The following is a 230,686-nucleotide window of genomic DNA, read 5'->3' on the forward strand; positions in this document are numbered from 1 at the left end:
ACACAGATTGTTTGATTAATTGAAAGAAGAGAGACTTATCTGGGTCTGTAGCTCAGGTGGTTAGAGCGCACCCCTGATAAGGGTGAGGTCGGTGGTTCAAGTCCACTCAGACCCACCACTTCCTTTTCAGAGGAAAGTGGAAAGATAAGTCACACCGGTATGGGGTTATAGCTCAGCTGGGAGAGCGCCTGCCTTGCACGCAGGAGGTCTGCGGTTCGATCCCGCATAGCTCCACCATATCGCAAAGCGAATTGAACGTAACAGTTCATTTTGCCATATGGTATTTGCAGAACACTGTGAACTACCTTGCTCTTTAAAAATTTGGAAACAAGCTGATAAATAACTGAAGTTCTTAAGAACAAGCGTCTTGAGAAACTGGCATATGACCAGTTTAGTACTTTCATCAATCTGAAATAATTTTGGGTTGTATGGTTAAGTGACTAAGCGTACACGGTGGATGCCTTGGCAGTCAGAGGCGATGAAGGACGTGCTACCCTGCGAAAAGGGTTGGTGAGCTGGGATGAAGCGCTATTAACCAACCATGTCCGAATGGGGAAACCCACCTAAGATAACTTAGGTATCGTTAAGTGAATACATAGCTTAACGAGGCGAACCGGGAGAACTGAAACATCTAAGTACCCCGAGGAAAAGAAATCAACCGAGATTCCGTTAGTAGCGGCGAGCGAACGCGGAGCAGCCCAGAGTCAACATCAGCCAGTGTGTTAATGGAACGGCCTGGAAAGGCCGGCGATACAGGGTGATAGCCCCGTACATGAAAGTGCACTGGTTGTGAGCTCGATGAGTAAGACGGGACACGTGGTATCCTGTTTGAAGATGGGGGGACCATCCTCCAAGGCTAAATACTCCTGACTGACCGATAGCGAACCAGTACCGTGAGGGAAAGGCGAAAAGAACCCCTGTGAGGGGAGTGAAATAGAACCTGAAACCGTGTACGTACAAGCAGTAGGAGCACCTTCGTGGTGTGACTGCGTACCTTTTGTATAATGGGTCAGCGACTTATATTCTGTAGCAAGGTTAACCGAATAGGGGAGCCGTAGGGAAACCGAGTCTTAATAGGGCGCTTTAGTTGCAGGGTATAGACCCGAAACCCGGTGATCTAGCCATGGGCAGGTTGAAGGTTGGGTAACACTAACTGGAGGACCGAACCGACTAATGTTGAAAAATTAGCGGATGACTTGTGGCTGGGGGTGAAAGGCCAATCAAACCGGGAGATAGCTGGTTCTCCCCGAAAGCTATTTAGGTAGCGCCTCGGACGAATACCTACGGGGGTAGAGCACTGTTTGGGCTAGGGGGTCATCCCGACTTACCAACCCCATGCAAACTCCGAATACCGTAGAGTACTATCCGGGAGACACACGGCGGGTGCTAACGTCCGTCGTGAAGAGGGAAACAACCCAGACCGCCAGCTAAGGTCCCAAAGTCATGGTTAAGTGGGAAACGATGTGGGAAGGCTCAGACAGCTAGGATGTTGGCTTAGAAGCAGCCATCATTTAAAGAAAGCGTAATAGCTCACTAGTCGAGTCGGCCTGCGCGGAAGATTTAACGGGGCTAAACCATGCACCGAAGCTGCGGCAATGACATTTAGGTGTTATTGGGTAGGGGAGCGTTCTGTAAGCGGTAGAAGGTGTGCTGTGAGGCATGCTGGACGTATCAGAAGTGCGAATGCTGACATAAGTAACGATAAGGGGAGTGAAAAACTCCCCCGCCGGAAGACCAAGGGTTCCTGTTCAACGTTAATCGGAGCAGGGTGAGTCGACCCCTAAGGCGAGGCTGAAAAGCGTAGTCGATGGGAAACGGGTTAATATTCCCGTACTTGTGGTGACTGCGAAGGGGGGACGGAGAAAGTTAGGCTATCCGGGCGACGGTTGTCCCGGTTTAAGCGTGAAGGTGGGAAGACTAGGTAAATCCGGTTTTCTGCATAACACTGAGGCGTGATGACGAAGCACTACGGTGCTGAAGTAGCTGATACTACGCTTCCAGGAAAAGCCTCTAAGCATCAGGTCACCAGAAATCGTACCCCAAACCGACACAGGTGGTCAGGTAGAGAATACTCAGGCGCTTGAGAGAACTCGGGTGAAGGAACTAGGCAAAATGGTGCCGTAACTTCGGGAGAAGGCACGCTGACGGTAGGTGAAGTCCCTTGCGGATGGAGCTGAAGTTAGTCGAAGATACCAGCTGGCTGCAACTGTTTATTAAAAACACAGCACTGTGCAAACACGAAAGTGGACGTATACGGTGTGACGCCTGCCCGGTGCCGGAAGGTTAATTGATGGGGTTAGCGCAAGCGAAGCTCTTGATCGAAGCCCCGGTAAACGGCGGCCGTAACTATAACGGTCCTAAGGTAGCGAAATTCCTTGTCGGGTAAGTTCCGACCTGCACGAATGGCGTAATGATGGCCAGGCTGTCTCCACCCGAGACTCAGTGAAATTGAAATCGCTGTGAAGATGCAGTGTACCCGCGGCAAGACGGAAAGACCCCGTGAACCTTTACTATAGCTTGACACTGAATATTGAGCCTTGATGTGTAGGATAGGTGGGAGGCATTGAAACGTGAACGCCAGTTTGCGTGGAGCCGACCTTGAAATACCACCCTTTAATGTTTGATGTTCTAACGTGGTCCCGTAATCCGGGATGCGGACAGTGTCTGGTGGGTAGTTTGACTGGGGCGGTCTCCTCCTAAAGAGTAACGGAGGAGCACGAAGGTTGGCTAATCCTGGTCGGACATCAGGAGGTTAGTGCAATGGCATAAGCCAGCTTAACTGCGAGACGGACAGGTCGAGCAGATACGAAAGTAGGTCATAGTGATCCGGTGGTTCTGCATGGAAGGGCCATCGCTCAACGGATAAAAGGTACTCCGGGGATAACAGGCTGATACCGCCCAAGAGTTCATATCGACGGCGGTGTTTGGCACCTCGATGTCGGCTCATCACATCCTGGGGCTGAAGTTGGTCCCAAGGGTATGGCTGTTCGCCATTTAAAGTGGTACGCGAGCTGGGTTTAGAACGTCGTGAGACAGTTCGGTCCCTATCTGTCGTGGGCGTTGGATGATTGAGGGGGGCTGCTCCTAGTACGAGAGGACCGGAGTGGACGTATCTCTGGTGTTCCGGTTGTCACGCCAGTGGCATTGCCGGGTAGCTAAATACGGAAGAGATAAGCGCTGAAAGCATCTAAGCGCGAAACTTGCCCCGAGATGAGTCATCCCTGAGGCCTAGAGCCTCCTAAAGGGTTGTTGGAGACTACGACGTAGATAGGCAGGGTGTGTAAGCGTAGCGATACGTTGAGCTAACCTGTACTAATTGCCCGTGAGGCTTAACCATACAACGCCAAAGTTATGTTGGACGATGAAAGTTCAGACGATGTTTTTGAGAGCAAAACAGAATTTATCAGTGCGTTTTCAGATTTAGCGTAATGGCCATGAAATGGCGGTTATGTAAATAGAATAGAAGAATTTGCCTGGCGGCGATAGCGCGGTGGTCCCACCTGACCCCATGCCGAACTCAGCAGTGAAACGCCGTAGCGCCGATGGTAGTGTGGGGTCTCCCCATGCGAGAGTAGGGAACTGCCAGGCATCAAATAAGTAAGAAGCCCATCCGAAAGGATGGGCTTTTTGCGTTATTGTATTTTATTTATTAAAACTTATTGGGGATTTTGGACAGGCACACGTGAGCGATTTGCTGAGGCTCACACGATAATGAACTTATCAGTAGCTCAACGCCCTAACTGTCCAATTACCAATTACCAATTACCAATTACCAATTACCAATTACCTATGAAACTATCTATGTAGCCCTCTGTAACTAGGACATGGGCAGTTGAGCCGTTCTTTTGATGGCGCATGGATGGGGCTGGATTGGTTTGTGTATCCCACAAAAGCGTTTTCTTTTAGGCTCTGTTTTTGATGTATAAAAAACCCCGTAAAGACGGGGTTAGTTAATATCTGCAGTATGAAATGACAGTGGTTATAGAATTTTATTGATAAGCCGGTCAATACGCATGCGGCTTAAACGGCGTATCAGTTTTTTGACCGGTTCTGGATAATCACTGAGCGTTTGTAACTGCTGATAGTGCGTGATATGCGTGGTGTGTTCACGGATATGCTGCAATTCAGTATGACGCTGAGTCTGTAATTCAGCTTGTGGATCGTGAATTAATAGGGCGTTTTCTAAATCTAATCCCCATGCTCTTGGATTTAAATTATTTCCGGTGAGCAACTGCCAGCGGTTATCAACCCAAACACCTTTCAGATGATAGGTGTTGTCTTGATCTTTCCAAAGCCGGATCACGAGTTGGTCATTTAAAATAAAACGCTGCAAACGGCTCATAAAGCGGCGCAGGTTTATCTCATATAAATACGGCAGTGCGCCGATGACTCGGAATTTTTCTTCTGGTGAGAGATAAAAATCGTTCGCAGTTTTATCCCCGATAATAATTTCAACGCGCTTGCCCAGTTGTAATAACCGATGAATAATTTTTACCAACGGGGCAGGCAGGTTGAAGTAAGGGGTACAGATGGTCAGCTGCTCTTCTGTTGAGGCCAGTAGGTCTTGAATGGCCTCGTTGAGCTGACTGCGCTTTCCCAATCCACACAACGGGCGAATGCTTAGACATTCGTGGTTATTACAGGTGCCGTAGGTTTCGTAGGTAGCGGTTTTGAGTGCGTGACGCAGCTGCTTAATGGCGACTTTGATCTCTTGCGTGGTAGGTTTATCATTACGATCAAGGCGTTGTACCGCACCGGCATTCATCAGTGAGTCTTGCATAAATTTGACCATGCTGTTGGCAAGGTCTGGGTGGTGAATTTGATGATAGCGGTCGTAGCGGTATTTATCTTGTTTATGCAAATAAACATTATTCAGGCTGGCTCCGCTATAGAGTACGGAGTCATCAATCACAAAGCCTTTGAGGTGCAATACGCCTAAGGCTTCACGGGTATTAACCGGAACGCCGTAAATAGGAATTTCACTCTCTGGATGTGCTGCAGCCTGATCGGTATACCACTGTGCATTGGTTGATAAGGCACTTTCACCGATACGCCCGCGCTGAGCGCGATGCCAGTCAACAAAGATTCGGATATCTAAGTGTGGTGTTGTGGCTTTGGCACTGTAGAGTGCGTGTAAAATTTCCTGACCACCCTCATCATTTTCTAGATACAGGGCAGCGATATAAATACGTTGTTTGGCGAGCCCAATCAGACTGAGCAGGCGCATACGAAAATCATCTGTTTTAAACAGAGTGTTTACACTGTCTGCCTGCAGAGGAAAACAGGGCAGTAGCTCAAGGTGTTGCTGATTTTTGTTGCGTTTTAGTTTTGACAGCATCACAAGAATACTCAGTTCATCAAAATGTATTGGTTAAATAATCACGGTATCGAAGCAATACGTTGAACCGTTAAAAATACCATGTTTTGACCATAATTTCCGCTTTTACATCATTAATGCGAGCGTGCGGGGATCAGCAACGCATCGAGATCGATATGTTCTTCTATGGCATCGGCAATGCGGTTAATCGCAACTTCATGTAAAGCAAAGATATCAACGGTTGCTGCGTTATGTAAGCCGGCCCATTGTAACCAGTGTTGGCAGGCTTCTGGATGATCAAATAAACCGTGCCAGTAAGTGCCGATAATCTGCTGATCTTGGCTGATACAGCCATCTTGCTGACCATTTTCATTATGTATGACTGAGTGATTTGTTGGATGTTCCGTTTTACCCAGATGAATTTCATATCCTGTGATCGGGCAGGGGTTTTGCTGGGGTAAATGGAGCGTGCCTTGTACGGTTTTTAGCTGTTTCTCCGCTTCTAATGTGGTGCTGACCGGCAGCAGGCCAAGACCTTTACTGCTTCCAGCATGGCCTTCAAGGCCTTTAGGATCATGAATCCATTCACCGAGCATTTGATAACCGCCACAGATCCCGAGTACTTTTCCCCCGTAACGCAAATGTTTTTCGAGGGCTTTATCCCAGCCATTTTGCTGTAAAAAGGTGAGATCATCGCGTACTGATTTTGTTCCCGGCAGAATGACGAGATCGGCGGCAGGCCAAGGCTGGCCTTGGGCAACAAATTGAACATTTACTTGCGGGTGTGCGCGAAGAGCATCAAAGTCATTGTGGTTACTGGTACGGGTGAGCACAGGGATAACGATATTAAGTTGAGTGGTTTCGTTGGTGTTTTGCTGTGCGTTGATGGCATCTTCTGCTTCTAGATGTAGGTTGTGCAGATAGGGAATTACGCCAAATACTTTTTTACCAGTTTTTTGTTCTAACCAGTCAAGCCCGCTATGCAGCAGGGTTATATCGCCGCGAAATCGGTTAATGATAAAACCTTTGACCCGCTGTTGTTCACTTTCAGATAGCAGTGCCAGTGTGCCGTACAGGTGGGCAAAGACACCGCCTTTGTCTATATCAGCAATAATAATAACCGGGACATCGGCCTCTTCGGCAAACCCCATATTAGCAATATCCCGATCCCGCAGGTTAATTTCTGCCGGGCTGCCCGCGCCTTCAATGATTACGGCATCATATTGGTTGGTCAGGATACGGAACGATTCTAATACCTTGCCGAGCAATTCTGGTTTGTGATGGTGATAAACCATGGCATCCATATTGGCAAATACTTTGCCCTGCACAATCACTTGTGCACCAATATCGGTGTTGGGTTTAAGCAGTACCGGATTCATGTGAATAGAGGGTTCGATATTGCAGGCTTGGGCTTGCACGGCTTGTGCTCGGCCAATTTCTCCCCCCTCTTTGCTGACGGCGCTATTCAATGCCATGTTTTGTGATTTGAATGGGGCGACGGCAAATCCGCGCCGTTGCAGAACACGACACAACCCGGTGACAAAGGCGCTTTTACCGGCATCAGAGGTGGTTCCCTGAACCATAAGTGTAAAGGCTGGATGCAGTGTTTTGTTCATACGGGCTGTTATTCCATTCAAAAAGAGTAAAAACAGTTTAGCTTACCGGAATTTGGTTGTGTTGCGCGAATAAAATGGCAAAGTGTGTTGCAGAAGGTAACCCATTATGGAGTAAATGACAGTGACGGATCGTCATCAGGAACGGCAGCAACGGTTGAAAGAGAAGGTCGATGCGAAAATTGCTAATGCACAGGAAGAGCGCGGATTATTACTGGTCTTAACCGGGAATGGGAAAGGCAAAAGCACTGCGGCAATGGGCACGGTAGCGCGCGCGGTCGGGCACGGGCAAAAAGCGGCAGTTGTGCAGTTTATTAAAGGGAATTGGGATAACGGTGAGCTTAATTTGTTGTCACCGCTTGGGGTTGAGTTTCAGGTGATGGCGACTGGTTTTACGTGGGAGACGCAAAACAAGGCGCTGGATATGGCGGCGGCACAAGCTACGTGGTTGCATGCGCTGCGGATGCTGGCTGATCCGACGCTGGATTTGGTGGTGCTCGATGAGCTTACTTATATGGTGCAGTATGATTATCTGCCACTCGATGAGGTGGTTCAGGCGATAGCGCAGCGCCCGACCGAGCAAACGGTGATCATTACCGGACGCGGTTGTCACCGTACTTTGCTTGAAATGGCTGATACGGTCACTGAGATGCGCCCAGTAAAACATGCTTTTAATGCAGGATTAAAAGCACGCAAAGGGATTGATTGGTAATTGCCAGAAAGCGGAAAACACTCGGCGATTTAGCCGGTATTTTCGTCTGTGCTTTTGCCAACGGGTAGCAGCAGGCTGACAATGCCTTCTTCAAGCTGCATATCAATGCTAAAGCCGAGTTTTTGTGCAAGGGTAATCATGCCGCGGTTGGTGGGCATGGTTATCCCCGAAAGTTGTTTGACTCCTGTACTGCGAGCATAGTTCACCAGTTTGGTGAGTAAAATGCGCCCGAGCCCCAGCCCTTTGAGATCGGATCGTACCAGCAGGGCAAATTCAGTATCAAGGTTATCCGGATCAGCGAGTGCGCGGGCGACACCGATAATTTCAGCGGTGGCTCCGGTATGCCGAACAGCAACAAAGGCCATTTCGCGGTCGTAATCTATTTGTGTCATGTGTGCCAGATCTTCATGGCTGAACTCACCAATTTCACTGAAGTAACGGCGGTAGAGATCTTCGCGGGTGACCTGATTGATAAATTCACGGTGTAGTGGCTCATCTTCGGGCAGGATCGGGCGCAACATACAGAGCGATCCATCGAGTAGGTGAGCGATCTCTTCGAGCTCTTTCGGGTATGGGCGGATCGCTAAACGGGTATGAGGATCGTGCTGGCGGGCAGTCAGTTGCAGGGTGACATCGAGCAGAGTCATGTCGCTGCCGGTTGCAAGTAATGGGTGGATATCGAGTGTTTCGATTTCAGCGCAGTCGAGGATCAGGTAAGAGACTTGTACCAGCAGGCGGCTGAGTGCGTGAATATCAAGCTGGCTGCGGTTGCGGATTTTGCCACTTTTCAGTGCACTGACAATGAGATAGCGGGCGAGTGTCATGTTCAGCGGCGGTAGTGCGGCAACCGCATCGTGCTCCATATGCCATTCCGATCCACCTTCCCCAAGTAAAATCACTGCGCCGAATACGGCATCTTGAATGACTTTGACGCGCAGCTCTTGCGATCCGGTACGCGGTGCCATTGGTTGTATCGCTAAACCAAGCAGATTGGCAGCCGGGAAATGCTGTTGGCAGCGGTCGATAATGGCATCTGCGGCTTGCTGAACTTCATGGGCGTTGCGCAGATTAAGCATGACGCCTTGCACATCAGATTTATGCGCAATATCAGCCGACCGTAATTTTACGGCAACCGGATAGCCAATCTGTTCGGCAATGTGTACAGCCTCGGCGCTATCGGCGGCAATCAGCGTGGTGAGGGTGTGCAGGTTGTAGGCGTGTAAAATAGGCTGAGCTTGATAGGTATCTAGCCGATAGTGCTGTTGTTCTAATGCGTTGTGCAATAACTGGTGGGCAAGAGTGGTGTCTATTGGTAAGCCGGCCAGAGATATGGGGGTTTCCATCAACTGTTTCTGGTTTCGCCGATAAGAGACTCGGTGCATAAATGCAGCGATAGCGCCTTCAATGGTACGGTAGGTGGGAATACCGTGCTCGGTGAAGTGTTGACGCGCGCGCTGTGAAATCTGCTCACCCGACCATGTGGTGAGGATATCTTTATGCCGTCCTTGTGGGTGTTGTTGCAGTAGCTGGGTGATCTGCTCGGCGGTGTGGGTGACCGGTGCAATGGCACTGGGTGCGTATAACAGCAAGATCCCGTCACACTGCGGGCTGGAGAGCAGAATATCCAGTGCTTTTAGGTAGCGCTCAGGGGTGGCATCATCACGTAAATTAAGCGGATTACCCGCAGGTAGCTCAAGCGCGGCTTCCAGTGCCTGCCGTTCGGTTTCGGTTAATTGTGCCAGTTTACCGCCTCTGCTGAGCAGCTCATCTACCGCTATAGCTGCGGGGGCTGCGCCGTTGCTGAGAATAAATAGCCGTTCCCCTTTCACGGTCAGGGTATGGTGCAGGGTTTCTACTGCGGCAAACAGTTCATGGGTATCTTGTACGCGCAACAGACCCGCTCGGGCAAATGCTGCGTCATAAACACTGTCTAATCCCGATGAGCCAAGCAGTTGGCGGGATTGAGGCGTCCGGCCACTTTTTACCACCAAAATGGGTTTATTGCGTGATGCAGCTCGTGCTGCTGATAAGAAGCGTCGGGCATCTTGCAGCTCTTCAAGATACAGCAAGATGGCAGAGGTTTTGCTGTCGCGTGCCAGATAGTCGAGCAGATCATCAAGATCAACATCAAGGCTATCGCCAAGGGCAATAAAATAGGAAAAACCGATATCTTGCGGACGTGCCCAGTCGAGGATCGTGGTGGCGACTGCGGTTGATTGTGAGATAAACGCCAGCTTTCCGGTACGGGCGGGAATGGGGGAGAAACTGGCATTCAGCCCTTGCCACGGTGCAAGAATACCTAAACTGTTTGGCCCGAGCAGGCGCATGTTATAGCGCAACGCTTGTTGCCGCAGAGCTGGATAATCGCTGCTATCCCCCGACAGTAGCAGTACCGCTTTACAGCCTTTTTCGCCCAACTGTGTCAGTAAACTGAGGTTGTGCCGTGCGTGGGTGCAAATAACCGCCAGATCGGGGATCAGCGGTAAATCGGCAATACAGGCATACGCCAACACCCCGCTAACCGCCTGATAGCGCGGTGTTACCGGCAAAATTGGCCCGCTAAAACCGCCTTCGAGTAAATTGCGCATCATCAGAAATCCGGCTCGGCCGTTGCGGGTTGATGCGCCAATAACGGCGATAGATTGCGGGCGCAACAGCGCATGTAAACCTTGTTGACTCATGTTGACCTCATCCGTAAGGCGGTACATCTTGAGATTAGGTTATCTTGGTGGCTTTGCGCGCAAAAAGCATCAGCGTTGTGTTGTGGCTGTGATCGAATCGATCTGGCGATTAAATTTTCCAGCCAGATAGTGCTGTTTAAAGCGAACAAACAGGGTATCAAGTGCTTGTGCTGCTTGCTGATCATGGGCCATTAGCAGCAATTGGGCTGCCACTTCGGCAGTACAAAGTTGCTCATCAGTACTGGCTTCACGCAACTGATACTCTGATTGCGAGGTTGGGCGCAGTGGCAACACCGGAAACTGATCCAGATAGGGGCTTTTACGGAACATTTTTCGTGCCTCAGTCCAGGTTCCATCCAGCATAATAAACAGTGGTTTAGTGGCAAAAGGGCGCAGAGCAACAGCCGGATTTGGCGGTGTGAGAGAATCAGGTATTGAAGTCAGCAGATCATGCACCACACGCTCGGGCGCGGCATAGCTTTCTGGGAAGATAACATACGGTTGCAGTGTCGGGTCTTGTAGCAGTGCGAGTAATGCCGGATTAATATCGGTGCGTGACCACAAAAATGCCTGCGTATCGGGCAAGATATCGGCAATTAAACGGCCGGTGTTGCTCGGCTTGAGCGGCTCAGTATCATACATCACCAGACAAAACTGGCTATTTGCCGATACCGGCTGAATATGCGCGCATAAACAGTGTGATACAGCCAATAAACAGCGCTGACAACGAACAACGCGGCATCCCCTTGCCAGAAATGGCCGCGTTGAGTGTGCTAAACGCGCTTCACGCAAAGTAAGAACAGCATTCGGTAACATAAGTAACCCTGATAAAAAAGCATGGGTTATTGTAGACCGTTCCGTTATTACCGCAAATGCAGCGCCTTGATGAGCATACGGTTATTTTTGCAGTGCTTGATCCAACCATGCATTAAACTGTGCTTTTGGCAGCGCACCGCTGAGCATATCCACCATTTTACCCTGCTTAAAAACCATTAATGTAGGGATACTGCGGATACGAAAACGTACGCTCAATTGCGGAGCACTTTCTGTATCCACTTTCACGAAGCGCACTGATGTTGCCCGCTCTTTAGCGACATCACTAAAAATAGGCGCAAAATTTTGGCATGGCCCACACCATGGTGCCCAAAAATCAACGACTACCGGAATATCATCACTAATCAGCGCATCAAAGCTAGTTTCAGTGGCATTAATCACCGCGCCATCAAACAATTCATGATTACAGCGGCCACATTTAGCGCCATCATTCAAACGCTCTTCGGGGACGCGATTTTTAGCCTGACAGGCCGGACAGACAGTATTCATGATTTCCTCATTAAAACGGTGTAAACCGCGCGCAGTATGCGTGGTTATTTGTCAGTTACTGTAAGAAAGCGCAGCGCAAAAGACTAAATGATTTTACCTATGAATATGATAGAGAATAACGTGGATAGATAACCTCTTTTACTGTGATCGGTGCTACACTGCGCCGAATAATTTGTTGCTTGCTGCCAAAGGGAAGGGCCGGTAAGCTGCGCGCCCTCATTTTTTGGAGAAGCACTGATGACTGACGATCGCAAACCGCGTTCAAACTCAAATGATTCTGGTTACGAAAACCCGTACGGTAACCGTGGATCGCAAACAGATAAACCTCGCTTTGAACGTGATAGCGAGCGTAAGCCTCGTTCTAACGACGATCGCCGTAATGATCGTCCGCGCAATGACGGTGATCGTAAACCGTATGCTGACCGCAAACCATACGCCGGTGACAAACCACGCTTTGAACGCGACGGCGACCGCAAGCCATATGCCGGTGACAAACCACGTTTTGAGCGCGACGGCGACCGCAAGCCATATGCCGGTGACAAGCCACGCTTTGAGCGCGACGGCGACCGCAAGCCATATGCCGGTGACAAACCACGCTTTGAGCGCGATGGCGACCGCAAGCCATACGCCGGTGACAAGCCACGCTTTGAGCGCGATGGTGACCGCAAGCCATATGCCGGTGACAAACCACGTTTTGAGCGCGACGGCGACCGGAAACCATACGCCGGTGACAAGCCACGCTTTGAGCGCGACGGTGACCGGAAACCATACGCCGGTGACAAGCCACGCTTTGAGCGCGACGGCGACCGCAAACCATACGCTGGTGACAAACCACGCTTTGAGCGCGACGGCGACCGGAAACCATACGCCGGTGACAAGCCACGTTTTGAGCGCGACGGTGACCGCAAACCGCGTTTCAATGATGACCGCCGCAGCGATCGCCCGCGCACCGAGCGTGATGGTGAGCGTAAGCCATATGCCGGTGATAAGCCGCGTTTTGAGCGCGACGGTGACCGCAAACCGCGTTTCAATGATGACCGCCGCAGCGATCGCCCACGCACAGAGCGTGATGGTGAGCGTAAGCCGTATGCCGGTGACAAACCACGTTTTGAGCGTGGCAGCCAGCATGATCGTCAGGCTCGCTCTAATGACTCAGCACGCAGCAGCGAAAAGCCGCGCTTTAATCGTGAAGAGGGTGCAGATGGTCAGGTTCGTTTTGTGCGCCAAGAGCAGAGTGCCCGTCCGGTTCGTGAATCACGCCCACGCGGTGATAAAACACTGAGCCTCAAGCGCGAAGCAGTAGCGACAGAGACAGAATTCCGTACAGCGCCGAGTGATTTTGGTATTGATCTTGATTTGTCTGGCATTCCGATGCACAACGATATCGATATGGAGCAAATCCGCCGTCAGCGTGCAGAAGAGACCCGTATCTACGGTGAAAATGCCTGCCAGATGCTGTTTGCAAAGCGCCCTGAAGCTATTGTGCGCGGCTGGTTTACTCAGCAGGCTACCACTCGCTTTAGCGATACGCTGCGCTGGATGGCACAAAACCGTAAAGCCTATCATCTGGTTGATGATCAAGAGCTGAACAAGGTTGCCGGAAGTGATCACCATGGCGGTGTGTGTCTGCTGATTAAAAAGCGTGAGCCGCTGAACCTGCCTGATTATCTGGTACAACCACGTGAATCAGATTGCCTGCTGGCGCTTGAAGATGTGGGTAACCCGCACAATCTCGGCGGTATCATGCGCTCTTGCGCACACTTTGGTGTTGATGGCGTAGTCATGCGCAATGCTGGCATGCTGGAGTCAGGTGCGGCAGTACGTACTGCTGAAGGCGGTGCTGAATACCTGCAACCTATCAATACCGAAGATTTCGCTGCCGGTTTGGATCAGCTGCGCCGTGCCGGTTACACCATTGTGACAACCTCAAGTCATCAAGGGCAGTCAGTGTTTAGCACTGAGTTGCCGGCGAAAGTAGTGATTGTCTTTGGTGAAGAGCGCTCAGGTATCAGTGCTGATACTCAGGCCCAAGGTGATCTGGCGTTATCCATTCCGGGTACTGGCCATGTTGAAAGCCTGAATGTTTCGGTTGCTACCGGTGTGTTACTGGCAGAGTGGTGGCGTCAGCATGGCGTAAAAGCTAAAGCCTAATATTTTGGCGATATACGCTGATTAGATTCAGATAAAATAAAAAGCGGACATGTGATGTCCGCTTTTTTTACGCCTATCGTATATCCTACGAGATTATCTGGCAGGTGATGGTGCTGAGATGCTGATTTTTAAAGTTTGTCGGCATGGTGCAACAGGGCAAACTTTTCCCACAATTGTTCATCGGTTTCAGTATGTTCAGGATGCACGATAATACAGTCAATCGGGCAGACCTTAATACAGGTTGGCGTTTCATAATGCCCGACACACTCAGTGCAGAGGTTAGGGTCTATTTCATAGATCAGATCACCCATCGCGATAGCCTTATTCGGGCATTCAGGTTCGCACATATCGCAATTGATGCATTTGTCTGTGATTAATAACGCCATATCAACGATTTACCTTTAAATTCATTTAATTTCAACGACTTATGCTTATCTTATCTCAATGCGCATCACACAAATTTGGTCTTTTTATGCAGTATAAAAGCGCACTCACGTAACACAAAGCAGCAATACAAGGGTATTTTGGCCTCTATGAAGGTACTCAGGTGTGGCACTCTAAATAATCATTTTATTTACAGAGTATTACGATACCAGACTCAGTAACACAACACGCTTTTATCGAAAATCTTGCATGTTTTAATGTGTGGATATGCGCAGAAAAGCGGTCAACCGCGTATTCTGCGTGAACAGTTCAGATTTGTCTTATTGCTATTGCAGTTATTTTAGCTGAAATTGGTAAGCCATACAGTGCTTAATATGATCTGAATAGTGATTGGCGCAATCATGTTTGTCGGCTTGAGTTTTAGGGCGGCAGGTCTGCTGCCTTTACTGTTTGATTACTCTCGGGAATAAAATATGTTCAAGCCATTCGTTCGCAATAAAATGTCAGCCGGAATAACCACGGCGATTCTGGCCACATTTCTGTGTGGAACAGCGTATGCCGATGTCGCAACGGAAGTTGCCCCAGCGACAGCAGTCGCTGTGACTGCATCGTCTGATTTTGCCCCGAAGGCCCGTCAGGTTGACCAAGCATTACTGGCGGCTGCTACGGCCGAACAGGTGGCGACGTTGAAAACGCTCGAACAGCTTGTCAAAATTGAAACCGGTACCGGCGATGATGTTGGCATGCCGCAAATGTCTGCGTTACTTGCCAAAGAGCTTAAGAAACTCGGTGCAACAGTGACTCTGCATAAGGCTGAGGCCGGTGTGGTTGGTGAGAATGTTGTCGGAGAGTTTCACGGAAAAGGCGGTAAAAATTTACTGCTGATGGCACATATGGATACCGTTTATCCTAAAGGGACGCTGGCCAAAACGCCTTGGCGTATCGAAGGGAATAAGGCTTACGGCCCAGGTGTGGCGGATGCCAAATCGGGTATCACCGTGATTCTGCATAGCTTGCAACTGCTCAAAGATCGCAACTTTAATGACTACGGAACAATCACCGTACTGTTCAATACGGATGAAGAGAAAGGCTCACATGGCTCAAAAGCGCTGATTGAGTCACTGGCTGCTAAGAGTGATGCCATCTTCTCATACGAGCCAACACTGGCTGACTCCGAAGCGATGCCGCTGAATACCTCAGGTATTGGTGCGATTAACGTCTCTGTTAAAGGTTTGGCGGCGCATGCCGGAGCCAATCCGGAGCTGGGCGTTAACGCACTTATCGAAGCATCAGATTTTGCTCTGCGCACGATGGATCTTGATCAAGGGCCCGGAAAACTGCGCCTGACTTGGACTCATCTTGATGCTGGCAGTGTGAATAACATCGTTCCTGACAGCGCAAAACTGTACGCTGACGTACGTTACCCGACCAAGGCTGCATTCGAGCAGTTAACCCGCACTCTTCAGGCTCGCAGCGCGACCAAACGCGTGCCGAATGCCGAGGTGAGTTTCGATTTTAACCCAGGTCGTCCGCCTTATAATGCGGGCGTTGGTGGTAGCAAGCTGATCCAAAATGCCGTGGATATTTATCACTCGCTTGGTCACAACATTACCGTTGTTCCGGTTACCGGTGGTGGCACGGATGCCGGTTATGCAATGAAGAGCGGTAAGCCGATTATCGAAAGTCTGGGGCTGCCCGGTTTTGGCTATCATGCTAACGTGGGTGAGTGGATCGTGATCGATGCGATCCCACGCCGTCTGTATTTGTCAGCACAGATGATTATGGATATCGCTCAGGGCAAATAAGCCTGCGTTTTTGGCACTGATTACGGTACAAAACGGATCTGCAACAGATATTGTTTTGTACCGTATTCGTTTACGCTGCTACAACTTACACTGCGTTCACTTAAGTGACACTCCTTCAGCGATAAGTTACGTAAGCTAGATTCACTCCACTTACATCAACTCAACAAAACATCCCGTTTGCGAATATCACACCAATTTTTTCACTAACTCTTCACTGTATAAAATCCGGTGGCGTGCATTGCCGACATCGCGCTGTACCAGCCCCATGAACAGCAGATCGGTCATCGCCAGTTGTGCGGTACGTGAAAACATCGCCGAACTGCGCACCGCAACTTCGTCCGCGACGGTATACAAGCTGTGTGTGGCCAGCGGGTGCAGAGCATTGGGCTGGTAGCCAGTCAGTGCTAGTACCGGAGTGCCTTGCTTAAGCGCCTCTTTGACCACGCCATTGACCTCACGTCGGCTACCGGAAAAAGAGATAGCCAGCAGCAGATCGTCGGGTGACAAGGTCTGAGCAATGGTCAGTTGCACGTGTGGATCGGTTTCTGTCAGTGCAGTAATCCCGATTTTCAGTAACTTATAGCTGAAATCTTTTGCCACCAGCGCAGATGATCCGATACCGCACAGCAAAATTCGTTTCGCGCCGGCCAGCATGTCTACCGCATGATCCAACGCCAGCTCGGGGTTTAACTGCAATGTGGCTTGCAGTGTACGAATACTCTCGGCAATCAGCTTTTCGCCTACAGTAGGTAGTGTGTCATCACTGCGGATTTGGTGATGAAGCGTAACACCGTGGCTCTGCTGCTGTTGCAGTACCACCGCTTCCCCCAGTGCCAAACGTAGTTCGGTAAAACCGCGATAGCCCAATTTTTGGGCGAATTTAACCACACTCGATTGGCTGACATTTGCGGCTTTAGCCAGTGCCTGTGAAGACATATCCCGCGCTTTATCTGGATGATTTTGCAGAAAAAGTGCCAGTTTTCGCTCGCTATGCGACAGCGTATTTAACAGTTGTTGCAGTTTTAGCAGGCAGCTCATCCAAAGGTCCTTATTCTTATCCGATCAGTGCTCTTATCCGGCCACTACTCTTATACCTTGTACCGGAAAATGGGAAAAGCCCGTTATTACGTTGGCAGTGGTTCTGGCATAGATAAACGCTGATATGCTCTTAATCCTATAACGTAATGATTTTTATGTTTTTTATTTTATCTGTTTGGATGCAAAACAGATAGTTTGTGATTAAACGCTCATTATTCCAACAATAATTTGTTTCTTGGAATATATTATTCCATTATTTGTTTAACGAAGTAATTAAATATTTAAGCGAGTCACATATGAATCTAGGTCGTTTAGTCTCAGAGAGCCGTAACAGCAATACAATGGATTTAGATACTTTACCTACCGTTGAGATGTTGCAGCGCTTTAATGAAGAAGATCAGCGTGTGCCTTTGGCGGTAAAACAAGAGCTGCCGGCCATTGCCCGTGCTGTTGATGTTATTACTGCAGCATTTCAGCAGGGCGGCCGCCTGATTTATATGGGTGCCGGTACCAGTGGCCGCTTGGGTATTCTTGATGCCTCTGAGTGCCCGCCAACCTATGGCGTGCCACATGGTATGGTGATTGGCCTGATTGCCGGTGGCGAAAGCGCCATTCTCAAAGCGGTTGAAGGGGCGGAAGATGATGCGCAATTGGGCGCTGATGATTTGCGCAATTTACAGCTGACGGCGAAAGATGTGGTGGTCGGCATTGCTGCTTCAGGCCGAACCCCGTATGTGCTGGGTGGATTAGCCTATGCACGCGCTACCGGTTGTACCACGGCGGCGGTCTCTTGCAACCCTGATTCACTGATTGCTGATGCCGCAGATATCGCCATTTCACCGGTGGTTGGCCCAGAAGCATTGACCGGTTCAACCCGTATGAAAGCCGGTACAGCGCAAAAGCTCGTGCTGAATATGCTAACTACCGGCGCGATGGTAAAGCTGGGTAAAGCCTACCAAAACCTGATGGTGGATGTGAAAGCCACGAATGAAAAATTGGTGGATAGAGCCTGCCGTATTGTGATGGAAGCTTCCGGTGCAACCCGTACCGAGGCCGAGGCGCTGTTGCAGCAAACTGAGAATGAAGTGAAGCCGGCCATTTTAATGCACCTGACCGGTCTGAGCGCTGAAGCGGCTATCGCCCGTTTACAGCAGACTCACGGATACTTGCGCCAAGCATTAAAATAATTACAAGATAGGCAGGATGACACTATGAGTAATCTCTCTTCATTGGCAGCACAACTGCTGGCCGGTATTGGCGGTGAGGCTAATATCAGTAAATTAGAAAACTGCATGACACGGGTTCGGATTGAAGTTCACGATGATTCGGTACTCGATATTGCGGCACTGAAAGTGCTGCCAGGAGTGAAAGGTTATCTCAAGCAAGGTGAACAGCATCAGTTTATTATCGGGCCGGGTGCGGCGGCGAAAGTGGTTGATGCGATGAAAGCATTGCTGACCGGCGCACCTGCACAAGCGCCTACCGATACAGTAAGCAGCAATAAAAGTGCGGCCAAAGAAAAATACAAAGCGCCGATGAGCGGTGCGTTGAAAATGCTGGGGAATGTATTTATTCCGATTATACCGGCCTTTATTGCCTCGGGGATGATCCTCGGGATTATCAACGTGCTCAAACGCCCTGATATTGCCGGTAATCTGATAGAGCAATACCCGAATATTCTGGCGCTGCTCGGCATTTTTGGTAATGCTGTTTTCTCCATCATGAGTATCTTGGTGGGTGTCAATGCCGCACGGGTGTTCGGCGGCTCAATGGCAATGGGCGGGGTGATGGCGGGTATTTTAACCCACCCAGGTCTGGCTCAGGTTGAACTGTTTGGTGAGCATCTGCAACCGGGGCGCGGTGGTGTGATTGCCGTGCTGCTGGTGGTTGCCTTTATGTGCTGGGTGGAAAAGCAGCTGCGTCAGCGGTTGCCGGAATCATTAGAGCTAATCCTCAACCCACTACTGACCACCTTAATTACCGCAAGCTTGGCGATAGTGCTGTTACAGCCGTTAGGTGGTTATATTTCAGACCTGATTGCCCATGGCGCAAGCCTTGCCATTGATAAAGGCGGTTTACTGGTTGGCGCAATTTTATCGGGTACATTCCTGCCGCTGGTTCTTTCAGGGTTACATCAGGGCCTTGTGCCGATTCATGTTGAACTGCTGCAAAAATATGGATCAAACCCTCTGCTACCGATTCTTGCTATGGCGGGTATGGGGCAAGTTGGCGCGGCGATTGCGGTACTGATGAAAACCAAAAATACCCGCTTAAAAACCATGACCAAAGGCGCATTGCCGGTCGGGATCTTGGGTATTGGTGAGCCGTTAATTTTTGGTGTGACTTTACCGCTTGGTCGCCCGTTTATTGCCGCATGTCTGGGCGGGGCAATCGGTGGTGCGCTGGTTTGCTACTGGAAAGTGTCTACCGTGATTACCTTTGGATTATCCGGTGTGCCGCTGGCGGTCACTATCGTACCGGGTAAAGTCCTGCTCTATTTTGCAGGTATGGCGGTAACCGTATTGGCCGGTTTCATCTTTACTCTGCTGCTCGGGTTTGAAGATCCCAAAGAGTAACCAGACAACCCTTCGTAAAAAGATCAAAAGAAAAGGCATCTTTACAGATGCCTTTTTTATTTTAACGAACTTGATATTAATGGAACTCATCTTTACACGGTATGTATCAGCGTGGTTGGTATCAAGATGATTGATAGCAACCTACCATGATATCCGTTAATTAATAGCTACATACAAAGGTCCAGCTAGTGTCACTTCCTGGTACTGAGTTTGTCCACCAGTTGGCTTTATATACCTTATTCAGGTTTGCCATTTGGTCTCCGCCGGTTGCAAAACCATTTTGTGTCCAGTTTGGATACACTTTGACTTTGCTGGCATCAACATTTTTACTGGCACAGCTGTCAGATACAGCACCGCCAGTTCCTCCGGTGCTGCCACCGCCGGTCGCGCCGCCAGAGCTGCTTAAATCAGCCAGTGGTAGGCTTGGGTATTCACCACTGAAAGCGTATTCAGTACCGCTAATTTTCACCGTATAGTTAGCCGGGCCAGAAATTGGCAGGTAGTAGACCAGATCCAGATCATAAGTCTCACCTTTGGCCAGTGTTTTCCAGTTTGGCAAAGTAAATGCCACACGGTGGAAATTACCTTTGAGGCCGCCGATGTTATTACCGGTATGGCCGGTTTGGATCACTTTCAGCCCTGCACCTGATTGGTCGGCGGCGTTAGCCGGTGCTGAGGTTGGAATATCAAACTGGAACTCTGTACCGCCGGGAATATCGCTGCCGGTGTTGTTTTTAAAGTGAACCTTCGGGTTGATTGGGTAGTTTTGATCGCCCACTTTGAAGCCATCAATGGTGACGGCGATATCTACCGCTTTTGCTGGCATAGCCCGATCAGCAAGTTTGTTGCCATAGGCTGGGGCATTTTTCAGTGTATCGTACAGCGCATTGGTCATGGTATTACCGATGTAATACTCACCCCCGTTGCGGTTCGGATACCATGCGTAGTCACCGGCCATCTCCCAGATCATTACGCCACCTAAACCTTGGTTGGCCACATAGCCCGCTTTGGTTTTGATTGATTGCTCATCTTCGGTAGAGATAAAGACTTTCTTATCGGCGTTCCACAACCATGGCGCAACCGCTACGCTGTCATAGTAACGCACATATTTACCGGTCAGTTTGTCTTGCGGATCATTGGCTGGATCTAAACCGTATGATTGGATATAGCTTGGCAATATCCCTTTTTCAAGGTTCATGGCATGCCACATCGGGTTGCCACCACCGGCCATCTCTTTGCCTTTGACATCCACATCAAACCAGACGTTATCGATACCGACCGCACCGTTACCGCACTGATTTTTCGGATCGCCGCCAGTACCTGACGGGCACTGAGATTGGTTTGGCAGGGCAGCACTACCCCATAAGCCATTATCACCGCCAGTGACGTTTTGCCATCCGCGCGTATAGTAAGGCACACCGATGTTAATACGGCCGGCTGGCATTGAGCCACGGAAGTAGTGTGCAGCCCAATCAGTGTTCAGGTAGCCTAAGCCACCGTATTGTGCTGTACCGTACATATTCCATGCGGCCAGTTCACCATCTTTACCGGTATCATACAGCGCAGCATTGTGGCCAACATAGTTGTTCCATGAGCCGTGTAAGTCATAAGACATCACGTTGATATAATCGAGGTATTGGGTAACCTGATAGGTCTCCATACCCCGCAGCATATAGCCCGATGATGGGGCGGCAACCGTCAGCATGTAGTGCTTTTTATCGGCAGCACCGGCTTTATCTAGCTCTTCGCGCAGGGTTTTCATCAAGACAGAATAAGACTTCATCAGGTGTGGGCGCAGCTTATCAGAGATAGCAAAATCATCTGGATTACCGGCACCGGTCATGGATGTGGCATATTCGTAATCGATATCAACGCCGTTGAAGCCGTATTTACGGATAAAATCAACCGCTGATTTAGCAAAGGTCTGAATGGCAGCGGTATTGGTGCTGCCGTCAGGGTTGGTGGTCATGGTGTAGAAGCCGCCGGAGGCAACACGTTTACCGTTGTCATCAAAATAGCCACCGGTTTCTGCCCAGCCACCGATAGAGATCAGTGTTTTGACATTCGGGTACTGCTTTTTAAATTTATTCAGCAGGTTGAAGTGGCCTTTGTAAGGCAGGCTTGGGTCCATGTCAGCCCCCGCCACGCCCGGCCATTGCAGGCCTGTTGCGGCGTTGGTTGGATCGGCTTCATTGCCCACCGACACTTTAAAGTCTGGGCCGATATGCGCAAAGGCATAGTTAATGTGGGTGATTTTATCCCACGGAATATCTTTGGCCAGATAAGCCGGTTGGCCGTTGCCACCGGTACGCCATGAGGTGAAATAGCCGATGATACGGCGCGGGTGGTCAGCCCCCATCACTTCACGGCCCTCTTTATCGTACACAGTACAATAAGGCACGGCGACGCCCGGAGTTTTATATAAACCCTCTGGACGGCATTGATCTTGTGATGTACCGGTTGTCGCGCCGACAACAAACGTTACGCTGCTTGATGTACCTACATCACCTTTATCATCAGTGGCTTTTGCGATAAGGGTGTGTGAGCCATCAGTGGCCTTCCAAACGGCTTGGTAAGGCGCGTTGGTGCTGCTGCCGACAGAAACGTTATCGACAAAAAACTCCACTTTGGCAACGCTGCCATCACTGTCTTTTGCCGTGGCAGTTAGAGTCACGCTTTGGCCTGCTGATGCGCTGGCGGGTGTATCAATAGTGATTGTCGGAGCTTGGTTGCTGGTGACCGGTGGAGTGGTGGCCGTTGCAGTAATGCTGATGCTGCTGTCAGTGGTTGCGCCTTTATCATCATAGGCTTTGGCCAGTAAAGTGTGTGCACCGGCAGTGGCAACCCAGGCATAGCTATACGGCGCGGCGGTGCTGGTGGCCGTTTTCACGCCATCAATATAAAACTCAACTTTGGCTACTGTACCGTCTTTATCACTGGCCGTGGCGCTGAGTGTGACGGTATCGCCGACTTTCACGCTGGCGTTATTGGCCGGAGCGGTGAGGCTAACACTGGGTGGCGTATTGACAACAGGGGCGGTGGTGGCGCAATCGCCGAGCAGTTTCCACTCTTGATAAGCATTGGAGTACTTATCCGGTGACATGTTTTTATTCCACCAGTTTGCCTGATAGGCTTTATTTTGCAGTTGTACCTTGCTTGCACCGCCGTAGGCGCTGGTGCTATTCCATGTAGATAATCCGGCACAGTCTACCGTAGCGGCTTGCGCTGAAAATGCCATCATGCAAGCAACACTCAGCGCACTTAAATTGAGTGCCGGAGTGATGAGTTTCTTATTCGACATAGTTGTGACATCCCTGAGTTGCCATATCCACCGAGTCAGAGCTATCTGCGCTCGGGTTAAAGGCGCAAAAAAGGAAAATTGGCCTCTGACACTAAACATAATCGAAGTATTTTCACTTAGATAAATATGTTTAAAAAATGTTAATTAATTTGTGACATTGATCGGTGCGATATTGCACATTCACTGCAATGTCATGGGCTGGTTTTCGCAGCTTTTTTTGTGAGAAAAATGATGTGGATCGCAAATACAAGGTGGTGGTTACAGAGGTGTACACGTGTGGAATATTTTCAACATGTCATGTAAAGAAAGAGAAAATAAAAAAGAGAGCAGTAAAAAGAGTGAGGAATTTGGTTATTGGGGCAATAACACTGCACTAAAATTTTTAGTACAGTGTTATTTTATTTTTTATCAGTGAGTTATCGTAATGCTCTGCGTGTAGACAGATCTTGGTTTAACGCTCTGATTACGCGGCGTGCGGGTTACGGGTATTGCTGCCGCCAAGGTTTCGCATCAACAATGCGTAACTCAAATCAAGGTCTGCCGGAACGGGTAAATAAACGGTGTGGCCATCACCCGGTGCAGTATCAATAGGCTGGCCTTTTTTGTTGTGCATCACTTCAATGGTAAAGTTAATGTTACCATTTGGTGTCATTAGCTCAACATTGTCACCCACCAAGAATTTATTTTTTACCGCAACAGCGGCCAGCCCGTCTTTACGATCACCGGTAAATTCACCGACAAATTGCTGCTTGTCTGATACTGAGTAACCGTACTCGTAGTTCTGGTACTCATCGTGCACGTGGCGGCGTAAAAAGCCTTCGGTATACCCGCGGTGCGCCAGTGATTCAAGGGTATCCATCAGCGTTTTATCGAACGGTTTTCCTGCTGCCGCATCATCAATGGCTTTGCGGTATACCTGTGCGGTGCGGGCGCAGTAGTAGAACGATTTGGTGCGGCCCTCAATTTTCAGTGAGTGCACGCCCATTTGTGTCAGGCGTTCGACATGCTGAATAGCACGCAGATCTTTGGAGTTCATCATATATGTACCGTGTTCATCCTCGAACGCGCTCATATATTCACCCGGACGCTGGGCCTCTTCGATCAGATACATCTTATCGGTTGGCGCACCTGCGCCAAGCGTTGGTTCACTGGCCGGATCAATGGTTTGGACTGCAATCGGCTCTTGTTTGTGCACGATATTGCCGGTGTCATCTTCTTTGCCTTCGTGCATTTTGTACTCCCAGCGGCAGGCGTTGGTGCAGGTGCCTTGGTTGGGATCACGTTTATTGATGTAGCCCGAAAGCAAGCAGCGGCCAGAATAGGCCATGCACAGTGCGCCGTGTACGAAGATCTCTAGCTCCATATCCGGTACATTCTGACGGATCTCTTCTATCTCATCGAGTGACAACTCGCGTGATAAAATGACCCGCGTTAACCCCATGCTTTTCCAGAATTTTACGGTCGCCCAGTTTACGGCATTGGCCTGTACCGAAAGATGAATATCAATCTCAGGGAAGGCTTCACGTACCATCATGATCAGGCCGGGATCAGACATGATCAGCGCGTCAGGCTGCATATCAACAACCGGTTTGAGATCCCGCAGAAATGTTTTTAATTTTGAGTTGTGCGGCGCAATGTTGACGACAACGTAGAATTTTTTGCCTTGCGCGTGGGCTTCATTAATGCCGATTTGCAGGTTTTCATGGTTGAATTCATTGTTACGTACACGCAGGCTGTAACGCGGTTGTCCGGCATACACGGCATCTGCACCATAGGCAAAGGCATAACGCATATTTTTCAGGCTGCCGGCGGGCGACAAAAGTTCGGGTTTAAACATGGAGGTCTCTTTAGATATCTGATAACAAATCAGTCGTACCCAACCTGATTGGGAACGGTTTTGCGGCATGCAGTTGCCGCAGCGCGCGCATTCTAGCACGGCCTGCGGCAAGAGTGTGATCGGGGTTATGCTTTCTCGGCAAAACCGCCTAATGCGTCAACCAACTGTTGCAGCATAGCGGCCACTTCGCCACACATCAGTGAGAAATCGGCATCAAAACGCTGGGCGGTATCTTCTCTATCAATATCGTCATTTTGCTCGCGTAGGGCATCGGCAAATTTCAGGCGTTTTAACGATCCATCATCGCACAGCATAAAACTGATCCGATCTTGCCAGTCAAGCGCCAGCTTGGTGACCATTTTTTTCGCTTCAATGTGCGCGATGATCTCATCACACACCAGCTCTTGCTGTTTACAGCGGATCACGCCGCCATCTTCTAAAATAGATTTAAGCTCTGCCTCTTCGAGCAGATTAAAACTGGCCGGTATATCACCACTGCGTACCCATTCGGTTAGGGTTAGCTCAATAGGCTTTTGCACGTTTAATGGCAGTACCGGCAGGCTACCGAGTGATTTGCGCAGCAGAGCCAGCAGATCTTCGGCCCGTTTGGCTGAAGCAGCATCAATCATGATTAAGCCCTGTGTGGTATCAATCCACGCTAGGGTTTGGCTGCTTTTGGTAAAGGCGCGTGGCAGCAGAGTTTGCAGCACTTCATCTTTAATGCTGTCTTTTTCAGTTTTTTTCAACTTGCGCTGCTGCTCTGCTTCAAGACGTGACACCTTTGCAGAAACCGCTTCTTTGATGACCGTTGCGGGCAGCATTTTCTCTTCTTTACGCGCACACAGCAAAATTTGCCCCTGTGTGGCATGCACAAAGGCATCCGCATTGCGGCCAAGGGGCGAGACCCAGCCAAATTTGGCCATATCCTGACTGCCACACGGAGTGAATGCAAAATCAGCCAGTTGTTTTTCCAGCGTTTCCGTTTGCAGGCTGATATCGCGGCTGAAGCGGTAGACCATGAGATTTTTAAACCAGAGCATAAGACTTTCCGTGGGAAGAGACAGTAATGCGCACAATAATAACGGATCAGGCTTTATCTTGTCGTCTGATCCGGCACAATGCGTAGTAATTATCTGTTTTCCTGAGTGTGAAGAAGTGGATCAATATGGCTGACAAACGATTAAAAATAGTGCATACCGCCGACTGGCACTTAGGACACCATCTACACGGTTATGATCGCAGTGCCGAGCATCAGGCATTTTTAGATTGGCTACAGGCCACACTATTGCGTGAGCAGGCCGATGTGTTGCTGGTGGCCGGTGATCTGTTTGATTCTGCTAATCCACCAGCATCAGCATGGCAAATGCTGTACCGCTTCTTGGCACAAATTACCCGCCAGATGCCGCATTTAAATGTGGTGATGATTGGTGGAAATCATGACTCACCCAGTAAGCTTGATGCTCCGCATGAGTTATTGCGTGCCTTTAACCTGCATTTAATCGGTGCAATCAGCCGTGATCAGCAAGGTGAGTTGGAAACCGAGCGTCTGAGAATTCCCTTGCTTGATGCCGAAGGTCAAGTGTGCGGAATGGTGTTGGCTGTGCCTTTTTTGCGCAGTGCCGATTTGCGCGGAACGGAAGATACCGAAGATAGGTTGTTATCCGGCGTGCGTGCGGTGTATCGCTCAGCAGTAGCGGCGGCTGAAACTCAGCGTGGTCTTGCACCTATCCCGCTGATCGGAATGGGGCATGCGTATATGGCGGCTGGGCAGTTATCGGAAATGTCAGAACGCCGTGTGCTGGGGGGAAATCAGCATGCATTACCGGCTGATATTTTTCCCCCTACGCTCAGTTATGTGGCGCTCGGACACCTGCATATGGCGCAGCGCGTGGCGGGTACCGAGCATATTCGCTACAGCGGCTCGCCGCTGCCGTTATCACTGGCAGAGCACAATTATCGGCACCAAGTTGTGCTGTGTGAGTTCTCTGGCGCTACGTTATTGCAGGTTACGCCGCTGTATGTGCCGCGTTATTGCGACATGCTGCGCTTACCCGGAAAACCATTACCGTTGAGTGAAGTGCTGTCACAGCTTGAACACTTGCACACTGAACCCTTACCGCTGGCGCAGCAGCCTTTCCTTGAAGTACAGGTTTTGTTGGATAAACCCGTAGCCATGTTGCGTGAAAAAATCGCGGCAGCGTTGACAGGAAAGGCCGTGCGTTTAGCCAAAATTAGTGTGACCTATCCGCCAAAAACACAGGGTGTATTGCCGCGCCAGACACTGGCTGAACTCAAGCCGGAAGAAGCGTTTCGTCTTTGCTATCAGCGCCGTTTCGCCGGAGACCCTGAACCGGATTTGCAGCAGGCTTTTAATGAACTGTTGGCACATACTGAAGAGCTTGAGCACGGTGAAGAGAGGGCAAAATCATGAAAATTATCGCCTTACGCGGAGAGAATTTAGCCAGCCTACAGCAAGGGTTCAGCATTGATTTTGCTCAGGGCATTTTGGGGGAAGCGGGGCTGTTTGCTATTACTGGTAACACCGGGGCAGGAAAAAGTACCTTGCTCGATGCCATCTGTTTGGCGCTGTATGACCGTGTTCCACGCTTACAAAGTAACCGTAAAAATGATCCCCAAATTGGGCGAGAAGATGATCCGAACCGCATTGCCGCAAATGATGTGCGCAATATTTTACGGCGCGGGGCAACCGAAGGTTTTGCCGAGGTGGATTTTAGCACCGAAGAGGGGATTACCTACCGCGCTCACTGGAGTGTTCGTCGGGCGCGTAACCGCGCAGAGGGCCGCTTGCAGCAAAGCGAAATGTGGCTGGAAAACCTGCATGATCAGACACGCTATGCCGGTAAAAAAACCGAAGTGCTGGCACGCATTGAAACACTGCTGGGGTTGACGCTCGATCAGTTCCAGCGAGCCGTGTTACTGCCACAAGGGGATTTTGCCGCCTTTTTGAAGGCTGGTATTGATGAGCGTGCTGCGCTGTTAGAGCGGATGACCGGTGGTGAAATTTACTCGCGCTTATCACAACAGGCCTATGCACGGGCACGGGAAGAGGAGCAGGCACTTACTCAACTTACCGCGCAGTTAGGCGATGTTGCTTTACTGAGTGAATCTGAAAAACAGGCCCTGCAACAACAGTATGCATTGATACAGCAGCAGCTTATTGCAGAAGAGGCGCGCAGCGATCAGGTTCGTGAGCAACAGAACCTGTTGCGTCAGCAAGATGAGCTGCAAATAGCTTTACAGCAAGCGCAGCAGCATGCCGACAGCCAGCAGACACAGCAAGAGAGCCTTGCGCCGCGGATTGCCTATTTGCAGGATGTTGAACGTATTCAGCCAGCGCGTGCGCTATTACAACGGCTGTGCGAAACAGATCGCCAGCAGCAACGTGCGACTGAGCAGTGTGTGTTGCAGCAACAAAATATTTCAAAAAGTGAGCAATCACTATCAGATATTAGTCAGCAAATAGAAGCAGCACAGGCGCGTTATACACAAACCCATACTCAGTGGGAAATGCTGGAACCAAAACTGAAAACCGGTGCAGCGCTCGAGTTACAAATGGCTGATATCGGCGTACGCCAGCAGACTCTACAACGTACTGAACGTGATCAGCAACAGCAGTTAGATAACGGTCAGCATCAGCTTGATGGCCTATCGCGTCAGGTATCAGAAAGAAAGCGAGCACTCACTAATACTGAATCTGTACTGCAAAGTTTGCATACCGTTGCCAATATTGCGGCGCAATATAAGCCGCTGCATGATGCACTTGAACAGTATCGGCATAGTCATCAGCATATAGAACAGTGGCAAAAAAGTGCGTTGTCACTCAGTGAAACCGTGCCAGCACAACAAAAAGCCCAGCAACAGCAATCTGATCTCATCAGGAAAACAGAGCAACAAACGGCTGAGCTTGGCCATGCGCCTGATGAGCAAACCCGCAACCTCTGGCATCAAGAGCAGCACCAGATCACCGAACAACAGAATGCTTATCAAAAACAGATTGAGTTACTCCAACGTATCAGTAACCGAAGTGAGCATTGGCTGCACCTTAATCAGTCTATTATCGCCGAGCAGCAAAAACAGCGCGATAATCAGCAGCAAATTGCGCTAACCCAGCAGAGTATCGCAGAGTATGAGCAGCAGCATGTCCAGCTGCGCACCCAGCATAGTGAAGCACAATATACTCTTGAGCAGATGCGCACTACCGTAGAGTTAGATGCATTCCGTCCGCAACTGAAAAGTGGCCAACCCTGCCCGTTGTGCGGCGCAACTGATCACCCCTATCAGGCCGCTGCGCCGCAAATGCAGAGTTTGTTGTCATTACAGCAACAGCGCCTGCGTGAGCTGGAAACTCAACTGCGCAAAACCGAAACCGAGCTGCAAACCCAGCGCCATTGGCTGCAACAAAACGCGCTGCAGCAACCTCAGCAGCAACGCCAGCTAACACAATGGCTAACTCAGCGGGAAGAGTACAGCCGTGAGCTCCACACTGCCGCACAAAGCATGGCCGAACCGGATATTGCACTGGCGTGGGCCGATCTTGAGCGTACACAGATTGTGGCAGCCTGGAATCAGGCGCTTGAGCTACAACATCTTCATCTGAAAAAGCAAATGCAAGAGAGTGAGCTGCAGTTGCGGCGTTTGCAAAGCGCTCAGCAAAAGCAAGAACAACTACAGCAGCAGCGCCTGCAACTGAGTCTGCAGCTGAGTAAAGAGCAGCAAACTCTAGCCCGTTTGCAGCAAGAGATAGCCCTGATTCACGATCAGAAAACGCATCTTGATGAAAAAATTGCTCATGAACAACAGCAGCAACAGCAGCGAGCAATCAGTATCAGTGAGCAGTTTGGTCATGCACAGTGGTTAAGCTGGATAACTCAACCACATGCCCAGCAGCAACTGCACATGTTGCAACAGCAAACCGAGCAGTATATCCAACAAAAAAATCAGCAAGAGCATTTACTGGCCAGTTTGCGTGAACTTGAACCTCAATGCGCAGAGCTTGCTGCAGTGCTTCAGCAGCGTCAGCAACAATATAGTGAGTTGCAACAGCAAAAAGCGCAGCTTCAGCAGCAACATCAGCAGCATAAAATCGCGCGATCTCAATTGCTGGGGAATAGCCCTCTGGCGATGATTGAACTACAGGCTAAAACTGCGCGTAATGAAGCAGAAAAACAGTATCAACAGCTTCAGCGCCAGCATCAGGTATTACAGCAAAAAGAGGCGGCAGATAAAGCAACCCTACAAACCTTGCAAAAACAGCAGCAGCATGCGCTAGCGTTGTATCAGCAGTCACTGGCTGCATGGCAGGATGTTCAGCAACAGTATGCATGCACTGAAGCTGTATTGTTGGCATGGTTAGAGCGTGATCCTGCGTGGTTACAGAGTGAACGTGCAGCGCTGCAAGCGTATGAAAAAGCATACAATGATGCCTTTACCCGTTTACACGAGCGGCAAACACAGTTGCTGGCGCTACAACCGCGCGCAGCGCAGGCACAGCGCACGTTATCCGAATGGGCAGTGGCCGCCAATATTGAGCCTACTGCACTGTTTGCTCATGTGCAGCAGCAATTACAACAGTATCGCGATCAGTTATTTACACTCAAGACCACACTGCATCAGGCTGAAGAAGCCGCCCTGCGCGCCGGAGGGCTGCAACAGCAAATCATTGAGCAGCAAGTGCAAACTGAACGTTGGTTGCAGTTAAATGATCTTATCGGCTCGGCCAGCGGTAATAAATTCCGTACTTTCGCACAAGGCCTGACACTCGAACATCTGTTACTGGCTGCAAATGAACATCTGTGCGATCTTGCTCCGCGCTATGAATTAATGCGGGTGCCCGATAGCACCTTATCATTACAGGTTATCGATCATGATATGGGAGATGAAGTGCGCGCAGTTGAATCTTTATCCGGCGGTGAGACTTTCTTGTTCTCACTGGCGCTGGCGCTTGCATTAGCCTCATTGTGTGCTGATACGCGCCGTTTGGGTACGCTGTTTATTGATGAAGGATTTGGTACGCTTGATCCCGACAGCTTAGAGCAGGCACTCTCGTGCCTTGATGCGTTACAAGCAGAAGGCCGTCAGATTGGGGTGATCTCACATGTTACCACATTGGTAGAACGCATAGGAACACGCATCGCGGTAGAAAGTGTCGGTGGGGGGCGCAGCCAGATCCGTATTTTAGCCCGCTAGTTGAGTGTTAAAAAAACAGATCATAATGCTCATCTAAAACAGTATGCTCTGTTTTATGTGAGCAATAAATGCGGAAAACTGATGGGTTGGCAGCAACGTTAACGTAACTGTCATAAAAATGACCCATAATGCCGCAGGATCTCAGGAGAGAATACTTAAACAGGAATCGTTATGGCAAGGCGAATTCTCGTCGTTGAAGACGAAGCACCAATCCGCGACATGTTATGTTTTGTGTTGGAACAAAAAGGTTATGAGCCGGTAGAAGCTGAAGATTATCAAGCGGCTATCAACAAAATGGCTGAACCTTACCCTGATCTGATCTTACTCGATTGGATGCTGCCAGGGGGAACGGGTATTCAACTGATCAAGCACCTTAAACGGGAAGAGATCACGCGTAATATTCCGGTGGTAATGCTTACCGCGCGTGGTGAGGAAGAAGACCGCGTTCGCGGCCTAGAAGTGGGGGCTGATGACTACATCACCAAACCGTTCTCCCCGAAAGAGCTGGTGGCGCGTATAAAAGCGGTGATGCGTCGCATATCGCCAACCTTGGTTGAAGATGTGATTGATGTACAAGGCTTAAAGCTCGATCCTATCTCTCACCGAGTCACCTCCGGCGAGCAACCGCTTGATATGGGGCCGACAGAGTTCAAATTATTGCACTTTTTTATGACTCACCAAGAGCGTGTTTATAGCCGTGAACAGCTACTCGATAACGTGTGGGGCACCAATGTTTATGTCGAAGATCGTACCGTTGATGTGCACATTCGGCGCTTACGCAAAGCATTAGAGTGCTCAGGGCACGATCGTTTAGTGCAAACGGTCAGAGGGTCAGGCTACCGATTCTCATCCCGTTATTAATACCTAAAATCATCGTTGAGAATATGAGTGCCGAGGTATGGAGTAGAACATGGTTGAGCGTTTGTCATGGAAAACGCTGGCAAAAGAGTTGGCGTTTTTTTATATCCCCGCACTCATTGCAAGCCTGATATTCGGGCATGCGTTGCTATTAATGATAATAGCGTCAGTTACCGCTTTGCTTTGGCACTTCTACAATCAGCTTAAATTATCGAGCTGGTTATGGGTGGATAAAAGCATGACTCCGCCGACAGGAAGAGGCAGCTGGGGGCCACTGTTTAACGGTATTTACCGTTTACAACAGCGTAATCGCCGCCGCCGCCGTGAACTGGCGACACTCATCCGCCGCTTTCGCAGTGGTGCAGAATCACTGCCCGATGCTGTGGTGGTATGTACTGAAGATGGCAGTATTTTTTGGTGTAATAAACTGGCGCAGCATATTTTGGGTTTTCGCTGGCCGGAAGACAGCGGGCAACATATTTTAAATCTGGTTCGTAGCCCCGATTTCTCTGCTTATTTGCACACGAAAAACTTCAGTAAACCCTTGGTGATTGCATCGCCGGCCAATCATGATCGGTATGTTGAATTGCGCGTTATGCCTTACAGCGAAGGGCAGTTTTTGATCTCTGCCCGTGATATTACAAAAATGCGCCAGCTAGAGGGCATGCGGCGAAACTTTTTTGCTAATGTCAGCCACGAATTGCGCACGCCGCTGACCGTATTACAAGGTTATCTCGAAATGCTCGATGATGACGATACCGATCCCGAACTCTGGGCTAAAGCCCATAAAACCATGCTCGAACAGACTAAACGCATGGAAGCACTGGTTGAGCAAATCTTAACCCTTTCCCGTATTGAAGCTGCGCCGGAAATTAACCTCAATGAACCGGTAAATATTCCGGCCATGTTGGATTTGCTCGAGCACGATGCTATCGGATTAAGCCAAGAACATACGGTGAGTTTTGATATCGATCATCAGTTACAGGTTTACGGGGATGCAGAGCAACTGCGCAGCGCGGTCTCTAATCTGGTGTATAACGCGATCAACCATACTCCCGAAGGGACACAAATCCATGTTCGCTGGTATAAAAGCCCAACCGGAGCCTGTTTTGAAGTTAAAGATAATGGCCCGGGTATTCCGGCTAACCATCTTGGCCGCTTAACCGAGCGTTTTTATCGGGTGGATAAAGCGCGATCACGTAAAACCGGCGGCAGCGGGTTGGGGTTGGCCATTGTTAAACATGCACTTATTCATCATGATAGCCGGTTGGATATTCAAAGCACGCTCGGTATCGGCAGCCAGTTCTCGTTTGTGATTCCTCAGTCACTCTTGGTTCAGAGTGAGCCTGTATTAGGGGCAGCACAAGGGGCAAAACACAACACTTAATGCGTTGATTCGCATTGTATCTATTTATTTGGTGGGATTGGATAGCGGTGTTGTGCACAAATTAGCCTAGTGGGTAGATGAAAAATAGAAAATAGACAAATAAATAATCGAATGTCATTTAACTGTCACTTTTAAGAGATAAAACTGTCATCAGTTCGCAGGATACTAGCCCCGACTTCTACGAAGGACCGTTTTATGGAGAGTTTAAAATGAAATTGAAAGCACTTGTCAGCGCCTTAAGTTTTACCTTGGTTGCCTCGTTTGCCAGCAGCACTTATGCTGCGGTAGACAGTAATCTGGCCGATTATAAAAAAGTAAGCGGTGTTTCAGGCAACCTGTCTTCTGTCGGTTCTGACACGCTGGCTAACCTGATGACTTTGTGGGCTGAGCAGTTTAAGCGTGAGTATGCGAACGTAAACATTCAGGTGCAGGCTGCCGGTTCTTCAACTGCGCCTCCGGCGTTAACTGAAGGTACTGCGCAATTAGGCCCAATGAGCCGCAAGATGAAAGGCAAAGAGATCGAAGCCTTTGAGAAAAAATTTGGCTATCAACCGATAGGTATTCCGGTTGCTATTGATGCCTTGGCCGTCTTTGTTAATAAAGATAACCCAATCAAAGGGTTGAACTTTGAACAACTCGACGCTATTTACTCCACCACACTGAAATGTGGAGCAAATGAGCCGGTGACTCGTTGGGGCCAGTTAGGTGTTACCGGCGAGCTGGCTAATAAAGATATCCAACTGTATGGCCGTAACTCTGTATCGGGTACATACGGTTACTTTAAAGATCACGCATTGTGTAAAGGTGATTTCCGCAGCAACGTGAACGAACAACCGGGTTCAGCATCCGTCGTGCAGTCTGTTGGTGCATCACTTAACAGCATCGGCTATACCGGTATTGGTTATAAAACCTCAGGCGTGCGTGCGTTGCCGCTGGCTGAGAAAGGCACTGCTTACGTAGAGCCTACCGAAGCTAACGCCATTGACGGTACATATCCGTTATCACGTTACCTGTATATCTACGTGAACAAGCACCCGAACAAACCACTTGACCCAATGACAGCCGAGTTCCTGAAAATGGTTCTATCTAAGCAAGGTCAAGAGTTGGTTGAAAAAGACGGTTATATCCCTGTTCCGGCAAAAGTTATCGCAAAAGATCTGGAAACGCTAGGCGTCAAATAATAGTGAAGTAACGGCGTAGCTACATGTGGTTAGCTCATGTTGTTAGCACAAGCCGATAGGCTCTGTTTTTGCTCTCGGCGATAAGTAACAAAAAAAGGCCATCTTTTTTGAGATGGCCTTTTTATTTAACCCGTATCTTTTCCTGCTGGAAATCCGAAGCCTAAAACTCGAAGCTTGAAAACTAAAATCAATGCCTCTTTAACGCTCGTTTTATCTGTTTTGCTAAGGTTAGCAATAATCTTGCACTACGGAACATCGTAACCGAGCGCGGCTCTGCGAATACGAAACCACTGCTGACGGCTTAGCGTGTAATCAGCTGCTTGGCTGGCATGGGTAACACGGTCAATTTTACCAGACCCGATAATCGGTAACGGTTGGCTTGGCAGGGCTAAAATCCATGCATAGACCACTTGTTCGATACTGATTGCTCCTACTTCGCTGCGGATAACCTCAAGTTCATCACGCAACGGTTGGTATGCCGGATCGGTAAACAGACGCCCACCCCCCAAGCACGACCAAGCCATCGGGTGGATACGTTTTTCCTGACACAGATCTAGCGTGCCATCGAGCAGCAAATCTTGATACAGCGGTGAAATCTCGACTTGATTGGTGACTAGCGGAAAATCCAGCCGGCTTTGCAGTAACGAGAACTGCTGAGCGGTAAAATTTGATACACCCACATGACGCACTTTGCCACTCTTACGCAAAGAGGTAAATGCTTGAGCTACCTCATCGGCATCCATCAGCGGATCGGGGCGGTGGATCAACAGCAGATCCAGATAATCGGTGTGCAAATTACGCAGCGAACGCTCAGCCGAGGCGATAATATGAGCGGCATCGGTAATATAGTGGTTCAACGCATACTCAGGGCGAGCGGTTAATGCTATTCCACATTTGCTGACAATCTGAATATGTTGTCGTAATGAGGGCTGTAAACGCAGCGCATCGCCAAATGCTTGTTCACACTGATAACCGCCATAGATATCTGCATGATCGGTAGCTGTGATGCCCAGATCAAGGTGCTGCTGAATAAAGGTGGCCGTTTGCTGAGCACTAAAACCCCACTCCATTAAACGCCAGTAGCCCATCACCATGCGGGAAAAAAGCGGCCCATTGGCCGCTAGTTGAAGTTGTTGCATGTTTCATCCTTGGTCTTATAGATGCGCTTAGGGAGGTTATTCCGCCAGCGGCGCTTCAGACAGTGTCAATGACCAGCCTATATCCTGTAAATACTGTTGCTCTATCTCAAGGTCGGCCTGTACCAGCATATTTTGCTGAAGATATTGTGCCGGTAAACTGAGTTCCCAATCGTGATCTTGCGTTGATAACCGTGCAAATGCCGGTGGATTAGTGGCCTGACGCTGCTTATTAAGCAGCACACTCAGGCGCAAAATCCGAATCAACGGGTAGAGTGATTTTTTCTTAAACAGAGCAAATGAGGGCATCACCTCAAGTTTTAATGCTTTACGCTGATAACGTGCCAGCGTAGCCAGTAGGTTTTGTTGCTCTTGGTTAAAGCCGGGTAAATTGGTGTGTTGTAGAATATAGGCTGAGTGGCGGTGAATACCGCTGTCATTAATACTTAACCCTATTTCATGCAGCAATGCTGCCCAGCCGAGCAGAATTTCAAGTTTCGGGTTGGCAGCATCCGCGTTAGCAAACAGCCACTGATGATACAAGTTCATTGCCGTATCGCGCACACGGCCAGCCTGATCGCGGTCAATTTTATAACGCTCGGCAAGGCTTAGTGCGGTGCGAACCCGAATATCTTCAAAGCGAAACCGCTCCTCCATCTCATACATCACGCCTTCACGTAATGCTCCATCAGAAAAGCGCATTTCACTAATTTTCAGCTCATCAAAAATTCCGCATAAAATCGCCAAGCCGGGCACGAAAACTGATTGCCGATCTTCTGACAAACCGGCCAGTTTCAGCGAATCCATATCTGGAAATTCCAGCACTTTATCGACAATACGGGTTAAGCGCTCACGCGAAATACGGCCGTCTTTATCGCCCATTGCAATAATCACTTCATGCACAGCTTTGATCGAACCTGAAGAGCCAAGTGCAAAATCCCAGTTTAACTGGCGATATTGCCAGCTCAGGTTTTCGAGCTTTTGTTGTGCCGCCACACAGGCTTTTTTAAATTCGGTAGCCGAAATTTTACCGTTGGGGAAAAAACGCTGAGCAAAACTGACGCAGCCCATCTGGCGGCTTTCAGCAAATATCGGCGTAAACCCTTCACCGATAACCATTTCAGTAGAGCCGCCGCCAATGTCTACCACCAAACGGCGTCCGGTTTCCGGCTGGGTATGGGCAACACCTAAATAGATTAAACGTGCCTCTTCTTGACCGGCGATAATTTCAATAGGAAAGGGCAGTACGGCTTCAGCCTGCGTCAGAAAATCCTCAACATTGGCGGCACGGCGCAGCGTATGTGTTGCCACAATACGTACGTTATCTTCATCAAAACCTTGTAAGCGTTCAGCGAACATCGCTAAACAGGCAATACCTCGATCAATGGCTTCTTGGCTGAGGTGATCATTACTGTCTAATCCGTCGGCTAAATGCACCCGCTGTTTAATGCGTGATAAGATCTGAAGAGATCCATCAACAACCCGAGCGACCACCATATGAAAACTGTTTGATCCTAAATCAATGGCCGCAATCTCTTTGGGTTTGTTCTCAGTTGTGGCTGATAGTGTGGTGATTGGCATCGTTTTCGGCCTGCTGTTCGCGTAGTTCCACGCCCTTAAAATAATCATAGATAGCCAGCTGAGATTGTAATTTACGTTTATTACCACGCGGTACATAACGGTTACTCAGCTCTTTATCGATGATCCGTGCTTTGACTGTGTCATTAAATTGCAGATTAAGAATATCTAATACCTGCTTTTTCAGTTCGGCATCTAAAATAGGGGTGCCCACTTCAATACGATAATCAATGTTGCGCGTCATCCAGTCGGCGGAAGAGATATACACCAAGGTATCGCCGGCATTTTCAAATGCATATACCCGCGGGTGCTCTAGATAGCGGTCGAGAATACTGGTGATGTGAATATTTTCACTAACATCTTTTAGCCCCGGTACCAATGAGCACATACCACGTATTAGCAGCCGTACGGTAACGCCCGCATTTGAAGCAGCATACAGGCGATCAATCAGCCCTTTATCCACCAGATTATTGATCTTAAGAGAGATCCCTGATTTTTGCCCGCTTTGTGCATGCAAAATTTCCTGATCGATCAATTTATACAACATTTTGCGCGAATTTTGTGGTGATACAATCAGGTGTTCGAAGGTGACTGGGCGGTAAGGGTTCTCAATAAAGTTAAATACCCGCCGAACTTCATTGGTGATGCGTGGATCACGCGTCAGCAGGGTGAAGTCAGTGTATAAACGTGCAGTTTTCTCATGGAAATTGCCCGTACCTACGTGTGCATAGCGCTCGTACACCTCGCCTTCACGGCGGGTAATCAGGCAGAGTTTTGAGTGAATTTTTAATCCAGGGATAGAGAAAATCACATGCACGCCGGCCTCAGTGAGCTGTTTTGCCCAGTGAATATTTGCCTCTTCATCAAAACGGGCTTGCAACTCAACCACTACCGTCACTTTTTTACCGTTATTGGCGGCATGGATCATCGAATCAATAATGCGCGAGTCTTTCGCTACCCGATAAATATTGATTTTGATTGAAACCACGTTCGGATCAAAAGAGGCTTGCCGCAACAACTCAGTAAAGTGATTAAATGTGTGATAAGGGTAATACAGCAGAATATCCCGCTCTTTGATGGCATCAAAAGCCGTATCGTGGCGCAGGAAAATTGACTGCTCAAGCGGTGGCATCAGCTTATTCACCAATGAAGGTTTGCCTACGTTAGGGAAACCGATGAAATCTTTAAAGTTATGGTAGCGGCCACCCGGAATGATCGAATCGTAAGAGGAAATACCCAGCTTTTCTTTCAAGTAATCGACCAGTTCATCCGGCATATCGCGCTGATAGACGAAACGTACCGGCTCAGCAGTTAAGCGCTGTTTTAAACTAAATGACATCTGCTCAAGTAGGCTTGATTCAAGCTCATTGACTAAATCGTACTCGGCATCACGCGTCATTTTCATTGAGTATGCGGTGAGTGAGTCGTACTCAAAAAATCCGCGGAAAATATCATCAAGACAAAAACGGATCACATTATCGAGTAAAATTATGGTCTTGCGTCGGCGTGGTTTCTCTTGCGGTAACGTAATAAAGCGCGGTAAACGATTCGCGGGGATCTCAATCAGCACATATTGCGTGTCTGACTCTTTACGCATTTCGACAACCAAATAGGTATAGTCATCTTTTAAAAACTGAACCAGATCAACTTGTGATGAAAGCATCGTCGGGGTAATGAACTGTAATACATTCTGCCGAAAATACTCTTTCAACCAGTTTTTCTGGCTGTCGGCAATCTGGCGTTCATTGACCAGAAAAATCTGGTTACGCGCCATCTCTAATAACAATTCGTTATAAAGAGAGTCAAAATCTTGATTCATTCGTAGAACACGAGACTGGATTTTTTTCAGTAAGTGGCGGGCACTGGCTTCCGTTCCCTGCTCTTCATTGATCAGAATACGGCGCTTTACATCAGCAAAGCGAACTTTATAAAATTCATCCAAGTTATTGGAATAAATACCTAAAAAACGCACTCGCTCAATCAGCGGGTTGGTTTTATCCGCCGCTTCTTGTAGCACCCGCTCGTTGAAAGACAGCCAACTGAGCTCTTTTTCAATATACAACTTTTCCAGACTCATACTGTGTCCTTAAATCATCCATGCAACGTGTTGCTATTTACCCGCAGTAATACCCTGTTTTCTCGTAAATTAACAACCGTAAGTTCTATGATAAGAAATATAGAATATTGTCTTAATATCAACACATTAGTCTGAGTAAGTCTACAGATGTGAGTTGTCACATGTTTGTAATATAAACGACATACAATCCGTAACTATCATGTAGTCAATGGGAATACTCATGGTTGACGTAGTCAGTCTTTCTTTAAAGGGAAGCAAAAGCAGAGCGCTCAAAGATAAGCTTGCAAAATACGGTGTTACCGGTGGCGGGATGTTGGTCTTAGTTGCCTTAATGCTGATCTTTTTTTACCTGCTTTACATTATTTTACCGCTATTTAAATCCGCTTCTGTGGTTAAACAGCAGCAGATCGCAATTGATACACATAAACCCGCTATTTTACTCGGTCTTGATGAGCGTAGTGAAGCGGGCTACCGGCTAACACAAGACGGTGAGATCACCTACATTCAGTTAGTCGGTGATCGTGCTGATAAGCCCGGTACGGTGCTGTTAAAGCAGCAGCTGAGCCAGAATGTCTCTTCTGTTGCAAAAACAATACCCAGTGTAGGGGTTTATGCGCTAGGTAATGCGGATGGTTCGGTAACGGTGTTTCAGCCGCAGTTCTCATCTATCTTTGGTGAGGATAACCTGCGTCATACCAGCCCGAAACTGAAGTTTCCGCTGGGCGAAACTCCACTGCTGCTGGATAGCCAAAAGCAGCCGTTAGTGCGTTTAGCCATTAGTACACAAGATGAATCCGCTGAACTGGCTGGTTTAACCGCCGATCATCGCTTGTTATTCGGTAAATACGAAGCACAAGAGAACATGATGAGCGGTGATATTGAGTGGAAAGGGGATGTGACAACCGTACCTGATCTGCCCAAGCAAGTCAGTGATCTGCTGATTACTCCGAATGGCCGCTTCTTGTATGTGTTATCGGCCAAGCAGCTGTATATCTATGATCTGCGTGGCGATAGCCCAGAACTCCGTGAAGTGGCGGTATTAACCACAGAGGCGACGCCGACTCAGCTATCGCTCATGGCCGGTGGTAGCTCATTATTGGTCGCCAGTGATGACGGTAAGATCACCCAATGGTTTGATGTTAATACCGGTAAAGGTCCAGTACTGACCAAAATTCGCGAACTGGCAACCGGCAGTGCGGGTGTACAAAAAATTCAGCCGGAATATTTCCGCCGAGGCTTTGCTACGCTGCATAACAATGGTGATGTTGGGCTGTATTACACCACCAGTGAAAACCGCTTATTTCAGGAAAAATTGCTGGATAAAAAGCCGTATGCGTTGACCATTTCGTCACGGGCAAACGGTATGCTGCTGGAAGAAGAGGGTAACTGGGCACTGTTTGATGTACACAACGAACACCCGGAAGTGAGCTGGAGTGCGCTGTGGAATAAGGTTTGGTATGAAGGTTACCGTGAGCCGCAATATGTGTGGCAATCCACCTCTGCCAGTGATGACTTTGAGTCAAAACTTAGCCTTGTTCCTATTTCGTTTGGTACGTTAAAAGCGGCATTTTATGCGATGTTGTTTGCCGTGCCACTGGCTCTGTCGGGCGCGATTTATACCGCTTACTTTATGTCGGCAGGTATGCGCAAGATCATCAAGCCAACGCTGGAAATTATGGGGGCATTGCCGACCGTTATTTTGGGCTTTTTGGCTGGTTTGTGGCTGGCTCCGGTACTCGAACAGTATTTAACGGGTGTTGCTACTTTCCTGATTGCGTTACCGCTCTCGATTTTGCTGACAGCATTTTTGTGGGGCAAAATTCCGGATCGTTTACGTCATCATATGCGTGAAGGCTGGGATGCACTCATTCTGATACCGGTAATTTTACTGGTGGCGTATGCCTCGTTTAGCCTGAGTCCGGTTATCGATCACACCTTTTTTGGCGGCGATATTCGTAATTTCCTCAGCAATGAGCTTGGCTTTACGTTCGATCAGCGTAATGCGCTGGTTGTCGGTATTGCGATGGGTTTTGCGGTTATCCCAAGTATTTTCTCGATTGCCGAAGATGCGATTTTCAGTGTGCCGCGTAATTTAACCAACGGCTCACTGGCACTCGGGGCAACCCCATGGCAAACCCTGACTCGGGTGGTGTTACTGACTGCTAGCCCGGGGATCTTCTCTGCGGTGATGATCGGGCTTGGCCGTGCCGTGGGTGAAACTATGATCGTATTGATGGCGACAGGGAATACACCGATTCTCGATTGGAGTTTGTTCCAAGGGCTGCGCACGCTGGCAGCGAACATTGCCGTTGAGATGCCGGAAGCAGAAGTGGCCAGTACGCACTATCGGGTGCTGTTCTTGACCGCCTTTGTTCTGTTTGTCTTTACGTTTGTGTTCAACACCATAGCCGAATATATCCGTCAGCGTTTACGCGATAAGTACAGCTCGCTGTAAGGGAAGAGTGATGAATAAGTGGTTTAAATCAGGAACTCCTTGGATCTGGATGACGGCGGGAGCCGTCTCCTTAAGCCTGATTGCAGTGATTGGGCTGTTGGTGCTAATTGGTGCGCGCGGTTTAGTCTATTTCTGGCCGCACACTGTGTATCAGTTTGAGACAAAAACGCCGCAGGGTATTGAACAGGTTATCGGTGAAATACACGGTAAAGAGTTGGTTCCACGTGAACGCTTACTGGCCAATAACGTTGACCTGTATGGCAGTGAAGAGACTGATATCCCACGTTATCTGATCAAAACCGGAAACCGTGAGTACGTTAATCTTGATTTCCGTACACTGCTTGATACCGAAATCACCAAACGCACTGTTCCTGAGGGCGTGATGGTGGTTGAACGTACCAAAAACGGGAATTTTTACGGTTTTCTGACCGGTATGACAGAACATGGTCAGCCGCTGGTTGCCTCTGATCTGAAAAGTGAAATGCAGCGCCGTTTGAGTCGGGTGCTTGAGCTTGATGATCAGATAGAGCGTCTGCAAAAAGTTGAGATTGGCGCAATTAACTACGGGCTTGAAAAGCTGCGCATGAAAGAGCGCCGCTTGCAGCTTAATGGCACGACCAACGAAAAAGAAGAAGCGCAAATCGCCGCCGATCGGGAAGGCTTTAACCGCCAGTATGCGGTACTTGAAAAGCAACTGATGAGCCTGCGTGATCAAACCGATCGCGATGCGCTGCTCGTGCGTGATATGCGTGGTGAGATTGTCAGCATTCCGATGTCAAATGTAGTCGATGCGTATTACCCGAATGACATGCACGGTGTTGCAAAAGTCGGGCACTGGTTTCATCAGGTCTGGAAATTCCTGACAGAAGACCCGCGCGAAGCCAATACCGAAGGCGGCGTATTCCCAGCCATTTTTGGTACGGTGTTTATGGTGCTGCTGATGTCAATTTTGGTGACGCCACTGGGGGTGGTTGCCGCGATTTACCTGCATGAATATGCCAGTAAAAACGTGGTCACCAAGATGATCCGTATTGCGGTGATTAACCTTGCGGGTGTGCCTTCCATTGTCTACGGCGTATTTGGGTTAGGCTTTTTTGTCTACATGATTGGCGGCAATATCGATAAATTGTTCTATCCAGAAGCGCTGCCAAACCCAACCTTTGGTACGCCGGGGGTCTTGTGGTCAGCCATTACACTGGCGATTTTGACTCTGCCGGTAGTTATCGTATCAACCGAAGAGGGGCTATCACGAATTCCTAGTGCGGTACGTCAAGGTTCACTGGCGCTAGGGGCTACCAAAGCTGAAACTTTGTGGCGGATTGTGATCCCTATGGCCAGCCCAGCAATTATGACTGGATTGATTTTGGCCGTTGCGCGCGCAGCGGGTGAAACTGCCCCGTTAATGCTGGTGGGCGTGGTGAAGTTAGCACCGACCTTGCCGGTTGATCTTAACTTCCCATATGTGCATGTTGATCGTAAATTCATGCACTTAGGCTTCCATATTTATGATGTTGGCTTCCAAAGCCCGAACGTTGAAGCGGCTCGCCCTCTGGTGTTCGCAACCTCGTTCCTGCTGGTGACCGTGATTGTGGGTTTGAACCTGACCGCAATTGGCATCCGCAACCATTTACGTGAAAAATACCGTTCAATGGATATTTAACCAGCCGGTGATAGGCAGTATTGACAGGAAATAGCAATGATTACGATTAATGCTGATGCAGCAGACGCTCAGACGTTGGATTTGGAAAACCTGACGGCCGAACAAACCGCGCTGGAGGTGAAAAACTTAGATCTGTTTTACGGGACAAAGCAGGCGTTGTTTAACGTCAACATGAAGATCCCGAAAGGGCAAGTTACTGCATTTATCGGCCCGTCAGGGTGTGGTAAATCAACCTTACTGCGCAGCATCAACCGGATGAATGATCTGGTTGATAGCTGCCGGGTTGACGGTGAGATCTTACTGCACGGCCAGAATATTTATGATAATTCGGTTGATGTAGCAGCCCTGCGTCGCCGCGTAGGTATGGTATTTCAGCGGCCAAACCCGTTTCCAAAATCGATTTATGAAAACGTCGTGTATGGCTTGCGTCTGCAAGGGGTAAAAGATCGCCGTACCTTGGACGATGCCGTAGAGCGCTCACTGCGTGGTGCAGCTATCTGGGATGAAGTGAAAGATCGGTTACATGAAAATGCCTTTGGTCTATCAGGTGGGCAGCAACAGCGTTTGGTGATTGCTCGTGCCATTGCGATTGAACCGGAAGTGCTTTTGCTCGATGAGCCGACCTCGGCACTGGATCCGATATCAACATTAACCATTGAAGAGCTGATCAACGAGCTGAAGAACAAGTACACTGTGGTGATTGTAACCCACAACATGCAACAGGCAGCTCGCGTATCCGATCAGACGGCGTTTATGTATATGGGCGAGTTAATTGAGTATTCCGATACCAATACCCTGTTTACAACCCCGAAGAAAAAGAAAACCGAAGACTATATTACTGGTCGTTATGGTTAATGGATGGGTGCTGATATGGACAATATGCAATTAAATAAACACATTTCCGGCCAGTTTAATACCGAACTGGAGAGCATCCGTACTCAGGTCATGAGTATGGGCGGCTTGGTTGAACAACAACTGACAGATGCGATTCGCGCAATGCACGATCGTGATGAGAATTTGGCCCGTCGGGTGATTCAAGATGATGCCAAGGTCAACATGCTGGAAGTCTCTATCGATGAAGCTTGTGTGCGGATCATTGCCAAGCGTCAGCCGACCGCGAGCGATCTGCGTTTGGTGATGGCGATCATCAAAACCATCGCAGAACTGGAGCGCATCGGTGATGTTGCCGAGCGGATAGCTAAAACGGCGCTGGAAAACTTTACCAGCCAGCATCAGCCACTGCTAGTTAGCTTGGAATCACTCGGTAGCCATACGGTACAAATGCTGCATGATGTACTCGATGCATTTGCCCGGATGGATGTGGATGCGGCGATTCGCGTATACCGTGAAGATCGCAAGGTGGATAAAGAGTACGAAGGAATTATCCGCCAGCTGATGACCTATATGATGGAAGATCCACGTTCGATTCCAAATGTGCTTACTGCTATGTGGTGTGCGCGGGCCATTGAACGTATCGGTGATCGTTGCCAGAACATCTGTGAATACATCTTCTACTTTGTCAAAGGTAAAGATGTCCGCCACTTAAATGGCGATGATATTGAACAGATGTTGCAGTGATCAGCAGCGTAAAGATAACCTTGGTGTGAGTGATCACACTGATAAGACGGTGTGATCCTGAGATTCAAAAGCCCCTTAATTGGGGTTTTTTATTGAAAAAAACGGAATATTTGGTTGATGGTGGGCTTATCCTGCCTTGATTATGTTTGACCCTTATCATTCATTGCTAAATATGTCTGCGGGCTAACAGGCTCTTGAAAGCGGCAGGGTAACTTACCATACTGGATATCAGCAAAAGGCTGCACTCATGCAGGCTAAAGTGTACTAAGGAGTTGTCATGAACTTAAAAGTCTTAACGATGGCCGTGATATTGGCTGTTGCGCCAGGTGTATCAATGGCATCAACTATGCTACCTGCGACACAAGCGGCTGAAGTAGCCACAGCATTAGCGCCTGTTCCTACTTTGGCGACGACCGGAAACGGTAGCGTTGATGCCGTACCGAATATGGCAACCCTCTCTATCGAAGTGAATCAAAGTGCTAAAACTGCCGCTGATGCAAAAACACAGGTTGATACACGCGTCAGTGATTACATGGCATTTCTAGAAAAAAATGGGGTAGCAGTAAAAGATATTAATGCTGCAAACCTGATAACTCAGCCGGAATACCAGTATGTGCAGGATAAAGCCCCGACACTGATCGGTTACCGCGCCATTCGCCATGTTGATGTAAAAGTGATGGATCTGAGCAAACTCAATGATCTGCTAAATGGCGCATTAAAAGCCGGGTTGAATGATATTCAGGGTATTCAGATGGGTGTTTCCGACCCACAAAGTTATCAGCTAAAAGCCCGTGAAGCAGCGATTAAAGATGCCATTAGTAAAGCTACATCTGTGGCGAACGGGTTTGGCGTAAAAATTGGTCAGGTTGAGCAAATTCGTTACGACACCAGTGCCCAGCCACAGCCAGTACCACCAATGTTGCGTATGGCTGCGTATGCGGATGCCGCTAATGCCAAAGTGAATCAAAGCTATCAGCAACCGACACTGCATTTTACCGATCAAGTTGACGTGGTTTTTAGCTTGAATAAATAAGCAATATCTCTGCCGTGGGTATTCGAACTGAATTGGTTGAACAGATACAGCGTAAGCATGCTGATAGCGGTATAATGGTCGGATACCCACTCTCGGAGGATAGCGAGATGACACAAGACGAGCTAAAGAAAGCAGTAGGCTGGGCAGCACTCGAGTACGTACAACCGGGCAGCATTGTTGGTGTAGGTACAGGGTCAACGGTAAATCATTTCATTGATGCACTTGGCACAATGAAAGAGCAGATTAAAGGTGCGGTATCAAGTTCTGAGGCTAGCACCGCCAAACTGCGTTCACTGGGCATTGATGTTTTTGATGCCAATGAAGTCGGCAGTTTGGATGTGTATGTTGATGGTGCGGATGAAATCAATGCCAATTTGCAGATGATTAAAGGCGGCGGTGCGGCTCTGACGCGTGAAAAAATTGTCGCCGCTATTGCCAAGCAGTTTGTATGTATCGTTGATGCCAGTAAGCAAGTGCATGTTTTGGGCAATTTTCCACTTCCGGTGGAAGTGATCCCAATGGCACGTTCTTATGTTGCTCGTGAGTTGGTTAAACTCGGTGGTGATCCGGTTTATCGTCAGGGTGTGAAAACCGATAACGGCAATATCATTCTTGATGTACACAATATGTCGATTGTTGAGCCTAAAGTGCTCGAAGATAAAATCAACAATATTGTCGGGGTAGTTACGGTCGGGTTATTTGCTCAGCGTCCGGCAGATGTTGTGCTGGTAGGTTCGGCTGATGGCGTGAAAACTGTCAGCTAAATACGTTATTACAGCAATATCTGATATAAAAGAGCGCAGTAGCGCTCTTTTGTTTTTTGAGTACGTGAGGGTGCTATTTTTTTGTCCTGTTAATCCCCTGAAAAATTTTCTATTTTTTCTTTTCTGCCTGCGAATTGTTCCTTTCCTACGTTACTTAATTTCTGTTATTTTGACTAAAGGATGACCACTCATTGAGTGGAAAGTGAGTCTGCTTCAGGGTTGATGTAAGGATTGAAACATGGCTAAGGTTTCACTGGAAAAGGATAGAATCAAATTCTTGCTGTTAGAGGGCGTTCACCCAAAAGCAGTAGACCTGTTACGTTCGGCGGGTTACAGCAATATTGAGTATCACAAGGGGGCATTGAGTGATGCTGAGCTGAAAATAGCCATTCGTGATGCCCATTTTGTCGGGTTACGTTCGCGTACTAACCTCACTGAAGATATTTTTGCGGCCGCTGAGAAACTGGTTGCGGTAGGCTGTTTTTGCATTGGTACCAACCAAGTTGACTTAAGTGCGGCCCAGCGCCGCGGTATTCCGGTTTTTAATGCGCCGTTTTCAAATACCCGCTCTGTAGCTGAAATGGTGTTGGGGCAGATTTTGCTGCTACTGCGCCGCATTCCTGAAGCCAATGCGCGTGCGCATCGGGGAGTATGGAATAAGAGCGCGGATGGTTCATATGAAGCGCGCGGCAAAAAACTCGGTATTATTGGCTATGGCCATATTGGTACTCAGCTAGGTATTCTGGCTGAATCGGTAGGCTTGAAAGTTTATTTTTACGATATTGAAAATAAATTACCGCTAGGGAATGCCGAGCAAGTGGCTAGCCTTGCTGACTTGCTAAATATGAGTGATGTAGTGAGTTTGCATGTACCGGAAACGCGATCAACCAAAGACATGATTGGCAGTGCTGAATTAGCGCAAATGAAGCGTGGTGCAATATTAATTAATGCTTCGCGTGGTACGGTGGTTGATATTCCGGCATTGTGTGATGCACTGAAAAGTGAGCATCTCTCTGGCGCGGCAATTGATGTTTATCCAACTGAACCTGCCACCAATAAAGAGCCTTTTGTATCACCGTTATGTGAATTTGATAATGTGATTTTGACTCCGCATATCGGCGGATCAACGCAAGAGGCGCAAGAGAATATTGGTATTGAAGTGGCTGGTAAATTCATTAAGTACTCGGATAACGGCTCAACGTTATCGGCAGTCAACTTCCCTGAAGCTTCTTTACCGGGGCACGGTGGTGCTCGTCGTTTGCTGCATATCCACGAAAATCGCCCAGGTGTATTGACGCAACTAAACCAAATTTTTGCCGAAGAGGGCATTAATATTGCGGCTCAATATCTGCAAACAACCCCTGAAATTGGCTATGTAGTTATTGATGTGGAAACTGAGTTTGCTGAACGGGCATTGGTTCGGATGAAACAGATTAACGGAACGATTCGCGCCCGTATTTTGTATTGATTTACTCCCTGTTAAGTTGATTTGGCGTTTACGCTTTGTGGCGTGAGCGCCTTTTTTTTTATCTTCTTTCGGTCTTGCATAAATTTTAAGTTGTATTTAAAATGCAACTTAATGAGTGAGGTAATCTGTTCGGGTGGTAGAGAAAAATATGAATTTGTTAGCGTGCCGAGTGGGTGAATTGGTTAGCCAAGATTTTCGTAATGCACATGTGTTTAGCCGCTTTGGCATTGATTTTTGTTGCGGGGGTGGGCGAACGCTGGCCAGTGCTTGTGAGCGTGCCAAGGCAAATCCGGCTGAGGTTGTTGCCGAACTAAGCGCATTGCAGCTGGGTGGAAATGCAGATACCACGTTAGCAGAGCTTAGCACGCCTGAGTTAATTGAGCATCTGGTCAATACTCACCACGGGTATGTTCGCCGCACAGCGCCGCTGTTGCTTGAATACAGCCAAAAAATGGTGCGGGCTCACGGTGAAAAGTATGCCGAAATTCTTCCTTTTGCCGGTTTTATTCGGGCGCTGATGGATGACTTGTTGCCACATCTGATGAAAGAAGAGCAGATTTTATTTCCTGCTATGTTGAATTTGGTTTCCGGTGTGCAAGAGCAAACCTGTTTTGGCCATATCAGTAATCCGATTCGGGTGATGGAGCATGAACATCAAGATGCAGGCGAAATCATGGCGAGTCTGCGTGAAATGACCAACGGCTTTACGCCACCAGAATACGCCTGTACAACATGGCGGGTGTGCTTGGCAACATTGGCTGAGTTTGAGGCTGATTTGCATCAGCACATTCATCTAGAGAATAACTTGTTATTCCCAAGGATGCTGGTGTTGGCACAATCGTAATAGAAGAGGGATAACAAGGTTATCGCGGTAGTTTCTTCCTGTTTTTTTGATTGTCATAGTGGTTGAGGCTTGTTGCCATACTCTGATGTTTAAAGTAAAAAGCACCGAAACAAGCTTAAGTATTTTGTAATACCTGAGTCTGTTTCGGTGCTTTTCTGGATATGCTTACATCAAAAAAACAGGCTGTTAATTGATGTTAAGGTAGGTTACTAAGGCACGTTACTCCTTGAGAGCTGTCACCTGTTACTAAAGAGCTAGTCCCATCACTTAAACTGTAATAATAGTGCTTGCCAGAATTTTGCGGGTCTGGGCTGGATGACCAATACTTTTGATAGATTTCCCAACCTGCATTCGTGATCTCAGTATTTGTATACGCAACGTCGAGAGCTTTTAACTGAGTATTATCCGGAAGAGTCCATGTTGCTCCCCCCGTTGTTAATCCTTGGCAATAACCAGAGGCTGCAGACCAGATATAACGATAATCTGGTTTTGGCGGAAGACTAAAACATCCAGTACCCTCAACAAAGAGCCCTTTTACACCTTCACAGGCAGTGGCAATATCAATGACTCTTAAGATGGCATCGCCTTTACCATCCCCATCGCTATCATCATTGATGGCTAAATCTGGTGTGATGACACTGTTATCTAGCAGAGTCAGTGTGGCTGTAATAAAGGAATCACCAATACTTTGGGCTGTTGCAATACCGGTTGCAGGGTCAATAGTGGTTGCGGCACCGCTCGATGACCACTGTAATTGTTTGCCTGATAGAGAGGTAATATTAATAGGGTCGGAGATCCCGCTGTAGTGTGCAAACGCTTGGTACTGTTTCGTGCTACCTATGCTTGACATAGTGTGCTGGTTTGGCGCTATTTCAATACTGGCTAAGGTTGCATCAAATACCGTTAATTGTGCTGTATTGCTTGAGTTAATAGTTTCACCGCTTGGTCGTAAAACGATGGCATTAATATCGGTGATTCCTGATTGTAACCCTACTGCTTGGCCATTTGAATTTAGTGAGGCGATAGTGTTGTCATAATTCCAGGTAATGTATTGGCTGGGAATAGGTTGTGGGTTCTGAATGCCATCATATTGTCCGAGTACAAAAAAATTACAGTTAGTTCCACTAACTGGGGTGATGCAGTTTTGTGGCTCTATTTTCACACTCAGCAAACTATTGTCAAACACAGTTAAGTCTGCCGTTTTACTCACCGGAGTTGATGTGTACGGCGGTTGCCATACGGTTGCAGTGAGCTGGGTATTACCTACCGATAACCCAGTGGCTAACCCTGTATTTGTGATATCCGCAATGGTTGTGTTGGCGGCAACCCAACTCTGTGCAGCTGTGCTGGATAGCAAATACTCTTGACCATTATTGTAACTGCCATACAGCACAAACTGTTTTTCTGCGCTAACGGGCATAACCCAAGATACTGGCGCAATACGCAGGCTGACAAGATTTGCATCCCATACGCTAAGATCGGCTGTATTACTGTTGACTCTCGTGCCATCAGGTAATGTTAATGTTGCTGATATTTTGATATCTCCAGCCGCTGTTCCGGTTGCAACACCTGCTGAGTTGATTGTGGCTACAATGGGATTGGTAACACTGGTCTTCCATTCTACGGCATTCGTCAGATTGAACCGCTGGTTGTTGTTATAAATACCGGTAGCCCGATACTGATTTGTTCCTCCAATTGGCATTGCCCATGTTGGGGGTGTAATTTCAATGGCGAGTAAATTAGCATCAACAACCCGTAAGGTCGCTTGGTTACTGGTTATAGAACCTAGCGTTGCATGAATAGTGGTTGTACCATCGGCTAAGCCGCGGGTAATTGCACAACGTGTTCCCGAGTTTGCACAAACTGTTCCGACCGAGTAGTTGGGTACGTCGGCAATGGCGGTATTTGATGAATTCCATGTCACCAGATGGGTTACATCTTGTGCGATAGTGCCGTTGCTGGTTTGGTATTGTCCGGTTGCTTGATACTCTTGTATTCCCCCTTTAGGGATCAGTGTATTGATAGGGCTAATCACAATACTGGCAAGAGTGGCATCAAAGACTGTTAATATAGCTTGGTTATTACTGGTAATGGTTGATCCATCAGGTAATACAATTGATGCAGAGAATGTGGCTTGTCCTGATTGTAAGCCGTTAGCCAGCCCTGTTGTGCTATCAATGCTAGCGATTGAACTACCTGCAATATTTTGCCATGTTAATGGTAGTGTTACTCCTTCTGGTAATGAAGCAGTATCTAGGCATAAGTTATTGCTGTAACAGACTTTTGCATCATATTGTTGTGTATTACCGACAGGGATTAATGCGGTTACTGGTCGAATGGTTAAATTAACTAATGTGGCATCCCACACATTGAGTGATGCAATATTACTCAGCAGCTGCTTAGCCGGTTGTGTGGCAGTTGCAGCGGTTGTTAATGTTGCTTGAATTTGAGTCTGTCCAGAGCTTTGTGTGGTTGCTAGCCCCGGAGTGCTGCCGCTTAACGATTGGATTGGGGCGACATTAGTGGCTGAACTGCGCCATTCTACTTGTGTGGTGACGTTTTTTTGTGTGCCATCGCTGTAATAAGCAATAGCCGTGTATTGTTCTGTTACGCCAATAGGTAAGATTTGTGTTACCGGCGTAATTTCCAGCCGTTCAGTAATCGGTATATTTCCGCCACCGCCACCACCGCCCTGACCGGGAGGAGGGGCTAATAAATCCTCTCCTCCGCCACCACATGCTGTGAGCATAGATATTAGGGCGGCGATAAATACCATTGCACAGTAATGCACCGATTGACGCAATAAGTGTTTCATTGATTGTTCCCTCTGTTAGGTAATTCGTTACCCTATTTTTTTATCTGTATTCTTTATTTTTGAGATGAAACCTGTATTTCTACCCGACGGTTTTGTGCTCTTCCCTCTTCGGTAGTATTACTGGCAGTAGGTTGTAATTCTCCAACGCCTTGTACAGACAGCGCTTCTTTTGCGACACCCTGTTTAGCGAGATAATCGGCTACTGCATGGGCACGTTGTTCGGACAGTGATTGGTTGTAACGTTGTGATCCGCGGTCATCTGTATGCCCAATAACCGTTATTGAGTGAGGGTTTTGTACTAATTGTCTGGCTAATGCGGTTAGTTCAGGATTAGGGATTAATTGAGTTGAGTTGTAGGCAAACAGTGCTTGCGCACTTAGGTTGATGATCGTTGGTGTCGGGAGCACCTCGGGAGCGGTTATAGTGGGTTCACTGATCGCATCTTGACCAAAGTGATAGCTGATACCCAATGCGGTAAAGTAGTGATCAGTCTGATAGGTTTCATCGCCACCGATATGGCTGTTACGGCTGATTTCACCCCGAACTGACCAAGCTGATGCGAGGGTATATTCGACACCGAGACCGGTTAATAGCCCCCAACCACTGTGCGATAAACTCACCTCACTGCCCGTTGGGCCATAACGTTTATCTACATTTTCGTAGGCGGCGCCAAGACGGGCGTATGCATCCCAGCGGTCGGAGAGGTGATAGCGAAATAGGCTGCTGATATCAAAAGTTTCAATATCACTCTTTACTTCACCACCAACATACGAAGAGTTCGGATGACCAAAATTGTTATAGCCTAGTTCTAACCCAAACCAATCAGTTAGCTGATAACCGCCATATAAACCCCAGCCAACTTCTTCGTTATCACAACGGGTATTGTCGGCGTTACAGGCATTATGTGCATGTGCCCAACCTAACTGACCCCCTATGTAAGCGTGGCTGTTACGTAGCGGCGGTGATATTTCGGCGGCATAAACGGAGCTAGATATGTGGATAAGAGCAATAAATGCCCAGCGTTTTGTGACCGTCAGGTACATTATTTACCTCTATTTTATAATGTATGCATGTTGTCACATGAGTATAGATGTAAAAAAAAAGCGCACCGTTTATACGGTGCGCTTTTCACTATTTCGGCCAATAATTACGCTATAAGCCTGAACCAAATAAGGTTATTTTGTTATGGGCGATTACGCTATTTCATCTTTACTGATACGGAACATCACGGTGTAGAGTACCGGAACAATGATCAGTGTCAGCAGCGTTGCAAAACTTAATCCAAACATAATGGTGATGGCCATTGATTTAAAAAATGGATCAAGCAATAGCGGGGCAACACCTAATATGGTGGTGATAGAGCCCATAGCTACCGGACGAACCCGTGAACGGGATGATTCGAGAACCGCCAGTAAACGCGGTTTTCCCTCACGGATCTCAAGATCGATTTGATCTACTAGCACTATCGCATTTTTAATCAGCATTCCCGCTAAACTGAGGAAGGCGAGTATCGCCATAAACTCAAACGGCGTTTGGGTGATCACCAAGCCAAAGCTGACACCGATTACTGCCAGCGGTACGATCAACCAGATGATCAACGGCTGACGGACGGCGTTAAATAGCGCAACAACGGTAAAGACCATGGCCGCAAAGGCTAACGGCAGTATCTGCATGATGCCGGCATTAGCTTCTGATGAATCACCAAATTCACCCCCCCAGCTTAAGCTGTAGCCCAGCGGTAACGGAATGGCTTCTACAGCCGTTTTTACGCGTTGGAAGACCACGCCGGTCAGTTCAGTGGCTGGATCACCTTGCACTTTGATGGTCGGGAAGCGATCAACCCGCCGGACAATCGCGTTTTCCCACACAGGATCGAGGCGCACAATAAACTGGCTTAAGGCGAGGGTTTCGCGGCTGCCTTCTGGTTGTATTCGGACATTGTACAGCGCTTCAATCTGTTCACGCTCACTGGCCGGAGGGCGCGCAATGACCGGCAACAGATTATCGCCATGTTGATATTGGCCGATGCGATTGCCGTTAAAGTACTGGCTTATTGCGCGATCCAAATCGCTAGCATTAAAGCCGCTCTGTCTGGCTTTGGCTTCATCCCAAATAGGCTGTACGACTTTTACCGGTTGCCGCCAATCATCTTTAATGGCTGTCATGCCGCCATCATTGAGATAAATTTGACGTGCTTGTTCCGCTAACTGGCGTAATATTTTGGTGTCAGGGCCGCTAAATTTGGCTTCAATTTTTGAACCACCGCCCGGGCCTAGTTGGAATTTCCACACTTTTGGCATGGCATCAGGGTAGTACTGCTCAATGTGCGCGCGGATTTTTGGCATCAGCGAGTCAATCACCTTCCAATCATCCACGTCCACTAACAGTTGCGCATAGCTGCTGTTGGGCTCTTCTGCGCCATAGACCAACATAAAGCGCAAACCACCGGAACCGACCAGTGTTGTGGTGCTTTTAACTTCCGGCAGGCTACGGATAAAGGCATCAATTTCACGCACTTCCTGATTCGTGCGTTCAATACGTGTGCCTTGTGGTAACCAGTAATCAACCACAAACTGCGCGCGTGTTGAGGCTGGGAAAAAGCCCGGCGGAACAAATTTCATGCCGATCACCGCCAGTACCAACATCACAATACAGGCTATCAAGGTTGGCCAGCGCAGACGAATACAGGCTGCTAATACCGACTGATAACCGCGTAAAAACTTACCGACAGCCACTTCCTGATTCGTTTTTGCGGCCTGAAAAAGTTGTACGCAAAACAGTGGGGTTAAGGTAACGGCCAGTAACCAGCTAAGCAGCATTGAGTACATGATGACCCAAAACAGACTGCCGGCATATTCACCGGTATTATCTGGCGATAAACCGATTGCACTGAAAGCCATAATGCCGACGACCGTACCACCGAGTAGCGGCCAGATGGTCTGTTTTACAATGGCCAGAGCTGCCTCTTTTGGGTCTTCACCTTTTTGGGTACGGATTAAAATACCTTCGGTAACCACAATGGCGTTATCAACGAGCATACCGAGTGCAATGATCAGTGCGCCAAGTGAGATACGCTGCATATCAATGCCATCAATCTGCATGATGATAAGCGTTGCGGCAACAGTCAGTAGTAGTACAAAACCAATCAGCAGACCTGAGCGCATGCCCATAAAAATCAGCAAGGTAACAACCACAATGGCAACGGCGGCAATCAGGTTATCAACAAAATCACTGATTGAGGCATCAACGGTTTCACCTTGATGGGAGATCACCTGCAGCGACATCCCGACCGGTATCCGCGATTGCAGATCGGCCAGCCGTGCGCTGACATTGCGGCCCATTTCAACTATGTTTCCGCCGGAAATATTGCTGACACCCAGCCCGATGGCCGGTTGGCCGTCAAAGTAGAGTTGGGCGCTGCTTGGCTCTTGATAACCAAGTGAGATATGGCCAATATCACCAAGGCGAAAAGTGCGGCCCTGACCATCACTGATCAGCAGCTCGTTTAGTGCGTTGATCTCAGTAATATTGTTCATCGGGCCAAGCGCTAGACGCTCATTAGCGACATCCAGCGTCGCGGTCGGGGCAAGCGTGATCGCATTGTGTAATTGCTGGTGGATTTGGCTGGCCTGTAAACCAAGATTAGCCAGCTTACTGGTTGGGATCTCAAGATACACCTGCTGGTTTTGTTCCCCCCAAAGCGCAACCTTCGCCACTCCAGAGACCAGCGCCAGCTCTTTACGTAGCATATCTGCGGTGAGTTTGAGTTCGGCAAATGAGTATCCTTCACCGGTTAATGCATAAAACAGCCCGTACACATCACCAAAATCATCATTAATGATGATAGGCCCAGCGCCAGCCGGCAGTTCGCGCTCAATTTCCTGCATTTTACGGCGCAGTTTATCCCACACCTGTTGCAGGCTCTGCTTATCAAACTCGACACGTGCTTCAAACTGAATGCTAGATAAACCACGGTATGAGTTAGAGCGGATCTCATCCACCTCAGGCAACTGCTGTAAGGCTGCCTCTATCTTATCGGTAACTTGCTCGGCCACCTGTTCCGCGCTTGCACCGGGGTAGGGGGTGCTGATTGCCGCCACCCGAATCGTAAACTCGGGATCTTCAAAGCGTCCCAGTTTTTGGAAACTGCCGTAACCGGCCAGTAAAATAAAGAGAACCAGCAGCCAGCTGACCGTTCTTTTTTCAAGGAAAAATCGAACCAGATTCATCACAACCTCTTATTGCAGCGGGTGCACAGGCATACCATCACGCACGGCGTGAATACCGGCCACAATGATCTGATCATTTGGCTGCAGACCTTTGCTAATCACAACATATTCGCCTTGTAGCGCACCCAGTTCGACAGCCGTTTTTTGTGCCTGCTTGAGCTGTGCGTTATAGCGCCAGACATAATGCTGTTGTGAACCGCTCTCTTGCAGCACGGCTACCGCCGGGACATGCAACGTGTCTGAGACAGTTGATGTGGCCGTACGCGCAGAAACTGAGACTGTCATCCCCGGTAATAACGGCAAGTCATCTGGAGCAGGCATGGTGAGAACTGCTTCATATGTACCGGTAACCGCATCGGGTTCGGTGGCAATGGTTTTAAATTTCAGCGCAAATTCGCGGTTGGGTATACCGGAGACCGTGGCATACAGCGTATTCATTTGGCGCTCTGAGCTGAGTAGCTGCTTTTCGGTGATTTGCAGGCGGATCTCAAAAGATTGTAGATCTTGCATGATCACAACCGCTTGTTTGGCATTGATATTTTCGTGATTATTCACTAATACTTTACTGACTACGCCATCAAAAGGCGCAAGCAAACGTGCATCACTGACTGCTTTACGGGCCAGCTCTAACGTGGATTTAGTCACTGCTGCTTGTGCCCGCAGCTTCTCTAACTCAGCCTGAGAGATGGCTTTTTTATTCTCAAACAGTGTCTTGCCGCGCTGGTAATCTGCATTAGCCCGCTGATATTCGGCTTCGGCGCTGCGCAGTTTACTGCGAAAGTCGGTATCGTTTAGTTGCGCCAGAAGCTGATTTTTTGTCACCCGCTGACCTTCTGTGGCCGGTAATTTGGTTAAGCGGCCGGCAACATCAAAGGCTAACTCTGCGCGCTGATTGGCTTCTAAACGGCCGGGAACAACCGCGTTTAATAACTGCGTATTTTCAAGGGAAAACAATTTAACAGGTCGGGATACCGGCAGCTCAGACGTGGTGGGAGCCTGATCACAACCTTGCAATAACAGCAGCAGAGTGATGCCAGAGAGGAGATGAATAAGTTTCATGCAACAACCTTACGGTGTGGATTTTGCGTTTAGTGATTAAACGCGATTGTTGCAGTAATTGTGTAACGGAGTTTTGCTATTCGTGTCATTGCGTGAAATTTGCCGGTAAATTCACCAGTGCCACTGGTGTTGCGGCGTGAGTATCGCGGGCAGCGGAATATCCCATGCCTCTTGCGGCACGGCATTTACCCGCTGGAAATCATGCGCCAGCCCGATAATCTGCGGTACTTTTTGGGGGGATACCGCTGCTTTGGTTGGCATAAATGCAGCCAGCGTTCGATCGTAAAACCCGCCGCCCATCCCCAAACGGTGGCCGTGATCATCAAATGCCACCAACGGAGTACAGATCAAATCCAGTGCCGAAGCGGGTACGATATTACGGACATCCAGTTGAGGTTCAGCAATGTTGTAGCGGTTAAGTGTCATGCGGGTATCTGGGTTATAAGCCAAAAACAGCAAATTTCCGGCAGAAAACGGGTGCAACACCGGCAGATAAACTTGTTTATGGCACTGCCATAAAACATGAATTAGCGGAAGCGTGTTTAATTCCCCGTCTACAGCAAGATAGAGTGCAATCTGCTGTGCATCCCGAAAAAAAGGGTGTTTGAGTGCTTTTAAGGCCAGTGTTTCGGCGGCAATGTGTTGTTGAGCAGGGCTTAGTTGTTGGCGTTGGGTGCGAATTTGCTGGCGTAAATGCTGGCGTTGTTGTTGTGAAGACGGTGGTTGAGGTGAAGATAAAGGTAAGGTGTTCACTGAATATTCCAATCAGATTGACCGAAAACAGACAACACACAAAGCTGTTATGAGGATAGGAAAAGCGAAGTGGATGTCCCCAAGATGCCGCTACGGGTGGTAGCCCTTGAACCCGGGGTTCAAGGTGAGCCTACCGTTGCAACTTTTAGGCTTCTCAGCAAGCTGAGCATGCTCACCGGTCGCAGAGTCGACAGGCTCTGTAGAGATTGAATATCGGCTCAGGGGACGAACCCGCTGACGAACATCTCAGGGACAAATTTGTAGAGTTCTTTATACTATGCACGCGCTCAAGTAAAACTTATGCGCTCATATAAAACCTAGCATAAAATATACGCGTTGTTCGCATAATTCAGAACTTAATGCTTTTATACCAGTTTATTACCGATTTAAAAAGCACATTATTCGAATCTTGCGTTCTCTCCGTGCCGCGTATGCGTTAACTGTCCCTGTTCAACTAATGCCTGCTCAATGGTACTTTGCAACATACGGATCCGCTGTTCCATACTGGCTGCGTACTCTTGAGTCTTGCGGCGCTCTTGAGCAAGCTCATTCACCATATTCAGTGCCACAATGAGTGCTAGCTGCTCTGTATTAGTTACTTTAGTGCGTTGTTTTAGCTCTTGCAACCGCTTATTGAGATCATCTGCAGAAAGCGCAAGCGCCTGTTTCTGCTCTTCTGGGCAGTTGACTCGGATTAATCGTCCGAGAATTTGAATATCAACCGGTTCTGCTGTGCTCATGCCAAGCTCCTGCCTGGTTTCTTACGTGATAACCTGTTTCCGATACATGCATGACTGCACACCGACTTTTCGCTCGCACTTTTTGAGTGCATATTCACGAGAAAGGTGCATGCACGTTCTGGTCGCAGGCGTGGGCTGGTGATAGCATACCAATATCAATTCCCGCTTTATACCGTAAAATGGAATCTTAATACATGAATACAACGGCAATTTCAGATTATCCAACATTCTGTGCAACCCTGATGAGTCAAGGCATTGCCATTAGCGCAGCCGAACTGCACGGATTGCTGAGTGGATTTCTGTGTGGCGGGATAAAAGATGATAGCTGGAAGGCCAGTTTATATGACCTGACCAACGAAGGTCAGGCCTATCCAAGCACGCTATTGCAGCAGGTTCAGGCTATGCAGCTGAACATCAAACAAACTCTAAACGATGATGAGTTTGGCTTTGATCTGTTTTTGCCAAGTGATGATGAATCTGTCTTTGACAGAGTAGATGCACTGGCCGAATGGGTAAGCCAATTTCTGGTCGGTTTGGGTATTGCCCAGCCTGATTTAAAGAAGACACCCGATGAAGTGGGCGAAGTGATTGATGATCTGGTTAATATCTCACAACTGGGGTACGACGAAGAGGAAGATCAAGAAGAGCTGGCGCAATCACTCGAAGAGGTCGCCGAATACGTTCGTATGGCGGCAATGCTCTGTTTCAATGCATTTGCCGAACAGCCATTAGCCGGTGAAAACAGCAAACCCACATTGCATTGATCATAATACTATTGATCATAATGCTAAGGTCATGCTGCCAGATTGCAGTGTCATGTGGATATATGCGCGATAGCGCGGGCTTGGTTTAATCACTATCGATAAGCAGCCTATAAATCAATAAATAGCCGGCGGCGGCAACCAGCATGTTACCGCACGGCTCAGAAGGATAATGAGATGGATATTCAGCAGGTAGTCAGTCGCCGCCAAGCATTGTTGGCGCAAATGGTCGAGAACAGTGCCGCGATTTTTTTTGCCGCACCAGAGCGAACCCGCAGCCGCGACAGTGATTATCCTTTCCGCCAAAACAGTGATTTTTGGTACTTTACTACCTTCAATGAGCCGGAAGCTGCGCTGATTTTGATTAAGCGCGATCAAAAAACACAGACCATATTGTTCAACCGCGTTAATGATAAGCTGGCAGAGATCTGGCATGGTCGCCGTTTAGGGCAGCAACCAGCACTGGCGGCGTTAGCTGTTGATGAAGCCTTTAGCTACGATAGTCTTGAGCAGCAGCTACCTATGCTGCTTAATGGCCTATCGGCGTTGTATCACGCTGAAGGTGAATATGCTTACGCTGACCTTGCGGTCAGCCGCACACTGGCAGCATTGCGTAACGGGTTTCGTCAGGGTTTGCAGCCGATTAATACCCAGTATGATTGGCGGCCACTGGTGCATGAAATGCGTCTGTTTAAATCAGATGCCGAAATTGCGTTGATGCGCACGGCGGCTGAGATATCAGCCCGTGGGCATTGTCGGGCGATGCAATGCGCGCGTCCGGGGCTGTTTGAATACCATCTGGAAGCTGAAATTCATCACGAATTTAACCGCAGTGGCGCGCGTTTTCCTGCCTACGGTACGATTGTTGGCCGTGGCGATAATGGGTGTATTTTACACTACACCGAAAATGAGAGTGAGTTGCGTGCTGGTGATCTGGTCTTGATTGATGCCGGTGCCGAGTATCAAGGCTATGCTGGTGATATTACCCGTACGTTCCCTGTTAGCGGTAAATTCTCACCAGAACAGCGCGCCCTGTATGACATTGTGCTGCGCGCCGAGTTGGCGGCAATTGAACACCTGATCCCCGGTAATTCGATTAAATCAGCCAACGATATCGTGATCAACATCATGGTCGAGGGCTTGGTAAAATTGGGTATTTTGCACGGTGATATTGCCACGCTGATTGCCGAAAAAGCCTATCAGCCGTTTTATATGCATGGCTTAAGCCACTGGCTTGGGTTAGATGTTCACGATGTAGGGGATTACCAGAGCCCCGCCCGTGATCGCACGTTACAAGCGGGCATGGTGATTACCGTTGAGCCGGGTTTATATATCGCGCCCGATGCTGACGTACCAGCTCAATATCGCGGAATCGGGATCCGTATTGAAGATGATCTGCTGATTACTGCGCAAGGTAATGATGTGCTGACCGCCGGCGTACCTAAACACATTGATGATATTGAAGCACTGATGGCTAGCGCCGAACACCATCAACAGGGGGCATAAGTGATGCCTGCTTCAGTCATTATTGTGGGTGGTGCCATGGCGGGCGCAACGCTGGCGATCGCCTTGGATACCCTGTGCCAAGGGCAGGTGCACATTGATATCATTGAAGCGCAAGCACCGGAAACCATGTCGGGTTCTGGTTTCGATGCGCGCAGCATTGCACTAGCGCACGGCACGTGCCAGCAATTAGCCGCTATCGGGTTGTGGCCGGCACTACAGGCACAGGCTGAACCCATCACCCAGATCCACGTCTCTGATCGTGGGCATGCTGGAATGGTCGAGTTGCACGCTGCTGATTATGGGCTTGATGCCCTAGGGCATGTGGTCGGTCTAACCGGTGTAGGTGAGGTGCTACTGCAGCAGTTGCAGCAGCGGCCGGCCATTCATTGGCACTGCCCAGATAGCGTTGAACAGATTCAGCGTACTGCCGAACACGTTACCGTGACTCTGCACAGCGGCCGCACACTTTCGGCTCAACTGCTGGTGGCCGCCGATGGTACGCACTCAACGGTATTACAGGCTTGTCAGGCTAAAACTCAAAACCAGCCGTATGATCAAGTTGCCATTATTGCCAACGTGCAAACCGCCTTGCCGCATCAGGGGGGCGCATTTGAGCGTTTTACCCCTCACGGCCCGTTGGCGCTGCTTCCTGTTAACCTTGCTGCGGGGCGCGGACACACCTGTTCACTGGTATGGTGTCACCCTCTGGCAGCACAATCATCGGTATTGGCGTGGAGTGAAAGTGAGTTTCTCTATGAACTGCAACAGGCTTTTGGTTGGCGGCTGGGCCGTTTTACTCATGCGAGCCCGCGCAGCGCTTACCCACTGAGCCTGCGTTATCCGACACAGCATATTCACCATCGGGTGGCGATTGTCGGGAATGCGGCACAAATGCTGCATCCGATCGCCGGGCAGGGTTTTAATCTGGGGCTGCGTGATGTTATGGCACTGGCACACACCCTTGCTAATGCGCTGGAAAACGGCGAGAGTGATCTTGGGCGTTATCCTGTTCTCAGTGCTTATCAGCAACAGCGTCGCCAAGATCAGCACAACACCATTGCCATGACTGACGGTCTGCTACACCTGTTTGCCAACAGCCACCTTCCGCTCGTTGCGGGCCGTAATCTAGGGCTAATGGCCATGCAGCACTGCACGCCGTGGCGCGAATCATTAGCCCGTAAAATGCTCGGGTAGTCAGCATTTGCCGATGCACTGTTTTATTATCCTTTATAATATGTGCTCTTTTATGCCTAATAACGGTATTTCTCACTGGGCATCAGCGTAACGGCATATAACAACAAAACGTTGGGGGATGCAGAGCCGTTCAGTGCATTTTTTCCCATTGATAAAACAAGAGGTTACTGCAGTGCAAGCGTTTGATATTGTCATTATTGGCGGCGGAATGGTTGGGTTAACTCTGGCCGCCGCACTGCAAGACAGCCCGTTGCGGATTGCCGTACTCGAAAGTCAGCAGCCTGATACCACGCTGACCGATGAGCCTGATGTGCGGGTTTCAGCCCTAAATCTGGCCAGCCAGAATATCCTCATGCATCTTGATGTTTGGCCGCGTATTGAACCGCAGCGCACCGCATCTTATCAGCAGATGGAAGTTTGGGAGCAAGACAGCTTTGGCCGTATTCACTTCACTGCCGATGAAATTGCCGCTCCCGCTTTGGGCCACATTATCGAAAACCGAGTCATTCAGCTCGCGTTGTGGGAAAAAGTCAGAGCTCAGAGCAACGTCACCCTGATTGTACCGGCTACATTACAGCAGGCAGTCTTTGGTGATAACGAAGCATTTCTCACGCTGGATAACGGGCAAATGCTGACCACCCGCTTACTGGTTGGCGCTGATGGTGCGCACTCATGGCTGCGTCAGCAGGCTGATATTCCGCTGACATTTTGGGATTACGGCCACAGCGCACTGGTGGCTAACGTGCGGGTTGAACAGCCGCACCAGCAATGTGCGCGCCAAATTTTCCGCCCGCAAGGTCCGCTGGCCTTTTTACCGCTGAATGCGCCGGATCTTTGCTCTATCGTCTGGTCACTGCCTCCGGCAGAGGCCGAGCAGTTACAAGCGATGTCGGAAAATGAATTCAATGCCGCCCTGACTGCCGCGTTTGATGCCCGCTTAGGCCGCTGTCAGGTGATATCTGCACGTAAAGCGATCCCACTGACCGCCAGATATGCTCGCAGTTTTGCTGCGCATCGTGTCGCCTTGGTCGGTGATGCCGCGCACACTATCCACCCGTTAGCCGGGCAAGGCGTGAACCTTGGTCTGCAAGATGCCGCTGCACTGGCACAAGAGCTGCTCCGCTTGCAGCAAAGTGGCAAAGATATTGGCCGACACCACCACCTGCGCCGTTACGAGCGCTGGCGAAAAAGTGAGGCTGCACTGATGCTGGCCAGTATGCAAGGGTTCAAAACGTTGTTTGATGGTGCAAATCCAGCAAAAAAATTACTGCGTGATGTAGGGTTGCTGCTGGCCGATCACCTACCCGGTGTAAAACCGCGTTTGATTCGTCATGCCTGTGGCTTAAGCGGCGAGCTCCCGACGCTGGCAAAACCCGCTACACTTGCCAAAACACCCGCTACACTAGCCAAAACATCTGTGGCGAGTTTTAAGCGCGAGCACTAGTTAAAAATAGCGCTATTTAAGCTCATCGCATACATACCGTCAGTCTGCAATATCGCCGGCACCTGACATCACCGTGATAAGGATTGTATAACTATGCCTTCATCCGATATGCCGTCATCCGACACTTGGCAGCCAGATACCTCGGCACTACATGCGCAATATTCCGCCACTGACATCAGCCATGCTGTCGGGGCGCGCCTGCGCGAGCTGGGCTGGCATGTTGCCACCGCAGAATCTTGTACTGGTGGCGGGATCATCACCGCGCTGACCGAGATTGCCGGCAGCTCCGACTATGTTGATCGCGGCTTTATCACCTACACCAACCAATCAAAACACCAGATGCTCGGTGTTTCGTGGCTGACGCTTGATACCTATGGTGCGGTAAGTGAACCTACCGTCTGCGAAATGGTGCACGGCGCATTGCACATGTCAGAGGCTGATGTTGCAGTTGCGGTCAGTGGTATTGCTGGGCCTGCTGGCGGCTCTGCAGAAAAGCCGGTTGGCACAGTATGGTTTGCCTTTGCAAGCCGCACAGGGCGTACGTTGGCTTGCCAACAGCACTTTTCGGGGGATAGAGCACTTGTCCGCATGCAAGCGGTGCATTTTGCGCTGCAAACCCTGTTAAATGAATTTCTCTTTTAAACAGGGCTTGATACTGTATGACTATACAGTATACTGACACACAACAAAACGAGTGACTGATGCGTGGGGATACATAATGGACGAAAATAAACAAAAAGCACTGGCTGCAGCGTTAGGACAAATCGAGAAGCAATTTGGTAAAGGCTCAATCATGCGTTTGGGCGATACCAAAACGCTTGATATTGAATCTGTCTCTACCGGTTCATTAGGCCTCGATATTGCGCTGGGCATCGGCGGTTTGCCGATGGGCCGAGTCGTTGAAATTTTTGGTCCTGAATCCTCAGGTAAAACTACCCTGACACTGTCAGTGATTGCCCAAGCACAACGTGCAGGCAAAACCTGTGCGTTTATTGATGCCGAGCATGCGCTCGATCCGCTGTATGCCGCAAAACTGGGCGTGCAAGTTGATGATCTGTTGATCTCTCAGCCTGATACCGGTGAACAAGCATTAGAAATTTGTGATGCATTGGTTCGTTCCGGCGCGGTGGATGTCATTATTGTTGACTCCGTTGCCGCACTGACACCTAAAGCTGAAATTGAAGGCGAAATGGGTGATTCACACGTCGGCCTGCAAGCGCGTTTAATGTCACAAGCACTGCGTAAACTGACTGGTAACATCAAAAGTGCCAACTGTTTGGTGATTTTTATCAACCAGATCCGCATGAAAATTGGTGTTATGTTCGGTAACCCTGAAACCACCACCGGTGGTAACGCACTGAAGTTCTACGCCTCTGTCCGCCTCGATATCCGCCGAATTGGTGCGGTGAAAGAGGGCGATGAGGTTGTCGGTAACGAAACCCGCGTTAAAGTTGTCAAAAATAAAGTGTCACCACCGTTCCGTCAGGCTGAATTCCAGATTATCTATGGCGGCGGGATCTCGAAAGAGGGTGAGCTTATCGATCTCGGCGTTAAACATAAACTGATTGAAAAATCAGGCGCATGGTACAGCTATCAGGGCGACAAAATCGGTCAGGGTAAAGCAAACTCCATGAAATACCTGCAAGAACACGCAGAAATCGGTCAAGAGATCGACGTGAAACTGCGTGAATTGCTGCTGACCAGCACCGAAGGCGCGGTGAGCGAAACTGAAAAATCAGATGATGCTGATGACAGCCTGAACGACGAGTTTTAATGAATACCGCGTTACTCAACAGCGCGCTGCGGCTTTTGGCTCAGCGCGAACATAGCCAGACCGAACTGCGCCGCAAATTAGCGGCGCTGTTTATTTCAGAACCTACTACTGATGACGACTCATCAGCAGATACCCGGTTCTCAGAATCTGCCGATCATCCCCGTGAACAAAAAGTAGCTTATAAGCCCGCACATACCGCATCTAGTTTTGCTGCAAAGTCTAAATCTGCCCGTCGCCAACCGGCCAAAGCCACACTGCACTTCACTACACAAAGTGCACTGCCAACAACACAAGTTGCCTTTGATCTGGCGCTCGATGAGGTTCTCGAACACTGCGAACAACAGCACTGGGTTGATGACAACCGCTTTGCCGGGCTGTTTATCCGCAGCCGTAGCCATAAAGGGCATGGCCCGCGCCGTATCGAACAAGAACTGCGTCAGCGTGGGGTGAGCGGTGAAATCATTCAAGATGCACTGGCAAAAACCGACGTTGATTGGGCTGAATTAGCCAAACAGATAGCCTACCGGCGCTTTGGTGAACCGCTGCCGACTGCTCGTGAACAGCGTAGTAAAATCATCCGCTTTATGTTGTATCGTGGCTTTTATCAGGAAGATATTCACTCGTTATGGTAATTCACTGCCGTAAAGCATGGTAAAGCGCATTTTATCGTGGGAAAGTGCTACCAGAATGTACGTCATGTGTGAGAAAATTTATTTATCCGCACTTTGATATTGGTATTTCCAGTACGACAGCGTGATGCAGTCGTACCGAACAGATACCCCAAGTGATTTACTCTGACTCAGGATTTAGCTGCATGAGCAAAAGCACTGCCGAGATCCGTAAAGCTTATCTCGACTTCTTCCAGAGCAAAGGGCACCAAGTCGTGTCTAGTAGCTCACTCGTTCCAGACAATGACCCAACACTGATGTTTACCAACGCGGGGATGAACCAGTTCAAGGATGTTTTCCTTGGTCTTGATAAACGTCCGTACACCCGTGCGACAACATCACAGCGTTGTGTACGTGCCGGTGGTAAGCATAATGACCTTGAAAACGTAGGTTATACCGCACGTCATCACACCTTTTTTGAGATGTTGGGTAACTTCAGCTTTGGTGATTACTTCAAGCATGATGCTATTCGTTATGCCTGGGAGTTCCTCACTTCAGCACAGTGGTTAGCCCTGCCAAAAGAGAAGCTGTGGGTAACCGTGTATGCCACTGACGATGAAGCGTTTGATATCTGGGCCAAAGAAATTGGCGTGCCGGAAGAACGTATTATCCGTATCGGTGACAACAAAGGCGCACCTTACGCCTCTGATAACTTCTGGCAAATGGGTGATACCGGCCCTTGCGGCCCGTGCACCGAGATCTTCTATGACCACGGTGATCACATCTGGGGCGGCCCACCGGGAAGCCCAGAAGAAGATGGTGACCGTTACATCGAGATCTGGAATAACGTATTTATGCAGTTCAACCGTCAGTCAGATGGCACACTGCTTCCGCTGCCAAAACCCTCTGTTGATACCGGTATGGGTCTGGAGCGGATCACCGCGGTGATGCAGCATGTCAACTCCAACTATGAGATTGACGTGTTCCAAACCTTGATTGCAAAAGCGGCTGAAATTACCGGATCGACCGATCTGAACAGTAAATCACTGCGCGTGATTGCCGACCATATCCGTTCATGTGCGTTCTTAGTGTCTGATGGTGTAATCCCATCAAACGAAGGCAGCGGTTACGTGTTACGCCGGATCATCCGTCGTGCGGTTCGCCATGGTCATATTCTTGGCGCGAAAGAGACTTTCTTCTATAAGTTAGTAGGAACGCTGATTGCCGTTATGGGCGATGCCGCGAATGAACTGCAACAGCAGCAAGCGCTGGTCGAGAAAATCTTGCGTCTGGAAGAGGAGCAATTTGCTCGTACTCTAGAGCGCGGCCTGATGCTACTTGATGATGCACTGGCTAACCTGACTGGAAATGTGCTTGATGGTGAAACTGCCTTCAAACTGTACGACACCTACGGATTCCCGCTCGATTTAACCGCAGATGTGTGCCGTGAGCGCAATCTGACCGTTGATGAAGCGGGTTTTGATGTCGCAATGAAAGCACAACGTGAACGTGCACAAGCTGCCAGCAACTTTGGCGCTGATTACAATGCCATGATCCGAGTTGATAGCCAGACCCAATTCCATGGCTATACCGCCACCACACATCAGGGCCGTGTTGTTGCACTGTTCCGTGAAGGTCAGGCCGTTGAACAGATTGCTGCAGGTGATGATGCCATCATCGTGTTGGATCAAACCGCATTTTATGCAGAATCCGGCGGTCAGGTAGGCGATAGCGGCCAGCTGCAATCAGCTAATGCCACATTTAGCGTTACTGATACCCAAAAATACGGCAATGCTTTTGGCCATGTCGGTAAACTGGTGTCAGGGAGTGTAAACATCGGTGACACCTTAGACACCCTTGTTGATGCTGAGCGCCGTGAAAAAATCAGTCTAAACCACTCTGCAACCCACCTGTTACATGCCGCATTGCGTCAGGTATTGGGTGAGCATGTTGCTCAAAAAGGCTCGCTGGTTACCGCTGAAAGCCTGCGCTTTGACTTCTCACATTTTGAAGCCATGAAAGCCTATGAGCTGCGTGCTGTTGAGCGGCTGGTTAATGCACAAATCCGCCAAAACCATTTGATCAACACCGAAATTGTTGATCTGGAAGAGGCCAAAACCAAAGGCGCAATGGCGTTATTTGGTGAAAAATATGAAGAAAAAGTGCGTGTGCTGAGCATGGGTAACTTCTCGACGGAACTGTGTGGCGGCGTACATGCTACCCGTACCGGTGACATCGGTTTGTTCCGCATTACCTCTGAAAGCGGCATTGCTGCCGGCGTTCGTCGCCTTGAAGCGGTGACAGGGCAAGGCGCAATTGACTTTACCGAGCGCCAGCAAGATCAGCTTGATGATGCGGCACAACTGGTTAAATCCGATGCGTTTAGTGTTGCGGATAAACTGCGTGCACTGCTTGATCGCAGCAAGCAATTAGAAAAAGAATTGCAACAATTGAAAGATAAAGCTGCAGCTCAAGAGAGCGCCAACTTGGTGCATAATACCGTTGACGTCAAAGGAACTAAGCTGCTGGTCAGTTTGCTTCAGGGCGGAGATGCCAAAGCGCTGCGTACCATGGTTGACGATCTGAAAAATCAGCTCGGTTCAGGCATAGTAGTGCTAGGCTTAGCACAAGACGATAAAGTCAGCCTGATTGCTGGAGTGACCAAAGATCTGGTTGGCAGTGTTAAAGCAGGTGAACTGGTTAACATGCTCGCTCTACAAGTAGGCGGTAAAGGCGGCGGTCGTCCTGACATGGCGCAAGCTGGCGGTTCTGATGTACAGGCATTGCCTGAGGCATTAGCGTCTGTGCAAGCGTGGGTTACTGAACGTCTGTAATCACGTAACCTCGTGAAAATAAACGTACTGATTGCATATTTTAGTCAGTACGTTTTAATTTTTGTGCGGTACGTCGCTTGCTAATACCGATACTAATGCCACAATAAAATTGCAGAAAGTTGCATAGATTAGGGCAGAGTTAGGCAGCAAGGACCAAGTTTTATAAATTAAGTAAGCAAGAACTTTTGCAGATACGCTTACGTTTTTGTGACTTATATTGGATAATGTCAGTATAATGCTGACACAGAAGCTATTAGTTCAAGGAGCAAAGAATGCTAATTCTGACTCGTCGAGTTGGTGAGACCCTGATGATTGGTGATGAAGTCACCGTCACCGTCTTAGGTGTAAAAGGGAACCAAGTTCGCATCGGTGTGAATGCACCAAAAGAAGTATCGGTACACCGCGAAGAGATTTATCAGCGTATTCAGGCTGAAAAATCACAGCAACCAACGTATTAATACCGAATTACTGACGTTTAATCGCCCGATTGTCTCGTCAGTGATGGTTATTAACGACTCTAGTGCGTCTTGCATAATATTTTGGTAGGACGCCAATTTCTCTTACTCTTTTCATCTTTCATCTTTCATCTTTCATCTTTCATCTTTCATCTCTTTTTTCTGTCTATCGCAGTGGTATCGGCGGGTAATTTTCCGCTTAATGTTAAATATACCTACAATATATCGGTTGTTCAGCAGAGTATTTTCACCGCCTTCACCGAATAAAAAATACCGAGCGATCACAAAACGGGGTTTCTCTCGGTTTTATTGTTATAGAAAATTAAAAAATACGTATTTTTGAAATGCAGAAACAATCCACTCCCCTGAGATTTACTCGGCAGCATTGAGATAAATGAACTGAAAAATCAGCATATTGTCTGTTAAATGTGCAATTGATGGCATTTTGCCAGTGAGTACACCAAAAGTGTTTGACTTATAAAGCAGGGAAAGTAATATGTGCGCCACACAACGCCGGTGAGATGGCCGAGAGGCTGAAGGCGCACCCCTGCTAAGGGTGTATAGGGGAAACTCTATCGAGGGTTCGAATCCCTCTCTCACCGCCATTTTGAATTGCATCTGTAGCTCAGCTGGATAGAGTACTCGGCTACGAACCGAGCGGTCAGAGGTTCGAATCCTCTCAGATGCACCATTCAATTTGTATGCGGTCATAGGGAATATGCAGTGCATCTGTAGCTCAGCTGGATAGAGTACTCGGCTACGAACCGAGCGGTCAGAGGTTCGAATCCTCTCAGATGCACCATTTATAGCAATTAATCGCGGCAACGTAAGTTAGCGCGGTTGATTAAAGCACACGGTGAGATGGCCGAGAGGCTGAAGGCGCACCCCTGCTAAGGGTGTATAGGGGAAACTCTATCGAGGGTTCGAATCCCTCTCTCACCGCCATTCTTTTGCAAAGCACGAAAAGCACTTTTCGATGCATCCGTAGCTCAGCTGGATAGAGTACTCGGCTACGAACCGAGCGGTCAGAGGTTCGAATCCTCTCGGATGCACCACTTTGCTTTTTTTGTCATGCAAGTAGAATGGCTCAGTATTTTGCATCTGTAGCTCAGCTGGATAGAGTACTCGGCTACGAACCGAGCGGTCAGAGGTTCGAATCCTCTCAGATGCACCATAAATTAACATATTCTTACATAACAGCGGCACTCTAGCGGTGTACTCTGCTTTTGATAAGCGTATAGTTATTTGCAAGGCATGGTTAGCAGATAAATTGCTGTTAATCATGAGGATAAAAGAGTTAATGAGCGCATCCGTAGCTCAGCTGGATAGAGTACTCGGCTACGAACCGAGCGGTCAGAGGTTCGAATCCTCTCGGATGCACCATCTTTTATCTGCACGATATGAGTTATTGTTATTGCCATTATCGTGAACAGCTTTTTTCGTTGAGCGTAGTTAAACGCAAATGGAAAACGTTAAGTTAGTGAAATACTCTTGCATCCGTAGCTCAGCTGGATAGAGTACTCGGCTACGAACCGAGCGGTCAGAGGTTCGAATCCTCTCGGATGCACCATACAAAGATTGCTGCGGAAAGAGTATTGCTGAGTTATCAGGCTATTTTTTCGGGGTGATAAGTTAAAAACAGACTCTGCATCTGTAGCTCAGCTGGATAGAGTACTCGGCTACGAACCGAGCGGTCAGAGGTTCGAATCCTCTCAGATGCACCATCTTAGTGAAAAGCCCCGTCAATGACGGGGCTTTTTGCGTTTGGCGGTTGCTGAAGGTGAACAATTTTGTGTTGTTAAGATTTTCCTGCGTTTATCAATGTTTTATGCTTCTTATCTTTGAATCTTTGAATCTTTGAATCTTTGAATCTTTGAATCTTTGAATCTTTGAATCTTTGAATCTTTGAATCTTTGAATCTTTGAATCTTTGAATCTTTAAATCTTTAAATCTTTAAATCTATTTGAGTCTCTTTGTTCTTTCCCTTTCTTGAATGTTTAGTTTTTGTCTTTTTTTTCTTCTATTTATTGTGTTGTATGCTTGAGTTTGCGCTGACGTAGTGAGTACTCAAGGCATTGCATAAACCGGTGAAAGCATCACAAAATAGTATACGGCCGCTGCAAGCGACAGAGGATTACGGTACAGTAATCTTGTTTGCACCAGTGTGGTGCGGTTGAGGGCGTAGCCCTGTTAAGTAGGAGTTGTTATGTACGATAGCTACCAAGGGCTGATTTTTGATATGGATGGCACAATTATCGAGTCACTGCCCGCGCATCGTCAGGCATGGATAGAGATCTTGGGAAAATATGGTCTGCCATATGAGCCAGAGCTGATGGCATCACTCAGTGGCGCGCCGACATGGTCAATTGCTCAGTCAATTATTGATCGCCATGGTGCTGATTTGAATGCGGTGGCGTTGGCCAAAGAGAAGATGCAGCAATCGCAAAAGTATCTGTTTGACATGTGTGAGCCGTTGCCGTTGATTGAGGTGGTAAAGTCGTATCATGGCCGCCGCCCGATGGCGGTAGGTACTGGCAGTGATACCGCAATGGCTGAGGCTATTTTGCAGCATATGGGGTTACGCCACTATTTTGATGTGCTGGTTGGTGCAAATGATGTGACCGCGCACAAACCGAATCCAGATACGTTTTTACTCTGTGCATCGCGGATGGGTATTGCGCCTGAGCATTGTGTGGTGTTTGAGGATGCAGATTTTGGTATTCAGGCCGCCCTCAGTGCAGGAATGGCGGTGGTTGATGTGCGAACGCTGGCCTAATGCTTGCGGCATTTGATACGTGGATAGCCAGCAGCGGGCTGTGGGGCTTGCTGCTGAGCAGTTTTCTTAGCGCCACGCTGCTTCCGGGAAATTCTGAAGTTCTGTTGGTGATGCTTTTACAGCAGGCCCAGTGGCCTGTATGGCAGCTTATTGTGGTTGCCTCTTTGGGAAATACGCTCGGAAGTGTGGTGAGTTTGCTGATGGGACGCGGGGTTGCTGAAATTGCACCACAGCGTGGTCTGACTACGGCTACCCGTTGGGTAAAAAAATACGGTGTCTGGTCATTACTGTTTAGCTGGTTGCCACTTATTGGCGATGTTTTGTGCCTGCTGGCGGGATGGTTTCGGCTCTCTTTTTGGCCGGCTACGCTGTTTATTTTATGGGGGAAAATGTTACGTTATCTTGTCGTTGCACTTATATTTCAAGGTGTTAACCATATATTTACCCTGTAGTATAAAGAGTAACCGATTGTTATACCGTAGAAATTTGGGCATTTAACCAGTATCCTTATCAGATCAAAAGTTCAGGTTGGTTGAAGGAAGGGTTATTTTGATTCCTGACGTATCTGCTGCACTCTCATGGTTAGCAGCAAACCCACATGTCGTTCAAGGTCTGGGGCGGGGTATCGAGCGTGAAACGCTGCGGATTACGCCTGATGGTCATTTGGCTCAAACTGGCCACTCTGCGGCGTTAGGCTCTGCCCTGACCCACAGCTGGATCACCACTGACTTTGCAGAGAGTTTGCTTGAATTTATCACGCCAGTTGAGCGGGATGTTGACAGTCTGCTCACATTTCTGCGCGATATTCAGCGTTATACCGCACGTAATATCGGTGATGAGCTGTTCTGGCCACTCAGTATGCCCTGTTTTATCGGCAAAGAGAGTGACATTGTTCTGGCGCAATACGGTAAATCGAATATCGGCCGCCTGAAAACGCTCTACCGTGAGGGGCTGAAAAATCGTTACGGCGCACTGATGCAGGTGATCTCCGGTGTGCACTATAATTTCTCGCTGCCGGATAGCTTTTGGCTGGCAAGGTTTGGCCATGATCTTGAGCCGCAGGCTCTGCAAGATAAGATCTCTGACGGCTATTTAAAGCTCATTCGTAACTATTACCGCTTTGGCTGGGTGATCCCGTATCTATTTGGTGCTTCTCCGGCACTGTGCCGCTCGTTTATTGCTGGGCGTGAAGATGTGCTGCCGTTTGAGTCAAACAGCAAAGGGTTGATGTATCTGCCGTATGCCACATCATTGCGAATGAGCGATCTGGGCTATACCAATAAAGAGCAGAGCAAGCTTGGTATCACCTTTAATCAGTTGCGCCCGTATGTGGATGCGCTGAAAAAAGCGATTCATCAGCCATCACAGCAATATGCCAATATTGGCGTTAAAGTTGGGGATAAATACCGTCAGCTCAACAGCAATGTGCTGCAAATTGAGAACGAGTTTTATGCCCCGATTCGGCCTAAGCGTGTCACGCTTGCTGGAGAGTCACCGTCTGATGCGTTATTGCGCGGCGGTATTCAGTATATTGAAGTGCGGGCGCTCGATAATAACCCGTTCTCGGCCATTGGTATTGATGCCGAGCAGGTACGCTTCTTAGATCTGTTTATGATTTGGTGTGCGCTGGCCGATGCGCCGGAAATGAGTGAAAGCGAGTTACTCTGTTGCCGTAAAAACTGGAATAGGGTGATCCTTGAAGGGCGTAAACCGGGTCAAACAATCGGTGTAGGTTGTGATGAAACACGTCAACCATTGGCTGATGTTGGTCAGCGTTTGTTTGCTGATCTGCTGAGTGTGGCCACAGTGCTTGATGGCGCAGATTCTGATACCTATCAGCAGTTGTGTACTAAACTGATGAAAAGTTTTGCTGATCCGTCTTTGACGCTCTCAGCACAAGTGCTGGATCAGGTGCTGGCAAAGGGGATTAGCGGTTTTGGTTTGGCGTTGGCAAAACAGTATCAGCAACAGTTATCCAGTGAAGCGTTGGAAATGCTTTCTGATGCGCAGTTTGCGCAGGAACAGGCCGACTCTTTTGCTAAGCAAGCGGCAATTGAAGCAGCAGATACCCTTAACTTTGATGATTACTTAGCCAGCCAGAAAGGGTAATAGCCGATTTTAAACTGGTGCTAGGGTTTTTGCGGGATAAAAAAAAGCCACATCAACCGATGTGGCTAAAAATAACATCTCTGCAGGTGTATTCAGGGATGTGATGACAACAAATAGCGCGTCTTACTGTAAATTAAGACCGACACAGTGCTAAAAGGTTTCCCGATTCAGGCAAATAAATTTATTTTTTTTCACACAAGATAAAATAGTCAAGGAAGTCAAACGCATGCCGTTATTGGATAGCTTTACTGTTGATCATACCCGAATGAAAGCACCGGCCGTTCGCATTGCAAAAACCATGCAAACGCCGCACGGGGATGCCATTACCGTTTTTGATTTACGTTTTTGCATCCCGAACCAAGAGTTGCTGAGTGAAAAGGGTATTCACACCCTTGAGCACCTGTTTGCCGGATTTATGCGTGATCATTTAAACGGTCAGGGTGTTGAAATTATTGATATCTCACCGATGGGCTGCCGTACCGGATTCTATATGAGCCTGATCGGTGCGCCAGATGAAGCTCGTGTTGCCGCCGCATGGCTAGCCGCGATGCACGATGTGGTGGCTGTACAGCAGCAGTCGGATATTCCTGAACTCAATGAGTACCAGTGCGGCACTTGCAGCATGCACTCGCTGAGCGAGGCGCAGGCCATTGCCGCGCAGGTTATTACGCGCGGTATTGTGGCCAACTCAAACAGTGAACTGGCACTTGATGAAGCGCAGTTAAAGGCATTAGCTACCCGCTAACATCATGTTTTAGCGTTAATGTTTTTTACCTGTAAATAACATCCATAAAAAAGCCCTGCACACGTGTTATGCGCAGGGCTTTTTGTTTTAATCAGTCTGAACCTAGTTGGTAGCGCTGGTTTTTGGGTGAATTCTCACCTGTTTAATCATGTTATCGCTGACTGCCAGAATATCAATTTGATTGCCGTATAAATGCACACTGGTGCCAAGTTCGGGAATATCTTCCAGATGCTCAAGCAGCAATCCATTCATTGTGCGCGGGCCGGTGGTTGGAAAATCCCAGCCAAATGCTTTGTTCAGATCACGAATATTGGCCGAGCCATCAACATAAATTGTGCCGTCACTCTGGGGAGTGGTTTCGTCAGCCAGTGTAGGTGACATTGACGTGGTAAATTCACCAACAATCTCTTCGAGAATATCTTCCAGCGTGATCAGCCCCTGAATATCACCGTATTCATCTACAACTAAGCCAAAACGCTGTTTATTGCGCTGAAATTTGATGAGCTGAACATTCAGCGGCGTACCTTCCGGCACAAAGTAGATCTCATCGGTGGCGCGCAGCAAGGTCTCTTTATTGAACTCATTTTTTTCCATCATCAGCCGGTAGGCTTCCCGTACACGCAGCATACCAATGGCGTTGTCAAAAGTATCACGGTACAACACTAAGCGCGCATGTTGGGCATGATTGAGCTGGCGGACAATGCTCTTCCAGTCATCATTAATATCAATACCGACCACTTCATTACGCGGCACCATAATATCTTCTACCGTGATCTGCTCAAGATCAAAGATAGACAGCAGCATATCCTGATTACGGCGGGTAATGCGTGGGCCGGCTTCATACACAATGGTGCGCAGCTCTTCTTTGCTAACTGATGCCTCATTTTTCACATCAGAGCGCAAACCAAACAGCCGCATTAAACCACTGGTGATCAAATTGGTCAGCAGTACGATAGGCATCATCAGCTTTAACAGCAAAGACAACAAAAACGTACTTGGGAAGGCGATTTTTTCCGGATACAGCGCGGCAATGGTTTTTGGCATCACTTCTGAAAAGATCAGAACAACCAGTGTCAGAACACCGGTTGCCACGGCAACGCCGGCATCACCAAACAGGCGCATACCAAGAATGGTGGCAATGGCCGAGGCAAGAATATTGACTAAGTTATTACCTATCAGGATCAGGCTGAGTAAGCGCTCAGGCCGTTGCAGCAGTTGTTCCGCACGCTTTGCGCCGCGGTGCCCCTCTTTTGCCATGTGCCGCAGCCGGTAACGGTTCAAAGACATCATGCTAGTTTCGGAGCCAGAGAAATAGGCAGAAATTAACAACATTAAAATCAGCACAACAAACAGCGTGCCGGTATGTATGTCGTTCAAGTAATGGTTCCTTTCAAGAGTAAACAGAAGATAAGTATGAATTTAACCGCGCGCTAATGCTACTTTTTCATATCAAATAAGCAGATAAAACCAGAGTGCGGTGAGTGTGAAAAGGTGATAATACGGTAGGAAGCAGCTTTGCATCCCTCGTAAAGTATTTCTTATTGTATAGGGAAAAAGTCAGACTTGCGGGCATCGGCACACAGACCGACACATGCCTGTGATATGGATGCCCGTGTAGCAAAATACACTAGCGTAGGATCACTTCCTGCACAAAACGGCTGCCAAAGTAGGCCAGTGTCAGCAAAAATGCGCCAATAATACTGGCATAAACCACGCGACGACCGCGCCAGCCTTGCTTAAAGTGCCCCCACAGTAGCGCGCCATACACCAGCCATGCAAACAGCGAAAGTACCGCTTTGTGAGATTGCCCTTGAGCAAACATATCGTGGATAAAAAACCAGCCGGTAACCAGTGTCAGTGTCAGCAGAATCTCACCGACTAATGTGATTTGGAATAGCTGGCGTTCAACGGTCATCAGCGGCGGAAACATCGGGCTGACGGGCAGCTTTTTATGTTTTAAACGATGATCAAGCCAAGCAAGTTGAATGGCATACAGCGTAGCAATCATTAAGGTTGCGTAGGCAAATAGTGCCAGCGTGATGTGGCCTAAAATACCAGGGTGTGCTTCTAAGTGCGTAATAAATGCACCGGGTAAAAATCGTGCGGCGGCAAGGTTAATTCCGGCAAAACTGTAGACCACTGGCATTAAAAACCAGACACGGTAACGTAGTAAAGAGAGCGTCATCAACGCGGTAATAATCAAACCGACGAGTGAGGCCACATTTAACAAACTGAGATTTTGGCCACTTACCGCATTGAAAATTAGCTCTTTTAGCGTCAGAGTATGGAACAAGAGAGCAAATCCGGCACAACAAAAGACCGCCGGTTTATTGGGGCCATTTTTTTGCAGCAGACTTGGGATGATTAACACCAAGCAGGCGGCATAACCGAGTAAAGCAAGCGTTGCGAATAGGGGCATAATTTCGGTGTCTGCTATCACATAACCTGAAAATAGAGTTTTCAGTATACCGCCCTCTGGGCAATGCTCCAACCTTGCAACTGCCACATAAGTAGAATAATCAGGTATAATCCCCCCATTACTAAGTCACACAGAACCTGTGCAAGCGGATAATGACTACGATGTTTGAGAATCTTTCTGATCGACTGTCGCGCACACTGCGCAATATCAGTGGCCGTGGCCGGCTGACTGATGAAAATATTAAAGACACTTTACGTGAAGTTCGCATGGCGCTGCTTGAGGCTGACGTTGCCTTGCCGGTGGTACGCGAGTTCATTAACCGCGTTAAAGAGCGAGCCGTTGGGCAGGAAGTCAACAAAAGCCTAACGCCGGGGCAAGAGTTCGTCAAAATTGTACGTGATGAACTTGAAGCCTCGATGGGTGAGGCAAATAATGATTTAAACCTTGCAGCTCAACCGCCAGCCGTTGTGTTGATGGCCGGTTTGCAGGGTGCGGGTAAAACCACCAGTGTGGCAAAGCTGGGTAAATTCCTGCGCGAACGTAAAAAGAAAAAAGTACTGGTTGTTTCTGCTGACGTATATCGTCCGGCGGCGATTAAACAGTTGGAAACGCTGGCTGAAACGGTCGGGGTTGATTTCTTTCCTTCCGATCCGCAGCAAAAGCCGCTTGATATCGTGGCGCAGGCTTTACAACATGCCAAACTAAAATTCTATGACGTGCTACTGGTCGATACCGCCGGCCGTTTGCATGTTGACAGCGAAATGATGGAAGAGATCCAGCAAGTACATGCTGCGATTAATCCGGTAGAGACGCTGTTCGTGGTTGATGCCATGACCGGTCAAGATGCGGCAAATACGGCCAAAGCGTTTAACGAAGCCTTACCGCTGACCGGTGTGATCCTGACCAAAGTTGATGGCGATGCGCGCGGTGGTGCGGCACTGTCGATTCGCCATATCACCGGTAAACCGATTAAGTTTTTGGGTGTGGGTGAAAAAACCGATGCCCTCGAACCTTTCTTCCCTGACCGTGTCGCCTCCCGAATTCTGGGAATGGGCGATATGTTATCGCTGATTGAAGATCTTGAGCGTAACGTTGACCGTGAACAAGCCGAGAAAATGGCTGAAAAGTTCAAAAAAGGCGATGGCTTTGATCTAGAAGATTTCCGCGATCAGCTAAAACAGATGCGTAGCATGGGCGGCATGATGAGCATGCTCGAGAAGTTGCCGGGTGCCGGTCAGCTTCCTGACAACATCAAAGCCCAGATGGATGACAAAGTCACCGTCAAAATGGAAGCGATGATCAACTCAATGACTAAGGCTGAACGCCGTAACCCTGAACTGATTAAAGGTTCACGTAAGCGCCGTATCGCACTGGGTTCTGGTGTTCAGGTCCAGGATGTCAACCGTCTGTTAAAACAGTTCACCGAAATGCAGCGTATGATGAAAAAAATGCGCAAAGGCGGCATGGCAAAAATGATGCGTGGTATGAAAGGTATGTTGCCACCAGGTATGCTGGGCCGTTAATTTTAGCTATAAAATCAATGTGTTTTAGCTAATCATAGAGAGTAGGTTGCTTTTTACCCTAAAACGAGTAAAATTCGACAGCTTTTTCGCAAACTCCCGGAGCCGACCCTCAATACGGTCTCTGGGTGTTGTTGTTAATATAAGAGGACGTTATGGTAACTATTCGTTTGGCACGTGGCGGCGCAAAAAAGCGTCCGTTCTATCAAGTAGTCGTAGCTGACAGCCGTTGTGCACGTGATGGCCGTTTCATCGAAAGCGTTGGTTTTTTCAACCCAATCGCTGCTGGTTCTGCTGAAAAGGTTCGTCTGGACCTGGATCGCATCAACCATTGGATCGGTCAAGGCGCTGCGATGACTGATCGTGTCGCTAAGCTGTTAAAAGACGCGCAGAAAGCTGCGTAATCCGTCTAGGTGGTCACAATGAGTAAGCTGCTTGAGCCTGTTGTGCTTGGGAAACTGGGCTCTACATACGGTATTCGTGGTTGGCTCAGGGTGTACTCTTCCACCGAAAATTCAGAAAGCATTTTTGCATACCAACCTTGGTATCTGAAAATCAGGGGTCAATGGTGTGAGACTGAGCTGGAAAGCTGGCGTCATCACAATAGTGATTTGATTGTCAAACTGAAAGGTATTGATGATCGCGAAGCTGCACACGCAATGACCAATGTGGAAATTGCTGTTGAAGCTTCACAGTTGCCTGCGCTAGATAACGGCGATTACTACTGGCGTGACCTGATGGGTTGCAAGGTAGTCAACGTAAGCGGTTATGAGTTTGGTAAAATCATCGACATGATGGAAACCGGCTCTAACGACGTTATGGTAGTAAAAGCAAACCTGAATGATGCTTTCGGAGTTAAGGAGCGGTTAATTCCGTTCCTCGATGGGCAGGTTATCAAAAAAGTCGATCTTGCCGCCCAAACCATTGAGGTTGAGTGGGATCCTGGTTTCTGACCCACAGGTAAAACGTTGGTTTTATCTGACGAGTATTGGCACTAAATCTATTTTGGATAGATCTATGTGGATAGGCCGAAACCTATGTGGATAGGCATTGTAAGCTTGTTCCCTGAGATGTTCCGAACAGTGACCGATTTCGGGGTAACTGGCCGAGCGGTAAAAAATGGCTTGCTCAGCATTGAGTGTTGGAATCCGCGTGATTTCACACATGACCGGCACCGTACTGTCGATGACAGACCTTTCGGGGGCGGTCCGGGAATGCTGATGATGGTGCAACCTTTACGGGATGCGATTCATGCAGCAAAAGCTGCAGCAGGTGACGGTGCAAAAGTTATCTATTTATCCCCGCAGGGGCGCACATTGGATCAGTCTGGTGTGAGTGAGCTGGCAACCAACAAGAAGTTAATTCTGGTTTGTGGCCGCTACGAGGGGATAGATGAACGCGTAATCCAAACCGAAATTGATGAAGAGTGGTCAATCGGCGATTACGTGTTAAGTGGAGGGGAGCTGCCCGCCATGACCTTGTTAGATGCAGTCGCACGGTTTGTTCCGGGTGTGCTGGGTCATCAGGCGTCAGCAGAAGAGGACTCTTTTGCAAATGGCTTGTTAGATTGCCCACACTACACCCGACCTGAGGTGTTAGATGAGATGCAAGTGCCTCCGGTATTGTTATCGGGGAACCATGCGCATATCCGTCGCTGGCGATTAAAGCAATCGCTGGGCCGTACTTGGCTGAGAAGACCTGAGCTTCTAGAAAGCCTAGCTCTGACTGACGAGCAAGCGGTGCTTCTGACTGAGTTCCAAGAGGAATCTCAGGGCAGTAAGCAGAACTAAAGATTCAGTTAATTCTAGGGTAAAGAGAGAATTATGAGCAATATCATTAAGCAACTGGAAGATGAACAGCTGAAGCAAGATGTACCTGCGTTCCGTCCTGGTGACACCGTAGTTGTACAAGTTTGGGTTGTTGAAGGTGACAAAAAGCGTCTGCAGGCATTCGAGGGCGTGGTAATCGCTAAGCGTAACCGCGGTCTGCATTCTGCGTTCACAGTACGTAAGATCTCTAACGGCGAAGGTGTTGAGCGTGTGTTCCAGACTCACTCTCCACTGATCGATAGCATGGCTGTTAAGCGTCGTGGTGCTGTTCGTAAAGCGAAACTGTACTACCTGCGTGAGCGTTCTGGTAAGTCTGCTCGTATTAAAGAGCGTCTGAACTAATATCGCTGCGCGATACGTTCTCAAAATAGTTAAATCTATTTCTGGCGGTTAGCGAAAGCTAGCCGCTTTTTTTATGCCTGATGTTTAGCGTTATACACGATATCGGTTTTTTTTGTTTTACCTTATTGTACAATTTTCCTCTATCTCCCCTGTTTTTTATCAATGTAACTACTGAAATAGCCTGTATTTACATGATATTTTCTTTCCGTATATTTTTTTCTCTGAACCTTTCTAATTAGGGTTGTCTCAATCAATATAGTATGGTTTCTTGTTAAAACACATGATGTGGGTTGTAGAGGCTTGAAATAAATATGATCAAAAAAATCATTCTGTCCGTAGCGTTAATGTTATCTGCATCGAGTGTGTATGCTGTTGATGATCCTATTCGGGTTCAGGGAATGTATGTATGGGGTGAGGGGGTAGAGACATTTCAGCCTTGTAATGACCCGAGCGTATATTGGCTAAATGGTGAACCTGAAGCTTTAAAGCAGATTCGTGATTTGGCAAAAGCAACGGTTGAGCGAAATCATCAGCCCTATCAGCCAATCTATGTGGTGCTAGATGTAACAGAAGACGTACCACAAGGTGAGTTTGCTGAAGACTATGACGGTGTTTATCGTTTAGTCAAAGTGAATTCGGTCAGTACCAAAATTCCCGTAGAGTGTAAGCGCCAGCAGGTGTATTAAACAGGTAAGTGTCTATTTTGTTATTGATTGTATTTGATATGCACGGATAAATAATGATGATTTGTCCGTGCATGATCCTGTTATAAATTCAACCGCATTGCAGAACAAACGAGATATTACTGCTGATTAAATCAGCCACTGATTTTCTAGCAGCATCAATCCCACTTTTTATAATGCCTGAATATACGAATAGAATTCGGTATCACGCTGATAGCCCATTTTTTCGTACAGCCCTTGTGCGGTGGTATTTTCCACGCCGGTTTGCAAAATAATAAAGCCAGCTTCGGTCTCTTTACCAAATTGTTTACAACGCGTTAGCAGGGCTTCGCCAATGCCTTGTTTGCGGGCATTTGGAGAAACAAACAGATCGTATAAATACCAAATCGGTTTCATCTGCAAAGAGCAAAAAACCGGATAAAGCTGGGCGAATCCAACCGGATTTTGCTCTGCATCCTCAGCATAAAAAATAACGGATTGGTTCTGCTCCAGACGGGCATGCAAAAACGCCAGTGCTTGTTCGGGTTGCGGGTCTACATGATAAAATTCGCGGTATTGCACATAGAGCGGAGCAATTTTACCTGCATCTGCAGTAGTGGCTCGGGAAATATTTATTTTTGCTTTTTTTTCACAACATTGAGATGTGCTCATGGTGTTATCTCGCCTGATGTTAAGGTGGGTACGCACTGTCAATTTGTATTGAGTTAGTCGTACACTGTATTAAAGTATGCGGGTATTGAAGCGTGTTTTGCTGGCTGTTTTACGGATTATTTCTCTTGGAAATAGCGTTCATTCAAGCCACGACTATGCTTAGACAGTAGCAAAAAATTTCCCACCAAAACGGTTTTTTAAAACAATGAAACAATAAAATAGGGTCTGCAATATAAAGGCGGAATTGTTTATTTGTGGGATGCAGAGCATAAAGCAGGTATGCGGGCAACATAATGCTGCCCGGGTTATGAGTTTAGCAATCAGATTAGAGGAACGTTTCAACCAGCAGGAAACCAACCGCACTTGCGGTTGATACACCAATTAACCCCGGTAAAATAAAACTGTGGTTAATAATAAACTTACCGATACGGGTTGTTCCTGAGCGGTCAAAGCCGATACAGGCCAGATCGCTTGGGTAGGTCGGCAACACAAAATAGCCGTAACAGGCTGGGAAAAATGCCACAATCATTTTTGGATCAACACCCAAAGCTAAGCCCATTGGCGCGATAGCTGTTAGCGCAGCGGCCTGACTGTTAACCAATTTTGACACCAAAAAGAGCACCAGCGCGTAAGTCCACGGGTGGGCAATCACAACATCAGCAAGGCTCTCTTTGAGTAAAACCATGTGTGCTTGGAAAAACGTATCACTCATCCATGCAACACCAAACACGGAAAATATCGCAACCATACCCGCCTTAAATACGGCACTGTTTGCAATTTCACCGGGTTTAACTTTGCACAGCATTAATATGATTGCACCGGCAATTAGCATCATCATCTGAATGGTGATGTTCATTGACAGCATTTTTGTTTTGCCATCACCCAGATCAAACACCGGCCGTAGCTGATCAAATACGCCTAGCAGTACCACAACGCCAATGGCAGCGAAGAAAATAGCCGTTGCCCAGTAAGACTCTTTCGGGAATGACTCATTAAGCAGCGTGCTACTGCCACCATAGATATATTCACGCTGTTTAGGGTCTTTCAGTTTAGCCTGAAATTCAGGGTCATCATCCAAATCTTTACCACGGCGTAAACTCCACAGAGCCGCAACCAGCACGCCACACAATGATGCCGGAATCGAGATTGCTAGCAGCGTCAGCATGCTGATGGCTTCGCCAACACCCTGTTTTGCCGCCAAAATAGAGAGCAGTGAAACGACCGCCACAGACACTGGTGAAGCACAGATAGCCATTTGTGAGGCTACCGATGCAACTGCCATTGGGCGTTCCGGCCGGATATTTTTCTTAATGGCGATATCAGAGATAATTGGGAACATGGTGTAGACCACGTGCCCAGTACCGCACAGGAAGGTCAGTGTCCATGTGGTGAGTGGTGCAAGAATAGTGATGTATTGCGGATGACGACGCAGCAGGCGCTCTGCATACTGCATCAGTACATTGAGTCCGCCTGCAGTTTGCAGTACAGAAGCACAACCAATTACCGCAAGAATTGTCAGCATAACGCTGACCGGAGGCTCGCCCGGCATCAAGCCAAAGACAAAACTGAGTATAAATAACCCGATACCACTGATTAAGCCTAAGCCCATTCCGCCAAAGCGGGTACCGACCAATAAACACAATAGAACAACAGCAAATTGTAACGCAATCATAGAACCAATCCCTGATTATGAGTTTTATATAATGTTGATATTAAACTGATTTAATTATTATCCCTTTGCAGAGATAAAACAGAGGATGCGATCACCGAACACTGAACCAGAAGGTGATATAGGTTGGATTATTGATAATTGGTTTACACCAAACAGCGTGTTATTTTCTTTGCATTCTTAGCTTTGTGTAAACTTAATTTTACTAAATAGGGGTTAAATTTGGCATTCGTAATCTTTTCATTACGAAAATGGATTGAAAAGTTTACGTATATTGGTATTGTGAATAGACGCACATTTTAGCAGGTGCGAACACGATTGAGTGCTCGGAAATAGCCGTATTGCCTCATGTTGTAATGCCGAATACCAAGGATGATAAAAATGCAGCGAGATCACGTAAATAATGTCCATATCAGTGCCGAACAGGTCATGATTACCCCTGATGCGTTAAAAGAGAAGTTACCGGCCAGTGAACAGGTTTTGAATCACATTGCTGCATCACGCCAGACGATTGCCGATATTATTCATCACCGTGATCCACGTTTACTGGTGGTTTGCGGGCCTTGTTCAATTCACGATACCGATGCCGCGCTTGAGTATGCGCGCCGTTTACAAGTGCTTTCCAACCAATTGCGTGATCACCTCTATATTGTGATGCGGGTCTATTTTGAAAAACCGCGTACCACAGTCGGTTGGAAAGGGCTTATTAACGATCCTTATATGGATGGTTCTTTTGATGTCGAGGCAGGGTTACACATTGCTCGATCACTGCTGATTGATTTAAATGAAATGGGTATGCCGCTGGCAACCGAAGCTCTTGACCCGATCAGCCCGCAATATATCGGTGATCTGTTCAGTTGGTCAGCCATTGGTGCACGAACAACAGAATCGCAAACCCACCGAGAGATGGCTTCAGGATTATCTATGCCGGTTGGTTTTAAAAACGGCACTGATGGTAGCCTAAGTACTGCTATTAATGCGATGAAAGCAGCCTCTATGTCGCACCGTTTTATGGGCATTAATCAGGCCGGTCAGGTTGCGTTGTTGCAAACACAAGGTAACCCTGATGGGCATGTTATTTTGCGTGGTGGGAAAAAACCAAACTACTCGGCGGAAGATATTGCTCAGTGTCAGGCTGAAATGGCTAAAGCGGGTTTGCCAAGTGCGCTGATGGTTGATTGTAGCCACAGCAATTCAAATAAAGATTATCGCCGTCAACCTGTGGTTGCTGATGAAGTTGTTGCCCAAATTCAAGCCGGTAATCGTGCAATTATTGGTATTATGCTGGAAAGCCACTTACAGGCAGGAAACCAATCAGCAGAGCAACCACGCGATCAGATGGTCTATGGTGTCTCTGTCACCGATGCCTGCATTGATTGGGATTCTACCGAAACACTATTGCGCAGAATCCATACCGGATTGGCAGCCCATTTGAACGTGCGTTAGGTTGCGGACGAAAGAGGAAAGAACATGGTTCCTGAACTGGCACTATTGCGGGATCAAATCGATGCGGTTGACCGCGAAATGCTGGATTTGCTTACACGCCGTTTGGCACTGGTTAAGCAAGTCGGAGAGGTAAAAAGCCGCCACGGATTACCGATTTATGTCCCCGAGCGTGAAGCCTCGATGCTGGCGGCTCGCCGTACAGAAGCACAGGCACTCGGTATACCGCCGGATCTGATTGAGGATATTTTACGGCGAGTCATGCGTGAGTCTTATTCGAGTGAAAACGATAGCGGCTTTAAAACCGTTAACCCAACTACGCGGCCCATTGTGATTATTGGCGGTCGTGGTCAACTCGGTCAGTTGTTTGCGCGCTTGTTTACACTTTCTGGTTATCAGGTGCGTGTGCTGGATAAAGATGATTGGGTGAACGCTGATGCTTTGCTCGATAATGCGGCAATGGTGCTGGTCAGTGTGCCTATCAGCTTAACCGAAGCGGTGATTGATCGTTTGCAACAGCTTCCGGCTGACTGCATTTTGGCTGATCTCACCTCTGTTAAACAAGCGCCATTACAGGCGATGCTGGCGGTACATCGTGGGCCGGTTGTCGGCCTGCACCCAATGTTTGGCCCTGATCTCTCCAGTCTGGCTAAACAGGTTATTGTTTACTGCAATGGCCGCATGCCGCAGGCGTACCAGTGGCTACTGGAGCAATTTCAGATCTGGGGCGCGCGGGTGCATGCTATTGATGCCAAGCAGCATGACAGTGCCATGACTTTGATTCAGGGGTTGCGCCACTTTGCGACTTTTGCCTACGGTTTTCATCTCTCACAGGAAGATGCCGATATTGAGCAATTGCTGGCGCTCTCTTCGCCGATCTATCGTCTGGAGTTAGCCATGGTCGGGCGTTTATTTGCCCAAGACCCACAACTGTATGCTGACATCATCATGGCGCAGCCAGAAAATTTAGCCATGATTAAACGTTTTCATCGTCGCTTTGGTGAAGCTATTGCGCTGCTTGAACAGCACGATAAATCGGCATTTATGCAGCGTTTTGGCGATGTAGAGCAGTGGTTTGGCGAGTATGCCCAGCAATTTCAGGCAGAGAGCCGCGTATTGTTGCGTCAGGCTAACGATAATTTGGTGCACCGCAGTTAAATCTAGCCGGTGATCCTTATTTATTTGCTGGTTTATCGGTTGACCTGTTTGCAAAACAAAACTCCCCGCACTTTATGGAATCAGTGAATTTAGGGCGGGGAAGATTTTAACAAGCTAACAGTAAAAGAACATTACGCAATCTGTGTTGGGATCACTGTTTCGGTCGGATAACAGCCAAGCACTTTTAGATAGCGCGTTTGCCGCGTCAGGCTGGTAATTGCCGCTTGCATCTGCTCATCCTGTACGTTGCCCTCTATATCCAGATAAAACATCTCTTCCCACGGATGACCATTAATCGGGCGTGATTCGAGTTTTGTCATATTGATACCGTGATCGCGCAAAATCAGTAGCGCTTCAACCAGTGATCCGGCCTGCTGGGCAGTTGACATAATCAGCGTGGTTTTGGCCTGTACCTGCGGGGCGACATCAATCGGATTACGGGCTACCACAATAAAACGGCTGATATTTTCCTGCTGGTTGGCAATCCCATTTTTGAGGGAGACCAGACCGTATAATTCACCGCCCTCAGCACTGCTAATTGCGGCAACATGCGGTGATTGCAGTTGAGCAACTTTCTGCATTGCGTGTGATGAGCTTTCACAAAACTCCAGTTGTACCTGCCCAAGAGTGGCTAGAAACTGGCTGCACTGCTGAATCGGCTGCGGGTGGCTGTAGACCGTATGGATCTGTTCAATACTCTGTACATCATGGGTGGCTAATAAACAGTGCTCTATCGGGTGGGTAAGCTCACCAACAATGGATAATTGCGTGTGTTGCAGCAAATCATACACATCATTGATAGATCCCGAACTGGTGTTCTCAATCGGCAGTACGCCGTAATCGGCCTCACCGGCCTCAACACTCTGCAAAATTTCAGCAAAGGTGCGGCAGCTAATTTCAATAATCCGCTCTTGGTGGCGCAGAGCATATTTGCGTGATGCCAGATGTGAATATGAGCCGCGCATCCCCAAAAAAGCCACGCGGGTAAACTGCTGGGTTTCAGGGTTTAACTGTTTTTGCAGATACGCCTGCTGGGTAAGCACTGAATCTTCAATAATGGTGTGATAAATTTGCGTGATGTAGTGCGCATCAAGTTGCAAATCTTCACCGTAACGGATTAAAGAGGCCAGCAGCTCTTGCTCGCGAGTGGTGTCACGCAGCGCGGTGTGTGTTTTTGCCTTACTGCGTGCTACCTCAAGTGCCAACTGCTTGCGCTCTGCCAGTAATTTTAACAGTGAGCGGTCAAGCTGCGTAATGTGTTGGCGGATCCCGTTTAAATCTTGAGTCATAGCCTGCATCCTTGGTATCAGCAAAAAATCAATAAAAAAGGGTGAGTAAAAACAGTAAAAAAAAACCTCCCGTAGAGGGAGGCTTACTGTTCGTCTTTGATTTGTTTTTAATGCAAGTCGTACGAGCAGCCTCCTAGCGTGCGGCACTAAAGCTAAAAAAGAAATCAAAGAAAAACAGCGTCATATTCATGTTTCTTCCTATACCTCTAACTTCTGGATCACTGCAACATACAATAAGTGCTGAGCGTGAGATGTTAACTGTTGTTGAAAAGTGTTGGTGTCTTAAAGTAGCTAGAATGGGAGGATATTGTCAATTTTTTTGTCTGTGAGAATGTTGGTTTATTGACAAACAAAACGCACCGTAAACGGTGCGTCAGTCATACATTTAAAATGTGCTGTTAAGATATGTGTTATTAAAGCAATGGCATTTGTGTACTTAAAACGCCTCTTCCTCTTCATCAGAGATCGCTTCTGCAGTGTCATCTTGCACTCGGTTTGACTCTTTAACGCTCTGCGTTGAACGGCGAGACTCGTTCTTGTGCTGCAATTTATTCAGCTGACGTTCTAGTTTTAGCAGCATCTCATTAATTGCCGCATACATATCAATATGTTGTGCGCTTGCTACGAGTTGTCCGTTTGCAATACCGATGTTCGCTTCTGCAATAAACTCGCCTTGTGGATTTTTGCTCAAGATCACATGCGGTTTAATCAGCGGAGTTTGCCATTTTTCTAACTTAGCCAGACGGTCTTCCACGTGCTCACGAATTGCCGGGGTGATGTCCATTTGTTTGCTAGTAATGTTAACTTTCATAGGCTTACCTCTGTGTCTGTACCGCCATTGGGCTTAACTTCAGAATACTCAATCAGAATAAATAAAGTGTGATTAAGATCACATTACTGAGCGAGGTTATCTTCAGTACAACAAAGTGTGATGCTGGCGGATAAAAACAGAGAAGATTACTTGCTGTTCTTTTTTGGCTAAGGCAGGATAGGAAAATTAGGGCAATAAATGGAATCGGCTTGTTGATTTCTTTTGCTTGTAAAACAGCATGTTGATGAAAAATTGTGACTTCGCTCTTGCCGTACCTCGCTAGTTTCGCTTAACCCCTCCGTTCTGTACGTTTGCTAATTCCGCCATTTTGTCTTCATTCTATTGCTTAATTACGTTGCATCTTAAATTGGCATTCAAAGATAGCAATAAAAAAAGCGTACTGAACATCAGTACGCTTTTTGTCGGTGTCTACATCACCCCAGCTATTACAGCTCTAGTAGCCATAACCACAGCAGCATTTTTGCAAATAACGTTTATACTGCGATACAGCAGTGAATACGCCAGTGCCAAGGGTGATAAGCCCGTAATTATGCTGCCGATTTGTTAGCCGAAATCAGTTTGCTCACTTTATCAGCTTCACTGGTTAAGCCCAGTTTCTGGTAAGCATTTTCCATCAGCGGCAGTGCTTCACGGGTTGCTTGGGTGTCTGGATAATCGCGCAGCATTTGCTCAACACGATTAATCACCGCGACATAAGCGCCACGTTTGGTATAGTACTGGGAAACAGCCAGTTCATGCTTGGCAAGACGGTTTTTCAGGAAGACTAATCGTGCGTGTGCATCTGCTGCGTAAGAACTGTTCGGATAACGCTGGATCAGCATGGTAAAATCACGAAATGCCTGACGAGCATGCGCTGGGCTACGGTCGGAACGGTCAACACCGAACAGGCCGTGCAGCAAATTGTCATCGTAAGCCATATCTGTCAGACCACGCATATACAGCACATAGTCAGCTTGTGGTGATGTCGGATTCAAACGCAGGAAGCGGTCAATCGATGCCATCGCCAAGGCGAGGTCGGCTGATTTATAATATGCGTAAATCAGATCGAGCTGCACCTGCTGTGAATAAGGGCCAAACGGATAGCGGTTATCCAGTGCTTCTAGTTGGGTAATAGCTTCACGGAAGTTACCATCCTGCAATTTTTCCTGCGCTTTAGCATAAAGCTCTGCAGGAGGAACATCAGGTACGGTCTCTTTTGTGCTGGAGCATCCCGCTAACGTGACGGCAAGAGCTACTGATACCATCAGGGCTGTAATACGCTTCATGACGTTCTCGATCATCCTCAAGTGGCTTGTGGGAGTCTTTCCATAAAGATCCCAGCAAAGAAATGTACAATTACAGGCTATTCTAAACGGCATGCCGTTAAAACCCAACGTTAATAAATTCAACGTTAATAAAGAAGTTGCGACATGGCACAACAAATTGAACTAACAGCGACAGTGGCTTACCACCAACTCGGACAACGCTTAGACCAAGCGTTAGCAGAGTTGTTCCCCGATTACTCGCGCTCACGTATTAAAACGTGGATCCAAGAGCGCGGCGTTCAGGTTGACGGCAATATCGTTGACCGCCCGCGCGAAAAGGTGCTAGGCGGTGAGCAGATCGTCATTGCTGCGGTGCTCGAAGAGCCTGCGCGCTGGGAAGCACAAGATATTCCACTGAATATTGTCTATGAAGATGACGATATTCTGGTAATCAATAAACCCCGTGATCTGGTGGTTCATCCGGGTGCCGGTAATGCTGACGGTACTATATTGAACGCATTGCTGCACTACTGTCCAGCAATTGCCGATGTTCCGCGTGCGGGTATCGTGCATCGTCTGGATAAAGATACCACTGGTTTAATGGTAGTGGCAAAAACCGTTCCTGCCCAAACACATTTGGTGGAAGCGCTGCAACGCCGTGAAATTACACGTGAATATGAAGCCATTGCTATTGGTATTATGACCAAAGGCGGCACGGTGGATGAGCCAATTTCACGTCACCCGAATAAGCGTACGCACATGGCAGTACACCCAATGGGTAAACCTGCTGTGACGCACTACCGGATTATGGAGCGTTTCCGTGCGCATACCCGTTTGCGTTTACGCCTTGAGTCGGGCCGTACGCATCAGATCCGTGTGCATATGTCGTTTATCAGCCATCCGCTGATTGGTGATCCGTTGTACGGTGGTCGTCCGCGCCCGCCACGTGGGGCATCAGAGGCATTCTTGCAGGTGCTACGTAAGTTTGATCGTCAAGCTCTGCATGCCACCATGCTGCGGTTAGTTCACCCGATTTCAGGGGAATTACTTGAGTGGCATGCTCCTATTCCTGATGATATGGTTGAGCTGGTTGAAACACTGCGTGCCGATGCGCAAGAACATAAAGATGATATGGACTATTAATCAGCCATGCCGAGCAGCCGTGTACCTGTGCGCTCATAGCCAATAGCGAGATGGATAGATGAAGTGGATTGAACCCGATTGGCCTGCGCCGGCAAATGTTCGCGCGCTGAGTACGACCCGTGACGGGGGTATGAGTGAAGGGGCATATGCGAGCTTAAATCTTGGCACGCATGTGGGCGACTCATCTAGCGCCGTGGATCAAAACCGTGCGTTGTTGCGTAATGCGGCGCGTTTACCGGCCGAACCTGTTTGGCTAAATCAGGTACACGGTACCCGTGTTCTGATTTTACCTACCGGGGAAGAAGAGTCGCGCGATGCTGATGCTTCCTTCACGGCGCAGTCTGATACTGTCTGTGCGGTGATGACTGCTGATTGCCTGCCAGTGCTGTTTTGCAGTGATGATGGCACGCAAGTGGCGGCCGCTCATGCCGGATGGCGCGGGTTGTGTGATGGCGTATTAGAGAAAACCATCGCGCGCTTTGGTGTTGCACCCGCCCGCATTATGGCGTGGATGGGGCCGGCTATCGGGCCGAGTGTGTTTGAGGTTGGTGCTGAAGTGCGTGAGCAGTTTATTCAGCACAGCCCCGCGGCGGTATTGGCGTTTACGCCACAAGGTGATCGTTATCTGGCCGATATCTATCTGCTGGCGCGTCAGCGTATGCTGGCTGCCGGAGTCACCGCCATTTACGGCGGAGATTACTGTACCGTGAGTGATGCGGAGCAGTTTTTCTCATTCCGCCGCGAATCAGTCACCGGCCGTCAGGCCAGCGTGATTTGGCGCGAATAACACAGATTGCCGTATCGTTAATACATAAAAAACCTGCCTTGTGCAGGTTTTTTGTCTGCGGATGATGTGCTTCTGATCTCTTGTATCCCCCATAAACACCTTGTCATACTTCTTTTCAATCACGCTCTTGAAAATACCCCGCAAAGCCTCATTTAATAGACAGAGAGATGAATAATTGCGCGCAACGACCGTTTAGGAGGAGTTATGCGTCTGGATCGTCTAACCAGTAAATTTCAAGAAGCCATTGCCGATGCGCAATCTTTAGCCTTAGGGCGTGATAACCAATATATCGAACCTATCCACCTGATGCTGGCACTGCTCAATCAAGAGGGCGGCACAGTGCGCCCGCTGCTGACCAGTGCGGGTATTGATGTTGTGGCACTGCGTTCTGCTTTGACGCAAGAGCTGGATCGCTTACCGAAAGTTGATGGTATTGGCGGTGATGTACAGCTATCGCAAGACTTAGGCCGTTTAATGAATTTGTGCGATAAAATTGCACAAAAACGTAACGACAAGTTTATCTCTTCCGAACAGTTTGTATTGGCTGCTAGTGAAGAGCGTGGCAAGTTGGGTGATACTCTGCGTAAACAGGGGGCAACCATTGCCAAACTCAATGCCGCCGTTGATCAAATGCGCGGAGGAGACAACGTGAACGATGCTAATGCCGAAGACTCACGTCAGGCACTAAAAAAATTCACCATTGATCTGACTGAACGTGCCGAGCAGGGGAAATTAGATCCGGTTATTGGCCGTGATGAAGAGATCCGCCGTACGATTCAGGTTTTGCAGCGCCGAACCAAAAATAACCCAGTGCTTATTGGTGAACCGGGTGTGGGTAAAACCGCGATTGTAGAGGGTTTAGCGCAACGTATTATTAACGGTGAAGTGCCCGAAGGCTTAAAGCACAAGCGTGTTCTCTCTCTGGATATGGGCGCGCTGATTGCCGGTGCAAAATACCGTGGTGAGTTTGAAGAGCGTTTAAAATCAGTATTGAATGAGCTGAGCAAAGAAGAGGGCAGCGTCATTCTGTTTATTGATGAGCTGCATACCATGGTCGGTGCCGGTAAAGGTGACGGCGCAATGGATGCGGGGAATATGCTTAAACCGGCGCTAGCACGTGGTGAGCTGCACTGTGTCGGGGCAACCACGCTTGATGAGTATCGCCAGTATATTGAAAAAGATGCCGCACTTGAGCGCCGTTTTCAAAAAGTGTATGTCGCGCAGCCTACCGTTGAAGATACGATTGCTATCTTGCGCGGGTTGAAAGAGCGCTATGAACTGCATCACCATGTACAGATTACCGATCCGGCCATTGTCGCTGCAGCAACACTGTCGCATCGCTATATTGCCGATCGTCAGTTGCCTGATAAAGCCATTGACCTGATTGATGAAGCCGCTTCCAGTATTCGGATGCAGATAGACTCAAAACCAGAGTCATTAGATCGCCTTGATCGCCGGATTATTCAGCTCAAACTTGAACAGCAAGCACTGCAAAAAGAGTCTGATGATGCCAGTCTCAAGCGTCTTGCTATGTTGAACGAAGAGTTAGAGACCAAAGAGCGTGAATACGCTGAGTTGGATGAAGTCTGGAAAGCAGAGAAAGCCGCATTATCTGGCACACAGCACATTAAAGCAGAGTTAGAGCAAGTTAAAACGCAACTTGAACAAGCTCGCCGTGCCGGTGATTTGGCTCGAATGTCCGAGCTGCAATATGGCCGCATTCCGGCGCTGGAAAAGCAGCTTGAAACAGCTAGTCAGACCGATACAAAAGAGATGCAATTGCTGCGTAATAAAGTCACCGATGCTGAAATTGCCGATGTGCTGTCAAAAGCAACCGGTATTCCGGTCGCCCGTATGCTTGAAGGTGAGCGTGATAAGCTATTACGGATGGAACATGATCTACATAAGCGCGTGATTGGTCAGAATGAAGCGGTTGAAGCAGTATCAAATGCAATTCGTCGTAGCCGTGCAGGGCTAGCTGATCCTAATCGCCCGATTGGTTCATTTTTGTTCTTAGGCCCAACCGGTGTCGGTAAAACCGAGCTGTGTAAAGCACTGGCGAACTTTATGTTCGACAGTGATGATGCCATGGTGCGGATTGATATGTCGGAGTTCATGGAAAAACATTCGGTGTCACGCCTTGTCGGTGCGCCTCCGGGTTATGTGGGCTACGAAGAGGGGGGCTATCTGACTGAAGCAGTTCGTCGTCGTCCGTACTCGGTTATCTTGCTTGATGAGGTGGAAAAAGCGCATCCGGATGTGTTTAACATTCTGCTGCAGGTGCTTGATGATGGTCGGCTGACTGATGGACAAGGTCGTACGGTTGATTTTCGTAACACTGTGGTGATCATGACCTCCAATTTAGGCTCTGATCTGATTCAAGATCAGTTTGGTACGCTTGATTACGGTGAGATGAAAGAGCTGGTAATGAGTGCCGTATCACAGCATTTCCGCCCTGAATTTATCAACCGTATCGATGAAACCGTGGTATTCCATCCGCTTGGCAGTGAGCAGATTAAATCCATTGCGGCGATTCAACTGCAACGTTTGTACAAACGTCTGGAAGATCGCGGTTATCAGGTGCACATGACCGATGCCGCGTTGGCGCATCTGGCTCAGGCTGGCTATGATCCTATCTACGGCGCGCGTCCGCTGAAACGGGCGATGCAGCAAGAAGTTGAGAATCCGCTGGCTCAGCAAATTTTGTCGGGTAAATTACTGCCAGGGAAGTTACTTACACTTGATCTGGAAAATGGCGAGATTATCGCAAAACAGTAAATTGAGCCGATTCTGATAAACGCTAACCTAATAAGTCGGCTGCGGCTGACTTATTAGGTCATCTTCACACCATGGTTCCGCTATTATTTCCAGCCATTATTGTCGTTATCTCTACCTACCCTATTTATCCCGCAATAGTTGTTAACTCACCGCAGTATATCAGTGCAGCATCCTGTCTTATTTAACTATTGCCGATGATAATGTGATTTATTTCTACTCGGGTTTATTGGGAAAAAACAAATCACATTGTCTTTCTTATCGTTAAATATAGAGCGTCATCACGCCGCAATAGAAAATTGATAGCGAGCCAATACAAGCTACTTTAGAGTGGCAAAACTTTATGAATAAAATAGAAAGAGATGACTATGCTGGAGTTATTGATAGGTGTCATTGTTGCTGCGGGTGTCGGGCGGTATATATTTAAAGGTTATTCTGCAACCGGTGTTTTAATGACCGGTGGTATTTTGTTGTTAATTATTTCAGTATTGCTTGGTCATTCAATATTACCCAAAGGGGTTGAGTCAACCGGTAATGCTGCCACCAATGTGGTTGAGTATGTTAAATATCTGCTGATGAGCCGTGGCGGTGATCTTGGCATGATGATTATGATGTTGTGTGGGTTTGCCACCTACATGACACATGTTGGCGCTAATGATATGGTCGTGAAAATCACTGCTAAACCGTTGCAGCGCATTAAATCACCGTATGTGCTGATGATTGCTGCCTATTTTGTGGCTTGTCTAATGTCATTGGCTGTTTCATCTGCTACTGGTCTGGGGGTATTGCTAATGGCAACCCTGTTCCCGTTGATGGTGAATGTGGGGATTAGTCGTGGCGCGGCGGCGGCAATTTGTGCCTCTCCGGCAGCCATTATTTTATCGCCAACTTCGGGTGATGTGGTGGTCGCGGCAAACGCAGCAGGCCTTGATCTGATTGATTTTGCATTTAAAACTACACTGCCTATCTCTATTGTCGCTATCTTGTGTATGGCTGTTGCCCACTTTTTCTGGCAGCGCTATTTAGATAATAAAGAGGGCGTGAGCCATGAGCGTTTAGATGTCAGCGATATTCAGGTTGATGCGCCAAAGTTTTATGCCATTTTACCGTTCAGCCCGATTATCGGTGTTCTGATTTTTAGCGGTGATATTGCGCCAAAACTGCATATTGTCACTATTTTAGTGATTTGTATGATCCTGACAGCACTGCTGGAATTTGCCCGTAAATTTGACGGGCAAGAGGTCTTTAAAGGCCTTGAAGTTGCCTATCGCGGCATGGCCGACGCGTTCTCCAGCGTAGTGATGTTATTGGTGGCTGCCGGTGTATTTGCACAAGGGTTAACCACGGTAGGTTTTATTGATAATTTGCTGGGAATGGCACAATCTTTCGGAAATGGCGGTTTTGTCATGATGCTGGTGCTGGTGGTGATCACCACATTGGCCGCGTTTACGACCGGTTCAGGCAATGCTCCTTTTTATGCTTTTGTCGAGCTGATCCCAAAACTGGCCGGGCAAATGGGGATTAATCCGGCGTTTTTAATTATCCCAATGCTGCAGGCATCTAATTTAGGCCGCACAATATCGCCAGTATCTGGTGTTGTTGTCGCCACTTCGGGTATGGCTAAACTCTCGCCGTTTGAAGTGGTAAAGCGCACCTCTGTACCGGTATTTGTTGGTTTAGTGGTGGTTATTTTGGCGACCGAGATTATGGTGCCGGTATAACATTGAAAAAAGAGGCCATTAATATGGCCTCTTTTTTTATATTTCTGCGCGTGACTATCCACTAATCAATAGCATTACTGACCAATCGCCTCACTTACTAGCAGCGCTGTTTTATACGGCATCACCAAACTGCGAATAATCAGCTGTAAGCGCGTAAGCATCAAATTAATTTCATGTTCAGTGAGGGTAAGCGCCGGCATAAATCGCAGAATATTTGGCCGTGGTGCATTGAGTAATAAATGCTGAAAACGCGCTTCTTTCACTGCCTCTTCAGCTATCGGATATTTCAGATCAAAGGCCAATAATAACCCCTCTCCACGCACCTCACCTAAATCGAGTACTTGGCTTAACTGTTTTAACCCATCAACCAGTAAAGCACTGCTTGCATTAACATGCTGTAGAAAACTCTCTTGTGCCACAGTATTGACCACTGCCAGCCCTCCGGCACACATTAGCGGGTTACCATTGTATGTTCCCCCTTGGTCGCCCGGCTCAAAACAACAAACATGTTCGCGGGCTAAATGCGCTGCCAGCGGTATGCCACCGCCCAACCCTTTACCCAAGGTCACCATATCAGGCATCACATCAAACAGCTCAAAAGCAAACATTTTACCGGTACGCCCAATGCCCGTTTGCACCTCATCAACAATCAGCAGCAGATGCTCTTCATCACACAGTTGTCTTAACGCTTGCATAAAGGATCGGTCTGCCGGAATCACCCCAGCCTCGCCCTGAATAGGCTCAAGCATAATGGCCACCGTATCGGCGGTAATGGCATTTTTCACTGCAGCAATATCATTGAAAGGAACTTTGATAAAGCCCGGTACTTTTGGCTCAAACAGTGCGGCAAATTGTGGTTTTCCGGTCGCCGACATCGCGCCTAACGTGCGGCCATGGAAACTATTATCAAAAGTGATAATTTTGTATGCCCCGTTTTTATACTTCTGACCGTAACGGCGCGCCAATTTTATCGCGCTTTCATTAGCCTCTGCGCCGGAGTTAGTGAAAAACACTTTATCTAGGCCTGAAAGTGCGGTCAGGCGGGTTGCTAATTCCGCCATTGGTTGATTAAAAAATGCGGGGCTAGGGTTAATCAGCTGCTGTGCTTGAGCGTGCAACGCTTGTATCAGCACATCAGGGCAGTGGCCTAAGCAGTTTACTGCCCAACCTTGTACAAAGTCTAAATAGGCTGAGTCATCGTCGGTGTAGAGCCAGTGCCCTTTGCCACGGGTGAAATAGAGATCAGGCCGGTGAGTAATACTCATCAGTGAATCAGTGTTTAGGGAAGTCATATGCGCTCCATGCAAAACAGTGGGGTGAACGTGATCTCAACCCGCTTGGTTCTGATCAATATTCATCTGCCATTAAGTAAATCACTCATTATCTTTTAGCAATGTAGAGGCTAGCAATCGAATATTCAATCATTTATTTTGATTAAATATACAAAAAATAAATTATTTTATTGGAAGGTCAGTAATGCCGGAATGTGATCTTTTTCTATATTTTACTAACTTTTAATTCACCAGCCATTAATTGCGTTAACACAGGGAAATAAGCAGGGTAAAATCCGGTTACTCATGCAGTTCAAGGAATAATCATGCCACTGCACCAGCATCTGCAAAATCAAATGCATTATCATCACTGGGCTTATCAACAATTACAGCGCTCACTGCGTGGTTTACCCAGCGCCCTGCTCATGCAAGATAATGGCCTTTATTTTGGTTCTATTATCAATACCTTAAATCATCTGTTAGCCACCGAAGAAATTTTTTATGCTAATGTGATTCTTAACAAACGTACCACAATAGCTGTTGACAGTATTATCACGATCGATATCCGGCACTTGTTTACCCGCCTAGAAGCAGTGACTTATCACTGGCAGGATGCTTTACAAATACCTGAAAAAATAGATTTAACCAAAATTTGTGTCTGTCACGATATTCCATATCTTGATGCCGATATCTCATTGGCTGAGATGTTGATGCAAATTTCATTACATGCGGTACACCATCGGGGGCAAATTTCGGCATCTATGACCAATTTAGGTTATGCACCTCCGGTAATGGATTTTTCTCAGTTCTTGAGTCAAAAAAGATCAGATAAAAAACACTGCGTGACTTGTTGATGTGATAAAAGTTATTTCAGAGTACACATGTAAGCTGAAAGGGGTATACTGCAAATTAAGATAAACTGGCATCAAATGCCGCGCTTTTTTGGAGATACCTTATGTCGGCGATATATTCCCGTATTGACGCTGAAGAGCTGGCTAACAGCATCAGCCATGCCTTGGGGATAATTCTAGGGGGGGTAGGCCTTTTTCTGTTGTTAAAACAAGGAATTATTGCTCAGCAAGGTTTTACTGCACTCTTTAGTTATACCGTATATGGAATCAGTATGATTATGCTGTTTCTTGCCTCAACCTTGTATCATGCCGCAACAAACCCTGTGGGAAAACACCGCTTAAAAATTGCCGACCACTGCGCTATTTATCTGCTCATTGCTGGAACGTACACCCCTTTTTTGTTGGTGGCATTGCAAAGCTCTCTGGCCACTTACCTGATGGCGGTGATCTGGGGGCTTGCACTATTAGGTATTGTTTTTAAGCTATTGTTTATTAATCGTTTTGAAGTGCTTTCGGTTATTACCTATTTGCTTATGGGCTGGCTCTCATTGGTAGTGATTTATCAGTTAGCTGAATCACTCTCTTTGGGGGGGTTACTGCTGCTCGCTGGGGGCGGCGTACTTTACAGCTTGGGGGTTATTTTTTATCTTTCAAAACGGCTTTCTTTTAGCCATGCTATTTGGCACCTATTTGTGCTTGGCGGCGCAATGTGTCACTTTTTTGCGATATATTTTTATGTTGCGAAATAACGCGATTTTGAGTTGAAATTGCGTACAAAAAATTGGCGCTCAGAACAATGAAATCAGCGAATTTTCACTGAAATTATTGAGCTGTATTGGTGAATTATGGATCTCATCACCTAACAGATAATCCCTTCTTATAGGATAAAGCCCACAGTTTTTCAGCGTTTACTGCTGTGGTAGTGGGGTTTTCCTTTTTTTCCCTCTTTTTGTCTCTCTCAATATCTGATATTAGATCTGCTTCGCTTTTTTTGAATGGGCATTCTGCAAACCCTGCTTTCCGAATATTCTTATGTTGTGCTTTTGTTAAATAAAATGAATGATTTTTGTTGTCTAAAAATAAGCACAGACATGCAACATTTGTCGGATGGTAAGTAACCTCGGTTTGTTGACTGTTATCGCGCCAATCATTACGCGTGCAGAGCAGCATTGTGGGCCACTTACTGTAGTTATGTTTGCCTACCTAAAAGGAACGGGTAATGCAATCTAAAGGATTCCCTCTCTCTGCACTTTGTTGTTCACTTATGCTGGCAGGTATTGGTCATGCACAGGCTGCACCGGGTAAACCGGTACTGGCTTGGGGCGAGAGTAATTTTGCCATCGTGCAAGTTAACCAAGAAGCCACGTCATACAACGCGTTAGTGAAAGTGAATAAAGACGGCGCGCCGGTTCCAGTGGCATGGGATCGTTGGTCCGGTGACGCTGGTGATCACTGGAAAGTGTTGTTCGACGGTAAACCGGTCTTTGAAAAAACCATTGCCTCAGCCGCATCCCAAAAAGACAGCGCGACTATCTATGTGAAAAAAGGCGGTAAATATCAGATGCAGATCGCACTGTGCAGCGGCACGGGCGCAGCTGAAGTTTGTACCGCCAGCGATGCAAAAGCTATCGTGGTCGCCGATACTGATGGCAGCCATCTTGATCCTTTAGTGATGTCGGTAGATGCCAATAATAAATCCTACACCAATACCAGTGGTATGCAGGTAGGTACATATTTTGTTGAGTGGGGTGTTTACGATCGCAAATACCCAGTCTCTAAAATCCCTGCACAAAACCTGACCCATTTATACTACGGCTTTACCCCAATTTGTGGTGGTGCGGGTGTTAATGATGGTTTGAAAGAAGTTGATAATGGTAACAGCTTCAATGCATTACAACGTGCCTGCTCTGGCCGTGAAGATTTCAAAGTAGCCATTCACGACCCTTGGGCTGCTCTGCAAATGCCACAAGCCGGACAGGGCCAATTTGACTCCTATAAGGGTACGTTTGGCAGCATGATGGCGCTGAAAAAGCGTTATCCTGATCTAAAAATTCTACCGTCTATCGGCGGCTGGACACTGTCTGATCCGTTCTTCTTTTTTGGCGATAATGCAAAACGTAAAGTCTTTGTTGATTCGGTAGAAGAGTTTATCCGTACATGGAAATTCTTTGACGGTGTAGATATTGACTGGGAATATCCGGGCGGCAAAGGTGCGAACCCGAAACTCGGTGATCCGGCAAAAGATGGCGCAACGTATGTGACATTGATGCGTGAATTGCGTGAAATGCTTGATCGTGTCGGTGCAGAAACCGGTAAGCGCTATGAGCTGACCTCGGCTATCGGATCAGGCTACGATAAAATCGGTGTCATCAACTATGCCGAAGCGGCGCAGTATGTCGATCGTTTCAACGTGATGACCTATGACTTCTACGGCGCATGGAATAATGAGCCAGGTCATCAGGCGGCACTGTATTGCGGTTCACACTTAGAAGCTGCTCGCTGTCAGGGTACGGGTAAAGACTCTAGCGGTAAGGATTACACCAATAAACCTGACTACACCACCGATAATGCCATTAAGTTGATGCTGGCCAAAAAAGTGTTGGCGAAAAAACTGAACGTGGGTGTAGCCATGTATGGTCGTGGCTGGAATGGGGTAACACCTGCATCACTGAAAATTGCCGGTAATCCAATGTCAGGCATAGCGAACGGTGCGGTAAAAGGCACGTTTGAAGCAGGTGTTGTGGATTACTGGGATCTGCTAAAACGCTCACTGGGCACAACTAATGGTACCGGCGTTAACGGTTTCCAATATGGTTATGACGAGCAAGCACAAGCTCCGTATGTTTGGAATCAGGGTACTGGTGAGCTGATTACCTATGACAACCCGCGTTCAGTTCAGGCGAAAGGTGACTATGTTCGCGCAAACGGATTGGGCGGTTTATTCTCATGGGAAATTGATGGTGACAACGGTGATATTCTCAATGCTATGCATGAGTCATTAGGACACTCGGTAGCCGGTACAGGTGGCAACAACACCAATAAACCTCCAGTTGTCAGTGTAACCCCTGCAGTAACCACAGACAGTGGTAAAAGCAGCAGTGTTCAAGCATCAGCCTCTGATCCTGAAGGCAAAGCCCTAAGCTATACATGGGTATTGCCAGCAGGGTTTACGGCTACCAACCTTACATCTTCAGATCTGGCCTTTACCGCACCTACTGTAACCAAAGATACGGTATACACCCTAACTCTAAAAGTGAGTGATGGTGTAAACGTTGTCAGCAACAATGTCAGCGTTACGGTCAAAGCACCAGTAACTGTACCACCAGTTGGTACGAATACCGCTCCTGTTCTGACACTGCCGGCAGCTTTATCGGTAGAAGAGGGGAAAGCTCTGACTTTGACAGTTGATGCAAAAGATGCAGAAAGTGATCCGTTAACTTATAGCTGGAATACCGCTGGTTTAACGGCCAGTGCACTAAATACTGCCTCGATCACCATTACTGCACCTGCAGTTACTGCTGATACCAACTATACCGTCTCGGTTGTTGTGAGTGATGGCAAGCTCAGTGCAACGAAATCAGTTGTGGTCACAGTGAAAGATGTGCCAGTTGTCAGCGGTCAAACAACATGGAGCTCAAGTAAAGCCTATGTTGCAGGTGATACCGTGGTGTACAACGGCGTGCAGTATAAAGCTAAGTGGTGGACGCAAGGTAATCAACCTGATTTAGGTGGCCCGTGGGAAGCGGTCTCTTCATCAGGTGGTAGCACCGTAGGCACCGCTGCGTGGACAGCAACCAAAGCGTATACTACCGGTGAAAAAGCTACTTATAACGGTACAACATGGCAAGCCCAGTGGTGGACTCTGGGTGAAGTTCCAGGAAGCAACCAGTACGGTTCATGGAAAAAAGTTACCTGATATCTTTGATAGTAGCGGTTATTTAACTTCATAACCTCAGGGATCATGCGAGATTAGGTTGTGCTTGATCTGCTCTACAAACGGCCATAATTGGCCGTTTGTAGATACCCACTAAACACTCGCTGACACGATGGCAGCGAGTGTTTTTTTATCACTATTAATGGCTATTTTGCTGTTGATAAGCCATTCCCCCTGACAGTTGTTGAGATTTCGAGCAATCAGTCGGGCTGTGGTTATTCGGGTGTTGACAGCAGCGATTTGACTGCCTATTATTCGCCTCGCTTAACCTGTTTTAGTACACGTATCAGGCTTGGGGCTATAGCTCAGCTGGGAGAGCGCTTGCATGGCATGCAAGAGGTCAGCGGTTCGATCCCGCTTAGCTCCACCATCTTGATAAATGTACTCGTATATTATGTGATAACACACATACATATGCAGATAAAACAAACTGTATTGTGATACCCAAATCCGGTATAGTGTGGGCAATTCTGATATAGCGATGGGGCTATAGCTCAGCTGGGAGAGCGCCTGCCTTGCACGCAGGAGGTCAGCGGTTCGATCCCGCTTAGCTCCACCATCATATCAGAGTACATTTCCAACAATTATCTTTGATAAGTTAAAGATGATAACGTGTTGGGGCTATAGCTCAGCTGGGAGAGCGCTTGCATGGCATGCAAGAGGTCAGCGGTTCGATCCCGCTTAGCTCCACCAATAGATTTTTTCCGCAACACCATTTTATAATGGGGCTATAGCTCAGCTGGGAGAGCGCTTGCATGGCATGCAAGAGGTCAGCGGTTCGATCCCGCTTAGCTCCACCACGATTTATCTTTTTCTGCTGTTTTATCTCTTCTACTTTTTCGTTTACTTTCCCTGTGTGTTTTTTCTATGCTGTTATTTTCTATTTCTTAGCCATTTCTCCTGTTGCCTTCGCTTTTATTCCCCTCTTACTCCCTATAAATCTTATTTTTGACAGTATGTATCCTTGTTTGCTCCGTATCACACCATGCTCAGTTTCATCCTAATATCATTAGTATTACTAGGGGTTTAGGCTGTGCTGCGTTGAGTGTGGCCTATTTCAGTTATGATAGCTTTAACCAGTAAGCGTCATACATCAAGGCAGATTGCTGAAGTGAGTAAGATGTTATTGCATATCAAAGATAAACTGAGAGGGTTAATCTTTTAATACATTGATAATGAAAAGATTATAATGTTTTTATTTCATATAGGAATAGAGAAAATAAGTCAGTGATGATGGGGTATTTATTTGATTTTTGGAATTTTTTATTATTAGGCATGCAACTTTAATTGATTTATTTATTTTGCATCTACTCTCCATTTATCTGCAACGAACGACTGACATGTAACATGATGAATAGTGACATATCCCACATTTAGCCTGATTTAAAATTAAATATAAGGCTGTTTATTATTTAAGGTGTAAATTGACCCCCGTGTTATTAATTAGGCGATAGTGAGTTTTTGCACATTACACTGCGCTTAGTGATTGTGCAGGTTTACATGGTTTTATTAAGCGATGGTTCGAGTTATTAACTTTTTATGCCTTGGTGGGTTTTTTAATACTGGTGTCTTATATGGGAAAGGTAATTTCTGGTGTCAGCGTTGCACCTAAAGAGCGAATTAATATCAAATATGTTCCTTCTGCTGATAACCAACAGGCAGAAATTGAATTGCCCTTGACCATGATGGTTTTGGGTAATATGAAGGGCCGTTCAGAAGATATACCTATTGAAGAGCGGCAAAGTGTTTCAGTAGATAAAAATAACTTTGCATCTTTTATGCGCGAATCTGGTTTAGAGTTGAAATTTCAAGTCGAAAATATTTTGGAAGAAGAGAGTAAAGACTCTTTTCCTGTGATGCTGAAATTTAGCTCGATGAGTGATTTTACACCAGACCATATTGCAAGTCAGATCCCAGAGTTACATAAGTTGCTCGCATTACGTGAGGCACTAGTTGCACTTAAAGGCCCACTTGGCAATATTCCTGCGTTTCGAAATCGTTTGCAAAACTTGCTGTCGAGTGATAGCGCACGTGAACAGCTACTTAAAGAGTTAAATTTAATTTCATCAAATAAATAGTTATTTTCGTTTTGAAATGATAGAGAGATAAAATATGTCTGTGGTTGAAGGTAAATTAAATTCTGGTATACAGAGTAATTCAGTGTCACTGCTGGATGAAATTATGGCTCAAGCCAGAATAACCCCTATTGATGAAGGGTACAGTATTGCTAAGCAAGGTATTACTGCTCTGATTACCAATATTCTTGATAGTGGGAATACCACAGACCCAATAAATAAAACTCTGGTTGACCATATGATTGTTGAGTTGGATAAAAAGCTCAGTAAACAGATGGATGTTATTTTACATGCTAAACCATTGCAAGAGCTGGAGTCATCTTGGCGTTCATTGAAGTTATTGGTTGATCGTACCGACTTTCGTGAAAATATAAAAGTTCAGGTGTTGCATGCAACAAAAGAGGAGTTGCTCGATGATTTTGAGTTTGCAGCTGAAATCACGCAGTCTGGTTTTTACAAGCATGTTTATTCCAGTGGTTATGGCCAGTTTGGTGGGCAACCGGTAGGCGCAGTTATTGGTGATTATGCATTGAGTCAGAGTTCTCCTGATATCAAGTTAATGCAGTATGTCAGTGCTGTTGGTGCAATGGCGCATGCTCCCTTTATCTCTTCAGTTGCACCAACATTTTTTGGGGTTGAGCGCTTTACTGATTTGCCATCAATTAAAGATCTTAAATCTGTTTTTGAAGGCCCTGCATACGGTAAGTGGCGTTTATTACGTGAATCGGAAGACTCCCGTTATCTAGGGCTCACTGCGCCACGATTTTTGGCTCGGCTACCGTATGATCCGGTTGAAAACCCGATTAAAGGCTTCAACTATAAAGAGAATATTAATGAAAGCCATGAGCATTATTTATGGGGGAATACGGCTTACTTAATGGGCGTTGCGTTAAACGACAGTTTTGCAAAATACCGTTGGTGTCCGAATATTATTGGCCCACAAAGTGGTGGGGCTATTACTGATTTACCCGTTCATGTCTATGAAGCCATGGGGCAATTGCAGGCTAAAATTCCAACTGAAGTATTAATTACTGATCGGCGTGAATATGAAATGGCCGAAGAGGGATTTATTACTCTCACTATGCGTAAAGACAGTGATAATGCTGCGTTTTTCTCAGCAAACTCAGTACAAAAACCAAAATTATTTCCAAATACCAAAGACGGTAAAGAAGCTGAAATAAACTATAAGTTAGGTACTCAGCTACCTTATATGTTTATTATTAATCGTTTGGCACACTATATTAAAGTATTGCAACGTGAGCAAATTGGTTCTTGGAAAGAGCGTCAAGATTTAGAACGTGAATTAAATGGCTGGGTTAAGCAATATGTGGCCGATCAGGAAAACCCTCCTGCAGATGTTCGTAGCCGTCGGCCATTACGTTCCGCACAGATTAAAGTGCTGGATGTCGAGGGCGAAACAGGTTGGTATCAAGTTGTTATGTCCGTCAAGCCGCATTTTAAATATATGGGGGCTAGCTTTGAACTGTCTCTTGTCGGCCGTTTGGATAAGGAATAGGCCGTATGTCTTCTCTCATGCTCTGGGATCGGAAGAGTGCAGCTAGCCTGTTTGATCGTATACGCGAAAAGTCAGAAATTACCTCTGTGGCTAAAGAGGCTGAGGTGTTGATTACATCGGTGAAAAAGCATCTTGATTGCATTCTCAATACTCGGCCTGGAAGCTGTCGTAGTGCGCCAGAGTTAGGGATTATTGATCTCAATGATGCAACGCAAGGCAGTGCCGATATTCGCGCTCGTATTAGAGAGGAAATAAGACAGTGTATTCGTCAATATGAACCTCGTATTGTGCATGTTGATGTGTGGCCTTCTTATGTATTGGCCAATCCGTTGGAAATGTCGTTTCAGGTGACGGCACATGTTCGGTTAGAGAGTATTGAACAAGTAACATCCTTCAATATTCACATGGATAACCACCGACACTATAAAATGGTGTGATGATTTATGCCTCTGGAACAGTATTTCAAGGATGAACTGGCTTATTTACGTTTGCAAGGCCGCGAGTTTGCAGGTGAACATCCAGATTTAACTCGCTTTCTTTCTGAACAGACCACTGACCCTGATGTGGAGCGTTTGTTGGAAGGGTTTGCTTTTTTAACCGGAAGTTTGCGGGCAAAAATTGAAGACGAATTTCCAGAGCTGACACATGGTTTATTGAGTATGTTGTGGCCTAATTATTTACGCCCAGTGCCCAGCATGACAATCATGCAGTTTTCGGTGATCCCCGGTGCAATAATGCAACCTATACAGGTGAAGCGAGGTTGTCAGTTAGACAGTTTACCTATTGATGAAGTGACTTGTCATTTTCAAACATGCCATGATGCATGGATTTACCCTGCTGATATTTATGATATTAACGCGCAAAGCGGTAATGATTTATCAACTATTTCAGTAGATATTCGGCCGCACGCCTTATTAGCAGTGTCTGAACTACAGTTGGATAAATTAAGATTTTATCTTGGTGGTGATAATCACTCCGCAAATGAACTGTATTATTGGTTATCTACTCAGTTGGCCTATATTGAATTAGAAATTAATGGCCAACGTTTTAGGCAATCTGCATCAGTATTAAAGCCTGTTGGTTTTGAACCTCATGATGCATTGTTGCCTTATCCGAGTAATGTTTATTCTGGTTACCGGATTTTGCAGGAATTTTTTTGTTTTCCTGAAAGTTTTCTCTTTTTTGGTTTTTCAAACTTTAATTGGCCTGTACAGCTCTCAAGAGTTAGCCAATTTACACTGCATTTTTGTTTTGAAAGACCGTTACCTGTAGGGCTGCATATTCGTTCCGATTCGTTATTACTCAACTGTGTTCCGGCAATTAATCTATTTTCGTACGACAGTGAGCCTATTAACTTCAACGGCCGCCAAACCGAATACCCGCTAAAAGTCAGTTATCGTTATGCTGATAGTTTTGAGATTTTTTCGATTAATAAAGTCGAAAGTTGGGCTCAAGAGTGTACTGGTCGCTCACGGGGAGCGATGCGTGTTTATCAGCCGTTTGAAAGTTTTCAGCATCAGATCGAGCAAACTCATGGGCAATTAGCATTGTATTACCGAAGCCGGATACGTGAAGCGGTCAGTGGTGGTGGGTTTGATTATTCACTTTCGTTTGTACGTAGTGATGAAGCTGAAATGCAAGGGATCGATGAATCAATCTCTGTCTTGCTAACCTGTACTAATCGTGAGAAAGCTTCACGGTTGTCGGTTGGGGCAGTGTGTGTGCCTACCGGCAGCTCACCATCGTTTGCTACATTTAAAAATCTGTTGCGGCCTACTCGCCCGTTAAGACCGATATTGGATAGTCGTCTTCACTGGGCACTGATCTCAAATTTATCATTGAACTATGTCTCTTTGCTGCACAAAGAGGCTCTGATACAGATCCTGCGAACCTATGATTTTCCTGCATTGCATGACAAACAGGCCGAACTGATATCGCGTAAGCGGCTGGCTGGAATAGAAAAAATAGAGACACAGCCGGTAGACCGATTGGTGCAAGGAATGCCTGTGCGTGGCCTTAAATCGGTTATGTTTCTTCGACAAAGTGCTTTTGGTAGTGAAGGTGAACTGTATCTGTTTAGCACGGTATTGGCGCATTTTTTCTCTTTATATGCCAGCGTGAATGCATTTCACCAGCTAGAGGTGATTAATCTTGATAACAAGGAGTGCTACCGATGGCCGGTGCAGATAGGTCAGCACTCTCTGATGTGATCAAGTTTCAGAATGCATCGAGCTTTAATTTTTTCCAGCTGGTAGAGCTGTTGTGTCGCTTGGAGTGCGTTGATCTGGAAGCGCTATCAAGTTGTCATCCTGAAAATGAAAAAATTCGCTTTAAGTCTACCGCCTCACTGGGTTTTCCGGCCAGTGATGTCTTGAATATTGAACAAGACCCTGTTGGCCGGTATCAGTTAGAAGTGGCATTTCTTGGTTTACAGGGCAGTCAATCACCTATTCCAGGCTATTACCTCGATGAACTGGCTTGGGATTACGCGCAGGGTGCATCAAAACTCGGCTTATTTTTAGATTTCTTTCACCACCGTTTACTGATGCTGTTGCACCGCGGCTGGCGCAAGTACCGTTATCACGTACGATTTCAAAACGATGGTAGTGACGGATTTTCCCGCCTGATGTTTGCGCTAGTTGGGCTGAATAATCAGGCTGTACGCGACAATCTACCGGTTAATCGCGCCAAAATGCTCTCTTATGCCGGTATGTTAGCCAGCCCGAGCCGTTCGCCACAAGCTGTTGCAGGGTTGGTCTCTCACTGTTTTGATCTTGATGATGTCACGGTTATGGCTTGGCAGCCACGTAAAGTGTGGGTTCATGCTGATCAGCAAAATAGTTTGGGTTACCTGAATACTGTATTGGGCAGTGATTTTATCCTCGGGGCATTTGTAAATGATTGTGCTGGTAAGTTTGTTTTACGGATTAACAAGCTGAGTTTTTCCCAGTTTCTTAGCTTGTTACCTAATGGCCTACTTTTTCAGCCGCTGGTTCAGTTTGTTTCTTTTATTTTACGGGATCAGCTGGCATGGGATCTGTGTCTGAGTTTTGGTGATAAACAAGCCCGCGGATTAAGGTTAGGTGATGACCAACGCAGCCGATTGGGGTGGAGTAGTTTTTTAGGGCAGCCACCGAGTGATCCAAATGTGACGATTTGCGTGCAGGAGTAAATATGAGCGGACTCAATCAGCAGCTCTCTTTGGTTGTGCTAAATAGCGAACAGCTCGATGGCAATTCATTGATGCAGTACCGGTTTGATCAATATGGCGGGACGCTTGGTGCAGCAGATCATGATGATTGGTATTTAACGGATCGTTTAGGCGCAGTGTTGCCCTCTCATGCTCGCATTGAGCTGCATGATGACCGTTTTTGTTTAAATGATTTAAGCGGGCAGACATTTATTAATGGTGCGACAGCACCGGTTGGTCGTCATCGTAAAGTCTATCTTGAGCAGAGCGATGAACTGCGTATTGGCCCATTTCGTTTACGTGTTTATCTCGGGGCGATGCAGGCTAAAACCAATATTGAGCAGACTCTGGAAAATGATTCAACAGATGAATTGGATAATTGGTTAGCCGGAGATCTTGAGTTACCTACTGAGGTGCAAGGCGCTTTACCGCAAAACGATCCATTACAGGCTCTGGAACTTGATCAAGCTAGCTCGTTGGCGGCCTTGCTCAAACATCCGGTAACAGAACATTCGGTGCTAATACCTGCCATCTCAGAACCTATTTTTTCAGCTATCGAGGACACCATGGCTCAGGAATTTATTGATATGCCGAGCATTGATCACCCGTATGCCCTATCAGCCGAACAGGACGATGTAGATCATGTGGCGCTAACTCCTCTCATGCACGGATTAGGTCAGCGGTTACAGATTACAGATAGCCAACAAGCTCATGAGATGCTCGAAGAGATGGGCAAAACGTTACGCGCAATGATTGAGGGGCTGATCACCTTACAGGTTGAACAGGCAGCATTGGCTGATAAGCATCTGCACCCGATTGAGGATAATCCTCTGCGTTTAGCGTTGGATTATGAGGCTACATTGGCGTTGTTGTTTGCCGATGGTAAAAGCCCGGTACATCTGTCTGCACCTGCTGCGGTTAGTGAAGTGCTGCGTAATGTACGAATACATCATATTGCTAATCAACTGGCGATAGCCTCTGCACTAGAGAGTATTTTGCAGGCATTTTCTCCGCAAGCGCTGTTGGGGCGTTTTACGCACTATCGTCGTAGCGGCTTATCAGTTGAGCATGAAGAGGGCTGGGCATGGACGATGTATCAGCACTATTACCGAGAACTGACTTCAGTGCGCCAGCAAGGGTTCGATAAATTATTTCATCAAGTTTATGCCCAAGTTTATGACCGTGCAGTACGTGAACAGCAGGAACAGTTCTGATGGTACGGACATTATGGTTTGTACTGTGGCTATTTTTGCTGGCTGGTTGTACTACGCTCGGCAAGATAACGGATGTTGTGATGAATCCTGATATACAAGTAGGTAGCCATGCCGATCAACTCTCGACCGTAGGGCTGAGTTTGCTGGCTGAATCTGATGTTAATCCGAATGAGAGTGGCGATGCAGCGCCGATTGAATTTCAGGTGCTGATGTTATCGGAAGACTCGCGTTTGCTGGCAACCGATTATGATCAGGTGACTGATGATATAGCGAAAGCCTTAGGGAAAAATTATATAAATCATCAGGATTACACTCTATTACCGGGGCAATTTAAGTATTTACCACCGGTAGCACTGGAGGAGGGGGTTCGTTATATCGCCGTTATTGCCCGTTATTCTGAGCCTGATAAGGCCGATTGGCGCAAAGTGGTTAAGGTAAATCATACCGGACGGTCTTATCAGATTCTGGTGCATTTGCGTCAGAGAGACGTTGAACTGCAAAGAGAAGAAGAATAATCATGTCGAGCCGAAATAAGGTGATCTGGCGCGAGGGGTTGTTTATTAAACCTCAGCATTTCCAGCAACAACAGCGGCATACTGATCACATACTGCATGCTCGTTTTAGTGCGCTGAGTGATTATTTTTACGGATTACAATCTCTGACTCTTAATGATGATTACCTCGGATTTGGCCGGATAGCATTGGTGAGTGCCAGCGGCGTTATGCCAGATGGAACGGTATTTAATCTTCCGGCAGATGATGTGCTGCCATCTCCGCTCGAGATCACCGATGTTTTGGTTGCCAATCAAAAGGTTTATCTGACACTGCCTCTGTCTATCAGTGGCGTTCAAGAAGTTGGGGAAGCAGGGCATACGGTTGCGACTCGGATACAGGCTACTCGCCATGATGTCAGGGATCTGCACAGTCATAGTGGTGATGTGACCTCACTGGAAGTGGGTAAAGTAAGCCTGCGTTTGATGCTCGAGCGAGAAGATCGTAGTGCTTATGCGGCCATCGCGATAGCACGGATTCTGGATAAGCGCCCAGATGGCGGATTGGTACTTGATCCAAACTTTATGCCTTGCAGCATCAGTATCGCGGCTGTTCCGACCTTAAAGCGCTTTTTAGATGAATCAGCAGGTTTAGTGGCTGAACGAGCGCGTAATTTGGCACAGCGTCTAGCTGTACCTGGCCAGCAGGGAGTGGCGGATGTGGCTGAGTTTATGATGTTGCAACTGCTCAACCGCGCGCAGCCTCAGTTATCTCATCTGGCATGTCTTGAAACATTACATCCGGAGCGGCTGCATGAGGTATTGGTGCAACTGTGCGGTGAGCTGATGACCTTTACGGATGAGTCTCGTTTGCCGCCTGAGTTTCCGGCATACCGACATGATGAACCGCAGGCCAGTTTTGAACCTGTGATGTTGGCTCTTCGCCAAGCTCTTAGCACAGTGCTTTCACCAAAAGCTGTCTCTATTCAGTTACGGAAACATCAGCATGGTGTGATGGTTGCTGTCATCGGGGATCGAGAGTTGATGATCGGTGCTGAATTTGTACTGGCCGTGCGTGCGCGTATGCCGCAAGAGCAGCTGCGCAAACAGTTTCAGCAACAGACCAAAATAGCATCCAGCGAAAAAATCCGTGAGCTTATCAATTTACAACTACCGGGTATTCCCTTACTGCCACTGCCGGTTGCACCGCGCCAATTACCTTACCACGCCGGTTACAGCTATTTCCAATTAGATAGGCAAAGCCCTGCGTGGCAAATGCTGGCACAAGGCAACACACTGGCTTTCCATATTGCAGGAAGCTTTCCTGAGTTGGATATGCAATTTTGGGCGATTCGCAGTCAGGGATGAAGTAACCAATGACCACCGACATAATCAAACATGAGCAGCTCAATGATCTTTTATATGACCATGCCGCTCAGCTCGATTTAGATTCTGACTACTGGTTTCGTCTTCGTGGGTGCAGTATCAATCCGATCATTGATGCGGTAACCCCGCTGCTGGGGATGGTGTTACGCATTCGCCAGCTCTCTGGCCATGATCAGGTTGCTGAACTTTATCAGCAGGTAGTTACTGAAATTCAGGCTATCGAACAAGAGCTGCTCGCTCACGGGTATGAGAATGGCATGGTGCTCTCTTTTCGTTACATTCTATGCACTTTCATTGATGAAGCGGTGATGAGCAGAGAGTGGGGCAGCTTGAGTGAATGGTCAGAACACTCTCTACTTACCCGTTTTCATAATGAAACTTGGGGCGGCGAGAAGGTCTTTGTGCTGCTTAGTAAATTACAAGAAGACTCTGAGCGTTATCGTGAAGTGCTGGAGTTTATTTATCTCTGTTTGTGTCTTGGATTTGAAGGGCGTTATCGCGTAATGAACCATGGGCGTGAAGAGTTTGAGCGGCTTGTTCGGCAGTTACATCAGCAGTTGAGTTCAGGTCGTGATGATCCTCCAACCGTCTTTCATCTCAATTTAGGGCAGCATGCTTCTAGCCCACCATTAAAACCGGAGATCTCACTGCGTAGTGTGTGTATTGGCACGGTGATCATGCTCGTCGGGGTGTTTGTATTTTATTACAGTCGGTTAGATAACCAGACTCAAGATGTGCTGCGTCAGCTAAATGAATTATTGAAATGAGTTTAATTGAAATAAGTTAAGGAGAACTTGTTTTGATTCATATCGAACTGCCTGTATTGGTGGAAAGGTTTAATCCGGTTTGTCGGCATATGCTAGAAGAGTCGGCAGCCCAGTGTGTTAATCATCAGGGATCGGAGATCCGTATTGAGCATCTGCTGCTCAACATGCTGGATACCCCGTTGAGTGATGCTAAAGCCATCATGCAGCGTGCCGGAGTGGATATTGTCGCGCTGCGAGCACTGTTGCAACCTACCGAAACTGGCCATGCTTTCGAACAGGGATACCCGTCTTTTTCACCACTACTGGTTGAGTGGATACAGGATAGTTGGTTGCTGGCTTCTGCTCAATTTCAGCATGCACAGCTGCGAAGCGGGGTGTTGCTGCTGGTATTGCTGATGACGCCTGCTCGTTATCTGACCACTGCCGTTGTCCGGTTGTTGACGGTGATTAATCGCGATTTGGTACATCAGCAATTTGATGAGTGGGTCAGTGAGTCCGCTGAAACGGATGTTGGACTTGATACGGTATCGATTTCTACAGATAAAGCGGCTGCTGTGCTGTCCGAGGCCTCACTACTGGGAAGGTTCACACAAGATATTACCGAGCTGGCACGCAGTAACAGTATTGATCCGGTGCTATGTCGGGATCATGAAATTGATCTGATGATCGATATTTTATCTCGTCGCCGCAAGAATAACCCGATTGTCGTTGGTGACGCAGGTGTAGGTAAAAGTGCGCTCATTGAAGGGCTAGCCCTGCGGATCGTAGCCGGCCATGTGCCAGAAAAATTACGTGATGTTATGTTGTTATCACTGGATCTGGGTGCTATGCAGGCTGGTGCTTCAGTAAAAGGTGAGTTTGAAAAACGCTTTAAAGGGGTTATGCAGGAAGTTAATGCGGCTGAGTATCCGGTGATCCTCTTTATTGATGAAGCGCATACATTGATTGGTGCGGGTAATCAGGCCGGTGGGCTGGATATCTCTAACCTGATTAAACCTGCTCTGGCACGCGGTGAATTACGTACAATTGCAGCCACAACATGGCATGAATACAAAAAATATATTGAGAAAGATGCTGCACTATCCCGCCGTTTTCAGCTTGTGAAAGTGAGTGAACCTGACACTGAACAGGCCATTATTATCTTGCGTGGTCTGCGTGGAATCTATGAAAAAGCACACGGCGTACTGATTGATGATGCGGCATTACAGGCTGCCGCAAAGCTCTCTGCACGCTATATTTCAGGCCGCCAATTGCCTGATAAAGCCATTGATATTCTCGATACAGCCTGTGCTCGGGTTGCGATTAATCTGACTACACCACCGCGCGCGATCAGCCATTTACAAAATATGTTGCATCAGTGCGAATTAGAGATTGGTCAGTTAGAACGGCAGCGTTTAATCGGGTTGGGTCAACATACCGAGCGTCTGGCTACTCTGCATGCAGAGCAGCAGCTGGCACGTGATGAACTGACTCAGTTGGACATTTGCTGGCAGCAACAAAAATCACGGGTACAGCAAATCGTTGCGCTGCGCTCTGCGTTACTAGATACACCAAAACCAAACGGCGAAGTGCCACCATATTCAATCAATGAAAATCCAATAGAGAGTGATACACAGGCACTGACCCGTGTATTGGCGTGTTTGGAATATGAATTGGCTGTCTTGCAACAAGAGTCTGTACTGGTTTCTGCCCATGTCGATACAGCGCAAATTACGGCAGTCATTGCTGAGTGGACCGGCGTTCCCTTAAACCGGATTTCACAAAATGAACTCGATGTAGTGACACGATTACCTGAATATCTCGCCGCTCATATTAAAGGGCAAGATATGGCTATCAGCCATTTGCATCGCCATTTACTGACAGCACGTGCCGACTTACGCTGTCCGGGGCGTCCCTTGGGGGCGTTTTTGTTGGCGGGCCCCAGTGGTGTTGGTAAAACAGAAACGGTGGTACAAATTGCCGATTTGATGTTTGGTGGTCGGCAGTATTTGACGACTATCAATATGTCTGAATATCAGGAAAAACATACCGTTTCGCGCTTAATCGGCTCACCGCCGGGCTATGTTGGTTTTGGCGAGGGGGGCGTGTTAACGGAAGCTATTCGGCAAAAACCATACTCTGTGGTGTTGTTGGATGAAGTGGAAAAGGCGCATCCAGATGTGTTGAATATCTTCTATCAGGCATTCGATAAAGGCGAACTGGCAGACGGAGAGGGGCGGGTTATTGATTGTAAGAATGTGCTGTTCTTTCTGACCTCAAATTTGGGTTACCAAACCATTGTAGATTACGCTAATGCACCCGATAGTTTGCTCCCTGATAGTCTGCTGGATACGTTGTATCCAGAGTTAGCTGCATTTTTCAAACCGGCTTTGCTGGCTCGTATGGAAGTGATCCCGTACCTTCCACTAAACCACGATACCCTGGCTGAAATTACCCACAATAAATTATCCAGCCTTGAAGCCCTACTACACCGCCGCTTTGCTGCCGCCGTTCATATTGAACCTGCGGTGCATGAGGAGATCTTACGCCGTGCTAAGCGCAGTGAAAATGGTGCAAGAATGCTCGAGTCGGTGATTGATGGTGCTTTATTGCCGCCGGTATCACTGCAATTGCTGCAACATTTATCCGCTGGAAAATCGGTTCGGCAGGTCAGCTTTCGTGTTGCTGATGGTGAGTTTATCGCTGAGGTGGCGTGCTAAATATGCAACAGGCACTCGAATTTGCGTTATCTCTGACTCAGACGCGTGATGAGCCCCTGCTTTGCCGCTGGTTATTGGATACTGTCCGGCAGGAGTGGCAACCGCAGGGAGCATTACTGGCGATGCTCGATGTCAGTGGGCGCACTCTCCAATGTCATGGCTGGATAGGGCAACGCAATGTGGCGTTTAGTCTGAAAGCTGACGATTTTAGCCATCCGTTGGCATTTGTACTTTGTCACGATCAAGTACGAACGTGGGATTCATTGCACAGCGGTGTCAGGATTGGGCATGCAGGTTTGCGTAGCATGTTGGCTGAAGCCGGTGCACGTTGTGGTATGCATTGCCTGCCACTACATGGGCAGAATGCAAAGCCTGTTGCGGTGTTGGCATTGTTTGATACAGCGCAGCGCCTATCAGGCTGGCAAGCGCAAGGAAAACTGGCTTTATTAGCACAGGTGTTTACCGGCCAGCTGACATTGATTAGAGATTTACGGCAGTCACGCCATGGTATGACTGCTTTGCAAGACTCGCTGCGCGTGGTTCGTAGTGAAAATAAGCAGCGTCGTCAGCAAGATGCCTGTTTAAGCGATGCACTTATTGGCCAGTCACGCGCTATTCATCAACTGCGTGAGCAGATAGCGCAAGCGGCTGGCCACCGTCTGAATGTGATGATTCAAGGCGAAACAGGGTCGGGGAAAGAGGTGGTTGCACGCTTACTGCATCAATGTTCTGAGCGTGCAGATAAGCCATTTGTGGCGATTAATTGCGCGGCCATTCCGGAAAATTTGATTGAAAGTGAGCTATTTGGCTATCAAAAAGGCGCATTTTCCGGTGCTTTGAATAATAAGCATGGGCTGGTGGCGCAGGCAAATGGTGGCATCTTATTTCTTGATGAAGCAGGGGATATGCCCCCGAGCATGCAGGTAAAATTATTACGTGTATTAGAAACCCGATATTTTCGGCCATTAGGCGGGGAAAAAGAGATTTACTCAGATTTTCGCCTGATCTCAGCCACTCACCAACCTCTGGCACAGCGAGTCACCGAAGGGGCATTTCGGCAAGACTTATACCATCGGTTATGTCAGTGCATGTTGATGGTAACGCCGTTACGTGAACGGCCGGAAGATATCAGTCTGCTCAGTGAGTATTTCATTGCCGATTTTGCCCGCCAAGAAGGGAAGGTCTTCGGCCCATTACACCGTAATTTCCTCAAACAGTTAGTGGGATATGACTTTCCGGGTAATGTGCGTGAGTTACGTAATTTGCTGGAAGTGGCTTGTGCCCAGACCCCATCAGGGCAAGACGTTGCGCTCAGTGCATTGTCACCGGAGAGTCGCCATCGAATAAGTACCGATTTGAATCAAGGCGGTGATGATTTTTGCCATATTAATAATCTGCGTGAGGCTTTACAGCAGTATGAAACTGCAGTGATAGAAGCGCGTTTGCGTTACTTTCAAGGAAACCGCACTCGGGTTGCAGAGAGTCTGAATATCCCTAAGCGCACACTAGACCATAAGTGTCAAAAGCTGGAGGTCAACGGATGAAGCCATGGATGGTCGTTTTTTGGGCGCTGAGCGGATGGATCTTACTGACAGAGGGAGCAGATGCTGAGACTATTTTGCCTGCACAATGGCAGCATTGCCGTGAACAATCAGATCCAGGAGTTCGTCTGGCATGTTATGACGTGCTAGCCGGTGAATCAGTGCAAAATAGGTTGGATGCTTCTTCAGCTCCACATTCAGCAGCATGGCATGATATTCAGCAACAGGAAACACAGCGTAGCAGTGACTCCCCGTTGTTTATGCTCGGGCATCAGCCTAATTCTGATACGTTATTGTTGACCCGTCCGGCTCTGCGCGGCGCAACATTAGCTATCAGTTGTGCCGATGCGATTACCCGAATTTGGTTACGATTAGATGCACCATGGCCTGATACACGGGTGATAGCGCAGACCGATGCTCTGCCGGCATCGAGTAACTGGTTTGTGCGCGATAAAGGCATGTTGCTGGAGTTTGGCCGAGGATTACCGGCCATCGAGGAGCTTAAACGCTGGACAGCTCAGCATGCATTAACATTGCAGACAAAAAATAAAATGGTGACTGTACGCGTAGATCTTAGTGGGCTGGCGGATGCACTGCGCCCTCTACGCCAGCAGTGTCGCTGGTAGGTGATGACATGACTGATTCACACCCATGGTGTTTCCGCCTATTGACACCATTACCAGAGGCGATGATACAGCAGCCAATATCTGTTGATAATCCGATATGGGAAGTGGTAGATACCGAGTTAGTTAAGCTTGGATCGCTGTCTCATAGTCAGGTCGATCTAAATAAAGTGGCTGATCAGTGCTTATCTTTGTTAGAGACACAAACCAAGGATATGCGGGTACTCGCTCAATTGTTACGTTGTGTGCAGCATCCGGCCAATGTGGCATCGTTTACCACCGCTTTGCTGCTGCTTGATGGTTGGGTTGGTGCATATTGGGTGTCGGCCTGGCCAATTCATACGCAGCAAAAGTTGCGGATATTTAACCAGATAATTAAACGATTCGAAGCGGTATTAGCACGGGTATGCCACAGTGCATCGTCAGAACAAATAGAACACTTACTGAATGTAACTCAGCAGTTTCAGCAAAATTGGTTAGCACTTGCACCAAATCATGGTGTGGCTTTGGAAGCGTTGCTTGGCGGCTTGCACCATATGCAGCGTCATCAACAAGAACAAGCGAATGCGGATAAAGCGAGCACAACCCAAACGGTATCCTCCACCACACAACAGAGCATCTCTTCTGTTTCGGTTATTCCTGTATCAGTCAGTTCAAATATGCTGGTTATTGATAGTTCCGATGATCGGCTTTGGCGTCAGAGCCAAATCCAGATGGCCGAATTATTGATTGAGAAGCAACCTGAAAGCCCGATAGGTTATCGCCTGAGGCGTAATGCATTGTGGCGCAGTATTACAGCACCCCCCTTAATCAGTAAAGGGAATAAAACCCCGTTATCGCCACTATCACCAGACCGAGTTGATGAATATCGGATTGCTTTATTGCAGGCTGATCAGGCGTTATGGAAGCAGATAGAGCAGAGCCTGACACTCTCCCCGTATTGGTTTGATGGGCATTACCTATCGGCACAGGTGGCGGTGAAACTCGGTTATGGTGCGGTAGCTATCGCGATTGCTGAGGAGTTGTCTGCTTTTTTAAACCGGCTTCCGCTGTTATGTGATCTCACATTTAGTGATGGTTCACCTTTTTTAGGCAGTGAGTGCAGCCAATGGTTACAAGCCACACTTGCCCCTTCCAAAATGTCTGGCGAAAGTGATCCTGCAATTGATCTGCAACATTGTTTTCAATCTCAGGGATTAGTGGCTGCACTGACCCTGCTCAATGACCGCTTGAGTCAACTGAAAGAGCCGCGCGCTCGTTTTTATCATCAACTGGCTGGGGCTGATTTACTGGCAACAGAAGGGATGCCATCTCTGGCAGCCCAACATTACCAACATCTGTGGCAGGAAGCCCAGAGTTTGGGGCTGGCACAATGGGAGCCCGGTTTGGTAACACGCCTAGCTCATTACGCGACCTCTCGGTCGAACTGAGACATTCGGAGTTGAATGGCCATTTATGTTCAAAACTCTTTTAACCTTCATAAAACATCTGACGCCGCGTTTAACTACGCCATGGATTGCCGCGGGTATTTTTTTCTGGGCGTTGACGCTGGTTTTAGCGTGGTGGCTGGGGCCAGATCTGAACATAATGCAGAGTAAACCTCTGGCTGGAATGTGGGCTAGAGTTGTTTTTACACTGATCTGGTTATGGCTGATCTTTGGCATCTACTCTTGGTGTATATGGAAAAAGATGAAACAGCTTAAAGCTGAACAACATATACAAGAGAGCATGGAATCTGATCCGGTTCAGCCATTGCTGGTTGCACAACAGCAATTTTTAGACCGTTGGTTACAGGTGTTGCGTGAACATATTGGATCAGATGCTTTATATCTCAGGCCCTGGTATCTGGTGATCGGTTTATCTGGTAGCGGTAAGAGTAGCCTTATTCATCGGGCAAATCCGGCAAATAAGTTAAATCCTCGGTTGGAAGCAGCGCTGCGTGATTACACAACCGATCTGAGTGTCGACTGCTGGGTGGGCGAACACGCGGTGATGTTAGATCCCCGTGGATATTTGTTGGATCACAGACCGGCTGGTGGTGAAAGGGCTGATAGCAGTAATGAGCGGTTGTGGTTACATCTGCTAAATTGGCTGAGCCAGCATCGCTGTCGGCAGCCGCTTAATGGCTTGATTCTGACACTGGATCTGGCTTGGTTAGTACAAGCCGGTGTTGCAGAGCGTAAAGCTTATGCCCAGTTAATGCGCATTCATCTGCAAGAAATAAGTGCCAATATGCATATCCGTTTGCCGCTGTATATCACACTGACTAAGTTGGATATGTTGCATGGTTTTGACGTTATCTACCAACAATTAGACAAAAATGCGCGCGAAGCTGTACTCGGTATTACATTCAGCCCTGATGCGGCTTCGGGCGACTATTGGTTACAGGAGTTAGCCATATTTTGGGAGCAATGGCTGGCTCATTTGAATACTCACTTACCGACAATGATGTTAGGGGGGCTTGAGGCTTCGCAGCGCAGTGCTCTGTTTTTATTTGTCAGGCAACTTGCCGGTATAAAAGATTATGTGTTGGATGTGCTTGGTGAGATGTTGGATGAAAAAGAGCAAAAAAGCATACTGATACGTGGGGTGTATACCAGTTCAGTTTATCAACAAGGTGTTCCTTTTGATGCCTTTATGCGTGCGACAACTCACCGCTACCAGTTATCCGAACCGGTTTACTCTGCATTGCGTGGTGAATCAAATACCTTTTTTGTGCGTCGTTTGTTTACTGACATTATTTTTCCTGAAGCCCATTTAGCCGGTGAAAATCGCGCGTATGCGTTGCAGCGGCGACGACAAATGTGGTCGGGTATCAGCGGCATTTTCTTTTGTAGTGCTTTGTTAGTTGCAGGTTGGCAGTACTTCTATCGGATAAATGATGCGGCAGCACGTAATGTACTGACCAAGACGCAATCGTTTACTTACGCAACGGAAACCGCTAGCCAGCAGGGATTTGGTTATAACCAGTTACCACGCTTAAACTTAATTCGTGAAGCCACCCTCTCTTTTGGTGATTATCGTGAAAAAATACCACTATTCGTCGATCTTGGTTTATATCAGGGCGATAAAATAGGGCCTTATGTTGAAAAAAATTACCTTCAGTTGCTGAGTTTGCGTTTTTTACCGGCAGTGATGCAGGGTTTGCTTGATGATCTCAATCAGGCTCCGGCAGGCAGTGAGCAAAAACTGGCTATTTTACGTGTTATGCGGATGCTTGATGATGCATCTGGCCGCAATAAGAGTGTTGTTGAACAATTTATGGCACAGCGCTGGCAGCGTGCGTTTCCAGAGCAAGGGCAGGTGCAAGAGCAACTGATGCAGCATCTGGATTATGCTTTACAGCATACAAACTGGAGCGGGGCTCGTCAGCAGAAAGACTCGGCCGCTATTGCTGCTTTTATTCCCTTTCAAAAACCGATTTACAGTGCTCAGCATGAGCTAAGTAAATTGCCGATTTCTCAACGGGTATACCAAAACTTGCTTGTGAACGCGGATAACCAACTCTCTTCTGATCTGATGATACAAGATGAGGTCGGCCCGATTTTTGATACGGTTTTTACCTTGAACCACGACGCGATGGGTAATATTCCACGCCTGATGACTTGGTCTGGTTTGAGTGACTTCTACCTTAAGCAAGATAACGCACTGCTTGAGTTGACAGGCATGGATAGCTGGGTGCTTGGGCAACGTCAGCAAACGCATTTGAGTAAGGCTGATCGCAGTGAAATCATACGTCAGGTAAATGATCGTTACGTTACTGATTATTCTAATCAGTGGCAAAAATTGCTGACAGATATGGATATACAACCACTAACCAGCCCTGAGCAGGCACTGAGTGTTATTTCTGCAATTATCAGTAATGACCAACCATTTCAACGTGTGTTAACAACGCTGAGTGAAAATACGCAACAGCGTAAAAATGCGGATAAGAATACGCTGATACAAACGCTGACAACACGTATCGGGCAACCGTTTATAGCCAGCAATGCGGTACTGATAGCGGCTGGCGAGCAAGGGCCATTGATTCAACAGGTAAATCAAAAAATTACCGAGCTATATCAATATCTTGAACTGATTGTGAATGCCAGTGATCCCGGTCAGTCAGCCCTAAAAGCCGTACAATTACGCTTGAGCAACAAGTATTCAGACCCTACTTTTTTGCTACAACAGTATGCCCGTAATCTGCCTGCACCACTGGATCGTTGGGTGAGTCAGTTGGCGGAGCAAAGTGCGCAGTTGGTGGTTGATTTGGCGATCTCTTCGCTAAATCAGGCGTGGCTAGATAAGGTTATTGTGCCGTTCAATACCCAGCTGGCTGATCGTTATCCATTTGATGCATCTTCAACCAAAGATGCTCCTCTTTCCGAGATAGAGCGTTTCTTCTCTCCAAGCGGTACGCTGAACAGTTTTTATCAGGCCAACCTTAAACCGATTGTTGAAGGCGGGTTGATGGATACTGATTTCGGTTCGCCTATTCAGTCTGAGCTATTGAGGCAACTGGAGCGAGCGGAACAGATCCGTGAAACCTTCTTTAATAGCCAAGGATCATTAGAAGTACAGTTTGCATTAGAGCCGATTGAGCTGACGGCCAATAAACGCCGCAGTGTGCTTAATCTTGATGGCCAATTGTTGGAGTATGCCCATGGCCGACGTAACAAAATCCCGTTGATCTGGCCTAATTCAATGCGAGAGGGCGCAGAAAGCAAGATCACACTAGTGCCTGCCAATCAAGAGCGATCCCCACGCAGCGAAGCTTTTGTCGGCCCTTGGGCGATGTTTCGCTTGATACAAAACGGTGAGCTGACACAGGTAAATGAGGCGACTTTTGATGTGCGTTTTCCCGTTGATCAAGGCGCAATGACATACCGAGTGTACGCTGATGCCAGCCATAACCCGTTTGCTGGTGGGCTATTTAGCCAATTCCGCTTACCTGAATCACTTTACTAGCTTAAGGAGAGGAGCATGTGCCCTGCTATTGTGTTGCTTGGTGATCTGGGAACAGATCATGATGGTTTCCACCCTTCGCCGGTGATGACTGCAAGTTCAGATGTATTTCTTGATGGCAAACCGATCGCCCGGCAGGGCGATGCATTGCAGCCACATGATAAACCCGGAAGCTCACCACATCCACGCAGTATTGCTGGTGGCGTTGGCTCGGTATTAGTTAACGGTAAACCCATTGCAGTGACCGGAAGTGCTGTTGGTTGTGGTGGCGTGGTGATTGGCAGCGGCAGTGGCAAAGCGGGGTAATGTTAAAAACAATAATCCACCAAAATAACCAGCTCTAAGGTGAAAAGGGATGACAGAGAGTACGGGATTACAGTTTACCGTGAAGGTGGGGGCTTTACCTGATTCGACCTTTGCCGTGGCCGCATTTGATTTGGATGAAAAGCTGAGCGAGCCTTTTACCTTAAGTCTGGCGCTGGCCAGTTTACAGCCGGATATAGATTTTGGCGCCGTATTGGACCAGCCTTGTGAGCTATTGGTGTGGTTTGATGGCACTTTGCAGCGGCGGGTGAGCGGTATTGTGAGCCATTTTGTTCAAGGTGAAACAGGTTTTCGTCGGACACGTTATCGCATGGAAGTGAGGCCTGCGCTATGGCGGTTGAGCCTGCGTCACAATGCTCGAATTTTTCAGGCACAGCAACCGCAGGAGATTATCAGCGTTTTGCTGCAAGAGTCGGGGATCACAGAATATGCTTTTGCGTTGAGAAATACGCATGTTCAGCGAGAATATTGTGTGCAATACCGAGAGACGGATCTGGCCTTTGTCAGCCGTTTAGCCGCCGAAGAGGGAATATTCTATTTCCACGAGTTTGAGCAAGGTAAGCACCGCATTGTATTTGCTGATGATACCGCAGCATTATTCCGCGGCCCTGATCTGTTTTTTAATCCTGCTAATCAGAGCATGCAGCGGGGGAAGTATATCCGGCAGTTTCGCTATCAAGAAGCTGTTCGTTCTGCGGGTGTGGTATTAAAAGACTACTGCTTTAAGACACCTGATTATGCGCTTATGCATCAAAATCAGGCAACAGTGCTAACACATCAGCATATTGGTTATCAGTATTTTGATTATCCTGGTCGTTTTAAACAGGATATCAGTGGTAAAGCTTTTACCGGGTATCGTCTTGATGCATTACGTTCTGATGCGGTGATGGGGCAAGGTGTATCGAACGCGGCAGCGCTGATACCGGGTCTGTATTTTTCCCTCTCAGAGCATCCGAACGATAATATCAATATAAACTGGCAAGTCGTACGAGTTCATCACCATGGCGAACAACCACAAGCATTGGAAGAGGAAGGTGGCGAAAGCCAGACGGTTTATTACAACAATTTTGGTGTGGTGAAAAAGAGTACGATTTGGCGTTTGCTGATTCTGCATAAACCGCAGGTTGATGGCCCGCAAATGGCTACTGTTGTCGGGCCGCAGGGCGAAGAGATTTACTGCGATGAGCATGGCCGAGTCAAACTGCAATTCCCGTGGGATAGATACGGTGCGAGTAATGAGCAGAGTTCCTGTTGGGTGCGAGTATCACAAGGCTGGGCTGGTGGGCAGTATGGCATGATAGCTATTCCGCGCATTGGCCATGAAGTGATTGTCTCTTTTTTAGACGGAGACCCCGATCAGCCGATTGTGACCGGTCGAACTTATCATGCAACGCAGCGCTCGCCATATGAGCTGCCCGTGCATAAAACGCGCACAGTGCTGCGCACCGAGACTCACCAAGGTGAAGGTTTTAACGAGTTACGTTTTGAGGACCAAGCCGGACAGCAAGAGATATACCTTCACGGCCAGAAAGACCTGAATGTACTGATAGAGAACGATACCCGATGGCATATCAAACGCGATGAACATTGTGATATCGACCATGAGCGCCTAACGCTCATCAGTGCTCATGATCACTTAACGGTAGACGGTGAAAAGCGTGATCACATCAATGCTGATCTCTCTTTGACTGTTGATGGCTCAATGCATCAGAAAGTAGAGCAGTCGTTACGGGTGAATGCAGGTCAGGAAGTGCACATCTATGTAGGGGATAAGATCGTGCTCGAGGCTAGTAGTGAGATCACTCTCAAGGCGAGCAGCAGCTTTGTCAAAGTTGACCCGAGCGGTATTAGGCTGGTCGGAGCTGAAATCAAGCTCAATGCCGGAGGCTGCCCAGGGGTGGGGTTAGATTGTGTGGGGCAGATGCCAAAACGCCCTAAAAAAGTGGGTGTAGAGAAAGAGCCTGATCCGGTTGAACTGGTGAAAGCTATTCCGACCGAGAAAACGATGGAAGTGTTGATTAAAGAACAAACTCCTGATGTGGATTATCAGCCATCTGCTTGATAAGTTGCCTAAATATCCGCAATTTATCTATTAGGTACAACCGAATCTGCTTGATGGTTTTCATCTCAATAGAAAGGAGGATGGCATTCAAACGGAACAGTACGAGCTATCGCCGACGGGGAGACGGTGGCCTATCGGGTGGTCCGGTGAAATTTGAATACCTTAAAATAATGGTTATGGCGTGCTTAATGAGTGAAACTAAGTGTGCTGATTTAGTTATTACCTCTATTAACATAATGGATAACCACTAATGGATTACGAAACACTCGATAAAATCGCAGACGCTTATATTCCAAGCTTGGCGGTATTGTTTTTCTTAGGGCTTTTCTGGCAATTATTTAAAGGGCGGAGTAAATCACAGTTATTCAAGGCACTCTTATTGTGTCTGGGGATGCTGGTGTTTTCCTATGGCTTGATGTTTTTGGATAATGCGCTGTTGATATGGCCAGCGCTGGGGTTGGATTACAGTACCCATACCTCGGTTTCATTTTCGCTGGCCATTTCAGTGGGGGTAATTATGCGCCCTCTGCGTAAGCTGATGATGGGGCTATTTGTCGGTTACTTGGCTCTGATGTGGTATCAGGGGTATCACACTATCACCGACATGGTGACTACACTTATTCCTGTGGTTGCGTTTGCATACTCCTTATTCAGGATATTGTTTGCTGCAACGCCGCACTTTCTACAGTATCAGTTTTACGATCGAGATAACCACTCAAACGGGTGAGGATCAGCGCAACTAATACCACCAGAGCGCCTACCCACGGGGTATGCATTAAACCGGTATTTGCAACAATCAGGCCGCCACCCCATGAACCAAGTGCAATGCCAACATTAAATGCGGCGATGTTCAAGCCGGAGGCGACATCTACCGAGTCTGGCGTATATCGCTCGGCTAATTTTACTACGTAGACTTGCAGCCCCGGCACATTACCAAACGCAAATGCGCCCCAGACTAAGATTGTCGCGACAGCCGCCAGTGGGTGATAAGCGGTAATATTGAACACCAGTAAAATGGTGGCTAAACCGATAAAGATGATCGTCAGTGCCTTAATGGGCCCGATACGATCAGCAAGCTTGCCACCCCACAGATTACCGATGGCTACTGAGACACCGTATACCAGCATGATCAGGCTGATCACATGGGTATTAAAGCCCGAGACCTGTTCGAGGATCGGGGCTAGAAACGTAAAGGCGGTAAATGTGCCGCCATACCCGAGCGCAGTGATGGCATACACCAGTAGCAGGCGAGGCTGGGTGAGTACTTTCAGTTGTGATATGAGCTTGGTTGCTGGAGGTTGCGGCAGGTTGTGAGGTATCAGTGCGATACTGCCAATTAATGCCAGCAGGCCCAGCAGCGCTACAATTAAAAAAGTGGATTGCCAGCCAAATTGCTGCCCGATATATGTACCCAAAGGCACGCCAGTCACCAAGGCTACAGTGAGCCCGGTAAACATCATTGCAATAGCGCTGGCGGCTTTTTCTTTTGCCACCAGACCGGTAGCAATGGTTGAGCCTATTGAAAAGAAGACGCCGTGTGCCAACCCTGTCAGCAAGCGGGCAGTAATCAGTGTTTTATAGTCGGGTGCTTGCCAGGCTAACAAATTGCCAATAACAAACAGTGACATCACGGTTAACAACACGGTTTTACGGTTCCATTTTCCGGTCAGGGCCGTTAACACCGGTGCGCCAATAGCGACACCTAAGGCATACAGGCTGACTAAAAGGCCGGCTGAGGGCAGTGATACCTGCAAATCACTGGCCATTGTAGGGATCAGCCCTACAATCACAAATTCTGTTGTTCCTATAGCAAACGCACTCAAGGTGAGTGCAAGTAGAGCTAACGGCATAGTTTATCTCTCTGATTAGTCGGTGATCCGCAGTCAAGCTCTGTAATTATTCAGCTTGGTGCGAAGAGGCGACGATTATGCAAAGAAATGTATTTGTGATAAATGGTGTAAAATCAAAATCACTTTTGTCAAAAATGAAAATATAAATATAGCCATGCAGACACGTTCAGATGATTTGGCGATTTTAGTCACGGTTATTGATTGCGGCAGTTTTTCTGCCGCTGCTGATGTGTTGGATATTCAGGTTGCACGGGTATCACGTGCAGTGAGTAAGATTGAAAGGCAGTTGGGCGTTTCGATTTTAAATCGGACTACCCGTCGCTTGGAGTTGACCGATGAGGGGCGGCATTTTGTTGATGCAGTTCGAGTGGGCTTACAGACTTTGCAGCAAGCAGAGGAAGATCTGATTACGCGCGGTGAGTTACCACGCGGCCATTTACGGGTTGATGCCGCTAGCCCGTTTGTATTTCAGCAGTTAGTACCGTTAATTGGCCCATTTCGCGAGGCATATCCAGATATCACTTTAGAGCTGACATCCAACGAAGGGGTTGTTGATCTTTTAGAGAAGAGAACCGATGTGGCTATTCGCATTGGACGCCTGATTGACTCAACCTTACATGCCCGGCTTTTGGGGCGTAGCCTTTTGTATGTGGTCGCATCACCGGAGTACTTGTATCAACGGGGGATTCCTACATCAGCAAGTGATCTCACTCAGCACAGTATTATTGGTTTTCTCGGTGCAAAAGCGCTTAATCAGTGGCCTTTGAAACAATTTCCAAGCTTAGAACCGGCGTTGACGTGCAGTAACGGCGAGATAGTACGGCAGTTAACGCTGTCTGGTAACGGTATTGCTTGTTTATCAGGGTTTATGGTTAAACAGGATCTTGCCGAAGGGCGGCTGGTTTCTTTACTTGAACAGGAGAAAATTACCGGTTCTGAGCGCGAGCACGTCAATGCGGTGTTTTATAAGTCCTCTTCGGTGGCAAAACGCATTTCGGTATTTTTGGATTTTATCCAGCCGCGTTTACAGTTATGAGCAATATTAATATGGCATAGCGTAGTCTGCGGTGCTATTTGTCGGCTACTTTGCTCTGATGTGGTATCCGCAGTATTTTCAGATTATCCAAATGAAGTGTTATGAGACTCACTCAACCCGTTTGCCAGATGTTCCAGCAGCAAGCAGACTTTGGGCGAGAGATGACGGTTATGAGGATAAACCGCCCAAATCCCCTCTTCTTGAGCGCGCACTTCAGGTAAAAGCTCAATGAGTGCACCACTGGCAAGGTAACTACTGACATAATAGTCCGGTAATTGAATAATGCCGATCCCTTTGAGTGCCGCGTCTAAAAGGGCATAGCCACTGTTACATTGCAATTGCCCTCTGATACGAACGTGATGTGGGCGGCCATGCTGCGTAAAATGCCAGTCATCACTATTCCCTACTAGACAAGTATGGTTGCTCAGTTCAGAAATACTGTTCGGGATGCCGTACTGCGCCGTATAAAGTGGTGATACACAGACATAAGGTATTCGCTGTGCCAGTTTACGAGCAACCAAGCTTGAATCTTTAAGATGACCCAGCCGGATAGCCAGATCATAGCCTTCGTGCACCAAATCCAGCAGTTGATTTGTTAGGTTCAGCGTTACTTCTAGGTGTGGATATTTCACCATAAAATCATTCAGTAAGGGGGCAATTCGTCTCTCTCCGTAAGCAACAGGCGCTGTGATCCGCAATGTTCCTTGTGGTACTGATTGGTGCCGCCCAACGGCCAGCTCCGCTTCATAGAGATTATCAAGTAACTGACGGCAATGGCGATAGTAAATCTCGCCCAGCTCAGTCAGGCGAACCTGACGGGTTGAACGAAACAGTAGCTTAGCTTGTAATCTGTCTTCTAGTTGTGCCACTTGTCGGCTGACTTGCGCCACCGATATTCCCAGTTTGCGCGCCGCGGGCGTAAAACCTTGTAATTCAGCGACATTAACAAATTCGCAGATCCCTTCCCATCCAAACATTATTACTCACCTGTAAAAGTGATTTGATATATAGCCTAATTATCACTTAATGGATAACAAACTACACTGGTTCTGCTCTATTAATTTTGGTGAGTTAAGTGTCTGTTAGGTCGATTTCTTGCCAATGTAATTAATAATTAATGGGCATGCAGTGGAATAGTGAATTTGTTCACCATTAAGGATACCGTTAATGACACAAGCTAAAAGTATAAAATGTAAAGCCGCTATCGCTTGGGGGCCAAAACAGCCTTTATCTATCGAAGAGATTGATGTTATGCCACCACAAGCCGGTGAGGTCAGGGTGCGTATTGTTGCTACCGGTGTTTGTCATACAGATGCTTTTACACTTTCGGGTGAAGACCCTGAAGGGATATTTCCTTGCATACTTGGGCACGAAGGCGGTGGGATTGTCGAGTCTGTAGGAGAAGGTGTTACCAGTGTCAAGGTAGGTGATCATGTTATTCCGCTTTACACTCCGGAGTGCGGAGAGTGTAAATTTTGCAAATCAGGGAAAACCAACTTGTGTCAGAAAATTAGAGACACTCAGGGTAAGGGGCTGATGCCCGATGGCTCTACCCGCTTCTCTAAAGATGGCCAACCTATTTACCACTATATGGGCACATCGACATTCAGTGAGTATACGGTTTTACCGGAGATCTCTATTGCAAAAGTTGATCCTGCAGCACCTTTGGAAGAGGTATGTCTGCTTGGCTGTGGTGTAACAACGGGTATTGGTGCGGTAATGAATACGGCCAAAGTGAAAGAGGGTGAAAGTGTTGCCATCTTTGGATTGGGTGGTATTGGTCTTTCTGCCATTATTGGTGCGCGTATGGCTAATGCTGGGCGTATTGTTGCCATTGATATTAACGAGAGTAAATTTGAGCTTGCCCGTAAGCTTGGGGCAACAGATTGCATCAACCCGAATGATTACGATAAACCGATTCAAGATGTGATTGTTGAGCTGACCGACGGTGGCGTTGACTTCTCGTTCGAGTGTATTGGTAATGTCAAGGTTATGCGCGCAGCGCTGGAGTGTTGCCATAAGGGTTGGGGTGAATCAGTTATCATCGGCGTAGCGGGTGCAGGGCAAGAGATCAGTACTCGGCCGTTTCAACTGGTTACTGGCCGTGTCTGGCGGGGAAGTGCCTTTGGTGGGGTGCGCGGGCGAAGCGAATTGCCAAGTTATGTACAGCGCTATATGAACGGAGAGTTCCGGCTTGATGATTTCATTACCCACACTATGCCGCTGGAAAAAATTAACGAAGCGTTTGAGCTGATGCATAAAGGTAAAAGTATTCGCACGGTGATTCACTATTGATTTATGCTCATGCCGCTCGTCTTATGGCGAGCGGTGTACAGGAGTTGTTTGCATGAACCTTAATATTATCAGTAGTAATAAGAGCTTTGGTGGCTGGCATAAACAGTATCAGCATCATTCTGATGTTCTTCATTGTGAGATGCGTTTTGCAATTTATTTACCTCCGCAAGCTGTTGCAGGGCAAAAAGTTCCGGTTATCTACTGGTTATCGGGCCTGACCTGCACAGATGAGAACTTCATGCAAAAAGCCGGAGCTCAGCGGATAGCCGCGGAGCTAGGCGTTGCTTTAGTCGCCCCGGATACCAGCCCGCGCGGTACTGATGTTGCAGATGATTCTGGCTATGATCTGGGTATGGGCGCCGGTTTTTACGTTAATGCTAGCCAGTTGCCGTGGCAGTTGCATTACCAGATGTATGATTATGTTACCCGTGAACTGCCTGCATTGATTGAAGCTCATTTCCCTGTTTCGGCGCAAAGGGCGATGAGTGGCCATTCAATGGGAGGGCATGGTGCGTTGATAGCGGCATTACGGGAGCCTGGCAGGTATACGTCGGTATCTGCATTCAGCCCGATTAGCCATCCAAGCCGTTGCCCATGGGGGCAAAAAGCATTCCGAGCCTATCTTGGCCCTTCTGAGTTGCTGTGGAAAGAGTGGGATACTTGTCACTTACTGCAGGATAGGTCGATTACACCTTTACCCACATTAATTGATGTAGGGCTTGATGACCCTTTTTTATCAACACAATTATGCATTGATGATATTGAACGTGTTTCTGAGTTAAGAGCGTGGCCTTTAACACTTAATCGGCATGCGGGATATGATCATAGCTATTATTTTATTGCCAGTTTTATAGAGTCGCATATTCGTTTTCATGCTCACTATTTTGCAGCCAATATGACAACCCCTGATTCACTAGCATCACTGTAGTGATAGGTGAAATGTCTCTCAATGACAGGTTAATTGACCCACCACTGTGGTGATGAATTATCTAAGAATAAAAGGGCGTAGCCATCAGCCACGCCCTTTTATTTTTACCGCAATGCCTGTGGCAGTGTGATAACCCACAACTCACTCAGAGATTCAGGTTGTTCTAAAGGTTGTAGGGCCAGTGTTGTTTTTACTGGATTCCCCTCAAGACTGAGTTTTCCTTGTTGATCTACTTGGTAGTCGGTGATCTTCTTTGCTTTCGGGGCTGCATTAATTAATTTTGGCTGTAGGCCGAAATCATTGTCGTTGAGAATAGCAATACGTTGATTATCAATCAGCGCCAAACCTTCCACTTTTTCGTGTTGCCAGCCAAGTTTACGCAGGTCGGCGACCTCACGTTTTTGTGCCAGTGTTATGCCGCGTTTAGCCAGTGCCTCAGCATCATCAAATTCAGGTGCGGTATCACTGTTATCAAATGGTGTGAGATCACTAGCTTGAGTTAGGTCGACAAGATAAACCTTATTGATCATTTGCTTGTCTTTATTACTGCCTTGTTCCACCAGCAAAATACGCTGATTATCGATAGCAACAATATCGCCAATCTTGGCATCTTTGGCTTTTTTGTAGCTAGTTACATCAATGGGATAACCGTACATTGCAGTTTTACCTGTTGCGGGTTCAAAACTGACAAGGCGGGTAAATTGGGCGGTATTTTTACTTTTTTCGTTTATATCTAGCGTACTTTGCACGGCGATTAAAAGCGTACCATTGGGTAGACGGGTAACACCTTCAAAGCCTCGGTTCGGCTGACGCCATTTGAGAATATTGGGCAGACCTGTTGCTACACCTTGCTCACCTTGGGCTGGCGTTGGGCCATATTTCGCCAGAATTTTCCCCTGATTATCAATATTAATCAGGAAAGGGCCATACTCATCACTCAGCCAAAACCCCCCTTTACCATCAGGGGTGATCCCTTCAGTGTCTAGTCCGCGTTTGTCACTGGCCAATGCACGCAGGGTATCGCTTAACGCCACTTCGTTGGTGGAACCCAGCAGGTTGCTTGGCAGGGGTAATCCGCTAATAGGGCCATCTTGGTCATGTAACGGGCGGGCTTTGGTTGCAATGGCCTTATCTTTGCTAACACGGATATCCATCAGAAGAGGCACGAAGGTTGGATTGGCGAAAATTTTAGCATCCTGTTTGCCAACCGAAGGCGCATCAGCGTTTGGACCACGATCGGTGACAGTGGTAAACAGCAGATCACCATTCTCAATACCACGAAATACCAGCCCAGACCCAATGCCTACCGGTAACCCTTGTGGAAAGTGCTGTGAAAATGCGCCTGAATAATTGACGCGGTCACCCTCAGGGAAACTGACGTTATAGCGCTCTACTTTACTATCAGCAGCGTGAGATAGCAGCGGAAATACTGAGGCAAAAAAGAGACAAAGTGGCTTTATTTTCATGGTATTAGCTCATCGTCAAAATCAGTAAGAGCCAGTAACCTAGTTTATCGAGATGACATTTTAATGACATACGATCTAAATCGGTACAGCGCTCTTAAGGTCGGTGGGTTTCAATGTGCACGAATATGCGTGTTTAGTGGTTGTTGTTACTTAGCATTGGAATCCCCCTTTTGATTACAGCCGCTCTATGTGTTGTAAATAGTATTCAGCCTGTTTTAAGGTGGCGATCTGTTCGTTTTCGGGCATTTTCCGCCACGTCTGGTAGGTTATTCCTAAACGTGGATTCTTTTGTAATCGCTCTGCGTGGTGATGAAAAAAATGCCAGTACAGGCTGTTGAATGGGCACGCACCATTACCATGCCGCTGTTTTGGTGTGTAAGTACAGCCTTTGCAATAATCACTCATTTTATTGATATAGCTGGCTGAGCCTGCATATGGCTTGCTTCCCAATAAGCCACCATCGGCATACTGGCTCATCCCTCGGGTATTGGGCATCTCTACCCATTCAAATGCATCGATATAAATACCCAAGTACCAAGCGTCTATTTCATCAGGATGAATACCAGCGAGCAAAGCAAAATTGCCTGTCACCATCAGACGTTGAATATGATGGGCATACGCAAGTGCAAGCGATTGCTCTATGGCGTGCTTAACACAATTCATCTGGGTTTGCCCGGTCCAAAACCAGTGAGGAAGTGGGCGTTGGTGTTTTAATTGGTTGAGCTGGCCGTATGTGGGCATTTTTGCCCAATACACACCACGCACAAATTCCCGCCAACCTAAAATCTGGCGCACAAAGCCTTCAACTGTCGATAATGAGACGCGCTGCTCGGTATATTCAAGTAGTGCTGCGTCAATCACTTCTCGCGGATGCAGTAATTTTATATTCAGGGCAAATGAGATACCGGCATGAAATAAGGTGGGCGAAGTTGTACTCATGGCATCTTGGTAAGCCCCAAAATGGGGTAGGCGGTGTTCCATAAATGCAGCAAGGCTCTGCTTGGCTTGCATTCGTGTAATTGGCCAGGGAAATTGGTTGGCTTTAGCCTCACCGAGAGTGGTAATTTCTGCCGCTTTAATCTCTTCCCACAAGGCACTGAGATCTGTGGAATGATTTAACCATTGTGGTGCGGCTGGTTGGCCACTCCAGCGCTTGCGGTTATCGTGATCAAAATTCCATTGCCCCCCAAAAGGCTGGCCGTGAGTGTCGAGCAAAATGTGATATTGCTTACGTAATGCGCGATAGAAGTACTCCATTCGTGGGATCTTTTGTGCAAATTGAGCACTGATTAGGGTTCTGTTAGCTAAAAAGTGCTCGCTATCCACAATAGAAACGGGAATATTCCATTCACTCTCTGCGGCAAGGAGTTGGCTTTCAAGCCGATATTCATCTGCTTGTTGGCGTTCAATTCGTGTAATTTTCTCTGTTCGAATTAATTGATTTACGTTACGGATAAAATCCTGTTTGTTATCGGCATCGCTAATTTTTATGTAGTGCAGCCGGTAACCCGTTTTATGCAAAGCCTCGGCAAAACTGCGCATGGCGGCAAAAATACCCAACACTTTTTGTGCGTGATGACAGACATAATCGGTTTCGCTGCGTAACTCCATCATGACATACAGCACATCAGTGCACAGAGGTTCAGGGTTATCGAACCAACTGTGATGAATATTAAGCTGATCACCCAGAATAAGCCGCAGTGTTGTCATACTGAACCTCTACGCCGAGCACAAGCCGCACTGCAATATTTGACCATCGGCCAGTTCTTTTCCCATTTTTTACGCCAGCTAAATGGCCGATGACAAACAGGGCAGATTTTTTGCGGCAGCGTTAACTTGTGATGTGGCATTGTTGAATATCTTGAGTGAATAGATCTATAGCCTATAGATATAGCTTATCGCTTCAGGCTTTGGGTTTTTGTTCGATATAAATAATCACTTCACCGACTTTAAAGCCAAACTTTGTGATTTCGGCTTTATTGATCAGGCGATGTTGATCGATAAGATACATCCAGTCATCAAACTTCACGTTGACGTTTTTACCCCCACTGAGTTCCAGATCCAGCGTGTAGCGCCAGTTCATGGCAAAACCGTAGGTATTTCCGCCAGCAGTGCCGACTATATCACCGGCAGTGCCTTGCCACTTCTGATTGACCTTCTGTAAATGCCAAATGCGTTCTTGTTTCTTGCCATCATCAAACAAGAATTGTTCATGCAATTCGCCTTTTTCTGCTGAATTCCAGACCCCTTGCATGGTGACACTAAAACGCCGTTGCACTTCACCGCTGCGGTCGGTCACTATGCCATAGCCGACCAAATCACCACTGAAGAAGGTGGGCAGATTCCATTCTGGCGTTTTACCGGCATAGTTTTCCGGTTTGACACCGCAGCCGGTGACCATGCTTGCTGCTAACAATAAGGGTAGTGCTTTCATGGTTGTTCTCCTTTGAGTTGCCGGGTTAGGGCCGGTTGTAAGCTGTTTTCCGACAGCCAGATTGCTAAAAACGAAGGGCTAAATTGTGGAGAGCGGATTTGGCCAATGCGCTTGGCGTTATGGTAGAACTCGCCGCTATCTGGGTTTGATGCATAAAAAGTGAGCGTATCGTAGGGCTTAATATCGGGCCAGATCTGTTCGAGTTGGGTTAGCCAGCTCTGACGCACCTCGGGTGTCTGGATCTTAAGGCGCTCCCACTCATCACGGGTGGTGCTGACCAAATCTTCATCATCGATATCGGTAAAATAAGCAATAGATAAGGCCATTGGATAAGTGTCGGGCTGATAAACTCCGCTGTGGTTTAGTAGGGTGACGCTGTAAATATCGGCCCATAACCAGCTCATAGTGCCTTGGCCGACCGGTTTTAATTGTTGGGTGGGCAATGCGTAGAGCGCGGCGCTAAATCCGCACGCGCTCAAGAGGGCCAACTGCAATATACGGCGCAGAAATAGCCGGATCAGTGCGTGGTGATAATTAGTCAGAGACTGCATTGGGATACCTCGCTGAAATGTTTCGGACAAGGTGAATGAGCAGTGGTAGCAGCAGTGCCCAGATGACGGCTATACCGATAATGACCAGTGTCAGCGGATAACCAAAACGTACCACTCCTAAAGCATATGCAGAAAAATAGGAGAGTGCGCCCCCAAGCGCGCCAAAAAGTATCTGCCAGCGCAGGTGAAACCCAAATAACCAGCCTAACCCGTGCGGCAACGCCAGAATAAAACCAACCCATAATGCGACCATCCATAAAGGAAAACCGCTTGGGAAAATAAACACACCATAGTAAGTCAGCAGAAAATCAATACCGATACCCAATATCGACAGCGGTAATATTTTCAGATCGCGCCGTAGTGTGGGCGTCAGAGCCAGATGCAATAGTGCTAGCAGCAGGCAAAGCTTTGTCGCGTGGAACTGCACTGCTGCGAGCCAGTACAGTTCGAAGGCGAAAAAGTGAGCCCAGCGCCAATACTTAGCGCGAAAGTGGGGCATCGAGAGAGTTCCATGCGAGCGGGCTTGGTTTGCAGCCAGTAACATGCACTACACTGATGGCGCGCTCTAAAAATCCGGCTTCGCAGTAGGCAAAGTAAAAATTCCACAGACGAATGAATTCATCAGAAGCACCGAGCTGTTGTATGGCGAAGGCGTGCTCGTTAAAGGCGGCGCGCCACAAATGCAGTGTTCGGGCATAGTGGTGGCCGAAATCGTGCACTTGCACCACATTCAGATCAGTATGGCGGGTGAGGGTATCGAGTATGACGCTCAGGCTAGGAAGAAAACCGCCCGGGAATATATAGCGGCGGATAAAATCGGTTTGGTTGCGATACACTTTATAGCGTTGATCACGGATGGTGATCCCCTGAATAAGAAAACGCCCTTGCGGGGCAAGGAGTGAGGCGATTTTGGCAAAGTAACCCGGTAAAAAGGCTTCACCAACAGCTTCAATCATCTCGATAGAGACAACCTTATCAAACTGACCTTGGATATGGCGGTAATCCTGTAACAGGATAGTGATCCGGTCTTGTAATCCTTCATCTTGAATGCGCGTTTTTGCAAATGCAAACTGCTCTTGCGACAAGGTGACTGTGGTTACCCGACAACCATAATGCCGCGCGGCGTAAATTGCCAAGCCGCCCCAGCCACTGCCAATTTCTAGCAGGTGATCGTGTGCTTGCAAATCGAGTGTCTGGCAGAGGGTCTTGAGTTTGTTGTACTGCGCGTCAGCCAGTGATTGGTTCGGGTGGCTGAATAGGGCTGAGGAGTACTGCATTTCGGGGTCGAGAAACAGCCGGTACATATCATTGCCCAGATCGTAGTGTTGGGCGATATTTTTGCGCGCACCGTGCAGAGTATTACGGGTCAGAAAGTGGCGCAGGTGATTGAGTGGTGCGGTCAGCCAGCGTAAACGCGCTTCGAGCTTATCAAAAACTGCCTGATTACGGGCCAGCAAACGGATCACCTGTACTGGATCTGGGCTACTCCATTGCTCTTGCATCCACATTTCACCGGCAGCAACATCGCCCCCCCAGAGTAATCGGCGATAAAACAGCGGATCATGCACAGTTAAGGTCGCGGTAATACTGTCATCGCGGTGAATCGTCAGCTCGCCAACGTGGTCATCATGAATAATCAAAGTGCCGTGGGTGATGGCGTGTAAAAATTGTAATACCAGCTTACGGGCGTGGTTATTAACCGATGACAGGGTTTGTATACGGGCTGAATCCATACGAGCCTCACGGATGCGGATAAAAACGAAAGCCTTTGAGCAGCATCTTGGCTGCCTGATAATAAATAAGGAGAACCACTTTCAGTGTCATTGCTGGGAAGCGGCGCAGCAGTTGCCGAGTGGTGGCTGGCGTTACGGGCTGCGCGTGCAATGACAAATGGGCATGAAATACCGCCTGTCGGGTCTGCTTATCAAGATTGGTAATGCCGACAGAAAAATGGGCTGGATCATAATGAATCTGCCATTGGTACTGCATATCCATCGGCATAAATGGTGATACATGAAATGACTTGTCGGTTTGCGCAGCCTCTGCGGGTAACGGCACCAGATAGTAGTCACGTTCTCCCCATGGTGTATTCGAAACTTCTGCCAGCAGGTAACGCGGCTGCTGCTCTTGCATGAGCAGATAAAAATTGACTGGGCTGAAATACACGCCAAGAGAGCGCGGATTACCGATAAATAGCACGGCGGCATCGTCATCCAGTGTCGCACCGAGTTGGCGGGCTTTATCGCGCGCGGCTTGGCGCAGTGAGCCTGAACCGGGCAGATAATCGGCACGGTAAAAGCTGAGCAAAGGGATCGGCCCTAACCGGCTGGCTACCCAGTTTTGGTGTTCAGGCAGGTCATCCAGCCACTTTCCCAGCATATAGACTTGATATTTAAAGGCATTTTTTTTCGGTGATCGGCGGCTGTGCAGTACCTCACCTTGCCAGTACAGGGTATCTGGCAACGTATAGGTGTCTATATTGGCATGGCCTGTGGGCATACTCATGGGAACACCACACCGAGCTGCCGTGCAACATCTACTGCACTGCGCACCCCATCTTCGTGAAAGCCGTTGTGCCAGTAAGCGCCACAAAAATAGGTTCGGTTAACACCGGAGATCTGATTGCGCTGTTGTTGTGCCGAGATCCCTTCTGGGGTAAATGTTGGGTGGTGGTAACGCAAGCGTTTGATAATGTGCTCTTCGGCAATCGGGAAGCGCGGGTTCAAGGTGACACAAAAGGTATGCGCAGAGGTAATTCCCTGCAGGATATTCATGTTATAGGTGATTTGCGGTAATGCTTGTAGATCCGGTTGCAGGCGGTAGTTCCAACTGGCCCAAGCCAAGTGTCGTGCGGGTAAAACGCGGGCATCTGTGTGCAGCACGGCTTCATTTTCCGCATACGGCAGTGCGCCGAGAATATGTTGTTCATCTTGCGTTGGTGCTTCTAGCAGTGCCAGCGCCTGATCGCTATGGCATGCAAAGATCACTTTATCAAAGGTGTGAATTTCACCACCGGCGTCTATTTGCACCGTATCGGGTAATCGGCTCACGCGCTGTACGGGGGTGGATAAATGTACTGTGGTGCGTAAGCCTTTCATTAACGGCTCAATATATTGGCGTGAGCCGCCCGGTATTACGTACCACTGCGGGCGGTCTGCTACATTCAATAATCCGTGGTTGGCAAAAAATCGTGCAAAAAATAAAAAGGGAAACGCCAGCATTTGCTGCACGCTGGCAGACCAGATAGCTGCGCCCATCGGCAATATATAGTGCTGTTGGAAGAAAATACTGAAGCTGTGTTGGCTTAAAAATGTACCCAACGTGGAAGTATCGTTCGGATCTATTTTATCTAAAGCAGCACTGGCCAAACGATTAAAGCGCAAGATCTCAGCGATAAAGCGATAAAATGCTGGGCTTAACAGATGGCGACGACGGGCGAATAAAGTGTTCAGGTTGTGCCCGTTGTATTCAAAATCATTGCGGCCACAGACCGAGAAACTCATTTCAGTTTTCTGAGCTTTCACGCCGATACGCGTGAGCAGCTGATTAAACAGTGGATAGGTACGATCGTTAAATACGATAAAGCCACTGTCGATACAGTATTGGTGGCCATCGAGTTCGATATCATGGGTGTGGGTATGGCCGCCTAAGCGTGAGTCAGCTTCAAATAAGGTGACATTGTAATTCGGATCGAGCAAGTGGGCTGCTGTCAGCCCTGAAATTCCTGAGCCGATAATTGCGATCCGTTCCATGGATTATGTCCTTTTTAATAAGCGGGCCAACCAGCGTTCCGGTAAAAGTTGTAGCAGCTTCAGGCCAAGAATAAACAGCGCCGGAAAACTGATGACGGGCCGATTTTTTTCAATTCCCTGAATGATGTGTGCAGAAGCCGCCTCTACGCTGATAATTCCGAGCATTGGGAAAGTATTTTTATCGGTCAGCGGGGTTTTGATAAAGCCCGGTTTGACTAACAGCACATCAATACCGTGTGGGCGAAGATCCAGACGCAGTGATTTGGCCAAATAATCTACGGCGGCTTTCGATGCACCATAGGCTTCGGCACGTGGCAATGGTAACAAGGTGACGGATGAGCTGATAAAAACCACTTTGGCATGCGCAGCAAGGCGCGGCAGGAGGTACTGCAAACTGTAGCCGAGGCTTTGCACATTGGTGTTGATCACCCGGTGGAACAGGGCCGCATCAAAGTGCAGCGGATCGTCAATGTATTCACAGGTACCGGCATTGAGGATCAATAGATCCCATTGCTGCGTATCTGGCAGTTGCTGATAGGTGTGTTCCTCGGTGAGATCACCACCAAAAACTTCGATGCCGGCAGCCGCTAATTGGGCAATTTTCTCGGGATTACGCCCAATACCGCTGACCTGCCAGTGGCGCGCTTGATAATCGTAAGCCAGTTGCTCACCAAGGCCGGAGGTAACTCCGGTGATTAAAACCCGCCGTGGGGAAGCTGCGCCAATATTCTCAGATTGCATCATGGGTCAGCCTTATCAGTAGGTTACGAGAGTGCCTAAGAGTAGTCAGCCGCTTATAGGCGGGTTTCTTACCCAGCCCACTAATGTTTTTGGCCTACCATTATATAGTTATGACAATCTGTTAATAGAGAGTAAAGGAAAATATTGGGGAACAATCAATGTCAGAGTAAAAAAGAATAAAAAGATTGTTTTTTATAACGATTGTGTCGATTGGAATTGCTTTTTATAGTCTGCACGTATTCGAGTATTAAATGTGAACGACATAACAAAAAAATAAAAAAGCCGAGTTCAGGTAATTAAAACATCCGTAACAACACAGAGCTAGCATGCCTACTCGGCGAAATAAAATACCGATTATACGAATTTACTTCTAAACATGAAATAAACCGCACCAACAAGACAAATACCTGCCCATAAATAGTCTAGTTTTAGCGGCTCTTTTAAATACATCACAGAGAATGGGATGAATACACTTAATGTAATGACTTCTTGTATTATCTTTAATTGTGCAACTGACAACACGGTGAAACCGATTCTATTTGCGGGGACTTGAAACATGTACTCAAACAAGGCAATGCCCCAGCTGACCAATGCAGCAATGATCCACGGTTTATTGCTCATCTCTTTTAAATGAGCATACCAAGCAAATGTCATAAAAACATTGCTGCAAATAAGTAGTGAAATTGATATGAGAATAGGTGGCATATTTTTCCTGTTTGGTGAGTTACCTTCTGAGTGGATGATTCTATAATAATGAATTAATGTAAATATCATTTTACTTATTTATGATGCAAAAGTAGTTTGCATTATCTTTTTCTATCATTACCTTACCGTTCAATTCTAAAAAGAATAACCTCTTTAGCCCGTTAAAAGGGGGCTTTATATCATTAGCCGCTTAGCCCTCCGAGGGAGGGCTAAGTTATATATAAGTTATATAAATAATCGCTAACGGTTTTGTGTCGTGGTTAAATTTACTATGCCACTATAGTATCCGTTCGTCCTTATAGTAAGGCTATATTTTAAGGCCAATAATCTACTGTTGTTGCTATAATAAAATTTGTATTAATCCACACGCCTTTCCACATACTGCGCCAATCGTAAATCCACCAGCTCTTGCACCAACTGATGAAAACGTTCGATATACTGAGGCTCAACAGAGAAGGTCGGTACAAAGCGATCGTCTTGAACAGTAAACCACTGCTCACCGAACGCATTGGCATGTGTAAACGCTTTAATCGGATTGCCTTTCCAATAAGTGAGCCATGCAGTGTCCTCTGCCTCTACTGAGCGCATTTTCTCTGGTAACTCAGAGGCTTTCAGATCGGGATGACGAGATAACACACGGTGACTTCGGATAGCCAATGCGCTCAGCACAGGTGGTGTGTTGAAGCCATCGAGTTCTAGCAAGGCTTGCAACAAAGTGGCTTTAAAGCACTTACTCATGGCGGTCATTTCGATACCTTTGAGTAAGAAATCATGATGCTGCGCCAGTATTTGATGCAGTTCATCATCGCTACTTTCTTGCTGTGCGACGAGTTCGAACCAACTGCGATATTGTTGGCGTACTTTACTGAATGGGTACTCGCTTTGGTAAAACTCAGTGGCGGTCGGGCGATGGCCTAATTGTTCGGTAAGCTCTGCGTAATGCTCGCTAGCGGTAACCCCCTTTGCTTCTATCAAGGCTAACCATAAATCAATCAAAACAGGGTCAAAATTGACAAAGCAACCGGGGGCGAGTGTTGGATCGCGTAGCGCTTTTTTCAGTTGCTGGATATTACGTGTGCCGAGCAATGCCGCAGGCCGGTTTAAGAAAGCGGTATGGTTACCGACAAAATCAATCACCACCAGCTGGGTTTTATTGGATTCCGGTGATAGACGCAGACCACGACCTAATTGTTGTAAGAATAAGATCTTGGACTCAGTCGGACGGATCATGAGTACCGTATCTATAGCAGGAAGATCAGTGCCTTCATTAAAAAGATCTACTGAAAATATAATGTCCAGCTTACCTTGATTTAGCTGTTGTAAGGCTTCATTGCGCCGCATTTTGGAATCACTGTATACGGCGCAGGAGCGGATACCTTGGCGTTTAAAATAGGCATCCATGTAGTCAGCGTGCAATTTCGATATACAAAAGGCGAGTGTTCGCTGCTGCTTTTTGGCATGCCAGTGAGTAAAAATGTGTTTAGCGCGGCGCTCGGTCGCGAATAGGTTCTCTAACTTTACCGGATCAAATTTACCGTTGCGCCATGGGATCTCTTGATAATCCACTGTTTCATCTTTTATCCCATAATAGGTAAAAGGCACCAGAATACCGGCGTTAATGCCAAATTGCAGATCACGGCTGTAGACTAGATTGTTATCACACAGGGATAAAATATCGGCGCGATCAGTGCGCTCTGGAGTCGCCGTTAACCCCAATAAAAATGTTGGGGTAAAATAAGCCAGCAATGCTTGGTAGGTTTGTGCACTGGCGTGATGGAACTCATCCACGACGATGTAATCGAAGTGATCTGGCGCAAAGCGTTGCAGGTGGGCATCTTGACCTAGGGTGCTCACCGAAGCAAAAAGATAATCTGCATCCCCGTTTTTCTGATTACCGTTATACAAACCCGTATGGGCATGTGGGTTTAGGCGCAAAAAGGTTTCTTCAGCTTGTAGTAAAATCTCTTCGCGGTGGGCAACGAACAAGACGCGTTTGGCTTGCATCTGGCGAGCATCAAAGGCGGCGAGCCACGTTTTGCCCATACCGGTGGCAAGTACCACTAACCCACGTTTAAAGCCTGCTTGTCGGGTATCGGCAAGTGCGGCTAATGCCAGCTCTTGAATGCTGTTCGGGGTTGGGGTATCACTGATTTCATCATCTTTCCAGATAGCTTTTAGCAGCGGCGCGTGAATTTTCGTCTGCTCATGTCGGATCTGGTAGCCGTCAATCCACGTATGGCTGAGTGGTTGAGTATACGGATGCTGAAAAATAGCTAAAAACTGGGCTTGGATGTGGGCGAAGTCTTGCGCTGCTGGTGAGTCTGCAGGAGGCATGTAGTCGTGGCGCAATGTCCACTCATGGCCATCAAGCAAGGCGGATTTACTGATGTTATTGGAGCCAATAAATGCGCAGCCTTCCGCCATTTCCCCATAATGCTTCCGCACAAAGATATAGGATTTCATGTGGAAGCTGTTGGCGTCTTTGCATTCAAAAATCCGGCATTGAGCGCCACGCTCTTGCAATTGCATCATCCGGCGTAGTGCAAAAGGGCTCGTAATAGCCAGATAATCAGACGTCAGAATATTAATGGTGACATTACGCTCTAGAGCATCGAGCAGTGGGGTAAAGAGTAACTCAAGCCCTGAAGGCTGGATAAACGAAACTGCAATATCAATCTGGGTTGCATGATTGATGGCGTTTACCAACTGTGGGAGCAGGGGATCGGAGCCTCCGCCCGTGATCAGTTTATGTTCTGACTGTGTGAGTGATGGTGCCGCATAATCCAAATTGGTCATTATTCTTATTCTTTAATTAAGATGGCATTGAGCCAGTATTCATTTTTACGACCGGGGCGAAGATCTGTCGTTTTCCATGTTTCGCGCAGCACTAAGCCTGAATGCGCAATAAAGCGCTGTAGCCGTTCCTCATCACAATGAGTAAAAGCACGCCCATCACGCACCTCATCTTGCGTTCCATATTTGAAGGAGCAATAAAACAGGCCTTGAGGTTTTAATAAGGAAGCTAAATGCGCAAAGGTGTGTGGCAGTTGGCTTGCTGGCACGTGCAGTAATGATGCACACGCCCAGATCCCATCAAAAGGGTGTACGTGAGTAAATTCTGTGAAAGTACATACCTGAACCGGTTTGCCGATGTAGTTGGCCGCAACCGCAGCTAGCTCATGACTGGCATCAAAAGAGGTCACCGCAAAGCCCATGGCTAATAAAGCCTTGCTATCACGGCCCGATCCACAACCAGCATCTAAAATATGTGCTTGTGCGGGAAGCTCTGGGGTAAAGCGCGCCATCAGTGAAGAGACATCGACATCTTTAGTGGCATCAAAGAATGCTTTGGCATTTTGGTTATAGTAATTAACAGACATGACAACCCCTTATTTAATAAGGGCATTGTATCGGCGGGGAAAATGTACCTCAATCTATTTGCTTGAGGAGATAACAAGAAGATGAGTGATGTTCCAATTCAGGGAAAATACATCTTGCGGCAATGTGAGCTGTAAATTGAACGACTCAGCGATGTGATAGCCGAGGTAATGTAAATGAACGCATGGGAAATAGGGCGCTTGGAAGCAACCAAGCGCCTTTATGTTTAGCCTAATGTAGCATGTAGTGCGATTAACGTAGTGCCTTGGGCAGTAAGCAAAGCGCTCTATGTAGAGAAGTGGTGCGCAGTAACTTACTTCATCAACCAAGCGCGGTATGATTTACCTTTAATACGGCCGCTGGTGATTTTAGCAAGGGCCTGTTTCGCCACGCTGCGGCTAACCGCTACATAGGCGCGGTAGTCAGTGACTAAAATCTTACCCACCGCTGCAGCTTCGATGCCGTTTTGACCGGTTAAAGCGCCGAGGATATCGCCGGGGCGCAGCTTATCCTTTTTACCACCATCGATGTGCAACGTGATCATCGTTGGCGCTGTGGGTGTTTGACCCAACAGGCTTGCCGATGGCAGCGGATCGCTTTGAATTTCGTGCTCTAGATAATCTTCCAGCAGCGCCATCTTGTAGCCGTCTTCGTGGCTAAAGAAGGTAAAGGCCGCGCCCTTGCTACCTGCACGGCCAGTGCGACCTATCCGGTGAATGTGCACTTCGGTATCGTGGGCCATATGGTAGTTAAACACGGCATCGAGAGCATCGATATCCAGCCCACGGGCAGCAACGTCAGTAGCCACCAACACGCAGGCACTCTTGTTGGAAAATTTCAGCAGGGTTTCGTCTCGATCGCGCTGCTCCAAATCGCCATGTAGCGCCAGCACGCTAAAGCCAGAAGCGGACAGCTCATCGGCTACTTTCTGGGTTTCGCGCTTGGTATTACAGAACACAACGGCACTTTCTGGCTTATGCTCGAGCAGCAATAAACGCAGTGCCTGCATCCGCGCGCCGTCGTCTTCTAGATGGAAGAAGTGCTGGGTTATGGTGCTCTTTTCTTGGGTTACAGCGGCTTTCACCATCACAGGTTTATACATCACCTGCTGGGCAATGGACTGAATTTTCGCAGGGAACGTTGCGCTGAACAGCAGGGTCTGGCGCTCGCGGGGGGCGTTGGCAATAATCGCATCCAACTGCGGCTGAAAGCCGATATCTAACATGTGGTCAGCTTCATCGAGCACCAACATGTTGAGGTTGCTCAAATCCAGATTGTTACGCTCCAGATGATCCACAACCCGTCCAGGTGTCCCCACGATAATGTGTGCACCGTGCTCAAGTGAGCCCACCTGTGGCCCCATCGGCACACCACCGCAAAGGGTGAGGACTTTTACGTTGTGGATGCCACGGGCGAGGGTGCGGATCTCCTGTGCCACCTGATCGGCAAGCTCTCGGGTAGGGCACAGCACCAAGGTTTGAATCCGAAAGCGTTTCACATCCAACTTATTGAGTAACCCAAGGCCAAAGGCCGCCGTTTTACCCGAACCGGTCTTGCCCTGACCAATCACATCTTCACCCGCTAAAATGGCGGGTAAACTCTGGGCCTGAATGGGCGTCATCTCGTGGTAGCCCATGGAGGAAAGGTTATCAAGCAGTGCGGGTTTCAGCTTAAGAGTAGAAAACGCGTACGTAGGCTGGGTATCTGAATTACTCAAGGAAAGTATCCTGTGGTGGTTAACCCCGCTTGAGCAGGGTTACTGAAATGGCATTGTGTATTTGTTTGCTCATCGGCGTGAGCTTGGTTCTGCCGGTCTATCCATTCTACTGACACAGCATCAAGCTAACCGTGAAGCCAGCCATTGTAGCAATAAAGCACCGCTTTTGCTTGAAGTGATGAGCCAAGGAGTTCTGACCATCATCGGGATGGGGTTTAGGTCATCTTCCCGATTAGCTTTGTTCAGGCAGAAATGGAAGGGGTACAGATGTGACCGTGTTTGTTGCTCACTACAGGCAACAGAAATGCCCCATCAGCTTAATATTACTCGTTCCACAGTTTATAAAATCATGCTGGAGTTAATTTAAGTTTTCGTATTAATTGATTCCTCGAGTTTTCAAAACTATGAGCATTGATCTCCCCAAGTTCCTTTTCCCATAATGGATTTATTTTAATGTAGTACCCTGAGCTTCTGGCTTCTTTTATTAGTTCTTTTAATTCATCATTATTGTTAATGATGCACAACTTATCAAATCGGCCTATTTTTATTGGCAGTGCAAAGGTTGCAGGGTAATTAGCTGATAAATCTGAGGCAGGACTAGAGCAATCCATATTATGATGCACAACTCTCTCACCATCTCCGACCAATCTTGCATTAATTAAGTCTATCAATAATCTGACGCGTTCGGATGCATTACCAATATCAGCATCTTCTTTCTTATAGAAATTAGTGGGGTTAGAGTAATCTTGTATTAACTCGTGACTGATTGGTGTTTTTTTATTATACGAATCCACTCGATGACGAAACACTTTATGTGCAACATCAGGAACCGGTAAGTTATCTTGTGAACCAAAATCGCTGATATGTGGAGCAATCATAAGTAGGTCGTAGTCAGCAGTAAATGCCTTAGTATTTATTGCCGGTGCTAAGACGCGAATGGGTTTACTCTCATGTAATATAAGATAAATTTCCTCATCGGAGCATAATAATCGCCTAGCTTCAAAAAAATAATTCTGCCCGCTTGGCCCTTGAGCCTTAATACTACGAACGCCATAAGTATTTTCAAAAGAAATGTTGTCAATAACCCCCTGTTCTAATAATGTATCCAGTCGTTTTTTATTTATCGTTAACTCCGAAGAAACAGCATATTTTTCCTCTATACATTGTTTTACTTGTTGGTTGAATTTGTCTATACATTCAATTGATGCATTTTCTAACTTACTAAAGTGTTGTTCCTCACAGATAAATCCGGCCTGAGGCCCCCATGAGGCACTTTTTCCTTTAATATGAAATCCTTTAGTTGGATATCCTAATTCAATTAACTCAGTTGCTAATTTATCTACGGGGCGGATAGATATAATGCAATTGATTTCATTGGCTAGGCGTTGAAGGGGTAATAAATGTTTGTGGACTAGCCCCGTGTTATCTTTAATTGAATTCACTAATGTTTTCATGTCATTGTCGGAACTGATCTCATCATTATTTCCATCATTATTCTCATCATTATTTCTTACGGATTCCTTACTGTACTGACACGGGAGTGCTACTGAAAGGTTATAACCAATTCTCATGCTGAGTATTCATAAATAAATTTAATGGGATAATATATACTGTAACTGACACGCTTAGCATAGTAAACGCGATATTAGGGTGTATCCCGAATTGTATGTCATTCAGTATCGGGCTGCGATGTGGTGAAACGAATGCCCGCTCTGTCGCGGTGATTTATTTAGATTTACCTGAGGGATAAATAAAAAGAATGAATATTATGCAGTTTCATGCCGAAGTATTGAACGCGCCGGTGAAAAAACCGCAGTGGCCTTGAGGTTCAAAAAATGATCGAACCATTTTCTTACGTGGTTGGTATTACCAACTGGCAGAACTCTCTGAACAACAATATTCTGTGGTTTTTGAAACCTCTTTTATTTTTAGCGTACAGCAAGATTCCATTGTAATAACAGGTTTAAGTGATTTGATTTTACCGCTGCGAAAGCACGCGTTTTGACGTTCTTGAGCAGATTATCGAATTCCTGCGTGAAGAGTGTTGTGTCAATACGCAACAGTGAGCTGCGTTTAGCACTAACTAAGAGTGCATTGTTCATTTCAACTATTCTTGTATAGTTGTATTAATGAACTGTGTTGAGGGTCGATGAATGAACAAAGATACAGCGCCTAAAATTTTTGAGTCTCTTTCGTCTGGTATCCGTCTTGACGTTTGGCGGATCTTAGTGAAAGCGGGATTGAGCGGTATGGTTGCGGGTCAGATAGCCAGTGAACTTGATATCGCCCCTAATACGCTTTCTTTTCATCTGAAAGCTATGTTGCATGCAGGCCTTGTTTCTGTAGAGCAAGAAGGGCGGTTTCTTCGCTACCGAGCCAATATTCCTCTTATGCTCGATCTGATTGGCTACCTTACAGAAGAGTGTTGTAGCGGCCACCCAGAGCAATGCTTGGACATACGCAGATCAGCCAATTGTTCTTCCGAAATACCCTCTTCTATTCATGAATGTTCTAGCAAGGAAGTGTAGCTACCATGAATATCTTGTTTTGTGTACAGGAAACTCATGTCGATCCATATCTCAGGAGCTCAACTTTTTTGTATTCTTTCGGCGGCGCTTAGCTTGATTGGTTTACTACGCCTTAATTTGTCTATTTCATCAAATGCTCATGGAGTTTAGTGATGAGTGCATCAACGTGCTGCGATCAACGCGTCAGCAAAAAAATGAGTTTTCTTGACCGCAATCTTACCCTCTGGATATTTGTTGCTATGGCCCTTGGGGTCGGAATTGGTTACCTATTTCCGCAGGTAGCTCAATGGAATGAGGCGATGTCGGTTGGTACAACGAATATCCCGTTAGCGATTGGCCTTATCTTGATGATGTACCCACCTTTGGCGAAGGTGAATTACTCTACAGTGGGCACTATGACGCGTGATCGTCAGGCGATCACCCTCTCTTTGGTAATGAACTGGTTAGTCGGCCCTATTCTGATGTTTGTGATTGCATTGGTGTTTTTGCATGATCAGCCCGGTTACATGGTGGGGTTAATTCTGATTGGTTTAGCTCGCTGCATCGCTATGGTGCTGGTATGGAATGATTTAGGTGGTGGTAGCAAAGAGTATGGTGCTGGCTTGGTGGCGCTGAACAGCGCGTTCCAGATCCTCACCTATAGTTTTATGGCTTGGTTGTTTATTACAGTATTGCCGCCATTGTTTGGTTTACAGGGCTTTGCGGTAGATATCACGATGCTAGATATTGCCCAAAGTGTACTGCTCTATTTGGGTATCCCTTTCTTGGCAGGTTTTTTGAGCCGTTACTACCTCGTCAAACTCAAGGGGGAGCAGTGGTATACCGAGCGTTTTATTCCGGCGATTTCCCCTATCACGCTGATCGCTTTATTAGCGACTATTGTGCTGATGTTCAGCCTGAAAGGTGAAATGATCGTCGAGCTACCAATGGATGTACTGCGCGTTGCATTGCCTTTGGTAGTCTATTTTGTGCTGATGTTTTTCACCAGCTTCTTAGTCGGTAAAAAGCTCGGTATTCCCTATGATAAGAACGCGTCAATTGCGTTTACTGCCACGGGTAACAACTTCGAACTGGCCATTGCAGTGGCTATCGCGGTATTTGGTTTAAATTCGGATCAAGCTTTCGCGGGTGTCATTGGCCCACTGGTTGAAGTACCTGTGCTGATTGGTTTGGTCAATGTGGCCCTGCGCATGAAGCGTAGCTATGGTAAAGAGGTGGCTTGATGATGAGATCACCATTTATCATAACTCCATATGCGGCACTTCGCGTAATACGTTGGAAATCATTCAGACCCTCCTTTAATAGTTGAAAACTCCACTGTACGCAATTTCTTGCTCAAATCTTAGAGTATTAAGGCTTATGCGCAACTTTTGCTGGTTGATTTATTCACTTTGCGCAATTTTTTGCTGTTTTATGGCAAGGATGGCGAGCGACTATCAATTAATTTATTGATTTTAAAGAATTTTAAATTTGGCATAAAGGGTGCTTTAGTGCTGATAACTGGCGCACCCCAATCGAAGCGTAATCTGCTTTACGAATGCATGAAAACTGCCCCCGCTCTGGCTACAGATCGGGTTTTTGCTGTTTTGTTATCTCTACCCCCGAAGGCTCAAGGTGTGCTGGGATAACAAAGCACTACCAAGGAAGGAGTGAACAATGGCCAATCAAACCGGATTGCAATTTACCGTAAAAGTCGGTGAGCTGCCTGAAACCACCTTTGTGGTCGCTGAATTTTCCCTACACGAGGCACTAAATAGCCCCTTTGAGCTGGATCTAGAGCTGGCAAGTTTACAGCCCGATATCGATTTTGAGGCCGTGTTGGAGCAGCCTTGTGAGCTGCTGATTTGGTTTGAAGGCGAGTTACAGCGTCGCATTAGTGGTGTGGTGAGTCAGTTCTCACAAGGGGATACCAGTTTTCGCCGTACTCGTTATAGCATGCAGGTAAAATCGGCGCTGTGGCGTTTATCCTTGCATCACAATGCCCGTATTTTCCAGACCCAGACACCGCAAGAGATTATCAGCATTCTGCTGCAAGAGATGGGCATTACTGATTATGCTTTTGCCCTTAAAGATGAGCATGCCCAACGTGAGTACTGCGTACAGTACCGAGAAACTGACTATCCGGGCCGTTTTAAACAAGACCCGAGTAGCATCAAACTGGTCGGCCCAGAAATTAAGCTCAATGTTGGAGGAAGCCCTGGCGTGGGGGCGAGTTGGGCGGGTCAGGCTCCAGCTCTTCCTAAAGGCATTGCTCAAAGAGCAGACGCTTAAAGTGGATTATCAACCGTCAGTTTGATGGCTTACGTATAATATAGAGTTGAACAGTAAAGATGAAAATCGCCTACCCCATGCAGTTGGCGGGAGAGGGTACTCCCAAGGAAATTGCATCACTTGATGAGTTTATTCGTCAGCTTAATAAATTAAATAGTGGCACCTTCCCTATAGGCCGTAATCGTATTTGGCATGGTGGCGTTCACCTCAGTGAAAAAGGAGGGTGGCATTCAAGTGGTACTGTTCGTGCTATTGCTGATGGGGAAATAGTGGCTTACCGCTTTGCGACTGAACCTGCTAAAGCAACACGTAAATCTGAGGCTGGGGAGCCAGAGCATGAGATTGATCTGTATACCTCACCTTCGTTTTGCTTGGTGCGTCACCGCTATGAAGCGGGAGAAAAAAATAAAAACAGCCTAACTTTTTATAGTTTATATATGCACATAGCCTGTGAAAACAGCTATGGCACAGCGCCGGAGCGGCATGTTGTTGTCGGTAATGGAGTCTCTATTTATAAGGGAACTGCGGGGTTGCAGCTCAAAGCTGAGGATAAATTAGGCACTGCGCGGCAAGGGGCTGAAGTCATTTTAATGGATAGGAACAATCCGTCTGAACGATACAACCTGCGCAATGAGTCTCATATTTACCAATTGGTGTGCTATGCCGAGCCAAAGGCTGGGGAATCTGAACCGTTTTATATTGCGGCGCAATATATTAAGGCCGAGTATAAAACCAAACCTCATTGGATGACGCCACCGGAAAGTAAACCGGCACGTTATACAGTGCCGAATAATACATGGCTAAGAAAAACGGCAAACAGCACGGAAGAAAGTATAGGGTTACCTACAGGTAGTGAAGTGGTGTTGTTAGGCAAGCAACAGATGGTGACGATGAACGGTGGTATCACTGAGTTTCGTCAAGTTCAAGTGTTTAAAACTGGAAGCGGTAAAGTTAAGGATAGTGCTAATCAGGTGATGGCTAATGCTAGCAAAGGTTCGATGGGTTGGTTGGCAAAAAGTAAATTCGGTGTGGCTTTAGCTGCGGAATCGAGTATCCCGATTGAGTTTAATAAGGTTGTATTGCGTGATAGTAATCCAATAGCGGTACAGGCTGGCGAGGTTATTGGCCATTGGGGTGAGCATCAAGTTGCAACGCTCAGCACGCGTGGGTTTAGCGTCGATCCTGATCAGAAGGCTGTGCACTTTGAAGTGTTTGTGAGTGAGAAAGATAAACACGACACGCAAAAGCTTAACGATTGTATCCAAAATAAAGCACAGGTAACGGGAGGTCAGGATTACTTGATTCTTAACAAGAATGAGGTTGATACATATCGCTTGATTAACTATAAAAACCAACCAAGCTATCAGGCACTTGCTAAATTTGGCCCACTGAACACCCCGTTAGCAGTAAAGAAAGCGGATATTGTCACTCACGGCACGCAAAAATTTGTTCGAGTACGTGAGCGTGCAGCAGGAGAAGAGGCGTTGGCCGGAGAGTTTGTCTTATTGGCAGGTAATGCGGGATTACTCAGTCAACATGATTGGGGCAGGTTAGGGGTGAAACTCATTGATGGCAGTCATGATCCTGATGGCTTCTTAGATAAAGAAGATACTGAAGGCCAAGAAGGTGGCGTATTTTTTAGTACTCTTCATGGCCAACTTATTATAGATAGAGATCATGACAATGTGCTGAGTGGCAACGAAATTAAGTCTGCATTAGCTGACGATGATTTGGCGAGCAAGCTGCGTCAGTTATTTATCAAACACGAAAGCGAATGGATAAAACGCGAAAAAGGTTGGCCTCGTCTTGAAAAAGAATTAGCGAAGCAGCCTGAGCTGTATAAGTATGCAATGCAGGTGCACAACAATATGGCTTGGGTTGAAGAAGCTAAGGGGATATTGGGCGGAACTAAAATGTGGTTTATTCATCCGGCAGGGATGATGGGGTTGGTGGGAAATTTGAATGGTTTTAAGATTAATCGTCAGTACTTTTTTGAAGTGTATAAAAATTTTTACCCTCTAAGTGAGAGCCAAAGAAAAAATGTATCATTGATGTTTGATGCAATCGAGCAGTATTATTCTGATGATGTAGATTCTTGCAATGAACGAAAAATTGCATATATGTTGGCTACTGCAAAGTTAGAAACGGGAGATACTTTTGCACCAATATCAGAGGCGGGAGGGAAAAAATATTTTGAAGACATGTATGATTATATTCTGGCTAAAAATGAAGATAGAAAAAAAGTGGCAATCGCTCTTGGTAATCTTCAGCCTGGCGATGGTGTAAGATTTCATGGTCGTGGTTTTGTTCAACTCACAGGACGTTCTAATTACGATAAAGCCGGTAACTATTTAGGTGTTGATTTGTTGAATAGTCCAGAATTGGCCAAAGACCAAGTTATTGCAGGGAAAACTATGTGCTGGGGGATGGAAAACGGAATTTTTACAGGAAGGAAACTAGATCACTATTTTGCAGGTAGTAAGACCGACTATTACAATGCTCGCAAAATAATCAATAAGTTAGATAGAGCGCAAGATATAGCGGATTATGCCGTTAATATATCACAGTGCATTTTGATTTCAAGGTGAGTACATGTTTTATCCACGAGTAATGCTATTTTTGTGTGTTTTTTTTTCGCTCTCAGTTTTTTCCTCACCTAGTTTTGATTGTGGAAAAGCAGAATCATCAATAGATAAAATGATATGTTCTGATAAATTTTTATCAGAATTAGACAGTGCCATATCCACTCAATATAAATATGTGCTGAAGACCTACCCCAGCGCTGAGTCCTCGATAAAGAATGAACAGAGAGCTTGGTTGCGCGAGAGAGGAAAGTGCACTAATAATGCCTGCTTAACTTCAATGTATGAAAGACGAATTAATATATTACATGATAAGGTAAGTGCTAAGTTAAATGTGGAATTGTCACCTCCAGACGTTGTTGTGACATTGAGTGGTCAACGTCTTGTCATTAAAGATGTAGCTCCGCAAGGAGGTACTACATTCTCAACGTTAATTAACGATGTAAATAAATTTTCCGTATGCACAGAGTATCTTGCTTCTGCAATAAAGAGAGTTGAATGCAATGTATTTAAAAAGGCTGGTGAGAGGATATATTGGATTTTACACAGTGAAGCAAAACGAGGTGGTGATTCGTTTTTGGCTATTTTAATGAAGTTGGACGGTATCTCATATAATGAAGATGAGCAATATGATGTTGCAAAGAAAATAGATGGTTATCAAATCCCTCATGAGATTAATAGCTCAATAACTAATGTTATTGAAATTAATCGAGATGGAGTGCTATTAAAAGAATCTAAATTGAGATTTTCTAATGAAGACTTTTATAGCAATCTTGGGCGGATTTCACTTGATTATTTTTGATATGCTTTGTGAACAAAATGGGCCGTGACTCCCACTTAGTGGTAATGGTTGATTATCAAATACCAGCCGATGACCTTATCGTGCATTTCTTCTGATTTTGAGAAGCCGATTGCCCTTCGGGTAAGTCGTTTAAGATGAGTACGCCGATTCAGATTATGGTGCTCTATGCGTTGAGTATATTTTTTGCTGACGATATGGTGGGCTGCATCTGATATACCGGTCACGCATCGGTCAAGCGGTACAGGCTGGCGAGGTTATTGGCCATTGGGGTGAGCATCAAGTTGCAACGCTCAGCACGCGTGGGTTTAGTATCGACCCTGATCAGAAGGCTGTGCACTTTGAAGTGTTTGTGAGTGAGAAAGATAAACACGACAAGCAAAAGCTTAACGATTGTATCCAAAATAAAGCACAGGTAACGGGAGGTCAGGATTACTTGATTCTTAACAAGAATGAGGTTGATACATATCGCTTGATTAACTATAAAAATCAACCAAGCTATCAGGCACTTGCTAAATTTGGCCCACTGAACACCCCGTTAGCAGTAAAGAAAGCGGATATTGTCACTCACGGCACGCAAAAATTTGTTCGAGTACGTGAGCGTGCAGCAGGAGAAGAGGCGTTGGCCGGAGAGTTTGTCTTATTGGCAGGTAATGCGGGATTACTCAGTCAACATGATTGGGGCAGGTTAGGGGTGAAACTCATTGATGGCAGTCATGATCCTGATGGCTTCTTAGATAAAGAAGATACTGAAGACCAAGAAGGCGGCGCTTTTTTTAGTACTCTTCATGACCAACTCATTATAGATAGAGATAATGACAATGTGCTGAGTGGCAACGAAATTAAGTCTGCATTAGCTGACGATGGTTTGGCGAGCAAGCTGCGTCAGTTATTTATCAAACACGAAAGCGAATGGATAAAACGCGAAAAAGGGTGGCCTCGTCTTGAAAAAGAATTAGCGAAGCAGCCTGAGCTGTATAAGTATGCAATGCAGGTACACAACAATATGGCTTGGGTTGAGGAAGCTAAGGGGATATTGGGCGGAACTAAAATGTGGTTTATTCATCCGGCAGGGATGATGGGGTTGGTACTCCCTGTGGTTTTAAGTGTCATAATTTGCCATAAATGTAAAAAAAATATACCTCTGTCTTTTGAGTTTATGCGGTCGTTCTCGCCATCATCTGTTTCTGATTCAAACCTTCATGATTTTATTGCTAGATGGAATGAGCATGCAATTGGTTATGGCATTAACTCTTGTGAACAAATCATCAATCTCTTGGGGCAATGGAAACATGAAACAAAACGATTCACAGCGTTCAGGGAATCTTTAGTTTATAGAAGTTACACTGCGCAGGCTTTATTATCTATGGCTCCAACTGCCATCAATAATGGCTTTGTACGAAAAGGGTTGAGTTTATCCAGAGATGAGAAAATAGATTATATAAGACGCCATCTTCTGAATAATGATGCTGGATATGGAGAGCATGCTTTTGGAAGTAATGAGTTTCCAGGAAAAGATTATCGAGGACGTGGCCTGTTGCATTTAACGCATGCGGAAAACTATAGATTGTGCGCCCTAGCAACAGGTTTAAATATATACTCTAACCCAGAGTTAGTTGAAAGTGATATGCTATCCATAGTGTTGTCAGGGTTTTGGTTTTGGAGTTCAAACAAATTAGGCTCTATCGCAGATAGTAATGTAAGTAACCTAGATAAAGTAAAGAAGATTACTAAGATTATAAATCCTGGACTAAAGGGCCTAGAGGAGCGGGTTGGATTTACAGAAGAAGCAAGAAAGCTTCATGTTAGATTTTTTGGAGTGTGTAATTAATGCTAATTTTATTTTTTCTATTTTTATTGTCGTTTCCTTGTGCTGCACAGTCAGAGCTTTCCATTCAGGGGGATGAGGGGAAACTATTTTTCGTAGACAAGGTCGATGATGCTATCGGCGATAATGTTATCGCGACATTTTTTGATGACAATAATAGAGGGGCGTATTTTGTTGATTACCTTCCTTATTTATCGTCTAAGGGAGAAGTACAAGATGTCTTTTATTTAAATACAGACAAAATAACGAGTAGATACTTTGTTGTTCAACAATCAGAAATAGACTCAGACACGGGAATGAATTGGCGTAGTTATTTTAACGTCATCGTGTTTCATTATTTTAATGGCAGGTTGACTAAAGATGAAAAACTGACATCTTATTTTGGTTCTGGTGGGGATATTGTAAACCCTAGTGGTTCAAATAGCATAGCCTATTCCTTTCCATACAATAAAAAAGAAAAAATCTTACGGGCAGTGTATAAGCCGGAATTTGATGCGTGGATGAAAGGAGAAGATGTAAAATTGAAAATAAAAGGGAAGAGTTATTTTTTTTCTGAGCCTCTGCCAATTAACAGAACTAAGTCTTATCTTGTCGAAGGTGATGTTGTTCTGAGGAAAAAACATGAGTCAGGTTGGGATTATGTTGCCTATAAATCAACTAAAGGGCGAGAGTATTCTGGTTGGATGCTTTGCTCCCTAACAGGTAGTTGTTAAATAATAAATTGCAGGCTTAATTTTTTACACCTAATCAGGTGATGGCTAATGCTAGCAAAGGTTCGATGGGTTGGTTGGCAAAAAGTAAATTCGGTGTGGCTTTAGCTGCGGAATCGAGTATCCCGATTGAGTTTAATAAGGTTGTATTGCGTGATAGTAATCCAATAGCGGTACAGGCTGGCGAGGTTATTGGCCATTGGGGTGAGCATCAAGTTGCAACGCTCAGCACGAGCGGATTTAGTATCGACCCTGATCAGAAGGCTGTGCACTTTGAAGTGTTTGTGGGTGAGAAAGATAAACACGACACGCAAAAGCTTAACGATTGTATCCAGAATAAAGCACAGGTAACGGGAGGTCAGGATTACTTGATTCTTAACAAGCATGAGGTTGATACATATCGCTTGATTAACCATAAAAACCAACCAAGCTATCAGGCACTTGCTAAATTTGGCCTACCGAACACCCCGTTAGCAGTAAAGAAAGCGGATATTGTCACTCATGGCACGCAAAAATTTGTTCGAGTACGTGAGCGTGCAGCAGGAAAAGAGGAGTTGGCCGGAGAGTTTGTCTTATTGGCAGGTAATGCGGGGTTACTCAGTCAACATGATTGGGACAAGTTAGGAGTTAAACTCGTTGATGGCAGTCATGATCCTGATGGCTTCTTAGATAAAGAGGATACTGAAGGCCAAGAAGGTGGCGTATTTTTTAGTACTCTTCATGGCCAACTTATTATAGATAGAGATCATGACAATGTGCTGAGTGGCAACGAAATTAAGTCTGCATTAGCTGACGATGGTTTGGCGAGCAAGCTGCGTCAGTTATTTATCAAACACGAAAGCGAATGGATAAAACGCGAAAAAGGGTGGCCTCGTCTTGAAAAAGAGTTAGCGAAGCAGCCTGAGCTGTATAAGTATGCAATGCAGGTACACAACAATATGGCTTGGGTTGAGGAAGCTAAGGGGATATTGGGCGGAACTAAAATGTGGTTTATTCATCCGGCAGGGATGATGGGGTTGGTAAGGAGAGAAAAACGAGGCTTTATATTTACGCTCGATGTAATGAAAAATATATACACCAATTTCAAGGGGGACAATAGTAAGGATGACGAGTTACAAATAATAGCTGATGAGCTGAATGAACATATTGAATTTTATCAGCTTGAAACTCCATTAAAAAGAACCCATTTTTTTGCACAGATTCTACAGGAAACTGGGCCATGCTTGAATGTTATTGAAGGCGGGGTTTGGGGTGTTAGTGCTATAAAGTCTTTTCGGGGCGGCAGAACTCGTCGTTATCCTGATGGGCGCCTTTATGCGGATGTCCACGGCTATGTTACAAGGACAGAAAAACCACGTAGATATATTAAAGGCGATGGCAATGATGTTACCATTGATGATCAAATTGCTATTGTTAACACAATATATGGTAATAGAGCTGACCTAGGTAATGGTGCCTATAGCTCTAATGATGGGTGGAACTATAGAGGGAGAGGCTTGAAGCAAGTTACAGGGAAAGACAACTATACAAGTTTTAATGACTGGCATAAAAATAATCAAGCTAAATGGCCTAATGATATCATTAATGCTGTTGATAATTTTGAAATATTATCTCAAATTAAATTTGCCACAAGGTCAGCAGCATGGTTTTGGACAAGTAAAAGTAGTAATGAGAACGCAGAGTTACATGCAAAATGCTTTGATTATGCAAATGAAGCAAGCGATGCAGCTGTGGATAGAATTACTAATATCATAAATTTTAACACAGACTCAAGACAAAAAAGGAAAAATAATTTTTGGCGCTTATGGAATGAGGCAGTTCTCCATGATCAATAAATATATGTTGCTTCCCCTTACTATTCTCTCATCGTACTCTTCTGCTGGTGAGTATATTTTAGGCTCTCTGTGTAGTAGCCAAGAGAAAGTATATGCATCATGTACACTTGAAAATAAAAAAATAGTTTCATTTTGTGGTGTCCCTGTGGTCAATAAAAACAAACACATGACATTTGTACAATATAGGTATGGTACAACCAAAAAGATAGAGTTAAATTATCCTGAAGAGGCAATGAGCCCAGAGGGGATTTTTTTTAAAATTGATCATTCTTGTGGTGTTGTCGGTGGTTCAGATGAAGTAAATGAAATGTGTGGTAAGGATGGGGTTAAACGTTTAGTTGCTTTAACCTTTTACTCTGGATTATTTAGATATTCATTTTTTTATCAAGGTGATTTTAATGACAATATTTTAGAGTCAGAAAAAATGGGACTTAAGGTAGACAGGAAGGAATTTAATGAATATAACAAAAATGTTTTCTCTCAACTTTGTGATGATGGCTATAGTGAAACATTTAATGTCGACTCAGGTATATTTGAGGAGTTTAAGGTGAATTTGAAAACATTCCCCAAGGATGAGTGAAAAGTGGATGGTATTACTGACTCTTAGCATAGTGTTATTAACAGTATGGGTTTCGGCCGTGGCTCTAACTTAGTGGTAATGGTTGATTATCAGATACCAGCCGATGACCTTATCGTGCATTTCTTCTGATTTTGAGAAGCCGATTGCCCTTCGGGTAAGCCGTTTTAGATTAGTTTGCAGATTCAGGCTATGCCCTACTATTCGTTAAGTATATTTCTTGCTAGCTTGAGGAAATACAGCCACGTTTACCACACCAAACTGATGATCACTGAGGGCTAAATTTAAAAATACTGACATTTTTTATGAGCAGATGATCACCTAGCTTGCTGGTGGTTAAATCACACCGTGCATAGCGTAGTAATGCACCGCATTGTACATCAAATTTGGCGGGTTTCTCACGCAACTAAACAGGCAGTAATAAGGCATTATTGGCAGTGGTGAAATCACTAAATGCTGTAATGAATTAGAACCGAGGCTATCACTGTAGATGGCCAGAAGGGTTGGGAAATGGTTAAGCCCGTAGAGCATAAAGAGGTAAGAGCTAAAGCCCTTGCGCCACCTGAGGCGCATACACCTTATGAGGAGGCCTTACGCGAATATGATGCTTACATGGAGAAAGATAAGCCAGAAACAAACAACATCCAGCCACTAGCTAAAACACATATAAAAAAGCCGCCTGAATAGGCGGCAACTTGTGAGACGGAACTAAGAGCTTACGCTCGCTTATAGTGACTGACATATTACCCCAGATTGGCAAAATTTTTCTTAATTTCCGGCTGTTCTGGCCAGTAAACCGCAGTGTGTACTGCATCTTCACTAGTTCTGCGGGTAACTTCTTCCCTCTCGCATTTTATCTATGGTGCTAAGATAGAAAGAATAGTGAATTTCTGGCAGGCTACCTAACAAGCAAGCGAAAACAAGCAAAATCCTCACTGATAACTGTGCAGCACTGATGATAATGTGGAACGATGCGGTTAACGGTCGCAAAATTAACAAGCTAGGCAAAAAGTGAGGCTGACCATGTTGAAAATTATTGATGTTGATTACATCGACGGCTATCGGTTAGCCGTCCAATTCAGTGACGGTTTTACTGGTAAAGCCGACCTTACTCCATTCTTTAGCAAGCCGCCCTTCTCAGACGTTGACGGGTTCCTGAATTTCGGCCTGACCGAATCCGGTAGCTTGAGCTGGGGTGATGATTTGGAGTTGTTGGCCTATACCGTGCGCAGCGCGACTGTGGGGAGCGTACAGGCTGTATCACTGCCTGATGCGGCTGATGTTGAAGCGGTAATGAAGCTAGCCGCTTGGGATTCTGTCACCGAAGGTCGCCCAGATATTCTACGTGCCGCCATTCATGGATTTACAGAGTAATGCGGTTATAGTTACTGGCATATTACTCCAGATGAGTAAAAATCTTCTTAATTTCCCGTTGTTCTGACCAGTAAACCGCAGAGTGTACCGCATCTTCATTAATCTCACCCGCCATCATGTGCCTGAATAACACGTCTGTACCGCCTTGCAAGGTCGTTACGGAAAAGCTACGAAGTTAAGAATGACTTATTTCCTTGAGCAAAGGAGTAACGCTATCAGGATCTGCAAGCAACTGGGCAAGTTGCACATGATTCGGGTAAGTTTCTATCAAATTACACACCTCACTTTGTTCCCTATCGGGTTAATGCTAGTTTTGTCATGAGTAATCACCTCTGGTTGAGAGTTTACTCACTTAGTCGCGTGTCCACTAATGGTGGGTAGGATCATACAGCCCAGCTCGGAGCGAAACACCTAAACAGGATACGGATACACAGGCAGTCTATGAGAAAGGCCAGTCAGCTTGACAGGTAACAGCGTCAGCGAATAGGTGACAGTGTAGCGGGGAGTGCAGGGTGTGAAATCGGAGAGCGCACGAGGGAGAGACCCACCAGAAATGGGGGGGATCTTTAAGTCCGATTCGGGTTTCGCCACTTCTGATTTGAGCGCCGGAAACGCCAGTTTCTGTGAAGCTTGTCAGGAGGGCGGAGCCTATGGAAAAAGCACCTCCCGCGCCGGCCTGCTGTCCTTTCTTATGCCGCTCTTTGGCTCTTCTAAAACACCAAAAAAAACTTATTGAGCGCGGAGCGCATCTTGCCGTGCCGCTGATCGGCCAGCGTGATTGTGCGTAAAGCTCAGGTCAGCTTTGCTGTCCTAGCTTTTCTACATGAACGCGTCCTGCCTTCCGTTTTTCTTCTGCGATCGTTTGTTTAGCTTGATTACATCCCGCCAGGTCTTTTATCTCTAGATCGAGGGATTTCCTCGTCATATTGAAAAGGATGGTCGCAATGGCTCTTAAACCAGGCCCAAAACCTATTGCTAAATCTACTGGTAAACCTGATCAACGTCGTCGCGATAACAAAGACACGCCGGGCAACACTCCAGCTTTAAAGCCGCCTAAGGGTAAAAAGTAGTGTTTTGAGCTGAGGATCTCTTTGTTTTGGGATTTTTAGCGCAGGATGCCGTCAGTCTATTGTTGGATTCTGGCGGTATTTTGATGGGTTTGAGTTTCCGATCATCGCTGTATCGACTTCCGTGCCCGTTTCCGGCCTGAGAATGCGATTATATGCGAGCGTATGCGATTATACGCGATTATATGCGATTGATAGGCCCTTACCGTAAGGCAAGATGTGTGTTGTACCGGTACGGGCAAGCCCTACCAGCACAACACTTCAACTTACTCGCTGTTGGCTCGATGTGCATCTTGCTCTGCGAGGCTGACTATTGCTGCCGCAATTTTCCTGTTTAGGGATGAATCTTGGCTCAAATTAGAGCTTAGTCAGAACGAAGCATGGTTATGCGTTTTGGCTGAGATTTGCTGGGGCGTTCGCCAGGTGAGATGAGAGATTTTTGGTGTGATTTTGGTGCTTAACCGCCCAAAACGCGCCGAACGCGCTTTGGGCGGTGCAGAAAATAGGTGTTATGGTAAATCGGAGTGCGATTAGATGTTAATCATCTTCATTATCTTCATTATCTTCATTATCTTCATTATCTTCATCTTCGCTATCAATTTCACCTAATCCGCCACAGTAATAGCATTCGTAAGTTTCAACCGTTCCTTCACCATAGCAAGTATGACATTGAGCAAATGGTTTATCCTCCTCGGGGTCGAATCCAGATCCGTTACAGTTTGGGCATTCAATTACAAATACACCTTCACGACCTAGGCATACAGGACAAGTTTTGATTGGCATAACTTTTCTCCGTTTATAGGTTAGTTTAGTTAACCCAGTAAAAACATTACTGGGTTATTTCATGTTGAGTTGTAATTAACAGAATCTGGATTGCAGTGATCTTATTAGAGGTGATTTTGCTTTTTCTTGGCACCAAAGCTCAGTGTCAGGAACAGTAGAGATTTTTCGGCGTATAGCATGTAAACGTTCATGCTCTGGATCATTATGCAATGGAGTAAAATCTGGCGTCAAAATGCATAACATGCAGGTAGCAAAACCATCCATGTTTTTTGAAATGGCTTCTAATTGTACGTTAATTAGATTGCGGGTTAAGCGGTCGATTTCTGCTGAGTCATCACTATTACGAATGGCTTCACCAACGATGGTGTTATAATTACAGTATAGTTCTATTTCTGAACTATAAAGTGTAAAGACTTGGCGATGATTACGCTGTTCTTGATATTGCGTAAAGGTTAATTCAATTACCTCTAATGCCATTTTTTTATCAATACGAGGGGCGTCAGCCTTGAAAAAAAGAGATTGCGCCAATTGATGGCCTGCGTAAATCTCTCCGAGCTTATGAATACCTGATAATGCGATAATTCCCCGCCATGTTTTGACTGCTTCCCCTGTATTTATCCATCTGGTTGCTATAGTTCCAACCTCAAGAACTAACATCTCCCAAGCACCTGAAGCCATGACGTAAGGTGGAATGCTTTGTTCATCAGCAAGGTGGTGTAGAGCTATAGCTTGGTATACATACTTTTGTTCTGATGAACCATTGATGATGAATTGTTTGTATAGGTCGTGGAAAAAATCAATCAGGCGGCCTTCAGATTTAGCCATGGCTACTTCATGAAAGTTAGCTGCGTACTTATCTTCTGCAATTGCGAGTGGTTGAATCAAATCAACCAGAGACAAGCATTGTGAGAGAAGGTTGTTAGGGGTTTTAAATCCGATCTTATCTGCGTGTAGTTTGATGAACGCATCAAGTCTAGTTGCCTGATCTTTTCGTCTTTCAAGCACCTTATCCCAAGGTAAGCCCTCATCGACAACAAGCTCTAACGCTGTAACTTCATCTAGTCTTTTGATGCCGAGCATGGCTGTTAATAAGTCTGTTGCTCCAGATTGCTGGCTTTTTACATGAAGTACATTGTGAAAATATTGGCGGAATGATTCAATATCTGAAATGTATGAATATTTCTTCAGCGCTGATTTTAGGCGCTTGTTTGCTGCATTGACTAGATTACGGTCAACTATTTGAGTGGATAATGGTGCTTCATTAATTGCCATGACAAATCCTCAAGCTAAGAAAATAGGGAACCTAACACTAAAATAATTAGTGTTTTATGGACCCGAAGTCGTCTGACTTCCTTGAGGTTGGGTAGTGGCCTGACTCGGTTAGCTTATCTTTATTCATGAAGGTCGTCAACGTCATCGTTATATGCAAAACTGAATCATTTTTTGGCTATTGCTGGGTACGTGAACAGTCTGATACGTCAAGTTCTCCGCATTATCACGCGGTATTCCTGTTTAGCGGCCACAAGATAAAAAGTGCCCATAAGATCAATTTGCTGGCAAAGCGTTAGCCAAGGCCGTGTCTGGTTTCCTAAAAATCAGGCTTACCTTGTTAAACGAGATGATCCTGAGTCTCTGATTGAGCTGATTTACCGCTGTAGCTATCTTGCGAAAAAAGAGACCAAAGAGATTGATTCATCGGTACGACGTATTGGTAAAAGCATGCTTAAACCGGCTGGTCAACGTAAATCACGAGGCCGAGTGCGTAGTACTAGCAAGTCTCCGAGCCCAGCTATGTCTGCAACAGATGTGCATAATGCTCACAGTGAACCATTGGTATCGGAAACAAGTCCAGCCTTGCTCGACAGCGTCTTTACGCAGGGTGTGTGGCCTTCATCCGTCTGTGCGGTATCTGAACAGCAGTTACACGAGCCTGTTGCCAGTGATGAGCCGCAAGATTCCATGCCACTCATCGCTGACGCTATCTTGCAGGCCGTCACGCAAGTTCAGGTGAATGACGCTCTGAAAGCGAGCGCAAAAGAGAACGCAAAACAGAACTCAGTTAAGTCAGCATCCAAGAGTAAAACCAAGCGGTCAGCCGTGGCGGAGTCGGTGAACTCAGCATGCCGCTCAGCTTCAGTGTATGCAAAAGCGCATAGGTATAATTTCGTGTTTGAAGGGGTTACCGAAGGCGTATTACCGGCAGAGTATCGTGAACGCTACGGATTAACAGCGCAGCAATTTAGGGATTACACCCGCGATCTGCAGGTGTCGAGCATCAGGAAACTTTTCTGGGCTAAACATCGTATGCAGTGGGCGCAATCCTCATTGAGTCTAGACGAGTACATGGCTATCCACCAGCTTAAGACAGCAGATGCCAAACGACAGTTGGGCCGTAAACCGATGGGTGCTGAATGGCAAGCACATGCCGAGCGTTATTACCGTGACTATTGGCCGCAAGGTGTATCGGTTGCCGCGTATGCCAAGACGCATAACGTACCAATAACCAGCTTGCGCCGTTATGTGGTGAATTTGTCTCAGGGGCTGATTACCCCGTGGAAAGTGTTACGTTGGATGTAACTCTTATTGATATCAATAGCTGCGCGGTGGTTGATACACAATAGAGGATATGTTGATGAATTTGATAACACGTAAGCGTAAACCGCTGCCATCACCACTGCTGTTTTTGTGCGTGGATTATGAGCCGAAAACCAAGTACGAATACTGGGTATGGTGGCGTGAGCGGTATCGTTATGAGCTCATGAATACGGGTATCAGCATTACCGAGTTTGCTAGGAAATATCAGCTCTCGCGTAATGCGCTTTATTACCAGCTCAAATGTGCTGGTGGTTATTCAGGGCTTATCCGTGAATTTTGGGATCTGCACCGTCGCCGTTTTCAGCGCCTCAACGAATCACTTGGGGTAACGGTGGATGAATACATTGCGCGTTGTAATCTGACTCACAAAACGGCCAAACGTAAGCTGGTGCAAAAACCGAGGGATGAGTACTGGCAGCAGCATCATGACAATTACTATCGCAACTACAAACCGTATGGCTACAGCGTAACGGAGTATGCCGAAGAACAGGGGTTAGCCTCGAGTACGGCACGTCATTACTTGTGTCGGTTCGTAGACCGTAAAGGCAAAGCTTACCGTACCTATGATTACGTGATGAATGAGCTTTCAGAATTACAGGGTTGGAAACCTATTCAGCAGCAAATCACCGAGAGGCTCAAAAAACGTTATCCGTTAACCGTATAAAATTGAGGAAATACCGCCACGTTTACCCCACCAAACGGATGATCACTGGGCAAGAGTGATCATCATTTATAGCATGATCACTGAGGGCTAAATTTAAAAACGCTGACATGCTTTACGCGCAGATGATCACCTCGTTTGCTGGTGGCTAAATGGCGTGGTGCACAGGGCATTAATGTGTCGCAATACGCATCACTTTTCTGTGATTTTTGATACGAGAGCGCGAGGTTTGCTGAGGCATTCGTGGTTGTTGTGAAATCACGGAATGCTGTAATTGAGAGCTTGTGATCACAAAAGATGACTTTAGGTTCTCTATCTCACAATTATCTGCTTTACAACATGAGATGCAAAACTATCCGGTATCGAGTAGTGATGTGGCGAAACGTATACCTGCTCTGTCATGGTAGTTTGGTTTTATACGAGAGGCTTAAGGGGTTGAGTGCGAAAATCATAAGGTGATTAATCGTCAATCAAGAGCGTATGTCTTCCTTTTATGCTTTGCTCGCTTCAGATGGTTCGTAAAGTTGGGAGTTAGATCTAAATTTAATGGTGAGTTTCGTTTGTCTGTATTGTTGGCATTACAAATTCGATAATGTAAAGCCGCACTCCTTGCTTGTGAAGAGTAAATCTGTCGGTGTTAGAATTGAGTTCTTATCGCTTCTATAGCTTTCTAATGAAATTGCATCAAAGGTAATCAAATGTTCGAGTTAATGAAACATCTCTGGCCACAGTTTGATGAGATGTTAAGCGCAAATCCATCAGGAATTAGTGCTTGGTTTTGGTGTATTACCTTCGTAGTGTTTTTAATATCTCTTGTCTGTGTCATAAGAAATTCATCTCATTTTAGAACGAGAGTGCGTGATATAAAATCGCTACTTATCGAGCAAAATGCAGATAATTTAGCTCAACGTCGTCGTGAGACCATGCAAAAAGCTCGTGAAATGTCTAGCAGTGGTATTTCTATATTATGGAATACATTTGATGACTCACTTGTAACATCCGTTGACTCTACAAAACTGTTTGCAACAGTGGATGCAGAATATTTTTTCAACGCCAAAACGCTTGCTAAGGGGCTAAGTGAAAGTCGCTTATTGGCTGCCGCACCAAGCTTTCTTGTGGCGTTGGGAGTGCTGGGGACTTTTGTGGGGTTAACTGTTGGCTTGCAAGGCCTGACTGGTACAACGTCTGAAATTGAGGCACTCAAATCGGGTATTAACACCTTAATTTCTGGCGCGGCGGTTGCATTTATGACTTCCGTTTGGGGGGTGTTTTTTAGTCTTTTCCTTAACTTAGTGGAGAAAGAGTGCGAGCGTAGAGCTCTGAATCAAATTACCGAGATTCAGAATAATATTGATTCGTTGTATCCACGCCAATCTGTTGAGCAAGCATTGATCAACATTGTCGAGAACAGCAAAGAAAGCAAAGAAGCTTTACAAGAGTTGCATGAGCGGATTGGTGACCGATTACAAGAGAGTGTTAATAGTATGAGCGAGGCGATGCAAACAGCTTTAGCTGATACGCTCAATAATGTTTTAGGCCCAGCAATTCAGACATTAGTTAATTCGAGTCAGCAACAATCCTCACAGGTGTTAGACGGCTTGGTACGTAATTTCATGGATGGAATGACCTCAGCAGGCCGTGAGCAAGGACTGTTGATGCAACAGGCATCGGCTGATGTGAATTCTGCAGTAGCGAGTATGAGTGAGCAATTGCAGAGTTTTACTGCGTCAACCGATGAACGTCAGACAAAAATGGAATCGCAATTTAGTGACATGCTCGATAAGTTTACTCAGCAAGTAAGCCAGCAAAATGAGCAAGCCGACCAGCGTGAACAAGTTCGCCAAGATAATTTCCAAGAAAAGCTGATTGAAGTAAAAGAAGAACAGCAGTCGTTGATTTCTACTATTGCAGATGCTGTTCATGCTTCACAGGAACAAAGTGCCAAAATGGCAGAGCAACATCAACAATTACTGCAGCACTTAGAGAAAGTGACTGAGTCGGCAGCTCAAAGTAGTAAGCATATGGATAGCTCAGCTAATCAGTTGGGTATGTTATCAACCAACGTTCATTCTGCAGCTGAACTGTTAGGCCAGCGTTTGGTTCAGGTTACTCAAGGTATCGAACAAACCGGAAACCAAAATGCGGCATTGATGGAGCAAATTAAAAAGCAGGCCGACACATTGATGGGGCTGCAGAGTACATTATTAGACGGTGCAATACATTTAGAAAAAGCAGCCAGCGAAGCACGTAGTGGTTTTGGCTCATTACAGCAGTCACAGCAACAATTCTTGACCGGAGTAAAAACAGAATTTACATCACTTGGCGAGGCGTTACGCAGTCAAGTTTCAGCTATTGAAAAACAGGCTGAGGAGTGGCTACAAAGCTATGCGAAAGAAGTGAACACACAAGTTGATGACAGAATGAATAAATGGAACGACGTCTCACTTTCTTATGCAAATCAAATGCTTCATAACGTGCAGGCAATGAACAATATATTGGATGAGTTGGAGGTACGCTGATGCGTTTTCGTAAAACTCGTTCTGCAAATGTGGATGAAGAAAACCCATACTGGATGTCTTTCTCCGACATTATGTCGGCACTTTTAGTTATTTTTATTTTGGCATCAGTGATTTTGATTCTACAGCTGATGGAGGCTCATAAGGCTCTTGAAGATAGACAGGTGCAATTTGAGCAAGAAATTGTTGAGTTGAAAAAAGCCGAGCAAGTGCGGAGAACCATTCTAGAAGAGGCTGCAGATGCCCTGCGCCAGAGAGGGATCAATGTTGAGGTCAGCCAAAATCATACCGTGCTGAGTATTCCCAATGAGTTGTTGGGATTTGATACCGGGGCATTTGATATAAACCCGGCTTATCAAGAGCGAGCAAAAGAGATTGGTGAAGTCTTAAATACGGTGATTTCGCGAGATGATCGCGTTTCATTTTTAGACACGGTTTTCATTGAGGGTCATACAGATAATCGTCCGATGCAAGGTTTTATGGGTAAAGGTAACTGGGGTTTATCTACGTTTAGAGCAATTTCTTTGTGGCAATATTGGCGGGCTGCGTTGCCTCCTAATGAGCAGCTTGCGCGATTGAAAAATCCAGATGGCCATCCATTATTTTCTGTGAGTGGGTATGCAGAGACGCGACCTGCAGTATCGAATCAAGTTACGGAAGATGATTTTAGACGTAATCGGCGCATTGATATTCGGTTTACTATTCGTAGGCCTGATAGTTCAGAGTATGAACAAGTTAAAGAGAGGCTGGGGGAGCTTAACTAATGAAGTTACCTCATATTCAGCTTTCTAAATTTGAGTGGCCAGTTCATAAGCTTAAAGACTGGCAAGCACTTAAGTCTAAAGCGATGCAAGTAGAAGAAAGCGCCGGTAAAAATGATGCCTTTACGGAGATGCTCTCTATCTTGCGGGAGATGGCTCGTCAGGGTAATTTTGCTAGGTTGCCCCAATTATTAACTCGTAAGGTAGCTGCACGAGCATTAACGTGGCTGTGGTTAAGTGATGATGAGAACTGGAGAAGGTTACTGACACCTGAGCTTTTGCATATGTTAGTAAAGGCTCAAAATGGCCGATTAACTCGTTTGACTTTACAGCAGTTAGTGCAGTTTTATTTCAGAGCGTTCGACCTGTTGGATCAAAAAAATGGCGTACGAGAATCACTTGAACAGTGTTTATTGACGCAACTTGAATCCTTAAAGAAAGTGAGGGTTGAAAGTGTTCGGCCTGATTTATTGCAATCGCTGAAGAGCAATGGGGAGGCGTTATTGTCACTGGATGGTCCTCATAAGTTGGTGGCTCAAACAATAAAACAAGGAAAAGAACTCGAAGACAGTTTTGCTTTAATGGGGCTACAAGGTTTCACTGATGGTCGTTATGGTGATGTTTGTCGTGCTCATTACTATTTGGAGAGCCTGAAAGAAGTGCCTGTGCATAGCTGGAGTCCAGTGATGGATGAGCTCCTCAAACCAGCGGTTAGTATGGCACCTTACCAAGGAAATCGGTGTATCGGTCATGCTGCATTAGAAATTATCATTGATAGGTCAATCAATGAGTTGAGTGAATTGTGGCAAAGTTTTATCTTGAGTTTGGCAGGTGATCCGCGAATTGCGAATACTGCAGCAAATTACCGACAGTGGTGGCAACCTTTAGGTGAGGAGCGGATCCAAAAAGTACGCGGGTGGTTGTCTAAAGAAGATTTACGTCTTTTCTTGCAGGCGGTTGACCAATTTGGTGCACAGAGTGGTAATTCCGAACTTCAGCGGATGTTTCCTGCCCGAAAGCTATTTTTGGAAGGGTTGTTTAAGTTAAAACTAATTCGTAATACACGATTGATGCTCGGCGCTTCAGCAGAGCGCAGCGTACGTAATATTCTAGGCAAAGAGGTGAAGAGCAATTTCGTTTCTTTAACCGGGGCTGGTTTAACAGATAAAGCGGTTATCTATTTAGATTGTGGTGACTTTCATTTAATTGAAGGTTCGCACAGTTTTAAATTATGGGTCTATCTCGCAAATCCAAGTCCAACTCTTACGAATTATGCAATGAAATCATTCAGTCATGAACAGCTGACCAAAGATGTTCCTCGTGATTATCAAAAATGCAATCCAAACCTTCCGTATGAGGGTATTACCCATACTCCTAATACTTGGCAAAGCAAAGTGTTTAGCTTTTTAGCTGATAATGGTATTGAGCTTGATATTGAGCAATTATTGAGCCCGGCAGATTATCGTTATCAATTACAACGAGTTGGACTGCCTATCGTCAGAAGTCGGCAAAAAAATACTCCGATAGCAAAAACTCTGATTACAAAGCTTTCGCAGAAACAGAAGGTTGCGCCTGACTCAGGGCAAGCTAATGCGGCGCGCAAGCTCAATTATGGGGGGTATGAAGCAGATCAGCTAGGCGTGGAGAAACAGATAGGAAAATTATCCCCACTGGCGCTCATAGTGTTGAACTATTTCATCAATAATCCGGGAGACAATGCTTGCTATGCGGCGAATGCGTTGAAACTAGATACTACACAGGTCAATACATTGTTGTACGGTGAGTTGAGATCTTTTTGCCAACAGAGCAACGATTATGGTTGGTATGTTGAACCGGGTATTCTTGAGCTGCTATTGAAACTAGAACATGTGGGGCGCTGAGGTAAATTAGATGCGGTTATTCGATTTTTTTAAATCGTTGATTGGAGAATCAGAACAATCTGTTGATGAACTACAGGGATTTTCACTTAAACCTGACTCATCAGGGTTAAATGTGGTTCTGCCTATGTCGGAGTTTTGTGCACTCCAAGAAGGCAAGGGTAATGCCTTACAGAAAGTGCAGTTAATTTGCTTGAACATGTTAGCAGAGCAGGGGTTGGCTGAGCCTTGTGCAAATAGCTTTCATATTCTTGCTGCAGATATTGCGGGTTTAGATGATGAGCAGGCTGAAATTCTACGTTTACCCACACGTTTTCCCAGTTCATTTTCTACCAATATCAGTGGCCGAACAGGTAACAGTAATTTTCGCGTTAGCATCGCAGCCTGTATGTCGGAGGGCTGTGCTCCGTTACAACGTAAAGGACCATTTTTGTATTTGGGAGAAAGTGAGTGTTATCGCTTAACGCCATCTGAATTAATGGGGTTGATGGCACAAGAGGAGCATGAAGGCTTACTTCCAGAAAAAAGAGGGGAACAACGCAACATACGACTTATGGCTGAGTTACAAACAGCTGCACGTAGTGGAATGCGTATTGATTTAAGTCATTTTGACCATTTGGATGTTGTTGTCCCTGAAAATATTGGTGTAATAGCCACGCGAATGTTCGATGGCAGTTTGCAGCTCTGCCCAAGCTTAGGGGATGGATCAACACCCGAGCAGCTACAAAAACGTTGGGCTCAACTAGAACAATCAGACAACGGTGGCGTCTTGCGTATAGATAACCGAGTGGTGCTACTCGATGATCAACGTATGGCCGGTATTCGCAACGTTTTAGCTAATAAACGTATACCTGCGAGTAAAGTCGGTGAGTTCATTCGTACACCTACCGCATTTTTAGATGCGGTATTGGTAAATCTAGATGTGGGCTTTTCGGTACGCGTGGCCGGTATTGGTAAAGTCCAGCATATGGATTTTGGTGCTTTAGACAGTAATAAAAATGATTGGTTTGCCTTAGAGCATCATGACCCGGCCATACTTGGGCCGACCTCTTTAGCTAACTTGTTAGTTTCTGATGAAGATCTTGAGCGTTTTACTGCGCTGTTTGAAGAAGCGGTGAGTCAAAATGCCGATATACTGGCCTTCAATGGCCATGTTATTGATATCTCTAATCCAGAGCATATAGCGAGTACTGTAGCAGAAATTAAAACGCAAGGTTTCACAACAGAAGATACAACTGCCTCGCCACCAGATGATTCGTCAGTTGATGAGCCATCAGCAGAAAAAGTCGCCATTATTCTTAAAGAAGCTGAGCAGATTAATGCAGGGCTATTGAGTAAAGTTAACTCTACGGGCCTACCATCACAACCTGATTGGTCTTTATATGCTCGCCAGCCCTATCCGCACCAACGTGAAGGCATTTTATGGATGCTAAAAATGTTGGAGGTTGCATCAACAGAGAAGCAGGATGATTTGTATCGCTTGCAAGGTGCGTTGCTTGCCGATGATATGGGATTAGGTAAAACCTATATGACTTTGGTTGCCGTAGGTGAATATCTACGCCAGCAAAAAACTATCGGTAAACCGGAGAAGCCAATTTTAGTGGTTGCGCCATTAAGTCTTCTAGAGAACTGGGAAGATGAGGTAAGCAAAACCTTTGAACAAGTGCCTTTTCGAGACCTTGTTGTTTTGCAATCGGGTCGTGACTTATCAAAGTATCGAATCAAAGGTACTGAACGTGAATCTGTTCAGCTTACGACGCAAGCTGAAAATGGCATGTTGGATGAAAATTGTATCCGTTACGCCTTGAATATTGGCCCAGAAGCAGGTGCTCAGCGGCTAGATATGGATAGGCGTCTGGTACTAACAACCTATCAAACCTTGCGTGATTATCAGTTTTCGCTGTGTCGTATTGATTGGGGGATGGTGATTTTTGATGAAGCACAAAATATTAAGAACCCTAATGCGTTACAAACGCGCACAGCGAAGGGTTTAAAGGCAGATTTTAAACTATTGGCAACGGGCACGCCGGTTGAAAACAGTTTAGGTGATTTTTGGTGTTTGATGGATACCGCCCAACCGGGGCTACTTGGTAACTGGCAGCATTATCGTGAGACATGGATTAAACCCATTATTCATGCCGAAGGCGAGGAAAGGGATCGTATTCGTGGCGAATTAGGTCTTCAATTACGCCAAGCTGTTGGGCCTTTTATGTTGCGAAGAATCAAAGAAGATCAACTGCAAGGATTGCCACAAAAACATATCTGCAGTGGAGTTGAGTCTTCAGGAAATGGCGTACAGACGTACCAAGCTCAATTAGCTGCCACTATGCATGCCAAGCAACTACAAGCGTACGATGAGGTGCTAAATAGTTATCGCGAGCGTCAAAGACAAGGTGACAGCATGCAAGGTGCTGCGTTGGCGGCGTTAAATAGGCTGCGAACGTTATCGTTACATCCACGTTTAGATGATGAATCGCATTTGTACTGTAACGATAGCCGTCAGGCTCGCCAATTGATGCAAGAATCTGGAAAGCTAGACGTAGTTCTACAGTTATTGGATCAAATACGTCACAAGCAAGAAAAAGTCATTTTGTTTATGATGACTAAACGCTTGCAGCGGCTTCTTAAGTATTGGCTTGAGATTATTTATGGCTTGGACATTGCTATCATCAACGGTGATACCAAAGCGGTAGCAAAAAAATCGGATGAACTGACGCGTAAAAGCCTGATTACTCAATTTGAAGCGCAAGCGGGTTTCAATATTATTATTATGTCACCTGTGGCTGCCGGTGTTGGGCTGACTGTTATCGGCGCAAACCATGTGGTGCATATTGAACGTCATTGGAACCCAGCAAAAGAGGCTCAAGCCTCTGACAGGGTTTATCGCATCGGTCAGAAAAAAGATGTTTTTATTCATCTTCCTACAGTAAAACATCCGCAGTTTGATTCTTTTGATGTTCATCTGGACCGGCTGTTACAAAGCAAATTGATCCTTAAAGATGCCGTAATTACACCGGAAGCTATTTCCGAAAGCGATATGATGCAATCACTCGGGTTATAAGCTTAAAACAGTGTCCACCAACATAACGCCCTTATTCATGCTGGTGGCTGTTCTTTTGCTGACAGATAAATCACAACACATATTTTGCTTTATTTCCTGTTAACCCCACAACGTTCAACCTGCACCATACTATAGCCATTACTGCAGTAGAACATAATTAAGCGTGTTATTGAGTAATTACTATTTGATATGCCGGAGATTGATTGACGTATTTACTCCTGGCAAGAGGTTCCACTGTAATCCCTTCCTCGAAAATTAGAGGTACTTATAAGCAGAGTTTTCTTGTCTTTTGAACACAGGAAATTCTACATGAAAATATCACGCTTTAAGCGATGCTCAAATCATCGCTATTCTCAAACCGGCTGACCTGCTTCTGAATTGCGCCGCGAACATGGAATCAGATCCGTGATCTTTTACAAGAAGTGCTCCAAATTCAGTGGCATAGAGACTTCTTTAATGACGCACCTCAAAGGGCTCTAGGTGTCACATTTGATAGGGTGATAGCCCGATGCACTTGTCTAAAGGCAAGTCGGCCTGTTTCGCGTATGATAATGGTGTCTTACAACCCATTTATTGAAACAGAGAGTAGTTATGACGGCCAAAGCGTATCTGGGCGACATCATCGGTGGCAGTATCATGTTGCGTGAGAGCAGAGTGGTTGCAGAGCTGCTGCTACAGCATCCAGATAACGATCTTTGGAATGATGCCATTGTTAACGAGAATGCATTACAAAAAACATCAGTGCATAGTGCTAAGCGAATGTCATCAACCTTGCGCAAAAGACTTGAGCCTATGGGTGAGGATTTTTGGGCCGTATTACTGCAGGTTTCTGATGCGCTAGCGAATCAGATGTTACTGCTGGCAACGATATGTCAATCGCCTGTTCTAGGGGATTTTATGACAACCGTAGTTGCTGATGCTCGGCGTATGTATCGTGAATCACTGAGTGTTGATGATTGGTATGATTTTATTCTGTCACGGCAACGTATCATTGATGGTCTCGAACAGTATTCAGAGAGTTCCATTCAAAAAATGGGAAATAACGTATTTAAGATTTTGGCGGATGTAGGTTACCTAGAGTCAGGGCGGTCAAGAAAGCTGAAAAATGTATACCTATTGCCGGAAATGAGAGAGTGGTCTACGCGCCTAGGGTGCTTCAAGGCTTATGACGCTATGGAGTCAGCGCGATGAGTGCACGGTGGGATAGTGAGGCTCAGCTTAAAACACGTTTGGAGCAGGTAGCTGCACGTTTGCAACGCGATAGCTTTTTGAATAACCAAGAGTTGGGTGGCGAGATTGGATTCTATATTTTTGATTATCCACCCCAGTTTGAGTTGGTTGTGCGTGAATATCTAGAATCGAGTCTTTTTCAGGTACGCAAACAAGGATTACGTTTTCTACACCTGAACTTGTTCGAAGAATTACTCGATTTGTTACAGGAGCGAAAGCTGCTGGATAAAGCCTTTGAGCTGGAGCTAAAAAAAGGTACTGAGGAGTTAGCCAAGGCGCTGAAAGGGCCGCTAGAACAAGGACGAGTGGCGAAGCATCTGATGTCTAAAATTCATCCGGCTAATCCGCAATTCGTGCTTTTGTCTGGTCTTGGCCAGTGTTGGCCACTACTTCGAGGCCATAGTTTGCTCAATGCCCTTCACGCGCATATGGGCGCAATTCCTCTGGTTCTATTTTATCCAGGGCGCTACAACGGTCTTGAGCTGTATCCTTTTGATCTAGACCGCGCTGAAGTGGCCACTGCAAATTATTACAGAGCTTTTCAATTAGTACCTCATGGTTCGAAATACTAAGGGGCAGAATTTACCAAGCCCAAGATAAGCGAATCAGCCAGAGTAAGGTGAGGGCTGTCTACGCCCTATTTTTGTCTCTCAGTGCTGGGTGCCTTACGGCGCTATAACGCAAATTACTAAGCAGCCACGAGAAACGGTAACAGTTATCAATAAACACGGGATCATCGATGCAAATCAAAGAGCTATTTACCAAAAAACTGGATCGTCCAATCAATGGTGTGGTGAAAGCCGAACAATTGGATGAACAAATTATCTGGACTGAGCTGGATGAGTATGTGGTGACCCGTGAACTTGACCGTCACCTGCGCCACTTTTTCGAAACTTATCTACCAGGCGTAACTCATCCCGATGATCCGAGTGTAGCTGGGAAGATTGGCATCTGGGTTTCCGGCTATTTTGGTTCAGGTAAATCACATTTTATTAAAATTCTTTCTTATCTGCTGAGTAACCAAAAAGCGGTTCATGGTGAGCAGATCAAAACAGCTATTGATTTCTTCAAAGAAAAGATCAGTGACAACCTACTTTATAGCGATATTCACGCGGCGGTGAATCGCCAAACTGAAGTGATCCTTTTTAATATCGATAGCCGTGCCGATACTGAGGATAAAGAAGATGCAATCCTCAAGGTATTCCTGCGCGTATTTAACGAACGCCTCGGTTTTTGCGCCGATCATCCTCATATTGCTCACCTTGAGCGGGAGCTTGATGCACGCAATCAATACCAAACCTTTAAGAACAAATTTGCAGAGTTAACGAATTCTACGTGGGAAGATGAGCGAGATGCGTATGGCTTTTGCAGAGATGAAATGGCACAAGCGTGGGCTCATGCCACCGGACAATCCGCTGACTCCTCCGTACAAAGCATGGAAAACCTCGAATCCATGTTTACTCTCGATATTAGTAACTTCTGCAAGTGGGTGCGTGAGTATTTAGATCGCACTGCTCAAGAAAATGGGGGAGAAGGTAAACACATCGTCTTTTTAGTGGATGAAGTGGGTCAGTTTATCGGCAATAACACCCAAATGATGTTAAAGCTGCAAACTATCACTGAAAACCTAGGAACTGCATGCGGTGGACGCGCTTGGGTCATTGTGACTTCACAAGAAGATATTGATGCGGTGCTAGGCGATCTTAGCGCGAAAAAAGGGCAAGATTTTTCCAAAATCCAAGGGCGCTTTCATACCCGTATCTCCCTCTCTTCATCTAATACCAATGAAGTGATTCAAAAGCGTTTGCTTCAGAAAACAGAGAGCGCGAAAGACGAGTTAGACGAGTTATTTATTCAAAAGGGCGATATTTTACGTAACCAGTTAGCCTTTGATGCAACCACTACCGCTGAACTAGCTAATTACCGCGATAACGTTGAGTTCGTCGATCACTATCCATTTATTCCTTACCAGTATTTGCTGGTGCAGAAAGTGTTTGAGGCAATCCGTAAAGTAGGGGCAACCGGTAAGAGCCTTTCTCGTGGTGAACGTTCTTTGCTAGATGCATTCCAGAATGCAGCACGCCAGCAAATGAATAAAGGGGTCGGTGTATTAGTACCGTTCTATGCTTTTTATCCAGCCATTGAGTCATTTTTAGATACTAACGTAAAACGTATTTTTGAGCAGGCCGCAGAGAAGCAGAGCCTTGATCCTTACGATATCAATATTCTCAAATCACTGTTTTTAATTCGTTATGTCGATTTAGTTAAATCAACGCTGGATAACCTAGTAACCCTATCAATTGATGAGATTGATACCGATAAGGTTGCCCTTAAAAAGCGGATTGAAGCTAGCTTACATCGCCTAGAAAACCAACTTCTTATTGCCAGAAATGGTGATGAATATGTCTTCTTGACCAATGAAGAGAAAGAAGTTGAGCAAGAGATTAAGCACACTCAGGTTGAGAGTACAGAGACTACGCGTGTACTGTCGAAAATCCTCTTTGACGAGGTAATGGGCGGACGCCGTCAGTATCGCTATTCGGTTAACAAGCAAGACTACCCAGTCACTCGTTTTTGTAACGGTCATCCTTATGATGGCAGCGTACAAACGGATCTGGTGCTCAAAGTTATATCGCCTCTGGATGCTAATTTTGACGGCTATAACGATCAGGGTTGCAAAGCCTTGAGCTTGGAAGGTCAAGGTAGTGTCGTGATCCGTTTACCGGATGAAAAACGGCTGTGGGATGAGTTTGATACGTGGCTTAAAACCGATAAATTCCTCGCTAACAACCGTAGCCAACGGCCAGAGCAAGAGAAGTTATTGGCTGAGAAAGCAATGGAAAATACTCAGCGCCGCAACCGCCTAAAATCGCTGTTTGAGGAGTTGGTTAAGCAAGCGCAGATTTTTGCCATTGGTAATGAGCTGCAAATTAAGTCAGCTAGCGTAATAAACATGCTGGATGATGCTTATAGCTATGTTATTGAGAACTCATTCCAGAAGCTCAGTTTACTCAAGAGCTGTGGTGCGAATCCGAAGCAAGAGCTGCATGCTGTGATCACGACGGATGATGTGGCACAGTTCAATATGCATCTTGGTGAAAAAGATCCGAATAGCAAAGCTAAACAAGAAATTGAGTTTTATCTCAACATATCTGAAGAAGCCAACAAGCCGGTTTACCTTAAAGAATTACTTGAGCGCTTCAGTTCGCGTCCGTATGGCTGGAACCGTGATGAAGTGATGTTGCAAGTGGCGCACTTGGTTTTGTTGGGTAAGGCGGCTCTGTCTACTCCGAACGGTGATTTGCCGCTTAATCGTAGCTATGAGCAATTCAACTCAGTGCGAAGCCATACCAGTTTGCGTATTCGCCGAGTTCGCCAGCATAGCGAGCAGCAAATAGTGAAGGCTGCGCGTCTGGCTAAAGATATTTTCCAAAAACCGTTTGATAGCAGCGAAAAAGAGTTAGCAAGCAAACTGCAAAGTGAGCTCAAAGAATGGCAGCGCTTACTCAATGAATTTGCCTTCAAAGCAAAGCAGAGTCATTGTCCAGGGCAAGCGGTGGTGGAAAATGGCAAACGGCTGGTGGCGGGTTTATTAGAGCTTGGCAATAACAGCTATGCCTTAATTGAGACACTTTGCGCACAAAGTAATGAGTGGCTCGATTTTGCAGAAGATTTTGAAGAGGTCGAAGAGTTTTATACTCGCCAGTTTGATACGTGGTTGCAACTACAACGAGCGCTGAATGAGCAGTTTCGTGCTAACCGCCGTGCGCTTGAGCAAGAGCAGGATGCCGCAGCACTATTTACGCAGTTACAAGCCATTCATGATGATAAAAAGCCATATGCCAAATTGCGTAATGTTGGCTCGCTAGTAGAACAACTGAGCGCAATTAACCAACGCTTAGTCGAGCAGCAGCGCGTATTAAGCTTGCATGCGATTGAGCAAATTCAGTTGGCAATACAGCCAACAATCAGTGATTTACCGGCTAATCTGCAAAACCAAGCTATGCGGCCTTTTGTATTGCTTAAAGAGCGGGTTGCGTCCAGCGTCTCGTTGCATGAGTTGGTCAGCTTAGTTAAAGAAGCGGATGACGAAGAAGACAAAGTGATTGAGCTTATCAACCGTTTTAGTGCTGAACAGCACGCGGAAGCTGATCGTATAGAAGCTGAACGAGCAGAAGCAGCTAAAAAAGCCGCAGCAACAGCAGCGACAGAGGTTCAGGAGCCACCAGCGGGTTTGAATAGCGGTACTGCTGCGTACACGGTAGATAAACCTCCAGTTAGCGTAAAACCCGTGCTCAAGCCGATTGAGCTGGTTTCACCGACAGAACTGCTTGGTGATAGCCATCTGTTTATTGAAACAGATCAGGATATCGAGGCCTATTTGAGCAAGCTACGTAATCGTCTGCAGCAGGCCATTAATAACGGTAAGCGAGTGCGGATTAAGTAATAACGAACATCCTCTCCTCCTGTTTATGTTTATGTTTATGTTTATGTCTGTGACGTGGACGTGAGGAGAGGTGATTGAACAATCAAAAAAAGGAGCAGCATATGCTGACCCGTTTTGAAATAGACAACTTTAAATCCCTAGTCGGTTTTAGCCTGCCGCTTGCTCGCTTTAACTGCCTAATTGGACTCAACGGGGCCGGTAAAACCACCGTTCTACAAGCGCTCGATTTTGCTGCTCATGTGATGAGTGGTGAAGTGCAACAGTGGCTTGATGCTAGAGGCTGGTCGGCCACCGATCTCACCAGCCGGTTGGCAAATGGCAAATCCAATATTGAACTGGCGCTGGAGCTGAATATTGATGGCGTGCCGCTTCGCTGGGAAGCGACCTTCAACCGCTCACGGCTGGCTTGTACTCGCGAGTCAATTGAGGCACTTGGTTACCCCGTTGAGCATTTGTTAACAAAAGAGTTGACGCTGCAGCAACCCCTGTTTGTGTTGCGGGGGGGTAAGTATCGGTTAGCCACCATTCAGCAAAACCAGCCACAGGAAAATCAATGGCAAGATATTCCCTTTACCTATCAGGGGTCACTGCTCTCTCAGCTCAAAGACAATCAGCTCTCACCCTTGCTGCGTGAACTGCGCGAACGTATTAAGGCAATCCGTTCTCTCGATTTGCTTTCGCCGGAGCAGTTGCGGCGTAAAACACGCCTTGCAGATTTAGCCGATGATATCGGTAGCGGTGGTCAGCAGCTAGGTGCTTTTATTCACAAATTGAAAGCGGATGAACGTAATCAGTTGCTTCAAAACTTGCAACGTTATTATCCACAAGTGACCAAAATTCATACCAGCATATTGCGCGGTGGCGCGGTAAAGCTAGAGCTACATGAGCGTTATAACGCTCATGCGAGTGGAACTGATGACATGATCACCGAGGCGCGTCATCTCAATGATGGTATGTTGCGCCTGCTGGCTATTTTAGCCCAGCAATTTAGCCCTTATCAGTTTGTGTTATTTGATGAAGTTGAGAATGGCGTTAATCCAGAGATCACCGAAGCACTGGTAGATGCGCTGGTTCACTCACCCAAGCAATTGTTGGTCACGACTCACAGCCCGCTAGTGCTTAATTACTTGGAAGATGACATTGCACGTCAAAGTGTATTGCTGATTTACAAACGGCCAGATGGTGTCAGTCGTGCTATTCGCTTGTTTGATGTGCCAATGGCGGCAGAGCGGTTAGAGTGTCTTTCCCCTGGGGAGTCGATGCTGGATCTGTCTCTGGCTAGAGTCGCAGAGGCAGCCGAGTTGATGGCGATATCTCCCCTCAAGGAGGAATAACCATTGTTGCATACATTACTCGTTTTCGGTGAAGGTCCGACAGATATGGGCCGTAGCCGTAACGCTCAAGCCTATGCCTATGGCGACGATCTTGAAGTTGGTCCGATGTTACGATTGGCTCATCGGCTGGTAATTCGCCATTTACCTGATTGGAATACAGCCCAATTTGACGAGCAACAAGATCACGCGATCCCCTCGGTACTGGTGGCCAAGGCCGAGATGGCAACGAAGACCCGAGTTGCTAAGTTCAAATTGCTCAGTAAAAAGACCAAGCAAGGTTATCTCATTCATAGCAAGCGAGCAGCAGTATTAGGTGAGCTAGCGCAACAAACGGGTGCTGCCACAGAGGCCCAACTGGCGATCTATTTTCATGACACAGATGGCACTAATAGTGATCCTCATGATCCGTTCGACCTCGTGCAGGCTATAAACGAAGGCTTTCGAGCTGCAGGCTTTGCTGAACGCGGAATCGCGATGGTGCCGCAGCCTACATCTGAGGCTTGGTTTATTTGCTCGTGTAAACCCGATGCCTATCAGCATTGTGCTCAGCTTGAAACCCAGCTATCCGGTAATGATCGCTCACCTATGCGAGCTCCGAAAGCGGTGTTGGGGCAACATTTGGGGAATCCTGATTATCATCGCGGCGATCTCTTACCGGTTGTTAATACCATCGAACTAGATAGGTTGGATATGCCGACCTTTAACCAGTTTCGCGATGATGTAAAACAGCGGATCCGCAATTTATGTGGGGCAGTTAGTGACTAAGCACGTTACCCACTAACGCCCATTACCCACTAACGCCCATAAAACGAATAAAAATGATGAGAACAAGATGAACACCAACAACCTAAAAAAAGTGGCACCTCGGGCGCGTAGCGCCTTTATCAAAGCCATGATTGCCCGTGCCGGAGAATTCGGTATCACCGCCAAGGGAATCAGTGCCCCTAGCGTGAGTGGTGATGTACTGCAAGTCGCGGGTTTTATGCATCCGGCGCGTTTTGCTCCAGCCATTAACCGCCTGCAAGAGCGGGTAACAAGTCTGGGGTTTGCTCAGCTGATTGAGCAAATGGCTTACACGTGGTTTAACCGTTTTTGCGCCATTCGTTTTATGGAGCTTAAAAGCGAAGAGAGCTACCTTGAGCATGGTGTGCGTTTGCTTTCACATCCAACGCAGCCACTGGGTTTTGAAGTGCTCGATCGCGCCCCTGAAGTGATTGAATCATTGATCAGTGAAGGGATTAATCTAAATAAACCGGCTCTGCTTGATCTCATGCTGGCGGGTAACGAGCAAGAAGCGCTCTTCCGTGAGCTGTTGCTTGGTCAGTGCCACCGCCTGCATCAGGCGATGCCTTTTCTGTTTGAAGCCATTGATGATGAAACCGAGCTATTACTGCCTACTGGCTTGACCCGTACCGATGCGTTTTGGCGTGAGCTGGTGGATGAAATTCCTGAGCAGGATTGGGCGCAGGTCGAAGTCATAGGCTGGCTATATCAGTTTTATATCAGTGAAAGGAAAGGTGAGGTTATCGGCAAGGTTGTAAAATCTGAGGATATTCCGGCAGCAACTCAGCTTTTTACCCCGAACTGGATTGTGCAGTATTTGGTACAAAACTCATTGGGCCGCTATTGGCTGCAAACGTACCCTGAATCAAGCCTTGCCGCAGAGATGCCTTACTACGTGGCGACCGGTGAACAACCGGCAGAAGTATTGGCGCAGTTAGCCCAGTTAACACCAAATAGCATTGAGCCTGAGTCTATCAAGGTGCTTGATCCCGCTTGCGGCTCAGGCCATATTCTGGTGGAAGCCTATAACATTCTCTATCGTATTTACGAAGAGCGTGGCTACCGTAGCCGTGAGATCCCGCAGCTGATCCTCACCCACAACCTTTATGGCCTCGATATTGATGATCGTGCTGCTCAACTGGCAGGTTTTGCGTTGCTGATGCGCGCGCGCCAAGATGACCGTCGTCTTTTCTCTCGCGAACTAAGCCTCAACATCTACGCCCTGCAAGAGAGCCGTTCGCTCAATATACCCAAGCTGTGGCAGGCACTGAACTTGAATGCCGATTGGAATAGAGGCCAAGTGCAAGACTTATTTGCTAGCGAAGAGGTTGCCAGCTCGCCGAATACGATAGCGGCTAATGATTCGCGCTTAGGCCTGCTGAATGATTTGCATCAGCGCTTTCTATCGGCCAAAACGTTGGGCTCGTTGATTGAGGTACCTGCTGAGCACGCAACCGCAATTGATGAGTTGGCGGCTACTTTGCACAGCTTAAGCCTTAACGGTGATACCCAACAAAAACCTGCAGCTCGTACACTGCTACCGCTGCTCAAGCAAGCTAGCGTACTCGCCAAACGTTATGATGCGGTGATTGCCAACCCGCCTTATATGGGGAGCAAGTTCCATATACCGGTGGTGAAAGATTATTTGAAGGCTAACTTTAAGGGCTATGACAAAGACCTGTTCTCTGCCTTTATCGTGCGCAATCTGGATTTAGCCAAGCCACGTGGTCAGCTTGGTTTTATGACGCCGTTTGTGTGGATGTTTATTTCAAGTTACGAAGAGCTTCGAAATTACATCATCAACAAGAAAACTATCACCTCGCTGATCCAATTGGAATACTCTGGCTTTGATGGTGCAACGGTGCCCATCTGTACCTTTACCCTTGAGAATGCTCACAACCCGAACTTCAAAGGCGGTTATGTGCGGTTGTCAGATTTCCGAGGTGCAGATCAGCAGGGGCCACGCGCCTTGGAAATCATTCAGGCTGCCAATGCGGTTGGAAAGTAATATTGGGAAAATATGCCGTAGTCCGCTTCAGTGGCGAGGCTGTATCCACTACAGCCTTTGTATTGGCGCAAACCCATTTACCAACCTATCAAGGTGCTTATTTCAGGCTGGTGGATGGGGGCTCTGAAGCGGAAAAGGCGGCGATGTTTAGTGCCGCACTGGCTGTTGCTGAGTGCGAGTAGAGTAGGAGAGCACACTGGCAATAGCCAGTTGCCAACTTCATGTTCATACTCACAAATTTGTGCCAGATAAACCGCCAAGCTGCGCTATTCTCAAAAACAAATTAACCCAATAATTAGGCAAAAAATATGCAAATCACATCCTTTCGCCTCACGCATTTGGGGCGTTTTAAAGAAATAGAAGCTGAATTGGCACCCAGCCAAACGGCACATGGTAATACAACTGTGTTTATTGGCAACAATGGTGCGGGGAAAACCTCGATCCTCAAAGCCTTGGCGACCACCTTAAGCTGGTTTGTTGCTCGCCTGCGCAGTGAAAAAGGCAGCGGTAGCCCAATTCCTGAAGAGGTGATTTTAAATGGCCAAAGCTCGGCCATGATTGATATCACCATTCTTGATGGACAAGCTGTTCAAAGTAATCCAGAGGCCGATATCAGCAATAATGTTTATCACTGGTCATTAACCAAAACACAAAAAGGAAAAAAGGCTAAGTTTCACTCTAGCCTATCAGATGCCAGCCGTTTAGCGGATATTTACCGTACTGCAGTTACTGAAAAAGAACAAACTAGCCTGCCGTTAATCGCCTATTATCCAGTTGAGCGTGCTGTTTTAGATATCCCGCTGAAAATTAAAGAAAAAAATAATTTCCTGCAGATTGATGGCTATGACAATGCTTTAAACCAAGGCGTCGATTTTAGACGTTTTTTTGAGTGGTTTCGTGATCGAGAAGATGCCGAAAATGAATCTGGCTTACCGCAAGATGTGCTGGATAAATTGCTCGCCACTGTGGATGAAAATAACCAAGTTTGGTCACAACTGCAAAACATGATGGCGTCTTCGCGTGATAGGCAACTTAGCGCAGTGCGCAGTGCCATCAGCCATTTTATGCCGGGGTTCTCGAATTTAAGAGTGCGCCGTAAACCGCGCTTACACATGTCGATAGATAAAGAGGGGCAAGCACTCAATGTGCAACAACTCTCCCAAGGGGAAAAATCCCTGATGGCGTTAGTGGGGGATATTGCGCGTCGTTTAGCCATGATGAACCCAGCATTGGCCAACCCACTGCATGGTGATGGCATTATTCTGATTGATGAAGTGGATATGCACCTGCACCCCACGTGGCAGCGCAACATCATTGCACGCTTAACCAGCACCTTTCCAAACTGCCAATTTATTTTAACCACGCATTCCCCTTTAGTGATAAGCGATTGCAAGGCGGTGTTGGTTTATGCGTTAGAGGATGGCGAAATAAAGCCAGTTCCTTCGCAATACGGCGAAGATGCTAACAGTGTTTTGCTCAATGTGATGGATACCGATATTCGCAATGCCGATGTTAATGAGCAGCTTCATACACTGCGCGATTTAATTGAAGATGGCGAGATTGACCACGCGCAAATGCTGTTAAGTAAACTCACCACCGAGCTGCCAGCGCATCATCTAGAGCTTGCTAAATGCAACCTGCTGTTACGCAAGGAGGCATTGCGTCGTGCGAAAAATTGATAAGGGCAATGAGCCGGATAGCTTGATTTTGTTTAAAAGACGCGTGGCCAATGCGCGTTATCAGGATTTATCCAAGCTTGAACGAGAAGATATTCGCCATGCCTGTAGCCAAGAACAATTTTATCTTTGTGCGTATTGCAACCAAGAAATTTCTGGCAGCAATGCTGACACCATGAATGAGCATGTTGAGGCGCAAGATATTGCGCCAAACCGGACACTGGATTTCACCAATATTGTCGCCAGTTGTACACGGTCTAAACAGTGTGATGCCGCTCACGGCTCGCAAGTTTTACTGCTCACGCCACTCATGCCTGAATGTGAAACGGAATTGCGCTTTCGCTTGAGTGGCCGTGTGCAAGGGCTAACACCGCGTGCTCAACAGAGCATTAAAGTGCTTAATCTGGGTGATAGTGAGAAAAACAACAAAGCACTGATTGAAGCCCGCAAACAACTGATTGATAGCCTTATCTGGCAACACTATGGTGATACACCTGATCATTTAGCGTTAGAGGAAGACAGTGAATTACTCCATATGTTGGCAGATGACTTGCTGACACCTCAACAGGGTAAATTAGCACCTTTTGCACCCGTACTCGCTAACATCTTAAAACACCGTATTTAGAACATGAGGTGGCCCATGAGCCAACAAGAAAATAATAACATGCAACAACACTTTTACCGCGCCTCGGCCGCGGATTTTGGCAAGATCCCGGGGAGCCCCGTGGCGTATTGGGTGGGTGAAGAATTAAGAGAGTCTTTTCTTCAAAATGAGAGCTTGGGATCGTTAGGTGAAGCACGTTTAGGTATGGCCACAGGTAACAACGACTTACATATAAGGCGTTGGCATGAAGTGTCATATAAGAAAGTAGGAATCGGCTTTCTTGACCGTAATTCGGCTAAAGCGTCTTCCATGAAATGGTTCCCTTATAATAAGGGGGGGCAGTTTAGACGATGGTATGGAAATAATGAGTTTTTTGTGAACTGGGAGAATGATGGTGAGATTATTCAAACTATGCTTCATCCTTCTGGCACCAGAGTTTGGGGACATAATTTCAATCTTGATTACATTTTCAAGCCTTGCTTAACTTTTACCGCGACTAGCTCATCATATTTTGGAGTTAGATATTCATTTGAAGGGTTTCTATTCGACAACAAAGGGTCATCTTACTTCACGAGTCCTGACTTACTATTTCCAGTCCTGGGATTTTTAGCTTCGAAACCAGCAAGCTGTCTTTTAAGGGCGATTAACCCAACGATTGAGTTTCAACCAGGTAATATCTCTATTCTTCCATTCACAAAAAACTCCTTGACAGATAAAGCTGGTGGAGCAGTAAAAAACATTGTTGATTTGTCAAAATTGGATTGGGATGCTTATGAGACCTCTTGGGACTTTAAGTGTGCTCCTTTGTTAACTGAAGCCTCGAAGCTTTGCGCAATAAAAACATGTTATTCGAAACTGGTGTCTGCCTGGAACGATACTATTGTAGAAATGCAGCGACTAGAAGAAGAAAACAACCGCCTGTTTATAGAGGTCTATAGCCTGCAGGATGAACTGACGCCCGAGGTGCCTCTATCCGAAATCACCCTGACCTGCAACCCGCACTACCGCTATGGCGGCAATCTGACCGATGACGAGCGCGAGGCGCGCTTGCAGTCTGACACCATCTGCGAGCTGATTTCCTACGCCATCGGCTGCATGATGGGGCGCTATTCGCTGGATCGTGAAGGGCTGGTGTACGCCCATGCCGGTAATGAAGGCTTTAAAACGCTGGTGGAGGAAGGGGCCTATGCCACCTTTGCTGCCGATGAGGATGGCATCTTGCCACTGAGTGCAGAGAGCTGGTTTGCTGATGATGTAGCGGCACGCTTTGAAGCCTTTGTGCGCACTGTTTGGGGTGCTGAGCAGTTTGAGGAAAACCTGCAATTTATTGCCGATAGTCTGTGCCTATATGCCATCAAACCGGTGAAAAAAGGCGGTGAAACCTCCCGTGAAACCTTACGCCGTTATCTCACCACGCAATTCTACAAAGATCACCTCAAAACCTACAAAAAACGCCCAATTTACTGGCTGTTTAGCTCTGGTAAAGAGAAGGCCTTTGAGTGTCTGGTTTACCTGCACCGCTATAACGAAGCCACCTTACCACGGATGCGTACTGAATACGTGACGCCACTGCTTGGCCAAATAGCCAGCCGCATTGAGCGCAAACGCATGGAGCAAACAGAAGCGAGCACCAGTGATGCTAAGCGCATTAGCAAAGAGATCGACAGCCTCACCAAGCAGCTCGCCGAGCTGCGTGCGTTTGATGATCAGCTGAAACACCACGCTGATATGCGTATCAGCCTCGATTTGGATGATGGCGTTAAGGTTAACTACGGCAAATTCGGCACGTTACTGAGTGATGTAAAAGCCATCAGCGGTGATAAAGGTGAGTGATGTATTGATGTTCAGGCGTCAGCAAGTTGTCGCCTGAACACATGATGTAAGCTCGAGTACCTAAAAGCTGTACAGATACGGGAGCCTAAACCGGTTAGAATAGTGCTTCGGATTTTGGAGAAAATAGCCTATGCATATCACTCATCTTTACCTGAATGGCGTTGGCCCTTTGGTGCAATCACCCATCGAACTAAAAGATCACTGGCGAGGTGGGGCACATTCACAGGTGTTGTTTACCGGTCCGAATGGTTGTGGCAAATCAACGGTATTACGCGCGATCGCCATGCTGTGGGAGGCCGCAGGCTGGTGGATTGATCAGCAAAAAGCATTACCACAAAATCATGTTGCGAGGGCTTGGCTACAGTGGTGGGAAGGCATCATAATCATCTTTGATCAACTCGCACCTTTTACCCATCAGCCAGTGGGTTTGTTATTTGGTAATGCAGAGTGGATAGGCAGTGTGAAAGCGGCACACCCGAATTTGGCATGGATAGGGGAAACTGTTGCCAAAACTGGAAAGCCGGGTAAGCCCAAGCGAGAGTTGCAGCTTCCTGCAGACGATTGGATGCATGTGCTGACAGCAGAGCGTCGTCGAATGTTGCTGAGTTACGATAAAGTGGATGTTCCGAACATCATCTATCTTGATGCGGAAGAGCGGCGTTGGGTAAATCCAAAACGCAATGTAGGATCACCGGAGCCAGACTTGTTGAGTCAGCGTTGGCTGACTCGTTATCTTGTCAATGATGATTGGAAAGGGCAGTTAGAGCCCTCATTGATTGCCCTTAAAACCACCCAGTTGCATAAATTCCATGAGGTGCTGCGTAATCTGAACCTATTTTTGCAAGGCAAAGAGATTGAGTCGGATATCGCTCCCGGTGAAAACCGTCTGAGTGTCAAGATTAAGGGGCAGCGCGGCGTGCGCCACTCACTCGACGAACTGAGTGCCGGTGAGCATCAGGTATTGATTCTTGTTTATCTCATTAGCCGCTGGTTACAACCCGGTGGGATTGTGTTGATTGATGAGCCTGATCTCTATCTACATCCTTCATTGGTCAGTGGCCTGCTCGCCAATCTCGAACGACTGGTGGCTGGTAAGCAAGGCCAATTGATCCTAACTTCCCACAGTATTGATATTTGGCAGCGTTATGAACAGCAAGGGCTGCGTATTGAATTGCAGGGAGCGTGGGCATGAGCTGGCTGGATAACAAACAGAAAGATATCAAACAGCAATATGTTGGCGCTACGGGCAAGAGAGTTTTGCTGGTTGAAGGGCCTGATGATGTTCATGCTTTCAGTGCATGGTTGGGGAAAATAGATGCGAGCTGGGAAAACCGCTGGGCCGTGGCAGAGGCAGGGAAGAAAGCGAGTGTATTGGAACTGCTGACGCGTGAGCCTAATTGGGTCGGCGTTGTAGATCGTGATGAATGGTCTGCCGAGGTGATTGCTGATAAACAACAAGCACTCCCAAATCTATGGGTTCTCCCTCGTTTTTGTTTGGAAAATTATCTGTGTGATCCGGCAGATCTTTCCCCTCTTTGGCAAAAAATGGGTTTGCAGCATTAAATTCTTGAGATGTATTGATGGATATCACTCAACTACAAAACGGTCTAAATAAGAAGTTTCAGCAAAGCCGGATTGTCTTTTGGCATGATCCCGAGCAGAGCTTTATGACCCAAGTGGCAGAGCTGGCTGCGTTGCCTGCCGATGTAAATACCGGATTAAACCGAGACGGCCAGCCCGTAACAGTACTCAACATGGTTGAACACTCTCAGTTGCAAGTAAGGCGGCGAATTGAGATTGAGGAGCCAGCCAAGCCTTTTTTGTTGTACTGGCCAAGTCCAGAGCCTGCAGCAGCGAAAGATTGGCTGCTTGATATGCGCCGTTACAGCACAACGTTTTATGCCGATGCCGCCTCGATTCTGCTCAATGAGTTGGGGCTCTCCAATATGGCGTTACGGGATTACATCGCCTCGCGCAGCAGTTTCTTTGCTAACAAAGAGCGTACCGTTGCGTTGAAACGTCGCTTAGATGGGCGTAGCGGCGTTGAAGATGCACTTTCGCTCGACTTGAAAATGATTAGCGTATTGCTGGGGTGTCATGCCCAGCTGGCGGACGTGGTCAGAGAATTAGGTGCTTGCGTTGTTGATGATGATAACCAACTCGAAGAGGCATTAGCTCCGCTAGCGCAATATGAGTTACTGCCAAGCCTTTGGTTACTGTTAGATAGGGATTATGGCTATCAGGTAGCTGAAGATAATACGCCATCGTTGCGGGAGTTTATTCGTAAGCTCTTTGTCAGTGAAAGTTATGAATTGCTTGACGTGACCAAACCAGACCAGCGACCAAACTGGTTGCAATCACAGCTATTGGTGACGCCGACAGGCCGCGCCAATGCCATGGCATTGCTGGCAGGGTGGCGTGACTCACTGCAACACCGAGGTGCATTTGCCAAGTTATCACTGGCGGTGGCAGCACAGCTCGAATTGCCAAATCGGCTTAATGGGCTCTCTACTGAAGAGATTTTACATTGGGCGGAAGTGACTAGTTTTGAAGCCATTGAACAGGCGTTGATTCGTGAGCTGGTGGCAGGATTGGTAGACGGCGATCTTAGTTTGAGCCGCAGCGAATTTAGCTTACTGATTTCGCGCCGTCGCCAAGCATTTTGGTCTGGGTTTGAACCCAAATATATGCACCTCTATCAAGCGTTGATGCATGCTGAGAACTTATTAGAGCAGCGTAGAAACTATCCCGATGGTTTTCACTTTGCATCGGCGCAAAGTATGTACCAAGCCTATGAGACTGAACTGTACCAGTTTGATGCGGCCTATCGCCTTTTTAATGAGTCATTACTGCACTTACAAGGGCAGGCTGTTGAGGTATTGGCGGTGTTGGCTGATAAGCTCGAAGATCTCTATGTTAACTGGTATCTCTATCAGCTGGGCTTGGCTTGGGATGGTCTGCTGGCAAAAGAGCAGGTGCTAACGCATTGGAATTTAGGCGTTCCAGCGCAAGCCAACTTTTATAACGATGTTGTACGCAAGCGATTTGCGCAAGCTGGAGTCAAACGGCAGTTTGTGATTATCAGTGATGCACTACGGTATGAAGTAGCTCACGAACTGCAGGGGCAAATTAACGAGGCTAAACGCTTTGCTGCCAAACTCGGCAGTCAGCTTGGCGTGTTACCAAGCTACACTCAATTAGGCATGGCTGCTTTATTACCCCACCAGCACATTGATTATGCGCAAGGGAGTGCAACCGTATTGGTCGATGGCCAGAGCAGTGCTGGATTAGATAATCGCAGTGCTATTCTGGCAAAAGTGGGTGGTATTGCTATTTCAGCCAAATCACTACAAGGCTGGACTCGCGCTCAAGCTAACGAGGCCATTGGCGACGCTCGGGTGGTCTATGTCTATCATGATGTTATTGATGCTATTGGAGACAAACAAGCCACCGAGCTACAAACCTTCTCGGCGGTGCGTCAGGCAATTGACGAGCTCAATAATCTGGTGAGCAAAATCATTAATGGGTTTGGTGTTACTCGGGTGGTAGTTACAGCAGATCACGGGTTCTTGTTTCAGCGAGTAGCTCCAGAAAATGGGGTTAAAGCCCAGCTGCAGGCAGAGCCTTCGGGCACTCTTGAGGCAAAAAAACGTTATTTAGTTGGGCGGCAGTTACCTGCAAATGAAGACGTTTGGCAGGGTCGTATCAATAATTCAGTTGGAGGCACTTCCGATGTGGGCTTCTGGCTGCCAAAAGGGGTGAGCCGTTTCCACTTTGTTGGCGGTGCACGTTTTGTACATGGCGGTGCTATGTTGCAAGAGATTTGTGTGCCGGTGCTTGAGGTGCAAGAGTTGCGTGGTAAAAAACAGGCGCAACACGAGAAGACCAAGGTTAATATCGTTCCAACTTACCAACCGATCAAACTGGTTAACGCTATCGACAAAATTCGCTTCTTACAAACGGATGTTGTGGATGAGCGCCATAAACCACGAACAGTTCGTTTTGTCGTTATGGATGTTAATGAACAAGCGGTATCCGCGATTGAAAAACTCTGTTTTGATGCCACGTCGAGTGTTCTTGAGCAGCGCCAACAGGATGTTCGTTTGAAACTGACCGGTTCTGATTTTGATCGCAAGGCACAATACCAATTGCTGCTGCAAGATGATGACGATGGTATCGAACTGGCTCGATATCCGATAACCATTGATCTAGCTATTCAGAATGACTTTGGTTTTTAACGTTACTAGATAGAATTGCTGCTTTGTCAGAGGCCTGTTTTAGTGACGTTGTTTAGTTTGCAGAACTTGATAAATGAAATAAGGCATAGTATTGAGCTATGCCTTGGAGTGACTCCTGATGCCATACGATGAAATGAGTGCTACTGAAGGTGAATATGTGGGAAAAGACAGACCAGATGAGCCGCTAGCACCCGTGACTCATATCACCAATAACGTGCTGATACAGCAGATGGATGTGTACCCAGGTTTTAGTCAAAATGATGAAGAAAACAGAGCCGAGTACACTCAGATTTCAGACCATTCGATGACGGCTGGACAAGATGAGTTGGCCCAGTGTGCCAGCTTAGATCTGGATGCGCGCCTGAACCGCTATTTCAAAGGCAAGGTAGTACGTAAAGACCTGACTAAACAGCTCAAGGAAGGCGCGAATGTGCCAGTTTATGTGCTGGAGTATTTGCTTGGCATGTATTGCGCTTCGGATGATGACGAGGTTGTACGTGAAGGGCTCGAAAACGTTAAGAAAATCTTGGCTGAAAACTATGTGCGCCCAGATGAAGCGGAGAAAGTTAAGTCGCTGATACGTGAGCGAGGTAGCTTTAAGGTCATTGACAAGGTTGGGGTAAAGCTTAATCAGAAAAAAGATGTTTACGAGGCACAATTATCTAATCTTGGCATCAAAGATGCGGTGATCCCTGCCAATATCGTTAAGCAAAACGAGAAACTGCTCACGGGTGGGATCTGGTGCATTATTACGCTTAATTACTTCTATGAGGAAGGACAGAAGATCTCGCCTTTCTCAGTTTTTACCTTAAAACCTATCCAGATGCCCTCAATGGATATGGATGAGCTATTTGCTGCCCGTGCGAATTTCAATACAGATCAGTGGCTGGATGTGATTATTCGCTCCATCGGTATGGAGCCGACCAACCTGAAGCAGCGAGTTAAGTGGCATTTGTTGACACGGATGATCCCGTTTGTTGAAAACAACTATAACGTCTGTGAATTAGGGCCGCGAGGCACGGGTAAGAGTCATGTTTACAAGGAGTGTTCTCCGAACTCTTTGTTGGTCTCGGGTGGACAAACAACAGTAGCGAATCTGTTTTACAACATGAGCTCTCGCCAAGTAGGTTTGGTCGGCATGTGGGATGTTGTAGCCTTTGATGAGGTTGCAGGTATTACCTTTAAGGACAAAGACGGCGTGCAGATCATGAAGGATTACATGGCGTCAGGGTCTTTTTCCCGAGGCCGTGATTCAATAGAGGCGAAAGCTTCAATGGTCTTTGTCGGTAATATTAACCAGAGCGTTGAAACTTTGGTAAAAACGAGTCATTTGTTGGCACCGTTTCCTGAGGCGATGATTGACACCGCCTTCTTTGACCGCTTCCATGCTTATATCCCAGGCTGGGATATTCCCAAGATGCGGCCTGAGTTTTTTACCAACAGCTATGGCTTGATCACAGATTATTTGGCCGAGTATATGCGTGAGATGCGTAAGCGCAGTTTCTCCGATGCCATAGATCGCTACTTCAAGCTGGGTAATAACTTAAACCAGCGAGATGTGATAGCTGTACGCCGTACGGTATCTGGATTACTGAAATTACTTCATCCCCATGGAGTGTTTGATAAAGAAGATGTCCGCCGTTGTCTAACTTATGCGTTGGAACTGCGTCGGCGAATCAAAGAACAGCTCAAGAAACTTGGTGGTATGGAGTTTTTTGATGTGCATTTTAGTTATCTCGATAACCAGACGTTGGAGGAGTTCTTTGTTAATGTTCCTGAGCAAGGTGGGAGCCAGTTAATCCCTGAAGGGTTAGGTAAACCCGGCGTTGTTCATATGGTGACTAAAGGTGGTACTGGTCAGTTCGGGTTGTACCGCTTCGAAACCCAAATGACGTCAGGTAATGGCAAGCATTCAACATCAGGGCTTGGCTCTAATACGCCAGCGAAAGAGGCTATTCGGGTTGGTTTTGATTATTTCAAAGGTAATCTTAATCGGATCAGTGCGACGGCTAAGTTCTCTGAACATGAATATCATCTACATGTGGTTGAACTACACAATTCAGGGCCGAGTACTAAAACTAGCTTGGCCGCTTTAATTGCGTTTTGCTCAATCTTGATGGGAAAACCAGTTCAGGAGCAGATGGTAGTGTTAGGTGATATGACCCTAGGCGGCGTAGTCAACCCAGTTGAAGATTTAGCCGGTAGTTTGCAATTGGCGATGGACAGTGGTGGTAAACGCGTATTGTTACCGATGGCATCAGCATCAGATATACCAACAGTACCGGCAGAGATTTTTTCAAAATTTCAAATCAGCTTCTATGCTGATCCTGTTGATGCTGTATATAAAGCGCTTGGGGTGAACTAATATACCACTACATCTACAGTAACAGAGCTCGCAGGTTATTTTCCCGTATACTCGAAAGAGTGTTAGATAGCGGTGGCTTTTTGGGCTCACAATTACTGTTGTATGGTTAATGCGTGAATCTTGTCTTTACCTCACCACCAAAATATCCGCCAACGACGTGGTATAGCGCGGGCTCAGATGCTCGCGCTTCATCATCCATTCAGAGGTATCGGTGCCTCTCGAGGCAAAATGAATCTTTCCTCGATGGCTGTGGTTAATGCGGTCGATGACCTGCATTAATGCTTCGCTGCGCTGGTGGCATTGTGGGCGGGTGAATAGTTCGCCTCTGAGTATTTTACAATACACTGATTCGCAGCCTATAGCGTGTTTTCTGTTGGGCCCCGTGTTGGGCCCGAAGCCTGAAGTAGGCATTTATCGGGGATGTGCTGGCATGTAACCCATTGATTTTAATGGTGCTCCCGACTGGATTCGAACCAGTGGCCTTCCCCTTAGGAGGGGGACGCTCTATCCATCTGAGCTACGGGGGCAGCCACGCTATTATACTGATTAATCCGCGTTTTTTAAGCTTTTAAATTCTGTTTGCCTACGATTTAGTCACTAAATCACCGACTTGTACGGTAGATGCCGCACTTAAGCCTTGGCTGCTGAGCACTGAATGGGTCGGATAAACCTGTGTAACGGTAAGCCTGACACTGCTCGGGGTGAACATCTCTTGTACCTGACCTTGCTGGTCTATGAACTCGGTAGTGTGCAGCAGTTTTAGCCTATCGCCCTTACGTACGCCGTTACGCGCACCGATATTGATAGTCAGGCGTGCGCCGTTAATCGCGCTGATGCGTGCCTGCGTGCTGCTGCATCCGAGCTGTGTATCCAAATCTTGTGCTATCTGATCGGTCTGTAAGCGAATGGCATAGCCATAAGCCGACTGCCAAAAGTTGGCACTGCGCGTATCAATGCGTGCCGTGCGCTCAAACGGCCACTGTGCTTCGGTGCGGTATAGCTGCTGAAAAACCAATTCACCGTTGTAGCTGTCAAATACCTGAATATTCACCGCAAAGTTGCGCTGCATCACGCTGGCAGAAAAATACTGGCTGAAACCGGTCTGGGGTATCGGTGTGAGATCAACAAGCTGCCCCGTTAACAGATACTGTACTTGCTGCTGCTCGCCTACTGCGGCCAGCCAGTTGGCAGAGGCATCGGCTGGAATATGCGTGTTCTGATAACTGCGCACCTGCAACCCTTGCAGCATCTGGCGCAGTTGGCGCTCAAGTACTGTGGGGTAATCGGTATCCAAATTAAAAACAGCGCCGGTAGAGGCCTGTGTCAGGTCATCAATCGCAAAACGATGTACTGACATCGGCTTGCTGTAACTGAGCTTACGGCAACTTTTTTGATCTGGCGTAATATCCGCGCGCAGTGTCAGCGTATAACGGCCTTGTTGCGTACCGGCACTCACAATCGTGGCGCTGCGGATCGGGCTGCCGGCGGCATAGCTCACCTGTGTATCACCGTTTGCCAGCGTACTGAGCGAGGTCACCAGTGGAGTCTGATAGTTCATAGATACTCCGGTGTACCCCAGTAACTGACCGCTGGCATCCATCAGTGCCAGCGTACGTAACTGCGGCTCAGTGCCCGCCTGTGCCGGAATACTGACACTGGTCTGATACCAGGCGGCATAAAGGTTGCTTGTAAACAGGCAACTGACCAGTACGCTGGCAGCATATAACGGAGTTCGGCGGGATACAGCTCTCATTGGTGATACCTGAATAATTCTAACTACTGAGTTTATGCAATTACCGTTCCGCCGGTGATGCAGGCAATCAGAGTGTCGCTCAAGTTTTTACGCGGGCAGACGATACAAGAACCAGAGAGAGTGACAGAAGGCGCATAACGTGAATCAGCTTAAAATATCATGGGTTGTCGGTCTGGTATCTGCACTGCTACTGAGCGGGTGTGCCAGTCATCAGCCTTCGGCAGATCAGCCGTATGTAATGGATAAAAACCATGTAGAGATACTGCCGCGCCACAGTCTGGACTATTTTGTGGATGCGATGGCGCGTCAGCTCGTGGCATCCAATAAAAATCTGGCCGGCGGCGGGTCAGTGGCGGTGGCCTCATTTGTTGATTTACAGCAGATGGATCAGAGCAACTGGCTGGGCAATCTTCTGGAAGATGCGTTCATCTACCAACTGCAACAGCGCGGTTTAACGGTGCTCGATTACAAAACCACTGGCCAGATTAGGGTGACACCGCAGGGTGATTTTGCTCTCAGCCGCAACTGGCGCGATCTGCAAAAAGCCTATCAGGTGGATAACGTGCTAACGGGCACAATGCTGCGCCAAGGCTCGGGTATTCAGATCAATGCGCGGATTATCCGTTTCAGTGATCGGGTGGTTATCGCCACCGCACAAGGTTTTTTACCGGCTGAAAGGCTGGGTCGCAGTATCGGAAACAGCAATAAAGTCCAGATCCGTGACGGTATGATAGTGCGCGGTGACAACGCATTTAACACACCGAGTGTCATTATTGCGCCATAAAATCATCGCGCTATTAATATCGATATTGGCCGTGCAAGCGGCAAATATGCGGGTAAAAAACAGGAATAATACATGCGCAAGTTGAAAGTCAGTTTAGCACTGGTGGTGTGTACGGCATTGCTGGGCTGTGCATCAAACAGTGGCAGCCAGATCCTAAATGCCGTGGGGTATGCCCCGATAGCGGTACAGCCGGGAAAAACCGCGGAAGAACGCCAGTTACAAGCCATACGTGCTTCACGTCTTGACGCGTATCGCGAGATGACAGAACAGCTCTACGGGCTGAAAATTAGCAGCCATACACAAGTACTGTCATCAGGTTCACTGCGTGATGCCGGCGTGCAGACACAGGCAGCCGGTTGGGTACGCGGCGCACAAGTGGTACGCAGTTATCCGGTGGGGGATAACTATGTCACTGAACTGCGTCTTGATCTGAATAACGTCAAAAAGTTGCCAGCCGTTGCCAGCACGCCACAAGCGGTAGTTGAGAAAAAAGAGCAGGTCATCTTAGTGCCTGCCCGCAGTGCAACGTTTTAACACTCAACGTAACCAGTGTTACCTACGATGTGAATATGGGGGGTGACGCTGATGTGGCAAAATAATGGTTAGCCCGTTTAGACTTTCACATTATTCCCAAGCGTTGAGGTATTGAGCGTTTTACCGTCGGCATTGTAGGTCATCATCTCTTTGCCGCGAACCGCCATCAGCTGATTCGCCAGACGGCTGAGGCTGATACGCGCCTCTTTCATTATCTCGCCAAGCAGATGATTTTTGGTCTGGCACGACTGCAATAACTGCCGGATATTGAGCAGCAGTGCATCTTGCTGATCGAGTTGCGCCAGTTCGGCATGCTGCGCAATCTGCTGATCGGTGGCTTGCACCGTTTGCAGTAGCGCATTTTTTTCCTCACTGAGCGTCAGCAGCTGATCAGCCTGATGCTCAGTGAGCGCGGTGAGTTCGCTGTCTATCAGCTGCTCTAATGTCTGTAACGTTGTCTGTTGCTCGGTCAGTAGTGCGTGCAGCGTCATGAAAATATCCTATAACCGGCCAGCACGTCATTCGGCTGACTTTTAGTGAGAACCTGACTCTAGCTTAAGCAAATTTGCGGCCAGTTTTTCAGGGTTAACCTGATACTCACCCGAATTGACAGCCAGTTTAAGACGCTCAACCTTGGCGCTATCAAACGGCATCTCACTGTTTACCTGCTTTGGCACTTGCGCCAGTGTTTGCGCCTGTGATGTTAGCGTTACCCCATCAGCCGCAGGCTGTATCAGTTGAGCCGGCTTAGTCTGTGGTGTACCACTGGCCGTGGTATTATCACTGTGCAGATTAACCGTATGCTGCAATTTTTTGCCCGCAGCGGATGTGTTTAAATTTGTATAAGTGAATTTATCAATGCTGCTCATGGCATTATTCCTACATTATTCTTCATTCTTACGGGCATTAATTGGGGTCTTCGCGAAGCCTGACCCGTATATTGAAATGGCCATTTTGAAATCACTATTTCAAAATCACAATACGGAATCGACAACGCTTGTGTAATGTAACGGCACAATAGCTAAGAACTTGAGAAATTATTTTTTGGGATATAGCCCTATACCGATCCTTTAGTATCAATAGTTTACAGCAGCTTCGCCCACGCTGGTGACGACAGCGCTGACCACCCGTTGTGAACGGTTATTGCGAATTTGAATCGTATCACCGATTGTGCCATTGGCCATTGCCACGCCCGATGCCACTACCGCCAGCCCCGGTTTACCGGCTTTGAGAACCACCCGATCCCCCTTGCACACTTGGCAAATTTGTGCCGCAGAAATAGGGGAGGCTGCATTCAGTGGGCGAACAGTTTTAGCGCCAATCAGCAAAGAGAAATCGTCAAAAATCCGTGCATGAGCCTGACGCACATCTTTGTAAGTCAGCACCAAATCATCGGCCTGTAATACCGTATCACTGCGAATCGCTCGTGCCGTAACCACCACTGGGCTGACCGATAACACTTTTACCGGCACATATACCTGCCAGTTTTGGGTCGGGCAACGAACCAGTACAGTCGCCTTGGTAGTTAGTGTTTGCTTACCGGGGAGAGAGCTTGTCAGTGCAGATGCGCATGCATTGAATTGTAAACGCCGGTCAACCGGTGCGGCCTTGACCTGATGTTGCAACTCACTGTTCGCAGGCAGTTGGCTGACAATAAAATCCTCGGCCGCCTGGCTAATACTGCTCAAATCTTGCTGCGGCGTATTGGCATTCGGCGCTGATGCGGCACTGGCATAGTTCATGCTTAAAAATAAAGTGCTTAAGAATACCCCATAAAGGCCGATAACTCGCTCAAGTGGGCGTAGAGCCTGATGTAATGGCGTTGAGAAAAACACAAAACGTCTCCTGTTATGCTAAATACCCTGAAAATATCAAGGGGATATGCGTGATAAAACAGATAAAAAATCGCTGGGAGTAGCCTGTTATGGCGGGGATTTTAGATTCGGTAAACCAACGGACACAACTGGTCGGGCAAAATCGTTTAGAGCTGTTGACGTTTAAGTTACAGGGTTCGCAACGTTACGGCATCAACGTATTTAAAGTCCGTGAGGTTTTGCAATGCCCGCGTTTAACTATGTTGCCGAACTTAAACCCGATCGTCAAAGGCATTGCGCATATTCGTGGCCAGACACTGTCGGTTATTGATATGAGTCTTGCTATTGGCGGGCAGCCGGTGGATGATCCAACAAAATGTTTTATTATTATCTCTGAATATAACCGTTCAGTGCAGGGCTTTTTAGTACAATCGGTTGAACGTATTATCAACATGAATTGGGAGTCTATTTTACCGCCGCCAAAAGGGGCTGGAAAAATAAACTACCTGACAGCTGTCACCGAAGTGGATAAAGAGCTGATCGAAATTCTTGATGTTGAACGTATTTTAGATGAAATTTCACCTGCACCGACCCAAATCAGCCAGTCAATTTTAGATGCCGCGGCTGATGAAGTGAAAAACGTACAAAATGCCGGAAAGAAAATACTGGTGGTAGATGACTCAAGCGTGGCACGCAAGCAAATTGAGCGCGCGTTAACCAGTATTGGTCTTGCCTGCGAAATGGCCAAAGATGGGCGTGATGCGCTTGAGCGTTTAAAACAGGTGGCCGCTAAAGGCAATGTGTATGATTACTATGCGCTGGTCATTTCAGATATCGAAATGCCTGAAATGGACGGTTATACCTTAACCGCCGAAATTAGGCATCATTCACAATTTAATGCACTGCATGTGATCTTGCATACATCATTAAGTGGCGTATTTAATCAGGCGATGGTCAGCAAAGTGGGTGCAAATAACTTCATTGCTAAATTCAATCCAGATGAACTCGCCAATGCCGTTAATCAGGCACTTTTGCAACTAGCCTCCGAGTAATTCATGAATTCAGTCAGCTTTAGTGAACACGAGTACCAAGAGTTCAGCCGTTTTTTAGAGTCGCAGTGCGGCATCGTGCTGGGCGATAACAAACAGTATTTGGTTCGCAGCCGGTTGACCCCGTTGTTACCACGTTATGGGTGTACGCACCTCTCCGAACTGCTAAAACAGGCCTTGCACGGTATTAACCGTGACCTGCGAATTTCAGTGGTTGATGCCATGACCACCAACGAAACCCTCTGGTTTCGTGATAACTATCCGTTTGATATTTTGGCCGAACGCTTGCTGCCTGAATTTGCCGCGCAAAAACGGCCAGTCAGAATCTGGTCGGCAGCCTGCTCATCGGGGCAAGAGCCTTACTCGATTGCGATGACCGTACTTGAAACCCAAATGCGCCGCCCCGGCATGTTACCGATGTTGCAACCGGCGCAGATTGTCGCCACTGATATTTCACCGCAAATGCTTGAAATATCGCGTCAGGCTAGTTACGACTCGCTGGCGCTCGGACGCGGCTTATCACCGGAGCGTAAGCGTCAATTTTTTGAAGCCCAGCCTGATGGCCGTATGCAACTGAACAACAAAGTCCGCAATCTGGTCTCGTTTAAGCCGCTGAATTTGAAAGAGAGTTACGCTTTGATGGGCAAATTTGACATTATTTTTTGCCGCAATGTCTTAATCTACTTTTCGGCTGAAATGAAAGCTAAAGTCATCAATCAACTGGCCGCTTGTTTGCAACCCGGCGGTTATCTGTTGCTTGGCGCATCAGAATCAATGACCGGTTTAAGTGATCGTTTTGAGATGGTGCGTTGTGCCCCCGGCATTATCTACAAACTTAAATAGTGGTCTACACACTCAAATAGCGATCTATACGTTTAACAATCTATACACCTATACACACGTAAACCGTGGCGATATACCGACAATAACGGGGCTGAATTAGCCCCGTTTTTTTATCTGCGAGAAAGGCGTTGCATAGCGGGCTTTTATCTGGCGGTTATCCTTTTTAAAAGCACCTTTTGCGGGATATAGAACACGCTTTTCATAAACCATGCCGCTTTGATATTTCGTTTGATCTTTTGGTATTTCCGCTGATATTTCCTTTCCTCTGTTTAAACGCGACCATTTATTCCGCGAACTACCGAAATAAATCCCCTGACAAATCGCCGCATAAATAACAGCACAGATATTTTGGCGCTCATTCTGGCACTAAGTTTGCTTACTTTGCTGCATATACCTCGACTGATGTATGCGGAGAGATAGATGGCAATCAGTTTCGATCAAGCATTGGGTGTACATCAGTACACGCCCGGTTTGCGTAATCAGCGCACCGAGATATTAGCCAGCAATATCGCCAATGCTGACACCCCTGGCTATAAAGCGCGCGATATGGATTTTTCACAGGCACTGGATCAGGCCGTTACACAAGCCAGTAGCAACCTGCAGCGCAGCAGCCTGTCGATGACAGATGAACGCCATATTTCTGCCGCCTCTGACTTCTCAGGCACTACCGCCTACCGTATTCCCAACCAGCCCGATGGGGGCGATGGCAATACCGTAGATCTGCAGGTAGAACGCAATCTGTTTATGGAAAACAGCATTGAGTATCAGGCGTCGTTGCAATTTTTAGCTGGCAAATTCAGTGGTTTGAAAAAAGCCATTCGCGGGGATTAATCCATGAGTCTGTTTAATGTCTTTGATGTTTCCGGCTCGGCTATGAGCGCCCAATCGGTACGTCTGAATACCGTGGCCAGTAATCTGGCGAATGCCCAGAGTGTCAGCAGCTCTGCTGATGAAACCTATAAGGCTCGCCACCCGGTATTCAATGCCATGCTGGATGATGCAATGGACAGCGGCTCGAGTGTGCCCGTATCAGTGGCCGGCATTATTGAGAGCCAAAAGCCGTTGAACATGGAGTACCGCCCCGATCATCCGCTGGCAAATCCCGATGGCTACATCTTCAAACCTAACGTGAATGTGATGGAGGAGATGGCCGACATGATCTCAGCGTCGCGCTCATACCAGACCAATGTGCAGATTGCCGATGCCGCCAAACAGATGGCGATGCAAACCCTCAATCTGGGCAAGTAAGGAGCAACACGTGATTGACCCGAATGTCCGCGCCACCAGTTATCTGGATCAAGTCAGCCGCCAAAACGCGCCAATGAGCAGTAAATCAGGGGCAACTGATGCCAGCTCACGCAGCAAAAGCACCGATGAAGCGCCCAATACCCGCCCGGATGAAACACCGACCGGTGGGGCGACATCGTCGCTAACACAACAGGATTTCATGCGCCTGCTGACCCAGCAATTGTCGTTTCAAGACCCGTTTAATCCGGTCAGTAATGATCAGATGGTGTCACAGATGGCGTCGTTTTCCACCATTGATGGCATCAACAAGATGACCGATCAGTTCAGCCTGATGAACCAGATTATGGGCTCAGGTCAGGCACTGCAAGCCTCATCACTGGTCGGGCAGGATGTGCTGCTGCCAACCAGTGATGTTTGGCTGGAAGACAAGGGCGTGAGCGGGGCTATTTTCTCGAAAAACGGCGAGAAGCTGAACAACTTGTCGGTGCGTATTGAAGATGAGAACGGCCAGCTGATTAAGACCATTGGCATCAGCGGTGAGAAAGACGGCGTAGTGCGTTTTGACTGGGACGGTACGAACGACAACGGCGAAAAAGTGCCGGCCGGTAAATACAAAATGAAGGCGACAGCCGAAATTGACGGCGAGCAAAAAGACATTACTGACCAGCTAGCCACTTACCACCGTGTCAGCAGTGTGGTGCTGCAGTCTGAGCTGGGTGCACTGATCAATGTCAACGGCATTGAGGGTGGCATTCCGATCGGCAACATCCTCGAAGTGGGAAAAATGAGTGGAGACTCAGGCTCTGGAACACCGCCAACGGAAGTAAAACCACTTCCACCTATCGGTGTTCTACCACCCGAATCAGAAGACGGTGACAAGCCCACAGAAGAACAACTATTACGGAGATTCCTATAATGTCGAGCGTTTCCTTAAGTGGCCTGTTTGCCGCACAAAAAGATCTGAGCACCACCAGTAATAACATTGCCAACTCGAATACTATTGGGTTTAAAGAGTCGCGGGCTGAATTTTCCGATGTGTATTCAACCTCAATTTTCTCTAACCCGCGTACTACTGTCGGTGGTGGGGTGCAAACCTCGATGATCTCGCAGCAGTTCCATGAAGGCTCGACCCGTTACACCAATAACCCGCTCGATTTGCGCGTTAACGGCAAGGGTTTTTTTGCTGTCACCAACGGGATGGATGATAAAGACGTCAGTCTGACCCGTGCCGGTGAATTTAAGCTCAACCGAGACAATTACATTGTGAACTCCAGCGGCCAGTATCTGCGGGTGTTGCCGGTAGATGATAAAGGCCAGGCATCGTCAGTGAGTTTGCAGGCATCCCAGCCGGTACGTGTGCCGACCGAAGCGGGGAAACCTTCACCATCAACCAAACTGGATGTGGGTGTAAACCTGCCTTCCGGCGCGGCAGTGGTCAGTAAAGTGCCGTTTGATTTTGATGATCCTGAGACTTACAGCAAATCTACCTCAACCAATATTTATGACTCGCTCGGCAATAGCTACTCGATGACCAGCTACTTTGTCAAAACCGGTGACAACACGTGGGAATCGTACAACACAGTACGCGATCAAAACGGCGATGAGCAGTATCTAGATATTGACGGCGGTAAGGAAAGTGATCCGAACCCGACCGACCCAACCAAGAAAAATCCGAAGGGTGTGCTGCTGGAGTTTAACTCTGATGGCTCGCTGAAATCACAAACCCCGGAAAATGCTAAAACCGTTTCAATGGAAGATGCGGGGATTAAGCTAAACGGTGCTGATGTATCACAAACCATCGATATTAATTTCGACAAACCTACCCAGTACGCCTCTGATTTTAATGTGAAAAAAATTACTGAAAACGGTGTGGTGGTTGGCCGTTTGACCAAGGTAGATATCACGCCGGAAGGCTTGATGGTGGCGAACTATTCAAACGGCAAGAGCGAATATCTGGGCAAAGTGATGCTGGTGACCGTACCGAACGAACAGGGGTTAACCCAGATTGGCGGTACGCAGTGGCGTGCAACACCCGATTCCGGTGCGATGCTGATTGGTGAGCCGGGTAAAGGCTCTAATGGCCGGATTATGAGTGGCTCTCTGGAAGAATCAAACACCAACATGACCGTTGAAATGGTCGATTTGATCACCGCACAACGCAATTTTCAGGCTAACTCACGGGCGCTGGAAATTGATCAATCACTACAACAGACCATTTTGCAAATTCGTTAATCAGGTTTTGTTGTTATACGGCCTTGTCTAACCAGAGAAGGCTGTTCATCCCTCTAAAAAGCCGGAGTGGCTGATGGATAAAATGCTCTACATCGCCATGAGTGGCGCAAAGCAAAACCTGCAGGGTGTGCAGATGCACGCCAATAATCTGGCCAACGCCAACACACAGGGTTTTCGCAGTGATTTCGAGCAGGCCCGTTCAATGCAGGCGTACGGCGAAGGTCTGCCTTCACGGGTGTTCAGCATGGTCGAGCGGCCGGGCAGCGATTTCACCCATGGCGGTTTTATGGCCACCAACCGTGAGCTGGATGTTGCGATTGCCGGTGAGGGCTGGATTTCGGTGCGTGCAGCTAACGGCACAGAAGCCTATTCGCGTGCCGGACACTTGCAGGTTGACCAAAACGGTCAGCTGATGAACAGCAGTAACCAACCGATACTCGGGGAAGATGGCAATCCGATGAATCTGCCGTTGCCGCTGGCAAAAATAGAGATCGGTGGTGATGGAACAATCTCGTATCTGCCCAAAGGTGCACCGCCTGATGCACTGGAGCAAGCTGGCCGTATCAAGCTGGTTAATCCGGCACTAAATACCCTCACTAAAGGGGATGACGGTTTATTCCGTACCCGTGATGGCATGCCGCAAGCGGCCGATCCGGTCGTACGGTTGGTCAGCGGAAAACTCGAATCGAGCAACGTCAGCTCGGTGGGTGAAATGGTGCAGATGATTGATCTGCAACGCCAGTTTGACATGCAGGTCAAGGCGATGAAAGCCGCGGAAGAGAATGATACCGCGCAGGATCGTTTGCTGAAATTGAGTTAACTGCTATCGCGTTAAGGGGAATACCATGGATCCGGCATTATGGGTCAGTAAAACCGGTTTGGATGCACAGCAGACCAACATCCGGAATATTTCGAATAATATCTCCAACGCCAGTACTGTCGGCTTTAAAAAAGGCCGCGTCGTGTTTGAAGATTTGCTGTATCAGAAAATTAACCAGCCGGGCGCGTCCTCGTCAGAAGACGATAAAATGCCATCGGGGTTGATGCTCGGTAGCGGTACTAAAGTGGTCGCTACCCAGAAAAACTTCGAGCAAGGTGGTGTACAAGTTACGAGTAATGCCTTTGACATGATGATCGACGGCGACGGCTTTTTCCAGATCCGTATGCCCGATGGCTCAACAGGTTATACCCGTAACGGCCAGTTTCAGATGGATGACGAAGGCAATTTAGTGACAGCAGGCTCGGGCTATCCGGTTGAGCCGAATATTACTATTCCAAACGATGCCACATCAGTGACGGTGAGTGCCGACGGCCAAGTTTCTGCCCGTATGCAGGGGCAGGCTGAAAACCAGCAAGTCGGACAAATCACGCTAGTCAGCTTCGTGAACCCGCAGGGATTAGAGCCGATGGGCGAAAACCTGTATATGCAAACCGGTGCTAGCGGTGAAGCGCAAGAGGGCACACCGGGGCTTGATGGGTTGGGTAAGATCAAGCAGGGTGCGCTTGAATCCTCCAATGTGAATGTGACCGAAGAGCTGATCAACCTGATTGAAGCTCAGCGTGTGTTTGAGATGAACTCAAAAGTGATCTCATCTGTTGATGAAATGCTGGGCTACGTTTCTCAGCGCCTGTAAAGAGTAACCTGATGAGAATACCTTGGTTAGGGATCATGATGGCAGTCAGTTGCGTACTGATGCCGACAGCTCAGGCGGCCCGGATTAAAGACGTGGCCGCGGTTGAAGGCGTGCGCAATAACCAGCTGGTTGGTTACGGTCTGGTGGTGGGGTTGACCGGTACGGGCGAAAAAAGCCCGTTTACCGAGCAGAGTTTTAAAGCCATGCTGCAAAACTTCGGTATTCAGATCCCGCCGAATGTGAAACCAAAAATTAATAATGTCGCGGCAGTTGCCGTGACGGCTGAGCTGGCTGCCTTTACCAAGCAGGGGCAAACCATTGATGTGACCGTTTCCTCATTGGGTGAAGCGAAAAGTCTGCGCGGCGGTATGCTATTGCAGACCATGCTCAAGGGGCTTGATGGTCAGGTGTATGCGGTTGCGCAGGGTAATCTGGTAGTCGGTGGGTTCAGTGCTGAAGGTAATGATGGGTCAAAGATCCAGTCAAATACCCCGACGGTCGGGCGAATTCCGAACGGTGCTACAGTAGAACAAGAAGTACCAACCCCGTTTGCGCGTGGTGATTTTATCACCTACAACCTGCATAACGCCGACTTTACCAGTGCCAAACGCATGGCTGAATCCATTAATGATTTGCTGGGCGGCAGCATTGCACAAGCCGTTGATGCAACCTCGGTACGGGTACGTGCGCCGCGCGATGCCACCGAGCGAGTCAATTTTGTCTCTACCGTGGAAAACATTAACTTTGATCCGGCAGAGGAAGCGGCGCGGATTGTTGTCAACTCGCGTACCGGTACTATTGTCGTCGGGCAAAATGTACGCCTGCGCCCTGCGGCGATCACCCATGGTGGTTTAACTGTCACCATCAATGAAAACCTTAATGTCAGCCAACCGAACCCGCTTTCGCAGGGGCAAACGGTAGTCACACCTGATTCGAATGTACAGGTGGATCAAGCTAAATCGAAAATGGTGAAATTTGATCCGGGTGTCACCCTCGATGATCTGGTGCGTGCAGTGAACGATATCGGCGCTGGTCCTTCTGATGTGATGGCGATCCTTGAGGCACTCAAACAAGCGGGTGCGATACAGGGCGAGCTGGTGGTGATCTAATGGAAACCCCGTTTGTTGATGCCAGCACCTACCATGACCTGAGCAGCCTTTCGCGCCTGCGTGAAGCGGCGCAGGGCAATGACAGCAATGCGTTGCGGGCAGCGGCCAATCAGTTTGAAGCTACTTTTATGCGCCAGATGCTAAAAAGCATGCGTGACGCCAATGCCGCTTTCAAATCTGACTCACCGTTGAACACCTCCACGGGGGATTTTTATCAGCAAATGTACGATGAAGAGCTGGCCGGAGAGCTGTCGCGTCAGGGCTCATTGGGGCTGGCCGACCTGCTGGTGAAACAGCTGGGCGGTGATAGCGAATCGCCACCGCCTGCGTCATCTGTGGCACAGGCTGGTGGGCCGCTTATTGGGCCTGTGCAAACCGGCCTGCCGCTCGCCGCATCGCTGGCAGCAGGTGAGCTAAATCCGCTGCCTTCTCGTGGATCGGCGCACGGTCTACGCGCGCCGCTGGGCGATATGCTCTCTGAGCTGCGTCTGCGTAAAACCCGTTTAGGGGATGCAGAGCCGCTTGACGATGATAACGATAAAAACAGGCTGTTGCCTGAATTGTATCAGCCTGCACCTATGCGAAATGCAGGTCAGCAACCCGTACCGGCTGCTGATAAAGAGGGCCGCAGTGATACACCGGATGGCGCGTTTTCCAGTGCGCAGGAATTTGTTGCCACGCTGTTCCCACACGCACTGAAAGCGGCCAAACGGCTCGGTACAACCCCCGCCATTTTGATTGCGCAAGCAGCGCTGGAAACCGGCTGGGGGAAAAGTATTATTCAGAATGCGGCCGGCAGCAGTAATAACCTGTTTAACATCAAAGCTGACAAACGTTGGCCGGGTAATAAAGTCACGGTGCGTACACTCGAGTACTTTGATGGCACAGCCGTGAACATGACCTCACCGTTTCGTGCGTACGAGAGTTTTGCCGACAGTTTTGACGATTATGTGCACTTTTTACAGCAAAATGGCCGTTATTCAAAGGCGCTACAACAGGCGGCTAACCCTGAAACTTATATCTCGCATTTACAGCAGGCGGGATACGCGACCGACCCCCGCTATGCCAGCAAAGTTATCAGCATACTGCGCCGCGTTCAGTCATTACTGGAGTAACCCATTCCCATGAACCCGTTGTTTATCCAGCCTCTGAAAAGCGGCAGTGATCCCGCAAAAAGTTTATCTTTTTTATCTTTTGTACCCGCAGGCTCGGTGTCTGATTTTACCCAGCGAGTTAGCAACAATATCAACATGACCAACACTAGATACAGACGCGCAGTGCGTGCTCTGATCCCTTGTCTGCTATTGCTGATGACCGGTTTACTGAGCGGCTGCGCGCAGCCAAGCAAGCCGATTGCCGATGATCCAAATTGGGCACCGGTTGAGCCGCCACCGGCGGTAAAACCACCGGTAGAGCTGACGGGTTCACTGTTTATCAAACCGCAGGGTGGCGGGCTGTACTCCGACATAAAAGCACACCGTGTCGGCGATATTATTACCGTGCAACTGCGTGAAAATACCAAAGCGAAAAAGAATGCGAACACCGATTTGAGCAAAGACAGCAAGGCGAGCTTGGCAAGCCCAGTTATTGCGGGGCGGCCGGTCACCATTAATGGTGTGCCGCTGTCATTTGGCCTTGAGAATAGTAATGATTTTCAGGGTGGGTCAGCCGCCGATCAGAGCAATAGCTTGAGCGGAGCTATCTCTGTGGAAGTGGTGCAAGTGTTGTCAAACGGCAATTTACGCGTGCGCGGTGAGAAGTGGATCACCCTCAATAACGGTGAAGAGTTTATCCGTTTAACCGGCACTATCCGGCCGGAGGATATCAGCCCTGACAACGTGCTTGAGTCACCAAAAATGTCGAATGCGCGGATCCAGTACTCAGGAACGGGTGCGTTTTCCGATACCCAAAAACAGGGCTGGTTATCGCGTTTCTTCAACAGTGAGTGGTTTCCGTTCTGATATCTGCTATCTGCCGAGCAATCAGGGTAAAGTTTTGCTCGGTATGGCAGATACAGAGTACAAGCATGGTAATGCGTTTCCCCCAAAGCGGTATGTGCTGCTGGGATAGGGCCATATTTAGGAGAGTGTAATGAGTGATTTACTGCAACTGGGCATGAGCGGCGTACTGACCAATCAGGCGCAGCTTCGGGTAACCGGTAATAATATTAATAACGTCAATACCGTGGGTTATAGCCGTCAGGTTGCAGTACAAACCACCAACGGAACGCAGTATCAGGGCAATTTACAGTTTGGTACTGGGGTCAATATTAGTGAAGTGCGCCGTGTTTACAGCAGTTATGCTAATAATGAGCTGAACATGGCTACTACCAAATTTTCCAATGCCTCACAGCGTACCGGTAACCTAACCGAGCTGGATAATCTGCTGTCAAAAGTGGGAATAAAAATTCCCAATACCCTAAACAGTTGGTTTGATGCAGTGAAAAAGTTGGGCGATACCCCCAATGATGTCGCACTGCGTCAGCAGGTGCTGGATCAGGGCAAAAACTTAACCGCCCATTTTAACAATATTCACAGTACGCTGGATAACAAACTCAACGAGATCAATGAGCAGCTTGAGGGAAATGCGGGTCGGGTTAACGATATCGCCAAAGAATTGGCGTCGATTAACCAGTCCATTGTTGAGCAGGGTGGTTCATCCAATGAGATGGAAGATCGCCGCCAGTCACTGCTTGATGAGCTGGCCGAGTTCACTCAAGTTTCTACCGTGCCAAAAGATGACGGCTCTATTAATGTGCTGATCGGCGGTGGCCATACACTGGTGTCGGGTACAGAGAGTGCCACCATCAAGATGATTGACGGTTCACCCGATCCACGCCAGACCCAGCTGGCGATCAGCTGGGGTAACAGCAACAAGCCGCTGAACGGCCAGTCACTCGGTGGCAGTTTGGGCGCGATGTTTGAGATGCGCGATGTGCACATCCCCAAAGCGATGGATGAGATTGGCCTGATGTCGCTCGGCATTGCCGACAGTATCAATAAACAGCAGCAACAGGGGCTGGATCTGAACGGCGGTATTGGCCAGAACATGTTCAGTGATATCAACAGCGAGCGGGCTAAACAGGGGCGGGCAGTGACCAATAACCCGAACCTGAATCTGGGCGTAAATATTGATGATGTCGGTAAGCTGAGCAGTGGCCCGTTTAATGTGGAGTTTGACGGTACCGATTATCTGCTGCGTGATAAAGACGGCAACACTCTTGAGACACTCAGCCCGCAGGGTAGCCCGGCAACGGGTCTGAGTTCGGAGAAATATGGTTTCACCCTTGAGCTGAACGGCGGAACGATCAATGAGGGCGATAAGATAGAGATCCGCCCGACCCGTCAGGCGGCCGCTGATATTGATATGGTGATGACCAAGCCTGAGGATATTGCCGCGCAGGGAATTATCACACAGGGCGACAAAAATAAGGGTAGCGGCACCGTTGGCGTTGTACCAAAAGACCCGACAGCAGCTGGATACCCGAGTAACGGCAGTACCCTGAATATCGAATATTTTGATGATGCTGGAAAACTCTCATACCGGATCACCGATGGCGCAACGCCGCCGAATTCGCTGCAAGAGGGCGAATTTAAAGCGGGTGAAACCCTGACTGTGGGCGGTGTCGAAATCACCCTCGACGGGAAACCACAGGCGGGTGATACCTGCAAAATCGATCTTGATCCGGCATCGGGCAGCAACACCAACCTGATGGCGATGCAAGATCTGCAAAACAACAAAATTATGGGTAACGGCACGCAAACCCTGTTTGATGTATACGAAAAGCTCAATACCGATATCGGTGCGGCACAATCGTCGGCCCAGCGTGACTATTCGCACAGTAAACTCGAGTACCAGTCAGCGGCTTCACGTATGAGCAGTATTTCGGGTGTGGATCTGAATGAAGAGGCGGGTAACTTAATCCGTTATCAGCAATCTTATTCGGCCAGCGCACGTATTATTTCGGTTTCCGAGGAGATTTTCAAAACGCTGTTAGGGGCAATTGGCTAATTCCCGTATATAAAAATCACGCAAATATAACAAGAACAATAACCATTTAGCACGTTTAAGCACAAGGCTAGGGAGTAGAGCAGCATGCGCGTTCCTTCATTTCAGGAATACCGTTTTTTCAGCACCAATATGGGCGAAAAACAAGCTGACCTGAGTAAGTTATTTGGTCAGATGACATCGGGTAAACGTGTTGAATCCGCCGGTGATGATTCGGTGGCCATGATCTCAATTCACAATTTAAAGCAGCAGAGCACCCTGAATCAGCAGTACACCAATATGGCTGATTTATCGCTTAATCGCTTGGCACAGGAAGAGACTTACCTGAAAAATGCCGATGATCTGGTGCAAAACACCCGTGAGAAAATGCTTGGCTCACTTAACGGCGCGATAGATTCAGACGGTTTAAATTCACTGTCGCAAGATATGCAGGCTAACTTCGATGCGATGCTCGATCTGGCTAATACCCGTGATGAGTCGGGGAACTACATCTTTGCGGGTACTAAAACCGATCAACCGCCGTTTTATAAAGATGCTGATGGTAACGTGCAGTATCGTGGCAACGATGAGCAGCGTTATTTACAGGTTGCCTCGTCAATTCAGATCCCGATCAGTGATTCCGGCAGCAAGCTGTTTCAGCAAGTTCCTAACCCATTTGGTGATCATACTCCAGATTACCAGCGCGCGACCGGTTCTGATTTTTTTATCGAAAAAACAGAAAACAAAGGTAACTCAGCAGAAAAATATGACATTGAGTTTGTCACCATGGATGACGGCAGTACCGGTTTTCTGGCCAAAGACAGCAGCGGTGCGTATGTACCAGCTCAGAAACTCAGCGATCCAAGTGATCCGAGCAGTGCACTGTTACCACCAGAACCACAGCCGGTTGATATGGCGAATAACCAGATCATTATCGATGATGGCACAGGGTCGGCTGATAGTCAGAAGGTAAAAATCACCTTCAGTGGCACTCCGACTGTCACCGAAGAGGGTGCGGATAAAGTCAGTATCACGCCGGAAAAAAATATTGATGCTTTCGCCGCTATGCAAAACGCCATCAGCAACGTGCAAGATGGCAGCAACAGCGGCAATATCAGCGTTGGCATTAAGCAGATGGATGCGATCAGCAAACACCTCAACAGTGTGCGCGGCGAAGTCGGTACCCGTATGCAGGCAGCGGAAACTGCAAAAGAAGATCATGCTGATAATGATGTGGTACTGAAAACCGCACTCTCATCACAAGAAGATCTCGATTACCCAACTGCCGCACTGCAATTTTCAATGATGAGCATGGCAATGCAAGCTAGCCAGCAAACCTTTGTAAAATTACAGGGTATGAGCTTGTTTAATTATTTGTGATTGAATATTGATCCATCGTTCTTTGATAAGAAACGGTACTGTTTCCCAAAAATCGCTCTTTAGAGCGATTTTTTTATGCCTTTTTACCATCCAATACCGTAGAAAATGGCGTAATAATTGCTATGTCAGACATATTAGTGACGAGCAATCAGAGGAAAACATGTCTGACATACAGAACCTGCCTTCGGCAGAAGAGAGAGAGGTCTATTTTCAGCGTGGGGTGGAGCTGTTTAATCAGGGTAACAAGAAAGATGGTTATCAAGTTGTACGCCTGATGGCAGACCTGTGCTCTGACAATTTTACTTATCAGCATACTGCCGGTCTGATTGCCTTTGAGAATCACAACCAAGAAGCGGCTCAGCGCTATTTGTGGCGGGCGGCTGAGTGCGATCCCAATAATCTTGAACTCTATTTCACGCTGGCACAGTCTTATTTTCGCAGTCAGCAGTATGTTAACTGCCTGAGCCTGCTGACGGAACTTGAGCAGAATATTTCTGGTAGCGTCGAGCTTTTGACGCTAAAAAAAGAGGCGTACGAGCAGATTGGCGATAAAGCCAATGCGATGCGTTACCGTTCCCTGTTGCGTGAAGTGCAGCAAAGTGAAGAGATAGTCGAACTAGAAGCCACATTACAAGAGTATTACGAGCAGGCGCTAGCGCTGATTGAAAGCGATGATTTCTCTGATGCTGAGTCTTTGTTGTCTATGGCGCAAGAGCTGAAAGAAGGCGATGCCGAGCATGATTTCCTTTGGGCTTGTCTTTACCAGCGGCAAAACAAGAATGAGCAGGCGAAAGCTAAGGTCGAATTGGCTTATAAAAAAGGCTTTCGCAAACCAAGAATTTATTATGTATATGGCTATATCCTCAATGATCTAGGTGAATATTCAGCTGCACGTGAGATCCTGCAAGAAGGGGTAAAAGCCTATCCACAGAGTTTTGATCTTTATGAGACTCTGGCGAAAAATTACCTTAAGTCTGGTGCGTACGAACAGGCACTCAAAGCCTACCGTAAACTTAATACAGATAAACCATCTGATAACTACCGTATTCAGATGGTCATTGCAGAGTTTAAGTGGCTAGAAAGCAGTAATAAAAACCTAGATTACCCAACCGTTCGCCAATTCCAGGATAAGTTGTTGCCGTTGTATCACCAGTATCCGGAACATATTGATTTAGCTGATGCTGCAGCCAAAATTTACCAATGGTTAGGTATGGGTGAGCAAGGCGATTTAGTTTATCAGGATTTGATTGAACGCTATCCGACCTTATTGTCGCCAAAGTGGAACAGGCATACTTATTTAGGTATGACCAAACAGTATGAAGCATTTTTGGATTCTTATCGGTTTGGTGAGCAGTGTGGTCAGCGTGTGAGCTTTGGCCACGAGATTAATCGCTGGCAGGGGCAGCAATTAAATGATGATGAAACTCTGCTAATCTACTGTGAGCAGGGTGTAGGGGATGAAATTCGTTTTGCTCATAATTATGCTTTTGTTGCCGAAAAAGCCAAGAATGTTATTGCATACGCTGAGCCACGCCTTATCGAGATGTTCAGTTTAGCGTTCCCAACGATTAAGTTTATTCCATGTGGATTTAATGGCTCGTCACGCACTTATCCAGATGAAATGACATATATTAACGATAATGTATTCATTGTAGCCGCCGGTGACCTGATGGAGATTAATTTCCGCGAATCAGGGGCATTATTGCGTACAGAGCCGTATGTGGTTTTGCCGACAGAACTAACTCATTCTTGGCAGCAACGCATCAAGCAATTACCAAAGCGCAAATATAACATCGGGATTTCATGGCGAAGTGGTTTTCGAAACCAAGGCCGTAATTTAGGGCTATTGGATGTCATGGATATGCTGCCGCTATTTGAGCTGGATGCTAATATTATTTCTTTACAATATGATGATGTGAGTAAAGAGCGTAAGCAGCTGCAAAAACGAGGAAAAGATCTGATCGTTTTTGATGATCTGGATCAGAAAAATGACTTTATGGGTGTGGCCGCCTTGTATCAATCACTAGATTTTGTCATTTCAGTGGGTACATCGGTGGGTGACATTGCGTATGCTGCAGGCGTTCCTGCCATTATGCTGTATGCCAATTATCTTGGCCAAGAGGAAGGCATGCTATATGAAAACTTCAGTGGTTGGGGGCGTCGATATTATCTATTTGCACCATTGAATAAAAATAAAAACACAGTGATTCAACAATGTGTAAAAGATTTGCTCGCTAATAAGTTCGAACATTAATGAGTAATGAGATCCCCTAGTTAAACTTTGGGGATCTTAGTTAGCTGTTTATACGATGTTAATGTCTTCTTTTTGTAGTGCTTTACCCTTTGGTAAATCATAAACAGCTTTTTTCCCGATAACATCATCGTAGTATCGAGGCGCGAGTCCAAAACCTGGACGGATACTGCGAATATTCTTTGCTGTCAGCACGTCACCTGCCGCGATATCTTGCACGACATATAATGAGCGTCGGAACTTAACGTTGCTTTTTTCTACTTCTGTTCGCTCATAAGTCGCGCAGCCTAAGGCTGACCATGCAGTCCGCGCATCTTGACATAAACGAGTCAGTTCATGGGGTTCAAGTGAAAAACTGTCATCCGGACCACCGGCTGAGCGATCAAGCGTTACATGTTTTTCTATAACACAAGCGCCGAGCGCGACAGATGCAATCGCTGTGGCATTATCCAAGGTGTGATCGGATAACCCTGTGATGCTATTAAAACGTTGTGCCATATCAGGAATTGTACGCAAATTATATTGCTCTGCGGGGGCGGGGTAGCCACTCACACAATGCAGTAAAACTAGCTGTTGGCAGCCATGTGTGCGTGCTGTATGCACCGCTTCTGCGATTTCGTCGGCATTAGCCATGCCGGTTGACATAATCATCGGTTTCCCTGTTTGGGCAACGCGACGAATAAGCGGTAAATCAACCAGTTCAAATGAAGCAATTTTATAAGCAGGGGCGTCTAGCTGTTCGAGTAAATCTACTGCAGTAAAATCAAATGGCGAACTAAATAGCGTAATACCCAACTTTTTGGCATGTTCAAATAGCGTTTGATGCCACTCCCATGGCAGATAGGCTTTTTGATAGAGGGAATACAGCGTTTCACCATCCCACAAACCACCATGAATTTTGAATTCATCACTGTCATGCTCAATGGTGATAGTGTCCGCCGTGTAGGTTTGCAGTTTAATAGCATCAGCACCAGCTTGTTTAGCCGCATCCATAATCCGAATTGCACGGTTGATATCGCCATTATGGTTGGCTGACAGTTCAGCAATAATATAAGGTGGGTAGTCTGCACCAATGCGGCGACCGTCAATTTCAATATAGTTGTGGTTCATGGCAACATCCTACTCAATTATGGGTATGTCAAATGTCATTTAGAGGATTTTGTATAATAAAAACGTGAGCTCAAGGTAATACGTAATACTGAGTGTCGCCTTGCTGAGAAAGAAATCGGAGCCCATTGCTTTTCGCTACTGCAATAGACGCTAAATTGGAACATTTAATTTCAGCTTTGACGGGTAACGAGGTTTTATCTAAAAGATGCCTTACAATTTGTTTAGCAACACCATGGCCTCGAGCTTGGGGCGATACCGTCCAAGAAAGCATATGTACACCATCAATCAAATCGGCTCTTGCCGTTCCCACGGGAATGCCATTTTGCTCTGCGATGTATAATTTCCGAGAGGGATCGGCCATCACAGATTGTAGCCAGCGATAGTGTTGTTCCGTGGTGACCAGATCGGATGAATGGCTGTATTGACGAGTTGTCGCATCATTGCGCCAATCTAATAATATTTCGGCATGATGGGTATTTACTGGGCGTAAATAAATATTTCCGATTGGGCTCATGTTATTGCCATATTCCTTGATTAATTTTGGTCAGTTATCAGCAGTAACTTTGTATCCATGCCCATCAGTACAGTGATATTTTTTCGTTGACACTTTGGTAGAATTTTCGAGCAACGCGGCTAGCACCTTTGCCATCAATCATGATGGGGTTAAATCGATTGAGTTGCTGCCAGTGGCTGCTAATCCAGCTAAGCTCATGAGTATAATCTTTGGGAGTAAGATGCTCCGCTTCACCCAAATAGCGAACAGCATTCTCCTTAGCCAGATGGCGTGATATTTCACGCTGATTATCTGCAACACACACCACTGATGCTGGCGTGTTTAAGCACAGGCGTTCCCAATTACTACTGCCAGATGCACCAATCATGTAATGTGAGGTGGCTAACAGCTGTTCAAAATCATCGCGATGCGCATGCAGCAACACATCTGTGTTTTTCGCGATTGCCTGTAATTGCTGGTAGCGCAGATTAGCTCGACCGGCAATCAAGAGAACGGTGAAGGGAAGTGCAGGCATCTCTTGTACCGCGCGTAAGAATTTTTCACACTCTCCCGTGGGATCGCTACCGCCAAAGCAGACCAATAATTGATTTTCTCTGGGTAAATGCTGTTCTCTCAGTGAGGCAAAACTTGGCCGTAATAAAGCGTATTCAGGGCCGATAAGGTGGGCTCCCGGACTATTTAGGTAGCGTTGACTTCCGGCTGGCCAGAGATTTTGATCCAAGATTAAATCGCTCTGATGAGGACGATTCATGTCATCAATTGCTAGCAGAGGACATGCAAAATGGGTGCTAATTGCGGACTCCCATTCTTTTCCTAGCTGATAGTGATCAACTATCACCCCATCGGCGTGCGCATGGTGCGCAATGATATTCGCAACATCATCTTGCCACGTAACGGATTCTGCATTATCGGGTAATACGGTGATGCTATATCCATGAGCGGCAATATAATCGTTCAGATTGCCTGGTAAATCGCGGCAAATGAAATGAACCTGACAGCCTAATTCGGTGAGGTGCTGTGCCAAGACCCTACAGCGCATCACATGCCCAGTACCAATGTGTGCTGAGGCGTCGGCTCGAATAAGAATGTAGGGCGCTTTTTCAGTTCTCATCGTGCAATAACCGAAACATGAGCTCTGCATATTCCCAGTCTTCAGGTGTATCAATATCCTGTACTCGCTGACGGGGTAAAATCATGGCGCGCGCAGCAGGGGAAAAGATAGGTTTGCCATTTAAAAAAGCATCCGCGGTTCCCCAGTAAAACTGGCCTGCGTCATGAAATGCTTCAGGCAAGTCTTGTGAGCGAGTGCTTAAGTGTTCAGGTTGAAACATACTCACTCGTTGCTGTGTATCGAGTCTAATCGCACGTTGGATCGGAAAAGCATAGCGGGTGGCACTGAATACATAGTCGGTCTCGTCTTGCGCCAGTAAATGATATCCCGCCAACAAATCTTCAGCACGAACAAAAGGGGCCGTGGCATACAGGCAACACAAGACATCTACGGGCTGTTGCTGCTGGTGAAACCACAGCACAGCATGTCGAATTACATCCGTGGTTGTCGCGTAATCGTTGGCAATATCCGCAGGCCGCATAAAGGGGACTTCAGCACCATATTGCTGCGCCACCTCGGCGATTGCAGGATCATCGGTTGATACAACGACTGCATCGAAGCAGCCCGCTTGCAGGGCAGCTTCGATGGAGTAAGCAATGATCGGTTTTCCAGCAAAGGGACGAATGTTTTTATGAGGGATACGCTTGCTACCACCTCGTGCTGGGATCAATGCAATTTTCACTGGCGCGCATCCTGTAAAATGGTACGCAGCACTTCAATTACGGTGTCTTGCTGCTGATCTGTCATCGCCGCAAACATAGGTAATGAAATAGCGTCTTCATAATAGGCTTCAGCTATTGGATACTCCCCAACGTTAAAACCTAAGTTTTGATAATAAGGCTGGGTATGAACAGGGATATAGTGAATATTGACACCAACCCCAGCATTTCTTAGCGCATCAAAAATGTCTCGTCGTGTTTTGCTGAGTTTTGTACGTTGAAGCCGGATCACATACAGATGAAGGGCCGAATAATCATCTTGTTGGCTGAACAATGGCAGCGTTAGCGGTAGATCATGCAGCGCCGCATGATAACGTTGGGCCAGTTGATGGCGGCGCGTAACAAACTCATCTAAGCGTGTCATTTGAGAAACGCCGAGCGCGGCTTGTAATTCGGTCATGCGGTAGTTATAACCAAGGTCAATTTGTTGGTAATACCAACTACCGTGACTTTCGCCCTGCATTTTTGATGGCTCTCGGGTTATACCATGGCTGCGTAGCAGCGCCATGCGCTCGGCTAATTCTGGGCAGTTGGTCAATGCAGCGCCACCTTCGGCGGTGGTGACTATTTTTACCGGATGAAAGCTAAAAATCGTGATGTCGGAGTATCGGCAGTTACCGATGGGCTCGCCATGGTATTGCCCCCCAATTGCGTGCGAGGCATCTTCGATGATATGGAAACCGTACTCTTTCGATAGTGCATAAATGGCTGCCATATCGCATGGATAACCACATAAGTGTACCGGTACAACAATCTTGGGCAGCGTGCCATTTTGTTGGGCAAGCTTGAGTTTTTTCTCCAGCTGTTGTGGGCACAAGTTATAGGTCACGGGGTCAATATCAACAAAATCAACATCGGCACCACAATAGCGGGCGCAGTTAGCTGATGCGACGAAGGTAATCGGCGTTGTCCATAAACGATCACCGGCACCTAATCCAAGCGCCATACAGGCAATATGCAACGCAGATGTCGCACTGTTGACGGCAAGAGCATATTGGGCGCCGGTGGCTTGCTGTAAAGCCGACTCAAAGGCTGGAACTTGCGGCCCTTGAGTTAAGAAATCCGATTGCAACACAGCAACAACGGCATCAATATCATCCTGAGAGATCTGCTGTCTACCGTAAGGGATCATTAATCAGATACTCCCGATTGTGGCCTGATTTAGATCAATCCACGTTTGAAGCGTATCTTTGCTCATCCATTCAGTGTTGTTATCACTGGAGTAAACAAAGCCCTCAACTACTTTCTTTCCATCTTTGATACGCTCAGGTGATGCATGCCAGTTATGAATCGCTGGCAGGATTTTATAATGCTCGGGGTATTCGTAGGTGTAATAGCAGTCTTCAACACCGATCATTTGTTCGTGCAATTTCTCACCTGGGCGGATCCCGACAATTTCTTGCTGTGCTTCCGGTGCGATCGTTGCTGCGATATCAGTGATATTCATCGAAGGGCTTTTCTTAACGTAAATCTCTCCACCCACCATATCTGCGAAGGCATGCCAAATCAGCTCAACGCCTTGCTCTAGTGTGATCATAAAGCGTGTCATGCGCGGATCTGTAACCGGCAGAACGCCTTTATCTTTGATTGACAAGAAAAATGGTATAACTGAACCGCGTGACCCCATCACATTGCCATAGCGAACAACGGCAAAGCGGGTTTTGTTTGCGCCAGAGTAAGAGTTGCCTGCAACAAAGAGCTTATCCGAGGCCAACTTAGTGGCGCCATACAGGTTCGCTGGGCTGCTGGCTTTATCTGTAGACAGTGCGACAACTTTTTGCACACCTTTATCGATACAGGCATCAATCAGGTTCATGGCACCATTGATGTTGGTTTTGATGCATTCAAACGGGTTGTATTCAGCGGTAGGTACAATTTTAGTTGCTGCAGCGTGCACCACAAAATCAACCCCATCAAGTGCGCGCATTAAACGCTCTTTATCACGCACATCACCAATGAAAAAACGCAGACGTTTTTCGTTAGGGTATTTTTTTGCCATGTCCCATTGTTTCATTTCATCACGTGAATAAATGATGATTTTTTTAGGGTTGTATTTGGCCAGAGTCATTTCAACAAACTGGTGACCGAAAGAACCGGTACCGCCGGTAACCAGAATCACTTTGTCATTAAACATAGATACGCCATTAATTCATCAGTGAAAGGCGGCAAAGGGAATGCATCCTATATTAGGAAGTCGATTTCTTGACATGCCGCGTTGCAAACTCGTTATGGCAAGCTTCAAGCATAACTTGTGCCAATACGATGAGGTACGTGTCGGCGTGCTTTAGTCCGGCTTCTGTATGGAAATAAATAAATCGTTTTTAATCAATAGGTTATTTGATTATGTGAAATTTATCATTCAAGTTTTTTGATTACCGCCGATTAACTATTACAAGCAGTCAGCATGCTGGCTGCAATGTTAGCCTTAGTGATGAAAATAAAAAATTGCTCAACGGGCTAATGTTGTTGTCGGCAGTGCCGATAAATAATGGTGTAACAATAATTAATAAGTTGCTGCGGGCAGTATGCTGGGCGGCAAGTTTAACGGAGATTACAAGCATGGCTATTACAGTAAATACCAACGTAACCGCGCTGAATGCCCAGCGTAACTTGGGTAAAACCAACAATGCACTGAATGTTTCTATGCAGCGCCTATCTACCGGTAACCGTATCAACTCTGCAAAAGATGATGCGGCGGGTATGCAAATCTCTAACCGCCTAGGTTCACAAATCAGTGGTCTGGGCGTGGCAATGAAAAACGCCAACGACGGTGTTTCTATCGCACAAACCGCTGAAGGTGCAATGCAGGAATCAAGTAATATCCTGAATAAAATGCGTGATTTAGCTTTGCAATCAGCGAACGGTTCAAACTCAACAGAAGATCGTGCTGCAATCCAAAAGGAAGTGACAGCATTAAATAATGAGATGACCCGTATGGCTGAAACCACGACTTTTGGTGGCCAGAAGCTGCTTGACGGCTCTTTTGGTACTAAAACCTTGCAGGTGGGTTCTGAAGCCAATGAAACCATTGATTTATCGTTGAAGAGTACTAAAGCCGAAGATTTGGGTGCCAATGCACTCCGTGCTACTCGCATTGGTACTCTTGCTGCAGGTACAGCAGCATCAGCTACAAGTAATGGTGTATCAGCTGGTAAGCTAACCTTAAAAGGTAAGAAAGATGTTGATGTTGATGTTAGTGCGGGTGACTCAGCAAAAGCCATTGCTGAGGCTGTAAATAAGAAAAGTGCACAAACAGGCATCAAGGCTGAGGCAACTACATCATTAACGCTTGCTACTGCAGGTGATTCAATGGATATCACTATTGCTGCAGGTGGCCGTGATGCAGAGCGTATTACTGTAAACTCCAGTGATGTGAATAAGCAAGCTGAAGAGATCAATGCTAAGTCAGCCAAAACTGGCATTACCGCAGCAGTTAATGAAGACGGTGTGCTGCAACTGAACAATAAAGCCGGTGAAGATATTCAAATTCAGAATAAAAGTGCCGGTGCAGGTAATGAAGTTACTATTAATAAAGGAAATGGTACTTCTGCGACATTATCCAGTGCTAAGCCAGCTGTAATGGTGGCGGGTAAAATTGCCTATACTGCGAATGACAGCTTCAATATCGTATCTACCAAAGGTGCTTCTCTTGGCTTAGGCGCTTCTGGTACTACTGTTGGTGCAAAGAAAGAGTCTATTGCTGATATTGATATGTCTACCCAAGATGGCGCTCAGCAAGCGATTAGCGCTATTGACGGCGCTCTGGCTTCTATCGATGACCAGCGCTCAGATCTGGGTGCGTTGCAAAACCGTCTGTCTAGCACCGTCAGCAACTTGGGTAATATCCAGGAAAATGCGAGTGCCGGCCGTAGCCGTATCATGGATGTAGATTTTGCTTCTGAAACGACTAACATGACTAAGCAGCAAATTCTGCAACAAGCAGGTACTGCAATGTTGGCTCAGGCTAAGCAATTACCTCAAGCTGCACTATCACTGCTGGGTTAATACCTTACAAGGCTTGCACGGTTTTCTCGTGCAAGCCCGTGATAGCAACAGGGGTACTATGCCCCTGTTGTGTTACTTCTTTATATTTTCTGCTTAAAGGGCATGCTGATGTCTGTTTCCGGATTATCGATAACCCCTTGTACTTTTAGCGCTTCCCCCGTATCTGCCCAGCATCCGGTTATGGCATCGTCTGCTATTCAATCTTCTGCCGTTCAACCGCATAATGCGGTATCTGCTGACAGCGCGCAACATCTTACCCAGCACAACAAAATTGTGCGTGATAAAGAGCTAATCGCGCCGGATACACGCTCTTCTGATGCATCAACTTTTGCCGAAGAACCTGCCGAACTCAGTGCGGTAACCCAGCAGATCAATGAATTTATGCGCAGCACCAACCATCAACTGAGTTTTCATCTCGATGAAGACTTAAACCGTCAGGTTGTTTCAGTAGTGGATTGTGAAAGTGGTGAGGTTATTCGCCAACTGCCTTCCAAAGAGATGCTAGAGCTTGCAAAAAAAATGGCAGACCAAATGGCAGGTATTTTGCTTAAGACAGAAGTCTGATTTATTTGGCGACAGTAATATCGCCATTTCCCATTCGCTACGTACAGTTAGCTACGTACAGATAAGCCCGTACACGATAACAAATAGAGGTGAAATATGCGCGCTCCCGGTATTGGTTCTGGTTTACCTGTCGCCGATTGGGTTGACATGATGGTGAAGGCGGAAGCCACACCTAAATTAAAACAGTTCCAAAAACAGCAGCAAACACTCGATACCCAGATATCTTCGTATGGCCAGTTAAAATCTGCACTGACAGAGTTTCAAGATTCGCTGGAACAAATGCAAAAAGATGAGGCCTTTGATAAACGTAAGGTCGACATTGTCGGTAAAGAGCCGCCGTTCTCGGGGTCTGCTACGAAAGATGCGATCTCCGGCAGCTATGATGTGGCCGTGGAACAATTGGCAAAAGAGCAAAAAACCAATCTAGGTGCAGTAACACCAGATACCAAATTTGAGGCCGGAAAGCTCGACTTTAAAGTCGGTGAAGAGAGTTTTTCGGTGGACGTGAAAAAAGACAGTAGCCTGAAAGATATTGCCGACGCGATCAACAAATCCCCAGATAACAAAGGGGTAAAGGCTACCATAGTAACCTACACCGATGACAAAGGTCAGCAACAAAATGAACTGGTGCTGATGGGCGAAAAAACCGGTGAAAAGAACAGCTTTGAGGTGACATCTTCAGCTGACCCGAGCAGTCAACTCGGACAGATGATTGCCGGGAAGACAAACTCAGTTGAGTCGCAAGATGCGATTTTGACTATTGATGGTAAAAAGACCTACAGTGCATCCAACAAAGTAGAAAATGTTATTCAAGGCCTGACGCTGGATTTAAAAGAAGTCTCAGAGAAAGATGCTGATGGTAAATTTAAAACTAATCGGGTTACGGTGGGTTATGACAACGGCGCAGTAAAAAGTAGCTTGAGTGGGTTTGTTGAAGCGTACAATAGCATCATTGATATTACCGATCAGCTAACCAAATACAACAAAGAAACCAGCACTGCTGCGCCGCTTACCGGTGATAGCCTTGTCCGAAATCTGATGGTGCAGATGCGTGAGATCATGACCAGCCCATCAGATGCAGAAGGTAGCGTAAAGTATCTGGCTGATATTGGCATTAGTACCGAACGTGACGGTAAGCTGAAAATTGATGATGAAAAGCTTGATAAGGCGCTTGAAGAGAATTTTACCAAGGTAGGTGCATTTTTCTCTGATAAAAATGATGGAATCTCTAGCAAACTCGATAGCCTGATGAAAGACTTTGTCGGGGCTACCGGTTCATTAACCGAAAAAGATAAAGCGCTCAATGAACAGGTGCGGAAATTAGGCAAAGAAAAAGAAGCGTTTGATAAGCGGATGGCTGATTTTGAAATCAGAATGACTAATCAGTTTAATGCCATTGATGCTGCTGTTACTCAAATGCAGCAGCAGATGAATACCGTATTGAGTGTGTTGTAAATAAATAGAGTGTAACTAAATAGGTCGGTAATATGTTGACACAAATTATGCAGATTGATGAGCAGTTATGCGCACTATTTTCTGAGCAGGCAGATCCTGAACCAGAAGATATTCATGCACTTATATCTGCCAGACAGCAAATACTTGAAAAAATACTACCTGACTTATCAGAAGAAAATAAAAAAAAGTTACATTTATTAACAGAATCGCTGCTATTTTGTGCTCAGAAAACACGTGCACGTTATGCGTTAACTTTATTTCAACATAAAAGATCTCAGAAAGGGGTTAAGGCATATCAGTCGGTCAGTCTGCAATAAATTTATTGGGTGATAACCTATTGTTTTTATATTTACTGCATTCGGTAATGTAAAATATAGCAGTCTAAATTGGCATAAAAAATAAGAGAATCAGATTATGCGTGGAACATTGCAAGCGTACAAAAAAGTCTTAGTAGACAGTCAGTTACAGTCGGCATCACCACATAAAGTTATTTTAATGTTACTCAGTGGTGCAATAGAGCGCTTAGTACAAGCGAAAGCAGCCATGCAAATGGGTAATATTGCGGTAAAAGGTGAGCGATTAGGAAAGGCAATAGCCATTATTGCCAATTTGCAAGCCAGCTTATCAGAAGAAGAAGGCGGGGATATTGCAAAAAATCTCGCGCAACTTTATGAGTATATGCAAACACAGTTGTTGAGTGCCAATATTCATAATGATGTGAAAATCCTTGAAGAGGTTATGGGATTATTAACCGAAATTAAAACGGGGTGGGAAAGTATACCGACTGAACTACATTATGTATAACAAATGACCAGTTACGGTGGTTTATTTTTTTTGCAACCAATAATTAGAAATGAAATGAGATTTATTTCGCAAACGTGGCTGGTCTTTTTTTGAGCACTTAAGCGCTGTGAGTGTTTCTAAATGTGTATTTGCCCAAATAGATCACGAAAATAGCAAAAAATGAAAATAATACATGTTATTGCATAAGGATATATTGATATAGTTACCAATTATTAAAAAATACGTCAATGGTGTATAGAAATTCATATCATGCCTGGATTGCAAAAGTTCTTATTGATCGAAGACGATTTTGAGCGTCGCGCAATGCTAACGACGATTTTTGACTTTATTGGTCAAGATAGCGTCACCGTATCATCGTGCGAGGTAAACTCGTCTCTCGCTGAGTCGCATGTCTGGGCGGGCTGTCTGTTGGGCCGCATTTCTGACACTCACCAGCACGAAGAGGTGATCGATTTTCTGCGCGTTAATCACCATATTCCGGTAATTGTATTTTCTGAGCTTGGCGCGGTATCGCATCAGCCAACTCTTTATACCGGCAGTAATCATGTGGGCGATGTATGCGCACCACTCAATTATGCGCAACTGACCGAAGCGTTACGCCACTGCTATGAGTTTACTGGGCGGCATTTAGCTTCTTACCCACAAATTACCCGTAAAAATACGCTGTTTCGTAGCCTTGTTGGGCGCAGCCATGCGGTACAGCATGTACGCCGGTTAATTGAACAGGTTGCACCTACTGAGGCGAATGTACTGATCCTCGGTGAATCGGGTACCGGTAAAGAGGTGGCTGCCCGTAATATTCACTATCACTCAGTGCGCAGCGGTGGGCCGTTTGTGCCGATTAACTGTGGAGCAATTCCAGCCGAATTGCTCGAAAGTGAGCTGTTCGGGCATGAAAAAGGGGCGTTTACCGGTGCGATATCTACCCGTAAAGGCCGTTTTGAACTGGCCGAAGGTGGCACGCTGTTTTTAGATGAAATCGGCGATATGCCGATGCCGATGCAAGTTAAATTACTGCGGGTACTGCAAGAGCGCACTTTTGAACGTGTCGGTAGCAATAAAACGTTGCAAGCTGATGTGCGGGTGATTGCGGCAACCCACCGAAATCTTGAAGAGATGATCGCCAAAGGTGAGTTCCGTGAGGATCTTTACTACCGATTGAATGTATTCCCGATTGATGTGCCTGCTCTGCGCGATCGGGCAGAAGATATTCCTCTGTTGCTGCAAGAGTTGCTTTCGCGCCTAACAGCAGAAGGGGCGAAAAGTGTCCATTTTACCCCGCGTGCCTTGCATTCTCTGTGTGCTTACCCGTGGTTAGGAAACGTACGTGAACTGGCTAATTTAACCGAGCGGCTGGTCATTTTGTACCCTGACGAGCTGGTTGATGTCAGCCATCTTCCGGCTAAATATCGCAGTGTTGATGTGCCAGATTTCCAGCCTAATACCAACTGCTATCCGTATGAAAACAATATTCTGTCAGCGAATGCTGCAAATCGCGGATTGCCGGCAGGCTCGTCAGTATCTTCAGCGCAGAGTAGTGATGAGCAAGATATGCTCGAACGTGCCGTGCTCAATGAGATTTTCAATGAGGCTGTGGGGATTGCACCTGATGATGCGGCTGCCGATGCTGAAGCAGATCAATATCTGGCATCACTACCTCCTGAGGGGATGAACCTCAAAGAGATGCTCTCTGATCTGGAGATCGATCTTATCCGTCAGGCGCTTGAGGCTCAGTATGGGGTGGTTGCCCGCGCAGCTGATATGTTGGGTATGCGCCGCACTACATTGGTTGAGAAAATGCGTAAATATGGTCTGAATAAAGAGAGTTCAGCCGCCTGAAATTAATCTGGTATCTAATTTGCATAACTGAGCCTGTTACACCAAATGTAGTGGTTTTTGTGGCGTTTTGACGGTGAGGTAAGAGCATGGAGTTATCGGCAATACAGCAAGAGATGCGCAGTATGACACTTGATGCAGCAGGTTCTGCAGGCAATGTGGCAGCAAGCAGTACAGCACAAAGTAGTGCGGTAGATTTCTCTGCGCTGTTGGGAAATGCGATTAACCATGTTAACGGGCTGCAAAAGAGTGCCAATACACAGGCCACACGTTTTGATGCCGGAGACCGAACGGTTGGGCTGTCAGATGTGATGATTGCAGGACAAAAATCCTCAGTAGCGTTTGAGGCTACCGTGCAAGTACGTAATAAGCTGGTTGAAGCTTATAAAGAAATCATGAGCATGCCAGTTTAACGGCTATTGGTTGAAATATGGCAGAGTCAAACACACAGTTAGCGGCAACCTCTGGCGCAACTCTTATCACCACCAACAGTACAGGGCAAAACCCTGACCTGGGCGAACGATCATCACGCTTTGAATTTTTGTCACAAGTTGACTGGTTACGGCAACTGATTTTAGTGGTTGCAGTTGCGATTTGTATCGCATTGATAATATTTGCTTTTTTTTGGGCGAAAGAGCCTGAGCTACGTCCGTTAGGGACATATAACAACGAAGAGCTGGTACAGACGCTCGATTTTCTTGATCAGAATAAAGTGCCCTACACGCTGGAAGGCAACACGGTTAAAATCAGCCAAGATACTTACCAGAAAACCAAGCTGATGCTAACGCGTGCGGGTTTGAATCAAACCCAAGATCAGGGTGATGATATTCTGCTGAAGGATATGGGGTTTGGGGTTTCACAGCGTTTAGAGCGTGAACGCCTTAAACTGAGCCGTGAGCGCCAGCTCGCATCAGCGATAGAGAAAATTCGGAATATTCAAAAAGCACAGGTGATGCTGGCTTTACCACGTGAAAGCGTATTTATCCGAGAGGAAGCGAAAGCCAGTGCCAGCGTAATGGTGACCTTGCGTGCCGGCCGGAGTTTAACGCAAGAAGAGGTTGATTCGATTGTTGATGTGGTTGCCTCTGCCGTACCGGGTCTGAGTAATACCCGCGTCACGGTGACCGATCAGAATGGTCGCCTGCTCAATTCTGGCAGCCAAGATCCGAGTGCGGTAGCCCAGCGTCGAGAATTTGACTTACAGCGCCAGCAAGAGAAAACGGTGCGTGAAAAGATTGACTCAATTCTGATCCCCGTACTGGGGATGGGTGCGTATACCGCCGAAGTTGGGGTATTGCTTGATTTTACCCAAACCGAGCAAACCCAAAAGCAGTTTGATCAAGCCAACCCAACCATGCGTAGCGAGTTTAATCGCGAAAACGTCAATCGCGGGCGGGGTGTGGCAGGCGTTCCTGGCGCGTTGAGCAACCAGCCTCCGGCCGACTCTGCTATTCCTGAAAATGTTAAAAGCCTGCAAAACGGGGATAAAACTACCGAAGGGAGTTTTAGCAAAGAGTCGACCCGTAACTATGAGGTAGACACCACCATCAAGCACATTCGTCAGGCCAGTGGCCAGGTGAAAAATATGAGTGTCTCGGTGGCGATTGACTACAAGCCGGGTACCGCACCTGATTCGGGTAATCCGGTACGGGTAGCGCGTAATGATGCTGAGATCGAAAATTTACGCCGTCTGCTGATTGGCGGATTGGGGTTGAATATTACTCGTGGTGATGTGCTAGAAGTGGTTTCAGTACCGTTTGCCTCGACCGATGCACAGGCTCAAATTACCGAACCACCATTCTGGGAGAGTGAAAACTTCCGCCAGAGTGTGCGTTATCTCTCCGCCGCGCTAGTGGTGATTGTGTTGCTGCTGGTGTTGGTGCGCCCAGCCATGCAGCGCCTGCTGAATCCAAAGCTGGATAAGCAGTTGCAGGATGAAGCCGAAAGCGATCTGTTGCAGGAAGATGAACTCAAACTGCTCAGCAGCGATCTGGATGACAGCACCTTATCTATCGGCAGCATGCTGGAATTGCCTAATTTGCACCGTGATGAAGATCTGGTCAAAGCGGTACGCGCACTGGCAGCGAATGAGCCTGATTTAGCAACTCAAGTGATCAAATACTGGTTAGAAAATAATGACGGATAAAGCGGCGGTACCCGCACACAGTATGTCGGGATTAGAGATGTCTTCCATTCTGCTATTAAGTCTGAATGAAGAGGATGCCGGTAGTATTTTAAGCAAACTTGAACCTAAACAGGTGCAGAAGCTGGGGCGGCAAATGGCCGTGACACTTGACCCTGGGCATGAGCAAGTTGCACAGGTGCATCGCCGTTTTATTGATGACATTCAGAAGTTTACCAGCATTGGGGTGGGTAGCCATGACTTTGTGCGTAACGCACTGGTGGCGGCGCTCGGTGAGGATAAAGCCAGTAATCTGGTCGATCAGATCATCATGTCGAGCGGTTCAAAAGGCCTCGATACTCTGAAATGGATGGATGCACGGCAGGTTGCCAGCATTATCCAGCATGAACATCCGCAAATTCAGACTATTGTGCTGGCCTATTTAGAGCCGGATCAGTCGGCGAATATTATGTCGCAGTTCCCCGAGCGGGTTCGTCTTGATCTGATGATGCGTATTGCCAACTTGAGCGAGGTTCAACCGGCAGCATTGCAAGAGCTGAATGACATCATGGAGAAACAGTTCGCCGGTCAGGCTGGTGCTCAGTCGGCCAAGATGGGCGGGCCAAAGGCCGCTGCCGAGATCATGAACTACTTCGATACCGCTATCGAATCGCCGCTGATGGATTCACTGCGCGATCAGGACGAAGAGCTGGCACAGCAAATCCACGATCTGATGTTTGTGTTCGATAACTTAATGGATGTCGAGGATCGCGGTATTCAGCTGCTGCTGCGTGAGATTGCCAGTGATGTGCTGCAACGTGCGCTGAAAGGCGCCGATGAGCATATCCGCGAAAAAGTATTCCGCAATATGTCTAAGCGTGCGGTGGAAATGCTGCGTGAAGATCTTGATGCCATGGGGCCGGTGCGGATTGCCGATGTTGAAGCGGCACAAAAAGAAGTTCTGGCGATTATTCGCCGGATGGCCGATGCCGGTGAGATTGCGATCAATAGCCCCGGCAATGGTGACCAGTTTATCTAACGTGAGGTACGCCAATGGATAAGCCCCCGATTGCTCGTTACTTGCGTGCTGATCCGCGAACTGCTGATCGGTTTTCTGCGTGGCCGCTGCCTGATTACAGCGAAGAAACGATAGATGAACAGACACTCAATGCGCTTGGGTACAACCGTACCGTGCGCTGGGAAAAGCCCGAGAGCGAAGAGGAAGAGATCAGCGTACCCGGTCTGACTGCCGAAGCACTGGCAGAGATCCAGCAGGCCGCCCACGAAGAGGGGTTGGCGGCTGGAAAGCTGGCGGGTGAGGCACTTGGCTATCAGGCTGGTTTTGAAAAAGGCCAGCAAGAGGGGCTAGTACAAGGGCAGCAACGCGGTTATCAGCAGGGTATTGATGACGGGCAGGTTCACATCAGTGAACAAGTCAATGCACTGGTGCAGACCATTGCTGCGCTGCATC

At 47.1% G+C, this 230,686-nt stretch carries 180 protein-coding genes, 16 tRNA genes, 2 rRNA genes, 1 other RNA gene, 3 pseudogenes and 1 other annotated feature (1 of these 203 running past the window's edge); of the genes and pseudogenes, 141 read left to right on the forward strand and 61 right to left on the reverse strand.

The genetic code is table 11. The features are described 5' to 3' along the window. Nucleotides 1-41 precede the first annotated feature (41 nt). The 4 genes from AC1HDJ_RS05410 (at nucleotide 42) to rrf (ending at nucleotide 3,588) form a co-directional block, all read left to right on the forward strand. Nucleotides 42-118 (forward strand) — tRNA-Ile (locus AC1HDJ_RS05410). 43 nt (nucleotides 119-161) lie between these two features. Continuing rightward, nucleotides 162-237, forward strand: a tRNA-Ala gene (locus tag AC1HDJ_RS05415). Nucleotides 238-430: 193 nt separating this feature from the next. Further along, a 23S ribosomal RNA gene (locus AC1HDJ_RS05420) occupies nucleotides 431-3,337 on the forward strand. Nucleotides 3,338-3,472: 135 nt separating this feature from the next. Next, a 5S ribosomal RNA gene (gene rrf / locus AC1HDJ_RS05425) occupies nucleotides 3,473-3,588 on the forward strand. A 391-nt stretch (nucleotides 3,589-3,979) separates the two neighbouring features. On the opposite strand, the gene pssA is transcribed toward rrf, so the two are convergent. Both pssA and AC1HDJ_RS05435 read right to left on the reverse strand, forming a co-directional pair. Further along, on the reverse strand, nucleotides 3,980-5,338 hold the full coding sequence (gene pssA / locus AC1HDJ_RS05430; RefSeq protein WP_479537020.1) for a CDP-diacylglycerol--serine O-phosphatidyltransferase: 1,359 nt from the start codon (nucleotides 5,336-5,338) through the stop codon (nucleotides 3,980-3,982). 113 nt (nucleotides 5,339-5,451) lie between these two features. Beyond that, on the reverse strand, nucleotides 5,452-6,933 hold the full coding sequence (locus tag AC1HDJ_RS05435; protein WP_479533993.1) for a cobyric acid synthase: 1,482 nt from the start codon (nucleotides 6,931-6,933) through the stop codon (nucleotides 5,452-5,454). A 115-nt stretch (nucleotides 6,934-7,048) separates the two neighbouring features. Between AC1HDJ_RS05435 and cobO the strand changes: the two genes are divergently transcribed. Next, entirely contained in the window at nucleotides 7,049-7,642 is a 594-nt protein-coding gene (gene cobO, locus AC1HDJ_RS05440; protein ID WP_479533995.1) for a cob(I)yrinic acid a,c-diamide adenosyltransferase, read from the forward strand. A 29-nt stretch (nucleotides 7,643-7,671) separates the two neighbouring features. On the opposite strand, the gene AC1HDJ_RS05445 is transcribed toward cobO, so the two are convergent. The 3 genes from AC1HDJ_RS05445 to trxC form a co-directional block, all read right to left on the reverse strand. Continuing rightward, on the reverse strand, nucleotides 7,672-10,323 hold the full coding sequence (locus AC1HDJ_RS05445) for a bifunctional acetate--CoA ligase family protein/GNAT family N-acetyltransferase (RefSeq protein ID WP_479533997.1): 2,652 nt from the start codon (nucleotides 10,321-10,323) through the stop codon (nucleotides 7,672-7,674). Between the two features lie 69 nt (nucleotides 10,324-10,392). After that, nucleotides 10,393-11,139, reverse strand: coding sequence for a tRNA-uridine aminocarboxypropyltransferase (locus AC1HDJ_RS05450; RefSeq protein WP_479533999.1), 747 nt, complete (start codon nucleotides 11,137-11,139; stop codon nucleotides 10,393-10,395). An 81-nt stretch (nucleotides 11,140-11,220) separates the two neighbouring features. Continuing rightward, the gene (trxC, locus tag AC1HDJ_RS05455; protein ID WP_479534001.1) at nucleotides 11,221-11,646 is read right to left on the reverse strand and encodes a thioredoxin TrxC; all 426 of its coding nucleotides are present in this window, start codon (nucleotides 11,644-11,646) and stop codon (nucleotides 11,221-11,223) included. Nucleotides 11,647-11,883: 237 nt separating this feature from the next. On the opposite strand from trxC, the gene AC1HDJ_RS05460 reads away from it, so the two are divergent. Then, nucleotides 11,884-13,797 (forward strand): tRNA/rRNA methyltransferase, encoded by a 1,914-nt coding sequence (locus tag AC1HDJ_RS05460; RefSeq protein WP_479534003.1) that lies wholly within the window; start codon nucleotides 11,884-11,886, stop codon nucleotides 13,795-13,797. A 128-nt stretch (nucleotides 13,798-13,925) separates the two neighbouring features. Here the strand turns inward: AC1HDJ_RS05460 and AC1HDJ_RS05465 are convergent, their stop codons facing one another. Then, complete coding sequence (locus tag AC1HDJ_RS05465) at nucleotides 13,926-14,183, reverse strand: YfhL family 4Fe-4S dicluster ferredoxin (RefSeq protein WP_438622453.1); 258 nt, start codon at nucleotides 14,181-14,183, stop codon at nucleotides 13,926-13,928. A 471-nt stretch (nucleotides 14,184-14,654) separates the two neighbouring features. Here AC1HDJ_RS05465 and AC1HDJ_RS05470 point away from each other — a divergent pair, with 471 nt between their 5' ends. Then, complete coding sequence (locus AC1HDJ_RS05470) at nucleotides 14,655-15,986, forward strand: glutamate carboxypeptidase (protein WP_479534006.1); 1,332 nt, start codon at nucleotides 14,655-14,657, stop codon at nucleotides 15,984-15,986. Between the two features lie 186 nt (nucleotides 15,987-16,172). On the opposite strand, the gene AC1HDJ_RS05475 is transcribed toward AC1HDJ_RS05470, so the two are convergent. Beyond that, on the reverse strand, nucleotides 16,173-17,024 hold the full coding sequence (locus AC1HDJ_RS05475) for a MurR/RpiR family transcriptional regulator (protein WP_479534008.1): 852 nt from the start codon (nucleotides 17,022-17,024) through the stop codon (nucleotides 16,173-16,175). 296 nt (nucleotides 17,025-17,320) lie between these two features. Here AC1HDJ_RS05475 and murQ point away from each other — a divergent pair, with 296 nt between their 5' ends. Further along, nucleotides 17,321-18,211, forward strand: coding sequence for an N-acetylmuramic acid 6-phosphate etherase (gene murQ, locus AC1HDJ_RS05480; protein ID WP_438628962.1), 891 nt, complete (start codon nucleotides 17,321-17,323; stop codon nucleotides 18,209-18,211). A gap of 24 nt (nucleotides 18,212-18,235) precedes the next feature. Continuing rightward, complete coding sequence (locus AC1HDJ_RS05485; RefSeq protein ID WP_479534010.1) at nucleotides 18,236-19,600, forward strand: PTS transporter subunit EIIC; 1,365 nt, start codon at nucleotides 18,236-18,238, stop codon at nucleotides 19,598-19,600. Between the two features lie 160 nt (nucleotides 19,601-19,760). Here AC1HDJ_RS05485 and AC1HDJ_RS05490 read toward each other — a convergent pair whose 3' ends face one another. The 3 genes from AC1HDJ_RS05490 to rdgC all read right to left on the reverse strand — a co-directional run bounded on the left by AC1HDJ_RS05490 (nucleotide 19,761) and on the right by rdgC (nucleotide 25,778). Further along, complete coding sequence (locus AC1HDJ_RS05490) at nucleotides 19,761-22,901, reverse strand: chitinase C-terminal domain-containing protein (protein WP_479534012.1); 3,141 nt, start codon at nucleotides 22,899-22,901, stop codon at nucleotides 19,761-19,763. Nucleotides 22,902-23,364: 463 nt separating this feature from the next. Continuing rightward, on the reverse strand, nucleotides 23,365-24,738 hold the full coding sequence (trhP, locus tag AC1HDJ_RS05495; protein ID WP_479534014.1) for a prephenate-dependent tRNA uridine(34) hydroxylase TrhP: 1,374 nt from the start codon (nucleotides 24,736-24,738) through the stop codon (nucleotides 23,365-23,367). Nucleotides 24,739-24,863: 125 nt separating this feature from the next. After that, nucleotides 24,864-25,778, reverse strand: coding sequence for a recombination-associated protein RdgC (rdgC, locus tag AC1HDJ_RS05500; RefSeq protein ID WP_479534017.1), 915 nt, complete (start codon nucleotides 25,776-25,778; stop codon nucleotides 24,864-24,866). Between the two features lie 125 nt (nucleotides 25,779-25,903). Between rdgC and AC1HDJ_RS05505 the strand changes: the two genes are divergently transcribed. From AC1HDJ_RS05505 to AC1HDJ_RS05525, 5 genes are all read left to right on the forward strand, one after another. Continuing rightward, complete coding sequence (locus AC1HDJ_RS05505) at nucleotides 25,904-27,169, forward strand: exonuclease SbcCD subunit D C-terminal domain-containing protein (RefSeq protein ID WP_479534019.1); 1,266 nt, start codon at nucleotides 25,904-25,906, stop codon at nucleotides 27,167-27,169. Next, the gene (locus tag AC1HDJ_RS05510) at nucleotides 27,166-30,945 is read left to right on the forward strand and encodes an AAA family ATPase (protein ID WP_479534021.1); all 3,780 of its coding nucleotides are present in this window, start codon (nucleotides 27,166-27,168) and stop codon (nucleotides 30,943-30,945) included. Before AC1HDJ_RS05505 ends, AC1HDJ_RS05510 begins: the two co-directional genes overlap by 4 nt. A gap of 171 nt (nucleotides 30,946-31,116) precedes the next feature. Next, on the forward strand, nucleotides 31,117-31,806 hold the full coding sequence (phoB, locus tag AC1HDJ_RS05515; RefSeq protein WP_438622463.1) for a phosphate regulon transcriptional regulator PhoB: 690 nt from the start codon (nucleotides 31,117-31,119) through the stop codon (nucleotides 31,804-31,806). 49 nt (nucleotides 31,807-31,855) lie between these two features. Then, entirely contained in the window at nucleotides 31,856-33,190 is a 1,335-nt protein-coding gene (gene phoR / locus AC1HDJ_RS05520) for a phosphate regulon sensor histidine kinase PhoR (protein ID WP_479534024.1), read from the forward strand. A 209-nt stretch (nucleotides 33,191-33,399) separates the two neighbouring features. Then, on the forward strand, nucleotides 33,400-34,371 hold the full coding sequence (locus AC1HDJ_RS05525) for a PstS family phosphate ABC transporter substrate-binding protein (protein ID WP_438622465.1): 972 nt from the start codon (nucleotides 33,400-33,402) through the stop codon (nucleotides 34,369-34,371). Between the two features lie 245 nt (nucleotides 34,372-34,616). On the opposite strand, the gene AC1HDJ_RS05530 is transcribed toward AC1HDJ_RS05525, so the two are convergent. Genes AC1HDJ_RS05530 through ppk1 form a run of 3 tightly spaced genes read right to left on the reverse strand, consistent with a single transcriptional unit; the run spans nucleotide 34,617 to nucleotide 39,162 of the window. Beyond that, nucleotides 34,617-35,510 carry an aldo/keto reductase gene (locus AC1HDJ_RS05530; RefSeq protein ID WP_479534027.1) on the reverse strand — a complete coding sequence of 298 codons (894 nt, stop codon included), beginning with the start codon at nucleotides 35,508-35,510 and terminating at the stop codon, nucleotides 34,617-34,619. Between the two features lie 36 nt (nucleotides 35,511-35,546). Then, entirely contained in the window at nucleotides 35,547-37,088 is a 1,542-nt protein-coding gene (gene ppx / locus AC1HDJ_RS05535) for an exopolyphosphatase (RefSeq protein ID WP_479534029.1), read from the reverse strand. Next, a complete protein-coding gene (gene ppk1 / locus AC1HDJ_RS05540; protein ID WP_479534031.1) occupies nucleotides 37,057-39,162 on the reverse strand; it encodes a polyphosphate kinase 1 in 2,106 nt (701 codons plus the stop codon). The genes ppx and ppk1 overlap by 32 nt, the downstream gene beginning before the upstream one ends. 220 nt (nucleotides 39,163-39,382) lie before the next feature. Between ppk1 and AC1HDJ_RS05545 the strand changes: the two genes are divergently transcribed. The 8 genes from AC1HDJ_RS05545 to ric all read left to right on the forward strand — a co-directional run bounded on the left by AC1HDJ_RS05545 (nucleotide 39,383) and on the right by ric (nucleotide 48,964). Next, on the forward strand, nucleotides 39,383-41,617 hold the full coding sequence (locus AC1HDJ_RS05545; RefSeq protein ID WP_479534033.1) for an ABC transporter permease subunit: 2,235 nt from the start codon (nucleotides 39,383-39,385) through the stop codon (nucleotides 41,615-41,617). A 10-nt stretch (nucleotides 41,618-41,627) separates the two neighbouring features. Beyond that, a complete protein-coding gene (pstA, locus tag AC1HDJ_RS05550) occupies nucleotides 41,628-43,277 on the forward strand; it encodes a phosphate ABC transporter permease PstA (protein ID WP_479534035.1) in 1,650 nt (549 codons plus the stop codon). Between the two features lie 36 nt (nucleotides 43,278-43,313). Beyond that, a complete protein-coding gene (gene pstB / locus AC1HDJ_RS05555) occupies nucleotides 43,314-44,132 on the forward strand; it encodes a phosphate ABC transporter ATP-binding protein PstB (protein WP_438622471.1) in 819 nt (272 codons plus the stop codon). A gap of 15 nt (nucleotides 44,133-44,147) precedes the next feature. Beyond that, nucleotides 44,148-44,855 carry a phosphate signaling complex protein PhoU gene (gene phoU / locus AC1HDJ_RS05560; RefSeq protein WP_438622472.1) on the forward strand — a complete coding sequence of 236 codons (708 nt, stop codon included), beginning with the start codon at nucleotides 44,148-44,150 and terminating at the stop codon, nucleotides 44,853-44,855. 277 nt (nucleotides 44,856-45,132) lie between these two features. After that, nucleotides 45,133-45,888 carry an oxidative stress defense protein gene (locus tag AC1HDJ_RS05565; protein WP_479534037.1) on the forward strand — a complete coding sequence of 252 codons (756 nt, stop codon included), beginning with the start codon at nucleotides 45,133-45,135 and terminating at the stop codon, nucleotides 45,886-45,888. A gap of 107 nt (nucleotides 45,889-45,995) precedes the next feature. After that, a complete protein-coding gene (gene rpiA / locus AC1HDJ_RS05570; RefSeq protein WP_438622536.1) occupies nucleotides 45,996-46,652 on the forward strand; it encodes a ribose-5-phosphate isomerase RpiA in 657 nt (218 codons plus the stop codon). Nucleotides 46,653-46,890: 238 nt separating this feature from the next. Beyond that, the gene (gene serA, locus AC1HDJ_RS05575) at nucleotides 46,891-48,120 is read left to right on the forward strand and encodes a phosphoglycerate dehydrogenase (protein WP_479534039.1); all 1,230 of its coding nucleotides are present in this window, start codon (nucleotides 46,891-46,893) and stop codon (nucleotides 48,118-48,120) included. A 148-nt stretch (nucleotides 48,121-48,268) separates the two neighbouring features. After that, entirely contained in the window at nucleotides 48,269-48,964 is a 696-nt protein-coding gene (gene ric / locus AC1HDJ_RS05580; protein ID WP_479534041.1) for an iron-sulfur cluster repair di-iron protein, read from the forward strand. A gap of 196 nt (nucleotides 48,965-49,160) precedes the next feature. On the opposite strand, the gene AC1HDJ_RS05585 is transcribed toward ric, so the two are convergent. From AC1HDJ_RS05585 to zapA, 7 genes are all read right to left on the reverse strand, one after another. Then, nucleotides 49,161-51,779: an Ig-like domain-containing protein gene (locus tag AC1HDJ_RS05585; protein ID WP_479534043.1), complete on the reverse strand. Its 2,619-nt coding sequence runs from the start codon at nucleotides 51,777-51,779 to the stop codon at nucleotides 49,161-49,163. 53 nt (nucleotides 51,780-51,832) lie between these two features. Continuing rightward, nucleotides 51,833-52,822 carry an outer membrane beta-barrel protein gene (locus AC1HDJ_RS05590; protein WP_479534045.1) on the reverse strand — a complete coding sequence of 330 codons (990 nt, stop codon included), beginning with the start codon at nucleotides 52,820-52,822 and terminating at the stop codon, nucleotides 51,833-51,835. A gap of 150 nt (nucleotides 52,823-52,972) precedes the next feature. Next, complete coding sequence (locus tag AC1HDJ_RS05595) at nucleotides 52,973-56,008, reverse strand: efflux RND transporter permease subunit (protein WP_479534047.1); 3,036 nt, start codon at nucleotides 56,006-56,008, stop codon at nucleotides 52,973-52,975. 9 nt (nucleotides 56,009-56,017) lie between these two features. Beyond that, nucleotides 56,018-57,067 carry an efflux RND transporter periplasmic adaptor subunit gene (locus tag AC1HDJ_RS05600; RefSeq protein WP_479534049.1) on the reverse strand — a complete coding sequence of 350 codons (1,050 nt, stop codon included), beginning with the start codon at nucleotides 57,065-57,067 and terminating at the stop codon, nucleotides 56,018-56,020. 111 nt (nucleotides 57,068-57,178) lie between these two features. Beyond that, on the reverse strand, nucleotides 57,179-57,820 hold the full coding sequence (locus AC1HDJ_RS05605) for a 5-formyltetrahydrofolate cyclo-ligase (protein WP_479534051.1): 642 nt from the start codon (nucleotides 57,818-57,820) through the stop codon (nucleotides 57,179-57,181). A gap of 72 nt (nucleotides 57,821-57,892) precedes the next feature. After that, nucleotides 57,893-58,076, reverse strand: a non-coding RNA gene (gene ssrS, locus AC1HDJ_RS05610) — 6S RNA. A gap of 142 nt (nucleotides 58,077-58,218) precedes the next feature. Next, on the reverse strand, nucleotides 58,219-58,560 hold the full coding sequence (gene zapA, locus AC1HDJ_RS05615; protein ID WP_438622481.1) for a cell division protein ZapA: 342 nt from the start codon (nucleotides 58,558-58,560) through the stop codon (nucleotides 58,219-58,221). Nucleotides 58,561-58,754: 194 nt separating this feature from the next. Here zapA and AC1HDJ_RS05620 point away from each other — a divergent pair, with 194 nt between their 5' ends. The 22 genes from AC1HDJ_RS05620 to luxS all read left to right on the forward strand — a co-directional run bounded on the left by AC1HDJ_RS05620 (nucleotide 58,755) and on the right by luxS (nucleotide 74,766). Next, a complete protein-coding gene (locus tag AC1HDJ_RS05620) occupies nucleotides 58,755-59,324 on the forward strand; it encodes a YecA/YgfB family protein (protein ID WP_479534054.1) in 570 nt (189 codons plus the stop codon). 174 nt (nucleotides 59,325-59,498) lie between these two features. Further along, complete coding sequence (gene pepP / locus AC1HDJ_RS05625) at nucleotides 59,499-60,827, forward strand: Xaa-Pro aminopeptidase (protein WP_479534056.1); 1,329 nt, start codon at nucleotides 59,499-59,501, stop codon at nucleotides 60,825-60,827. A gap of 3 nt (nucleotides 60,828-60,830) precedes the next feature. Then, nucleotides 60,831-62,021, forward strand: a complete 1,191-nt coding sequence (ubiH, locus tag AC1HDJ_RS05630; RefSeq protein WP_479534058.1) for a 2-octaprenyl-6-methoxyphenyl hydroxylase — start codon at nucleotides 60,831-60,833, stop codon at nucleotides 62,019-62,021. A 172-nt stretch (nucleotides 62,022-62,193) separates the two neighbouring features. Further along, nucleotides 62,194-63,465 (forward strand): FAD-dependent 2-octaprenylphenol hydroxylase, encoded by a 1,272-nt coding sequence (locus AC1HDJ_RS05635; protein ID WP_479537022.1) that lies wholly within the window; start codon nucleotides 62,194-62,196, stop codon nucleotides 63,463-63,465. Between the two features lie 93 nt (nucleotides 63,466-63,558). Beyond that, a complete protein-coding gene (gene pncC / locus AC1HDJ_RS05640; protein WP_479534060.1) occupies nucleotides 63,559-64,107 on the forward strand; it encodes a nicotinamide-nucleotide amidase in 549 nt (182 codons plus the stop codon). A gap of 76 nt (nucleotides 64,108-64,183) precedes the next feature. Next, complete coding sequence (recA, locus tag AC1HDJ_RS05645; RefSeq protein WP_479534062.1) at nucleotides 64,184-65,239, forward strand: recombinase RecA; 1,056 nt, start codon at nucleotides 64,184-64,186, stop codon at nucleotides 65,237-65,239. Then, nucleotides 65,239-65,871 (forward strand): regulatory protein RecX, encoded by a 633-nt coding sequence (locus AC1HDJ_RS05650; RefSeq protein ID WP_479534064.1) that lies wholly within the window; start codon nucleotides 65,239-65,241, stop codon nucleotides 65,869-65,871. Before recA ends, AC1HDJ_RS05650 begins: the two co-directional genes overlap by 1 nt. 182 nt (nucleotides 65,872-66,053) lie before the next feature. Next, the gene (gene alaS, locus AC1HDJ_RS05655) at nucleotides 66,054-68,681 is read left to right on the forward strand and encodes an alanine--tRNA ligase (RefSeq protein ID WP_479534066.1); all 2,628 of its coding nucleotides are present in this window, start codon (nucleotides 66,054-66,056) and stop codon (nucleotides 68,679-68,681) included. A 272-nt stretch (nucleotides 68,682-68,953) separates the two neighbouring features. Beyond that, the gene (gene csrA / locus AC1HDJ_RS05660; RefSeq protein ID WP_438622490.1) at nucleotides 68,954-69,139 is read left to right on the forward strand and encodes a carbon storage regulator CsrA; all 186 of its coding nucleotides are present in this window, start codon (nucleotides 68,954-68,956) and stop codon (nucleotides 69,137-69,139) included. 512 nt (nucleotides 69,140-69,651) lie between these two features. After that, a tRNA-Ser gene (locus AC1HDJ_RS05665) sits at nucleotides 69,652-69,741 on the forward strand. A gap of 9 nt (nucleotides 69,742-69,750) precedes the next feature. Next, a tRNA-Arg gene (locus tag AC1HDJ_RS05670) sits at nucleotides 69,751-69,827 on the forward strand. 34 nt (nucleotides 69,828-69,861) lie between these two features. Beyond that, nucleotides 69,862-69,938: transfer RNA gene (locus tag AC1HDJ_RS05675), tRNA-Arg, on the forward strand. Between the two features lie 53 nt (nucleotides 69,939-69,991). After that, nucleotides 69,992-70,081 (forward strand) — tRNA-Ser (locus AC1HDJ_RS05680). Nucleotides 70,082-70,114: 33 nt separating this feature from the next. Next, nucleotides 70,115-70,191, forward strand: a tRNA-Arg gene (locus AC1HDJ_RS05685). Nucleotides 70,192-70,233: 42 nt separating this feature from the next. Next, nucleotides 70,234-70,310, forward strand: a tRNA-Arg gene (locus AC1HDJ_RS05690). Between the two features lie 132 nt (nucleotides 70,311-70,442). Then, a tRNA-Arg gene (locus tag AC1HDJ_RS05695) sits at nucleotides 70,443-70,519 on the forward strand. A gap of 110 nt (nucleotides 70,520-70,629) precedes the next feature. Then, nucleotides 70,630-70,706: transfer RNA gene (locus AC1HDJ_RS05700), tRNA-Arg, on the forward strand. Between the two features lie 77 nt (nucleotides 70,707-70,783). Next, nucleotides 70,784-70,860: transfer RNA gene (locus AC1HDJ_RS05705), tRNA-Arg, on the forward strand. 482 nt (nucleotides 70,861-71,342) lie between these two features. After that, nucleotides 71,343-71,912 carry a fructose-1-phosphate/6-phosphogluconate phosphatase gene (yqaB, locus tag AC1HDJ_RS05710; RefSeq protein ID WP_479534069.1) on the forward strand — a complete coding sequence of 190 codons (570 nt, stop codon included), beginning with the start codon at nucleotides 71,343-71,345 and terminating at the stop codon, nucleotides 71,910-71,912. Beyond that, nucleotides 71,912-72,364, forward strand: a complete 453-nt coding sequence (locus AC1HDJ_RS05715) for a YqaA family protein (protein WP_479534071.1) — start codon at nucleotides 71,912-71,914, stop codon at nucleotides 72,362-72,364. Before yqaB ends, AC1HDJ_RS05715 begins: the two co-directional genes overlap by 1 nt. Before the next feature lie 97 nt (nucleotides 72,365-72,461). Further along, the gene (gshA, locus tag AC1HDJ_RS05720) at nucleotides 72,462-74,021 is read left to right on the forward strand and encodes a glutamate--cysteine ligase (protein WP_479534073.1); all 1,560 of its coding nucleotides are present in this window, start codon (nucleotides 72,462-72,464) and stop codon (nucleotides 74,019-74,021) included. Nucleotides 74,022-74,247: 226 nt separating this feature from the next. After that, the gene (gene luxS, locus AC1HDJ_RS05725) at nucleotides 74,248-74,766 is read left to right on the forward strand and encodes an S-ribosylhomocysteine lyase (protein ID WP_479534075.1); all 519 of its coding nucleotides are present in this window, start codon (nucleotides 74,248-74,250) and stop codon (nucleotides 74,764-74,766) included. Between the two features lie 102 nt (nucleotides 74,767-74,868). Here the strand turns inward: luxS and AC1HDJ_RS05730 are convergent, their stop codons facing one another. After that, the gene (locus AC1HDJ_RS05730; protein ID WP_479534077.1) at nucleotides 74,869-76,143 is read right to left on the reverse strand and encodes a CNNM domain-containing protein; all 1,275 of its coding nucleotides are present in this window, start codon (nucleotides 76,141-76,143) and stop codon (nucleotides 74,869-74,871) included. A 250-nt stretch (nucleotides 76,144-76,393) separates the two neighbouring features. Continuing rightward, nucleotides 76,394-77,185 carry a cytochrome C assembly family protein gene (locus AC1HDJ_RS05735; RefSeq protein ID WP_479534079.1) on the reverse strand — a complete coding sequence of 264 codons (792 nt, stop codon included), beginning with the start codon at nucleotides 77,183-77,185 and terminating at the stop codon, nucleotides 76,394-76,396. 161 nt (nucleotides 77,186-77,346) lie between these two features. Here AC1HDJ_RS05735 and ffh point away from each other — a divergent pair, with 161 nt between their 5' ends. From ffh to AC1HDJ_RS05765, 6 genes are all read left to right on the forward strand, one after another. Continuing rightward, nucleotides 77,347-78,708, forward strand: coding sequence for a signal recognition particle protein (gene ffh, locus AC1HDJ_RS05740; RefSeq protein WP_438635465.1), 1,362 nt, complete (start codon nucleotides 77,347-77,349; stop codon nucleotides 78,706-78,708). A gap of 152 nt (nucleotides 78,709-78,860) precedes the next feature. Further along, nucleotides 78,861-79,109: a 30S ribosomal protein S16 gene (gene rpsP / locus AC1HDJ_RS05745; protein ID WP_438622498.1), complete on the forward strand. Its 249-nt coding sequence runs from the start codon at nucleotides 78,861-78,863 to the stop codon at nucleotides 79,107-79,109. An 18-nt stretch (nucleotides 79,110-79,127) separates the two neighbouring features. Continuing rightward, nucleotides 79,128-79,658: a ribosome maturation factor RimM gene (gene rimM / locus AC1HDJ_RS05750; protein WP_438622499.1), complete on the forward strand. Its 531-nt coding sequence runs from the start codon at nucleotides 79,128-79,130 to the stop codon at nucleotides 79,656-79,658. Between the two features lie 84 nt (nucleotides 79,659-79,742). Then, nucleotides 79,743-80,495 carry a tRNA (guanosine(37)-N1)-methyltransferase TrmD gene (gene trmD, locus AC1HDJ_RS05755; protein WP_479534082.1) on the forward strand — a complete coding sequence of 251 codons (753 nt, stop codon included), beginning with the start codon at nucleotides 79,743-79,745 and terminating at the stop codon, nucleotides 80,493-80,495. Nucleotides 80,496-80,528: 33 nt separating this feature from the next. After that, entirely contained in the window at nucleotides 80,529-80,876 is a 348-nt protein-coding gene (rplS, locus tag AC1HDJ_RS05760) for a 50S ribosomal protein L19 (protein WP_438622501.1), read from the forward strand. A gap of 311 nt (nucleotides 80,877-81,187) precedes the next feature. Beyond that, nucleotides 81,188-81,562: a hypothetical protein gene (locus AC1HDJ_RS05765; protein ID WP_479534085.1), complete on the forward strand. Its 375-nt coding sequence runs from the start codon at nucleotides 81,188-81,190 to the stop codon at nucleotides 81,560-81,562. Nucleotides 81,563-81,730: 168 nt separating this feature from the next. Here AC1HDJ_RS05765 and AC1HDJ_RS05770 read toward each other — a convergent pair whose 3' ends face one another. Further along, nucleotides 81,731-82,210, reverse strand: a complete 480-nt coding sequence (locus AC1HDJ_RS05770) for a GNAT family N-acetyltransferase (RefSeq protein ID WP_479534087.1) — start codon at nucleotides 82,208-82,210, stop codon at nucleotides 81,731-81,733. A 325-nt stretch (nucleotides 82,211-82,535) separates the two neighbouring features. After that, complete coding sequence (locus tag AC1HDJ_RS05775) at nucleotides 82,536-83,882, reverse strand: anaerobic C4-dicarboxylate transporter (RefSeq protein ID WP_479534089.1); 1,347 nt, start codon at nucleotides 83,880-83,882, stop codon at nucleotides 82,536-82,538. Nucleotides 83,883-84,260: 378 nt separating this feature from the next. Here AC1HDJ_RS05775 and AC1HDJ_RS05780 point away from each other — a divergent pair, with 378 nt between their 5' ends. Continuing rightward, nucleotides 84,261-85,325 carry a 3-deoxy-7-phosphoheptulonate synthase gene (locus tag AC1HDJ_RS05780; RefSeq protein ID WP_479534091.1) on the forward strand — a complete coding sequence of 355 codons (1,065 nt, stop codon included), beginning with the start codon at nucleotides 84,261-84,263 and terminating at the stop codon, nucleotides 85,323-85,325. A 24-nt stretch (nucleotides 85,326-85,349) separates the two neighbouring features. After that, a complete protein-coding gene (tyrA, locus tag AC1HDJ_RS05785; RefSeq protein ID WP_479534093.1) occupies nucleotides 85,350-86,480 on the forward strand; it encodes a bifunctional chorismate mutase/prephenate dehydrogenase in 1,131 nt (376 codons plus the stop codon). A gap of 131 nt (nucleotides 86,481-86,611) precedes the next feature. On the opposite strand, the gene pheA is transcribed toward tyrA, so the two are convergent. The 3 genes from pheA to bamD all read right to left on the reverse strand — a co-directional run bounded on the left by pheA (nucleotide 86,612) and on the right by bamD (nucleotide 89,866). Further along, nucleotides 86,612-87,769 carry a prephenate dehydratase gene (gene pheA / locus AC1HDJ_RS05790; RefSeq protein WP_479534096.1) on the reverse strand — a complete coding sequence of 386 codons (1,158 nt, stop codon included), beginning with the start codon at nucleotides 87,767-87,769 and terminating at the stop codon, nucleotides 86,612-86,614. 56 nt (nucleotides 87,770-87,825) lie between these two features. Then, nucleotides 87,826-87,960: a sequence feature (Phe leader region), on the reverse strand. Between the two features lie 245 nt (nucleotides 87,961-88,205). Then, nucleotides 88,206-88,580, reverse strand: a complete 375-nt coding sequence (raiA, locus tag AC1HDJ_RS05795; RefSeq protein WP_438622509.1) for a ribosome-associated translation inhibitor RaiA — start codon at nucleotides 88,578-88,580, stop codon at nucleotides 88,206-88,208. Between the two features lie 548 nt (nucleotides 88,581-89,128). Then, on the reverse strand, nucleotides 89,129-89,866 hold the full coding sequence (gene bamD, locus AC1HDJ_RS05800; protein WP_479534098.1) for an outer membrane protein assembly factor BamD: 738 nt from the start codon (nucleotides 89,864-89,866) through the stop codon (nucleotides 89,129-89,131). A 144-nt stretch (nucleotides 89,867-90,010) separates the two neighbouring features. Between bamD and rluD the strand changes: the two genes are divergently transcribed. The 4 genes from rluD (at nucleotide 90,011) to dcuC (ending at nucleotide 96,271) form a co-directional block, all read left to right on the forward strand. Continuing rightward, entirely contained in the window at nucleotides 90,011-90,988 is a 978-nt protein-coding gene (gene rluD / locus AC1HDJ_RS05805; protein WP_479534100.1) for a 23S rRNA pseudouridine(1911/1915/1917) synthase RluD, read from the forward strand. A gap of 58 nt (nucleotides 90,989-91,046) precedes the next feature. Beyond that, nucleotides 91,047-91,775 (forward strand): purine nucleoside phosphorylase YfiH, encoded by a 729-nt coding sequence (gene yfiH / locus AC1HDJ_RS05810; protein ID WP_479534103.1) that lies wholly within the window; start codon nucleotides 91,047-91,049, stop codon nucleotides 91,773-91,775. A 204-nt stretch (nucleotides 91,776-91,979) separates the two neighbouring features. Then, the gene (gene clpB, locus AC1HDJ_RS05815) at nucleotides 91,980-94,553 is read left to right on the forward strand and encodes an ATP-dependent chaperone ClpB (RefSeq protein WP_479534104.1); all 2,574 of its coding nucleotides are present in this window, start codon (nucleotides 91,980-91,982) and stop codon (nucleotides 94,551-94,553) included. A gap of 365 nt (nucleotides 94,554-94,918) precedes the next feature. Beyond that, a complete protein-coding gene (dcuC, locus tag AC1HDJ_RS05820; RefSeq protein WP_479534106.1) occupies nucleotides 94,919-96,271 on the forward strand; it encodes an anaerobic C4-dicarboxylate transporter DcuC in 1,353 nt (450 codons plus the stop codon). Nucleotides 96,272-96,345: 74 nt separating this feature from the next. On the opposite strand, the gene AC1HDJ_RS05825 is transcribed toward dcuC, so the two are convergent. Then, complete coding sequence (locus AC1HDJ_RS05825) at nucleotides 96,346-97,563, reverse strand: acetylornithine transaminase (protein WP_479534109.1); 1,218 nt, start codon at nucleotides 97,561-97,563, stop codon at nucleotides 96,346-96,348. A gap of 305 nt (nucleotides 97,564-97,868) precedes the next feature. Between AC1HDJ_RS05825 and AC1HDJ_RS05830 the strand changes: the two genes are divergently transcribed. The 24 genes from AC1HDJ_RS05830 to AC1HDJ_RS05945 all read left to right on the forward strand — a co-directional run bounded on the left by AC1HDJ_RS05830 (nucleotide 97,869) and on the right by AC1HDJ_RS05945 (nucleotide 125,888). Then, nucleotides 97,869-98,396, forward strand: a complete 528-nt coding sequence (locus AC1HDJ_RS05830; protein WP_479534111.1) for a DinB family protein — start codon at nucleotides 97,869-97,871, stop codon at nucleotides 98,394-98,396. A 101-nt stretch (nucleotides 98,397-98,497) separates the two neighbouring features. Then, nucleotides 98,498-99,142, forward strand: a complete 645-nt coding sequence (trhA, locus tag AC1HDJ_RS05835) for a PAQR family membrane homeostasis protein TrhA (RefSeq protein WP_479534113.1) — start codon at nucleotides 98,498-98,500, stop codon at nucleotides 99,140-99,142. A gap of 470 nt (nucleotides 99,143-99,612) precedes the next feature. Next, nucleotides 99,613-102,309, forward strand: coding sequence for a glycosyl hydrolase family 18 protein (locus AC1HDJ_RS05840; protein ID WP_479534115.1), 2,697 nt, complete (start codon nucleotides 99,613-99,615; stop codon nucleotides 102,307-102,309). 312 nt (nucleotides 102,310-102,621) lie between these two features. Beyond that, a tRNA-Ala gene (locus tag AC1HDJ_RS05845) sits at nucleotides 102,622-102,697 on the forward strand. 113 nt (nucleotides 102,698-102,810) lie between these two features. After that, nucleotides 102,811-102,886, forward strand: a tRNA-Ala gene (locus AC1HDJ_RS05850). Nucleotides 102,887-102,944: 58 nt separating this feature from the next. Next, nucleotides 102,945-103,020 (forward strand) — tRNA-Ala (locus AC1HDJ_RS05855). A 31-nt stretch (nucleotides 103,021-103,051) separates the two neighbouring features. After that, nucleotides 103,052-103,127, forward strand: a tRNA-Ala gene (locus AC1HDJ_RS05860). Between the two features lie 774 nt (nucleotides 103,128-103,901). After that, the gene (tssB, locus tag AC1HDJ_RS05865; RefSeq protein ID WP_479534117.1) at nucleotides 103,902-104,405 is read left to right on the forward strand and encodes a type VI secretion system contractile sheath small subunit; all 504 of its coding nucleotides are present in this window, start codon (nucleotides 103,902-103,904) and stop codon (nucleotides 104,403-104,405) included. A 34-nt stretch (nucleotides 104,406-104,439) separates the two neighbouring features. Then, on the forward strand, nucleotides 104,440-105,918 hold the full coding sequence (gene tssC, locus AC1HDJ_RS05870) for a type VI secretion system contractile sheath large subunit (RefSeq protein WP_479534120.1): 1,479 nt from the start codon (nucleotides 104,440-104,442) through the stop codon (nucleotides 105,916-105,918). A gap of 5 nt (nucleotides 105,919-105,923) precedes the next feature. Next, a complete protein-coding gene (gene tssE, locus AC1HDJ_RS05875; protein ID WP_479534122.1) occupies nucleotides 105,924-106,355 on the forward strand; it encodes a type VI secretion system baseplate subunit TssE in 432 nt (143 codons plus the stop codon). A 6-nt stretch (nucleotides 106,356-106,361) separates the two neighbouring features. Beyond that, nucleotides 106,362-108,128: a type VI secretion system baseplate subunit TssF gene (gene tssF, locus AC1HDJ_RS05880; protein WP_479534124.1), complete on the forward strand. Its 1,767-nt coding sequence runs from the start codon at nucleotides 106,362-106,364 to the stop codon at nucleotides 108,126-108,128. Beyond that, complete coding sequence (gene tssG, locus AC1HDJ_RS05885; protein ID WP_479534126.1) at nucleotides 108,092-109,090, forward strand: type VI secretion system baseplate subunit TssG; 999 nt, start codon at nucleotides 108,092-108,094, stop codon at nucleotides 109,088-109,090. Before tssF ends, tssG begins: the two co-directional genes overlap by 37 nt. A 2-nt stretch (nucleotides 109,091-109,092) precedes the next feature. After that, the gene (tagH, locus tag AC1HDJ_RS05890) at nucleotides 109,093-110,322 is read left to right on the forward strand and encodes a type VI secretion system-associated FHA domain protein TagH (protein WP_479534128.1); all 1,230 of its coding nucleotides are present in this window, start codon (nucleotides 109,093-109,095) and stop codon (nucleotides 110,320-110,322) included. Next, the gene (gene tssJ / locus AC1HDJ_RS05895; RefSeq protein WP_479534130.1) at nucleotides 110,322-110,837 is read left to right on the forward strand and encodes a type VI secretion system lipoprotein TssJ; all 516 of its coding nucleotides are present in this window, start codon (nucleotides 110,322-110,324) and stop codon (nucleotides 110,835-110,837) included. The genes tagH and tssJ overlap by 1 nt, the downstream gene beginning before the upstream one ends. Before the next feature lie 2 nt (nucleotides 110,838-110,839). Next, on the forward strand, nucleotides 110,840-112,180 hold the full coding sequence (gene tssK / locus AC1HDJ_RS05900) for a type VI secretion system baseplate subunit TssK (protein WP_479534132.1): 1,341 nt from the start codon (nucleotides 110,840-110,842) through the stop codon (nucleotides 112,178-112,180). Between the two features lie 8 nt (nucleotides 112,181-112,188). After that, nucleotides 112,189-112,965 carry a type IVB secretion system protein IcmH/DotU gene (icmH, locus tag AC1HDJ_RS05905; protein WP_479534134.1) on the forward strand — a complete coding sequence of 259 codons (777 nt, stop codon included), beginning with the start codon at nucleotides 112,189-112,191 and terminating at the stop codon, nucleotides 112,963-112,965. A gap of 32 nt (nucleotides 112,966-112,997) precedes the next feature. Continuing rightward, nucleotides 112,998-115,664, forward strand: coding sequence for a type VI secretion system ATPase TssH (tssH, locus tag AC1HDJ_RS05910; protein WP_479534136.1), 2,667 nt, complete (start codon nucleotides 112,998-113,000; stop codon nucleotides 115,662-115,664). 2 nt (nucleotides 115,665-115,666) lie between these two features. Further along, nucleotides 115,667-117,208, forward strand: coding sequence for a sigma-54 interaction domain-containing protein (locus AC1HDJ_RS05915; protein WP_479534138.1), 1,542 nt, complete (start codon nucleotides 115,667-115,669; stop codon nucleotides 117,206-117,208). Continuing rightward, complete coding sequence (vasI, locus tag AC1HDJ_RS05920; RefSeq protein WP_479534140.1) at nucleotides 117,205-117,831, forward strand: type VI secretion system-associated protein VasI; 627 nt, start codon at nucleotides 117,205-117,207, stop codon at nucleotides 117,829-117,831. The genes AC1HDJ_RS05915 and vasI overlap by 4 nt, the downstream gene beginning before the upstream one ends. Before the next feature lie 8 nt (nucleotides 117,832-117,839). Beyond that, nucleotides 117,840-119,258, forward strand: a complete 1,419-nt coding sequence (gene tssA / locus AC1HDJ_RS05925) for a type VI secretion system protein TssA (RefSeq protein ID WP_479534142.1) — start codon at nucleotides 117,840-117,842, stop codon at nucleotides 119,256-119,258. 25 nt (nucleotides 119,259-119,283) lie between these two features. Then, on the forward strand, nucleotides 119,284-122,778 hold the full coding sequence (tssM, locus tag AC1HDJ_RS05930) for a type VI secretion system membrane subunit TssM (protein WP_479534144.1): 3,495 nt from the start codon (nucleotides 119,284-119,286) through the stop codon (nucleotides 122,776-122,778). Nucleotides 122,779-122,793: 15 nt separating this feature from the next. Continuing rightward, entirely contained in the window at nucleotides 122,794-123,081 is a 288-nt protein-coding gene (locus AC1HDJ_RS05935; protein WP_479534146.1) for a type VI secretion system PAAR protein, read from the forward strand. Nucleotides 123,082-123,130: 49 nt separating this feature from the next. Beyond that, a complete protein-coding gene (locus tag AC1HDJ_RS05940) occupies nucleotides 123,131-125,161 on the forward strand; it encodes a type VI secretion system Vgr family protein (protein WP_479534148.1) in 2,031 nt (676 codons plus the stop codon). 250 nt (nucleotides 125,162-125,411) lie between these two features. Then, nucleotides 125,412-125,888: a hypothetical protein gene (locus tag AC1HDJ_RS05945; RefSeq protein WP_479534150.1), complete on the forward strand. Its 477-nt coding sequence runs from the start codon at nucleotides 125,412-125,414 to the stop codon at nucleotides 125,886-125,888. Here the strand turns inward: AC1HDJ_RS05945 and AC1HDJ_RS05950 are convergent. Continuing rightward, on the reverse strand, nucleotides 125,812-127,011 hold the full coding sequence (locus AC1HDJ_RS05950; RefSeq protein ID WP_479534152.1) for an MFS transporter: 1,200 nt from the start codon (nucleotides 127,009-127,011) through the stop codon (nucleotides 125,812-125,814). The two genes, AC1HDJ_RS05945 and AC1HDJ_RS05950, sit on opposite strands and share 77 nt — an antisense overlap. 154 nt (nucleotides 127,012-127,165) lie before the next feature. On the opposite strand from AC1HDJ_RS05950, the gene AC1HDJ_RS05955 reads away from it, so the two are divergent. Beyond that, nucleotides 127,166-128,047, forward strand: coding sequence for a LysR family transcriptional regulator (locus AC1HDJ_RS05955; protein WP_479534154.1), 882 nt, complete (start codon nucleotides 127,166-127,168; stop codon nucleotides 128,045-128,047). 83 nt (nucleotides 128,048-128,130) lie between these two features. Here AC1HDJ_RS05955 and AC1HDJ_RS05960 read toward each other — a convergent pair whose 3' ends face one another. After that, nucleotides 128,131-129,024, reverse strand: coding sequence for a LysR substrate-binding domain-containing protein (locus tag AC1HDJ_RS05960; RefSeq protein WP_479534156.1), 894 nt, complete (start codon nucleotides 129,022-129,024; stop codon nucleotides 128,131-128,133). A gap of 190 nt (nucleotides 129,025-129,214) precedes the next feature. On the opposite strand from AC1HDJ_RS05960, the gene AC1HDJ_RS05965 reads away from it, so the two are divergent. Next, entirely contained in the window at nucleotides 129,215-130,342 is a 1,128-nt protein-coding gene (locus AC1HDJ_RS05965; protein WP_479534158.1) for an S-(hydroxymethyl)glutathione dehydrogenase/class III alcohol dehydrogenase, read from the forward strand. 52 nt (nucleotides 130,343-130,394) lie between these two features. Continuing rightward, nucleotides 130,395-131,270 (forward strand): S-formylglutathione hydrolase, encoded by an 876-nt coding sequence (gene fghA, locus AC1HDJ_RS05970; RefSeq protein WP_479534160.1) that lies wholly within the window; start codon nucleotides 130,395-130,397, stop codon nucleotides 131,268-131,270. Nucleotides 131,271-131,374: 104 nt separating this feature from the next. Here fghA and AC1HDJ_RS05975 read toward each other — a convergent pair whose 3' ends face one another. The 15 genes from AC1HDJ_RS05975 to AC1HDJ_RS06045 all read right to left on the reverse strand — a co-directional run bounded on the left by AC1HDJ_RS05975 (nucleotide 131,375) and on the right by AC1HDJ_RS06045 (nucleotide 147,585). Further along, the gene (locus AC1HDJ_RS05975; RefSeq protein WP_479534162.1) at nucleotides 131,375-132,736 is read right to left on the reverse strand and encodes an esterase-like activity of phytase family protein; all 1,362 of its coding nucleotides are present in this window, start codon (nucleotides 132,734-132,736) and stop codon (nucleotides 131,375-131,377) included. 174 nt (nucleotides 132,737-132,910) lie between these two features. Continuing rightward, entirely contained in the window at nucleotides 132,911-134,446 is a 1,536-nt protein-coding gene (locus AC1HDJ_RS05980; RefSeq protein WP_479534164.1) for a cryptochrome/photolyase family protein, read from the reverse strand. Beyond that, nucleotides 134,443-134,586, reverse strand: coding sequence for a DUF2256 domain-containing protein (locus tag AC1HDJ_RS05985; RefSeq protein ID WP_438640100.1), 144 nt, complete (start codon nucleotides 134,584-134,586; stop codon nucleotides 134,443-134,445). The genes AC1HDJ_RS05980 and AC1HDJ_RS05985 overlap by 4 nt, the downstream gene beginning before the upstream one ends. 53 nt (nucleotides 134,587-134,639) lie before the next feature. Further along, nucleotides 134,640-135,170: a DUF3833 domain-containing protein gene (locus AC1HDJ_RS05990; protein ID WP_479534166.1), complete on the reverse strand. Its 531-nt coding sequence runs from the start codon at nucleotides 135,168-135,170 to the stop codon at nucleotides 134,640-134,642. Next, a complete protein-coding gene (locus AC1HDJ_RS05995) occupies nucleotides 135,167-135,721 on the reverse strand; it encodes a chalcone isomerase family protein (protein ID WP_479534168.1) in 555 nt (184 codons plus the stop codon). Before AC1HDJ_RS05995 ends, AC1HDJ_RS05990 begins: the two co-directional genes overlap by 4 nt. Then, the gene (locus tag AC1HDJ_RS06000) at nucleotides 135,705-136,220 is read right to left on the reverse strand and encodes a DUF2878 domain-containing protein (RefSeq protein ID WP_479534170.1); all 516 of its coding nucleotides are present in this window, start codon (nucleotides 136,218-136,220) and stop codon (nucleotides 135,705-135,707) included. The genes AC1HDJ_RS05995 and AC1HDJ_RS06000 overlap by 17 nt, the downstream gene beginning before the upstream one ends. Continuing rightward, entirely contained in the window at nucleotides 136,201-137,454 is a 1,254-nt protein-coding gene (locus AC1HDJ_RS06005; protein WP_479534172.1) for a class I SAM-dependent methyltransferase, read from the reverse strand. Before AC1HDJ_RS06005 ends, AC1HDJ_RS06000 begins: the two co-directional genes overlap by 20 nt. Nucleotides 137,455-137,461: 7 nt before the next feature. Continuing rightward, entirely contained in the window at nucleotides 137,462-138,226 is a 765-nt protein-coding gene (locus AC1HDJ_RS06010) for a DUF1365 domain-containing protein (RefSeq protein ID WP_479534174.1), read from the reverse strand. Beyond that, nucleotides 138,223-139,473, reverse strand: coding sequence for an NAD(P)/FAD-dependent oxidoreductase (locus AC1HDJ_RS06015; RefSeq protein ID WP_479534176.1), 1,251 nt, complete (start codon nucleotides 139,471-139,473; stop codon nucleotides 138,223-138,225). The genes AC1HDJ_RS06010 and AC1HDJ_RS06015 overlap by 4 nt, the downstream gene beginning before the upstream one ends. A 3-nt stretch (nucleotides 139,474-139,476) precedes the next feature. Beyond that, entirely contained in the window at nucleotides 139,477-140,217 is a 741-nt protein-coding gene (locus tag AC1HDJ_RS06020) for an SDR family NAD(P)-dependent oxidoreductase (RefSeq protein ID WP_479534178.1), read from the reverse strand. Nucleotides 140,218-140,568: 351 nt separating this feature from the next. After that, entirely contained in the window at nucleotides 140,569-140,919 is a 351-nt protein-coding gene (locus AC1HDJ_RS06025; RefSeq protein ID WP_479534180.1) for a DMT family protein, read from the reverse strand. 357 nt (nucleotides 140,920-141,276) lie between these two features. Next, nucleotides 141,277-143,715 (reverse strand): DEAD/DEAH box helicase family protein, encoded by a 2,439-nt coding sequence (locus AC1HDJ_RS06030; RefSeq protein ID WP_479534182.1) that lies wholly within the window; start codon nucleotides 143,713-143,715, stop codon nucleotides 141,277-141,279. Nucleotides 143,716-143,720: 5 nt separating this feature from the next. Beyond that, entirely contained in the window at nucleotides 143,721-144,299 is a 579-nt protein-coding gene (locus AC1HDJ_RS06035; protein ID WP_479534184.1) for a class I SAM-dependent methyltransferase, read from the reverse strand. A 311-nt stretch (nucleotides 144,300-144,610) separates the two neighbouring features. Continuing rightward, entirely contained in the window at nucleotides 144,611-146,014 is a 1,404-nt protein-coding gene (gene dbpA / locus AC1HDJ_RS06040; RefSeq protein ID WP_479534186.1) for an ATP-dependent RNA helicase DbpA, read from the reverse strand. 347 nt (nucleotides 146,015-146,361) lie between these two features. Next, nucleotides 146,362-147,585: an anthrax toxin-like adenylyl cyclase domain-containing protein gene (locus AC1HDJ_RS06045; protein WP_479534188.1), complete on the reverse strand. Its 1,224-nt coding sequence runs from the start codon at nucleotides 147,583-147,585 to the stop codon at nucleotides 146,362-146,364. 582 nt (nucleotides 147,586-148,167) lie between these two features. Between AC1HDJ_RS06045 and AC1HDJ_RS06050 the strand changes: the two genes are divergently transcribed. From AC1HDJ_RS06050 to AC1HDJ_RS06070, 5 genes and pseudogenes are all read left to right on the forward strand, one after another. Beyond that, nucleotides 148,168-148,542 (forward strand): ArsR/SmtB family transcription factor, encoded by a 375-nt coding sequence (locus tag AC1HDJ_RS06050; RefSeq protein WP_479534190.1) that lies wholly within the window; start codon nucleotides 148,168-148,170, stop codon nucleotides 148,540-148,542. 152 nt (nucleotides 148,543-148,694) lie between these two features. After that, complete coding sequence (gene arsB / locus AC1HDJ_RS06055; protein ID WP_479534192.1) at nucleotides 148,695-149,765, forward strand: ACR3 family arsenite efflux transporter; 1,071 nt, start codon at nucleotides 148,695-148,697, stop codon at nucleotides 149,763-149,765. 433 nt (nucleotides 149,766-150,198) lie between these two features. Next, nucleotides 150,199-150,660: pseudogene (vgrG, locus tag AC1HDJ_RS06060) on the forward strand (type VI secretion system tip protein VgrG); the annotation flags it as partial. Nucleotides 150,661-150,872: 212 nt separating this feature from the next. After that, a complete protein-coding gene (locus AC1HDJ_RS06065) occupies nucleotides 150,873-153,401 on the forward strand; it encodes a glycoside hydrolase family 19 protein (protein WP_479534194.1) in 2,529 nt (842 codons plus the stop codon). A 4-nt stretch (nucleotides 153,402-153,405) separates the two neighbouring features. Beyond that, nucleotides 153,406-154,197, forward strand: a complete 792-nt coding sequence (locus AC1HDJ_RS06070) for a lysozyme inhibitor LprI family protein (RefSeq protein WP_479534196.1) — start codon at nucleotides 153,406-153,408, stop codon at nucleotides 154,195-154,197. A gap of 35 nt (nucleotides 154,198-154,232) precedes the next feature. Here the strand turns inward: AC1HDJ_RS06070 and AC1HDJ_RS06075 are convergent. Further along, a pseudogene (locus AC1HDJ_RS06075) lies at nucleotides 154,233-154,394 on the reverse strand (IS1 family transposase); the annotation flags it as partial. A 152-nt stretch (nucleotides 154,395-154,546) separates the two neighbouring features. Between AC1HDJ_RS06075 and AC1HDJ_RS06080 the strand changes: the two are divergent. The 4 genes from AC1HDJ_RS06080 to AC1HDJ_RS06095 are packed head-to-tail and all read left to right on the forward strand — an operon-like array spanning nucleotide 154,547 to nucleotide 159,147. Further along, nucleotides 154,547-156,025 carry a glycoside hydrolase family 19 protein gene (locus AC1HDJ_RS06080; protein ID WP_479534199.1) on the forward strand — a complete coding sequence of 493 codons (1,479 nt, stop codon included), beginning with the start codon at nucleotides 154,547-154,549 and terminating at the stop codon, nucleotides 156,023-156,025. Continuing rightward, a complete protein-coding gene (locus AC1HDJ_RS06085) occupies nucleotides 156,025-156,735 on the forward strand; it encodes a hypothetical protein (RefSeq protein WP_479534201.1) in 711 nt (236 codons plus the stop codon). The genes AC1HDJ_RS06080 and AC1HDJ_RS06085 overlap by 1 nt, the downstream gene beginning before the upstream one ends. A gap of 41 nt (nucleotides 156,736-156,776) precedes the next feature. Continuing rightward, complete coding sequence (locus AC1HDJ_RS06090; RefSeq protein ID WP_479534203.1) at nucleotides 156,777-158,567, forward strand: glycoside hydrolase family 19 protein; 1,791 nt, start codon at nucleotides 156,777-156,779, stop codon at nucleotides 158,565-158,567. Beyond that, nucleotides 158,557-159,147 (forward strand): hypothetical protein, encoded by a 591-nt coding sequence (locus AC1HDJ_RS06095; RefSeq protein ID WP_479534206.1) that lies wholly within the window; start codon nucleotides 158,557-158,559, stop codon nucleotides 159,145-159,147. The genes AC1HDJ_RS06090 and AC1HDJ_RS06095 overlap by 11 nt, the downstream gene beginning before the upstream one ends. A gap of 69 nt (nucleotides 159,148-159,216) precedes the next feature. Here the strand turns inward: AC1HDJ_RS06095 and AC1HDJ_RS06100 are convergent. Further along, a pseudogene (locus AC1HDJ_RS06100) lies at nucleotides 159,217-159,369 on the reverse strand (IS1 family transposase); the annotation flags it as partial. A gap of 285 nt (nucleotides 159,370-159,654) precedes the next feature. Between AC1HDJ_RS06100 and AC1HDJ_RS06105 the strand changes: the two are divergent. From AC1HDJ_RS06105 to AC1HDJ_RS06115, 3 genes are all read left to right on the forward strand, one after another. Beyond that, entirely contained in the window at nucleotides 159,655-159,831 is a 177-nt protein-coding gene (locus AC1HDJ_RS06105) for a hypothetical protein (RefSeq protein WP_479534208.1), read from the forward strand. Between the two features lie 336 nt (nucleotides 159,832-160,167). Beyond that, on the forward strand, nucleotides 160,168-160,518 hold the full coding sequence (locus AC1HDJ_RS06110) for a DUF2442 domain-containing protein (RefSeq protein WP_462058363.1): 351 nt from the start codon (nucleotides 160,168-160,170) through the stop codon (nucleotides 160,516-160,518). A 650-nt stretch (nucleotides 160,519-161,168) separates the two neighbouring features. Continuing rightward, a complete protein-coding gene (locus AC1HDJ_RS06115; RefSeq protein ID WP_479534210.1) occupies nucleotides 161,169-161,306 on the forward strand; it encodes a hypothetical protein in 138 nt (45 codons plus the stop codon). Nucleotides 161,307-162,122: 816 nt separating this feature from the next. Here AC1HDJ_RS06115 and AC1HDJ_RS06120 read toward each other — a convergent pair. Both AC1HDJ_RS06120 and AC1HDJ_RS06125 read right to left on the reverse strand, forming a co-directional pair. Then, complete coding sequence (locus tag AC1HDJ_RS06120; protein WP_479534212.1) at nucleotides 162,123-162,368, reverse strand: molecular chaperone DnaJ; 246 nt, start codon at nucleotides 162,366-162,368, stop codon at nucleotides 162,123-162,125. A 75-nt stretch (nucleotides 162,369-162,443) separates the two neighbouring features. Continuing rightward, nucleotides 162,444-163,640, reverse strand: coding sequence for a hypothetical protein (locus AC1HDJ_RS06125; protein WP_479534214.1), 1,197 nt, complete (start codon nucleotides 163,638-163,640; stop codon nucleotides 162,444-162,446). A gap of 261 nt (nucleotides 163,641-163,901) precedes the next feature. Between AC1HDJ_RS06125 and AC1HDJ_RS06130 the strand changes: the two genes are divergently transcribed. From AC1HDJ_RS06130 to brxL, 20 genes are all read left to right on the forward strand, one after another. After that, nucleotides 163,902-164,945: a hypothetical protein gene (locus tag AC1HDJ_RS06130; protein WP_479534216.1), complete on the forward strand. Its 1,044-nt coding sequence runs from the start codon at nucleotides 163,902-163,904 to the stop codon at nucleotides 164,943-164,945. A gap of 55 nt (nucleotides 164,946-165,000) precedes the next feature. Next, entirely contained in the window at nucleotides 165,001-165,627 is a 627-nt protein-coding gene (locus AC1HDJ_RS06135) for a hypothetical protein (protein WP_479534218.1), read from the forward strand. A 695-nt stretch (nucleotides 165,628-166,322) separates the two neighbouring features. Further along, complete coding sequence (zorA, locus tag AC1HDJ_RS06140; protein ID WP_479534220.1) at nucleotides 166,323-168,143, forward strand: anti-phage ZorAB system protein ZorA; 1,821 nt, start codon at nucleotides 166,323-166,325, stop codon at nucleotides 168,141-168,143. Next, nucleotides 168,143-168,904: an OmpA/MotB family protein gene (locus tag AC1HDJ_RS06145; RefSeq protein WP_479534222.1), complete on the forward strand. Its 762-nt coding sequence runs from the start codon at nucleotides 168,143-168,145 to the stop codon at nucleotides 168,902-168,904. Before zorA ends, AC1HDJ_RS06145 begins: the two co-directional genes overlap by 1 nt. Beyond that, a complete protein-coding gene (locus tag AC1HDJ_RS06150; RefSeq protein WP_479534224.1) occupies nucleotides 168,904-170,781 on the forward strand; it encodes an EH signature domain-containing protein in 1,878 nt (625 codons plus the stop codon). The genes AC1HDJ_RS06145 and AC1HDJ_RS06150 overlap by 1 nt, the downstream gene beginning before the upstream one ends. Before the next feature lie 427 nt (nucleotides 170,782-171,208). Then, complete coding sequence (locus AC1HDJ_RS06155; protein ID WP_479540338.1) at nucleotides 171,209-173,839, forward strand: DEAD/DEAH box helicase; 2,631 nt, start codon at nucleotides 171,209-171,211, stop codon at nucleotides 173,837-173,839. A 591-nt stretch (nucleotides 173,840-174,430) separates the two neighbouring features. Then, on the forward strand, nucleotides 174,431-175,030 hold the full coding sequence (locus AC1HDJ_RS06160; RefSeq protein WP_479534228.1) for a DUF1819 family protein: 600 nt from the start codon (nucleotides 174,431-174,433) through the stop codon (nucleotides 175,028-175,030). Next, the gene (locus AC1HDJ_RS06165) at nucleotides 175,027-175,641 is read left to right on the forward strand and encodes a DUF1788 domain-containing protein (protein ID WP_479534230.1); all 615 of its coding nucleotides are present in this window, start codon (nucleotides 175,027-175,029) and stop codon (nucleotides 175,639-175,641) included. The genes AC1HDJ_RS06160 and AC1HDJ_RS06165 overlap by 4 nt, the downstream gene beginning before the upstream one ends. Nucleotides 175,642-175,808: 167 nt before the next feature. After that, nucleotides 175,809-179,516, forward strand: a complete 3,708-nt coding sequence (gene brxC / locus AC1HDJ_RS06170; RefSeq protein ID WP_479534232.1) for a BREX system P-loop protein BrxC — start codon at nucleotides 175,809-175,811, stop codon at nucleotides 179,514-179,516. Nucleotides 179,517-179,617: 101 nt separating this feature from the next. Then, complete coding sequence (locus tag AC1HDJ_RS06175) at nucleotides 179,618-180,850, forward strand: AAA family ATPase (protein ID WP_479534234.1); 1,233 nt, start codon at nucleotides 179,618-179,620, stop codon at nucleotides 180,848-180,850. 6 nt (nucleotides 180,851-180,856) lie between these two features. Next, nucleotides 180,857-181,615, forward strand: a complete 759-nt coding sequence (locus AC1HDJ_RS06180) for a hypothetical protein (RefSeq protein WP_479537631.1) — start codon at nucleotides 180,857-180,859, stop codon at nucleotides 181,613-181,615. A 67-nt stretch (nucleotides 181,616-181,682) separates the two neighbouring features. Then, nucleotides 181,683-183,641, forward strand: a complete 1,959-nt coding sequence (pglX, locus tag AC1HDJ_RS06185; protein WP_479534238.1) for a BREX-1 system adenine-specific DNA-methyltransferase PglX — start codon at nucleotides 181,683-181,685, stop codon at nucleotides 183,639-183,641. A 2-nt stretch (nucleotides 183,642-183,643) separates the two neighbouring features. Beyond that, the gene (locus tag AC1HDJ_RS06190; RefSeq protein WP_479534240.1) at nucleotides 183,644-183,823 is read left to right on the forward strand and encodes a hypothetical protein; all 180 of its coding nucleotides are present in this window, start codon (nucleotides 183,644-183,646) and stop codon (nucleotides 183,821-183,823) included. A gap of 126 nt (nucleotides 183,824-183,949) precedes the next feature. Further along, nucleotides 183,950-185,320, forward strand: coding sequence for an AAA family ATPase (locus AC1HDJ_RS06195; RefSeq protein WP_479534242.1), 1,371 nt, complete (start codon nucleotides 183,950-183,952; stop codon nucleotides 185,318-185,320). Then, nucleotides 185,307-185,942 carry a retron system putative HNH endonuclease gene (locus tag AC1HDJ_RS06200; RefSeq protein WP_479534245.1) on the forward strand — a complete coding sequence of 212 codons (636 nt, stop codon included), beginning with the start codon at nucleotides 185,307-185,309 and terminating at the stop codon, nucleotides 185,940-185,942. The genes AC1HDJ_RS06195 and AC1HDJ_RS06200 overlap by 14 nt, the downstream gene beginning before the upstream one ends. Nucleotides 185,943-185,957: 15 nt before the next feature. Next, on the forward strand, nucleotides 185,958-187,754 hold the full coding sequence (gene pglX / locus AC1HDJ_RS06205) for a BREX-1 system adenine-specific DNA-methyltransferase PglX (RefSeq protein WP_479534247.1): 1,797 nt from the start codon (nucleotides 185,958-185,960) through the stop codon (nucleotides 187,752-187,754). A 130-nt stretch (nucleotides 187,755-187,884) separates the two neighbouring features. After that, nucleotides 187,885-188,946 carry an AAA family ATPase gene (locus AC1HDJ_RS06210; RefSeq protein ID WP_479534249.1) on the forward strand — a complete coding sequence of 354 codons (1,062 nt, stop codon included), beginning with the start codon at nucleotides 187,885-187,887 and terminating at the stop codon, nucleotides 188,944-188,946. Next, complete coding sequence (locus AC1HDJ_RS06215) at nucleotides 188,943-189,317, forward strand: hypothetical protein (protein ID WP_479534251.1); 375 nt, start codon at nucleotides 188,943-188,945, stop codon at nucleotides 189,315-189,317. The genes AC1HDJ_RS06210 and AC1HDJ_RS06215 overlap by 4 nt, the downstream gene beginning before the upstream one ends. A gap of 17 nt (nucleotides 189,318-189,334) precedes the next feature. Then, entirely contained in the window at nucleotides 189,335-191,992 is a 2,658-nt protein-coding gene (pglZ, locus tag AC1HDJ_RS06220) for a BREX-1 system phosphatase PglZ type A (RefSeq protein WP_479534253.1), read from the forward strand. 304 nt (nucleotides 191,993-192,296) lie between these two features. Next, the gene (gene brxL / locus AC1HDJ_RS06225; RefSeq protein ID WP_479537024.1) at nucleotides 192,297-194,357 is read left to right on the forward strand and encodes a protease Lon-related BREX system protein BrxL; all 2,061 of its coding nucleotides are present in this window, start codon (nucleotides 192,297-192,299) and stop codon (nucleotides 194,355-194,357) included. A 126-nt stretch (nucleotides 194,358-194,483) separates the two neighbouring features. On the opposite strand, the gene AC1HDJ_RS06230 is transcribed toward brxL, so the two are convergent. The 3 genes from AC1HDJ_RS06230 to AC1HDJ_RS06240 form a co-directional block, all read right to left on the reverse strand. Further along, nucleotides 194,484-194,768: a DUF4113 domain-containing protein gene (locus AC1HDJ_RS06230; RefSeq protein WP_479534255.1), complete on the reverse strand. Its 285-nt coding sequence runs from the start codon at nucleotides 194,766-194,768 to the stop codon at nucleotides 194,484-194,486. Between the two features lie 39 nt (nucleotides 194,769-194,807). Then, nucleotides 194,808-194,884 (reverse strand) — tRNA-Arg (locus AC1HDJ_RS06235). A 56-nt stretch (nucleotides 194,885-194,940) separates the two neighbouring features. Next, entirely contained in the window at nucleotides 194,941-196,110 is a 1,170-nt protein-coding gene (locus AC1HDJ_RS06240) for a flagella assembly protein FlgT middle domain-containing protein (protein WP_479534257.1), read from the reverse strand. Between the two features lie 139 nt (nucleotides 196,111-196,249). On the opposite strand from AC1HDJ_RS06240, the gene AC1HDJ_RS06245 reads away from it, so the two are divergent. Both AC1HDJ_RS06245 and AC1HDJ_RS06250 read left to right on the forward strand, forming a co-directional pair. Next, complete coding sequence (locus tag AC1HDJ_RS06245) at nucleotides 196,250-196,894, forward strand: FlgO family outer membrane protein (RefSeq protein WP_479534259.1); 645 nt, start codon at nucleotides 196,250-196,252, stop codon at nucleotides 196,892-196,894. Nucleotides 196,895-196,966: 72 nt separating this feature from the next. Then, a complete protein-coding gene (locus AC1HDJ_RS06250; RefSeq protein WP_479534261.1) occupies nucleotides 196,967-197,428 on the forward strand; it encodes an LPP20 family lipoprotein in 462 nt (153 codons plus the stop codon). Between the two features lie 77 nt (nucleotides 197,429-197,505). On the opposite strand, the gene flgN is transcribed toward AC1HDJ_RS06250, so the two are convergent. The 3 genes from flgN to flgA form a co-directional block, all read right to left on the reverse strand. Further along, nucleotides 197,506-197,919 (reverse strand): flagellar export chaperone FlgN, encoded by a 414-nt coding sequence (gene flgN, locus AC1HDJ_RS06255; protein WP_479534263.1) that lies wholly within the window; start codon nucleotides 197,917-197,919, stop codon nucleotides 197,506-197,508. Between the two features lie 42 nt (nucleotides 197,920-197,961). After that, the gene (gene flgM, locus AC1HDJ_RS06260) at nucleotides 197,962-198,297 is read right to left on the reverse strand and encodes a flagellar biosynthesis anti-sigma factor FlgM (RefSeq protein WP_479534266.1); all 336 of its coding nucleotides are present in this window, start codon (nucleotides 198,295-198,297) and stop codon (nucleotides 197,962-197,964) included. A gap of 207 nt (nucleotides 198,298-198,504) precedes the next feature. Beyond that, the gene (flgA, locus tag AC1HDJ_RS06265; protein ID WP_479534268.1) at nucleotides 198,505-199,263 is read right to left on the reverse strand and encodes a flagellar basal body P-ring formation chaperone FlgA; all 759 of its coding nucleotides are present in this window, start codon (nucleotides 199,261-199,263) and stop codon (nucleotides 198,505-198,507) included. An 89-nt stretch (nucleotides 199,264-199,352) separates the two neighbouring features. Between flgA and AC1HDJ_RS06270 the strand changes: the two genes are divergently transcribed. The 14 genes from AC1HDJ_RS06270 to AC1HDJ_RS06335 all read left to right on the forward strand — a co-directional run bounded on the left by AC1HDJ_RS06270 (nucleotide 199,353) and on the right by AC1HDJ_RS06335 (nucleotide 214,978). Beyond that, complete coding sequence (locus AC1HDJ_RS06270) at nucleotides 199,353-200,294, forward strand: chemotaxis protein (RefSeq protein WP_479534270.1); 942 nt, start codon at nucleotides 199,353-199,355, stop codon at nucleotides 200,292-200,294. A gap of 3 nt (nucleotides 200,295-200,297) precedes the next feature. Next, the gene (locus tag AC1HDJ_RS06275; protein ID WP_479534272.1) at nucleotides 200,298-201,134 is read left to right on the forward strand and encodes a CheR family methyltransferase; all 837 of its coding nucleotides are present in this window, start codon (nucleotides 200,298-200,300) and stop codon (nucleotides 201,132-201,134) included. Nucleotides 201,135-201,554: 420 nt separating this feature from the next. After that, nucleotides 201,555-201,965, forward strand: a complete 411-nt coding sequence (gene flgB, locus AC1HDJ_RS06280) for a flagellar basal body rod protein FlgB (RefSeq protein ID WP_479534274.1) — start codon at nucleotides 201,555-201,557, stop codon at nucleotides 201,963-201,965. Nucleotides 201,966-201,968: 3 nt separating this feature from the next. Further along, nucleotides 201,969-202,382, forward strand: coding sequence for a flagellar basal body rod protein FlgC (gene flgC, locus AC1HDJ_RS06285; RefSeq protein ID WP_479534276.1), 414 nt, complete (start codon nucleotides 201,969-201,971; stop codon nucleotides 202,380-202,382). A gap of 10 nt (nucleotides 202,383-202,392) precedes the next feature. Continuing rightward, nucleotides 202,393-203,298 (forward strand): flagellar hook assembly protein FlgD, encoded by a 906-nt coding sequence (locus AC1HDJ_RS06290; protein ID WP_479534278.1) that lies wholly within the window; start codon nucleotides 202,393-202,395, stop codon nucleotides 203,296-203,298. Continuing rightward, a complete protein-coding gene (gene flgE / locus AC1HDJ_RS06295) occupies nucleotides 203,298-204,614 on the forward strand; it encodes a flagellar hook protein FlgE (RefSeq protein ID WP_479534280.1) in 1,317 nt (438 codons plus the stop codon). The genes AC1HDJ_RS06290 and flgE overlap by 1 nt, the downstream gene beginning before the upstream one ends. A gap of 73 nt (nucleotides 204,615-204,687) precedes the next feature. Continuing rightward, the gene (locus tag AC1HDJ_RS06300) at nucleotides 204,688-205,434 is read left to right on the forward strand and encodes a flagellar basal body rod protein FlgF (RefSeq protein ID WP_479534282.1); all 747 of its coding nucleotides are present in this window, start codon (nucleotides 204,688-204,690) and stop codon (nucleotides 205,432-205,434) included. A gap of 25 nt (nucleotides 205,435-205,459) precedes the next feature. Beyond that, on the forward strand, nucleotides 205,460-206,248 hold the full coding sequence (flgG, locus tag AC1HDJ_RS06305; protein WP_479534284.1) for a flagellar basal-body rod protein FlgG: 789 nt from the start codon (nucleotides 205,460-205,462) through the stop codon (nucleotides 206,246-206,248). Nucleotides 206,249-206,259: 11 nt separating this feature from the next. Then, nucleotides 206,260-207,357, forward strand: a complete 1,098-nt coding sequence (locus tag AC1HDJ_RS06310; protein ID WP_479534286.1) for a flagellar basal body P-ring protein FlgI — start codon at nucleotides 206,260-206,262, stop codon at nucleotides 207,355-207,357. Beyond that, complete coding sequence (gene flgJ / locus AC1HDJ_RS06315) at nucleotides 207,357-208,472, forward strand: flagellar assembly peptidoglycan hydrolase FlgJ (RefSeq protein WP_479534288.1); 1,116 nt, start codon at nucleotides 207,357-207,359, stop codon at nucleotides 208,470-208,472. The genes AC1HDJ_RS06310 and flgJ overlap by 1 nt, the downstream gene beginning before the upstream one ends. 9 nt (nucleotides 208,473-208,481) lie before the next feature. Then, nucleotides 208,482-209,318: a flagellar basal body L-ring protein FlgH gene (gene flgH / locus AC1HDJ_RS06320; protein WP_479534290.1), complete on the forward strand. Its 837-nt coding sequence runs from the start codon at nucleotides 208,482-208,484 to the stop codon at nucleotides 209,316-209,318. 130 nt (nucleotides 209,319-209,448) lie between these two features. After that, a complete protein-coding gene (gene flgK / locus AC1HDJ_RS06325) occupies nucleotides 209,449-211,368 on the forward strand; it encodes a flagellar hook-associated protein FlgK (protein WP_479534292.1) in 1,920 nt (639 codons plus the stop codon). Between the two features lie 84 nt (nucleotides 211,369-211,452). Beyond that, nucleotides 211,453-212,724, forward strand: coding sequence for a flagellar hook-associated protein FlgL (gene flgL / locus AC1HDJ_RS06330; RefSeq protein WP_479534294.1), 1,272 nt, complete (start codon nucleotides 211,453-211,455; stop codon nucleotides 212,722-212,724). Between the two features lie 160 nt (nucleotides 212,725-212,884). Next, the gene (locus AC1HDJ_RS06335) at nucleotides 212,885-214,978 is read left to right on the forward strand and encodes a tetratricopeptide repeat protein (protein ID WP_479534296.1); all 2,094 of its coding nucleotides are present in this window, start codon (nucleotides 212,885-212,887) and stop codon (nucleotides 214,976-214,978) included. A gap of 48 nt (nucleotides 214,979-215,026) precedes the next feature. Here AC1HDJ_RS06335 and pseI read toward each other — a convergent pair whose 3' ends face one another. The 6 genes from pseI to pseB form a co-directional block, all read right to left on the reverse strand. Then, nucleotides 215,027-216,085 carry a pseudaminic acid synthase gene (gene pseI / locus AC1HDJ_RS06340; RefSeq protein ID WP_479534298.1) on the reverse strand — a complete coding sequence of 353 codons (1,059 nt, stop codon included), beginning with the start codon at nucleotides 216,083-216,085 and terminating at the stop codon, nucleotides 215,027-215,029. 70 nt (nucleotides 216,086-216,155) lie between these two features. After that, nucleotides 216,156-216,599, reverse strand: a complete 444-nt coding sequence (locus AC1HDJ_RS06345; protein ID WP_479534300.1) for a GNAT family N-acetyltransferase — start codon at nucleotides 216,597-216,599, stop codon at nucleotides 216,156-216,158. A 64-nt stretch (nucleotides 216,600-216,663) separates the two neighbouring features. Beyond that, nucleotides 216,664-217,710 (reverse strand): UDP-2,4-diacetamido-2,4,6-trideoxy-beta-L-altropyranose hydrolase, encoded by a 1,047-nt coding sequence (pseG, locus tag AC1HDJ_RS06350; protein WP_479534302.1) that lies wholly within the window; start codon nucleotides 217,708-217,710, stop codon nucleotides 216,664-216,666. Further along, nucleotides 217,700-218,392, reverse strand: coding sequence for a pseudaminic acid cytidylyltransferase (pseF, locus tag AC1HDJ_RS06355; protein ID WP_479534304.1), 693 nt, complete (start codon nucleotides 218,390-218,392; stop codon nucleotides 217,700-217,702). Before pseF ends, pseG begins: the two co-directional genes overlap by 11 nt. Further along, nucleotides 218,389-219,561, reverse strand: a complete 1,173-nt coding sequence (gene pseC / locus AC1HDJ_RS06360) for a UDP-4-amino-4,6-dideoxy-N-acetyl-beta-L-altrosamine transaminase (protein WP_479534306.1) — start codon at nucleotides 219,559-219,561, stop codon at nucleotides 218,389-218,391. Before pseC ends, pseF begins: the two co-directional genes overlap by 4 nt. Nucleotides 219,562-219,564: 3 nt before the next feature. After that, a complete protein-coding gene (pseB, locus tag AC1HDJ_RS06365; protein ID WP_479534308.1) occupies nucleotides 219,565-220,563 on the reverse strand; it encodes a UDP-N-acetylglucosamine 4,6-dehydratase (inverting) in 999 nt (332 codons plus the stop codon). Nucleotides 220,564-220,988: 425 nt separating this feature from the next. Between pseB and AC1HDJ_RS06370 the strand changes: the two genes are divergently transcribed. The 10 genes from AC1HDJ_RS06370 to AC1HDJ_RS06415 all read left to right on the forward strand — a co-directional run. Next, on the forward strand, nucleotides 220,989-222,434 hold the full coding sequence (locus AC1HDJ_RS06370; RefSeq protein WP_479534310.1) for a flagellin: 1,446 nt from the start codon (nucleotides 220,989-220,991) through the stop codon (nucleotides 222,432-222,434). Nucleotides 222,435-222,542: 108 nt separating this feature from the next. Beyond that, the gene (locus AC1HDJ_RS06375) at nucleotides 222,543-222,998 is read left to right on the forward strand and encodes a flagellar protein FlaG (protein WP_479534312.1); all 456 of its coding nucleotides are present in this window, start codon (nucleotides 222,543-222,545) and stop codon (nucleotides 222,996-222,998) included. Between the two features lie 96 nt (nucleotides 222,999-223,094). Beyond that, nucleotides 223,095-224,453 (forward strand): flagellar filament capping protein FliD, encoded by a 1,359-nt coding sequence (fliD, locus tag AC1HDJ_RS06380; RefSeq protein WP_479534314.1) that lies wholly within the window; start codon nucleotides 223,095-223,097, stop codon nucleotides 224,451-224,453. Between the two features lie 32 nt (nucleotides 224,454-224,485). Continuing rightward, nucleotides 224,486-224,770 (forward strand): hypothetical protein, encoded by a 285-nt coding sequence (locus AC1HDJ_RS06385; protein WP_479534316.1) that lies wholly within the window; start codon nucleotides 224,486-224,488, stop codon nucleotides 224,768-224,770. A gap of 97 nt (nucleotides 224,771-224,867) precedes the next feature. Then, nucleotides 224,868-225,257 (forward strand): flagellar export chaperone FliS, encoded by a 390-nt coding sequence (gene fliS, locus AC1HDJ_RS06390; protein WP_479534318.1) that lies wholly within the window; start codon nucleotides 224,868-224,870, stop codon nucleotides 225,255-225,257. A 249-nt stretch (nucleotides 225,258-225,506) separates the two neighbouring features. After that, nucleotides 225,507-227,096, forward strand: coding sequence for a sigma-54 dependent transcriptional regulator (locus AC1HDJ_RS06395; RefSeq protein WP_479534320.1), 1,590 nt, complete (start codon nucleotides 225,507-225,509; stop codon nucleotides 227,094-227,096). Between the two features lie 86 nt (nucleotides 227,097-227,182). After that, nucleotides 227,183-227,506, forward strand: a complete 324-nt coding sequence (gene fliE / locus AC1HDJ_RS06400) for a flagellar hook-basal body complex protein FliE (RefSeq protein ID WP_479534322.1) — start codon at nucleotides 227,183-227,185, stop codon at nucleotides 227,504-227,506. A gap of 17 nt (nucleotides 227,507-227,523) precedes the next feature. Then, a complete protein-coding gene (gene fliF / locus AC1HDJ_RS06405; RefSeq protein WP_479534324.1) occupies nucleotides 227,524-229,239 on the forward strand; it encodes a flagellar basal-body MS-ring/collar protein FliF in 1,716 nt (571 codons plus the stop codon). A gap of 22 nt (nucleotides 229,240-229,261) precedes the next feature. Beyond that, complete coding sequence (gene fliG, locus AC1HDJ_RS06410) at nucleotides 229,262-230,254, forward strand: flagellar motor switch protein FliG (protein WP_479540341.1); 993 nt, start codon at nucleotides 229,262-229,264, stop codon at nucleotides 230,252-230,254. 14 nt (nucleotides 230,255-230,268) lie between these two features. Continuing rightward, nucleotides 230,269-230,686 carry the beginning of a flagellar assembly protein FliH gene (locus AC1HDJ_RS06415; protein WP_479534328.1) on the forward strand. Its footprint extends 578 nt past the window's final position, so only the first 418 of its 996 coding nucleotides appear in the window; the start codon lies at nucleotides 230,269-230,271; its stop codon lies off the right edge, out of view.

The organism is Plesiomonas sp. ISS29, assembly GCF_056522795.1.

Bases quoted from the DNA above. Each gene is read 5' to 3' on its own strand.
- pssA (WP_479537020.1), bottom strand. From the start codon at position 5,338: ATGCTGTCAAAACTAAAACGCAACAAAAATCAGCAACACCTTGAGCTA.
- AC1HDJ_RS05435 (WP_479533993.1), bottom strand. From the start codon at position 6,933: ATGAACAAAACACTGCATCCAGCCTTTACACTTATGGTTCAGGGAACC.
- cobO (WP_479533995.1), top strand. From the start codon at position 7,049: ATGACAGTGACGGATCGTCATCAGGAACGGCAGCAACGGTTGAAAGAG.
- AC1HDJ_RS05445 (WP_479533997.1), bottom strand. From the start codon at position 10,323: ATGAGTCAACAAGGTTTACATGCGCTGTTGCGCCCGCAATCTATCGCC.
- AC1HDJ_RS05450 (WP_479533999.1), bottom strand. From the start codon at position 11,139: ATGTTACCGAATGCTGTTCTTACTTTGCGTGAAGCGCGTTTAGCACAC.
- trxC (WP_479534001.1), bottom strand. From the start codon at position 11,646: ATGAATACTGTCTGTCCGGCCTGTCAGGCTAAAAATCGCGTCCCCGAA.
- AC1HDJ_RS05460 (WP_479534003.1), top strand. From the start codon at position 11,884: ATGACTGACGATCGCAAACCGCGTTCAAACTCAAATGATTCTGGTTAC.
- AC1HDJ_RS05465 (WP_438622453.1), bottom strand. From the start codon at position 14,183: ATGGCGTTATTAATCACAGACAAATGCATCAATTGCGATATGTGCGAA.
- AC1HDJ_RS05470 (WP_479534006.1), top strand. From the start codon at position 14,655: ATGTTCAAGCCATTCGTTCGCAATAAAATGTCAGCCGGAATAACCACG.
- AC1HDJ_RS05475 (WP_479534008.1), bottom strand. From the start codon at position 17,024: ATGAGCTGCCTGCTAAAACTGCAACAACTGTTAAATACGCTGTCGCAT.
- murQ (WP_438628962.1), top strand. From the start codon at position 17,321: ATGAATCTAGGTCGTTTAGTCTCAGAGAGCCGTAACAGCAATACAATG.
- AC1HDJ_RS05485 (WP_479534010.1), top strand. From the start codon at position 18,236: ATGAGTAATCTCTCTTCATTGGCAGCACAACTGCTGGCCGGTATTGGC.
- AC1HDJ_RS05490 (WP_479534012.1), bottom strand. From the start codon at position 22,901: ATGTCGAATAAGAAACTCATCACTCCGGCACTCAATTTAAGTGCGCTG.
- trhP (WP_479534014.1), bottom strand. From the start codon at position 24,738: ATGTTTAAACCCGAACTTTTGTCGCCCGCCGGCAGCCTGAAAAATATG.
- rdgC (WP_479534017.1), bottom strand. From the start codon at position 25,778: ATGCTCTGGTTTAAAAATCTCATGGTCTACCGCTTCAGCCGCGATATC.
- AC1HDJ_RS05505 (WP_479534019.1), top strand. From the start codon at position 25,904: ATGGCTGACAAACGATTAAAAATAGTGCATACCGCCGACTGGCACTTA.
- AC1HDJ_RS05510 (WP_479534021.1), top strand. From the start codon at position 27,166: ATGAAAATTATCGCCTTACGCGGAGAGAATTTAGCCAGCCTACAGCAA.
- phoB (WP_438622463.1), top strand. From the start codon at position 31,117: ATGGCAAGGCGAATTCTCGTCGTTGAAGACGAAGCACCAATCCGCGAC.
- phoR (WP_479534024.1), top strand. From the start codon at position 31,856: ATGGTTGAGCGTTTGTCATGGAAAACGCTGGCAAAAGAGTTGGCGTTT.
- AC1HDJ_RS05525 (WP_438622465.1), top strand. From the start codon at position 33,400: ATGAAATTGAAAGCACTTGTCAGCGCCTTAAGTTTTACCTTGGTTGCC.
- AC1HDJ_RS05530 (WP_479534027.1), bottom strand. From the start codon at position 35,510: ATGCAACAACTTCAACTAGCGGCCAATGGGCCGCTTTTTTCCCGCATG.
- ppx (WP_479534029.1), bottom strand. From the start codon at position 37,088: ATGCCAATCACCACACTATCAGCCACAACTGAGAACAAACCCAAAGAG.
- ppk1 (WP_479534031.1), bottom strand. From the start codon at position 39,162: ATGAGTCTGGAAAAGTTGTATATTGAAAAAGAGCTCAGTTGGCTGTCT.
- AC1HDJ_RS05545 (WP_479534033.1), top strand. From the start codon at position 39,383: ATGGTTGACGTAGTCAGTCTTTCTTTAAAGGGAAGCAAAAGCAGAGCG.
- pstA (WP_479534035.1), top strand. From the start codon at position 41,628: ATGAATAAGTGGTTTAAATCAGGAACTCCTTGGATCTGGATGACGGCG.
- pstB (WP_438622471.1), top strand. From the start codon at position 43,314: ATGATTACGATTAATGCTGATGCAGCAGACGCTCAGACGTTGGATTTG.
- phoU (WP_438622472.1), top strand. From the start codon at position 44,148: ATGGACAATATGCAATTAAATAAACACATTTCCGGCCAGTTTAATACC.
- AC1HDJ_RS05565 (WP_479534037.1), top strand. From the start codon at position 45,133: ATGAACTTAAAAGTCTTAACGATGGCCGTGATATTGGCTGTTGCGCCA.
- rpiA (WP_438622536.1), top strand. From the start codon at position 45,996: ATGACACAAGACGAGCTAAAGAAAGCAGTAGGCTGGGCAGCACTCGAG.
- serA (WP_479534039.1), top strand. From the start codon at position 46,891: ATGGCTAAGGTTTCACTGGAAAAGGATAGAATCAAATTCTTGCTGTTA.
- ric (WP_479534041.1), top strand. From the start codon at position 48,269: ATGAATTTGTTAGCGTGCCGAGTGGGTGAATTGGTTAGCCAAGATTTT.
- AC1HDJ_RS05585 (WP_479534043.1), bottom strand. From the start codon at position 51,779: ATGAAACACTTATTGCGTCAATCGGTGCATTACTGTGCAATGGTATTT.
- AC1HDJ_RS05590 (WP_479534045.1), bottom strand. From the start codon at position 52,822: ATGTACCTGACGGTCACAAAACGCTGGGCATTTATTGCTCTTATCCAC.
- AC1HDJ_RS05595 (WP_479534047.1), bottom strand. From the start codon at position 56,008: ATGAATCTGGTTCGATTTTTCCTTGAAAAAAGAACGGTCAGCTGGCTG.
- AC1HDJ_RS05600 (WP_479534049.1), bottom strand. From the start codon at position 57,067: ATGAAACTTATTCATCTCCTCTCTGGCATCACTCTGCTGCTGTTATTG.
- zapA (WP_438622481.1), bottom strand. From the start codon at position 58,560: ATGAGCACAGCAGAACCGGTTGATATTCAAATTCTCGGACGATTAATC.
- AC1HDJ_RS05620 (WP_479534054.1), top strand. From the start codon at position 58,755: ATGAATACAACGGCAATTTCAGATTATCCAACATTCTGTGCAACCCTG.
- pepP (WP_479534056.1), top strand. From the start codon at position 59,499: ATGGATATTCAGCAGGTAGTCAGTCGCCGCCAAGCATTGTTGGCGCAA.
- ubiH (WP_479534058.1), top strand. From the start codon at position 60,831: ATGCCTGCTTCAGTCATTATTGTGGGTGGTGCCATGGCGGGCGCAACG.
- pncC (WP_479534060.1), top strand. From the start codon at position 63,559: ATGCCTTCATCCGATATGCCGTCATCCGACACTTGGCAGCCAGATACC.
- recA (WP_479534062.1), top strand. From the start codon at position 64,184: ATGGACGAAAATAAACAAAAAGCACTGGCTGCAGCGTTAGGACAAATC.
- AC1HDJ_RS05650 (WP_479534064.1), top strand. From the start codon at position 65,239: ATGAATACCGCGTTACTCAACAGCGCGCTGCGGCTTTTGGCTCAGCGC.
- alaS (WP_479534066.1), top strand. From the start codon at position 66,054: ATGAGCAAAAGCACTGCCGAGATCCGTAAAGCTTATCTCGACTTCTTC.
- csrA (WP_438622490.1), top strand. From the start codon at position 68,954: ATGCTAATTCTGACTCGTCGAGTTGGTGAGACCCTGATGATTGGTGAT.
- yqaB (WP_479534069.1), top strand. From the start codon at position 71,343: ATGTACGATAGCTACCAAGGGCTGATTTTTGATATGGATGGCACAATT.
- AC1HDJ_RS05715 (WP_479534071.1), top strand. From the start codon at position 71,912: ATGCTTGCGGCATTTGATACGTGGATAGCCAGCAGCGGGCTGTGGGGC.
- luxS (WP_479534075.1), top strand. From the start codon at position 74,248: ATGCCGTTATTGGATAGCTTTACTGTTGATCATACCCGAATGAAAGCA.
- AC1HDJ_RS05735 (WP_479534079.1), bottom strand. From the start codon at position 77,185: ATGCCCCTATTCGCAACGCTTGCTTTACTCGGTTATGCCGCCTGCTTG.
- ffh (WP_438635465.1), top strand. From the start codon at position 77,347: ATGTTTGAGAATCTTTCTGATCGACTGTCGCGCACACTGCGCAATATC.
- rpsP (WP_438622498.1), top strand. From the start codon at position 78,861: ATGGTAACTATTCGTTTGGCACGTGGCGGCGCAAAAAAGCGTCCGTTC.
- rimM (WP_438622499.1), top strand. From the start codon at position 79,128: ATGAGTAAGCTGCTTGAGCCTGTTGTGCTTGGGAAACTGGGCTCTACA.
- trmD (WP_479534082.1), top strand. From the start codon at position 79,743: ATGTGGATAGGCATTGTAAGCTTGTTCCCTGAGATGTTCCGAACAGTG.
- rplS (WP_438622501.1), top strand. From the start codon at position 80,529: ATGAGCAATATCATTAAGCAACTGGAAGATGAACAGCTGAAGCAAGAT.
- AC1HDJ_RS05765 (WP_479534085.1), top strand. From the start codon at position 81,188: ATGATCAAAAAAATCATTCTGTCCGTAGCGTTAATGTTATCTGCATCG.
- AC1HDJ_RS05770 (WP_479534087.1), bottom strand. From the start codon at position 82,210: ATGAGCACATCTCAATGTTGTGAAAAAAAAGCAAAAATAAATATTTCC.
- AC1HDJ_RS05775 (WP_479534089.1), bottom strand. From the start codon at position 83,882: ATGATTGCGTTACAATTTGCTGTTGTTCTATTGTGTTTATTGGTCGGT.
- AC1HDJ_RS05780 (WP_479534091.1), top strand. From the start codon at position 84,261: ATGCAGCGAGATCACGTAAATAATGTCCATATCAGTGCCGAACAGGTC.
- tyrA (WP_479534093.1), top strand. From the start codon at position 85,350: ATGGTTCCTGAACTGGCACTATTGCGGGATCAAATCGATGCGGTTGAC.
- pheA (WP_479534096.1), bottom strand. From the start codon at position 87,769: ATGACTCAAGATTTAAACGGGATCCGCCAACACATTACGCAGCTTGAC.
- raiA (WP_438622509.1), bottom strand. From the start codon at position 88,580: ATGAAAGTTAACATTACTAGCAAACAAATGGACATCACCCCGGCAATT.
- bamD (WP_479534098.1), bottom strand. From the start codon at position 89,866: ATGAAGCGTATTACAGCCCTGATGGTATCAGTAGCTCTTGCCGTCACG.
- rluD (WP_479534100.1), top strand. From the start codon at position 90,011: ATGGCACAACAAATTGAACTAACAGCGACAGTGGCTTACCACCAACTC.
- yfiH (WP_479534103.1), top strand. From the start codon at position 91,047: ATGAAGTGGATTGAACCCGATTGGCCTGCGCCGGCAAATGTTCGCGCG.
- clpB (WP_479534104.1), top strand. From the start codon at position 91,980: ATGCGTCTGGATCGTCTAACCAGTAAATTTCAAGAAGCCATTGCCGAT.
- dcuC (WP_479534106.1), top strand. From the start codon at position 94,919: ATGCTGGAGTTATTGATAGGTGTCATTGTTGCTGCGGGTGTCGGGCGG.
- AC1HDJ_RS05825 (WP_479534109.1), bottom strand. From the start codon at position 97,563: ATGACTTCCCTAAACACTGATTCACTGATGAGTATTACTCACCGGCCT.
- AC1HDJ_RS05830 (WP_479534111.1), top strand. From the start codon at position 97,869: ATGCCACTGCACCAGCATCTGCAAAATCAAATGCATTATCATCACTGG.
- trhA (WP_479534113.1), top strand. From the start codon at position 98,498: ATGTCGGCGATATATTCCCGTATTGACGCTGAAGAGCTGGCTAACAGC.
- AC1HDJ_RS05840 (WP_479534115.1), top strand. From the start codon at position 99,613: ATGCAATCTAAAGGATTCCCTCTCTCTGCACTTTGTTGTTCACTTATG.
- tssB (WP_479534117.1), top strand. From the start codon at position 103,902: ATGGGAAAGGTAATTTCTGGTGTCAGCGTTGCACCTAAAGAGCGAATT.
- tssC (WP_479534120.1), top strand. From the start codon at position 104,440: ATGTCTGTGGTTGAAGGTAAATTAAATTCTGGTATACAGAGTAATTCA.
- tssE (WP_479534122.1), top strand. From the start codon at position 105,924: ATGTCTTCTCTCATGCTCTGGGATCGGAAGAGTGCAGCTAGCCTGTTT.
- tssF (WP_479534124.1), top strand. From the start codon at position 106,362: ATGCCTCTGGAACAGTATTTCAAGGATGAACTGGCTTATTTACGTTTG.
- tssG (WP_479534126.1), top strand. From the start codon at position 108,092: ATGGCCGGTGCAGATAGGTCAGCACTCTCTGATGTGATCAAGTTTCAG.
- tagH (WP_479534128.1), top strand. From the start codon at position 109,093: ATGAGCGGACTCAATCAGCAGCTCTCTTTGGTTGTGCTAAATAGCGAA.
- tssJ (WP_479534130.1), top strand. From the start codon at position 110,322: ATGGTACGGACATTATGGTTTGTACTGTGGCTATTTTTGCTGGCTGGT.
- tssK (WP_479534132.1), top strand. From the start codon at position 110,840: ATGTCGAGCCGAAATAAGGTGATCTGGCGCGAGGGGTTGTTTATTAAA.
- icmH (WP_479534134.1), top strand. From the start codon at position 112,189: ATGACCACCGACATAATCAAACATGAGCAGCTCAATGATCTTTTATAT.
- AC1HDJ_RS05915 (WP_479534138.1), top strand. From the start codon at position 115,667: ATGCAACAGGCACTCGAATTTGCGTTATCTCTGACTCAGACGCGTGAT.
- vasI (WP_479534140.1), top strand. From the start codon at position 117,205: ATGAAGCCATGGATGGTCGTTTTTTGGGCGCTGAGCGGATGGATCTTA.
- tssA (WP_479534142.1), top strand. From the start codon at position 117,840: ATGACTGATTCACACCCATGGTGTTTCCGCCTATTGACACCATTACCA.
- tssM (WP_479534144.1), top strand. From the start codon at position 119,284: ATGTTCAAAACTCTTTTAACCTTCATAAAACATCTGACGCCGCGTTTA.
- AC1HDJ_RS05935 (WP_479534146.1), top strand. From the start codon at position 122,794: ATGTGCCCTGCTATTGTGTTGCTTGGTGATCTGGGAACAGATCATGAT.
- AC1HDJ_RS05940 (WP_479534148.1), top strand. From the start codon at position 123,131: ATGACAGAGAGTACGGGATTACAGTTTACCGTGAAGGTGGGGGCTTTA.
- AC1HDJ_RS05945 (WP_479534150.1), top strand. From the start codon at position 125,412: ATGGATTACGAAACACTCGATAAAATCGCAGACGCTTATATTCCAAGC.
- AC1HDJ_RS05950 (WP_479534152.1), bottom strand. From the start codon at position 127,011: ATGCCGTTAGCTCTACTTGCACTCACCTTGAGTGCGTTTGCTATAGGA.
- AC1HDJ_RS05955 (WP_479534154.1), top strand. From the start codon at position 127,166: ATGCAGACACGTTCAGATGATTTGGCGATTTTAGTCACGGTTATTGAT.
- AC1HDJ_RS05960 (WP_479534156.1), bottom strand. From the start codon at position 129,024: ATGTTTGGATGGGAAGGGATCTGCGAATTTGTTAATGTCGCTGAATTA.
- AC1HDJ_RS05965 (WP_479534158.1), top strand. From the start codon at position 129,215: ATGACACAAGCTAAAAGTATAAAATGTAAAGCCGCTATCGCTTGGGGG.
- fghA (WP_479534160.1), top strand. From the start codon at position 130,395: ATGAACCTTAATATTATCAGTAGTAATAAGAGCTTTGGTGGCTGGCAT.
- AC1HDJ_RS05975 (WP_479534162.1), bottom strand. From the start codon at position 132,736: ATGAAAATAAAGCCACTTTGTCTCTTTTTTGCCTCAGTATTTCCGCTG.
- AC1HDJ_RS05980 (WP_479534164.1), bottom strand. From the start codon at position 134,446: ATGACAACACTGCGGCTTATTCTGGGTGATCAGCTTAATATTCATCAC.
- AC1HDJ_RS05985 (WP_438640100.1), bottom strand. From the start codon at position 134,586: ATGCCACATCACAAGTTAACGCTGCCGCAAAAAATCTGCCCTGTTTGT.
- AC1HDJ_RS05990 (WP_479534166.1), bottom strand. From the start codon at position 135,170: ATGAAAGCACTACCCTTATTGTTAGCAGCAAGCATGGTCACCGGCTGC.
- AC1HDJ_RS05995 (WP_479534168.1), bottom strand. From the start codon at position 135,721: ATGCAGTCTCTGACTAATTATCACCACGCACTGATCCGGCTATTTCTG.
- AC1HDJ_RS06000 (WP_479534170.1), bottom strand. From the start codon at position 136,220: ATGCCCCACTTTCGCGCTAAGTATTGGCGCTGGGCTCACTTTTTCGCC.
- AC1HDJ_RS06005 (WP_479534172.1), bottom strand. From the start codon at position 137,454: ATGGATTCAGCCCGTATACAAACCCTGTCATCGGTTAATAACCACGCC.
- AC1HDJ_RS06010 (WP_479534174.1), bottom strand. From the start codon at position 138,226: ATGAGTATGCCCACAGGCCATGCCAATATAGACACCTATACGTTGCCA.
- AC1HDJ_RS06015 (WP_479534176.1), bottom strand. From the start codon at position 139,473: ATGGAACGGATCGCAATTATCGGCTCAGGAATTTCAGGGCTGACAGCA.
- AC1HDJ_RS06020 (WP_479534178.1), bottom strand. From the start codon at position 140,217: ATGATGCAATCTGAGAATATTGGCGCAGCTTCCCCACGGCGGGTTTTA.
- AC1HDJ_RS06025 (WP_479534180.1), bottom strand. From the start codon at position 140,919: ATGCCACCTATTCTCATATCAATTTCACTACTTATTTGCAGCAATGTT.
- AC1HDJ_RS06030 (WP_479534182.1), bottom strand. From the start codon at position 143,715: ATGACCAATTTGGATTATGCGGCACCATCACTCACACAGTCAGAACAT.
- AC1HDJ_RS06035 (WP_479534184.1), bottom strand. From the start codon at position 144,299: ATGTCTGTTAATTACTATAACCAAAATGCCAAAGCATTCTTTGATGCC.
- AC1HDJ_RS06045 (WP_479534188.1), bottom strand. From the start codon at position 147,585: ATGAGAATTGGTTATAACCTTTCAGTAGCACTCCCGTGTCAGTACAGT.
- AC1HDJ_RS06050 (WP_479534190.1), top strand. From the start codon at position 148,168: ATGAACAAAGATACAGCGCCTAAAATTTTTGAGTCTCTTTCGTCTGGT.
- arsB (WP_479534192.1), top strand. From the start codon at position 148,695: ATGAGTGCATCAACGTGCTGCGATCAACGCGTCAGCAAAAAAATGAGT.
- AC1HDJ_RS06065 (WP_479534194.1), top strand. From the start codon at position 150,873: ATGAAAATCGCCTACCCCATGCAGTTGGCGGGAGAGGGTACTCCCAAG.
- AC1HDJ_RS06070 (WP_479534196.1), top strand. From the start codon at position 153,406: ATGTTTTATCCACGAGTAATGCTATTTTTGTGTGTTTTTTTTTCGCTC.
- AC1HDJ_RS06085 (WP_479534201.1), top strand. From the start codon at position 156,025: ATGCTAATTTTATTTTTTCTATTTTTATTGTCGTTTCCTTGTGCTGCA.
- AC1HDJ_RS06090 (WP_479534203.1), top strand. From the start codon at position 156,777: ATGGCTAATGCTAGCAAAGGTTCGATGGGTTGGTTGGCAAAAAGTAAA.
- AC1HDJ_RS06095 (WP_479534206.1), top strand. From the start codon at position 158,557: ATGATCAATAAATATATGTTGCTTCCCCTTACTATTCTCTCATCGTAC.
- AC1HDJ_RS06105 (WP_479534208.1), top strand. From the start codon at position 159,655: ATGGTTAAGCCCGTAGAGCATAAAGAGGTAAGAGCTAAAGCCCTTGCG.
- AC1HDJ_RS06110 (WP_462058363.1), top strand. From the start codon at position 160,168: ATGTTGAAAATTATTGATGTTGATTACATCGACGGCTATCGGTTAGCC.
- AC1HDJ_RS06115 (WP_479534210.1), top strand. From the start codon at position 161,169: ATGGAAAAAGCACCTCCCGCGCCGGCCTGCTGTCCTTTCTTATGCCGC.
- AC1HDJ_RS06120 (WP_479534212.1), bottom strand. From the start codon at position 162,368: ATGCCAATCAAAACTTGTCCTGTATGCCTAGGTCGTGAAGGTGTATTT.
- AC1HDJ_RS06125 (WP_479534214.1), bottom strand. From the start codon at position 163,640: ATGGCAATTAATGAAGCACCATTATCCACTCAAATAGTTGACCGTAAT.
- AC1HDJ_RS06135 (WP_479534218.1), top strand. From the start codon at position 165,001: ATGAATTTGATAACACGTAAGCGTAAACCGCTGCCATCACCACTGCTG.
- zorA (WP_479534220.1), top strand. From the start codon at position 166,323: ATGTTCGAGTTAATGAAACATCTCTGGCCACAGTTTGATGAGATGTTA.
- AC1HDJ_RS06145 (WP_479534222.1), top strand. From the start codon at position 168,143: ATGCGTTTTCGTAAAACTCGTTCTGCAAATGTGGATGAAGAAAACCCA.
- AC1HDJ_RS06150 (WP_479534224.1), top strand. From the start codon at position 168,904: ATGAAGTTACCTCATATTCAGCTTTCTAAATTTGAGTGGCCAGTTCAT.
- AC1HDJ_RS06160 (WP_479534228.1), top strand. From the start codon at position 174,431: ATGACGGCCAAAGCGTATCTGGGCGACATCATCGGTGGCAGTATCATG.
- AC1HDJ_RS06165 (WP_479534230.1), top strand. From the start codon at position 175,027: ATGAGTGCACGGTGGGATAGTGAGGCTCAGCTTAAAACACGTTTGGAG.
- brxC (WP_479534232.1), top strand. From the start codon at position 175,809: ATGCAAATCAAAGAGCTATTTACCAAAAAACTGGATCGTCCAATCAAT.
- AC1HDJ_RS06175 (WP_479534234.1), top strand. From the start codon at position 179,618: ATGCTGACCCGTTTTGAAATAGACAACTTTAAATCCCTAGTCGGTTTT.
- pglX (WP_479534238.1), top strand. From the start codon at position 181,683: ATGAACACCAACAACCTAAAAAAAGTGGCACCTCGGGCGCGTAGCGCC.
- AC1HDJ_RS06195 (WP_479534242.1), top strand. From the start codon at position 183,950: ATGCAAATCACATCCTTTCGCCTCACGCATTTGGGGCGTTTTAAAGAA.
- pglX (WP_479534247.1), top strand. From the start codon at position 185,958: ATGAGCCAACAAGAAAATAATAACATGCAACAACACTTTTACCGCGCC.
- AC1HDJ_RS06210 (WP_479534249.1), top strand. From the start codon at position 187,885: ATGCATATCACTCATCTTTACCTGAATGGCGTTGGCCCTTTGGTGCAA.
- AC1HDJ_RS06215 (WP_479534251.1), top strand. From the start codon at position 188,943: ATGAGCTGGCTGGATAACAAACAGAAAGATATCAAACAGCAATATGTT.
- pglZ (WP_479534253.1), top strand. From the start codon at position 189,335: ATGGATATCACTCAACTACAAAACGGTCTAAATAAGAAGTTTCAGCAA.
- brxL (WP_479537024.1), top strand. From the start codon at position 192,297: ATGACGGCTGGACAAGATGAGTTGGCCCAGTGTGCCAGCTTAGATCTG.
- AC1HDJ_RS06230 (WP_479534255.1), bottom strand. From the start codon at position 194,768: ATGCCTACTTCAGGCTTCGGGCCCAACACGGGGCCCAACAGAAAACAC.
- AC1HDJ_RS06240 (WP_479534257.1), bottom strand. From the start codon at position 196,110: ATGAGAGCTGTATCCCGCCGAACTCCGTTATATGCTGCCAGCGTACTG.
- AC1HDJ_RS06250 (WP_479534261.1), top strand. From the start codon at position 196,967: ATGCGCAAGTTGAAAGTCAGTTTAGCACTGGTGGTGTGTACGGCATTG.
- flgN (WP_479534263.1), bottom strand. From the start codon at position 197,919: ATGACGCTGCACGCACTACTGACCGAGCAACAGACAACGTTACAGACA.
- flgM (WP_479534266.1), bottom strand. From the start codon at position 198,297: ATGAGCAGCATTGATAAATTCACTTATACAAATTTAAACACATCCGCT.
- AC1HDJ_RS06270 (WP_479534270.1), top strand. From the start codon at position 199,353: ATGGCGGGGATTTTAGATTCGGTAAACCAACGGACACAACTGGTCGGG.
- AC1HDJ_RS06275 (WP_479534272.1), top strand. From the start codon at position 200,298: ATGAATTCAGTCAGCTTTAGTGAACACGAGTACCAAGAGTTCAGCCGT.
- flgB (WP_479534274.1), top strand. From the start codon at position 201,555: ATGGCAATCAGTTTCGATCAAGCATTGGGTGTACATCAGTACACGCCC.
- flgC (WP_479534276.1), top strand. From the start codon at position 201,969: ATGAGTCTGTTTAATGTCTTTGATGTTTCCGGCTCGGCTATGAGCGCC.
- flgE (WP_479534280.1), top strand. From the start codon at position 203,298: ATGTCGAGCGTTTCCTTAAGTGGCCTGTTTGCCGCACAAAAAGATCTG.
- AC1HDJ_RS06300 (WP_479534282.1), top strand. From the start codon at position 204,688: ATGGATAAAATGCTCTACATCGCCATGAGTGGCGCAAAGCAAAACCTG.
- flgG (WP_479534284.1), top strand. From the start codon at position 205,460: ATGGATCCGGCATTATGGGTCAGTAAAACCGGTTTGGATGCACAGCAG.
- AC1HDJ_RS06310 (WP_479534286.1), top strand. From the start codon at position 206,260: ATGAGAATACCTTGGTTAGGGATCATGATGGCAGTCAGTTGCGTACTG.
- flgJ (WP_479534288.1), top strand. From the start codon at position 207,357: ATGGAAACCCCGTTTGTTGATGCCAGCACCTACCATGACCTGAGCAGC.
- flgH (WP_479534290.1), top strand. From the start codon at position 208,482: ATGAACCCGTTGTTTATCCAGCCTCTGAAAAGCGGCAGTGATCCCGCA.
- flgK (WP_479534292.1), top strand. From the start codon at position 209,449: ATGAGTGATTTACTGCAACTGGGCATGAGCGGCGTACTGACCAATCAG.
- flgL (WP_479534294.1), top strand. From the start codon at position 211,453: ATGCGCGTTCCTTCATTTCAGGAATACCGTTTTTTCAGCACCAATATG.
- AC1HDJ_RS06335 (WP_479534296.1), top strand. From the start codon at position 212,885: ATGTCTGACATACAGAACCTGCCTTCGGCAGAAGAGAGAGAGGTCTAT.
- pseI (WP_479534298.1), bottom strand. From the start codon at position 216,085: ATGAACCACAACTATATTGAAATTGACGGTCGCCGCATTGGTGCAGAC.
- AC1HDJ_RS06345 (WP_479534300.1), bottom strand. From the start codon at position 216,599: ATGAGCCCAATCGGAAATATTTATTTACGCCCAGTAAATACCCATCAT.
- pseG (WP_479534302.1), bottom strand. From the start codon at position 217,710: ATGAGAACTGAAAAAGCGCCCTACATTCTTATTCGAGCCGACGCCTCA.
- pseC (WP_479534306.1), bottom strand. From the start codon at position 219,561: ATGATCCCTTACGGTAGACAGCAGATCTCTCAGGATGATATTGATGCC.
- pseB (WP_479534308.1), bottom strand. From the start codon at position 220,563: ATGTTTAATGACAAAGTGATTCTGGTTACCGGCGGTACCGGTTCTTTC.
- AC1HDJ_RS06370 (WP_479534310.1), top strand. From the start codon at position 220,989: ATGGCTATTACAGTAAATACCAACGTAACCGCGCTGAATGCCCAGCGT.
- AC1HDJ_RS06375 (WP_479534312.1), top strand. From the start codon at position 222,543: ATGTCTGTTTCCGGATTATCGATAACCCCTTGTACTTTTAGCGCTTCC.
- fliD (WP_479534314.1), top strand. From the start codon at position 223,095: ATGCGCGCTCCCGGTATTGGTTCTGGTTTACCTGTCGCCGATTGGGTT.
- AC1HDJ_RS06385 (WP_479534316.1), top strand. From the start codon at position 224,486: ATGTTGACACAAATTATGCAGATTGATGAGCAGTTATGCGCACTATTT.
- fliS (WP_479534318.1), top strand. From the start codon at position 224,868: ATGCGTGGAACATTGCAAGCGTACAAAAAAGTCTTAGTAGACAGTCAG.
- AC1HDJ_RS06395 (WP_479534320.1), top strand. From the start codon at position 225,507: ATGCCTGGATTGCAAAAGTTCTTATTGATCGAAGACGATTTTGAGCGT.
- fliE (WP_479534322.1), top strand. From the start codon at position 227,183: ATGGAGTTATCGGCAATACAGCAAGAGATGCGCAGTATGACACTTGAT.
- fliF (WP_479534324.1), top strand. From the start codon at position 227,524: ATGGCAGAGTCAAACACACAGTTAGCGGCAACCTCTGGCGCAACTCTT.
- fliG (WP_479540341.1), top strand. From the start codon at position 229,262: ATGTCGGGATTAGAGATGTCTTCCATTCTGCTATTAAGTCTGAATGAA.